This window comes from Enterobacter sp. 120016, assembly GCF_018383635.1.
In the GTDB taxonomy this organism is placed as follows: Bacteria; Pseudomonadota; Gammaproteobacteria; order Enterobacterales; family Enterobacteriaceae; genus Enterobacter; species Enterobacter asburiae_D.
This window is the reverse complement of sequence record NZ_JAHAWC010000001.1, coordinates 1-230686: the sequence shown is the minus strand read 5'-3', so window position 1 is coordinate 230686 and position 230686 is coordinate 1. Positions and strand designations below refer to the sequence as shown.

Sequence of the window (230686 nt, the reverse complement as noted above, 5' to 3'; positions counted from 1 at the left end):
GCAAACGGCGATGACGCATATTGCCATCGCCGAATCCGTTAATGGCAGCCCGGTAGCCTGGCTGGAAAAAGTCACCGACGAGCAGTATCCGAACGGCTAACCGCCAAAAACGGCAATCGCCTGCTGCAGGCGCGTCGTGCGCTGCGTCAGGTGATTCGCGGCGTGCGCGACGTTATCCACCATCCCCGTATTGTTGTGGGTCATTGCGCCGATACGGGAGATGGATGCGTTGATGAGCGTCAGCGCCTGGGTTTGCTCCTGCGTGGCGTGGCCGATCTCCTTAATCAAGGAGGAGACCCGCAGCACGTTGTCGATCATAACCGCCAGCTGCGTTTCGGTCTGTTCCACTTTTTCCACGCCAGCGTTGACGCTGGCGACGTTTTTCTCAATCAGCGCTTTGATCTCTTTCGCCGCCGTCGCGGAGTGCTGCGCAAGATTGCGCACCTCTGCCGCCACCACGGCAAAGCCGCGCCCGGCTTCACCTGCGCGCGCCGCTTCCACGGCAGCATTCAGTGCAAGAATGTTGGTCTGGAAGGCGATACGATCGATAACGCTGATAATATCGACGATCTGGCTGTTATCCTGCGATACGGATTGCATCATACCGATGGTCTCTTTCATCATCGCTTCGCCGCAGTGGGCGCTGTCGCGGGTGCGATCCGCCATCTCCGTGGCTTCTTTCGCGGTTTCTGCCGTCTGCTTCACCGCGCTGGCGATCTCTTCCACCGCCGACGCGGTTTGCTGCAGAAAGTCTGCGGTCTCTTCTGAACGCGTCTGCAGCGCTGCACCTTCTTTCGCGACCTGCTGGCTGATGGTGCCAATCCCGCTGATTTGCGCCCCGACGTCATCGACCAGCGAATTCAGGTTCAAACCTGATTGATTGACCAGGCGCATCATCAGCCCGATGTCATCGATCCGGTCAAAATGGTAATAGTCCGTTTTACGCCCTGAAACCACGCGCTGCATCTGCTGCACAATGGATTTTACCGGCCGGGCGATCTGCGCATGAAGATAATAAGCCAGGGAAGTAAACAGCAGTACCAGACTCCCCGACTGCACAACTTTATCAGGGAATAAATACACAGCCAGGCAGGAGAGTAACGCCGTCGTCGCAATACCAAGATGGATTCGTTTGCCGGTGCTGAGACATTTAAAAAGCGACATAAACGAAAATAAACCGCGCCGAACCAGTAAGCCTTTATAAAAGCGGTAATGTTTTAATTCGTTATTACGCACTTTTGCATACAGCTTTTCACTGGCCGCGATCTCTTCCCGCGCGGGTATATTTCGCACGGAAATATAGCCCGTCAGGGATCCACCCTGCCAGACCGGCGTCACGTTAGCCCGCACCCAGTAATGATCGCCATTATGGCGACGGTTCTTCACCATCCCCGTCCAGGTCTCACCTTGCTGCAGGGTAAACCACATGTCGCCAAAGGCTTCGGCAGGCATATCGGGATGGCGGATGAGGTTATGCGGCTCACCCAGAAGATGTTCTTCTTTATATCCGCTGGCTTCAATAAAAGCGGAATTAGCATAGGTAATATGACTTTTTGTATCGGTGGTCGACATTAACGTCGAACCATCGTTAAGTAAATACTCGTTTTGTGTAACGGGAGTGTTACGCCTCATGAGTAACTCCATGATGATGTGCAAGAATAAAAAAGTCCGGAAAACGCTCCGGCAAGATGAATGTGATTATTTTTTATAACTGTCCGTTGCTTATTCTCTCTGAAATTCTGACCGCCTGAAATACCCGCTGTTCATTATTTTTAATCTGTTAATGCTAGCGAATGTAATAAAAATGAAAATATTTTCAGAGGCGTTTTCGGGAGGCGCTGCAAATAAATGACATAAGCCAAATTAAAAGGGGGAGATCGCCACCCCGATAAAATTGCCAAGCTGAAATAGCGTTTCGTTAACAGGATGAAAACGCTATCATTTGGTCAGTTTTCGTTAACACAGTGAGGCTGAGGTGAAAATTAACGTCATCGGAACCAGCGGGAGCGGAAAAAGCACGCTGGCGAAGCAGATTGCGACCGAACTGGCTATTCCCTATATCGAGATGGACAGACTCTACTGGCGACCCGACTGGCAGGGAACGCCGGACGATGTGTTTCAGGAAAAGCTGGAGCAGGCGCTGCATGCGTCGCCAGACTGGGTGCTCGACGGCAACTATAACCGCACGCGGCCCGTTAAATGGCGCAATGTCGACGTTGTGGTCTGGGTCGATTATGGGTTTGCCCGCACCCTCTGGCAGGCCGTCAACAGGGCAATCAAACGGGCCTGGCATAAACACGAGCTTTGGCCCGGAACCGGGAACAAAGAGAGTTTCCGGCGCGCGTTCTTCAGTAAAGAGTCCATTCTCATCTGGACGATGAAAACGTGGCGTAACAACCGCACGCGTTATGAAGCCGATCTGCAAAACCCGCAATATGGGCATATTCGTTTTGTCCGTATTACCCGCCGCGGGCAGGCGGAAACGCTGATTGCCGCCTTAAAGTCTTATTCTTAGCATGGTTTTATATATCTGATTTCCGGCAAACTAAATGTAAATTAATTGTTTCTCAGTGGTGAAATGCGCCTTTAATAATGTCGACATGTTAAGTCAAACGAGAACGCAACATGTCATGGCGAATCAGCATTCTGGATAAAAGCCCCATCGCTGAAAACGAAACGGCTGCCGATGCACTGGCGCGTACGCTGGCGCTGGCGCAGCAGGCAGAAAATCTGGGCTATCACCGCTTCTGGATTGCCGAACACCACAACACTCCCCATCTTGCCAGCCCCTCACCGGAGCTGCTGATTGCCTGGATCCTCGGGCAGACAACGCGCATCCGCGTCGGATCCGGCGGCGTGATGCTCCAGCACTACAGCCCTTACAAAGTCGCCGAGAATTTCAACGTGCTGGCCGCGCTGGCGCCCGGGCGCGTGGATCTCGGCGTCGGGAAAGCCCCCGGCGGTTTACCGCTCTCAACGCGTGCGCTGCAGCAGGGCCTGAATCAAGAGGAAAAGGGCAGCTTCGCCGAACAGCTGGCCCAGCTCGATCGCTGGATCCGTCCTGAACATCCGTCAACTGAGGATGCCGTCCGCGCCACGCCTCTGCCGCCGTCGCCTGCAGAACGTTTTCTGCTGGGCGCGAGTACCGATAGCGCGCTGCTGGCCGCCAGGCTCGGCTGGCACTTTGTTTTTGCCGCGCATCTGAACGGTGACCCGGAACTGCTGCGCGAGGTGGTATCGACCTGGCGTAAGAGCAGCACGCGGGACGTAATTGTGGCGGTACAGGCGATTGTCGCGCCGACGCAGGCCGAGGCAGAAGCCCTGGCGCAAAAGGTCGAAGTGTGGGGCGTTGAGCTGGCAAACGGCCAGCGCGTCACCGTGGCCAGCGAAGAGCAGGCCTACGCCTTTGCGCGTCAGGCGGGCAGCGAGCCGGTGCGCATTGCACGCCGGGCGCAGTCGCTGCTGGCCGGTACGGCTGAGTCGGTCCTGGAACAGCTCAACGCGCTGCACCAGCAGTGGGGCATTGACGAATTTATCATCGACACGCCGGTAGCGGAGGGAGCAACGCGCGTCGCGTCGCTGCGCCTGCTTGCCGAGGCGCGTCTTAACAGGGAGGTCACCGTATGAGCTTTGGCGAACAGCTGATTGCCTGGCGTCGCGAACTGCACCAGAACCCGGAGCTTTCCGGCCAGGAAGTGGAGACCACGACGCGCCTGCGCCAGTGGCTGACGAATGCCGGGATTACCCCGCAGCCTTATGACCTGTCTACCGGACTGGTGGCGGAAATCGGCTCGGGCAGCAAACTGATTGCGCTGCGGGCGGATATCGACGCTCTGCCGATTGAAGAGCGCAGCGGCGTGCCGTTTAGCTCGCAGCGTGCAGGCGTAATGCATGCCTGCGGGCACGATATCCATACCAGCGTGATCCTCGGCGCCGCGTTGAAGCTGAAAGAGCGGGAAGCATCGCTTAACGGCCGGGTGCGGATCCTGTTTCAGCCTGCCGAAGAGAACTTTGGCGGTGCGAAGAGCATGGTGCGGGCCGGTGCCCTGCGCGACGTCAGCGCCATCTTCGGCATGCATAACGAGCCCGGCCTGCCGGTCGGTGAGTTCGCTACCCGCGGCGGGCCGTTTTATGCCAACGTCGATCGCTTCGTGATCCGCATTACCGGTAAGGGCGCGCACGCCGCACGTCCGCACGAAGGCAACGACGCGATTGTGCTGGCGAGCCAGCTGGTGACGGCGCTGCAAAGCGTCGCCAGCCGCAACGTCAATACGCTGGATTCGGTGGTGCTGAGCGTGACGCGCATTGCGGGCGGTAACACCTGGAACGTGCTGCCGGAAAGCGTCGAGCTGGAAGGCACGCTGCGCACCCATCGCACGGAGGTGCAGCAGAACGTGAAAGCCCGCGTGGGTGAAATCGCCGCCGGGTTTGCCAGCGCCTTTAGCGCGCAGATTGATATCACCTGGTATGCCGGGCCCACCGCGCTGGTGAATGACGAGCACTGGGCCGATTTCGCCACCTCGGTCGCCCGGGACGCCGGATACGAAACCCGACACGCCGAGCTGCATATGGGCGGGGAAGATTTCGCGGTCTATCTGCAGCAGATCCCGGGGGCGTTTGTCAGCATCGGCAGCAACAGCCCGTATGGTTTACATCATCCGGCCTTCAATCCGGATGAAGCCTTAATTGAGCCCGCTGCCCGCTATTTTGCAGAGCTTGCGGAAAAAGCCCTGCAACACGTTTAATTCTTAAGAGGTGAATATGTCTGCACATCGTCAACTGCGGCTGGGGACCATTTTGCATGGTGCATCCGGAAATATGTCCGCCTGGCGTCACCCTGAGGCCGTCGCCGATGCCAGTATCAATTTTGATTTCGTCAAAGCGACGGCGTTAAAGGCGGAGGAGGGCAAACTCGATTTTTTATTCGTTGCCGACGGTCTCTATATCAACGAGAAATCGATCCCGCATTTTTTAAACCGCTTTGAACCGCTGACGGTGTTATCCGCTCTCGCCAGCATCACCTCGCGCCTGGGGCTGGTGGGAACTTTATCCACCTCCTACAGCGAGCCCTTCACCACGGCGCGCCAGTTCGCCAGCCTCGATCACCTCAGCAATGGACGCGCGGGCTGGAACGTGGTGACTTCGCCGCTGGAAGGGTCAGCAAAGAACTTTTCCCGTGAAAAACACCCCGAGCATGCGCTGCGCTACCGGATTGCGGATGAGTATCTCGACGTGGTGAAAGGGCTGTGGGATTCCTGGGAGGGCGACGCCTTTGTGCGTAATAAGGAGAGCGGTCAGTTCTTTGATTCGGCCAAACTGCATACCCTGGACCACCACGGTGATTTCTTCCAGGTCGCCGGTCCGCTGAATATTGGTCGAACGCCCCAGGGACGACCGATTGTCTTTCAGGCGGGCGCGTCGGACGACGGGAAAAAGCTGGCGGCGAAACATGCCGACGCCATTTTTACCCATCACGAAACGCTCGATGAGGCAAAAGCCTTTTACCGCGACGTGAAGCAGCAGCTGGAAACTAACGGACGCCGCGCGTCAGATTTACATATTTTCCAGGGCGTCAGCGTGATTGTGGGTAAAGACGCCGATGACGTGGAAAACCAGTATCAAACCACGGCGGTGCTGGTGTCGATTAACGATGCCCTCAACTACCTCGGGCGTTATTTTGAACATCACGATTTCAGCCAGTATCCGCTCGACGAGCCGTTCCCGGATATCGGCGACTTAGGCAAAAACAGCTTCCGCAGCACCACCGATGAAATTAAGCGCAATGCCCGCGAGCGCAGCTTAACCCTGCGTCAGGTAGCGCTGGAAGCCGCCTCGCCGCGTCCGCGCTTTTCCGGCACGCCGGAAGAGGTGGCAGACGGTCTGCAGGCCTGGTTTGAAGGCTATGCCGCAGACGGCTTCATCATTCAGGGCGGTACGCCGGACACCTTCCCGCGCTTTGTTGACCAGGTGGTGCCTGTTTTACAGGCGCGCGGCCTGTTCCGTACCGACTACCCGGGCACCACGCTGCGCGAAAGTCTGGGCTTAGACGAACCTAAAAACCAGTTCACACAACAATAAAAGAGAACCCCGCTATGCAGAAAACATCGCTTATTCTGGCGCTCGCGCTGGCCTTTACCCCTGCCGTCTGGGCAGAGAATGTGAGTATTAACGGCACCGGCGTGAGCATCGAGGCCAATAAAACGCCGGTTAATACCGTCAAAAATGGAGAGGCGGTGGCACAGCTGCCGAAAGATTATCGCTTCGCCGTGCCGGGGAAATTTACCGTGGCGGTGGCGGGACTCAATCAACCGCCGCTGACGGTGTTTTCCGATGACAACAAAACGCTGCTGGGAAGTGAGGTGGACGTCGCCCGTCTGGTCGCTGACAGCCTGGGGCTGGAGCTGAACGTGGTGCCGACCTCCTGGGAAGACTGGCCGCTGGGCGTTGCGTCCGGGAAATATGATGCTGCCATCAGCAACATCACCGTCACCAAAGAGCGTAAAGAGAAGTTTGACTTTGCCACCTACCGTAAAGATTCCCTTGGGTTCTACGTGAAATCAACCAGCCCGATCAAGTCGCTTGAGAAGGCTGAGGACATCGCCGGGCTGCGGATTATCGTTGGCTCCGGCACCAACCAGGAGGCCATCCTGCTCGCATGGAACGCCGAAAACCTGAAGAAGGGGCTGAAGCCCTTTACCCCGATCTATACCAAAGACGATGCGGCACAAACGCTGGCGCTGCAGTCCGGACGCGCGGATGCGTACTTTGGCCCGAACGTGATTGGCGCGTGGAAAGCGGCGCTGAACGGGAAAACCAAACTGGTGGGTAGCGTCGACGGCGGCTGGCCGAAGGCGGCGCACATTGCCGTGACGCTGAAAAAAGGCAGCGGGCTGGTTGAGCCGGTGCAAACCGCGCTAAACGGCGTCATCAAAAACGGCGATTACGACAAAGTGCTGAACCGCTGGGGGGAAGGGGTTGAGCGCATTCCTCAGTCAGAAGTGAACCCGGCTGGCCTGGGCGATTAAGGAGGCGTGATGAGCGAACGATTTCGTGATGTTTCCCCGGAAGATGCCGAGCTTCAGCCCATCATTGAGGGGCTGTTCGGTGAATATGCCGCCCGCTATGGCGACTACTTCTCTAAAGACGCGGAAGTTGAACTCACCGAATGGTATTTAGCGCCGCAGGGGCTGTTTATCGTGCTGGAGCGCGACGGGAAGATTATTGCCACCGGCGCGTACAAACCTTTCGACGAACGCACCGCGGAAATCAAACGCATCTGGACGGACAAAACCCTGCGTCAGCAGGGGCTTGCCGGGCGCGTGGTGCAGGAGCTTGAGCGCAGGGCGGTGCTGGCAGGATATAGCCAAATCTACCTGACAACCGGTTTTCGCCAGCCGGAAGCGGTCAGGCTCTATCTCAGCCAGGGCTATCAGCCGCAGTTCGATCTGAACCGGGATCCGGAAGAGTACAGCCAGCCGCCGTTTGACGGTCGGCTGCGCTTCACTAAAACGCTGGTACGCGAAGCGTTCAGTAAAACCGCATGAGGAACGACGATGAGCAACGTTGAAACCATTAAGGTGGTCCCGGCGCGTTATCCGCTGCGGACCGTCGGCGCCGCGGTGGCGCTGTTTGTCCTGGCGGTCGTGATTCAGTCCGTGGCCTTTAACCCCCGCTGGGAGTGGGCGGTGTTCGCCCGCTGGTTCTTTGACCCGGTGATCCTCGAAGGCGTAGGGCAGACCCTGCTGCTAACCCTGATCGGCACCGCGCTGAGCGTGGTGTTGGGCGGCATGCTGGCGCTGGCGAGACTGTCCTCGTCCTGGCTGCTAAGCAGCCTGGCGTGGGCCTACATCTGGCTGTTTCGATCGCTGCCGCTGATTGTGGTGCTGATCGTTCTGTACAACTTTTCCTATCTCTACGACACGCTCTCTCTCGGCGTGCCGTTCACCGGCATCACCTGGGGCAGCTTTGAAACCATCAACGTGCTGGGGCAGTTTTCTACCGCCGTGGTGGGGCTAACCCTGGTGCAGAGCGCCTATACCGCCGAGATCATTCGCGGCGGATTCCTCGGGGTCGACCACGGGCAGTACGAGGCTGCCGCCGCGCTCGGCCTGCCGGCCTGGCGCCGCACGGTGCGCATCATTTTGCCTCAGGCGCTGCGCACCATTCTGCCGTCGGGGTTCAATGAAATCATCAGCCTCGCCAAGGGCACGGCGATGGTGTACGTCCTGGCGATGCCGGAACTGTTCTATACCATCCAGATGATCTACAACCGCACGCAGGAGGTGATCCCGCTGCTGATGGTCGGTGCCGCCTGGTACCTGGCGATCACCACCGTCCTGTCCGCTATCCAGTATGGCGTCGAGCGCGCGCTTGCCCGCAGCGAACGCCGCTCGGCCGTTAACCAGAACCGTGCCGCCCGTCGTACTCGTTCTGTTACTACCACGTCAGCACAGGAGCCCGTCCATGCAAGCCTCTCCTGAAGGACATATTTCGATTACCGGCGTCAGCAAGTTTTTTGGCCGCCATAAGGCGCTCGACAACGTTTCGCTTGAGATCCCGCCCGGGTCCGTGACGGTCATCCTCGGGCCGTCCGGCTCCGGTAAATCGACGCTGCTGCGCACCATTAATCACCTGGAGCGCGTCGACGAAGGCTTTATCCAGATTGACGGGGATTACATTGGCTATCGTCGTCAGGGCGATAAGCTCTATGAGCTAAAGGAGAAGGAGATCCTCAAACAGCGCGTCAACGTGGGCTATGTGTTCCAGAACTTCAATTTGTTTCCGCATCTCACCGTGCTGGAAAACCTGATAGAGGCGCCGATCGCGCACAAAAAGCTCAGCAAAAAAGAGGCGGTGGAAAGGGCGTACAGCCTGCTGGACGTGGTTGGGCTGCGGGATAAAGCCGATGCCTGGTCACGCCATCTTTCCGGCGGTCAGCAGCAGCGTATTGCCATTGCTCGCGCGCTGGCGCTGCGTCCCCGCGTGATGCTGTTTGATGAACCCACCTCGGCGCTGGATCCGGAGCTGGTAGGGGAAGTGCTGGACGTGATCAAAAAGCTGGCCCGGTCCGGCACCACGCTGGTGGTGGTGACCCACGAGATCGGCTTTGCCCGGGAAGTGGCGGATCAGGTGGTGTTTATGGTCGACGGAAATATCGTCGAGCAGGGAAGCAGTGACGAGGTATTAAACCGTCCGTCACATGCGCGAACGCGCCAGTTTCTCTCCAAAGTCTTGTAAGGAGTGCCAATGAAATATGGACTTCTGGCGGGGCTGGTCTTCACGACGGCGAGCCACGCCAGCATTGATTTGAAAGCCAACGAACAGCCGCTGCCGGTGACGGTGGATCGGCAGGCCGTGGCGAAGATCCCCGCCAATTATAAATTCGTTGAGCCGGGTACGCTGACGGTTGCCGTTTCGGCGCTGAATTCTCCGCCGCTGGCGCTGCTGGCCAGCGATAACCGTACGCGCATTGGCAGCGATCCGGATATCGCCCGTCTGCTGGCGGGCAGCCTGGGGCTAAAGCTGAAGCTGGTGCCGACGGCGTGGGAAGACTGGCCGCTGGGGATCGCCTCCGGGCGCTACGACGTGGCGCTGGTGAACATTGCGGTGACCGAACAGCGTAAAGAGAAGTTTGATTTTGCGACCTACCGCGTCGATTCGCTGGCGTTTTCGGTGAAATCCACCAGCGAGATCCAGTCAATCAAAAGCGCGGAAGATCTGGCAGGGAAAAAGGTGATTGTTGGCTCCGGTACGAATCAGGAGCGCATTCTGCTGGGCTGGAACGAAGAGAACAAAAAGGCGGGGCGGACGCCTGCGCTGCCGGTCTATCTCCACGACGATGCCTCGGGCAATCTCTATATTCAGTCCGGCAGGGCGGATGTGTTCTTTGGCCCTCAATCGGTTTCAGCCTACAAAGCGGCGCTCACCGGCAAAACCCGCGTTGTCGGTTTAGGGCCGAAAAAAGCCTATGTCGCGACCACCACCAAAAAAGGCAATGAGCTGGTGTACGCGCTGCAGGCCGCGCTGGACGGCGCGATTAAGCGCGGAGATTACCAGAAGGTGCTGGCGCGCTGGGGCGAGCAGGGGGAAGCGGTGGTGCAGTCGGAGGTCAACCCGCCTGGGATAACCTACTAATGGTGCTCTACACTTAGGGTTTTCATCCCGCAGGGGGCAACATGATTAAACTCTATGGCGTACCCGGCTGGGGCTCGGCAATCGGTGAAGTGATGCTAACCCTGGCTGATATCCCTTATCAATTTATCAACGTGGACGGGTTTGACCAGCCCGGTCCGCAGCGTGAGCTGCTGCAAAAGCTCAACCCGCTGTGTCAGGTACCCACGCTGGAGCTGGAAAATGGCGCCATCATGACCGAAACGGCGGCGATTGCCCTGATGGTGCTCGACAGATGTCCCGATCTCGCCCCGCCCGTGGGGCAGGCCGAACGCCAGCAGTTTCAGCGTCTGCTGATCTGGTTTGTGGCCAACGTCTATCCCACGTTTACGTATGCGGACTATCCCGAGCGCTGGGTGCCGGACGCGCCGGAACAGCTGCAGAAAAACTGCATTGAATACCGGAAGTCCCTTTATTTGTGGTTCGAAACTCAGCTCAAGGCCGCACCGTTTGCGTTGGGTGAACCGCTGACGCTGCTGGACGTGTATATCGCGGTGACGCGCACCTGGGGGCCACGCCATGACTGGTTTGCGGCCAATACGCCGAAACTGACGGCCATCGCAGATACCGTATGCCAGCTGCCGGAACTGCACAAGGTGTTAAAGGCCAACGGTATTATCTGATAACGTGGAGCCCTGACTCACAACTGGAAGCCTGCATATGCCACACGTAGATATCAAATGTTTTCCCCGCGATTTGAACGACGAACAAAAAACCGCACTGGCCGAGGATATTGCTGAGGTCATTATTCGCCATTTCAACAGCAAAGACAGTTCGGTGTCCGTTGCGTTGATTCAGGTGAACCAGGAGGACTGGAAAGCGCAGGTCTGGGATACCGAAATAGGACCGAAGCTGGACGAGTTAATTAAAAAGCCAGGCTATTCAATGTAAGCTCAACTGCCGGGGGGATCGCACCTTCCCGGTTTTTCCCCGCCTCGCCTTCCCGCTTTTCGCAAAAATCGATAAAAATGCGTTTTGTCTTATCCGTTACACTTTACGTTTCTGACTGACAGCTCATCAATCCTTAGGAAAGATCTCCAACAGAATCAGTTAAGGACAGACACGTTAAAGGATAATTTTCTCATGACAAAATTACCCCGTTTTTCACTCGCCTTTCTTCATCCCCGTTACTGGCTAAGCTGGGCCGGCATTGCCGGACTGTGGCTTATCATGCTGCTCCCTTATCCGCTGTTGTTCAGCATCGGTCATGGCCTTGGTCGACTGGCAATGCGCCTGCTTCCGCGCCGCGTCGAGATTGCCCGCCGCAACCTTGAGCTTTGTTTTCCGGAGATGAAAAAGGATGAACGCGAGTCATTGCTGCAGCGTAATTTTGAATCGGTAGGAATGGGGGTGATCGAAACCGGAATGGCATGGTTCTGGCCTGCATGGCGGGTGCGGAAATGCTTTACGGTGACGGGTTATGAGCACATGGAAAAGGCCAGGGCGCAAGGAAAGGGCGTGGTGCTGGTGGGGATGCATTTTCTGACGCTTGAGCTGGGCGCGCGGATATTTGGCATGCTTAACCCCGGTATTGGGGTGTATCGTCCCAACAATAATGCGCTGCTGGACTGGCTTCAGACGCGCGGACGCCTGCGCTCAAATAAAACCATGCTCGATCGCCATGATTTAAAGGGGATGATCCGCTCGCTGAAGCAGAATGAGATTTTGTGGTACGCCCCGGACCATGACTATGGCAAAACCAATAGCGTCTTTGTGCCGTTTTTTGCGGTTCCGGATGCCGCCACGACCGCGGGAAGCTATATGCTGGTCAAAAGCGCTAAGCCTGCCGTCATTCCCTTTGTGCCGCGCCGCAGGGCGGACGGCACCGGCTACGAACTGATTATTCTGGAGGATATCAGCGAGGCGCTGCAGGGGGGAGATAAAGAATCTGTTGCGACGCAGATGAACAGGGCGATTGAGCAGGCGGTACGGATGGCGCCAGAACAGTATATGTGGCTGCACCGGCGCTTCAAAACGCGTCCTGAAGGTCAGCCTGACCGGTATGCCCGCCGCAAGAGCGTGGCACCACGGGCTGATATCCTGTCCGCCGCCGATCTTTCCGACCGGTCAGGCGTCCAGCACTAAGGCAGCAAACCTGCCCTCACCGTGCAATGAGGGCAGGCGCGAGATTTACAGCGCAGACCTGCGGTACGGCGCGTAGTCCGCCTGCCACCAGGTCTTCTCGATACGCGCCATCAGCGTCTCATCATCTATCGCCGGAGCCATGCCCTGTTCAATCGCGGCTCGGGCGACTGCGACGGCAATCTGGCGTGAGACCGTTTCAATCTGATCTACCGGCGGCAGCAGTCCGCCTTTTTCCGTGGTGACCAGCGGAGACTGCGCGGCCAGGCTGCGGCTTGCTGCCATCAGCATCTCTTCCGTCACCCGGCGTGCGTTACAGGCCAGTACGCCCAGCCCCAGGCCCGGGAAAATATAGGCGTTGTTACACTGGGCGATCTCGTAGTGCGCATTCTCCCAGAATACCGGGGCGAACGGGCTGCCGGTGGCCACCAGTGCGGCACCCTGAGTCCAGGCGATAAGATCCTGCGGCTGGGCTTCCGCCCGCGAGGTCGGGTTCGACAGCGGCATAATGATTGGGCGCGGACAGTGGCGATGCATCTCTTTGACAATCTCTTCGCTGAACAGCCCCGGCTGGCCTGAAACGCCGATCATCACCGTGGGATGCGCGTTCTTCACCACCTCCAGCAGGGAAATATTTTGCGAGTCTACCTGCCAGCTGCAAACGGCGTCGCGCGCGGTAAGCAGGTTTTTCTGGAAATCGAGCAGGTTCGTCATGTCGTCGGTCAGCAGGCCGAAGCGGTCGACCATAAAGATCCGGCTGCGCGCTTCCGGCTCGCTCAGGCCGTCATCCACCATCAGCGCCACAATTTTTTCAGCTATCCCGCATCCGGCAGAACCGCTGCCCAGGAAGACCACGCGCTGGTCGCGAATGCGCGTGCCCGCCGCATGCGCCGCCGCCATCAGCGTACCGGCGGTGACGGCGGCCGTGCCCTGGATATCATCATTGAAGCAGCACAGCTGGTCGCGGTAGCGCTGGAGCAGCCTGGTGGCGTTTTTCTGCGCGAAGTCTTCAAATTGCAGGAGAACATTGGGCCAGCGCGCTTTAACGGTGCTGACAAACATATCCATAAACTCAGCATACTGATCGTCGCTGATGCGCGGATGACGCCAGCCCATGTACATCGGGTCGTCGAGGTGCTGCTGATTATTGGTGCCGACATCCAGCATAATCGGGAGGGTAGAGGCCGGATGGATCCCCCCGCAGGCGGTATACAGCGACAGCTTACCAATTGGGATGCCCATTCCGCCGATACCCTGATCGCCAAGCCCTAAAATACGTTCCCCGTCCGTCACCACAATCACGCGAACGTCGTTGCGCGAAAAACTTTGCAGCATCTCATCAATACGATGGCGGTTAGGCCATGAAATAAACAGGCCGCGCGCGCGTCGATAAATCGTGGAGAAATGCTCGCAGGCTTCACCGACCGTCGGGGTATAGATAATCGGTAACGTCTCTTTCAGATGCAAACGCAAGAGGTTATAAAAGAGCGTTTCATTGGTATCCTGGATATTACGCAGGTAAACATGACGCGAAATATCGCTTTTAAAATGACAGAACTGCATCCAGGCACGCTCGGTTTGTTCTTCAATAGTTTCAACGTTGTGCGGCAATAGTCCATGCAGATTAAAATTGTCACGCTCTTCTTTGATAAATGCGAGCCCCTTATTTAACAGCGGATTTTCCAGCAATACGGCCCCATTATAGGGGGTGTACAGAACTTCTTTCCGGGACATGGTTAACTCCTGAATTTTTTAAATAAAACAGATTAAGAGATGAAATAGATCATAATGCCTTCGGTCACGACCCCGACGGCAGTGCCAATTAATATGGAAGAGGATGCGGTATCAATATAGGTATCGCTGCGTAAAGCAAACATCCCCGCGGCAATAGCGGAAGGCGTTGCGCCAATAATGACGACCTGCTGCAGTAAGGTATGGCTCAGGCCAAAGGCGATCCCTGCGGCGGCCATCATTGCCGGCTGAATCAGGTTTTTAATACTGATATTGGTAAATGTCTGTACATTCAGTTTTGGACGCTCGCCGTAAAACAGCAGGCCGAGGGCAAACAGGGACAGTCCGCCTGAAACCTTTCCAACCATCTCAATAGGCATGCTGAGAATAGAAGGGATTTGCACACCGGCCAGACTGAGCAAGACGCCGGAGACCGGGATCCAGACGATTGGATTGCGTGCCGCTTTGATGAGGTTTTGCACGATCATCGCGCCCGGGTGCAGCGCCTCCAGGCCATCATGTCCGTTTTTATCACCCATACGAATCAGGACGATAGTCAGGGGGATCATGATAACGCTGGTAATAATGTTGCCGATCAGCACACCGATAAATCCTTCCGGCCCAATCAATACCGCCAGGACTGGTGCGCCAAAGTAGGCCATATCAGGAAAGGCGCAAACCAGAGACTGAATGGCGCTGGTTTTGATATCGTGACGAAAAACGTAGCGTGAAATAAAAAGCGTCAGTAAATACGACCCCATTAAACCGACAACCAAAACGGCCATAAAGGTCAGGTTCTTAATTTTATTGGGGTCGGTATGCAATGCACCAATAAAAAGATGGAAAGGAAGGGCGAAACGAATCACCACGGTTGCCATGACGTTTGCATCTTCACGCCGGGAATATCCCAGCTTTCCACTTAGCCATCCAAGTAACATTATAAAGACGAGCGGAAACAGTGACTGTAATAGTAATGAAGGCATAGTATTTCCTGTAGGGTATTTTATGTGTTTTATTGCAGCGCTAATCTAGCGCTTAGATAGCAGGGCAGGAGTGACAAGGGTCACACTCTCTCTGGTTTTATTAATTTCAAAAGATTGCATTAACCGTCACGAATACTTTAGTTACTTAATGATGAATTAAGTTATTTAAAGGGAAAGGGTAGTGTTGTTCACATTTCTCTCCGATACCTCATGTTAATTTCACCCTGAGCCTGTTTTTAGAAAAGGCCATCTACGTCATTATTTATATTTAAGAACATTTTTTCGTATCAGGAATAGTTTCAGTTATTCCTTTCTTTGTATATCCGAACACAATTTTCAGGTGATTATATGAAAGATAATCCTGTACCGACTTCTGAGCTGTCTACCTCGCGTTTTGCCTTTGGGCTCAACAATACCGAGGTGGGCACGGTCCCGTTGATGCTGTTCGTCGGGATTGCCGCCATTGTGGCGACGTCCGCCTGGGCAGGGCTGCTGCCGAAAAATATGATAGGTGGACTCGCGGTCATCATGACCCTTGGTTTCGCGTTTGCCAAAGTGGGGCGTCAAATCCCGGTGCTGAAGGATATCGGCGGCCCGGCGATCCTGTGCCTGATGGTGCCCTCCGTGCTGGTCTATTTTGGCGTATTCGGGAAACATACCCTTGATACCGTGCATCTGCTTATGAAAGAGGCGAATCTGCTCTATTTCGTCATCGCCTGCCTGGTGGTCGGCAGTATTCTGGGGATGAACCGGGTGCTGCTAATCCAGGGGATGATGCGCATGTTTGTTCCGCTGGTGGCGGGAACATGCATGGCCGTGCTAAGCGGCCTCATTGTAGGCTCACTGTTTGGTTATACGCCTTACCACACCTTCTTCTTCATCATTGTGCCCATCATTGGCGGCGGGATTGGCGAGGGGATTTTGCCGCTGTCCCTGGCCTATTCGGCAATACTGGGGCAGACGCCGGACGTCTACGTTGCGCAGCTGGCACCCGCTGCGGTCGTCGGGAATATCTTCGCCATTATTTGTGCGGGCTCGCTGGCGCGTCTCGGCGCGAAACGTCCTGCGCTTTCCGGAAATGGCATGCTCACGCGAAGTAAAGACGACGCCAGCCTGTTTGCCGGGGCGCAAAGCACGCAGCAGACGGATTTTCATCTGATGGGGGGCGGATTACTGATGGTGTGCGCGTTTTTCATCGTCGGCGGATTGTTTGAAAAACTGGTACACATTCCCGGCCCGGTGCTGATGATCCTGATTGCCGTTCTGTGTAAATACTTCAGGGTGATCCCGGCCTCAATGGAGCAGGGCGCGCACAGTTGCTATAAATTCGTCTCGGCTGCGCTGGTCTGGCCGCTGATGATCGGCCTCGGGATGTTATACGTGCCGCTTGAGAGCGTGGTATCGGTCTTCTCGGTGGGATACGTGGTGGTATGCGGTTCGGTTGTGATTGCGATGGCGCTGAGCGGCTACTTTATCGCGTCGCGTCTGAATATGTATCCTGTGGAAGCGGCCATTGTGACCTGCTGCCACAGCGGGCTGGGCGGAACGGGGGACGTGGCCATTTTGTCCGCGTCTAACCGGATGTCGCTCATGCCGTTCGCGCAGATCGCCACCCGCATCGGCGGCGCGTCGACGGTGATTTTCGCCACGCTGCTGATGGGCTGGATTATGGCGCGCTGATCCGAAACGTCAGGATACTGAATCGCAACGACATTTTCAGGATGTCGCTGCGGTTCAGTCCTTTATAAATATCACCGTACTGTATAGAATTACCGCATCCACAGCGACGGGATACCACACGATGACCGGAAGAGTTGATTATCAGATTGAAAAATATCTCCTTACCGAAGCCGCCGAGCCGGAGCGTCTAACGCGCCAGTGGGCAGAGGTAATGGAGGAGTGTCGTGAGCAAAAGTCTGGTGCAGAGGAGCGGCTGCGCCTCGCGTTGCTTAATGTGGATTACGTCACCAGCTTCGAGCTGCCCTTCAGGCTGCTTCTTACCCGTGCGCCCCAGCTGATAGACGTTGTCAGAAAAGAGCTTCAGCTCAGCCAGAAAAATGTTCTGTTTAACGGCAAGCGCTTTGGCTGCGTCTATAGCCTGAAAAGGGATCTCGACGGAATACCTGACGAGTTTACCTATCAGCTGAAAACGCGGATCCAGCGCAGTGACGCGACGGGATGTAATGAATTACCTTACAGGCAAATAGCCCAGCAGGTTAAAGCCCCCCGCGAACGACTTAAGCTGGCGCTGGAAAATGGGTTAGCGGTAACGGCACTCGACGGTCTTTTCTGGTTCGGCATTCAGCGCATCGCGGCGGATGTACAGAGGTTAAGGAAAATGGGCGTGAGGATTGTGACGTCTGAGACCGAGGTCTTCGATACGCTTACAAAGACCAGCCGACGGATCCCTGTTTATAGCCTTGCTCGCCCGGAATGAGCATTCGCCGCTGACCGGTCGACGGCATCAAACATGCCGGAAAATTGCGGCCAATTTTTTTACAGCGTCTTCTATTTCCCTCTCCGTGTAAGCGGCAAATCCCATTAAAAAACCGGTGGACGCGGGGGGACCTGCATATAAATCGGTAAGCCCAAGTATATCAACACCCGCGCGGCGGGCGGCGGTGGCTATCTCTTTCTCGGATATTCCGTGCTTCAGGTGACAAGGCATTTGCATCCCCCCCGCTGGCGTTTCACAGGCAACATACTCGGAAAGATACGTTTCTATCATGCTTGCCAGCGTGTTGCGACGAGCAACGTAAATACTCCGCATCTTTCGAACATAGGCGCCAAAATGGCCTCCCTCCAGAAATTTAGCCAGCGTCAGCTGGGTTATTGAGGCGGTGTGACCATCCATTAACGTCCTCGCCATGGTAAAGGGCTCTATCAGTTCTGAGGGAACGATGATGTAGGCAATTCGCAGCCCGGGGAAAAGAGACTTGGTGAACGTGCCGATATAAATTGTCCGGTTGTACGTATCAAGCCCCTGAAGACTGGCCATAGGCTTACCTTCGTAGTGAAACTCACTGTCATAGTCATCCTCAATGATCCAGGCTCCGTAACGGTTTGCCCATTTAACAACTGCCAGCCGTCGGTCAAGAGAGAGCGTCACCCCGGTAGGGTACTGATGAGACGGCGTAAGGTAGATCGCCCTGGCTGGCTCGGTCAGAGAATTAAGACCGTCAACCGAGATGCCTTTTTCATCAAGAGGAACCGGAATACAGCGAAGTCCTGCAGCCTTGAACGCTTTGTGTGCCCCTTGATAGGAGGGATCTTCAATGACAATGCCATCCCCGGCGTCCATCAGCACGTGGGAACAGAGCGCAAGCGCCTGTTGAGAACTTGTCAGAACGATGACCTGTTCTGCCCTCGCACGCGTTCCGCGCTCAAGGTTGACATATTCCGCAATGGCCCGTCGCAGGCGTTCTATACCCTGTGGTGGGCTTTGCTCTAACGCCTGGTGCTGAAACTCCCTCATAACCTGTCGCTGAAGACGCTCCCAGATCGGAATGGGAAACATGCGGGTTTCAGGAATGCCGGGCGCAAGGGGGCGAGGGGCGGAAAACTCGCGGATCCCGCCGCTTTCATAAACGATCTTTCCCCGGACGCTGAGTTTTGCTTTTCGTATCTCAGCGGTTGGCTGAGGCTGTCTAGGACGGGGTTTTAAAAAACGCGCGCTGGAAGAGACGAAGCTCCCTCTGCCTGTTTGTCTCTCAATAAAACCTTCGGCATGCAGGCTGGAGTAGGCCGCTTCTATGGTATCCCGGGAAACGCTGAGAGACGCCGCCAGCGTGCGTGAAGCAGGAAGGGCCTTACCGTGAGATAGTACCCCTTCCAGTATCAGCGTCCGTATTGCTCTCTGGATCCTTTCATGAAGCGGTAGCGATCCGTTAGCGGGGTCGATAATCCATGCCTTAACCGTTTCAAGCTGTGCGTGCTTAAACATTACGTTGTCCACTTTCCCTCTGCGTCTCTTAATTCTAAAGCACTATTGCACGCAGCAGGATGAAAAATTGGTCTGCCTTGATGGCGAGAATTGGCGGGGCAAAACGTGCCATTCAGCGAATACACTCTTCCTGAAACGAATACACGGGTGAGAGAAGAGGCAATATGAATAATACGAGCGTGACAATTGAGGCAGTTAAAGAACGTGATTTTGAAAGCTGGATGCCGCTGTGGGGAAAATATCAGGCGTTTTACAACGTCGATCTGTCCGGGGCCATTACTGAACGAACCTGGCAGCGATTTTTCAGCCCCGTTGAGCCGCTATACTGCGTGGTGGCACGATGTAATGGAGACATAGTGGGTTTTGCGCATTATCTTTTTCACCGTTCGACCTGGGCTGAGAGCGATTACTGCTACCTCGAAGATTTATACGTCTGCGAAGCCGTCAGGGGCAAACACATTGGCAAACAGTTAATAGAATATGTTCAGAGAGAAGCCAGAAAACATCATGCCACTCATCTTTACTGGCATACGCATGAAGCCAACTATCGCGGGCAACGATTGTACGACTGGATTGGCAAAAAAAGTGGAATGATTGAATATCGTATGCAGGTAAGATAAATCCCTTAGCTGACGTAATGCCCCTTACAACTTTATGGGGCATTTTCCGGGCAAAACCGGCATGTCCTTATGATTTAGCCTGTAAAAGTATCGCCATCAGCCCCGGAAAGCGGGCATCCAGATCCTCTCTTCGCAACGAAATCATGTTTTCTCGTCCCTGTGGACGCTGCCAGATCACGCCGCTGTCGCGCAGTACGCGCCAGTGATGGGTCATCGTGGACTTCACCACATCTTCCGGGCGCAGCGCGTTACAGCTGAGTTCGCTGCCATCGGCCAGCCGGCGAATTATCGACAGCCGGAGCGGGTTTCCGAGGGCAAACAGCACATTTTCCAGCAGTATTTGTTCAGTTTCAGGGTGGTTTGGGATCATCGTTTTCCTGCGTTTGGCGTCAGATTGAGCTATATCAACAATAGGTCAACCGTTAAAAAATAGTTCGATAATACTCGTACAATAGGACTATTATAGCAAACGAACGAATGCACGACCATCCTGGTCGTCACAGACAAGTCATAAGACTTAAGGAAATATCATGCCCCGACCCATCCCTCTCGAACGTTATCGCAACATCGGTATCTCCGCGCATATCGATGCCGGTAAAACTACCACCACTGAGCGCATCCTGTTTTACACCGGGATGAGCCACAAGCTGGGTGAAGTACACGATGGCGCGGCAACCACTGACTGGATGGCGCAGGAGCAAGAGCGCGGGATCACGATTACCTCTGCGGCTGTAAGCTGCTTCTGGCCGGGTATGGACAGAGGATATGAGCCGCACCGGATCAACATCATCGACACCCCGGGGCACGTGGATTTCACCATTGAAGTGGAACGTTCCATGCGCGTACTCGACGGTGCCGTAATGGTGTATGACTCCGTGGGCGGCGTGCAGCCGCAGTCCGAAACCGTCTGGCGTCAGGCCAATAAATATCACGTTCCGCGACTGGCCTTCGTCAACAAAATGGACCGTCCGGGCGCTGATTTCTTCCGTGTCGTACGCATGATGCAGGAACGCCTGAAGGCCAACCCGGTGCCGATTGTCATCCCGGTGGGTGCCGAAGATCATTTCACCGGCGTGGTGGACCTCATCAAGATGCGCACCATTCTGTGGGACGATGCGACGCAGGGCATGGTATTTACCTACGCGCCCGTGCCGGATGATTTAGTCAGCACCGCCCGGGAATGGCGGGAGAAAATGGTCTCTGCGGCGGCGGAAGCCAGCGACGATCTGATGGATAAATACCTGGAGACGGGCGAGCTCGACGAAGCGGAAATCATCAGGGGGCTGCGTATTCGCACCATCTCGGGCGAAATCCAGCCGATGCTGTGCGGCAGCGCGTTCAAGAATAAAGGCGTACAGCGCATGCTCGATGCGGTGATTGAGCTCATGCCGTCGCCGCTGGACGTGCCTGCTATTGATGGCGTGGATGAAAAAGGACAGCACGCGGAGCGTCATCCAAGCGATGATGAGCCGTTCTCCGCCCTGGCGTTCAAGCTGATGAGCGACCCGTACGTCGGGCAACTGACCTTTATCCGCGTGTACTCTGGCGTGCTGCGCAAAGGCGACGCGGTGTACAACCCGGTGAAAGGGAAGAAAGAGCGTATCGGGCGTATCGTGCTGATGCATGCCAACGATCGCCACGAGGTGGACGAACTGCGCGCCGGGGATATCGCGGCCTGCGTGGGGCTGAAAGATGTCACGACCGGCGACACGCTGACCGACCCTAATGCCGTCATCACGCTTGAACGCATGGAGTTCCCGGATCCGGTTATCTCGCTGGCGATCGAGCCGAAAACCAAGGCCGATCAGGAGAAAATGGGGATTGCCTTGCAGCGTCTGGCAGCGGAAGATCCGTCTTTCCGCCTGCATACTGACGAAGAGTCCGGCCAGACCATTATCTCCGGGATGGGTGAGCTACACCTCGAGATTATCGTTGACCGCATGAAGCGTGAGTTTGGCGTCGAGGCGAACATCGGTCGTCCGCAGGTGACCTACCGTGAAACCCTGCGTAAAGCGGTGAAGGATATCGAAGGCAAATTTGTCCGTCAGTCCGGCGGTAAAGGGCAGTACGGCCATGTGGTGCTGAGCCTGGAGCCGCTGGAGCCTGGAAGCGGTTTTAAATTTGAAGATGCCACCAAGGGCGGCGTGGTACCGCGCGAGTATATCCCGTCCGTTGAGAAAGGGCTGCGGGAAGCGATGAACAGCGGCGTGCTGGCGGGCTATCCGGTAGTTGATGTGAAAGCGACGCTGACGTTTGGCTCGTATCACGACGTTGACTCCTCGGAGATGGCGTTCCGCATGGCGGCGATCCTCGGCTTCAAAGAGGGCGCCCGCAGGGCGGATCCGGTGATTCTCGAGCCAGTCATGCACGTGGAGGTGGAAACACCGGAAGAGTACGCCGGTAACATTATGGGCGATCTCTCTTCCCGCCGCGGCATGGTGCAGGGGATGGCCGAGCAGTACGGAAGCCAGATTATTCGTGCAGACGTGCCGCTCGCAGAGATGTTTGGTTATGCCACGACATTGCGCTCGATGTCGCAGGGTCGCGCGACGTATACGATGGAGTTCCATCATTTTGCGGAAGCACCGCGGAATGTTGCGGATGAGATTATTTCACGACGTGCGAAGTAATACGGTCACCCTCTCCCAATAGGGGGAGGGTTTTTTCAATCCAGCGCCTTCACCATCTTCCCGCTCGCCACAAACGTCCCGGCTCCAAGATGATGCAGGGTATTCAGCTTATCCTCGTCAAACTGCCAGCGTCCGGCGACAAACGCGCGTTCATCGGCTGCCGCTGAAACCACTTCCCCAAACAGCGTATCGTATTTTTCTGCCGCGGAGGTGACGGGTAATAACCGACACTCCATCCACGCCAGACATTTTTCTTCAATCACCGGCAGGCCAAGTTCAGGACCGGTCACGACCGGGATCCCGTAGCAGTTGAATTTGTCTTCATCGCGCCCGCTGACGCTACCGACCGCGTATGTCCAGTTGGCCGCCGCCACGCCGGGGATGACGATGCCAAATTTCCCGCTGCGTTCAATCAGCTCACGTGACCAGGTACTTTTATCTACTACTATTGCGATACGCGGCGGCTCAAACTCAACGGGCATTGACCATGCGGCGGCCATCACGTTGCGTCTGTCGAGGCTTTCATCCCGACTGGTGATAAGCACAGTAGGGCCGTGGTTCAGCAGACGGCTGGCGTGACGTAATTCAACAGGTCGAAAGTGGCTCATTAGGATCTCCTCATCTACACCGATGAGTATGACGAAAAAGCACGGAAATCAAAGTGAGTGCGTAAAATTAGTTTATAAACAGAACATCACAATCAAAGGAAACTGATTCATGTCCCCATTCCTGACCGCCTATTTCGCCCGCATCGGCTGGACGCAACCGACACGAGTGGATATCGACACCCTGCGCGCGCTGCATTTACATCACAACTGTGCGATCCCTTTTGAGAATATTGATGTCGTTCTGCCGCGCGAAATCCAGCTTGACGATCGGTGCCTGGTCGACAAGCTGGTCGCCGCACGTCGCGGAGGGTACTGCTTTGAGCAAAACGGCCTGTTCGAACGCGTATTGCGCGAGGTCGGGTTTACGGTGCGTAGCGTGCTGGGACGCGTGGTATTAGCGAGTCCGCCGCAAATGCCCCCGCGCACGCACCGCCTGCTATTGGTCGAGCTTAACGGTGAGCGCTGGATTGCCGATGTCGGCTTTGGCGGCCAGACGCTGACGGCGCCGATTCGTCTGCTCGCCAGTGAAGAACAAGAGACGCCGCACGGGCTGTATCGACTGCTGAGCGAGGGTAATGACTGGGTGCTGCAGTTCCGTCACCACGAGCACTGGCAGTCCATGTATCAGTTTGACCTCACAACGCAGTATTTCAGTGATTACGTGATGGGGAATTTCTGGTCGGCGCACTGGCCGCAGTCGCATTTCCGTCATCATCTGTTGATGTGTCGCCATCTGCCTGACGGCGGCAAGCTGACGTTAACTAACTTCAACTTTACCCACTGGCAGAATGGCCACGTTGAAGAGCAGATCCATCTGCCAGATGCAAAGGCGCTTTACCAGCTGATGCAGGAACGCTTTGGACTAAGCGTTGACGATGCAAAGCACGGATTTTCACTGGCGGAGCTGACGGCGGTAATGGCGGGCTTTGATACACATCCTCAGGCCGGGAAATAATACGCAAAGGGGCACAGGCCCCTTTACCGTTCCAGGGTTTACAGCTGAGTAAACTTGCCGATCCAGGGGCTGCTGTTTTCGCCTGACCACAGGTGTAAAATCAGCTCCCGGAATTTTTCCGCCGCCGGGCTCAGGGTCGTTTCGCGGCGCTGCACGAGGCCCAGCGTACGCCTTATCACGGGTTCAATCAGCGGACGGCTGACAAGGACATGATGTTCGTCGGTCGGCATCGCCAGGCTGGGAACGACAGACACGCCAAGACCCGCTTCCACCATCCCCAGCGACGTTGACAGATGACGCACTTCATAAAACCAGTTCGGTTTCCAGGCCATTTTCTCGAACGCCTGATCGATAAGCGATCGGTTCCCGCTGGAGCGCCTCACCCCAATCAGCTTCATGCCCGCCAGATCGTCCCATGTCACCAGCGGTTTTTTCGCCAGCGCGTTGTCTCGTCGACATGCCAGAACAAAGGGTTCATTCACCAGCGGCGCAAAATCAATATTTGGATGTGTGACGTTTATCATATTTATGCCGAAATCTGCGTCGCCATTTAACACCGCTTCGAGACAATCGCTGGCACTGTGCTCAAGTATGCGGATACGGATGTTTGGGTAGTCATTGTTATAATCTCGTATCACTGAAGGCAGAAAATAGAACGCGGCGGTAGGGATACAGGAAACGGTAATAACCCCTGCCTGATGCGTCGCCATCTCTTTAATACTCAGGATCGCGCTTTCATAAAAATCGATTAAATTCTTTGCCTTAGGTAAAAATTCCCTTCCCACGGTTGTGAGCTTGACGCTGCGCGTGGACCGTTCAAACAGCGTGGTCCCCAGACTCTCTTCGAGCTTCTGAATTCTGCGTGTTAAAGCCGGTTGTGAAATGTGAAGAAATTGCGACGCTTTTGTAAAACATCCGATTTCTGCAATTTTTACAAACGCTTGTATTCCCTGTAATTCATGCTGCATATCCGCACCCGATTATTGCTTGCCTATACCCACGGTAACGCAAGGGCTATTAATACGCAAAGCGTATTAATCCTGCTTTTTTTGACATTAGAGTTATCAACGGGAGTGTGAAAACCTTATTGCGTTCCTGATAAACGCGAAATGAGAAAAAGACATGTTAAAGATCCCTTGCGTATTAATGCGTGGCGGTACCTCAAAAGGCCCGGTCATTCTGGCCAGCGATCTGCCTGCGGAAACCGAAGCGCGTGACGCGGTTTTACTCAGCCTGATGGGTGCAGGCCATGAACTCGAAATTGACGGCATAGGCGGTGGAAGCCCGCAAACCAGTAAGGTGGCGATCGTCAGTGCTTCCGACAGCCCGGACGCGGATGTGGATTACTTATTCGCCCAGGTGATGGTGAACGAACGTCGCGTCGATACCACGCCAAACTGCGGCAATATGCTCTGTGCCGTCGGCCCCTTTGCCATTGAAAAAGGGCTGGTGAAGGCGCAAAGCCCGGTGACGACGGTGCGTATCCGCAATCTCAACACCGGAACGCTGGTCGACGCAGAAGTACAAACGCCTGAGCATCGCGTCGTGTATGAAGGCGATACACAGATCGACGGTGTGCCGGGTACAGCGGCACCGATTGGCTTAACCTTCCTGAATTCTGCGGGGTCGAAAACCGGGAAACTGCTGCCAACGGACAGCGTGACAAACGTGTTCGACGGTATCGAAGTCACCTGTATTGATATGGCGATGCCGATGGTCCTGATTGACGCGTCGGCGCTGGGCAAAACAGGCGGGGAGTCACCGGCAGAATTAGATGGCGACAGGGCGTTTAAGGAAAGGCTGGAGAACCTGCGCCGTCAGGCTGGCGCGGCGATGGGGTTAGGGGACGTGTCAAACAAGGTGATCCCTAAACCGGTTCTTCTCAGCCGCGCGCGTAACGGCGGAACGCTTCAGGTGCGCTATTTCATGCCGCATACCTGCCATAAATCACTGGCGATTACCGGCTCGATTGGTATCTCAACCGCGACGCTTATTGAAGGTTCCGTCGCCGCAAAAATTGTTGCCGATCGTCCAAAGGAACGCTTTACCAACATTATTGATATTGAACACCCCAGTGGAAAAATATCCGTATCGCTGCTGAGGGACGGAAATAATATCGAAAATACACGGGCAGCGGTTATTCGCACGTCGCGAAAATTATTTGAAGGCGTCGTTTGCGTGCCAGAAAAAATGCTCTCTGAAGTTGATTGATTAAAGTCTGAACTAAAAAACTTTCCATCTTAAAAAATACATTCTGTACCTTAACTATAATACTGAGGTTATTATGGCGTTAACGCATGCTAACAATACCCTGAACGCGCCCGAACCGGTAAAAGCCAGCGCAAATATTCGCGTGATTCTGGCCCTGGCATTATCCGGACTTGCGGAACTAGCTTCGTTGTTTTTTATTCAGCCACTGCTCCCGATGCTTGCTGTGGAATATAATGTCCCGGTCAGCCAGGTGAGTATTATCTTATCCGCAGAAACGGCATTGCTGGCAATTGGGCTTCTGTTTACCGGGACGTTATCCGATCGCTATGGCAGGAAGCGGTTAATTATCGTCTCCCTCCTGCTGGGCGGCATTCTGACGCTACTCTGCCCGCTGGTGGAATCCTGGGCGATGCTGGTGGCGCTGCGTGCGGTGATTGGTCTGGCGCTGAGCGGCATCGCGGCGGCGGCAACCGCCTATATCAGTGAAGAGGTCGCCCCGGTGGCGGCAGGCATCGTAACGGGATATTTTGTCTTTGGTAATTCGATGGGCGGTATGTCCGGGCGTATTGTTGCCAGCCAGCTGATCGATCACGTTTCAATCAATATCATCTTTTACGGGTTTGCGGTCAGCCTGATTGCGGTTGCCATTCTGGTGAAGTTCCTGCTGCCAGAATCGAAGAACTTCACGCCTACGCAAAGTCTTAACGTGATGCGCATGGTAAAAGGTGCGGCATCGCATTTCAAAAACAAAAATCTGGCGCTGGCGTTTGTTATCAGCTTCATTATTTTCGGCGCATTTACCTCACTGTATAACTATCTGGCCTTCTTCCTGAAAGGCGAGCCGTTCCATATTTCACCGGCAAACGCGGGTCTGCTCTCCTTTAGCTTCGCCCTGAGCTTCTTTACGGCTCCGCAGGCAGGTCGCTTATCGGCGAAATATGGCGCCATGAAAGTCCTGCGCGTGCTGTTCCTGATGATGGCCTTAGGGATGCTGCTGACGCTGACGTCAAATGTCGTCACCTTTATTGTTGGCGCTGTAATTTTTACCGGCTGTTTCTTCGGCTGCCACTCTATCGGTTTAAGCTGGGTCAGTAAAAATGCAACGCATGCAAGAGGCCAGGCCGTCGCGCTCTATTTATTCTTCTACTACATGGGCGGTTCGGTTATTGGTTTTATCAACGGTTTTGTCTTCCACTCAATGGGCTGGCAGGGAATGACAGGATTTATTCTGGCATTACTGGGCGTGGGCGTTGTGGTGGCAACGTATCTGGCATCTGGCAATAAACCGGTACTGGTTCCAGCGCAGTCAGCTGAATAAATAGCATGGCAATGTGTTCACGCCTCGGGGCGTGAACACAGAATGAGCACGTCTATCAAACGGGTATTATTATGAAATTAGCAAGCTATATTCATCATGGCCGTAAAAGCTACGGAATTTATACGCAGTCCGGCATTATCGATCTGGGTAATAAAATCGGCCATCACTATGCGACTTTAAAAGACCTTCTGCAATGGGATGCGGTTGACGTCGCCAGGCAATATCACGATTGCCCTGTGGATATGATGCCTGAAGACATTACCTTCCTGCCCGTGATTGAAGAGCCGGGAAAGATTTTCTGCGTTGGGATGAATTACGCTGAAAAAAGAAAAGAATTTGCCGAGACGAATAATGCCCCCACGCTGTTTATCCGCTTTCCTGATTCCCAAACCGGACATGCGCGGCCGGTTTTAAAACCGATTCTCTCCAGCGAGTTTGATTACGAAGGCGAGCTGGCCGTGATCATCGGTAAACCCGGCACCCGAATTGACGTCGAAAACGCACTCAGCCACGTCGCAGGCTACAGCTGCTACATGGATGGTTCCGTCCGCGACTGGCAGCACGCCTGGTTCACCGCCGGTAAAAACTGGAAGCAAACCGGAGCCTTCGGCCCGTATATGACCACGGCGGATGAGATCCCCGATCCTCACGCATTGACCATCCACACCTGGCTGAACGGCATGCTGGTCCAGAATGACTCCACCGGCAGCATGATACACAAAGTGGCAGATCTCATTGCCTATATCAGCACGTTCACCTCCCTCAGTGCCGGGGACGTCATCATTACCGGCTCGCCCGGCGGCGTCGGGAAAAAACGTAATCCGCCTCTGTTTATGCGCGATGGCGATCGCGTCGAAGTCGAAATCGAAAACGTTGGCCGCCTGATGAACACCATCGTGGAAGCGCAACCCCAGCAGCAAGAATTAACCGTCTAGACGCTCAGGAGAGAGACGATGTACACCGCCACTACGCCAGAATTTGAGGTGATTAAAGCCGGTAACGCTCAGGCCAGAGAGGAGGCAGCCCGCTTCCTGGCCCGCAACGGTTTAGGCATTGATAACGATATTGAGCAATTTATCGTTGCGCGCTATCAGCGTCAGCTTGTCGCCTGCACCGGCATTGCGGGTAATACGCTGAAATGCATCGCCGTGGATGCCGGGTGGCGGGGCACGTCGTTAAGCCTGACGTTAATTCATGAGGCCGAACTGCTGGCGGCACAAAACGGCGAACATCAGCTCTTTCTTTTTACCTGCCCGGATAACGTAAGGTCATTTCGCGGATGTGGGTTTTATCCCCTGGTGACGATCGAGAACTGTGCGGCGTTAATGGAGAATACGCCGGTCGGTATTCATCGTTACTGCAGCCAGCTGCGTCGCCATCATTTCATGCCGGGGCAAAACATTGGCGCGATTGTGATGAACGCGAATCCGTTCACCCTGGGCCATCAATATCTTATCGAGCATGCGGCCAGCCGGTGCGACTGGCTGCATGTTTTCGTGGTGCAGGAAGATGTCTCCGCTTTTTCGTTTAAAGAACGGTTTGCGATGGTCAGAGACGGATCGCGGCAGCTGCAAAATGTCACTGTGCATCCGGGGTCGGCATACATTATTTCTCGCGGCACATTCCCGGGCTATTTCTTAAAAGATAAGCAGGTCATCGATAAAGCCTACGCCGCTATTGATCTGATGCTTTTCAGAAATTACATCGCCCCCGCGCTGAATATTAATCATCGTTTTGTCGGTACCGAACCGTTCTGCCCGTTAACCGCGGGATATAACCGGGCGATGCACCGCTGGCTGGAAGACGAAACGTGTTCGGCGCCGCGTATCAGCGTACACGAAATAGAAAGAAGAACGGATGGCAATAATGTGCCGGTGTCGGCTTCAGCCGTTCGTCGTTTATTAAATGAAAACAAACTCTCTGCCGCCAGCCGCATGGTGCCGGCCACCACGCGCGCGTTTCTGAATAAAGAGGTACAGCATCAGCCCTGTTTATCCGAACCGATGTCGGCAGCGGTTTAACCGCGTTATCACAGGAAAATTGATATGAAAATTGTGCAAGCCGCAATGGCGGGAACGCTGGAGTCCAGCGACCTGATGGTCAAGGTCAGTCCCGTCGAGAGCGGGCTGGATGTGGTCATCCAGAGCGAAGTGTATAAGCAATTTGGCGACAGAATTACTGAGGTTGTCAATGAAACCCTGGCCGCGTTCAACATCGAGCAGGGGCTTGTCGTTATTGATGATAAAGGCGCGCTGGACTGCGTGATCCGCGCCCGCGTGCAGGCTGCTCTGCTCAGAGGAATGGCCCGGGAAGACATTGCATGGGAAACGTTATAATGAAAAAGTTACGCCGCAGTATGTTATTTATTCCCGGTTCAAGTGCCGCCATGCTTTCAACGGCATTTATCTATAAACCTGATTCCATAATGTTTGATCTGGAAGATGCCGTCGCGCTAAAAGAAAAAGACAGCGCCCGTCTTCTGGTATTCCATGCCCTGCAACATCCGATGTACAGCGATATTGAAACCGTTGTCAGAATTAATCCCCTGAATACGCCTTTTGGATTAAAAGATCTGGAAGCCGCCGTCAGGGCGGGTGTCGATGTCATTCGTTTACCCAAAACCGATTCCCCGGAAGATATTCATCAGCTCGAACGCGAAATCGTCCGCATTGAAGAAACCTGCGGACGTCCCGTTGGCTCAACGAAATTAATGGCGGCGATAGAATCTGCCGTTGGCGTGATTAACGCTGTCGCGATTGCGAAATCCTCCGACCGCCTGATGGGTATTGCGCTGGCCGCCTTTGACTACGTGATGGATATGCAAACCGAGCGGGGCGACGGGACAGAGCTGTTCTATGCCCGCTGCGCCGTATTACATGCCGCGCGCGGAGCCGGTATTGACGCCTTCGACGTGGTGTACGCCGATGTGAACGACGAGGCCGGTTTCCTGAAGGAAGTGGATCTCATCCGCCGGATGGGCTTCAACGGTAAATCGCTGATTAACCCGCGACAAATTGAAATTCTTCACAACGCCTACGCGCCAACGCAGGAAGAGGTGGATTACGCAGAGCGCGTGCTTGCCGCCGCAGAAGAGGGGGAACGCAACGGACTGGGGGTGATTTCGCTGAACGGCAAAATGATCGATGCGCCAATCATCAACCATGCCCGCGTCGTGATCGAACGCAAAAATGCCTCCGGCATTCGTCAGTAACCCCCTTTACCGCAAGCGACAGGATGAAAAATGAAAAACCAAACTGAAACCCTGCACCACATTCCTGGCTCTCGCCGTGAGTACGTCGCCTTCAGCGGCGCTAACGCGACGACGCCTTATCTTGCTGACAGCCAGCAAAAGTATCAGCGCAAACTGTTTACCAGCGTGGACGATGTGCTGGCCCGCTGCGATCTTCATGACGGCATGACCGTCTCTTTTCATCACGCCTTTCGCGAAGGGGATAAGGTCATCAATTACGTGATGGACAAGCTGGCCCAGCGCGGCCTGAAAGGCATCACGCTCGCGTCAAGCTCATTAATGTCCTGCAATACGCCGCTTATTGAGCACATTCGCAATGGCGTGATCGGCAAAATCTACACCTCCGGGATGCGCGGCGAACTGGCGGATGCGATTTCGCACGGGCTGATGGACGAGCCGGTGCAGATCCACTCCCACGGCGGGCGGGTGAATTTGATTCAGCAGGGCGAAATAGCCATTGATGTCGCGTTTCTGGCGGTCTCGTGCAGCGATGAATACGGCAATGCCAGCGGCAACGGCGGTACATCGCAGTGCGGCTCTCTCGGCTATGCGATGGTCGACGCGAAATATGCCAGAAAGGTGGTCTTGCTCACCGAAACCCTGAAGCCGTTCCCCAACCTGCCAGCCAGTATCGTTCAGGATCAGGTTGACTATGTTGTGCAGATTGAGAGCGTCGGCGACCCGGCAAAAATCAGCGTCGGTGCCGCCAGGGTGACCAGCAATCCGCGCGAGCTAATGATTGCACGCTCTGCCGCCGACGTTATCGAACACTCCGGCTATTTCCGCAACGGCTTTTCCATTCAGACCGGTTCAGGGGCGGCGTCAACCGCCTGCACGCGGTTTATGGAAACCCGTATGCGCAAGCACAATATTGTCGCCCGCTTCGCGCTCGGCGGGATCACCGGCAGCATTGTCGATCTGCATCAGAAAGGGTTAATTGAAAAGATCCTCGATACGCAAAGCTTTGACGGCGCGGCTGCAGCCTCGATGGCGGTCAATCCCGACCACGTGGAGATCTCCACCAACGTTTATGCGAACCCGGCCGCAAAAGCCGCCTGCTGCGACAGGGTGGACGTGGTAATCCTCAGCGCGCTGGAGGTGGATACCCAGTTCAACGTTAATGTCCTGACCGGCTCCGACGGCGTGATGCGCGGCGCGTCGGGCGGACACTGCGACGTCGCCGCGGCGGCAAATCTCACCATCGTGGTTGCCCCGCTGATCCGCAGCCGCATTCCTACCGTCGTCAGGCAGGTCACCACCCTGGTGACGCCGGGCGAAAGTATTGACGTTTTGGTTACCGATCACGGTATTGCCGTTAACCCGGCGCGCCCGGAAATTCGCGAACGCCTGATTAACGCCGGGCTGGCCGTTGTCGACATCGACGCGTTGTATCAAAAGGCGCTGCTCATCTCGGGTGAACCTAAGCCTGTTGAGTTCACTGACCGTATCGTCGGCGTGGTGCGCTACCGCGACGGCAGCGTGATCGACGTGGTTCGCCAGGTGAAGGAGTAATCGTCATGACGGATAAAGCCTCGAACGCGAAAGTCTCTCTGGAACAGGTAATGAGCGCCAGAGAGCAGCGAGCCCGTCGGCAGCAGGCGTGGCTGTTTCAGTCGGAACATACGGTTGTATCCGTCACGCTGGTCTGGCCGGGGGAGGTGAAGGATACCGACCTGGCCAGGCGGGTGATGGCCGCCGCGAATCAGGCGCTCGGCGAGGTATTCCGCACCCATCAGTGGACGGTCTGCCGGCATCAGATCCTGCAGCCGGCCACCGGCCCCGAAGCGCTCTGGTCGGTGTCGGCTCCCGCGTGGATGATAAAACACGTCACGGCGCATCTTGAGGATAACCATCCTCTGGGGCGCCTGTGGGACATCGACGTGTTTTGTCCGAAAACGGGACTGCTGAAAAGAAACGCCATCCAGCAGCCGATGCGCAGTTGCTTTATCTGTCATGAACCGGCCCACGTTTGCTCGCGCGCGCGGCGTCATTCGCAGGCCGAACTCGCGCGCGTAATCGAGGAGTTAACCGATGACTACTTCGCTTGCCAGATGTAAAGCGCCAGACGTTCAGCGCACCTTCGCTGAGCTGGCTGCCGAGGCCATGTATCGGGAAATTCGCTTAACCCCGAAGCCGGGTCTGGTGGATCGCGTAAACAGCGGGGCGCATAGGGACATGGATTTTGCGCTGTTCATGGCCAGCATCGCGGCGATTGCCCCATGGTTCTCAACCTTCTTTCACGTTGGCAGAGAGACGGCTCGTCTTGCTGGCCCGCAAACGCTGCGGGCCATAAGACCGACCGGCCTGGCCTGCGAGCAGGCGATGTTTAACGCCACTGGTGGGGTGAATACCCATAAAGGCGGGATCTTCTCGCTGGGGCTGCTGTGCGCCGCGGCGGGACGTCTGACGCAAAGGGATGAAACGCTCACGCAGCGCGGTTTATGCCGTGAGACCCGCATTATCTGTACCGGCATCGTTGAGCAGGAGCTAAAAACGACAGGCATCGCCAGAACGAAGGGCGAGCAGCAGTTCCAGGCATACGGCTTTACCGGGGCGAGAGGGGAAGCGGCCAGCGGTTTTATGACCGTCCGCCAGGCGGGTCTCCCGCACCTGCACAACGCGTTGCGTCAGGGCGAATCCGAAGACGTGGCGCTCTTGAGGATGCTGCTGGGTTTGATGGCCGCGAATCCGGATACCAACTTGGTTTCCCGTGGGGGAATAAAAGGTCTGAACTACGCCAGACGCTATGCGAAGCGGCTATTAAAAATAAGACGTCTCCCGGCGGATAAATTGGTTAACGCGCTGCTCAGAATGGACGCGGAATTTATCAAACGCAATTTAAGCCCCGGCGGTAGCGCCGATCTTATTTCCGTTGGCTGGCTATTGTCGCAGTTTCCACCCGAATAATCGCGAATAGCGTAACAGGAAAACGTCATGATTGAACAACGCCTGCTGCAGCTCAGTAAGGTTTACACCCTTGTTCTGGTCCCGGGGCTCAGAGACAGCGATGAACATCACTGGCAAAGCTGCTGGGGGCGGCGTTTTCCCTTCTGGAAACGGATCCAGCAGAGAAACTGGTTAGAGCCCGATATCGAAAACTGGGTCTCGGCCATTACCCGCGAGCTGGCAGTGTGCCCGCTGCCCGCCATTCTCGTCGGCCACAGCTTTGGCGCGCTGGCGTCCTGTCGGCTGCTGCAAACGCGGCGGGTAAACGTAGCCGGGGTGGTGATGGTCGCACCGGCAGAGCCTGCTTTTTTCGGACTTGAAGAGGCCATTCAGCCAACGCCATTACCCGTCCCCTGCATCATATTTGCCAGCCGAAACGATCCTCTGATGCCTTTTGCGCGCGCTCACTATTGGGCTACGCGCTGGCGCGGCCATCTCATCGATATCGGTGAGGCCGGACATATTAATTCTGAGTCCGGTTTTGGCGAATGGCCGTATGGACTCGAACGATTAACAGAATTTTGCGAACAACTTTAGCTTTAACAGGAGAACCTATGTTAGATGATTATCATCAGCACCAGAACGCGCGCGCTGAGTCGGGTATTCCGGCGAAACCGTTAACGGCGGAACAAACCGAAGCACTTATTCATCGTTTAATAAATGATGTGTCCGCACATCATCCACAATTATTGGCTTTATTAACCCACAGCGTCCCGCCGGGCGTTGATCCCGCTGCTAAGCTAAAAGCCGATTTTTTATTTAAGGTGGCGTTGCAGGAATACCGTGTAAACGGGCTTTCTCCCGACGCGGCCACAGCGCTGCTGGGGTCCATGCAGGGTGGCTATAACGTCCAGCCGCTGATTGAGCTTCTTGACCATCCGAACCTCGCGCCGCTGGCCGCCGAGCAGCTTTCTTCTACCATCCTGATCTTTGAAAAATTCAGCCAGGTGGAAGCCAAAGCGAAGAGCGGCAACGTCCGGGCAAAAGAGGTGCTTCACTCCTGGGCAAATGCCGAGTGGTTCACGCGCCGTCCGGCCATGCCTGAAAAAATTACCCTGAAGGTGTTTAAGGTTCCCGGTGAGACCAATACCGACGATTTGTCTCCGGCACCGGAGGCGTGGTCACGTCCTGATATTCCGCTGCACGCGCTCTCCATGCTCAGTAACGTCAGGGAAGGGGTAGCACCTGATGAACCCGGCGCGCGCGGCCCTTTGCGCCAGCTGGCAGAACTGAAAGCCTCGGGCTGCCCGCTGGCGTACGTCGGTGACGTCGTGGGGACCGGATCCTCACGTAAATCCGCCACCAACTCCATCCTGTGGCACATCGGGAACGATATTCCGTTTGTGCCGAATAAACGTAACGGCGGGTTTGTGTTTGGCGGCAAAATCGCGCCCATTTTCTTCAACACCCTGGAGGATTCCGGCGCGCTGCCGGTAGAGATGGATGTCTCCGCGCTGACGACCGGGATGCTGATCGATCTTTACCCGTACAAGGGCGAAATTCGTGAGACAGAAAGCCAGCGGCTGGTGACGACCTTTACCCTTAAAACCGAAGTGCTGCTGGACGAAGTGCGCGCCGGCGGGCGGATCCCGTTGATTATCGGACGCAGCCTGACGGCGAAAGCGCGGGAATCGCTGAAGCTTGAGCCTTCAGCGGTATTCCGCACGCCCGCTTCACCTGCGCCATCCGCAACCGGCTTTACGCTGGCGCAGAAAATGGTGGGTAAAGCCTGCGGCGTGGCGGGGATCCGCCCCGGGCAGTATTGCGAGCCGAAAATCGCTACCGTCGGCTCTCAGGACACCACCGGCGGGATGACGCGCGACGAGCTGACCGACCTTGCCTGCCTCACGTTTTCAGCCGACCTGGTGATGCAGTCTTTCTGCCACACCTCTGCGTACCCTAAGCCGGTAGATGTCCAGCTCCATGAAACCCTGCCGCAGTTTATCACCCGCCGGAATGGGGTGGCGCTTAAGCCGGGCGACGGCATTATCCACTCGTGGCTTAACCGCATGCTGCTGCCGGATACGGTAGGCACGGGTGCCGACTCCCATACCCGCTTTCCGCTGGGGATCTCCTTCCCGGGCGGCTCCGGGCTGGTGGCGTTCGCTGCCGCTACCGGCATCATGCCGCTGGATATGCCTGAATCGGTGCTGGTGCGCTTTACGGGCGAGATGCAGAAAGGGATCACCCTGCGCGACCTGGTGCATGCCATTCCGCTCTACGCCAGAAAGCAGGGGCTGTTGACGGTCGAGAAAAAGAATAAGCGCAACGTTTTCTCGGGCCGGATCCTCGAAATTGAAGGCCTGGAAGCATTAAGCGCAGAGCAGGCGTTTGAACTGGCTGACGCCTCCGCCGAACGGTCCGCCGCCGCGTGCGTTATGCGCCTGGCGGAAGAGAATGTCGCGCAATATCTGCGCTCCAATGCGGCTCTTCTGCGCTGGATGGTTAAGCAGGGGTATCAGAACGCCGCCACGCTTGAACGACGCATTGCTGAAATCGAGGCGTGGCTGGCTAACCCGTCGCTGCTCCGCGCCGATCCTGACGCGGAATATGCGGTAGTGATTGAGATCGATCTCAATGAAATCACCGAGCCGGTGGTCTGCGCCCCGAACGATCCGGACGATGCCCGGCTACTTTCGGAGGTTGCCAGCACTCCTGTTGAAGAGGTGTTCATTGGCTCCTGCATGACAAACATCGGTCACTTCCGCGCTGCGGGTGAAATCATGGCCGGTGCCAGCCAAAACCAGGCGCGCCTGTGGCTCGCACCGCCGACAAAAATGGATGCCCAGCAGCTCTCCCGCGAGGGCTATTTTAATCAGTTTATTAAAGCAGGGGCGAGAATCGAGCCCGCGGGCTGCTCCCTGTGCATGGGGAACCAGGCGAGGGTGCGTGAAGGGAGCTGCGTGGTATCAACGTCCACCCGAAATTTCCCGCATCGTCTGGGAACGAATGCGAAAGTATTCCTTGCCTCAGCTGAATTAAGCACCGTCGCGGCCATGCTCGGGAAAATGCCAACCGTTGAAGAATATTTTAGCTATACGGATAAACTTCACTATGCGCATGAAAATATCTATCGCTATCTCAGTTTTGATACTCTTACCGAATATCAGACCAGGGAGGGTGATAATATCAATATTGTTAGCGTGTGACTGTAAGTTATTTATTTGATAAATGCATTTAATCGGTGGAGGCTTCTCTCAGGAGCGGCCTCCGCTATTCAGGGACCCTTTTCTCATGGGTGAGATATGCTTAATCCCAATGTTTTAAAAACAATCTTACTTGCCATAATAATATTATTATCAATATTTATTCCTCCGCCTGATGGATTAACCAAAGAGGCGTGGATACTGGCAGGCATATATCTGTCCGCTATCGTTGGGCTGGTCATTAAACCGTATCCCGAACCCGTCATCATGCTGGTCGCGGTGGCATTAACCTGTTTTACCGTAACAAAATTCCCGGATTCTCCAGTGAAATCAATGGATGTCCTGAGCGGATACGCCTCGGGCACGACCTGGCTGGTGTTTAGCGCCTTTACGCTGAGCGCGGCCTTTGTTACTACGGGGCTCGGGAAACGGCTTGCCTACTGGTTCATCCTCAAGTTTGGCAGCACGACGCTGAGGCTGGGGTATGTGACCGCCTTGCTGGATTTGGTGCTGGCACCCGCCACCCCATCAAATACCGCGCGGGCAGGCGGCGTGGTTTTTCCTATTATTAACAGCATCGCGACGGTATTAGGCTCGACACCAAAAGAGACACCGTGCAGGGCTGGGCGTTATTTAATGGTCAATGTCTATATGGTGACTAAAACGACCAGCTATATGTTTTTAACGGGCTTTGCCGGAAACGCGTTAGCGCTACAGCTAATTTCAGATATCTTCCATATTCATATTAGCTGGATCGGCTGGATGCTGGCAGGGGCCCCGCTGGGGTTATTGATGCTGTGTATCATTCCCTATATTTGCTACCGGGTTGCCTCCCCGGAAATTAAACATATTGATAATGTCGCCATTGCGACCAACGGCCTGCAAAGCCTCGGGGCAATGAGCATCAAAGAGAAGGGGCTGGTGGTAATTTTTATCGCCGCGTTATTAGGCTGGATTTTCTCTCGTCACCTTGGGCTAAATGAATCCGCCGTCGCTATTATCGCGATGGGGGCAGCGCTGCTGTTTAATATTATCGGCTGGAGCGACGTACAGAAAAACAAAGGTGGCTGGAATACTCTGATGTGGTACGGGGGCATCATCGGTCTTAGCGCCACGCTGAGCAAGGAGGGATTTTTCCGCTGGCTGGCTGATTTCCTGTCAGCGCACCTCGATTTTCTCAGCGCGGGGAACATGACCATCGTTATTATCGTGTTTCTCAGCGTGCTGGTTCGCTATTTCTTTGCCTCCGGCGGAGCATACGTCGCGGCGATGGTGCCGGTCTTTGCCACCGTGGGGCTGGTCACCGGAACGGCACCCGTTCTGCTTGCCCTCGCCATTCTGTTTTCCAACTCCTATGGGGGTTGCATCACGCACTATGGCGGCGCGGCGGGGCCGATTATCTTCGCCGCTGGGTATAACGACATCAGGTCATGGTGGACCATCGGTACGCTCGTGGCGCTGTGCACGTTTTTAATCCACATGTTCCTCGGCATTCCCTGGTGGGGTTTCCTGATGCAGCACGGCATGCTGCAGTCTTAACAGACCGGGAGTAGACAAAAGGTAGGCCGGGTAAGGCGTCGCCGCCACCCGGCAACCTCACTGCTTAGACGGGGTGTTAAACAACTCGAGCGTGATTAATGTATCAAGATGGTTGTTAAACGCGGCTTCGTCCATTTCTGGCATGTTTAAGATATACATTCCGTCAAGGCCGCACACCAGACCAATCAAGCGCCAGGCAATATTTTCCGCCCGATCGCCCGGCTTCAACTCTCCGGCCTCCGTTCCCGCTTTGATAAGCGCCACCGTTTCCTGGTGCCACATCTCCATGGTCAGCACATAGGCGCCCTTGATGTCAGCATCACGGCTGGCGAGGATCTGCGCTTCACGCCACAGGCGAATATAGGGCTCAAACCTGCCGTCATCGCTGCCGAGCATGCCATGAAGCTGCTCCCGCCATCCGGCCTGTTTACCCGCGACGTCCGCATCCAGCAGCTCGCGAATCAACCGTACGAACGCCAGCGATTTTAGCTCCCCGCCGGACGTAAAGTGATGATGCACCTGGCCGGTGGCGACCCTGGCCTCGGCGGCAATACGGCGTACCGTCATGGCCGCCAGTCCTTCAGCCAGCGCCACGCGCATGGCGGCCTGTAAGATGGCTTCCCGCCGTTCATCCTTGCTCAGATATCGCATGTTTACTCACTCTCAATGGGAATGAAACGAGTGTAACAAAAAGCTGGACATGCGTTCAACTTTACGTAGGATCGCATCCTGGACATGTGTCCATGTTTTAAAAGAAAAGGAAATTTATGTTTCGTCAGTGGTTAGCGTTAGTGATTATCGTGCTGGTGTATATCCCGGTGGCGATCGACGCGACGGTGCTGCACGTGGCGGCGCCGACATTGAGCATGACGCTGGGTGCCAGCGGCAATGAATTGCTGTGGATCATCGATATTTACTCGCTGGTGATGGCGGGAATGGTGCTGCCGATGGGCGCCCTGGGTGACCGCATTGGTTTTAAGCGATTGCTCATGATTGGCAGCACGCTGTTTGGCCTGTCGTCGCTGGCGGCAGCGTTTGCCCCGTCAGCAGGGTGGCTGATTGCGGCGCGCGCCTCGCTGGCCATCGGTGCGGCGATGATCATTCCGGCTACGCTGGCTGGGATCCGCACGCTGTTTATCGACGCGCGGGATCGTAATATTGCGCTCGGCGTCTGGGCAGCGGTGGGGTCCGGTGGTGCGGCGTTTGGTCCGCTGATTGGCGGTATGCTGCTTGAGCATTTTTACTGGGGATCGGTGTTTTTAATCAACGTGCCGATCGTGCTGGTGGTGGTTTCGCTGGCCGCGCGTTTTGTGCCTCCTCAGCAGGGCCGCCCGGAGCAGCCGCTGAATATTAGCCATGCCATTATGCTGATTGTGGCGATTTTGCTGCTGGTCTACAGCGCGAAAACCGCGCTAAAAGGCGCCCTGTCACCGTGGGTAGTCGCGTCCGCGCTGGTGACCGGCTCGGTGCTGCTGTTTATCTTCGTGCGTATTCAGCTCCGCGCTCGCGTACCGATGATCGACATGCGTCTGTTCTGCCATCGCATCATTTTGAGCGGCGTGGTGATGGCGATGACCGCCATGATTGCCCTGGTCGGTTTTGAGCTGCTGATGGCTCAGGAGCTGCAGTTTGTTCATGGCTTTACGCCGTTTGAAGCGGGAATGTTCATGCTGCCGGTGATGGTCGCCAGCGGGTTCAGTGGTCCGATCGCGGGTGTGCTGGTCGGGCGTTTGGGGCTACGCATCGTCGCCGCCGGCGGAATGGGGCTCAGCGCCGTCAGCTTTATCGGCCTGTCGATGCTCGACTTCAGCACGCAGCAGTGGCAGGCGTGGGGACTGATGGTGCTGCTCGGCTTCAGTGCCGCCAGCGCGCTGCTGGCCTCGACCTCGGCAATTATGGCGGCCGCGCCGAAAGAGAAAGCCGCCGCCGCAGGGGCAATTGAAACCATGTCCTACGAACTGGGGGCCGGGCTGGGGATCGCCATCTTTGGTCTGCTGTTGACCCGCAGCTTCTCGGCGTCAATTGACCTGCCGCAAGGGCTGAATGCCTCGCTCGTCGATAAAGCCTCGTCATCCATTGGTGAGGCGATGAAGGTGGCGCAGGATCTGACCCCGACGCTGGCGGAGTCGGTGATTGAGGCGGCGAAAAGCGCGTTTATCACCTCGCACAGCGTGGCGCTGGGCAGCGCGGGCGGAATGCTGCTGCTGCTGGCAGTGGGGATCTGGTTTAGCCTGGCAAAGGCCAAGCCGCAGTAATACAGGGCGAGCGGTTGGCGCGAGCGGGGCAGATGGGCTATGTTTTTTATAGGATTATCTGACTCTTGCTGGAAAATATGAGCCCTCGCCACAGCAGTGAACCGTCCCAACCGCTCTCCCGGTTAACCCTGCTTGCAGGGGGGGCGCTGGGCGTCGTTTTTGGTGATATCGGCACCAGCCCGCTTTATACCTTCCGGACGGTGCTTTCGCTCTCTGAGCATGACCCTACGCCCGGCGTCATACTGGGCCTGCTCTCGCTCATTACCTGGACACTCATCCTGGTGACATCCATAAAATATGCCGCCTTCGCCATGCGAATTGATAATCATGGCGAGGGGGGCATCATGGCCTTGATGTCGCTTCTGGTGGAGAAAGGCAAAGGCGGGCGCTGGGTCATTTTTGCCGCTCTGATTGGCGCAGCGCTCATTTACGGTGACGGCGCGATAACCCCGGCGATCTCCGTGCTTTCTGCTCTGGAAGGGCTGGAGATGGTGATCCCTGAGTCCCAGCCGTACATATTACCCCTGACGGTGGCGGTTTTGCTGGCGCTGTTTCTTATCCAGCCTTTTGGTACCGCCCGCATAGGGAAAATATTTGGCCCGGTGATGGCGCTGTGGTTTTTAGCGATTGCTGCGCTGGGCGTGCGGGGGATCGTCCAACACCCCTCGGTACTGCTGGCCCTCAATCCTGCGTACGGCATCGCGTTTTTGTTTTCGAACGGGTACACCAGTTTCCTGGTCCTGGGGGGCGTTTTTCTCTGCGTGACGGGTGCCGAGGCCCTGTATGCAGACATGGGGCATTTTGGTAAAAAGCCGATCTGGCTTGCCTGGTACGGTATCGTCTTTCCTTCGCTGCTGCTCAACTATGCTGGCCAGTCAGCGCTGATTCTGGCCGGTGCCGACGGCAAGCAAAACCTTTTCTACACGCTCTGTCCGCCCGTGCTCCAGGTTCCGCTCATCGTTCTTGCCGCGCTGGCGACGATCATCGCCAGTCAGGCGATTATTACCGGCGCGTTTTCCATGACGCGCCAGGCCATTCAGCTTGGCTGGCTACCCCGATTACGCATCAAACAGACGGCGGCAGAAAGCTACGGTCAGATTTATATCGGGATCATAAACTGGCTGCTGATGGTGGTGACCATCGGGCTGGTGGTGTTCTTTAAATCCTCCGATAAGCTTGCCGCGGCGTACGGCATCGCCGTGTCGTTAACCATGCTGATGACCACGGGGCTGTTGTTTGTGGCGATGCGGGAAGTGTGGCGCTGGAGCCTGGCCAGCAGTGCGGTTATTGCCCTCTGCTTCCTGGTGATTGATGCCACCTTCTTGTTTGCCAATCTGATTAAGGTCCTGGAAGGCGGCTATATTCCGCTGCTGATGGCCGCAGCGATTTGTACGGTGATGCTGATCTGGCACCGCGGCGTTAAGGCGGTATCCGCATCGGTGGGCGAGAAGGGCGTCAGCGTGGATGCGTTCTTTGCCCAGCTTCAGCAAAAGACGGTGCCCCGGGTGGCGGGCTCCGCCATCTTTTTGACCCGTACGCAGAACAATATCCCGCCGGTCATGCGCTGGCATGTCGCGCGAAACCGGGCGCTACAGCAGGATGTGTTGTCGCTTACCATTGATATTCTGAATGTGCCCTATGTGGGGGAAGAGCAACGTATCAGGGTAGAGCAGCGCGCGCCGGGCTACTGGCACGGCGTGGCGCAGTATGGCTTTATGGAACACCCGGACATCCCGCGTTTGTTGCAGGGTGTCAGCGAGATTAATGCGCTTTTTGCCACGGATGACGCCACCTGGTATGTCGGGCATGAAACCATTGTGGCAGGCGAGGGTGAGGCAGGCATGGCGGCCTGGCAAAGGCACATATTTGCTTTTATGAAGCGCAACTGCACGCACGTCATCAACCACTATCACCTTCCCAGCGATCGGGTTGTCGAAATTAGCCGACGCGTTGCCGTGTAGATTCTGGCGAAAGCAGAGGTCCTCTGCTTTCGCACCGTTCTATCTCTCAAGGGCCGCAGACAGGACGCTATGCAATAACACATTCGCCCCTTTCTCCGACCACTCCGGCAGGATCCTTTCCGCTTCGTTATGGCTGACGCCTTTCACGCAGGGGATAAAGATCATGCTGGCGGGCGCAATTTTGCTGACATAGCAGGCGTCGTGTCCCGCACCGGAGACCATCGGTTTCGACGTATAGCCCAGTGCCGCTACGGCCTTCTCCGTACGAGCCAGGCATTCGGCATCAAACGCGATGGGCGCGTAGTCAAAAATGCGTTCAACGGCAGCAGCGACGCCGCGCAGTCTCAGGCTTTCAGCCACCTTATGCAGCGCCGCTTCCATGGTCTCCAGCGCCTGCTGCGCCGGATGGCGAAACTCAACGCTGCATTCCACGCGAGACGGCACGACGTTGCGCGAGTTTGGCGTAACCTTCGCCATACCGATCGTCGCGCGTCCGTCCGGCGCATGCCGATAGCCAATCTCTTCCACCTTCAGCGCCAGCTCGGCAAAGGCGGTCAGCGCGTCGCGGCGGCTGTGCATCGGCGTCGTGCCCGCGTGGGCGGCGAATCCGTCCAGCGTCAGGGTAAACCAGCGCTGGCCCATTGCCGCGCGGACTAACCCGATATCGATGGCTTCATCTTCGAGGATCGGGCCCTGTTCGATGTGCAGTTCGTAGCAGGCGTGAACGGGAAACGCGCGGGCAGAGGCTTCACCCCGGTAGCCAATGCTCTCCAGCGCTTCGCCCACGGTAATGCCATCGTTATCCGCGCGGGCATGGGCATACGCTTCGCTAAATTGCCCCGTCCAGACCCCTGAAGAGAGCATGGCTGGCGCAAAGCGCGCGCCTTCTTCGTTAGTCCAGTTTACCAGCACAACGTCACGTTCAGTCTCAACGTGACGATCGTTAAGGGTTCGCAGCACCTCCAGCCCGGCCAGCACGCCGTAAACTCCGTCGTAGTTACCGCCCAGCGGCTGGGTATCCACATGTGAACCCGTCATGACCGGGGCAAGCTGCGGGTTTTTCCCCGGTCGACGGATAAACATATTGCCCATGCTGTCGACGTCGCAGGTGAAACCCGCGTCCAGCGCCCAGTCGCGCAGCAGGTTACGCGCAATACGATCTTCCTCGCTCAGTGCCAGACGGGTCACGCCACCGGCGGGCGTGCCGCCGATCTGCGCCATCATCTCAAGCGTTGACCACAGCCGTTCGGCGTTGATGCGGATCATGTCTTGTCCTTACTGCTGCGGTAGCGGAAATCACAGCACGAACCGCCCTGCATGATGGTGGTCGTGCGGGTCAGCTTCACGTCCGGCGCATAGCCAACGATGAATTTTTCATCGCGCGCGCAGGAGAGCAGATGACCGATCTCGCCCAGCCCCATTTCGTGATACATCTCCGCGTAGCGGCAGCGGGTCACGTTGTAGTTGTACTGCTGGTCGTCGGCGTCGATCACCTTCACGTCCAGGGCGTTATCTTTTTCCCACAGATACTGCAGGGCGATGAAACTCTTGACGTCCGCGCCGTTGGGTTCTTTGCTGGCAAACGCTTTGCCTGCGTCAATCGCGGCCTGCTCAATAGCCTCGCCAATGACCGCCTGGGCGCGGGTTTTCCCTATCTCGCGCACCAGGATTTCATAAATTGGCTTAATAATTTCTGCTTCAATTTTGCGGCGGGCGAGAATGCCCAGCTCGTTATTATCACTCATCACATTGCCCTCACTGCGTTACTTCGCTTTTGCGCCACCCAGCACGGTCTGTGGCTGCCATTTGCCATCGACAACTTTGTAAACGGTGAAAGACGGCGATTTCAGGTTACCTTCTTTATCAAACGCGATCTGTCCGGTGACGCCGGAGTAGCTGATGGCGCGCAGGGCGGGCAGATAGTCGGACGGCTCAACGGAGTTTGCTTTTTCCATCGCCGCAACCAGCACGCGGGTGGCGTCATAGGCGAACGGAGCGTGCAGTTCGATATGGGTGTGGTAGCGTGATTGGTACGCGTGCTCGAATGCCTTTCCACCCGGCATCTGGTCAACGGGCAGACCCGGCTCCAGCGCGACCACGCCTTCGCCTTCTTTCTGCGCCAGCTGCAGGAACGTCTGGCTGACAAATCCGCCTGCGCCCATCAGGGTGGCGTTCATGCCCAGCTGTTTGATTCGACGCGCCAGCGGTGCGGCCTGGCTGTCGACGCCGCCGAAGAAGATCAGATCGGCGTTTTTACTGCGAATAGCGGTCAGCACGGCGCTGAAGTCCACCGTTTTGTCATCAACGTACTGACGATCGACAACCTTCACGCCCTGCGCTTCAAGCGATTTAATAAACTGGTCCGCCAGACCCTGACCAAAGGCGGTACGGTCGTCGATCACCGCAATACGTTTGGCTTTCAGCGTATTAACCGCGTACTGACCGGCAAACTGACCGCCGTCGTCGTCATGGCCCATCACGCGGAAGCTGGTATCAAAACCCTGTTTGGTATAGGCGTGACCGGTCGCGACCGGTGCCACCTGTGCGATGCCCGCATCGTGATAGATACGTGCGGCAGGAATGCTGGTACCGGTGTTCCAGTGACCGACAACGCCCGCCACGCCGCTATCCACCAGACGCTGCGCCACGGCCACGGCGGTGCGCGGGTCGGACTGATCGTCTTCGGACTGCAGTTTGAAGGTCACCGCTTTGCCGCCGATGGTCGGGTGCTGCTTGTTAATGTCGTCAATTGCCAGCTGCGCGCCGTTCTCCAGATCTTTACCGATACGGGCGGAGGGGCCGGTGAGCGGGCCTGCCAGACCGATAACCACGGTTTCACCGTCGGCTGCCCACGCGGCCGTCGAGGCAAAACTGCCGAGGAGGATAGCGGCGCTAAGCGCACTGATTTTTACTGTTTTCATTGTATTTCCCTGATGTTGGCTGGTGTTGTTAAACGGGCATTTCGCCCAAATAAATCTGTGCAATCTGGTCGTCATTGAGCAGCGCTTTCGATTTGCCATGATGAACAATGCTGCCGCTGTCCATCACCCACGCGCTGTCGGTGACTTCCAGCGCGAGACGGGCGTTTTGTTCGATGAGCAGCAGGGCAACGCCGCGCTCGCGAAGGCCGGCAATGACGGCAAAAATGTTTTCGACCATCTTCGGCGCAAGGCCCATAGAGGGTTCGTCGAGGATCAGCAGCCGCGGGCGGCTGAGCAGGGCACGGTTAAGGGCCAGCAGCTGTTGTTCTCCGCCGGAAAGCAGGCCGGCAAGCTGATGCTGGCGTTCTCCCAGGCGCGGGAAGCGTTCGAAAATGGCGTTCATTTCTTGCTTAACGGTGACAGTGTCACGCCTGAGCCAGGCGCCCATCTGCAGGTTTTCCAGCACCGTCATGCGGGAGAAGATCCCGCGTCCTTCCGGGACCATGACCAACCCGTCGCGGAGCAGGGTTTCGGGCCTGTGCTTACGTACCGCTTTACCGTTGAACTCAATACTGCCGCTAAAGCTTTCCAGCCCGGTAATGGCGCGCACGGTGGAGCTTTTCCCCGCGCCGTTAGCGCCGATCAGCGTAGCCTGTTCGCCCTCGTGCAGGGTAAAAGAGACATCGCGTACGGCCTGAATGCCGCCGTAATGCACGTCCACACGTTCCACTTTCAGTAATTCAGACATGGGCGTTGCCTCCAAGCCAGGCGGCGATCACTGCCGGGTCGCGACGCACGCTCTCCGGCGTGCCGCTGGCGAGCGTTTTGCCGTAATCAAGCACCGTCAGGCGATCGCAGATGCCCATTACCAGCTTGACGTCATGTTCAATCATCAGCAGGGTTTTGCCGTCATCGCGCAGGCGGATAAGCAGCTCGCCGAGCGCCACTTTTTCCGCTGCGTTCATCCCGGCGGCGGGTTCGTCCAGCGCCAGCAGCAGCGGTTCCGTTGCCAGCGCGCGGGCAATCTCCAGACGGCGCTGATGGCCATAGGCCAGATCGCAGGCGCGGTAGTGCGCAAACTTCGCAATGCCGGTGTACTCCAGCCAGTGCCAGGCCAGCTCCCGGGTCTGCGTCTCTTCCGCACGAGCGCGTTTGTGGCGACTCAGCGCGGCCCACAGGCCGTTGCGGGTGCGCACGTGGCGACCCACCATCACGTTTTCCAGCACCGACATGTCGTTAAAGAGGCGCACGTTCTGGAAGGTGCGCGCAATCCCGGCGGCGGTGACTTTCTCAATGTGCTTTGGGAAATAGGGCTTATCGGCAATTGAAAATTCACCGCTGTCCGCCGGATAAAGCCCGGTGATCAGGTTAAAACAGGTGGTTTTTCCCGCCCCGTTAGGACCAATCAACCCGTAAATCTCACCCTTGTTCACGACGATCGAAACGTCATCCACGGCGGTAAGCCCGCCGAAGCGTTTTGACATGTTGCGTACGGTTAACAGACTCATGTATTCACCTCCTTGTGGCGTACCGGCCAGATCCCGGCAGGACGCACCAGCATGACCAGCACCAGCGCCAGGCCGTAGAACAGCTGACGCAACACTTCCGGGTCAATCAGTACCGTACCGAATAGCGCCTGCTGAACCGGGGCTGCCTGACTGCGCAGCAGTTCCGGCAGGGCGGTAAGCAGTATCGCGCCGAGGATCACGCCCGGAATATGTCCCATTCCGCCCAGCACCACCATCGCCAGCACGGCAATGGATTCCTGTAACGTGAAGGATTCCGGGGAGACAAAGCCCTGAAACGCGCCGAACAGGGCACCCGCCACGCCGCCAAACGAGGCACCCATCGCAAAGGCCAGCAGCTTATAGTTACGCACGTTGATGCCCATCGCGCGGGCCACATCCTCATCTTCACGGATGGCGTGCCAGGCGCGACCAATACGGGAATGCTGCAGGCGCAGGCAGACAAAAATAATCGCCACAATCACCAGCATCAGCAGGTAGTACCACAGCCACAGGGCGGGCACTTTGAAACCAAACCAGTGGTATACGCCGCTAAACTTCAGGCCGAACAGATTCAGCGTATCCACCCCGGTAATGCCCTTTGCACCGTTGGTGATGTTCACCGGACGGTCGAGGTTACGCATCAGGATGCGGATGATTTCGCCAAAGCCGAGGGTCACTATCGCCAGATAGTCCCCGCGCAGCTTCAGCGTAGGAGCCCCCAGTAAAATGCCGCAGACCGCAGCGACGAGCGCAGCCAGCGGAATAATCAGCAGATATGACGTGTGCAGTCCGTTCGGGAACCAGACGCCGAGGACAGGAAACACCTCCAGCAGGTGTGGCGAGGCCATCAGTGCAGCGAGATAGGCCCCGACCGCGTAAAAGGCGATAAACCCCATATCCAGCAGGCCGGTATAGCCCACCACAATATTGAGCCCCAGCGCCAGCATGATGTAGAGCAGGGCGAAGTCGATAACGCGCACCCAGTAGTTGCCGCCAAGCTGCGTGGCCACCACGGGCGCAACCAGCAGCGCGAGGCAAAACAGGACCATGCCTGACCAGAATTTGCGCGGCACCGCCGGGGTTTGTAGTTGAAGAGTAGTCATCTTTTTCCTTACGCCCTGTGCGCTACGCGCTCGCCCAGCAGGCCTGCCGGACGGAAGACCAGCACCAGAATCAGGACCATGAAGGCAAAAACGTCCTGATAGTTGCTGCCAAAGACGCCGTGGGTCAGTTCCCCCAGATAACCTGCGCCCAGCGCTTCGATAATGCCGAGCAGGATCCCGCCAATCATGGCGCCACGAATGTTACCAATGCCCCCCAGCACGGCGGCGGTAAAGGCTTTAATCCCGGGCAAAAAGCCCATTGAGAAGCTGGCGTTGCCGTAGTTGCTGGCCATCATGACGCCTGCCAGCGCGGCAAATACGCCGCCAATGGCGAACGTCAGGGTAATAATGGCATTGGGGTTAACCCCCATTAGCGTGGCCACGCGCGGGTTTTCCGCCACGGCGCGCATGCCGCGGCCCAGGCGGGTGTATTCCACCAGCAGCCATAGCCCTGTCATCACCGCAAGCGCCAGCGCCACGGTAACAATGCCGGTGACGGTCACAATGGCAGGGGGATGCAGTTCGCTTCCTGACGTCACGGCGATCGGCTCCATGGGCAGGATCTGCGGGAACATCAGCGGGTTGCGCGTCCAGATAATCATCGCCACGGTTTGCAGCAGGACCGAGACGCCGATACCCGAGATAAGCGGTGCCAGGCGCGGGGCGTTGCGCAGTCGGCGGTAGGCAAAGCGCTCCACGGCCATTGCCAGCAGGGCGCAAACGGCCATGGCAATCGCCAGGGCAGCGCCAAGCTGCAGCAGCAGCGGCATGTGCGGAAAGGTGGCGTTCAGGGCGTTAATGGCGGAAAGCGTGGTGAGCGCACCGACCATCAGAATATCGCCGTGAGCAAAGTTAATAATGCGCAAGATGCCATACACCATGGTATAGCCCAGCGCGATCAGCGCGTAAATGCTTCCCAGCATCACGCCGTTGATCAGTTGTTGTATGAGTGTATCCAACGTCTGTACCCGCAAAGTGCTCTTTCTGCGGCTACCATCCGATAAATGAATTAAATTGTAAAATACACATATATTATTTCTTATGATAAACCGGTATTGCTTTATCTTAATGATTTATATAAAGATAATATAATGGCGTTCCCGGCTAAAAAGCCTAAAGAAATCAACATATGAATAAAACAGAACAATCGGCGGGTTTGTCTGCGTATGCAGACAGTCGCCTGGCAAACGATCCGCCGCTTCGGGCTGTCCGTGCCTTTGAGGCCATCGCCAGGCTGGGCAGCGTAACGCTGGCCGCGCAGGAGCTGGATATCTCACCGTCAGCGGTCAGTCATCAGCTCAAGGTGCTTGAAGGGTATCTGCAAATGCCCCTGACGGAGCGTCAGGGGCGCAGGCTGGTGCTGAGCCAGCACGGACGTGAATATTACCGCTCGATCCGTGCGGCGTTTAACGTGCTGCGCCAGGCAACGGAGCATCTGGCTGGGCAGGCGCAAACGCGTCAGGTCACCATCAGCCTGATCCCGCTTTTTGGCATGGGGTGGTTTATCCCGCGTCTGCCTGATTTCATGCGTGCCAACCCGCAGACCGAGATCAACGTTGTGTATGCCAATCATCGTAACTATCTGAGCGATGCCTCGGATATGTCGATTCGTTTTGGTAACGGTCAGTGGGCGGGCTACCAGAGCGAAAAGCTGATTTCCGGACAGATGGTGCCGGTGTGCAGCCGCGCGTTTTTGCGCATTCATGGCCATATCGACACGCCTGAGCAACTGCTGCAAATGCCGCTGCTGCATGATGAGGAGCGCACCACATGGCCGCAGTGGTTTCTGCTGCAGGGGGTAAAACGCCCTCTCCGGCGCAGCGGCCCTCTGTTTGAAGACGGGCTGTTAACGCTGGCGGGCGTGCAGGCCGGGCTGGGCTGCGCGTTGATGCGCGAGCCGCTGATCGCACCTTATCTTGAGAGCGGCGAGCTGGTGAAGATATTTGACTTACCCATTGATGACGGGCGCGACTATCACCTCTGCGTTCGTTCAGATACAGAGATGACCGAGGACGGTAAACTGCTGCAAAACTGGCTGCGTCGGGCGGCGAGCGGGGAGTCGTCAGCAGGGTAAAAGAGACAGATAAAAAAAAGCCAGCTTATTCAGCTGGCTTTTGTACAGACAAGGTTTAGAACTGGTAGGTCAGACCCAGCGCAACGATGTTGTCGGTACCGATGCCTGCCTGGCGAGTGAACTGGTTGTCGTCGAGCAGGTTGATTTTGTAATCCACGTAGGTGGACATGTTTTTGTTAAAATAGTAGGTCGTGCCAACATCGATGTATTTAACCAGATCCTGGTCGCCGAAGTTTTCGATGTCTTTACCTTTAGACTGCAGGTAAGCGATGGATGGGCGCAGACCAAAGTCGAACTGATACTGAGCCACAACTTCGAAGTTTTGCGCCTTGTTTGCAAAACCGTAGATGTCGCTGCGGTTACCGTTAGAGGTACCGAAACGGGTTGCGTTATAGGTCTGAGAGTACTGCGCAGCAAGGTAAATGTTGTTTGCGTCGTATTTCACACCACCGCTGTACACTTCTGCGCGGTCGCCTTCACCGTATACGCCAGCAGCATTCTGGTCAGCGGTACGACGTGAAGAGGACATTGCGCCACCTACGCTGAAGCCTTCGCCCAGGTCGTAAGTCAGGGACGCGCCGTAGCCGTCACCGTTCTGGTTCAGCAGGCTGCGACCGCTGGTGTTTTCACCGCTTACGCTGCCGTTTTTACCCTGGTACTGCAGAGCAAAGTTCAGGCCGTCAACCAGACCAAAGAAATCCTGGTTACGGTAGGTCGCAACGCCGTTTGCACGAGACTGCAGGAAGTTGTCGGCACCATAGGTGTCACCGCCGAATTCTGGCAGAACGTCTGTCCATGAGGTCACGTCGTAAATCACGCCGTAGTTACGACCGTAATCAAAGGATCCTGCTTCAGCAAACTTCAGGCCGGCAAACGCCACACGGGTCCAGGACTGGTTGTCACCTTCGTCTTTGTTACCCTGAATCTGGTATTCCCACTGGCCGTAGCCGGACAGCTGATCGTTAACCTGGGTTTCGCCCTTGAAGCCGATACGCATGTAGGTTTTATCGCCATCTGCGCCAGCGTCATCAGAGAAATAGTGCAGACCTGTTACTTTACCGTACAGATCCAGCTTGTTACCGTCTTTGTTGTAAATTTCGGCAGCGTTAACAACGCCTGCTGCCAGCATGGAAGTGACTGCCACTGCAACTAATTTAAGTTTCATCTTAAATGTTCCTTATAATTTTTTTCGGTATTTCCTGAACCACTGTGAACGATTTCTAAACGAGGCTGCTCATCAATGGCATGCTATTTTTAAAAATCTTGTAGTCTTATTTCAATAATAAGTTTCAAAATATTAGAGATAATTTCAATTAGTGTGATCTCGATCGTGTGAAGAGGCGATTATTCAAACAAAGCGACCGAATTTTATACAATTAATAATTATGTTATCTGCGGGACTATTGCCATCGCTATAATTTCTGCGAGTTTTAGTATATTGGGTTAGATTTCGGCATTTCCGATGCATTGAGGGGTAGGTATTAGTGTTTTTGACTTAATAACAGTGAGTTAGGGGAGTGTTTTGACGTATATTACGAATATTTACAAGGATCTGTCAGAATTGAATTATTACACTCAATGCTATCCATGGTGTTAATATTCACGATTGACTAATTTCATTCTGTTGTCAGTTTATGTCAATTACCTTGTTGGCCGTTTACAGAAGGCGTCAAATATAAACCGAATTTAAACGGATGCCCTATTATTATGATAAATATTCTGAGGTGCGATCACATTTTAAATTTATGTTAATTATGTTGCCGGGCTGAAATTCCCCCGGCCGTTGGAGAAAGCATTATTGTCTTGTTGCGTACCAGCAGAGCAACGACCCGGCGCAGACCATCAGCGCGCCTTGCCAGAACGAGAATGAGAGGGGGGAACTCAGCACTGCGGCGGCAAGCGCGGCTGAGAGGACAGGGGTAAAATACGATATGGCAGCCAGTACCGTGACGTTACCGTGAAGGATGCCAATATTCCATGCGGCATATCCAAACCCAAGCGCGATACCGCACATGACGAGTTTCACCACCACCGGAAGCGTGAACACCATCTCGGGCTGATCGCTCAGGGCATATTTCACCCACAGGCTCAGCGCGGTCAGCAAAACAAACAGGGTGATGCCGTTTTGTCCTTTCGCAAATTTGCTGGTGACCGTGCAGTAGGCGGCCCAGATAAATGCCCCGGCAAACGCCAGCGCGTAGCTCAGCGGGCTCGAAACAATATTGCGGGTTATTTCATCAAGATGTAAACCCTGTTCACCGCCCAATACCCAGCAGACGCCCAGCAATGAGACGGCTAAACCGGGGATCACCCACAGGGTTGATTTCTGTCCGTTGAACAAGATGGCAAACACAATGGTCAGGCTTGGCCAAAGATAATTGACCATGCCCACTTCAATAGCCTGCGAGCGCGTTGCGGCATAGCCCAGCGACAGCGCCAGGCATATTTCGTAGCTGACAAATAAAACGCTGCCGGCAATAAGATAGCGGGGTGAAAACCGCCTGATATCAGGAAATCCTACCGTCACCAGACACAGTAACCCGCTGAGGGTGTAGATCATCGCCGCACCGCCTACCGGGCCCAGCCCCTCACTCACGCTGCGAATTAGGCCGACCATGGTGCTCCATAACAGTATTGCCGCCAGCCCAATAAGCGTTGCTCTTTTTCTGTCCATTACTTCGCCATTGCAATAAAAATCAAACGAAAAATGTATCGCATTCATCCTGACGCTGTCGCGAATTATTCTCTTAAACCGTTAATCAAAAAGGGGTATTTAAATATTCCGGGGGTGACTATTAAGGGGGTGAAGACAGATGACCTTGATTTGACGCAAAAAAATCAGGGAGGTTACTGCTAGTTTGCGCCACGAAGTCTTATTCGAACACGAGGACAACAATGGACGTCAGCCGCAGACAATTTTTTAAAATCTGCGCGGGCGGTATGGCCGGAACAACGGCAGCCATGCTGGGATTTGCTCCCAAAATGGCGCTGGCTCAGGCACGCAACTATAAGCTGCTGCGCGCGAAAGAGATCCGTAACACCTGCACATACTGCTCCGTAGGTTGTGGGCTTTTGATGTATAGCCTGGGCGATGGCGCGAAGAACGCCAGAGAAGCGATTTACCATATTGAAGGGGATCCGGATCATCCGGTGAGCCGCGGGGCGCTGTGTCCGAAAGGGGCGGGGCTGCTGGACTATGTACACAGCGAAAATCGCCTGCGCTACCCGGAATACCGCGCGCCGGGTTCTGATAAATGGCAGCGTATCTCCTGGGATGAGGCCTTCTCCCGTATTGCCAAATTAATGAAAGCCGACCGCGACGCCAACTTTATAGAAAAGAACGCGCAGGGCGTAACGGTTAACCGCTGGCTTTCCACCGGGATGCTTTGCGCGTCTGCGGCGAGTAATGAAACCGGCATGCTGACGCAAAAATTTGTGCGCTCTCTCGGCATGCTGGCGGTAGACAACCAGGCGCGCGTCTGACACGGACCAACGGTAGCAAGTCTTGCTCCAACATTTGGTCGCGGTGCGATGACCAACCACTGGGTTGATATCAAAAACGCTAACGTCGTGGTGGTGATGGGCGGTAACGCCGCAGAAGCCCATCCGGTGGGATTCCGCTGGGCGATGGAAGCGAAAAACAACAACGATGCGACGCTTATCGTCGTCGATCCGCGCTTTACGCGTACGGCATCGGTGGCCGATATCTATGCGCCAATCCGCTCCGGCACGGACATTACGTTCCTGTCTGGGGTACTGCTGTACCTGATCGAAAACAACAAAATTAACGCGGAATACGTTAAGCACTATACCAACGCGAACCTGCTGGTGCGGGATGATTTTGCCTTCGATGACGGGCTGTTTAGCGGCTATGACGCTGAAAAACGCCAGTACGATAAAACATCCTGGAACTATCAGTTCGACGAAAACGGCTATGCGATGCGTGATGAAACGCTAACGCACCCGCGCTGCGTGTGGAACCTGCTGAAGCAGCACGTTTCTCGCTATACGCCGGACGTGGTGGAAAACATCTGCGGCACGCCGAAAGCGGACTTCCTGAAGGTGTGTGAAGTGCTGGCCTCAACCAGTGCAGCAGACAGAACCACGACGTTCCTGTACGCGCTGGGCTGGACGCAGCATACCGTCGGCGCGCAGAACATCCGCACCATGGCGATGATCCAGCTGCTGCTCGGCAACATGGGCATGGCGGGGGGCGGCGTGAACGCGCTGCGCGGTCACTCCAATATTCAGGGGCTCACCGACCTTGGTCTGCTCTCAACCAGCCTGCCGGGCTACCTGACGCTGCCGTCTGAAAAGCAGGCGGATTTGCAAATGTATCTTGAGGCCAATACGCCAAAAGCGACGCTGCCGGATCAGGTGAACTACTGGAGTAACTATCCGAAGTTCTACGTCAGCCTGATGAAATCCTTCTACGGCGATGCTGCGCAGAAGGAGAACGACTGGGGCTTTGAGTGGCTGCCGAAGTGGGACCAGGCTTACGACGTCATCAAGTACTTCAACATGATGGATAAAGGCAACGTCACGGGCTATATCTGCCAGGGCTTCAACCCGGTGGCCTCCTTCCCGGACAAAAACAAAGTCGTTCGCAGCCTGAGCAAGCTGAAGTACATGGTGATTATCGACCCGCTGGTGACCGAAACCTCGACGTTCTGGCAGAACCACGGCGAATCAAACGATGTCGATCCGGCGTCGATTCAGACCGAAGTGTTCCGCCTGCCGTCTACCTGCTTTGCGGAAGAGGACGGCTCCATTGCTAACTCTGGCCGCTGGCTGCAGTGGCACTGGAAAGGTCAGGACGCTCCGGGCGAAGCGCGTAACGACGGCGAGATCCTGGCCGGGATTTACCATCGCCTACGCGAAATGTACCGCACCGAAGGCGGCAAGGGCGCTGAGCCGCTGCTGAAAATGAGCTGGAACTATAAGCAGCCCGATCGTCCTGAGTCAGAGGAAGTCGCCAAAGAGAACAACGGCGTGGCGCTGGCGGATCTCTATGACGCTAACGGCAACCTGGTGGCGAAGAAAGGCCAGCTGCTGAACAGCTTCGCGCTGCTGCGCGACGACGGCACGACGGCGTCGTCCTGCTGGATCTACACCGGCAGCTGGACGGAGCAGGGCAACCAGATGGCCAACCGTGACAACGCCGATCCGTCCGGGCTGGGCAATACGCTGGGCTGGGCATGGGCGTGGCCGCTGAACCGTCGCGTGCTGTACAACCGCGCGTCTGCAGACGTAAACGGCAGGCCGTGGGATCCGAAACGCATGCTGATCCAGTGGAACGGGGCGAAATGGACGGGGAACGATATCCCGGATTACAACACCGCCGCGCCGGGCAGCAGCACCGGGCCGTTTATCATGCAGCCGGAAGGGCTGGGACGCCTGTTTGCCCTCAACAAGCTGGCTGAAGGGCCGTTCCCGGAACACTACGAGCCGATGGAAACGCCTCTGGGCACCAACCCGCTGCACCCGAACGTGATCTCCAGCCCGGTGGTGCGCATCTACGAAGACGACGTTCTGCGCTTAGGCAAAAAGGACAAGTTCCCGTACGTAGGGACGACCTACCGCCTGACCGAGCATTTCCATACCTGGACCAAGCACGCGCGGCTTAACGCTATCGCACAGCCGGAACAGTTTGTGGAGATCAGCGAGACGCTGGCGAAGGCGAAAGGGATTGCCAACGGCGACCGCGTGAAGGTGAGCAGCAAGCGCGGCTTTATTCGCGCGGTGGCGGTGGTGACCCGTCGTTTGCAAAGTCTGAACGTGCACGGGCAGCAGGTGGAGACCGTTGGTATCCCGCTGCACTGGGGCTTTGAGGGCGTGGCGCAGAAAGGCTACATCGCCAATACCCTGACGCCAAACGTCGGCGATTCAAACTCGCAAACGCCGGAGTACAAGGCGTTTCTGGTCAACATCGAGAAAGCGTAAGGAGCGATTCAATGGCGATGGAAACACAAGACGTTATCAAACGCTCCGCGACTAACCCGATAACGCCCGCGCCCCGCGCGCGGGACTACAAGGCAGAGGTCGCCAAGCTTATCGACGTCTCCTCCTGCGTGGGCTGCAAGGCCTGCCAGGTGGCGTGCTCGGAGTGGAACGATATCCGCGACGAGGTGGGGCACTGCGTCGGGGTCTACGACAATCCGGCGGATCTGAGCGCCAAATCCTGGACGGTGATGCGCTTTAGCGAAACCGAGCAGAACGGCAGGCTGGAGTGGCTCATCCGCAAAGACGGCTGTATGCACTGTGAAGATCCGGGCTGCCTGAAGGCGTGCCCGTCTGCCGGTGCGATTATTCAGTACGCTAACGGGATCGTCGACTTCCAGCAGGACAACTGTATCGGCTGCGGGTACTGCATCGCGGGCTGTCCGTTTAATATCCCGCGCCTCAATAAAGAGGATAACCGGGTATACAAATGCACCCTGTGCGTGGATCGCGTCAGCGTTGGGCAGGAGCCTGCCTGTGTGAAAACCTGTCCGACGGGGGCTATCCACTTCGGCACCAAAAAAGAGATGCTGGACGTGGCGCAGGCGCGGGTGGACAAGCTGAAAGCGCGCGGCTACCAGAATGCGGGTGTTTATAACCCGCAGGGCGTGGGCGGTACGCACGTGATGTATGTGCTGCACCACAACGACCAGCCGGAGCTGTACCACAACCTGCCGAAGGATCCGGCGATCGATACGTCCATCAACCTGTGGAAAGGGGCGCTTAAACCGCTCTCCGCGGCGGGCTTTATCGCCACCTTTGCGGGGCTGATTTATCACTACATCGGTATCGGGCCAAACAAGGAGGTGGATGACGACGAGGAGGAGCATCATGAGTAAGTCGAAAATGATAGTGCGCACGAAGTTTGTCGACCGCGCCTGTCACTGGACGGTGGTGATCTGCTTCTTCCTGGTAGCGGTGTCGGGGATTTCGTTCTTCTTCCCGACGCTGCAGTGGCTGACCGAAACCTTCGGTACTCCGCAGATGGGGCGCATTCTGCACCCGTTCTTCGGCGTGCTGATTTTCGTGGTGCTGATGTTTATGTTCGTGCGCTTCGTCCACCATAACATCCCGGACAAGCAGGATATCCCGTGGGTGAAAGGGATTGTTGAAGTCCTGAAGGGCAACGAGCATAAGGTCGCGAAGGTGGGGAAATACAACGCCGGACAGAAGATGATGTTCTGGACCATCATGAGCATGATTTTTGTGCTGCTGGTGACCGGGGTGATTATCTGGCGTCCGTATTTTGCGCAGTATTTCCCGATTCAGGTGATTCGCTACGCGCTGCTGATCCACGCCACGTCGGCCATCATCCTGATCCACGCCATCCTGATCCATATGTATATGGCGTTCTGGGTAAAAGGATCGATTAAAGGGATGATTGAAGGGAAGGTGAGCCGTCGCTGGGCGCAGAAACACCACCCGCGCTGGTATCGTGATGTGGAACGTCTGGAAGCGAAACAGGAAAGTACGGAAGGAATGAAGTGAGCCCTGCGCCGTCGGCTTTGCCCGGCGGCGCTGCGCTTGCCTACCTGGCGGGCCTTAAGTCATGTATCTGTCAATAAACGATCAATTGCCGCTATAACGTCATGACGGGCGTTACGTAAATTACAAACAAAGTCTTTAGGGTCGATTTTTTGATTATTAATATTCGTGATCATTGGCGAATAAATCAGAAACGTTTCAAAATCGATATTAACGACTGGAGCCAGTTGGCTCTGCCATAACGGTAACCTATTATTTCTCGCTAGCGGTACGATTACGCGTGTGGCAAGATCGTCGTAGCAATCATCCTGAATAAGCATGTAGTAAGGAAGTCTGTCCCGAGTTGCCGCAGACGTATTACGATAAACATTAAATTGTCTCAGCATTAAAGCACCCTGAAAAAATCATCATCAGTAATCGTTCCATGTTTCTCTACAAACTCATTCATTGCCTGCATAAATGCACGATCTTCTTCGGAAGGCTGATGCCGTCTGGCAGAGCGTTGTTCTGCATGGCACAAGGGCTTACGCGATGTGATGTTCTGGCCCGGTTTTGTTTCTGCGGTATGTTTCATCATTAGCTCCTTTGTTGGTGCGGTTATTATCAACCGCAGCCAACAAAAAACAATACTGTACCCCCTGGTAATCTGCATTCTGCGAGGCGTATTCCAGTAATTTCAGAACCGCTCCTCCACATACCGGAACGGGTATTTTGTGGGTTTGACTTTACCAATTTTGCGTTTCGGTAAATCCACCTTGTCTACGTGTATTTCTTTATAGGGGATCTGCGAAAGCAGGTGCGAAATAATATTCAGGCGCACGCGTTTTTTATCTTCTGAACGCGCCACAAACCACGGCGCCCAGGCGGTATCGGTGGCTTCAAACATCGCGTCGCGCGCGAGGGTATACTGGTCCCACAGGTTAAAGGATTTAATATCCATCGGCGATAGCTTCCAGATTTTACGACCATCGTTAATACGGTCGCGCAGGCGGCGCTCCTGCTCTTTCGGCGTCACCTCCAGCCAGTACTTCAGCAGGATAATACCGGCATCGACCATCGCTTTTTCCATGACCGGTGTGCCGTCCAAAAATTTCTCCACCTGTTCCTCAGTGCAGAATCCCATTACCCGTTCGACACCCGCGCGGTTATACCAGCTGCGATCGAATATCACGATCTCGCCTGCCGAAGGCAGATGCGGCACATAGCGCTGGAAGTAGAGCTGGCTTTTTTCTTTATCAGTTGGGGCAGGCAGCGCAACAACACGAAACACGCGAGGGCTAACGCGCTCGGTGATTGCTTTAATAGTACCGCCTTTACCGGCGCCGTCGCGTCCTTCAAAAACAATACACACTTTGAGACCTTTGGCGACGACCCACTGCTGGAGCTTAACCAGTTCCACGTGCAGGCGACGAAGCTCTCGTTCGTACTCTTTGGTCTTCAGCACGGGTTTAACCGCGCTATCTACGCTCGCTTTGTTCACGGTCACTGCTTTGGTTTTCTTCTGTTTTGCGTTTCCCATGATAATCCTCATCTCCGGATCGGGTGATGTGCTTAGTAGGAACTAACACTTTGAAGTGTAATGCTGACCTGCAACCTTCGCGGGAATTTTTGACATATGTGTCTGATAAGCGAGTTTCTCTTCTACAGGTAACGGGTTAGAATGATGAATGATACTGTATGAATAAACAGGTGGCTGTGATGGCATTGATTTTTGAGGGCGAAAAAATCGGTCGTACTCGTTTTACCGGCGAGAAAATAGAGAATGCAATTTTTCGTAACTGCGACTTTTCAGGCACGGATTTGACCAGCACGGAGTTTATCGGCTGTCAGTTCTATGACCGGGAAAGCCAGCAGGGCGGTAAATTTACTCGGGCGCAGCTTAAAGATGCCATTTTCAAAAGCTGCGATTTATCGATGGCGGATTTCAGGCATTCGAATGCCTTAGGCATCGAAATTCGTGAATGCAGGGCGCAAGGGGCTGATTTTCGCGGGGCCAGTTTTATGAACATGATCACTACGCGTACCTGGTTTTGCAGTGCTTACATAACAAAAAGCAACCTGAGCTATGCCAATTTTTCGAAGGTGGTTCTGGAAAAATGCGAGTTGTGGGAAAACCGCTGGAACGGTGCGCAAATACTCGGTGCCACCTTCAGCGGCTCGGATCTGTCGGGGGGCGAGTTCTCCTCTTTTGACTGGCGAGCGGCCAATTTTACCCACTGCGATCTGACCAACTCAGAGCTGGGTGAACTGGACGTGCGCGGTATTGATTTGCAGGGTGTCAAACTGGACAGCTATCAGATTTCCCAGCTGATGGAGCGGCTTGGCATCGTGGTTTTGGGCTAGCGGTATTCACAACCTTACCTGAATTAATGGATTAACCTGTCAGCCAACGGATTTGAACTGGCTCACCATACAAGATTATTCAATAATGCCCGTCGCGAGTGATTAACCAGTGGTTGAAGTATGAAAAAGACAATTTTTTCGTTGGCACTTGGCACATTTGGCCTCGGGATGGCTGAATTTGGCATTATGGGCGTGCTCACCGAACTGGCACATGACACCGGTATTTCGATTCCCTCCGCCGGGAATATGATCTCGTTTTATGCTTTCGGTGTGGTGATTGGTGCCCCGATTATGGCGCTGTTCTCAGGCAAGTTCTCATTAAAAACCACGCTGCTGTTTCTGGTGGCGATGTCCGCTGTCGGCAACGGTCTGTTTACGTTCTCCACGTCGTACTTCTGGCTGGCGCTGGGACGGCTGATTTCCGGTTTTCCGCACGGGGCCATTTTTGGCGTCGGGGCGATTATCCTGTCTAAAATTGCGCCGCCGGGTAAGGTGACGGTCGCGGTGGCGGGAATGATCGCCGGTATGACCGTGGCGAACCTGGTGGGCGTTCCGCTGGGGACCTGGCTCGGGCACCAGTTCAGCTGGCGCTATACCTTTTTTCTGATTGCCGTGTTCGATGCGCTGGTGATCCTCTCGGTTCTGCTCTGGGTGCCGGACATCCGCGACACGTCAGAAATCAAATTGACCGAGCAGTTCCACTTTCTGAAAAAACCAGAACCCTGGCTGATTTTTGCCGCCACCATGTTTGGCAACGCCGGGGTGTTCGCGTGGTTCAGCTTTGTTAAGCCGTTTATGGTCAACGTCTCCGGTTATTCAGAAGGGATGATGACGGCCATCATGATGCTGATGGGGCTTGGCATGGTGTTGGGCAATCTGCTGAGCGGTAAGCTCTCGGGGCGTTTTAGCCCGCTGCGCATTGCGGCTACCACCGACATGGTGATTGTCGCCTCGCTGCTGCTGCTTTTCGCCTTTGGCGAACTGAAAACGGCCTCGCTGGTCATGGGCTTTATCTGCTGTGCCGGGCTGTTCGCACTCTCTGCACCGCTGCAAATTCTGCTTCTGCAAAATGCGAAGGGCGGTGAGATGCTGGGGGCGGCAGGGGGGCAGATGGCGTTTAATCTCGGCAGTGCGATTGGCGCGTATTTTGGCGGGATGATGATTACCTTCGGCTTTAGCTGGCGTTACGTCACGCTGCCGGCGGCAATACTCTCTTTCTCGGCCATGAGTGCGCTGCTGATCTACGGCCACCTGCGGGCCAGACGGGCTCAGGCTAACGCTCGCGCGCTAGCCTGACCGGTTTCAGGCAAGCCAGGGCTCACCCAGGGTCAGCATCAGGCGGTTGGCCCAGGCGAAGAACGCGGCGGACTGCACCAGATCAAGCTGCGCCAGGGTATCCAACCCCTCTTTTTCCAGCGCGGCAAGGTGCAGCGGCGTGGCGGCAGGCGGCGTGACCGACAGCGCCGCCGCAAAATCGATTTCCGCCTGCCAGCGTGCGGATTGCCCCTCGCTCAGAGACCGCCCCGGCCTCACGGCCAGCAGGGCCTCTACCGCCGCGTCATCCTTTGACAGCTGGCTGGCTTTACGCGCATGGACAGATGCGCAATAAATGCAGCCGTTGATTTTACTGGCTACCGTTGCGGCCAGCTCGCGCTCGGCGCGCGGCAATCCCCCCGATGTATAAAAAATTCCTTTATCCGTCAACGTGCGCTGTTCAAGCACCGGCAGGTTGCGCCCCAGCAGGCGGAAGTAGTCGGAATCGGTATGGCCAAATTTCGCCAGGATGGCAACCTCATCGTCACGGAAGTCCGCCAGCGGTTTGGCTGCTATCCACGGTTCCCATCCCAGCTCCTGCTGGGTAAACGCGACGGGGGCCGACTTCCCGGTGACCGTTGTTGCGGTCGTGTGCCAGATGCCTGCCGCCACCGGCGCATCGCTTTTGGCGACGGGCTTGTCGTTCAGCAGCCGCAGCCCGGTGATGAGTCGGCTCTGGAAGCTCACAAACGCGACGAGCTGTGCCAGGGTTACAATGCCTTCCTTGCTCCATCCCGCCTGGGTCAGCGCCCTTAACGCTGTGGGCGTCGCTTCGACGGGGGAGAACGTCAGCAGCCGCGCAAAATTCAGCGCCGGGGTCAGGCGTTCTGAGGTGGGGTCGGCCAGGCCAAACCCCGCATAGTGTGCGGCCAGCGCCTCCGCGCTGTGCCACCTGGCGACTTTAGCCGCCACGGCGAAGCGCTCGTCGAGGGCAAAATCACCATCCTGCTGGCTAAACAGGATTTCGTAGCTGCCCTGCGCGTGGCGCGTGGCGGCATCACGCGTGGCGCGCGCCTCTGCCAGAGGGGAACCGGGTTTAATTTCCGCCAGCTCGGCGAGAATGTCCTGACTTAATGACATAGGTGTCTCCTCAAAGTATGTGGGGGGCAATGCGTTCGGCGATCAGTTCGATGGACCGCAGCGTGTCGCGATGCGTAGGTTCGACCGAATGGACCTGGAATGAGATATCCGTGGCGCGCCTGAGAATGGAATCAGCATTCAGCGAATGCAGCACCGTATCGGGCGAACCAATATGGGCGTCGAACTGACGGCGATAATCAGTGACGCTGTCACCTTTTACAATGTGCCCGGCAGCGCGATGCTGCTCGGCTTGTTTGGTAAGACCCGGCGTTGCGACCCTGAGCGCATAGTCGTCGCTGTCGGCGACGAACGCCGTACGGGAGGCCAGGATACGCGGTGCGATGCCCGCCGGCAGCGCATCGAGGTAGGCATCCACAATCGGGTTCTGGATCTCGTCGAGCGTTAAATCCAGCCGATCTGCCGGGCGCGGCTGCGTGCGCGAGAGCATTAAACCGTGTCCGGCCTGCGCGGCGCGAACGGCTCCGTCAACAGAGAAGGTGGCAATCCAGATGCGTTCAGCAAGCTGTGGCGCTGGCGGGTAAAGGTGGTTATCCGGATGGGTCAGCGAATCCCCGCGCCAGGCGCTTTGGATCACATGCAAATGGTCAGCAAAGGCCGCGCCGCGCTCCTCAAACGTCAGGCCGAACGGCAGAAATGAGGTCGGTGTGCCGCCCGATCCAAAACCGACTTCAAGACGGCCATCGGCGAGTAAATCGAGCACGGCGGCATCTTCTGCGACGCGCAGCGGGTTTTCCATCGGCAGGGTGATGATGGCCGTGCCCAGGCGGATGGTTTCGGTATGCGCGGCGACGTGCGCCAGAAACAGCAGCGGCGACGGCAGGCCGCCTTCACTTTCGTGAAAGTGGTGCTGCGCGATCCAGGCGCTGTCAAAACCGTGGCGTTCGGCGTGGCGGATCTGTTCAGTTGCCAGACGATAGCGCTCCTTCGGCGTAGCGTCGTCAAGCAGGCGGGTGAAAAATCCCAGGCGTTTTCGCGTCATGCGAACTCCTCCGTAGCGGGTGAAAAATGGGGAATGGCGTCAATCAGCTCGCGGGTATAATCGTTCTGCGGCGACGCGAATAAGGTTCCGACGTCACCCTGTTCGACCACCTGACCGCTGCGCAGCACCGTGACGCTGTGGGCGATCCGGCGCACGGTAGACAGATCGTGCGTGATAAAAAGGTAGGTCAATCCCAGCTGCTGCTGCAGCTGCTGGAGCAGAGCCAGAATCTGCGCCTGCACGGTGACGTCCAGCGCAGAGGTGGCTTCGTCCAGCACCAGAATGGTCGGCTCGAGGATCAGCGCCCGGGCGATGGCAACGCGCTGACGCTGTCCGCCTGAAAGTTCCCGGGCGGTGCGGCTCAGGAGTTCGACGGGCAGGGCAACCCGCTGCGCCACTGTCTCCACCTGGACCTTTCGCTCCGCCTTACCGAGGCGAGAAAAGTTCTTCAGGGGCTCTTCGATGATCTCGAACAGCGTCTGACGCGGGTCGAGAGAGGCAAACGGGTTCTGGTAGACAAACTGGATCTTCTGGCGCAGCTGACGGCGGGCCTCGCGGCTGAGCGCGGTGGCATCAATATCATCAATGATGACCTGCCCGCTGTCGGCCTGTTCAAAACCGAGCAAAATACGGGCGAGGGTGGTTTTCCCGGAGCCCGATTCACCAACCAGCGCATGCGTACTGCCGCGCCTGACGTCAAACGTCACCCGATCCAGCGCCTGAAGCTGATGACCTTTGCCGAGGGAGAATTGTTTGCTGATGGCGCGGGCGCGAATGGCCGGTGACGCGAGCGGGCGGCCGGCCACCGGGGCGATGGTCAGGCGCTGGCCCTGGAGATCGCTCAACAGCTGGCGGGTGTAGGCGTGCTGCGGTGTGCGCACGATATCGGCAGTGCTGCCATGCTCCTGAACCTCGCCATCGCGAAAGACCAGCAGCCTGTCCGCGCGCTGTGCGGCCAGCGCCAGATCGTGGGTGACAAACAGAACGGCGGTACCCGATTCCCGGCGCAGGATATCCAGCAGATCGAGAATGCGTTTTTGCACCGTCACATCCAGCGCGCTGGTGGGCTCATCGGCAACGATCACATCCGGGCGCAGGGCAATGGCGATGGCAATCAACACGCGCTGTTTCATTCCGCCGGAGAGCTGATGGGGATACTGCGTCATGCGCTGTTCGGGGTGGCTCAGGCCGACCTTTGTCAGCAGGGCGAGCACCTGCTCGTCGCGCTGGGCGCGGGTCACTTTCTGGTGTAGCTGAATGATTTCTCCGACCTGCGCACCGATGGTTTTCACCGGGTTGAGCGAATTACCCGGATCCTGCGGGACCAGGCTAATTCGCGCCCCGCGAAGGGTATCGAGACGCTTCGCGGACCATCGGCTAATCTCCTCGCCGTTGAGCGATATTTTTCCCGCATCGCGCCGGGCGTTGTCAGCCAGCAGACCAATGATCGCCTGTGCCGTGGTCGTTTTACCGGATCCGGATTCGCCGACAAACGCCAGCATTTCCCCTCGCCCGAGCGTGAAGCTGACGTTATGCACCACCTCTCGCCACTGGCGCGCGGTACGGTAGCTGATCGTCAAATTTTCCACTGAGAGAACGGTCATTAGCGACCTCCGCTGAACTGTTGGCTGATACGGTTGGTGGCCAGCACCACGGCGATGACGACGACGCCGGGGAAGGTGGTTAGCCACCAGGCGGTAGAGAGATAGTTACGGCCTTCGGCAATCAATAAGCCCCATTCCGGCACGGGCGGCGGGGTGCCGTAGCCGAGAAAGCTCAGCGTGGAGAGCGCCAGGATGGCCTGACCAAACTGCAGCGTGGCATAGGCGAGGACGGCGGTTAACGCGTTGGGCAGGATGTGTCTCCACAGCACGGCGAAAAACGTCCCGCCGCTGCCAAACGCCGCCTCGACGTAATCCGTGTGCCGGATGCGCACGACTTCACCGCGCGCGAGGCGGGCGAAGCTGGCAATAGAGGCCACGCCTACGGCAATCGCGGCGTTAACGGTGCCAAACCCGAGCAGAATAATCACCGTCAGCGAGAGCAGCAGAGACGGGATGGACAGCAGCACGTCGACGAAGCGCATCAGCAGAGACTCGACGCGTCCAGCGAACGCCCCGGCAACCACCCCTAAGCCCGTGCCGACCACCAGACCCATCGTCACGGCGGCCAGCGCCGCGCTCAGGGAATGTGACGCGCCATAAATAATACGCGTGTAAACATCGCGGCCAAGCTGATCGGTGCCGAGCCAGTGTCCCGCCTGCGGCGCCAGGCGTTGTGCCCCAGCGATGCCCTCAATCGGGCTGTAGTGGGTTAACAGGCCGGGCGCCACGGCGGCAAACGCGGCGAGAATAATCACCCCCCATGCCAGCCACAGTCCCGGTTGCCATTCCATTCCCTGCCAGGCTGGAACGCGTTTTCGCGCGGCGGCAGCGTAATCGACCAGACTCATGATGCACCTCCGGTAACGGTTTGCAGGCGGGGATCCAGCAGCGGCATCAGCAGATCCACCAGCAGATTGATCAGGACAAAACCCAGGGCGGAAATCATCACTACCGCCTGAAGTACGGCGATATCCTGGTTATTCACCGCCTGCTGGGTCAGCTGTCCGAGCCCGCTGCGGCCAAAAACGGTTTCCGTGATCAGCGCCCCGGCAATCAGCTCGCCCAGCAGCAGCCCGGCAATGTTCAGGACCGGCAGCAGGGCGTTGCCGGTAACGTGACGCCACAGGACGGCGGTTTCACTCAGCCCTTTGGCACGGGCGACGGCGACAAACGGCTGCGTCGCCACCTGGTCCAGGCTGCGCATCAGAATTTGTGCCAGCGGGGCGGAGATCGGGATCGCGACGGTCACGATCGGCAGGATCAGTCCCTGAAGCGGCGTCGGGTTAATCACCGGGATCAGCCGCAGCTGAAAAGAAAAGAGCTGGATGAGGGCAATCCCCAGCCAGAACGTGGGTAAGGAGATAAACAGGACCGGCACAGACTGGAGGGAATTGCTCAGCCAGCGCAGACTCGGCAGACGCGATGCAAAGGCCAGCGCAAACGCCAGCAGGACCGCGAGTACAAACGCGGGCAGGGCGAGACTCAGGGTATCCGGCAGATTGCTGGCAATCAGCTCGCTGACCGGCACCCCTGCCTGTAACGAATAGCCGAAATCCCCGCGCAGCATCGCCAGCAGCGTGTGGCCGTATTGCTGCCACAGCGGGCTGTCCGCGCCGTAGGCCACGCGCATCTCCTCGATTTGCGCCGGGCTTAAGCCCAGGTCCGGGTTCTGAAATTTAATCAGCACCGCGTCGCCCGGCAGCACCTGGAGCAACACGAACGAGAGGGTAAAGGCGGCCCACAGTACCAGCAACCCGTGCCCAAAGCGTTGAAGAAGTGCGTGGCGCATCGTCAGCTCCTCAGTGTTTCTCAATCCACGCGCCGTAGAACGACGGGCGGCCTACCGCTTCAAAATTGACGCCTTTCAGCCACGGCGCACCGGCAAAGACCTGCGGCTCTTCAAAAATCGGAATGACGTAGGCGTTATCCAGCAGGTAACGCTGGGCGTCCCCCGCCAGCTGCAGGCGTTTTTGCGGATCGACCTCAGCCGAAATGTTCACCAGCAGTTCATTCAGCTTGTCGTCGCGGAAGTTTTTGACCTTGTCGCTGGATCCGCCTTTTTGCAGCAGCGCGTCGCGGTTTGCCGGGTAGAACATGCTTTTCACCACGTCAGGATCGGCGCGGCCTACTTCTGAGACGGTTAACGGGGTTTTCAGCGGGTCAAGGTTATCCAGCGTGCGGCTGCCTGCGTCACCGGCTTTGACGCTCAGCACCACGCCCACCTGTCGCCACTGCTGGGCAACCAGCTGGAGCACCTCTTTGTTTTGCGGCTGCGGCAGGGATTCATACACCGTCAGTGCCAGACGTTGGCCGTCTTTGGCGCGGATCCCGTCGCCGCCTGCTTTCCAGCCCGCGTCGTCCAGCAGATGGTTAGCTTTTGCCGGGTCAAAGGTCAATTTGTCGCTGAGGTCGACGAAGCCTGCGGCGGAATCGGCAATCACTGACTTCGCCTGCGGATAGTTGGCCGAGAAGAGGATCTCGACCACCTGTTTTGCATTGGTGGCACGCAGCAGCGCCTGGCGTACGCGAATATCGGAGACCAGCGGGTTATCCGGGCGGAAGCTGATGCTGTCATTCACCCCGCGCGTCGGGGCGGCGTAGATCTTATAGCCCTGGTCTGTCGCCTGCTTTTCGTCATACGCCTGCACCTGGCGAATAAAGTCGGCCTGACCGGCCAGCAGGGCGCCCACGCGCACGCTGTCTTCCTGGGTCACAATAAACTTGATGCCATCAAGATTTGCTGGCCCCTGTTGCGCCAGGTTTTTCGGTCCCCACTGATAGTCTTTGCGCGCTTCGAGCGTCACTTCACGGCCCAGCTTCTCGTCCTTCACTACAAACGGGCCGGAGCCAATGATATGGCGGGCATCCCCCAGCTCTTCGAAGTTGCGCTTCAGCGTGCTGAGCGAAACCAGACCCGAGCCAATGGTGGCGGTGCCTTGCAGGAAGCCCGGCGACGGTTTTTTAAAGTAGAACTTCACGGTCAGCGGGTCGATGACTTCGCTACGATCGTAGTTATTGATCACTTCTGACACCGGCAGGCGCTGCGCCTTATTGCCTAAACCGTAGGTATCAAAATTTTTCGCCACGGCGTTCGCGTCCAGCGGCGTGCCGTCGGAGAAGGTGATGCCGGGACGTAGTTTAAAGGTGTATTCGGTTTTATCGGCGTTGGTGGTCCAGCTTTCTGCCACCCAGGGTTCCACCTGCAGCGTCTTTGGGTTCTGCCACGTCAGCTTGTCGGTGATTTGATTCAGAATGCCGCCGTTCGGGTAAAAGCCACCGGCAGGCGGATAGAGGTTGGTGTGTGCCTGTTGCTCCAGATAAATCAGCGTACCGCCTTTGACGGGCGCATCTGCTGCCCAGGCTGCGGTTGTCGCCAGAATCAGCGCCGTCAGCAGAGGCAGACGAAATGGGGTTTGCATGGTGAATTCCTTTGTTATCTTCTTGTTAGCGTCGGATTCATCATCGGGCGCGGGGGAAAGCAAGGGAACAAAGGAATTAAGATAAGGATTGCCGGAAACTGAAAATAAAAAAACGCCCCGTTAGCGGGGAGCTAAACGAATTTCGCCAACGGGTCGGCGGCGGCAAATGCGACCGTTTTGTCTGCTGCTGGCGGATAGATCAGATCGTTCGTGATGGCGATTTTGATCTTCTTCGCCTCGTCGCGGACGGATTTGACGGCCTGTTCCCAGCCCTCGGTATAGACCGCGCCCCACGCGCCTAAATCCAGACAGGTAACATAGTTCACCTGACGATAAGGATATGGCGCGATGTTTAGCAGGCTGGCCGCCGCGTTGTGTCCGGCAAATTTTCCAAGCTGGATCGCGTGCTGGCAGGTCATCAGCGCCGTGTTGCCCGCATCGTCTGTTTTGGCGTGCGCCATGTCGCCCGTTGCATAGATGTCCGGATGGGCTGGAACCTGCAACGACTCGGTAACGATAAGCCGCCCCTGGTTGTCACGTTCGCCGTCAATCTTCTGGCTGAGGGGGTTGGCCTCAACGCCTGCCGTCCAGACCACGGTAGAAGCGGCAATACGTTCGCCATTTTTTAAGGTAACGCCGTTTGCGTCGATGGTTTCCACTTCACTGTTAAGACGCCATTCAACGCCCAGCTCGCGGCTTGCGTCTTCAATGGTCTTGCGCAAGGCTTCGCTGTAACGTCCACCGATTACAGCACTGCGCTCAACTACGATAACTTTAATCCTTGTTTCGTCACCTAATCGAGAACGAAGCCGGGTAGGGAGCTCGGTCGCCAGCTCAATGCCGGTGAAACCGCCGCCACAGACCACAACGGTGTTACGTTCCGGGTAGGCAGGCCGTGAAGCCAGTGAATCCAGGTGCTGCTCAAATACCAGCGCCGATTCCAGCTGGTCGATATCAAATGCGTACTCGGCAAGGCCGGCAATGGAAGGGCGTTTGGTCTGGCTACCCGTCGCCAGCACTAAACGTTCGTAAGCCACCGAGGATGTTATCCCCTGATTATCACGCCATATCACCGTTTTTGCCTGCGTATCAATATGTTCTGCGCTTCCGGCAATGAACTCAATATCCAGCTCAGCGAACAGTTCGGTCAGCGGCGCGACCAGCGTTGATACCTTTTCTTCATAGAAGCGTGGGCGAACGCGCAGCTCAGGAACCGGTGCCAGCACGGCAATCTTAAGATTGTCTTTTCCTTCCAGCGCCGAGAGGCGAGCGGCACTGACCGCAGCCCACATACCGGAAAAGCCGCTACCCACAATTAAAATCTGCTTTTTCATACTCGATCCTTTTGATCGCCAGGATGTGTGCCTGACGTAACTGCCACTATACTTGTCGGAGTTAACTGCGACAACTTCTTTCTGAGTTAAAAATCGTTATAATGGCCTGAACAGCAAACTGGGGTTAACCATGGCGTTTTACAGTTCCGGTGTGGAATACGGCATTCACAGCCTGATGTGCATGGTGGATGCGAAGGGTAATGAGCGGGAAATGAGCGTCAGGGAGATGGCTGCCCTTCAGGGCGTGCCGTACGATTATCTCGGTAAAATATTCACCCGCTTGTCGCGTGCCGGTCTGGTCATCAGTACGGAAGGCAAGGGTGGGGGCTTTCAGCTGGCGCGCCCGGCGGAACTGATCACCGTGCTGGACGTAACGCACGCCATCGACGGCGAGAAAAATATGTTTGAGTGCAGGGAGATACGCCAGCGGCTGGCCGTGTTTGATGAAACGCCGCCTGCCTGGGTATGTGACGGTCCGTGCGGGGTACGTTCGGTGATGGACAGCGCGCAGCAGCGAATGGAAGAGGAGTTAGCCCGACATACCATTCTCGATCTGGCGCGCAAAATGTATCGAAAAGCACCGGACACGTTCCAGATTGAGGTTCAGGAGTGGATTTCGGACCGGCGTTCGTCGTAACAGAAGGCCGGGTAGGGCAAAGCCGTTACCCGGCGATAGTTTTTTACGAGCGGAGATCAATGACCATACGGCCGCGGATCTGGCCCTGTTCCATCTCTTTAAAGATAGCGTTGATGTCCTCCAGCGGGCGCATCGTGACTTTCGGTACGACCTTACCTTCAGCGGCGAACTGGAAGGCTTCCTGCAGATCCTGACGGGTGCCGACCAGCGAACCCACTACCTGAATGCCGTCCAGCACCAGACGCGGAATGTCGAGGCTCATCGCTTCCGGCGGCAGGCCAACCGCGACCACGCGGCCACCGGCACGCACGGCATCAACGGCTGAGTTGAATGCTGCTTTTGCGACGGCAGTGACGACTGCGGCATGCGCGCCGCCCGTTTTCTCCTGCACAATTTTCGCGGCATCTTCGCTGCGGGAGTTGATGGTTAAATCCGCACCCATGCTGGCCGCCAGCTTCAGCTGTTCGTCGTTAACGTCAAGGGCGATGACTTTGGCGTTAAAGACGTTTTTGGCGTACTGCAGCGCGAGGTTACCCAGTCCGCCCAGACCATAGATTGCAATCCACTGGCCCGGTTTGATGCCAGAGACCTTCACCGCTTTGTAGGTGGTCACGCCGGCGCAGGTGATGCTGCTGGCCGCCGCCGAATCCAGGCCGTCCGGCACTTTTACCGCGTAATCCGCGGTGACTATGCACTCTTCCGCCATCCCGCCGTCAACGGAGTAACCGGCGTTTTTCACATCGCGGCACAGGGTTTCGTTGCCGCTATTACAGTATTCGCAGTGACCACAGCCTTCAAAAAACCAGGCTACGCTTGTGCGGTCGCCGACTTTCAGCGACTTCACGCCAGGGCCGACTTCTTTTACGATACCAATCCCTTCGTGGCCCAGGATAACCCCGGTTTTATCGCCGAAATCACCGTTCTTCACGTGGAGGTCGGTATGGCATACGCCACAGCACTCCATCTTCAGCAGGGCTTCCCCGTGCTTAAGCGGGCGTAACGTTTTTTCGGTGACGTTGACCTGATGATCCTGAGTGACAACAGCAGCCTTCATGTGTATCTCCTTGTTCATGATAAGAATCTGCATAGCAGGTGTAGTACCCCTTAAGGATTAATACATTAGCCTGGTAATGCAAGGCTGCGGCAACATAATGTCATCATTTGATTCGATTTCAGATTAAGAATACGGTGTTCCTCTAATAATTTAGGGGGAAAATACTGGCCCGGCGAGAGAGACTCGCCGGGCGCAGCGTTACAGCTGTGCTTCTATCTCCTCAATCTCTTTACGCCATTGTGCCTGCAGCTGCGGCTTTTGATGCTTCGGCTTACGCGCCAGATCGTCTTCCAGCAGCGCTTCCAGCGCGACCAGCCGTTCGAGCAGATCGTCATACGGCGAGGATTGAACCGTCTCGGCATCCATGACTGGCGCGGCGGTGGTCACCAGCCCTGCGCTTTCACGCAGGCGCTCAAACACCGCTTCTGCATCGTGCCACTCGCTCAGCTTTCCCTCTTCAATCAGCCAGAAACGGTTGCAGCTTTGGCTAATTAGCTGGCGATCGTGGCTGACCAGCAGCACGCCGCCTTCGAACTGCTGAAGGGTTTGCGCCAGCGCCTCTTTGCCTTCCATGTCGAGGTGGTTGGTCGGCTCATCCAGCATCAGCAGGCTATAGCGGGCATGCGTCAGGCCTACAAACAGCAGGCGCGAGCGTTCGCCACCGCTGAGCGTGCTGACCGTTTGCCCGTGACGCGCCCACGGGAAACCCGCGCTTATCAGCGCCATTTTGCGGTTCTGCGGATCCGGCGCGAAAGGCTCCAGCGCGTCGAGCAGCGTGGCATTGTCCGCAAGCTGATGAAGCGTCTGGTCGTAATAGCCTGGCGACACGCGCGGATGGATTTTCAACCCGCTGTCTGCGGGTTCATCGGCAAACTGTTGCCAGATAAGCCTCATCAGCGACGATTTGCCGCAGCCGTTACGACCGACAATCGCCACGCGATCGCCGCTTTTCAGCCGCGCCATGTCGATGTTAAACAGCGGCGGTAGCCCGGGTGCAGGCGGGACGCTGAGGTTTTCCATCTCCAGCAGACGGTCTGCCCGCAGCGCGTCGCCGCGCAGGGTTAACGTCCACTGGCTGCCTGCCGTGAGCGATGTCTGGTTCTCCTTCAGCCGTTCGACCTGTTTTTCCATCTGTTTGGCTTTGCGGGCCAGATCTTCGTTGTCGTAAACCTTGCCCCAGGTCGCCAGGCGCTTCGCGCTGGCGGTCACGCGGTCAATCTCCTTTTGCTCCGCCTTGTGGCGCTGCACGTCGCTTTCATCCTTTGCTTCAAGCGCTTTGCGGGCCGCCGTGCAGGGAAGGGCAAAGTAGTGCAGCGTTTTATCGCGCAGGATCCAGCTGCCGTTGGTGACGGCATCCAGCAGCTGTCTGTCATGCGAGACCAGCACGAAGCTGCCTGACCAGTTCTGTAGAAAGTGTTCCAGCCAGAGCATGGTCGGCAGGTCCAGGTGGTTGCTGGGTTCATCAAGCAGGAGCAGATCCGGCTCGTGAATCAGCGCCCGCGCCAGCAGCAGGCGGGTGTGTTGCCCGCCGCTTAGCGTGGAGGATTGCAGCATCATATCCTGCGGCGTGAAGCCCATGCTCGCCAGCAGCGTTTCGGCTTTCCAGCGCAGGCTATCGCGCTCGGCTATAGGCAGCTGTGCGAGTACGGCATCCAGCATGGTCAGTGGGAAAATGGCGTCCGGGAGATGTTGCTCCACGCGCGCCATCAGGCAGTGTCCGGCCAGCGCTACCGTTCCGGCGGCGGGGGAATCTGTGCCGTCCAGCACCTTCAGCAGCGTGCTTTTTCCGCACCCGTTGTCGCCCAGCAGGCCAATGCGGTCGCCTTTTTTCAGCGTAAAGGAGAGTGAGTCGAAGAGCGTGCCAAACGCCGTATCAACACGTAAAGATTGTGCAGTGAGTAAAGTGCTCATTGTTGCTTACCCAAGAGTTACAGGCATGTTCATGCCTCGTCAAACATCGCTGACGATAACTCAGTAAGCCCGAGAGAAGGGATTTCAGGGGTTGGTGTCTTCGCTCAAGCAGAAGTTATCGCAGCACGATACCGATAACGCTTGAGCTGGTGCGATCACCAAATGTATGTGAAACATTGAAAATTTCACGATACAGCATAATTGGCCTCCTTATATATTCAGCGAGTTAATGGATGAATGGAGTGTAGCGGGGGGAAGGGGGTTTGGCTAGGGGGTATTCAATGGTGCGGTCTGATGCCCTCACCCTAACCCTCTCCCACAGGGAGAGGGAAAACACCCCGCCCGCAGGCCCGGTAAGCGAAGCGCCACCGGGCGATTGGGCCGCACCGCGAAGGAAACGGTCAAAGCGAATTAAATCGAGGTACGGCGATAGCTACGGTATTCAGGCTTCCAGAAGTTGTCGTCGATGGCCTGCTGCAGCGCGTCGGCAGAGGTTTTCACCGCCACGCCCTGCTGCTGCGCCATTTTGCCTACCGCAAACGCGATGGCGCGCGACACCTTGTGAATGTCTTTCAGCTCCGGCAGCACCAGCCCTTCACCGTTGTTGACCAGCGGCGAGTAGCCCGCGAGGGTTTCGCTTGCCGACATCAGCATTTCGTCGGTAATGCGGGACGCGCCGGACGCGATCACGCCCAGACCAATGCCCGGGAAGATGTACGAGTTGTTGCACTGGGCAATCGGATAGGTTTTATCCTTCCACACCACCGGATCGAACGGGCTGCCGGTCGCAACCAGCGCGTTACCTTCGGTCCAGGCGATAATGTCCTGCGGCGTCGCTTCCACGCGGGAGGTCGGGTTGGAAAGCGGCATCACGATAGGGCGCTCGCAGTGCTTGTGCATCTCGCGGATGATCTCTTCGGTAAAGAGACCGGTTTGCCCGGAAACGCCGATCAGAATATCCGGCTTCACGTTGCGCACTACGTCCAGCAGGGAAAGGACTTCGTTGTCGGTATCCCAGTTTTTCAGGTTCTCACGTTTCTGCACCAGCTTGGTCTGGAACGGCAGCAGGTTTGGCATGCCGTCGGTCAGCAGGCCGAAACGGTCAACCATAAAGACGCGGGAGCGGGCCAGCTCTTCGCTTAAGCCTTCACGCTGCGTCTGGGCGATAATCTGCTCGGCGATACCGCAGCCCGCAGAGCCTGCGCCCAGGAAGACGATTTTCTGGTAGCTCAGCTGGCTGCCGGCTGCGCGGCTGGCGGCGATAAGCGTACCCACGGTCACGGATGCGGTGCCCTGGATGTCGTCGTTAAAGGAGCAGATTTCATCGCGATAGCGGTTCAGCAGCGGCATCGCGTTTTTCTGCGCAAAGTCTTCAAACTGCAGCAGAACGTCCGGCCAGCGGTGCTTCACGGCCTGAATGAAATCGTCGACAAACTGATAGTACTCGTCGTCGGTAATGCGCGGGTGGCGCCAGCCCATATAGAGCGGATCGTTGAGCAACTGCTGGTTGTTGGTGCCGACGTCCAGCACCACCGGCAGGGTATACGCCGGGCTGATGCCGCCGCAGGCGGTGTAGAGTGAGAGTTTACCGATTGGGATCCCCATCCCGCCAATGCCCTGGTCGCCGAGGCCGAGAATACGTTCGCCGTCGGTCACCACAATCACTTTGATATTGTGGTTTGGCACGTTCTGCAGAATATCGTCCATGTTGTGACGGTTCTGATAAGAGATGAATACCCCGCGGGAGCGACGGTAGATCTCTGAGAAACGCTCGCAGGCCGCACCCACCGTCGGGGTGTAGATCACCGGCATCATCTCTTCCAGATGGTTCTGCACCAGGCGATAGAAGAGGGTTTCATTGGTGTCCTGAATGTTACGCAGGTAGATGTGCTTGTCGATTTCAGTTTTGAAACCTTGATACTGGATCCACGCGCGCTCCGCCTGTTCTTCAATGGTCTCAACCACTTCCGGCAGCAGGCCAAGCAGGTTAAAGCTGCTGCGCTCTTCCATGCTGAAGGCGCTGCCTTTGTTGAGCAGGGGAAATTCGAGTAAAACCGGTCCGGCGTATGGGATGTATAAGGAACGATGTTTTTTCAGTTTGTTGTCCATGTCACTCACTCTTTTTATGAAGATCCGTCCCTGACACTGCTGTTTGTCATCTTTCTGGCCTGTGCGCTGGGAGGCGGTCAGGCGGTATTATAAAGGAGCTGAATATTAATTACCGCAACACATAAACAAAAACACCACCGGGATTACCGATGGTGTTCTGGATCTCAGTCTGGAACTTACTTGCCCGCGTGGCGTTTTCTGCCGGTAGCGTGAGTGACCTGCGTTTCATGGTCGCCTTCAATCACCACTTTACGCTGATTGGAAAGCTTATAGTTCAGTCCCAGAATATGGCGTGCCTGACGGTTCGATTTCATGTTAACTCCTCAATCCTGTTGATAGTTTTAAGGACCAGTTTGCTTACGCAAACGAAATGTAACCCCTTAGGTTGCTGATCCAGCTTAGCAGGTTTTTACAAAGGTGCGTTTTGCCCGCTGACGACGTAGTTAATGGTCTGCTGGTAGATGTCACTGAGGATGTCATTATCCGTGGATTCCACCCATTTGGTGAGTTCCATCAAAATGTCATCTTCAGTCACAGCACCGTGCTCGGCGTGAAGACCCTGCGCAATCGCGTTAACGAGTTCAGGTTGTGCTGCTGTGGTATTAGCCGGGTAATAAGTAAACATGTTGCCTCCGTGTCGTTGTCTGTTTAATGGTACGGCTCGCAAAAATTTAATTCATAAACAGAATGGCAAATATTTTCCCGGTTGTGGCTCAGATTCATCTTAGAAATAAAAATGACATAAGTGCATGCTTTTATGTGCTTTTAAAAGGTGTGGCTATATCGACGGGTAACGGCGGGGATATTTTGGCGATGCTCCTGCCATCACGGAAATATAGCAGGAGCAGATTTTTAAATTACCACTTCATTTCGCCGGTATTCACCTTCGCGCTTAATTCCAGCGAGCTCTCTTCCGCCAGGCCCGGATACTGTTTTTTCAGGGTGCTGATGACGCCTGCGGAATCTTTATGCGCGGATAAGGCCTTGTCAAAGCGCTGCAGATAGTCGCGGGTAAAATCAATCGCGCCAGTCCCGGCGGGTGGCGTGCCAAGATAGTGGCCCGGGATCACACGCTCTGGCTTGTGCGCGGCCATCTTCACAAGGGTTTCCTGCCACTGCTTGCGGCTTTCCGGCGTCTGGGTGTCTGCCGTCCAGACGTGAATGCCCCAGGCTACCCCGGTGCCGCCGAGGATCGTTTTCGCTGACGGGATCCATACATAGGCCGCGTAGCTTTCCGGCTGCTCGATATCGATTTTTTCCCCGTCAACCATGAACGTGGTGGAGGCAAGCACCTGCGGGACGACCAGCTCCGTTGGCGCGCCGTCTTTCATCTGCGGGCCCCAGAAGGCGAGCTTGGCGTCTTTGGTGGCTTTAATATGGTCAACCACGTGCTGCGTGGCCACCACTTTGGCATTCGGGAAGGCTTTGACCAGCGGCTGCAGGCCAAAATAGAAATCCGGATCGCCAGAGGTAATCACAATCTTATTCAGGGTTTTACCGCTGCGGCGAATTTTCTCTACCAGCGCTTCGCCATCCTTCACGCTGAACTGCGCGTCAAACAGCACGGCCTCTTTCGGGCCGGAAACCAGCGTGGAGGAGACCGCGAAAATGCCTTTATCCTGTGGGTTATAGGTATCAATGGTCAACGGCGCAGCAAAAACAGCCGGCGTGATAAGGGTGGAAAGCAGGGCAAGGTGAGTGAGTTTCATGCTGTTGTCTCTGTTGTTCAGGAATGTGTCTATTGTACGGATATTCGTATTTGCCAGAATTCCTGAAACAAGACATGCTTAGTTTCATAAATCGAGCAAATGGAGCTTTTATGGATCGCGTTATCGCCGCTCAGGTCTACAACCGGATATGCGAGCTGGGCAGTTTGAGCGCGGCGGCCCGCGCGTTGGGCATTTCCCGACCGATGGTGAGCCGCTACCTTGAACAAATGGAGAAGTGGGCGGGAACGCGGCTGGTAAACCGCTCCACGCGCAAGCTGACGCTGACCGCGGCAGGGGAAAAGGTGCTGCAGAAAACGCGGACGCTCTCGCAGATTTCGCAGGAAATTGAAGGTCAGTCGGAGAAAGACTTGCCGTCCGGCACGCTGCGGGTGGCCTGCGCGCACTTTACCGCCATGCACCTGATTGCGCCGGTACTGCCCGGCCTGCTCTCGCGTTACCCGCAGCTGCGCATTGAGCTGGATGTGAATAACCACCCGGTCAGCCTGGTGGGAGAGCGCATTGACGTCGCCGTGCGCATTACCGACAACCCTGAACCCGGCATGATCGCCCGCCGGCTGGGGGAGTGTCGCTCGGTGCTCTGCGCCTCGCCGGACTATCTTGCACAGCACGGTACCCCCGTCAGCCCCGAAGAATTAGCGCAGCACAACTGCCTGCACTACAGCTTTTTCGCCGGGCAGTCCTGGCACTTCCTGACGCCGGATGGTGAAAGCCTGAGCGTGGCCGTCAGCGGCAACCTGAGCGCCAGCATCTCTTCGCTGTTGATGGACGCGGCGATTAAGCACTGCGGTATCGCCATGCTGCCGGAGCGCGAAGCGTCTGCCGCGCTGGAACAGGGATTACTGGTGCCGGTGCTGGAGGCGCTTGAGCCGAAACCGCTTGCCATCCATGGCATTTATCAGTCCCGGGAATACCAGCCTGCCGCGCTGCGCGTGTTCCTCGACGAACTGTCGCGCTACCTGGCATAAGAGGGGATTACTTTGCCTTTAGCCAGGGAGACGCCGTGCTCCAGAATATAATATCGGCACCGAGATAACTTTCGCCGAAGCGGACAAATTCCGCTTTGGTGAACGGTTTTCCGGTCTGAGGATCCTTATAGGTCAGGGTCGGTTCCTGAACCGCCATGGCGATGAGCGGCAGCGTCTGTTTATTTTTATGGAAGAAGGGATAGGCATTCTTCATGTGCGCCTTGCGGTTGGGAACAATGTCCGGCCCGCCCAGACCGACAGTGTTGGCGCTGGCATACGCAAACAGACGCCCCATGTAGTTGTGGTCATTATCCCATTCGCACGGCCAGAAGTTTACATATTGCACCACGTGTGATTTCTGAAAAGCCTTTCGCGCAAAGGCCAGGTTTTCCATTTCACCCGCGAAATAGCTGTCGCAGGTGAACCCGGCGGGCGGATTTTTTTCGTCGATATCAATGGCGGTTTCGGGCAGGTTTACCCCGTACACCTCGCCATCAAAGCGTTTCGCGAGGGCGGCCAGCAGCGCCTGATAGCGCTCGCGCACGGCGGGATCCCACTGACGCGCCACCCATCCTGAACCGACTGGCTTGCCTTCGCCGGGGTTATCGAACTGCGGCGTAATCCCGCCGCCATATCGCTTATCGTGCATCAGATAGTCCGGCACGTAGCGGGCGTCCGGCTCAAAGAAACGATCCTGGATTTGAATAAACAGCTTTTTTCGGGCGGCCTTAACGCGCGCCAGATCCTGCTCAATCCGCGAGAAGTCATAGATGTTCTTCTTGGGTTCCAGCAAGCGCCAGTTGTAAACGATCTGCACGCCGCCGATGTCGCTTCGCGCAACGAGTGGAAACGCCGCGTCGAGATCGCCCGAGCTGGTATAGATAAAGTTCTCCGGCGTTTTCGCCAGTGATGACAACGACAGAGCCAGCGTGGTTACGGCAACGGCCATCCTGAATTTTAGCGCCATATCATTATCCTTTTTGTCGGTACAGCAGGTGAAAGTCCTGGAATTGTCTGTGTTCCAGGGTGGGCCAGATGCGTAGTCTATACTTAACCCTTTGTAAGCCAAAAGGAGAGCAAGAATGACTATTCATAAGCACGGTTCGGCACACTGGTCTGGCGACATTAAGCGCGGAAAAGGAACGGTTTCCACCGAGAGCGGCGTTCTCAATCAACAGCCTTATGGTTTCAATACCCGCTTTGAGGGTGAAAAGGGGACCAACCCCGAAGAGCTGATTGGCGCGGCACATGCGGCCTGCTTCTCAATGGCGCTGTCGCTAATGCTCGGCGAAGCGGGTTATACCGCCGATTCCATTGATACCACGGCGGACGTCTCTCTGGATAAAACCGACGGCGGCTTTGCCATTACGAAGGTTGCCCTGAAAAGCAAAGTGACCGTTCCCGGCATCGCCCCCCAGCAGTTCGATGGCATTATTCAGAAAGCAAAAGCGGGCTGTCCGGTATCGCAGCTCCTGAAAGCCGAGATTACCCTGGACTATAAGCTTAACTAAGCCCCAGCCGGGTTCGCGCCCGGCTACCCCTTCAGCGCGGCGGGGAACACCTCCGCCAGCCAGGCGATAAAGACCTTCAGTCTGTGCGTCAAATGCCGGTTCTGCGGGTAAACCACATGAAACGGATAGGCGGCAGGGCGCCAGTCGCCCAGGATCGCCGTCAGCGTTCCCGCCTGCAAATACGACTTTGCCGAATACTCAAAGGTCTGAACGATCCCCAGCCCCGCCGCGGCAGCAGCCAGATGGGCATTACTTTCATTGACGCCGAAATAGTGCGGAATGTTGATTTCCAGCGCCTCGCCGTTCTGTCTGAAGCGAAACGGAAATGCCCGCCCGGTGACGGGCGAAAGGTAGCTGATCAGCTTGTGCCCGTTGCACAGCTCCTGCGGATAGGCCGGTACGCCATGATTTTTCAGGTAACCCGGCGTCGCACAGGTGACCATCTCGGCGTTACCGATATTACGGGCGATGAGGGTCGAGTCGTCCAGCGGCCCGCCGCGGATCACGCAGTCTACGTTACCGCTGATGAGATCGACCGGCCGGTCGGCCACGCCAAGGTCGATGCGGATATCCGGGTAGCGCCGCATAAAATCCGGAAGCAGGGGGATGAGGACGTCCCGTGCGGTGGAGCCGCCCACGTCAACCCGCAAATGCCCTTTTGGCGTCGCGCGGGAAATGCGAAACGAGGTGTCGATGTCTTCGATATCAATCAGCACCCTGAGCGCTTTTTCATAGTATTCCATCCCTTCAGGCGTCGCGACCACCCGGCGAGTCGTCCTGTGCAGGAGTCGTATCTGCAGGTGCGACTCTAGCGATTTAACCAGCTTGCTCAGCGTGGCGATCGGCATATTCAGCGAGTCCGCCGCGCGGGTAAAACTGCCTGACTCCACGACCCGCGTAAAAGCGCGCATCGCCATGAGCTGGTCCATGATGACCTCTGATTATTTCTGTGGGTGAATAGTCATTTTCATTTTTGCCTGTTTTTCACTAATGCCGCAAGGGCTAAAGTTTGTCCAACGCAAACCCAATAAAAGGTAAATGACATGAACACGACTCTCTCAGGAAAAATCGCACTGGTCACCGGCGGTAGCACCGGTATTGGTCTTGCCACGGCGCAGGAGCTGGCGGCTCAGGGCGCGAAGGTATACATCACCGGGCGTCGCCAGGCCGAGCTGGACGCGGCGGTGGCTGAAATTGCTTCAACCGCGGTAGGCATTCGCGCGGACGTCTCTAAGCTTACCGATCTGGATGAGGTCTATGCCCGGATAGCCAAAGATGAAGGCCGTCTTGATATTCTGTTCGCCAACGCCGGTGGCGGCGATATGCTGCCGCTGGGCGCGATCACCGAAGAGCAGTTTGACCGGATTTTCGGCACTAACGTTCGCGGAGTGCTGTTTACGGTGCAGAAGGCGCTGCCGCTGTTATCAACCGGATCGTCGATTATTCTGACCGGCTCGACGGTGTCCATTAAAGGGACGGCCAACTTCAGCGTCTACAGCGCCAGTAAGGCCGCCGTGCGCAACTTTGCCCGCTCCTGGGCGCTGGATTTGCAGGGCCGCGGGATCCGCGTCAACGTGGTGAGCCCGGGGCCAATCAAAACGCCGGGTCTCGGCGATCTGGTGCTGGAAGAACACCGTCAGGGGCTGTACGACGTGCTGGCCGCACAGGTACCGCTTGGGCGTTTAGGCGCGCCGGGTGAGGTGGGTAAAGCGGTGGCGTTTCTGGCCTCCGACGCGGCCAGCTTTATTAACGCCACCGAGCTGTTCGTGGACGGCGGGATGGCCCAAATCTAATCCAGACTGCGCCAGCAGCGGACGTTACGGCCCTCGCGTGAGGGCTGTAACGGCTGAGGACGCTCACACCCCTGCGTTGCCATCGGACAACGGTCGCGGAAAAAACAGCCTTCGGGCAGATGACGGTTGCCGGGAAGCTCCGTTTTGCGTAACGCCAGATTTTCATCCAGCGGTTCACCGGTGCGGGGAACCGAGTCGAGCAACAGACGGGTATAGGGATGGCGCGGCTCGCCAAGCACCTGCGCGGCGCTGCCCAGCTCCACAATCTGCCCGAGGTACATCACCGCCACCCGGTCGCTCATGTGTCTGACCACCGAGACGTTATGCGAAATTAACACGTAGGTCAGATTACGCTGCTGTTGCAGGTTCACCAGCAGGTTGAGGATTTGCGCCTGCACGGAGATATCCAGCGCGCTGGTGGGTTCATCAAGCACGATAATATCGGGGTCGGACGACAGCGCCCGGGCGATAGCAATGCGCTGGCGCTGCCCGCCGGAGAAGGCGTGCGGAAGCCTGTCGAGATATTCCGGGCGAATGCCAACCTGCAGCGCCAGATCCTCCGCCAGCTGACGGCGCACGCGCTCGCTGCTGCGTTTCTGCACCCACACCGGCTCGGTGATGATGCGCCAGACCGGCAATCGCGGGTCGAGCGAAGAGAGCGGATCCTGAAACACCATCTGCATGCCGCCCGCGTGGTGCGCCCGCTGGCACGCGCCGGTGCTGGGCTTAAGCATGCCCATCAGCAGCTGGGCCAGCGTGCTTTTCCCGCAGCCGGATTCCCCGACAATGCCCAGCGTTTCCCCCCGACGGATCTGAAGATCGAGCCCGTTGAGGGCATGTACCTGTTCCGTTACGCGCCCCAGCCAGTTTTTGCGCGCCGCAAAGTTCACGTGCACGCTATCCAGTTCCAGCAGTACATCAGACATGGTGTTTCTCCCGTTGTGGATACCAGCAGGCAGCCTGTTGGCCTTCTGCGCCATTGGGCTGTAAGCGCGGCGTTTCGCTGCATTTCGCCCCAGCGGCAAAGCAGCGCTCTCGGAAGGCGCAACCCTGCGGAAGCTGGCTGAGGTTGGGCACCGTGCCGGGGATGGCGGGAAGCAGGTCGCGCGGCTGGCCGTTTTCCGGTGCGCACTGCAGCAGGCCGATGGAATAGGGATGCACGGGGCGGTGGATCAGCGTTTGCGTGGCACCGCTCTCGATCACGCTGCCCGCGTACATCACGTACATTCTGTCGCAAAGCTGCGACACCACGGCCATATCATGGCTGATAAACAACACCGAGGTACCGCTGGCCCGCGCCTTATGCTTCAGCAAGCGCAGCACCTGGAGCTGGACGGTAACGTCCAGCGCGGTGGTGGGCTCGTCGGCGATGATCAGCTCCGGCTCGCAGGAGAAGGCAAGGGCGATCATCACCCGCTGGCGCATGCCGCCGGACAGTTCAAACGGATAACGCTCCATGACCTGCTTCGCGTCCGGGATTTGCATCTCTTCCAGCAGGGTAATCGCCTTCTGCTGCGCCTCGCGCCGCGAAAGCGTCTGATGCTGGCGGATCACCTCCACCATCTGTTTGCCAATCCGCCGCGTCGGGTTGAGGGCTGTCATCGGCTCCTGAAAAATCATCGCCACTCTGGCTCCGCGCCACTGTCTAAGCTGCTTCTCGGACGCCGTCAGGACGTTTTCGCCGAGTAACTTCACCTGACCGTGATGAATGCGGTAGCTCCCTTCCGGCAGCAGCCGCATGGCGAGCATGGCGGTCACGGATTTACCCGAGCCAGACTCGCCCACCACGCCGACAATTTCGCCCCTGCCGATCTCCAGCGAGACGTGGTTCAGCGCGTGGACCTCACCGCGAAAAATCGGGAAGCTCAGATGCAGGTCTTCAATACGTAATACCGGTTCGGTCATCACTGTTTTCCTCCCGACTTCGGATCCAGCAGATCGCGGATACCGTCGCCAAACAGGTTAAAGCCCACGGCGGTAATTAAAATCGCCGCACCGGGAAAGGCGCAGTACCACCACTGGTCCAGGACGTAGTTACGGCCCACGGCTACCATCGCCCCCCATTCGGCGGTGGGCTGCTGCGCGCCCAGGCCAATAAACCCCAGCGTGGCGGCCATCAGAATGGCGCTGCCGATGTCCAGCGAAGCCTGCACAATCAGCGGAGGCAGGGCGTTGCGCAGGATATGCCAGCGGATCAAATGCCAGCGGGACGCGCCAAAGGTGCGGGCGGCCTGGACGTAGGTAAACTGGCGCACCACCAGGGTTTGCCCGCGCGCCAGGCGGACGTAAAACGGGATGCGGACAATCGCAATCGCCAGCATGGCGTTAAACAGGCTCGGACCGAGCGCGGCGGCCAGCGCCATGGTCAGCACCAGGGAGGGAATGGAGAGCATAATGTCCATCACCCGCATGATAATGGCGTCGCCGCGCCCGCCCAGTACGCCGGACAGACAGCCCAGCAGTGAGCCAATGCCGCCCGCAATCACCACGACCGCCAGCCCGGCGGTAATCGACTGCTGGCTGCCCGTCAGCACGCGGCTGAACAGGTCGCGTCCTACCTCATCGGTACCAAACCAGTGTTGCGCAGAAGGCGCCTGCAGGCGGGCGGTCAGATCCAGCGCGTTCGGGTCATGCGGCACAATCCACGGTGAGGCCACCATCAGAAAGAGCATCGCAATCATAATGACGCCGCCAACGATCGTGAGCGGGCTTTGACGCAGCATCCAGAACAGCTTTGCCCAGTTGATGCGTTGTCTGGCGGTTTTAACCGGGACGGGCGTTTCCTGCGTTAACATCATTCGGCACCTCCGCGCCCGATTCGCGGGTCAATCCACAGGTAAAGCAGATCGACCACCAGATTAACCAGCACGTAGGCCAGCGAAACGACGACGGCAAAGCCCATTACGGCAGGGAAATCGAGCGCCTGAATGGACGTCACCACCCAGGCGCCCATGCCCGGCCAGGCAAAGACGGTTTCGGTCAGCACAGCGCCGTAAAGCAGATCGCCCAGCGCCAGCCCGAGCACGGTGATGGACGGGATCATCGCATTGGGCAGGGCGTAGCGCAGGACGATGTACCAGCCGGGCAGGCCGCTGGCGCGCGCGGTGCGGATGTAATCCTCGCTAAGCTGCTCCAGCATCGCCGAACGAACCTGGCGCGCCACAATCCCCAGGTGAACAAACGCCAGCGTTAGCGAGGGCAAAATCAGGTGCTGAAGCGCGTTGAAGAACACCTCACCGTTGCCCTCCAGCAGCGCGTCCAGCAGATAAAATCCGGTGACGTGCGTCGGGGGATCGAGCCAGTCGTCCAGCCTGCCGCCGCCCGGCAGAATCTGCAGGTGCCCGTAGAACAGCACGATGACGCCCAGCCCAAGCCAGAAGGCAGGCGTGGAGATCCCGGTCATCGCCATTAAACGCACCAGGTGATCGAGCCAGCGGTTGCGGTACACCGCCGATAAAATCCCCAGCGGCACGCCGATGACCAGCGCCAGCAGCAGAGAGCAAAAGGCCAGTTCCAGCGTGGCGGGGAAAAAGGCCTTTAGATCTTCGGCGACCGGACGTCCGGTACGGATGGACGTGCCTAAATCACCGTGCGCCAGAGCGTCCACGTAGCGGCCAAACTGTATATACAGCGGCCGATCCAGCCCTAGCTGCTGGCGGATGTTCTGCACGATTTCGTCGCTGGCGCGATCGCCAGCCAGCAGACGGGCCGGATCGCCGGGGATCAGGTGTGAAATAATAAAGGTGATAATACAGACACCGGCCACCACCAGGATTAACCCCCAGCAGCGCTGGCGCACGATGCTCCAGAACGTCATACACTTTCCCCCGGCGAGAACCGTTATTTACTCATGGTGGCGATGTTGAACACCTGCTCGAGCATCGGATTAAAGGTGAAGCCTTTGACCTCTTTGTTCATCGCCAGCTGATAGTTCTTCTGGAACAGATAAACGTAGGCCGCCTCGTCGATGACCACCTTTTGCGCCTGCTGGTAATCTTTGGTGCGTTCCGCCTGATCGGTCGTTTTCAGCGCGGCCTGCAGCAGGGAATCAACCTCTTTGTTCTCATAGAACGAACGGTTGCCCGGCAGCCCTTTTTTGTCCGATTCGAACCAGTAGTTCATGAACATGTACGGGTCGGCAAAGTCCGGGCTCCAGTTGCCGATGGCAATGTCGTAATCGCCTTTTCCGACACGGTCGCGCATGGTGGCATTGGCCAGTTTTTCCAGCTTGACGTTAATGCCGATCTTGCCAAGGCTGGCCTGAGTGGAAAGGGCGATCGGCTCCCAGTTCGGGTCGTTATCCGAGTAGAGGAAGGTCAGGCTGGCGGGTTTGTCTTTGACCTTCTCCAGCGCCGCTTTGGCTTTGGCCTCATCGAAGCTGTACTGCATTGCCGTGGCGTCAAAGCCCCACATGCCTTCCGGGATTGGGCCGCGCATCTGCTTGCCGTTGCCGCTCAGAATGCCTTTTACCATCCCCTGGTAATCCGTCGCCCAGGAGATGGCCCGGCGTAAATCCACCTGATTGAGCGGCGCTTTACCGTTGTTGAGATAGAGGTAAGTCACGCGCAGGGACGGGTATTCCGCGACGGCGACTTTGCCTTCCTGCTTCAGAGCCGCAAGCTGATCGACCGGCAGGGCGTCAGCAATGTCCAGATCGCCGCGGGAAAGCTGCAGTCGGCGCGAGGCGCTTTCACCGATAATTTTCACCGAGACGCGCTTAAAGTGCGGCTTCTCACCCTGCCAGTGGGGGTTAGGCACCAGGATCAGCTGCTGGCCTTTCTGCCAGCTTTTGAGCATAAACGGGCCGGAACCGGCGGTGTTTTGCGCCAGAAAACCGCGCGCATCGTCCGCCGCATTGGCCTTCAGCACCGCCGGGTTAATGATGGACGCCCCGTCGTTTGCCAGCGTATAGAGGAAAGGCGCGAATGGCTGGCTGAGGGTGAACTTCACCGTATGGTCATCGACGGCATCAATTTTCAGGTCTTTCGGGAAGGCTTCAGACGGCCCCTGGCCGAGCTTCAGCAGGCGCTCAAAGGAGAGTTTTACCGCTTCAGCGGTGACCGGCGTGCCGTCAGAGAATTTCGCGTTATCCGCCAGGGTAAAGGTCCACTCTTTCTGGTCGTCGGACGCCTTCCAGCCCGTCGACAGATCGCCTTCCACCTCGGTAGAGCCTGGCTTGTATTTGACCAGACGCTGGTAGGAAGGATAGGTGACGGTCCAGTCGTTGTTATCAATGGTGATGGCAGGGTCGAGCGTTTGCGGGTCGGCGGCTTTGCCGATCGCCAGCATGTCTTTCGGGACGGCAGCCAGCGCCAGCGGTGCGCTCAGGGCCAGCGTGGCGGCGATCAGCGTCGAAATAAGCGATGTTTTCATGGCAGTGCTCCAGGTTTAAAGAGGGGTGTGCGTCAGTGGAAAACAGGCAAAACGGTCGTCAAGCAGCGGGTAGCTGGCGGCATACGGCAGTTCGAAGTGCCACCATTCACTGCTGATACCCACAAAACCGCCGCCGAACATGATGGCGTTCAACAGCAGACGGTTGCGCTGGGCGTGCGGCGGCACGGAGGGGTGATACGGATGCGATCGGTCATGCATTTCGTCAAAACCTGCCCCCATATCCAGCACGGCGTTATGTTCATCCATCAGGGTGACGTCGATGGCCGTACCGCGGCTGTGATTGGAGCCAATCGCCACGTCGACCACATATTCCGGGTTCGGGCAGGCATACCACAGCTGAGCCTGCGCCTGCTGCGGTCGATAGGCGTCGTAGACCACCAGCTTCAGCCCGGCCAGGGAGGCAATGCTGATGGCTTTTGCCAGCGCGGTGGCCGCGTCGCTATGCAGCAGGCACAGCGCCTCCTGATAGATCGGGCGGCCGGTGATGTTGTCGGCGGTGGCGTACTTCAGATCGATATGCAGCGTGGGAAACGTCTTCGCCACATCAATCAGTTCACTCTCTTCGGGCATAGCTCCGCTCCTTTAGCGTTCGAATTGACCAAACTCTTGTTGTAATTGTCGGTTGACCGCCAGTCGTGCCGGGAGCGCATCACCCAGCGCTTCCGCCACGCCCGACAGCAGCAGGTTGAACAGGCAGCTAACGGGGGCAAGTGAATCCCAGAAATGACCGGTATCGGTTTTCACCTGCAGTAAATCAATCGGGTAATCCCGCGCCCACGGGCACCAGATATCGGTGATTAAGGCCAGCGGAATGCCTTTCTCGCTGGCAACGCGGCAGTACTGGCGGGCCATCGAGGAGTAGGTGCGCGTGTCGGTCAGTACAACGTACGGGTGCGAAAACCCCGAGTTCAGGGATTCTACCCAGCTGCCGGACGCCCCCTCCGAATAGCTCACCCGCGGGCGGAGGTACTCTAGGTGGCTGAAGAAGGCGTTGGCAATCCCGCGCGTGGACTGGATCCCCAGCACAAACACCGCGTCAGCGTGGGCAAGGTTGTGCACCACCTGACGGAAGGCGTCCGTTTGCGCCAGCTGGTACACCTGCGTGATGGCATCCACTTCCAGCGACAGGGCATGCTGAAGGCGGCTGGAAAGGGGGCGCTGCTGCTGCCAGGAGTCCAGCCGCTCGTTCATGCCCCAGGGCTGATACGGATCGCGCAGGCTCTTTTTGGCATCTTCCAGGTTGCGATAGCCCAGCTTGCGCAGGAAGCGTCCGACGGTAATTCCGCTGGTCCCGCTCGCCTGACCCACGCTCTCAGCCGTTTCAAACGGGATTTGCGCGGCGTGCGCCAGCAGCCAGCTTCCGACCCGCTTTTCGCTGGGCGTGAGCTGGCTGAACGTCGCTTCGATACGGCTTAACATCTCAGGTTTCGTCGTCATACCGCCTCGCTGTTAACAGGCTGTCAATGGCTGAGTTTGTGTTACCTGGTTAACAATGCATGACGCGTGCCATGTTCACAGGGCGGGTTAAACCCGCTGTGCAGTAAACTTCATGCAATAATTGTTTAACCAATGATCAACATTTGTGCAGCGTAGTTCACTTTTGGTGCACTGTCTGACGCGGCAGGTATGAATTTGGTGAATACGTCAGTCTGTTCACATTTTTGATAAGATAGATGTACTGAGAACATAAAAGGGATCCCGGCATGGCAAATCTGCCCTGGCGAGTCAGCGTGCGCCTGATGACGCTTGCAAAGAAAATAGGGATGGTCGTAGGGATCGTACTGGTCGTCCTGCTGGCGGTTAGGGTCTATCTCTCGCAGCAGGGACCGGAACTGCACCTCTGGCATACCTGGCGGGCCGACGAGATGTCCGTGCGCGAGATGGATAACGCCAATTTTGCCGGGTATATCGCCCGGGAAAACACCATTTTCGCCGATCTTGATCGCGCGGTGACGGCGAAAACAGAGGGCGAGGAACGTTCGCCGTTAAACCGCTTCTATCGCCAGAGCCTGGTGTGGCCCGGTCAGTTTGCTCCCGATGCCAACCGCTCGTTTGTGCTGATGCCTGCCGGAAAGCCCCGCGGCGCGGTAGTGCTGCTGCACGGTTTGACGGACTCGCCTTACAGCGTCAGACGCCTTGCGGTGAACTATCAACAGCGCGGTTTTGTGGCGGTGGTCCCGCGCCTGCCCGGGCACGGCACCGCGCCCGGCGCGCTGACGGACGTTGACTGGGAGATGTGGCTGGCGGCGACGCGTCTTGCGGTGCGGGAAGCCACGCGTCTGGCGGGTGAGACAGTCCCTCTGCATCTGGTGGGCTACTCTAACGGTGGGGCGCTGGCGATGAAATATACCCTCGATGCGCTGGACGCGCCTGCGCTTCGTCGACCGCAGCAGGTGATACTGCTCTCACCGATGATCGGCGTGACGGCTTTTGCGCGCTTTGCCGGTTTCGCCGGGCTACCTGCGCTGCTGCCGGCGTTTGCCAAAGCGGCGTGGCTGAATATCGCGCCGGAATATAACCCGTATAAATATAACTCGTTCCCGGTGAACGCCGCGCGCCAGTCATGGCTGCTGACGAAGGCTCTTCAGGAGCAGATTGGCCGCGAGGCGCGGGAGCAACGGCTGGCACAGCTGCCGCCGGTGCTGGCGTTCCAGTCGGTGATGGATTCTACGGTCAGCACCCGCGCGGTGGTGACCGGCCTGTTTGACCAGCTTCCGGCAAACGGCAGCGAGCTGGTGGTGTTTGACATCAACCAGGCGGCGAGCTTCCGTCCGCTGTTCAAACCGTCGTCCTGGACGGCCACCTCGGCGCTGCTGCCGGTTGCGCAGAGACGTTACGGTGTCACGATTATTACCAATGCGGACGCACACAGCTTCTCGACGGTAGCGAAAATCACCCCGGCCGGCAGCACCCGGGAGACGGTCGTGCCGTTGGCGCAGGCCTGGCCGCAGGATGTCTATTCGCTGTCGCATGTTGCGGTGCCGTTCCCGCCGGATGACGATCTCTATGGCCGTGAGCCTGGGGTGAAAAACCGCTACGGCATCAGCCTGGGGACAATTGCGCTCTGGGGCGAAACCTCCGTATTGAGCGTCGGAAAAGAGGCGCTGATGCGGGTCACCTCGAACCCGTTTTATGACTATATGCAGGAGAGGATTAACAGCCGGATCGGGGACGGGGAAAAGTAACGTTCCCCTGTGGTGTGAATATGTTAGGTCGCATTGATTAAGTATGTTAAATAATAGCTTCAAGGCACCTCTCTTTCTCATTGGAACCTATTTTTGTGCTGACGACTCTGATTTACCGAAGCCAGTTGAATTTATCCCGCCCCTCCACCGAGCTGCGGGAGCTGGTGGATCGCGCCAGAGGCCGTAACGCAAAACTGAACATTACCGGTGTACTCCTTGCTAAAGGGAGCGACGTTCTGCAAATCCTGGAAGGGTCGGAAGAGAGTGTGGTTAAGCTTTTCCATACCATCCGTGAGGACAAGCGGCACAGTGGGGTGGTTGAACTGATGCGGGATTACGGCCCGCGCAGACGCTTCGAAAACGTCGGGATGTTGCTGTTCGATCTGCAGACTCAGTCGCCGAAAGAGGTGCTGCAGTCGGTTCTGCATTACAGCAAGCTGGACAGCTATCTCACCTCCGACGATCGGGTGTTCAAATTTATTCAGACGTTTATTATGGGCAAACGTCCGGCCCCGTCGGGCGGGCGCTACGTCCCTGAAAAATGGACGCTGTCACCCGAGGCGTTACCCTTTGGCGAACGCCTGGGGCTGATGGCCAACCAAACCTGTCAGTTCGCGCTCCAGCCCATCGTTGAGCCCTCGGAAGGGAAGATCAGCTCGCTGGAAGCCCTTATTCGCGGCAACGACGGCGGCAGTCCGGAGCACTTCTTCAGTACCCTCGACCCGGACAAACTCTACGAAGTCGATCTCCAGACGAAAGCGTATGCCTTTGCGCTGGCGGAAAAGCTGGGGATTGGCAGCCATAAAATTGCGGTCAATCTGCTGCCGATGTCGCTGGTGAATGTCCCCGACGCAGTGGAATTTCTGGTCGATCAGATTAAAAAACATGGTCTTCAGCCGGAGCAGGTGGTGATCGAAATCACTGAAAACGAGATGATCTCCGGACTTAACCAGTTCAACAGCGCCATTAAGCAGCTTCGCGGCGAGGGTGTGGGTCTGGCGATCGATGATTTTGGTTCCGGCTATGCCGGTCTTTCGCTGCTGACCCGCTTCCAGCCGGATAAAATTAAGATTGACAGGGAGATAGTCAGCGATATCCACCTCAGCGGCCCGAAGCAGGCGATTGTGCGCTCCATCGTCAGCTGTTGCTCCGATCTCGAAATTACCCTGGTGGCCGAAGGGATCGAGAAGATAGAGGAGTGGTGCTGGCTCGAGTCTGCCGGTATCCGCCGTTTCCAGGGCTTTCTGTTTGCCCGTCCGCAGATTAACGGCGTCGGTGATATTCACTGGCCGCATCTGGTGCGTTAAGCCAAATTTCCTTCCCGTTATTTCCCCTTCGCCCTGCCTGTGCTTAAATAGCTAAAACGGTTTAACATAGTTTAGCTGAGAGGGTTACATGAAAAAAATCTGGGTACTTGGCGATGCGGTAGTGGATTTGCTGCCTGATGGAGAAGGCAGATTACTGCAGTGTCCCGGCGGCGCACCCGCAAACGTTGCGGTCGGCATTGCCCGGCTGGGCGGCCAGAGCGCCTTTATCGGCAGGGTTGGCGACGATCCTTTCGGACGTTTTATGTCTAAGACATTAGCCGACGAGCGGGTTGACGTGAAGCATATGCGCCTTGATCCGGCGCACCGCACCTCAACGGTGGTGGTCGATCTGGATGACCACGGCGAACGCTCGTTTACCTTTATGGTGCGCCCGAGCGCCGATCTGTTTCTGGAACCTGCCGATCTGCCGACGTTCAGCGCCGGAGAGTGGCTGCACGTCTGTTCCATCGCGTTAAGCGCAGAGCCGAGCCGTTCCGCGACGTTTGAGGCGATGACCGCCATTCGCAAGGCGGGCGGCTACGTCAGCTTCGACCCCAATATTCGCCCGGACCTCTGGCCGGATGAGAACGCGCTGCGCCGCTGTCTGGAGCAGGCCCTGCAGAGCGCAGACGTGGTGAAACTCTCTGTCGAAGAGCTGGCATTTTTAACCGGCGATGTGCCGGTAAGCGTCGGTCTGAACGCGCTGATGGCGCGCTGCCCGGCGCGTCTGGTGCTGGTCACCCAGGGAAAAGAGGGGGTGATCGCCTGGCATGACGGCACCGTGAAACACTATCCGGCAACCCCCGTTCAGTGTGTTGATACGACCGGAGCGGGCGATGCCTTCGTCGCCGGACTGCTCTACGGCCTGGCTGCCGGGCAGGACCTGACGCCCGTCATCGCCTTAGCCCAGCGCTGCGGCGCGTTAGCCACTACCGCCAAAGGAGCAATGACCGCATTGCCCTGGCAGCACGATCTGTAATTCCTTCCTTCACTGGCCGCCATCCGGCGGCCTGAATTGTCGCCTCGATCACACTTACTAAAACGGTTTAGCAAAAAAGATTGCCGATCCAAAATTCAGAGGTTTAGTATCAGCAACCTAAACCGGTTTAGCAATTTAGCACGTTTAATGACTTCTTTTAGGGATGCGACAAAATGTATAAAAAACGCAGACTTGCCGTGATGATAGGCATGCTGGCCGGAAGTACCTCTGTTTTTGCCCAGACGGATATGACAAGTATCGAAGCGCGTCTTGCCGCGATGGAGCAGCGACTCCAGGCTGCGGAAACGCGTGCGCAGGTGGCTGAGAAGCGCGCCACCGATGCAGAACAAAAAACGCAGCAGCTGGTTGCCGCCCAGCAGCAGACGCAAACCACAACCCAGGCGGTGGCGCAGCGCACCACCGCGCTGGAGAAGAAGGCGGATCAAAGCAGCGGATTTGAGTTCCACGGCTACGCCCGTTCGGGCCTGCTGATGAACGATGCGGCCTCCAGCAGCAAAAGCGGTCCTTATCTGACCCCGGCCGGTGAAACCGGCGGTGCGGTAGGGCGTCTGGGTAACGAAGCAGACACCTACGTTGAGCTGAACCTGGAGCACAAGCAAACCCTGGACAACGGGGCGACTACGCGCTTCAAAGCGATGCTCGCCGACGGTCAGAGAACCTATAACGACTGGTCAGCCGACACCAGCGATCTCAATATTCGCCAGGCCTTCGCGGAGCTGGGCAATCTGCCTGATTTTACCGGCGCGCTGAAGGGCAGCACCTTCTGGGCGGGTAAACGCTTTGACCGCGACAACTTTGACATTCACTGGCTGGATTCCGACGTGGTGTTCCTCGCCGGTACCGGCGGCGGCGTCTATGACGTGAAGTGGAACGATTCGCTGCGCAGCAACTTCTCGATCTACGGCCGCAACTTCGGCAGCGTGGAGCAGACCGACAATAACGTTCAGAACTATATCCTCAGCATGAACCACTTCGCCGGACCGTTCCAGCTGATGGTGAGCGGCCTGCGTGCGAAGGATAACGACGACCGTAAAGATACCAACGGCGATCTCATCAAAACTGACGCTGCGAATACCGGCGTTCATGCACTGGTCGGGTTGCACAACGAGAGCTTCTACGGCCTGCGGGAAGGGACCGCCAAAACGGCGCTGCTGTACGGTCACGGGCTGGGTGCGGAAGTGAAAAGCATCGGCTCCGACGGCGCGCTGCTGCCTGAGGCGGATACCTGGCGCTTCGCAAGTTACGGTGTCACGCCAATCGGCGGTGGCTGGAGCGTTGCGCCCGCCGTGCTGGCGCAGAGCAGTAAAGATCGCTACGTCAAGGGCGACAGCTATGAGTGGGTGACGCTCAACACCCGTCTGATTAAAGAGGTGACGCAGAACTTCGCCCTGGCGTTTGAGGGAAGCTATCAGTACATGGATTTAAATCCGGAAGGCTATAAGGACCGCAACGCCGTTAACGGCAGTTTCTACAAGCTGACCTTTGCGCCGACGTTAAAAGCGAGCAAAATCGGCGATTTCTTCAGCCGTCCGGAGCTTCGTCTGTTTGCCACCTGGATGGACTGGAGCAGCAAACTGGATCATTACGCCAGCGATGATGCCTTTGGCAGCAGCGGCTTCAACGCCGGCGGGGAATGGAACTTTGGGGTCCAGATGGAAACCTGGTTTTAACCCATCACGCTCCCGCCTGGCGGGAGCGTTTCGCACATCATAAAAAAGAAGTCAGGCAGAGGTATCTATGGATTTTAATCAAATCGCCCGCGAGCTCATTCCGCTGCTCGGTGGCAAGGAAAATATCGCCAGCGCGGCGCACTGCGCAACGCGTCTTCGTCTGGTGCTGGTTGATGACGCGCTTGCCGATCAGCAGGCGATCGGCAAGGTCGACGGCGTAAAAGGCTGTTTTCGTAACGCCGGGCAGATGCAGGTGATTTTTGGCACGGGCGTGGTCAACAAGGTTTACGCCGCGTTTATTCAGGCGGCGGGGATTAGCGAATCCAGTAAGTCTGAGGCCGCGGATCTGGCGGCGCGCAAGCTGAACCCGTTCCAGCGCATTGCCCGTCTGCTCTCCAATATCTTTGTCCCGATCATTCCCGCGATTGTGGCATCCGGTCTGCTGATGGGCCTGCTCGGCATGGTGAAAACCTACGGCTGGGTCAATGCGGATAACGCCATCTACATCATGCTGGACATGTGTAGCTCCGCGGCGTTTATCATTCTGCCTATTCTGATTGGTTTTACCGCCGCGCGGGAATTTGGCGGCAACCCGTATCTCGGCGCGACGCTGGGCGGCATTCTGACGCACCCGGCGCTGACCAACGCCTGGGGCGTGGCCTCCGGCTTCCACACCATGAACTTCTTCGGTCTTGAGATCGCGATGATTGGCTATCAGGGCACGGTATTCCCGGTGCTGCTGGCCGTCTGGTTCATGAGCATCGTAGAGAAAAACCTGCGCCGCGCGATCCCGGACGCGTTAGACCTGATCCTGACGCCGTTCCTCACCGTCGTTATCTCCGGCTTTATCGCCCTGCTGATTATCGGCCCGGCGGGGCGCGCCTTAGGGGATGGTATCTCCTTCGTTCTGAGCACGCTGATCGCCCACGCGGGCTGGCTGGCCGGGCTGTTGTTCGGCGGGCTTTACTCGGTGATTGTGATCACCGGTATTCACCACAGCTTCCACGCGATCGAAGCCGGGCTGCTGGGTAACCCGTCGATTGGCGTGAACTTCCTGCTGCCTATCTGGGCCATGGCGAACGTGGCGCAGGGCGGCGCCTGTCTGGCGGTGTGGTTCAAAACCAAAGATGCCAAAATCAAAGCCATTACCTTACCGTCGGCGTTTTCTGCAATGCTGGGCATCACCGAAGCGGCCATTTTTGGTATCAACCTGCGCTTCGTGAAACCGTTTATCGCCGCGCTGATTGGCGGCGCGGTGGGCGGGGCCTGGGTGGTCTCAGTCCATGTCTACATGACCGCCGTTGGGTTAACCGCTATTCCGGGGATGGCCATCGTGCAGGCCAGCTCGCTGCTCAACTATATTATCGGTATGGTGATTGCCTTCGGCGTGGCGTTTACCGTTTCACTGCTGCTGAAATATAAAACGGACTCTGAATAATGACGTTACCTTCCCGCTGGCCTGCAATCCTGCAGGCCGTTATGAAAGGTCAGCCGCGGGCGCAGGCGGATAGCCACTATCCGCAGTGGCACCCCGCGCCGGTGACGGGGCTGATGAACGATCCCAACGGGTTTATCTGGTTTGCCGGCCGCTACCACCTGTTCTATCAGTGGAACCCGCTGGACTGCGAGCATCGGTTTAAATGCTGGGGGCACTGGAGCTCTGCGGACCTGGTGCACTGGCGGCACGAGCCGCTGGCGCTGATGCCCGACGAAGCGTATGACCGCAACGGCTGCTACTCCGGTAGCGCCGTGGATAACCAGGGCGTCCTGACCCTGTGCTACACCGGCAACGTCAAGTTTGATGACGGCAGCCGCACGGCCTGGCAGTGCCTCGCCGTGGAACAGCCGGACGGGACCTTTAAGAAGCTGGGTCCTGTGCTGGCGCTGCCGGAAGGCTACACCGGCCACGTGCGCGACCCGAAGGTGTGGCAGCACGACGGGGAGTGGTACATGGTGCTCGGCGCGCAGGATGTGCAAAAGCGCGGCAAGGTGCTGCTGTTTAAATCAGCCGATTTGCACGCCTGGGCGTCCTGCGGGGAAATCGCCGGTCACGGGGTCAACGGCCTGACGGATGCGGGGTATATGTGGGAGTGTCCGGACCTGTTCGCGCTCGACGGAACGCACATCCTGATCAGCTGTCCGCAGGGGCTGGCGCGCGAGCCGCATCGCTATCTTAACACCTATCCGGCTACCTGGATGAGCGGGGCGTTTGACTATGCAAACGCCGCATTCGATCACGGCGATCTGCACGAGCTGGACGCGGGCTTTGAGTTTTACGCTCCGCAAACGACGCTGGCGGAAGACGGGCGACGCATTTTGATCGGCTGGATGGGCGTACCGGACGGGGAAGAGATGCTTCAGCCAACCCGGGCGCACGGCTGGATGCACCAGATGACCTGCCCGCGTGAATTACGCTATCGCGACGGCAGGCTCTGGCAGACCCCGGCGCGCGAGCTGGCGGCGCTGCGCGAAGATGAGCAACGCTGGCAGGGACGCGCCAGCGAGGCGCCAGGCCTGGACGCGACGCGCCTGGAGTTTGAGCTGAGCGCATCGCAGGTGAATGTCGATTTTGGCGGCGCGCTGCGCCTCACGGTCGATGAGCAGGGTATACGGCTTGAACGCGCGAGCCTGAAAACCGGTGAAACGTTGACCCGCTACTGGCAGGGCGACGTCACTCATTTGCGCGTTCTGTGCGACCGCTCCAGCGTTGAAATCTTCATCAATCACGGTGAAGGGGTGATGAGCAGCCGCTATTTTCCTGACCATCCGGCCCGGGTGCGATTCGAAGGTGCGTCCGATATCACATTACGCTACTGGTCGCTGCGCGCCTGCATGATAGAATGAGGGTTTTGGCAGCCGGATCTAAGTCGTTGTGAGAAAAACAAAACGCGTCACCATTAAAGACATCGCGGAGCTGGCGGGTGTGTCAAAAGCCACCGCCAGCCTGGTCCTGAACGGGCGCAGCAAAGAGCTCCGCGTGGCGGAAGAGACGCGCGAGCGCGTGCTGGCGATTGCAAAAGAGCACCACTATCAGCCCAGCATTCACGCCCGGTCGCTGCGCGATAACCGCAGCCACACCGTTGGTCTGGTGGTCCCGGAAATCACCAACTACGGTTTTGCCGTCTTTTCTCACGAGCTGGAAACGCTGTGCCGCGAGGCGGGCGTTCAGCTGCTGATCTCCTGCAGCGATGAAAACCCGGGGCAGGAGACGGTGGTGGTGAACAACATGGTGGCACGTCAGGTGGACGGGCTGATTGTTGCCTCCAGCATGCTTAACGATGCGGACTACCACAAGCTGAGCGAGCAGCTGCCCATTGTTCTATTTGACCGCCACATCAACGACAGCGCGCTGCCGCTGGTCATCACCGATTCCATTACCCCAACGGCGGAACTGGTGGCCGACATTGCGCGCCAGCATCCTGATGAGTTCTACTTCCTCGGCGGGCAGCCCCGTCTATCCCCGACGCGTGACCGTCTGGAAGGGTTTAAGCAAGGGCTGCGTGATGCCGGTGTGGAACTGCGCCCCGAGTGGATCATTCACGGCAACTATCACCCGAGCTCCGGGTACGAGATGTTTGCTGAACTCTGCGCCCGTCTGGGTCGTCCGCCGAAAGCGCTGTTCGCCGCCGCCTGCGGGCTGCTGGAAGGGGTGCTGCGCTATATGGGCCAACATAACCTGTTGCAAAGTGATATCAGGTTAGCCAGTTTTGACGATCACTATCTCTACGATTCGCTGACGATCCCCGTGGATACCATTCGCCAGGATAACCGTCAGCTGGCGTGGCACTGCTTTGATTTGATTAGTAAATTGATTGAGGGCGAGACCCCGGAACCGCTGCAGCGGAAACTGGATGCTACCCCGCAGCGACGCTATAAGTCAGCGAAATAGCCCGACTTGATACTTCAATAACTTTAATTAATTTAAGTTTTGGAACGGCCGATAACCATAAGGAATAATTTTCCTTGAGGTATTGGTTTATGTCGTTGAAAAAGTCGTCCCTGATCGTCCTGTTCTCACTGCTTTTCTTCTTTGTTGTCAGCACTGTGACCAGCGTTGGCCTCATCATTAAAAGTAATAATTCCCTGGATAACGTCAACAAAGAGATCCAGGTTGTGCTGTCCATTATTGACCCTATCAACCATAGCCGTACGCTGCGCGTTCGGGTGATGGAGTATGTGAAGATGGTGGAAGCGGGCAGCTCGGCGGACGGGGCTGCAAAGCTAACCGCCGTGAAAGAGGCGCTGACCAAAGCGGACCACGCCTTTGCGGCCTTTATGGCCTCGCCGCGTCTGACGGATGAAGCGCCGCTGGTGACTGCCTATCAGGATGCCTGGCAAAACTACCGCAACCAGGGACTGGCGCCGCTGATCGATGCCGCCGAGGCGCACGATGTCGCCAAATTTAACGCGCTGATCCCGGAAGTCTCCCGTCTTGACCGTCAGTACGAGATCGTTCTTGACCAGGTCCTTTCCGTCCACCAGAAATACGCCAAAAGCCTGAACGAAGATGCGAGCAGTAACTTCGTCTCTGGCCTGGCGATCATTGCCGCTATCGCCAGCCTGTTTGTGGTGGTGATTGTCGCCGTCAGCCTGCTGATGAAGCGCTTTGTCTTTGCCCCGGTAAACCTGGCGCGCGAGCACTGCAGCCAGATTGCTGCGGGCAAGCTGGACATTCCGGTGCCGGTCAAGGAGAGCGCACATAACGAAATCGATCATCTCATGAGCTCGATGGAGCTGATGCGTCAGGCACTGCTTGCTACCATCGCCCAGGTGCGCGATGCGAGCCATACCGTAACGCACGCGGCGCAGGAGATTGCCTCCGGGAATATCGACCTGGCGTCACGTACCGAACAGCAGGCTTCAGCGTTAACCCAGACGGCGGCCAGCATGGAAGAGCTGAGCGCGACGGTGGCGAACAATACCGACAACGTTTACCAGGCCGGAAAACTGGTGCAGGACGCGGTGAAAAATGCCCACACCGGCGAAGCGGTAACCCGCGAAGTCATCGACACAATGAATACCATCGCAGCGAACTCGAAGCGAATCGAAGACATTACCAGCGTGATTAACAGCATAGCCTTCCAGACCAATATTCTGGCGCTGAACGCGGCGGTTGAAGCGGCGCGCGCCGGTACGCAGGGGCGCGGCTTTGCGGTCGTGGCCAGCGAGGTACGCACCCTCGCGCAGAAAAGCGCGGTGGCGGCCAAGGACATCGAGAGCCTGATTGCGCAGTCGGTTTCCAGCGTGAAAAACGGTGCGGAACTGGTCAGCCGTTCGGGCGAGGTGATTGACTCGATTATTTCATCGGTGAATAAAGTGAATACGCTGATGGAGCAGATCTCCGTCGCCTCTGAAGAGCAGAGCCGCGGGATTAGTCAAGTCGGGCAGGCGGTGACCGAGATGGATGGCGTGACCCAGCAGAACGCCGCGCTGGTGCAGCAGTCCGCGGCAGCAGCGGCCTCGCTGGAAGAGCAGGCGCAGCAGCTTTCGCGGAGTATTTCGAGTTTTAGTTTGCCGGTGCAGGCGTAAGCCTTTGACATGTGCCCGGCGGCGCTTACGCTTGCGCGGGCCTACGGGTTTCGTAGGCCGGGTAAGCGTAAGCGCCGCCGGGCAATAACCGCGAATGTGCGGCCAGCGTAATTATTTCATTCATCCCAGCAATATTTCCCTCCCTCATCCGTCTACCTCATCACAAGCCATAATCACTTACTGTAAAAGAGGTAAACATCATGAGAGATTTTGATATGCACGGCAGAGGTCACGGGCGCGGATTTGGTCGCCACCGCATGGGTAAGGGCTTAGTCATCGGCGCGGTGATTTTCATCGTGCTCGGCCTGCTGGTGATGACCCTGTGGAACGCCTTACTCCCGGCCATCCTCGGCGTTAAGGCCATCGGATTCTGGCAGGCGCTGGGCATTCTGGTGCTGAGCCGCATTCTGTTTGGGGGTTTAGGTTTCCGCCCGGGGATGTTTGGCGCGCATCGCCGGATGCACGAGCGCTGGATGAACATGACGCCCGAGCAGCGCGAGGCGTTTATTCAGCAGCGTCGCGAAGGGTTTGGTCGCCACGGACGCGGCCACTGCGGCTGGCACGGTCATCGTGACGATAAGCGCGACGACGCCACGCCAAAAGCGCCGGAAGCAGAGTGAGCGAAATGAAAGCCGGGGAGGCGGGCGGATCCATGCTGATGTCGGCGCTTAATGCCTGCCGCGCCCGGCTGAAAGCCTTCATTCGCGGACGGACCACCGTTCGCGATGATGCCGACGACATTTTGCAGGAAGTGACGTATCAGTTGATGAAAGTGGAACAGCCGGTCGAAAATGTCGCTGCCTGGCTGTTCCGCGCGGCGCGTAACGAGATGACCGACCGGGCGCGTAAAAAGCGCGAGGTCTCACTCTCCGGCTATTTTACGGGCGAAGACGAAGAGGGTTTCCCGGAAGACGAGCTGGCCGAAACCCTGTTCGGCGTACCGCACACGCCGGAAGAGGAGTACCTTAAAACGCTGCTGTGGGAAGAGCTGGGGCAGGCGCTGTCTGAACTTCCACCGCCGCAGAGGGAGGTGTTTGAAAAGACCGAACTCCACGGCTACAGCATTAAAATGCTGGCAGAGGAGACGGGCGCCAGCGAACAGGCGCTGTTATCCCGCAAGCACAAGGCGGTGTTGTTTCTGCGCACGCGGCTGCGGGACGTCTACGACGCGCTGACGGGCGAATAGCGGTGGCAGACAAAACCTTACACTTCCGACACTTGTAGATTCATCACTATCGTTTATGATCGGGGCGTCTTGTTACTCTGGAATGTTATGCGCAACCGTCAGCTCCTCGGAAAATGGCTTTTGATCGTCACCTGTCTCGCGATGGCGCTTTGCCTCGTGCAGCGTGCGGTGATGCTCAACCATTTTTTACAGGGACTGGATCCGCAAATTTCTCTGAGCGCAGATGCCCCGGCTCAAAGCAGCAGCACCGAACAGCCCGGCCCGTCGCCTTGTCAACTTGGCGCACACTCGCTGCTCTGCGCCCAGCCGCTGTTCTTCGACGGCGCGCTACCGGCCATTATCATCTTCTTCGCGCTGCTGCAGCTGTTTACGCAAGGGCGGGCATTGGCTCCCGCAGAACAGCCCGTACAGGCGCCGCCTCCCCGAATACACCTTAAAAACTGCGTTTTTCGTGAATGAAAATCATCGTCCTCACACGATAATTTTCACTGTTCACGGAGTAAAACATGGTTAACCTCTTCAGGGGATTCGTCTTCCTGTGGCTGTCCTGCATTGGCATTGTCCATGCGGCGGACACAGGCTGGCAGGTTTCCCCACAAAACGATCACGCCCGCATCCGCTTTCAGGCGGAGAGGGAACAAACGCACATTAAAGGCCTGCTCACCGTTGAGCTGAAGCCCGGCTGGAAAACCTACTGGCGATCGCCGGGCGAGGGCGGCGTGGCGCCGAAAATCAGCTGGCCGGAAGGCGTGACGGATAGCTGGTCCTGGCCGGTCCCGTCGCGCTTCGATATCTCCGGCATGACGACGCAGGGATATCACGATAAGGTCACTATCCCGATCGCGCTCGACGGGGTGAAGGGTGACGCGCTCGACGGGACGCTCACGCTCTCGACGTGCAGTAACGTCTGCCTGCTGACGGACTACCCGCTGCGCCTCGATTTTACCCAGCCGGTGGATGAGGGCTTCCGTAGCGAGTTCGAGCAGGCGATGCTCACCGTGCCCGGAACGTCTGGCGTATCCACGGATCTTTCCGCCTGGCTCTCTGGCGACAAGCTGGTGATTACCGGCACGACGGACGGGAGGTGGGATAATCCGGGGATCTACTTTGACCCGCTGGAGGGTGACATTCTTCCCGGCGAGCCGGTCATTAAACACGACGGCAATACCCTTCGGGTGACGGTTCCCGTGACCGACGAATGGGGTGATAAACCCGCCTCGCTGGAAGGCAAAACGCTGTCGTTTGTGCTGACCAGTGGCGGTCACGCGCAGCAAACCACCATGACCGTTGGCGAGACGCCAGCTACGCATTCTGCGCCTGAAGGGACGGGTAAAATGGTGCTCTTTGCGCTGCTGGGCGGGCTGATCCTCAACCTGATGCCCTGCGTGCTCCCGGTTATGGGGATGAAGCTTAATAGCATCCTGCTGGCGGGATCGGACAGGCGCGCGATCAGGCTACGCTTCTTGGCCACCAGCGCCGGGATCCTCACCTCCTTTATGCTGCTGGCGGGGATGGTGACCGCGCTGAAGCTGGCCGGAGCGTCGCTGGGGTGGGGCATTCAGTTCCAGAACCCGTGGTTTATTGGCCTGATGGTCGCCGTCACCTTCCTGTTTGCGCTGAACCTGTTTGGCGTGTTTGAGATGCTGCTGCCTTCCGCCGCCACGGGACGGCTGGCTACGGCAGGGGGATCGGGGATTGGCGGCAGCTTCTGCGAAGGGATGTTCGCCACGCTGCTGGCAACGCCGTGCTCCGCGCCGTTCCTCGGTACCGCGGTCGCCTTTGCCCTTGGCGCGCCGCTGCACTCCCTGTGGCTCATCTTCCTGATGCTTGGCGTGGGCATGAGCCTGCCGTGGCTGTTTGTCGCCCTGGTGCCCAAAACGGCCCTGCTGCTGCCGAAACCCGGCCGCTGGATGAACACGCTCAAAGTCATCCTGGGCCTGATGATGCTGGCCTCCAGCCTTTGGCTGGCAACATTGTTGAGCGTGCATCTCGGCGAGTCGGTCAGCCAGATCGTGATGCTGGTGCTGATCGCCGTCGCGCTGGCGCTGTTCGCGCTGAAGGGGCAAAAATCCTCACCGCTGTTCTGGCTCGTGGTCATCGTGCTGTCGGCGTTCGGCGGGTATCAGGCTCGCGGGCTGCTTAACGCGCCGTCTGACGCCGTGGCGCAAAATACCGCGCAGACCATCCCGTGGCAGCCGCTCAGCGAAGAAGCCATCCAGCAGGCGCTGGCGCAGGGAAAACGGGTGTTTGTGGATATCTCGGCGGACTGGTGCGTAACCTGCAAAGTTAACGAGCATCGGGTGCTGAATCAGCCGGACGTTATTGCCGCGCTGCGCCAGCCGGACGTGGTGGCCCTGCGCGGAGACTGGAGCCAGCCGTCCGCGTTTATTGCGGAGTTTCTGGCGAAGCGAAACCGTTACGCCATTCCGTTTAACGCAGCGTATGGCCCCGGTCTGCCCGAGGGGGAAATCCTCTCGCCGCTGCTGGACAAGCGCACCCTGGTCACCACCCTGAACAACGCAAAAGGCTAAACGTATTATGAAAAAACTCCTTATTACGCTTCTGCTCCTGCTGGCCCCGGTTCAGGTGTTCGCGGCCCAGCCGCTGACGCCGGACCAGGAGCAGCGTGCGCAGAAGATGATCGCTGATTTCCTGTTTAACGATCCGAACTCCCCGCGCATCGGCGCGAAATACCCAAAGCTCACCCTGGTGGTGTTTACCGACTACAACTGCCCGTACTGTAAAAAATTCGATCCGTATCTGGAGAAGATTGTTGAGAAATACCCGGACGTCGCGGTGGTCTTTAAGTTCTTACCTTTCCGCTCGGAAAGCTCGCTGACCGCCGCACGGGATGCGTTAACGCTCTGGCGTCAGGATCCCGGGCAGTTTATGAAGCTGAACCATACCCTGATGGCCAGGAAGGGCTACCACGATGACGCCAGCATTCAGGAGGCGCAGAAGCGGGCGGGCGTGAGCGTTACGACGCCGGATGACGAGAGCATGCTGACGATCAAGCGCAGCCTGATCGTCGCGGAAAAAATGGGGATCCAGGGCACGCCCGCCACGCTAATCGGCGAGGGACTGCTGCCCGGCTGGGTGCCGTTTGAACAGTTCGACGAAATGGTCAGTGACGCATTGAAAAACCGCTAACCTGAAGGGGGCGTAATGCCCCCGACAAACCGGAGAGGGAAATGAAAAAATTACTGTTACTTTCAGCGCTGGCGACGTCAGGGCTGGTACAGGCCGCTGATGCCATACCGGAGGTGGTGAAGCACTTCGGCGAGCAGCAGAACATTAAAATCATTAAGAAGCTGGATGCACCCGGCGGCGCACCGGCCTGGCTGGGGCAGTATCAGGATATGGGCGTGACGCTCTTTTTAACCCCGGACGGCAAGCACGTAATCTCGGGTTATCTGTACGATGACAAGGGGAAAAACCTCAGCGAAGGCTATTTCCAGAAAGAGATCTACGCCCCGATGGGACGCGAGATGTGGAAGAACCTCAACGCGGCGCATCCCCTGAAGGAAGGGGCGGATAACGCCCCGCGTAAAGTCTTTGTGTTTGCCGATCCGTTCTGTCCGTACTGCAAGCAGTTCTGGGCCGAAGCGCAGCCGTGGGTGAAGGCGGGCAAAGTTCAGCTCAACACGCTGCTGGTGGCGTTTCTCAACCCTAATAGCGGACGTAACGCCGCCGCGATCCTGAATGCGAAAGATCCGGTTTCGGCCTGGCGCGAATACGAGCTTTCCGGTGGGAAAAAATTGCCCAAGCCTGACGGCGAGGCTTCCCGTGAAACGGTAGCGATCCTGCAGAAGCACCAGACGCTGATGGACAGCCTGGGCGCTAACGCCACGCCGGCCATTTACTATCTGAATGCGGAAAATGAGCTGCAGCAGGTGGTCGGTATGCCGGATGCGCAGCAGCTTGAGGCGATGTTCGGGCCGAAGCCGTAATAAAAACAGGCAGAAACGGGGCGTTTCTGCCTGATAGTCTCTTAGCTTCCCCAGCGTCCTTTCAGGTAGTTCACCGCCTGCTGCGTCTGCGGCTGGTTCAGGTAATCTTCCCTGAACAGGATGGTGCCATTCACGTTGGGCAGCGAATCGTTGAGATCGAGCTGTTTTTTCAGCTCCGGCACGCCGCCCTGAACCGTCCAGTCCGGCTCATTTCTCGACGGCTCGCCCACCTTGTAGAACGCAATGCCGATATACAGGCGAGTGTGGGTCGGCTTCACGACGTTGGCCCACCATTTGGTCAGCACGTCGTAGCGCGCGGCATCCCGTGAGAAGGGCCAGTAAATCTGCGGAGCGATGTAGTCCAGCAGGCCCTGCTGCACCCACTGCCGCGTATCGGCGTAGGATTCATCATAAGCCGCGGCGCCGCGGGTATCGGAGCCTGCCGGGTCAAAGGAGCGGTTGCGCCACACGCCCGCCGGGCTGACGCCAAACTCAACGTCGGGCTTGGTCTGTTTAATCGCGCGGGACACCTGCACGATCAGCTGCTGCGTGTTGTGTCTTCGCCAGTCGGCCTTTGAGGCAAATCCCTGACCGTACTGCCGCCAGGTCTGTGCGTCATTGAGCGCTGAACCAGGCGTTTCGGTATAGAAGTAATCGTCAAACTGCACGCCGTCTACCGCGTAGTTCGCCACCACTTCTGTCACCACTCGGGTGATCCAGTCCCGCACTTCCGGAATACCGGGATCGAGCACAAAGCGATCGCCCGAGACGCGCACCCACTCAGGGTGCTGGACATAGACGCTGGACGGGGTCTGATAGGCGGTCCGGTTCAGGGCGGCGATAGTTGAAGGCTTAGTATTGGTCGACACGCGGTACGGGTTGAACCAGGCATGGACCTTCATGCCGCGCTTGTGCGCTTCGTCCAGCATAAACTGCAGCGGGTCGTATCCCGGATACTCGCCGACGTTGCCCGTCAGCATATCCGACCACGGTAAAATTTTGGATGACCAGAGGGCCGTGCTGTCCGGCTTCACCTGGAAAAACACCGTGTTAATACCGAGATGCTTAAGGTTGTCGAGCTTGCTGGTCAGCGCCTGCTTTTGCATCGCGATGCGCTGGTCAGCGCTGCGGCCATTCACCGAGGCCACCGGCGGCCAGTCGAGACGAGAGACGGTCGCCAGCCAAATCCCGCGCATCGGCTCGTTTGCCTGCTGCGTCGGCTTGCTCGCGGTGGGAAGGGGGGTAACCAGTGATTTGGGTGGTTTTGAGGAGCAGCTCACAAGTAAAAGCGCGCAGGCAGCCAGCGCACCAATCCGTTTTACGTGTCGCGTCATTTGCGTATTAGCTCTTGATAATCCGACTGTTGGCCCAGGGATTAAAGGCGGGCTCCGCCTGTTCTGTGCTTGCCTCATCGTGGAGGGAGTCCAGATACAGGGCTTCGACTTCCGCGCGCGCCCACGGGGTGCGGCGCAGAAATTTCAGGCTCGATTTAACGCTGGGATCTTTTCTGAAACAGTTAATTTTGATTCGGTCACCCAACTCGCTCCAGCCATATTTCGCCACCAGGGCGTTGACCATCATCTCCAGCGTTACGCCATGCAAAGGATCGTTAGAAATGTGTGCAGTCATAGGTGTCCGGATGTCTCAATGTTTGTGGAGGCAGGGTTACCGGTGAAAGGGTACAAGAAAGCAGGGGAAGCGGCAATTTTCCTTTTCCCCTTGCTTACCTTATGACGGACTCAGTGCGCTGATTTTCACCGACCTTTTTTCCCGCTTTGTTTTCAATCGTAAACGTAATCGACACCTCCTCCTGGCCTACGGGCGTGGCCGTCAGCGTTTTAACCATCGTTCCCGAATCTGCTGCGATCGTCATCGTCATCGTGCCCTTGGCCAGCACCTTATCGCGCTGGGTGATGCGCCAGGTCAGACGGCAATCGCTGCACGTTTTCCAGGTGTCGTTGATGGCCCAGAGGCGCACGGTCGCCGCCGCGCCGGATTTCCACTGCGCGGTGACCGGTTCAATGGACGGCAGAACCGGCTGATACGCGCGTTTTAACGCGTAATAACCGGCTTTAGGCTTACGCAGGTAGTCCACCACGCCCCAGTTGATGGAGGGCCAGGTCTCGACAAACATAAAGTGAAACAGGGCCGTCACCGGCTGGTAGCGCTGTCGGCGGTAGCTCTCGGCCGCCGTGGCGACGAGCTGAGCCTGATACGCCTGTGTATTGCGGATCATTTCCTGAATTGTGTTTCCGCGCGGAATACCGGCAAATTTAAACGTCTGGAAGGGCTGAAAATTATGGTATTTCCAGACGGTCCAGCCGGGATCGTCGGCGGCGGTGGTTTTTGGCCAGAGATGCGCAGCCGGGATGATGGTTTTTAGCGTGGACAAACGGGGAAGCGCCTGCGCGCCAAACTCGGTGATGATCCCCGTTTTGGCCGGCGTCAGCAGGTCGCGTACGGTACCGAAATACCAGCCCGCCCAGTAGTGCTCTTCAACGGCGGAAAAGCGATGCACGATGCGGGAGGTATCTTCGGCAAGCGTGTCCGCCACCTGCTGCGTGAGCTCGCGGTTGAGGTTTTTATTCCAGTCCGGGAAGCGTTTTTCCATCCAGGGCGAATTCCAGGGCGGTTCGTTATGGCCGCCCCAGACGATGATGGCGGGGGAGTTGCCAAACTGTTCGATTATCTCCCGCGTCTGTCGCACCGCGTTTTTGGTAAAGGCGTCGCTACTGTCGTAGCCCCACTGCAGCGGGACGTCCTGCCAGATCATCATCCCCATCTCATCGGCAACATCATAAAGCGCGCGCCCCGCGACGTGTCCGTGCACGCGTATGGCGTTGGCGTTCATGGCTTCGACCAGACGAAGATCTCGACGATATTTTTCTCGCGTCATGGTGCCGAGCCAGGGGGAGCCGATGTAATTGCTGCCCTTAACAAAAAGGCGTCTGTCGTTAATGAGCCAGCCTTTATTATCGGGCTGCTCAACGATCTTGCGCAGTCCGGTGCGGGTGAGCGCCGTATCCATTAACCCATTTTCATCCCGTAATGAGACGCGAACCGTATACAAATGAGGGTTCCCGGTGCCGACGGGCCACCACAGTTTTGCCGCCGGCATGGGCAGCGTCACCTGCGCGGAATGGGCACCGCTTTCGAGGGTAAGCGGAAAGTCTGCCTGGAAGCGTTTGCCGCTGAAATTGGCTGGGGTGGCAGTGAGCCGCACGTTAGCCTGGCCCTTGCTGAGCGCGCGATAGCGAATCTCAGCCTTCAATGCAGGGCTTTTCAGCCCCTGCGACCAGTCAGGCCGAAGGATGACCTCATCAACGGTGGCTCCCCGGCTAAGATGCAGCTTGACCGGTCCCCAGATGCCGCCAGAGTTGGCGTCCTGTCCTTCTGGCGACCAGGCACCTCCTGGACGCGTGTCATGCTGATTAAGAATCCCCTTCATGGCCGTTTTATGCAGGGGCCAGGTTGTATGCGGATCTTCGTAAGGGCTATCCACCCGGACCACGAGCTGATTGTGACGTTGTAACGCACTACTGGCATCCAGCGAAAAGCGCTGAAAATAGCCCTCGTGCTTGCCCAGCGGCTGGCCGTTCAGCGTGACATCGGCCAGGTAATCGACACCGTCAAACACCAGGGTGCTCATTACATCGTGTGGCTGAGCGGGTAGCGTAAAGGCGTGCTTATACCACAGCGCGCCCTGATGATCGTACCCGGCGCTGTACCAGTTGGCAGGGACTTTCAGCCCGCGCCAGCCTGACGCGGGAGGATGCGTGCTGTCATTGGCGTCCTGAACCTGCCAGGTACCCGCAAGCGACCAGCTTACCGGTGCTGATGTCGCCACCATTGTGGGGAGAAACAGGGCAAAGAGCAGCGTGCAGTTACGAGTCATGAGTCACGTTTACCCCGCGCGCGTTGAGCCATGCCGTCAGGCGCAGCGATTCCTTGTAAAGTTGTTCATTCAGCGCCGCAAGCTGTTGCCCCTCAAGCGTATGCGCTTCGCTCTCCAGCGCCTGCAGCTGTTGCGCGAGTGCCCTGAAGTCCAGCGTAATGGCTTCTCCGCGCAGCTTGTGGGCCGCGCGTCGTAGCGCTTCGCGATCGTTGCTGTCGATAGCCCGGGTGATGGCTTTCATGGCTTCAGCCAGTCCTTCGCTAAACAGGGCCAGCAGTTCCTGTACCAGGTCAGGATCGTCAGCGCACTGTTTTAGCAGGCGTGCTTCATCCGGGAAGGCAGAGGGGTCATCATGGCTCGGGAGCACGCGAGCAATCTCCTCTGCGAGATGTTCCTGGCTGATGGGTTTGGCAATGTAGCCGTCGAATCCCATGTTAAGGCAGCGCTCTTTATCCCCCTGCATGGCGTGTGCGGTCATGGCGACGGTGGGCTGCGTCGGTCCGGGCCGGGATCGTTCCTCCTCGCGAAGCAGGCGAATGGCGGTCTCGCCGTCCATCTCGGGCATCTGAAGGTCGATCAGCAAAACGTCCCATACGCCCGCGCGCCAGCGCTCAAGCAGCGCGACGCCATTGTCGACGATCTGACAGCTATGACCGAGGCGTTCCAGCAGGCGCGCGGCGACCTTCTGATTGACCAGATTATCTTCAGCCAGCAGGATCCGTAACCCCGTTTCGCCCGGCGAGACGAGAGGCGTCGGTGTGGTTTCCCCCGCGAGCTTCGGCGCTCGTTCAAACGCTGCGGCAATCGCCTGATGCAGCTCGTCCTGCGCAATAGGCTTATGCAGATAGTTTTTGATGCCGATCCGCTTCAGCATATTGATATCAAAATGTCGGCTCATGGAGCTCAGCATGATGATATGGCTCTCAGATACCTGCGGCAGAACCGAAAGCTCAAGGGCCAGAGACACGCCGTCCATTTCCGGCATCTGCGCGTCCAGCAGGATCAACGGCCACGCTGTACCCGCTTTAACCCGATTAATGGCCTCGCTGGCTTTGTTGACGCAGGTGGGTTTCAGCCCCATCTGGCTAAGCATCGCGGCCAGCAGCCGCAGATTGGTCTCGTTATCATCGACCACCAGCACAGGTTCCCCGTTAAAGCGATCGCTATGCGGGCGTTCCTCCGGCGTAAGAAACTGTGTCGCAAGCGGCAGCGAAAACGAAAATTCGCTGCCTTTCCCCGGCTCGCTGGACACCGTTAACTCGCCGCCCATGGCCGCAACCAGTCGAGCAGAAATGGTTAACCCGAGCCCCGTCCCTCCATAGCGGCGGGTGGTTGAGTTATCCGCCTGGCTAAAGGCTTCAAAAATGGCCTTTTGTTTATCCGCCGGTATGCCAATGCCGCTGTCGCGCACTCGAAAACACCAGCGATCCGCGCTATCGCCCGGCTCAACAATCAGGATGACTTCTCCCTGATGGGTAAATTTCAGTGCGTTACCCAGCAGATTGGTCAGGATTTGACGCAGCCGGGCGCCGTCGACCAGCAGCACGTCGGGCACGTCGGGTGCGATATCTACCAGAAGCTCAATGCCTTTTTCGCTCGCGCCCGGCATGTGCGGGCGAATAAGCGACTGGATGAAGGGGCGGACAGGTACGGGGTCCGTCTCCAGCTCGACTTTGCCGGCTTCAATGCGGGAAAAGTCGAGAATATCGTTGATGATATGCAGCAGAGACTGGGCAGAACTCATCACCAGCGTCAGGTAATCGCGCTGATCGGCGCTGAGAGACGTATCCAGGCACAGCTGGGTCATGCCAATAATGCCGTTCATCGGGGTGCGAATTTCATGGCTCATATTCGCTAGGAACGCGCTTTTCGCCTCATTGGCTTTCCTGGCGTCCTGGGCGGCATTGATGGCCAGTATTTCTGCTTCTTTGCGACGCGTAATATCCTGCAGCGTGCCAATGACGCGTTCGGCGTTTCCTTCGATGGAGAGCGTGACCACCTGCCCGGACAGCATCATCCAGCGCAATCCTTCGGTTGGATGATAAACGCGGATCTCGCATTCAAAGACCGGACGGTGATCCTGCTTCGAGGCGTGCAGCGCCTTGCGCAGCGCACCGCGATCCTCTTCGTGAACCTGGTTGAGCAAAAAGCGCACCGGATATCGCCACTGCGTCCGCGACTGGCCCAGCATGGAAAGCAGGGTGTCGTTGACCTGTAAGCTGTCACCAGAAATCTGCCAGTCCCAGATCCCGATATGAATAGATTCCGCCGTCAGCAGAAAATCGTCATGCAGCTGGTGGCGCGCCCGCTGCGCTTCATCCAGCTCCGTGATATCGCTGTGCAGGCTAACAATGCCGCCGTCCGCAAGCCGTTGATGCTGAACGAAGATACGGCGATGGCCAGCCTGCCGCACTTCACAGTGCTTATCCTGACGACAGTTGCGTATGACCGACTCGCGCAGCGTCTGGCGAAGACCGGGATCGACGTTGTAAACGGCGTCGATAAAGCGTTCCGCCAGCGCGTCAAGCGTTGTGCCCACCTTCAGCCATGGGGTGATGACCGGATAAAAAAGGGCCACGTTGTGATTCCAGGCCTGCAGTCGTTCGTCTCGGTCATAAATCATGACGGCGGCGGGCAGTGCGTTAAGATCGTAGGTGAATGCGTTCATCGTGATCCTCCCTACGCGCGGTAGTGCAGTTCTGCCTGTCGGCGCAGATATTCCAGCCCGGGCGCGATCGCCATCGCCCAGGCCGTCAGGATCTCATCGTCGCACTGCGGATCGCGCTGGCTCACCGTGTTCAGCATGGCTTCGCGCCAGAGCGCGAAAAATCGCGGGGGGAGATGCAGACCGTCGTCGCTTTGCTCCCGCGCCAGTCGCTCGAGAAAATCAGGCACGATTAATGCGCCGTCTACCGCAAGCATGGCGAAGAAACTTTTAAACAGAGTCTGCTGCCCCTCCCGATCCGGCAGGCGAGAAAAATGCTGCTCCGTCTCGGGTGACATATGGACGAAGGCGTCATAGAACGTCTGAAAAAACGCTGTTTTGTCATTATCCGGAAAGACGCGGTTCAGACTGGATTCAAACAGATCGCGGTAAAACTTCACGGCATCCTCCTTACGGCGCTTTCGCCCGGCAGACAAAGCCCTAAGGGCGTAAATTCATCTGCCAGACGGCGTGAAAAGTAGCTCTCTTTCTTCGAACGACGAACGTCAAAGAGGGGCCCGGCGTTGTGTTTAAAGAAAAGGGCTTCCAGAACCGTGGCATTGGTGGAAAGGGTCAGGGAGGCGTTGGTATCGCCCGTGGCTTCAAGGCGGCCTTCGTACCAGCCTCTTAGCGGATCGTGAAGGTGCTCGGTGACCGACATCAGTACGTCGGTATACGGGGTGTCCCACAAGACCCACAGCGCAAAGACTGCTTTTGTCGATACCTGCGCGAAGCGGGTGTAATCCCGGCCATCGTCGCCAACAGAGTTCCAGGCATAGCCATTTCCCCAGACGGTATCCTGTATATGCCAGGGTGCCTGAGGGAGCGAAAAGTCCGCTCTGGCCGTCAGGACCTTATCGGTCTCCCAGCGCGTTTTCTGGCTCAGCCAGACGTTTTCCGCCTGCTTGCGCAGGCGCTTTTGCAGATCGGCCGCAACGCCTTCCGGCTCCCAGCCAAACTCCAGGCCCGGCAGCATATAGGGAAGGGTGGTAATCAGGGAGGGTTGCCACGTGGTGCGCGGATCGCGGGCATCGACGGCCAGACGCCGCTGGGCGATGATGACGTGGTGCGCAGGGGGCGCAAACGCTTTATCCGGGGAAAATCCCCACAGATGAAACGCCGTCGCGGCGTATTCGCTTTCGCCCAGGCGCAGCTCTTCCCGGACCACCGGCTGGCCGTTTTGCAGTGAGGACGACCACAGCTCGCCTTCGCCATCAATGACCGGGCAGAAATTCCAGCGCAGAATGATTTTATCCAGGTACTCGCTGTACTGCGGCTCCCGCTCAGCGGTTAGGCGCAGGGCGAGCATCAGGCGAGCCATGTCGCGCGCGGACCAGCTATTTTTAGCGGGCTTGCCGCTAAAGTCGATCGGCGCCGCCGTCTGGCTGGAATAGAGCCGTCCTGGCGTTCGGTTCTCGGTCAGCATCAGGCGGTTGAGGGTGCCCATCAGCCGCGTCAGGCGGGCGTCATACTCGGCCTCATCAATCAGCCCCAGCTCTTTTGCCGCCAGCAGGGCGATAAGCGTATCGCCCATTTGCCAGAGCGTAACGCGGGGCTGCTTGTCGCTCCCGTTGACCAGCCCGGTTTGCGGCTGCGTATTATTAACGAAATAGCGCCAGGCGATCGCCGCCCATTTCTGTTCTTCCGGCGTCAGGGCAGCGATACGCGCGCTGGAGTGCCAGCCGCCATTGATTAGCCAGCGCCATCCGGCTCCCTGATGACCAAACAGAGCAAAGATGACCACGCCTGCGAGGAGTAATCCCGCGAGCCCTCTGGCTATGGTTTTAAGCATTGCGCAGTCACCGGAGGCAGTTTAACCGGCTCGTCCGCGCTGCATGACGCGCACTGACAGGCCTGGCAGGCGGGTTTGGTGCGCTGCGTGACGCCGGTCCGGTCGCACCAGCTTTTTACGGCCGGTGTGCTGGTCAGGAACGGGCGGCTGCGCAGGGCGTTGTTCTCTTCAAACTGATCGAGCAGCTTTTGATCCCACAGAGACGGGGCAAAATCCTTGCTCTTCGGGTTGTCGGTGTTGAAGGCCAGCAGTTTCCCCTCTTTTTTGAACAACAGGGCTTCCAGCATGATGCCGTTATTGTTCGCGGTGAACTCCTTGATCGGCCCGTCACCGTTTTCATACAGCCCTTCGTAGTAGCCTTTTCCCTCTTCGTTGGCATTCTCAATGGTGTTCAGCAGGCGGTCGGTATAAGGCGAGTTCCACAGGACCCACATCCCCAGCGCCGCCTTCAGTGAAATTGCGGCAGCGTTAGGAACGAACTGGCCCTTGTCGGTGATCGTGTTCCAGTTGTATCCGTCGCTGAAGACGGTGTCATAGACGAAGTAAGGGGCTTTATCGAGCTGGTGCTCAGAGCGCGCGGTGAGCACGCCGGTGATGGTATAGCGGTTCTCCTGAGCCTGATAAACGCGATCGGCAAAGTTTTTCATCCACGTCAGGGAGTAGTCGCGCGGAGCGTTATCGCGATCGGTAGGCTTATCGAAGCCAAACTCCAGCCCGTAGAGCAGGTAGGATTCCGTCACAACATAGTTATGCTGCGACGTATTGCGCGGGTCGCGTGAATCATACGGAACCAGCACGCAGTAGATCTCGGCCAGCTCATACGGCTGCGGGCGGCTGGCTTTACAGGTATTAAATCCCCACAGCTGATAGCCCGCCGCGCCATACTCTTCATAGCCCAGTCGACCTTCCTGAACATACTTCGGTTGACCGTTTTCGAGATAGGCGCCATACAGCGTGCCGCAGGGGTCGATCGCGTGGCTGAAATCCCAGCCGAGCACCACGTTATCAATGCTGTTGCCGTATTCCGGGTAACGCTCTTTGATGATTTTCAGCCAGACCAGCATCCGCCCGATATCCAGCGCCGAGAAGCCGATTTCGCCGGGCTTGTTGGTATAGTCCACCTTCTGGCCGCTGATGGTGTTATAGGCTTTGTTGGGCAACTCATTACGGAACAGCACAAGGGTGTTTAGCGTGGCGAGGAATTTCAGCATCCGGCGGTCGAACTCGGCTTTATCTATGATCCCCAGCTCACGCGCTGCCGTCATGGCGGCGATATAGGACGCGCTGTCCCACATGGTGGTGGACGGATATTTGTTAACCGCATTCACCAGCCCCGTCGTGGGCTGATAGTTGGAGACGAAATACTGCCAGGCGTTTTTCGCAATGGTCATCTCTCTGGCCGTCAGCTCGCCGCTGCGCGGGGAGTAACCAGATGCAGGCAGCTCGGTTTCCGCACGCACGGTCGATAGCGCCAGCCAGCAGATCGTTATTCCCGTGAGCAGGTGGAAAAGGATCGGGGATCTTGGCTTCATGGCGTTGCTCCTGCGGGAGTGGATGAATGGGGGACCGTGGAGAAGCAGGCCAGACAAAGCATCTGGCCATGCGCGATATACGACAGACTTTCCAGCACGATGGCGTTGGTGTCGCCGTCAACAACGGTATTGGCGGTGTTATTGAGATTTAACCCTCTCTGCCAGCCTTTACCCGGCACCTGAAGCGGCAGAACCTGCTGGCGCAGCGCTTCACTCCAGCCGTTGCGGAACAGGGCATACCAGGCAAACGCGGTTCGGGTGGAGGCGATCGCCACCTTCTCCGGTATCTCTTCGCGCAGGGCGCGCGCCTGAACCGGCTGCCTGTTGGGCAGATCGTTAACGTAATCCGGCGCCGGTTCGGCATAATCCGTGCTGACAGGCGGCTTTGGCGTGCGCAGGCTATGGCGCCGCTGCTGAATCCGCATAATCCGCCACGCGATTTCAGCGCTTTGTGCGTCAAAGCCAAGCTCAAGGCCGGTTAACAAATAGGGGAGACTGATTAGGGAGGTCTGCTTGCCCCAGGGCGTGCGCAGCCCTTCATCGGGAACCATGATCCCATCCAGGTCGATCATCTTTTGCCCTTCAGGCGGATTGGTGACCGCCAGTCCCGCCGCACTATCAATCAAGAGCAGCGTATGGCTGGCATAGAGCCGGTAGCCAAAGCTGTCTCGCTGCTCGTCGGCAGCCAGCGTCCAGTGATGGAGCGGTACCGCCGCCTGGCTTTGGGTGTTGTTTTCCATCAGCGCGCCGGTGCGCCAGACGCTAAACAGATCGCGGATTGCGGCTGCGTGCTGAGGATAGCGCCACAGAATGGTCTGCAGCGCCGCCAGCAGACGACTCAGCCCAATTGCGGAGGCGTCTGGTTTCCCCAGAATTTTAAGGGTGTCCGCATGGTAATACGCGGCAGGGAGACCTTGTTCATTGAGCGGCAGCTGCCCCAGCGTAAACAGGGCCGTGCTGACCCTCTCGTCAAACTCATCGGTGGAAATGATATTGAGCTGCTCTGCGGCGGCGGTCGCAAACAGATAGCTCCCTACGCTCCAGAGGCTCAGCCAGGGCTCGCCGTCGCTGGCATTCGCCAGGCCATTTGGCTGGGTATTGTTCACATAGTATTGCCAGGCTACCCGTGCCCAGATGGCCTCTTCATAGGTCAGCTCGCGTTTCGCGGGCAGCGGAGGGAAGTCTTTACTGAGCGCGATGCCGCCGCTGCTCTCCACGCGCGAGGGCATTTGTTTCTCAACCCATACCACAATGGCAAAGCCGAGCAGGAACCCCAGCAGAATAGTGAGATAACTGCGCGCGGAGAGCAGGGCATCACGTATTCTCATTGGGTGACCTCATCGTCTTCGGCGGGCGTCCACATGGCTGCGAATATCAGCGGCAGCATGGCGGCGATGTTTACCCCTCCCCAGAAAATATTGATGACGTAGCCAGAAGGATCGTCGACCTGGCCGCGTGCAACCTGAATCCCGCCCCAGATAAGCCCTGCGAGGGTCAGCACCACAATGGCAATCTGCGGCTTCACCAGATAGAGAAAACGCCCCGTCTGCCTCTCTTTTGGCGTAACGTGAAATTTGATCTGTTCGCCCCGCAGCACCGTATTGAGCGCGCGCAGATTCATGGAAAAGAAGGAGAGGTAGGAGGCCCTGCCGTCCCAGGCCGAAATCCCCCATGTCCCGAACATAAAGGCCAGTTCGGAGAAAATAAAAAAGGGGAGAAAATGGAGATAGAACGGCGTCGACCAGGCCGATACCGGCGGAATGCCGGTAAACAGATAAATAATGGGTGAAATCAAAAACACCGTGTTCCATACGCAGGCCATATAGGACCAGAAGGTCGTGGCGTACATCAGCGTCTGAGGGAGGGAAAGCCTGAAGCGACGACGGCTAAAGATGTTGTCATGGAACAAAATATCCAGTGAACCTGCGGCGTATTTAAAGCGCTGGATCATCCACGTCAGCATATCCTGCGGAGAGAGCATCTTCGACTCAACGCGCGGGTGCATGACCGAACGCCAGCGTCTTGCGGCATCACCGTGCAGCAGCACCGAGGTGTAAATATCTTCGGAAACGTGGAATTTGTAGGGCGTTAACTCAGTGTCAAATGCCACGTGCGGGCGCATAGCCTCCTGCAGCGCGCTCCGCGTTTCGTCATCGCGGATGTCGCGGGTATGGCGATGGATCTCCTCTTCGACGGACCAGACGTAGCTTCGCAGCGCGGCCTGCATGACCGCCTCGCGACGGTGGATGGACGCCGCGCCGCAGCAGAATGCCGCGTTGGCCCAGTTTCGCCGCCGCAGGATGACGTCATAGAACATGCGCGGATCGTTAAAAAACGGGTCGCGGCCAACCGTGACCGGCCCTACGAATTTTTGTATCAGCCAGCCCATGCCATAGCCCACGTTTCCCGCTTTCCGCTGGCCCCAGCGTGACAGACTTTCCCCTTCAGGGAGATCGAAGAACCATTGTGGCGTCTGCACCCAGGCCACGTCAGGGTCGCGGAAATAGCCCAGCGTATGGCTGAGAAGGGTGGGAAATACCCGGGTATCGGCGTCGCAGATGACAATAAAATCACCGTCAGTTTGCTCAAGGCCATTGCGCAGATTACCGGCCTTAAAGCCGATGTTGGTCTGGCGACTGATGTAATTGACGCCTTCCTCATCGCAAACGGCTTTCATCTCCGGGCGACGGCCGTCATCGAGGACGTGGATCCGGTAGTCAATCGGGTACGGGTAATCCATGTTCAGGGCATCGCGAATGGACAGCCTGACCAGCTCGGTATCTTCGGAGTAGGTGGCAATGAACAGATCCACCTTAACGGGACGGGGCTCTACCGCTTCCTCTTGTGACAGGCAGTCGTTAATCTCGCTCGGGGGCGGATTCTGGGGGGGATCCTGTTCTTTCCATAAATTGATGGTAAACAGCACGGTACCGATCCAGGCCAGGGTTTCGGCGAGGACCAGCGGTATGGCGTACCATAACGCGTCCGTGTTCAGGGAGGAGGTCCAGCGCCAGTAAATATAATTTGCGCCCAGAATAAGCGCCGCGACCGCTAACACCTGCCAGGTCATCATTACCCAGCGCGGCGTTTTCAACGGTTCCGGAGGTCGACGATGTTCAAAACGGGAAAAATAAAAATCCATAGTTCCGGCGTTCCTGATTCCGTGAAAATGCAGACCCATTCTGCTGCGAAGGCAGTTGCCCAAAAGCGAAAGAAAATAGCGATTAAACAAGATTTAAGATAAGTGTAGAACGCCGAATAAAAGTGTCCAGCATCGTTTTTATTAATATGTAGCAGGAGTTAATTCATGTTTAATTCTACTTAATATATTTCATCTGCCGGTGATAAATTGCAGTTACTATTCCTTTAGTCTATCTACTTTATTTAGACCTTAATTTTCGTTTCCAGGCAAAGGACACCGTATGAGCCATGTTGCGCCGTCGATTGCGCAAGAAGATGACGCTAAATCAACAGCATGGCAGTATGCCGTTGCAGGTGCTCGGGACCTGAGAATTGACTTTATGCGCGGAATAGCCCTCGTCATGATGGTCGTTGCGCATACGGAGGTAATGTCGGTATTTAATATATTCTCCTGGGAGCGTTTTGGGCTCACCACCGGTGCAGAAGGTTTTGTTATTCTCTCTGGTTTTATGCTGGGGATGCTGAATCGCGCGCGTCTGCAAAAAGTGGTTTTGCTCACGGTTTCCTGGGGGCTTTATCTCAGGGCATGGAAAATATATCGTGTAAATATCATTATCATAGTGTCATTTATTCTTCTGTCCTATATCCCACATATTAATCTTTTCGAGGTCACTCATTTTACCGACCGATTTTCGGGTGAAAGCTGGTCGCTTTATCCGGTTACGCCGCAAATAAAAGAGACCTGGTTCAACATTATTCTCTATTTGCAGATTGGCCCCCATCAGACGCAAATTCTGGGGCTGTATATCTTTTTGCTGCTCCTCAGCCCGCTTTTTTTGGGGATGCTACAGAAGGGTAAAGTCTGGTGGCTGCTGGGGCTGTCGCTGCTGGTGTACAGCCTGTGGCAACGGTGGCCGCTCCGGCTGACGCCGTCGGAATTTGAATTCGCCTTTCCGCTGCTCGCCTGGCAGTTCATCTTTGTGCTGGGTATGGCCAGCGGCTGGTATAAAGCCGAACTGATCTCTTTCGCACGCACGCCAGCAGGTAAAGTGGTGGTGGTTGCGCTGGTGATGGTGGCGCTCATTCTGGGGTTCGTCGCCCAGAACCATACCAACCCGTTTATGCCACCCGCGCTGCTGATGCACGTGATCCCGCCTGACAGCTTCAATACCTTTTATCACACCTGGGCGGCGAAAAATGGGCTGGGCCCGGTGCGGGTGTTAAACGATATCGCCCTGATGGTCACCGTCTATCTGGTGCTGACCTGGTGCTGGGTGCCGCTCAACCGCCTGCTGGGGTGGTTCCTGATCCCGCTAGGCCAGCACTCGCTTTATACTTTCATTTTGCATGTGTACGTGGTGCTGCTGGTGAGTCAGTTCATCACCTTCGATTTATGGCGTCATGCCTGGATAGAAAATACGGTAGTGCATGCTGCGGCACTGGGCATTTTGTGGATCATGGCAAAATACAACGTCGCCGCACGCTGGATACCTAACTAAGGATGGCGGTTATGCGCGAAAAATGGCTCCTGGCGGGCGTCTTACTCGCCGCAATTCCCGCGGCGGATGCAGCGCAAAGCAATGAGAAAGAGACGTTGCGCGATAAGAATGACGAACCTGTTCAGGCTGGCGTCTTTACCAGCCGGTGGGGGCGTTTGTTCTCGGGGAATGACAAGAAATTCTCTGGTGCCCTGAGCTTTAGTTCGGGGCTGAAAGAGCAAATGGTGAGCGTGCCCAATAGCTCGGACAGTGCCGCGCAGGAGAAAAAAATTAACCAGACGCTGAATCTTAGTCTTCAGTATTCCCCCTACAGCTTCTGGTTTGCCAACATTACCTCCCGGTTGCCGATCAGAGATACCAACCGCTACACCGCGGATTTTCGCTACAGCTTCGGCTATGACGACTGGCACGCCAATACGGTTAGCCTGGTATACGGCAACTACGGCGATAACCACTTCTGGACGTCGGGGAGCCGAAGACACACCTATTTCGAACAGGGTGCCTTTACGCTGGCCTATAAGTTTTCGCTACCGAAACCGGTTGAAAACACGCTCCTGATTAATAAAGGGGACTCTATTATTTGCCAGGTCGGGTACAGCTGGGTTCCGCGCTACTACGACCTTAGCAGCGATGACATCCGCAAAAATAAAAACGTCATGCTCGGCGGCTGCGGCTATACCTTCAAACAACACTTCTTCGTTCGCGCAACAGCGTTCTGGTTCCCGGACAGCAGCCAGCAGCAGCCCTGGAACGGCGATTACAGCTACAGCTTCGGCTATGCGGGCTATACGCCGGGATCGTTTTCCGTCCAGTACGCTAACTACGCGGGAACCCGCTATCCGGGGCATGGGAACGGTAATGCAAAATTCAGGGAAGGGACCGTGAGTCTCATCTGGTTCTTACCGCTATAGGAGGGATGTATGTCAGCGCTGCACGTGTTAATCGTTGAAGATTCGCTGATTTATCGTCGGTTGCTCTCCCGAATGCTCACCCAGTGGGGCTATATCGTGAGCGAGGCGGAAAATGGCGTCGCCGCGCTGGAAATATTGTCCAGCCAGCCGGTCAGCATGGTGATAAGCGACTGGGAGATGCCGGAAATGGACGGTCTCACGCTCTGCCAGACGATACGCAACCGTCAGTTTGGCCGCTACGTGTATGTCATCCTGCTGACGGCACGCGAAAATGCCGGGGATTTAACGCAGGGTTTTGATGCGGGGGCGGATGATTTTTTAAGCAAGCCTGTCGAACAGGCTGAGCTACGTGCGAGGCTCCACGCCGGGGTACGTATTTTGACGCTGGAAGCGACCCTCGCGGCGCACAACAAGCGCCTGAGTGAAGCGTTACACCAGATTGAAAAGGATCTTGAGCTAGCGGCGCGCGTTCAGCACTCGGTTCTGCCTTCACACCGCTTGCGCTTCGGGGACTACTTTTCCGACTGGCTTTTCATGCCGTCTGCCTGGGTATCGGGCGATGTCTTCAATATTTTTCCTCTGGACTCTCATCTGGGGTTCTACTGCGTTGACGTGTCCGGTCACGGCGTGGGGGCCGCGATGATGTCCCTCGCCGTGGCGCGTCAGTTCCTGCACGGCCGGGTGGTGGACCGTTTTTTGTTTACCGCAGAGGGCGGCATTCAGTCGCCTGCTGAGGTCATCAGAATATTGAACAGCCGCTTTTGCAGTGAAGAAAACGACATTACCAGCTATTTCACCATCATCTACGGCGTGATCGACCCCGTCAGTGGTCAGGGACTGTTGTGTCAGGCGGGGCATCCTACCCCCGTGATTGTGAATGCAGACAATGCCGTCACTTACGTTGGCGAGGGTGGGCCGCCTGTGGGACTGATGCCCGAGCTCAGCTGGGAGGATGTCGCTTTTACCCTCAATCCAGGGGATCGCTTATGCTTATTCAGTGACGGCATCACGGAGTGTGAGAATAGCGAGGGCGAGCAGTTTGGCTCGCAACGTCTCGAACGCTGGCTTCATCAGCATGTCCGGCTGCCGGTTGACGAACTCTTGCCGCGGTTCGGTGACCACCTGACCGACTGGCGCAACGCAAATCGTGATGAACCGACCGCCTTAACCGATGACGTTTCACTGTTAGTGATCGAGCGTCAGGGAGAACAGAATGATTATTAACACTGAACGATTACCGCATGCCAACATTCTCACACCAGCGGTCCGGCGGCTGGATGCGTCCATTGCCGCGGCGTTTAAGGCCTCTGTCACGGAAGAGATTGGCAGCGATCGTAAAGCCTTAATTGTCGACTTTAGCAAAGTGGACTTTATCGACAGCAGCGGGCTGGGGATGCTGGTGTCGTTGTTTAAGCTGATGAACGGGAAAGGCGAAATGGCTTTATGTTCCCTGAACCCCGGGATCATGAATATGTTCACCCTGACCCGGATGGATCGCATATTCCGCATCTATCCGGATAAAAACAGCGCGCTCGCGCAGCTGGGGCAGTAGATGCAGACGCCGGAGCATGCAGAATTTCCGGCGGCGCTCGTTTCCCTGACGCCGCTGGCCGGCTGGCTGGGAGACAGGCTGGGCGCGCTTGCCGTTGACGATGAGTGGCGTTTCGCGCTCGATCTGGCCGTCTGTGAAGCGGCGACGAATATCATCCGGCACGCGCTGCATGAGGATGCCGAACGCGTGTTCAGCGTACAGTTCGACATCCGGAACCATAATGTCTGCGTCGTCTTTACCGACGCGGGTGATGCGTTCCCGCTGGAGCGGCTTGAGGCCGCCCGACGAGACCGCTTCTGCGAAATTTCGCCGTTATTGGAGAGCGGCAGGGGGCTGATGCTCATTTTGCTGAGCGTCGATCGCTTCTCGGTGGAGCGAAAGGCGGATAAAAATATTGCCACGCTTGAAAAGAAAATAAGCGTATGACCTGCTGGCCATACGCCCGAAATTTTTCCTATTTCTTATCAGCGAACAGCTCCGGCGCCCACGGACGCGGATCCACCTCCATAAACGGCGCGCGCTCGAAGCGGTCCTTCAGCGCCCACGGCACCGTGCAGTCGAAGATGGTCTTGCAGGAGATGCCGTTTGCGCGAATCGAGGTGCTGTAATCCGGCGACTGCGACGGATCCAGCTGGTGGCCGCGGATCCCCGGAATATTCGTGATGCTGACATCACCCTGCATGCGGGTGGTCATCGCCCACAGGATGTCATCGCTGTCGAAAATATCCACGTCTTCATCGACAAGAATAATGTTCTTCAGCTCCGAATAGGTAGCTAAGGCGATAAGCGCCGCCTGGCCCTGACGTCCTTCGTCTGACGGCTGGCGTTTTTTCACCTGCAGGATACCGAGGAACTTGCCGCCGCCCGCGGTATGCGCATAGACATTTTGCAGGAAGCCCGGAATCGCCTCTTCAACGGCATTGCGGATGCTGGCCTCCGTCGGCAAACCGGCCAGCGTGGTATGTTCTTCTCCCGGTCCCACCAGCGTTTGCAGGATTGCGTGATGACGCATGGTCACCGCTTTCACTTTGATCACCGGCAGGGACGGGTTTGCCTCGCCGCAGTAGCCCGGGAACTCCGGCATCGCGTGGCCGGTATTGGTGTGCTGATCTTCTCTCACGCGCACGCCAGGGAGCAGTTCACCTTCGATGATGATTTCCGCCCGCGCGATCGCTTTCTCTTTTACCGCCACGCCCTGCACCAGCTCGACCGGCTGCTGGCGCAGCGCCCCGGCAACGCCCAGCTCGTTGTAGCCAAACGGCGTGGTGGGGGCCTCAAAGCACGCGCCGATATAGATGGCGGGATCGAGACCCATATTGATCGTCACCGGCAACGGTTTTCCGGCCTCTTCCGCCTTTTTGCGGAAGACTTCGATATGCCGACCGGCGGCAAGGAACATCGAAAGCTCGTCGCGCTCCTGGACGCAGAGGCGGTGAATGGTCACATCTGTGAGCGAGCTATCCTCAGGATCGCTTGCCAGCACCAGCCCCAGACAGAAGAACGGGCCTGCATCAATCGGCGTGTTTGTCGGTGCCGGAAGCAGCTTGCGCAGGTCGAAGTCTGGGTCGTCCGCGTAGAAGACCTGTTCCTGGCAGGGCGCCTGCGAGGCCGGAACGACAACCGGCGCAACCGGCTTTTTCACCGCCTGGCCGACGTGTTTTGCCAGTTCAGAGGGCTCGCAGCCCAGAAGCAGCGCCGCGCGCTCGCGGCTGGCGTGCATGCCCACCAGGATGCGGGAGTCCGGATAGCCCTTCACGCTGTTAAACATCATGGCCGGGCCCGTACGGGTGGGACGTTTTACCGTGCCGCCCGCGCCAATATGACGGTAGACTCCCGCCAGCTCCGCGTTGGGATCGACCGGATAATCGGTTTTAAGATACTGCCCTTCGTGGCGCTGAAGCAGGGCGATGGCGCTGCGGAGATCGTTGATCGGGTTTTCCATATTTTCCTCCCTCGGTTGAATACCTCCATTTTTATGGTAATGACCAATAGCATCAATTGCATCATTACTGCTAAATTGATAAGTAAATTCATATCAAAAAAAGGAGGCGTTCCGTGCAGTTTCGTCAGATGCGCCATTTCATCGTCGTTGCCGAAGAGCTCCACATGCACCGGGCCGCCGAGCGTCTGAACATGGCGCAACCGGCGCTGAGCCAGCAGATAAAGGCGCTGGAAGAACGTTTAGGCGTCACGCTCTTTAGCCGGGCGAACCGCCGCTTAACCCTGACGCCCGCGGGCGAAGCGTTTCTGGTGAAAGCCAGGCTCGCCATATCCCTGACCGAACAGGCGGTTCTGGACGCCAGGCAAACGGCAAGGGGCGAGCAGGGGGTGTTAAACCTGGGATGCGTGTCGAGCGCGATGTTCGACGGCAGGCTGCCCGCCGCGCTGCGCCAGATGCATACGCGCTGGCCGGCTATTACCATGTCGCTGGTGACGGGAAACGTGCAGACGCTCTACGCGGCCGTGCAAAGCAACCAGCTCGATGTGGCCATTATCCGGGCGCCGCTGCCGTCGCTGCCTGACGATCTGCAAAGCCGCCCGTTCACCGCCGAGAAAACGGTGCTGGCGCTATATCGTCAGCATCCGCTGGCGGGATCTTCCGCGCTGACGCTTTCGTCGGTGAAGGATGAAAAATGGATCTCCCTTCGCGACCCGGAGGGAATGGGGCTGGAACAGTACTTTTATGACGCCTGCAGCGGGGCGGGCTTTCAGCCGAACGTGGTGCAAAACGCGACCGACGTGCCCACGGTGATAAGCCTGGTCTCGGCAGGGTTTGGGCTGGCGCTGCTGCCCGCCTCGGCAAAGGCGGTGAGCGTCGAAAATGTGGTTTACGTGGACATCCTTGACCGGCTGCGGGAAAGCGAACTTACGCTGGTTTGCCACCGGATTATCCGATCAGAAGTGCTTAAAAAGTTTCTGGCAACCCTCGATCACGCCTGACGTCCGGCGGCCTGCAGCAGCTGCTCGCGCAGCCAGGCGTTCGCCGGGTCCTGGCTGTTTTTCGGGTGCCAGTACATGTAGATGGTTATCGGCTGGAGCGGCAGCGGCGGCGGAAAAATATCCAGCGAGCTGGCAAACTGTCGCAGCATCCGTTCCGGTAAGGTGCACACAAGGTCAGTACCGGCGACAAGCGCAGGCGCCACGGCGTAGCTCTGCGTAGACATCGCGACGTGTCGCTGATAGCCCAGCCCGGCCAGGGTTTGATCGACAAAGCCGGTAAACGGATCCCCCGCCGATGACACCACCAGATGAGAAAGCGCGCAGTAGCTTTCCAGGTCTAACGCACCGGTCCCGCGCGGATGACCTTTGCGCTGGGCGGTGGCAAACGCGTCGTCGAGCAGTTTGCGCCTTACCCAGCCGTCATGGGCACCGGCGCTCACGCCGATGTAGATATCGACATCACCGTTTTCCAGCTGCTGCGGCAGTTCGGCCATCTCCGGCAGGGCGAAGCGCAGGCGGATACCGGGAGCATCGTTGCTCACCTGGTTAAGCAGCCCGGTGCCCAGCATCAGTGCCGGGTTTTCATGCAGAGCGATCGCAAAGGTCCGGCGGCTGGTGGCGGCATCAAACGCGATGGGGGCAAACATCGCGCTGATGCCGCGCAGCACGCTCTCCACCTGAGGCTTAAGCGCTTCCGCTCTCGGCGTGGGCAACACCCCGCGTCCATGTGGGGAGGGGATAAACAGCGGTTCGCCAAACAGCGTTCGCAGACGCGCGAGACGGGCGGAGAGCGCGGGCTGGCTGATGCCAAGCCGCGCGGCCGCATGGGTGATATTCCTGTCCTGAAGCAGCGCGTCCAGGGTCAGGATCAGGTCTATGTCCATGCCAGAGAGGGGCGTCATCTTATTTCGCGCTGCTGGCGTCCCGGTTGGTATAGGTCACAGGGACCCAGGCATAGCCGCCGTTTTCGCCTTTGGTGACATAGCCGATACCCGGGAACGGCAGATGGGGCGCGGCAACCAGGTCTTTATTTTTCACAAAGTCCGCAAACGCATGTTCGCGCACGCTTGCAGCTTTGCTCTGATCTTCATCGTAGGTAATGGTCACGTCGGGCTGCGGGAACTGAACCGCCGCGGCATGAATGATGTCGCCGACAAAGGTGATCTTCTCGCCTTTGCTTGTCAGCGTGTAGAAGGCTGAGCCCGGCGTATGGCCGGGATGAACCGTGCCGGTCAGCCCCGGGAGAATGTCAGATGTGCCGCTAAACGGCACCACTTTACCGGCGTCAAGATAGGGTTTTAAGGTCTTCTGCGCGACGACAAAGTAGTTCTTGCCGTAGCCGGTTTTTTTCTGATTCTCGTCGTTAAAGAAAAAGTCGACGTCCGGTTTGCCAACAAAAACGCGCGCGTTGCTGAACACCATCTTGCCGTCTTTCACCAGGCCGCCCGCGTGATCGGAGTGGGCGTGGGTCAGCAGGACTTCAGTAATGTCCTCGGGTTTAATCCCCTGCGTGGCGAGGCTTTCAATCAGACGTCCGCCGTTGCCGGGGCCAAAGAGCTGGCCTGATCCCGTATCTACCAGAATTTTATGTCCGGGCATCGCAATCAGGAACGCGTTGATGGACACCTCAGGCGGGTTGGTCTGGAAATTTTTCGCGAGCAGCGCATCAATTTTTTGCGGCGTTGTCCGGCGCAGCAGCTTGTGCAAATCCTGCGCGACGGTCCCGTCCGTAAACGAGGTCACCAGAACGTCGCCGACCTGAACGCTGTATCCGCCCGCCGGTTGTTTAACGACGTGCTGAGGCGTTTCTGCCGACGCCTGAAGCGCAGGGTAGAAAAGCAATGAACTGGAAATAAGCGTGGACAGAGCAAGTTTTTTCACGGTAAGCATACGAGTCTCCTTTGAAAGCGCTCATCTTACTTCTTCGTAAAATTATAAGAACCTGCCCAGAAATGATAGGACCTATAAACGCGGTGGATAGCATAGCGAAGAGGCCGGGTGGCGGTGATGCCTTTCCCGGCGCGTAAAACGTTATTTTTTCAGCGGCGCGTTCCAGCTGTCCGGCGTGGCTTTGGACCAGGCGCCATAAGCGGCATTAGGCAGCACAATCCAGTCGTTACCGAAGTGTTCCGCGCTGGCCTCAACCAGCTCGCGCTGCTGCTCGCTCGGCTTTTTGTTTTTAAACTGCACGGCGAAATCCGGCAGGCTGTCGCCAAACAGCATTACGATCTGCTGTTTTTTGAGGATGCTCTGGCGACGCTCTTCCTTGCTGACCGTATCCAGAAGCACGCTTTCATCGGACACCTGCGGAAGTCCCAGGGCTTTTAACGTCCTGAGCGTATCGGCTTTATTTTCCTGCATGCGGTCCGAGACGTAATAGATACGGACCTTGCTTTGATTCACATGGTCAAGAAACGCCTTCGCGCCCGGAATTAAGCCGGGTTTACCCTGTTTCTCCCAGTCGCTCCAGGTGTCCCATTTTGTAAAGTCGTGACACTGCTCCGTGTCGCGCACCAGCAGAGGGGTGTTATCCAGCACCGTTTCATCCAGGTCCATTACCACGGCGTAATTTTCAGGCGTTTTCAGATCTTTTAACTTTTCGTTGAAACGCTCGGTGGCAAACCGATACGTCTGCAGCTGAAGAGCCATAATCTCTGCCGATTTCTGCTGATAGCGCAGCGCCATTTCGTACGCTTTGGGTTCACACAGGTCGCGCCCGGCGGCCGTCGCCGCTGCCGTTGCACTCAAAACAGGTAATGCCAGCAGTAATGCCTTAGCCATTGAATTCACACTTCTTTCCTCAACACCGTGGTTAAAATCCCGAAAGCGTAATGAAATTCAATGACAGAAATATGAAGGCTGCATTGCTAGACCAGCATGTAATACCAGAACAGGGCGACCTCGTCTTTTTCCGGTAAGGCGTTATAGAGAAAACGATCGTATCCACCCAGGGTGAACCCGTAGTTACGGTAGAACAGGCAGGCAGAGACGTTCACATTTTGTGTTTCAAGCCGTAATCCCGGCGCGTTTACGCTGCGGGCCCAGACGTGGGCGGCGGCCATCAATTTTTGTGCGGCGCCGGTTCTGCGTTTTGTACGCTCAACGGCGATATAATCCACTGAGATAAATTTATTCCAGCCAATTGAAGCGGTAATAAATCCGGCTATTTCACCGTCATCCGTTTCGGCGATAAGAAATATGGCGTCCGGATTAACGCAGTGGTTTTCAAGAGTTTGAATGTCGAGTTCGTAGGTTTTAATCCAGGGCTCGGTGACGGCTTCGATATGCAAATCACAGTGGATAAAGGGCTCTCGCGCAATGTGGCTAATGGTGAAAGAAAAGTCACAGCATTCAAGACGTACGAGGTCAGTATTTAATCCTTTTCGAATCTGCATAATTTTCCCGGTAGTGAGTTATTTCATAAAGAATAGACGAAGCGGTTAAATCCGCTGGGCTAACACACTTTCAATCCTGAACTAAGCTTGTACTTCGTTCCGCGTAAAATGTGGGTCATTCGAGGACAATGAATGGAATTCAGGACATTTCAAAAGCAGTGGGGTGCTGAGTTTATTTCCAATGACGTAGTACGTTTTCGCGTCTGGGCAGAAGGACAGAAAGAACTTACGCTACGTCTGGCTACCGCCGACGTGCCGATGACGGCAACCGGCGGCGGCTGGTTCCAGGCGGATGTACCCGGCGTCACGCACGGTGCAGAATATCAATTTGTTCTTCAGGACGGCATGACGGTGCCCGATCCCGCCTCGCGCGCGCAAAAGGGCGAGGTTAACGGCCCCTCCGTCGTAATCGATCCCCGACGCTATCAGCCGGTCAACCGGGACTGGGCAGGGCGGCCGTGGGAAGAGACGGTTATCTATGAACTGCACGTTGGCACCTTCACCCCGGAGGGCACCTTCCGGGCGGCCATCGACAAGCTGCCGTATCTGGCAGAACTCGGTATTACCCAGCTTGAAGTGATGCCCGTCTCCCAGTTTGGCGGAACACGCGGCTGGGGGTATGACGGCGTGCTGCTGTATGCCCCGCACGCCGCCTACGGCACGCCGGAGGATTTCCACGCGCTTATCGACGCCGCGCACGGGCTGGGGCTTTCCGTGGTGCTGGATATCGTGCTCAACCACTTTGGCCCTGAGGGGAACTATCTGCCCCTGCTGTCGCCCGGTTTTTTCGATGCGGATCGGATGACGCCGTGGGGCAACGGCATCGCTTACGAGCGCGGTCCGGTGAGACAGTACATCACCGACGCACCGCTTTACTGGCTGACGGAGTATCGTCTGGATGGGTTACGTTTTGATGCCATCGACCAGATTAAAGACACCTCGGATACGCATATTCTTGAGGAGATCGCCGCGAAGATCCGCGAGGCAATCCCGCACCGTCACGTTCACCTGACCACGGAAGACAGCCGCAACGTGATTTTCCTGCATCCGCGCGATGAACAGGGCAACACGCCGCTGTTCACCGCCGAGTGGAATGATGACTTCCACAATGCTGCCCACGCGTTTGCTACCGGCGAGACCCACGCGTATTACCAGGATTTTGCCTTTGAGCCGGAGAAAAAGTTTGCCCGGGCGCTGGCGGAAGGCTTTGTCTACCAGGGCGAAATTTCGCTGCAAACCGGTGAATCCCGCGGGGTGGAGTGCCAGACGCAGCCGCCGCAGTTCTTCGTCGATTTTATTCAAAACCACGATCAGACCGGGAATCGCGCCCAGGGCGAGCGGCTTATCACCCTTGCGGGGGCCGATAAGACGCGGGTGCTGCTTGCCGCGCTGCTGCTTTCCCCCCATATCCCGCTGCTGTTTATGGGCGAGGAGTTTGGGGAAACGCATCCTTTCCTGTTCTTTACCGATTTTCACGGCGATCTGGCAAAGGCGGTGCGGGAAGGGCGCGCAAAAGAGTTTACCGGCCACGCCGGGCACGATGAAACCGTCCCGGATCCGAATGACGTGAACACCTTCGTTCGCTCAAAGCTTGACTGGAATAAGATTGCCACCGACGAAGGCAAAACGTGGCTGCGCTTCACGCGCCACCTGCTGACGCTGCGTCATCGCCATATCGTTCCGCTTCTGCGTCATGGCGGCACCGTTCAGGGCAAGGTGATCACGACCGCGCCCGGCATGGTGGCGGTGGGCTGGCGCTTCCCGGCTGGGACGCTCTCTCTGGCGCTCAATATCGGCAATAAGCCCGTCGCGCTGCCCGATCTCGCGGGTGAGACGCGCTTTTCCTGGCCGGAAGTCACTGACGTTTTACCGCCGAACGGCATTGTCGTTCGCTTTGCTGATGGAGAAGCATCGTTATGATCCCTTCCGCCACGTACCGTATTCAGTTCCGCAATGGCATGACGTTTGACCGCGTTGCGGCGCTGGTGCCGTATCTGAAAGATCTCGGTATCAGCCACCTCTACGCGTCGCCCGTGTTTACCGCCACAGCGGGTTCCACCCACGGCTATGACGTCACCAACCCGAATGAAATCGACCCCGCGATCGGCGGACTAGAGGGATTTGACCGCATGGCCGCGGCGCTTAAGCAGGCCGGTATGGGGCTGATTCTGGATATTGTCCCGAACCATATGTCCACCTCGCTGGAAAACCTCTGGTGGCGGGACGTGATTGAATACGGCCAGCAGAGCCGCTATTTCCGCTATTTCGATATCGACGGCTCGCGCCCGCTTACGCTGCCGTTCCTCGGCGACACCTTTGAGGCGGAGCTGGAGAAGGGAGCTATCACCTTAAAACGTGACCCTGTCACGAAAAAGGCCGCGCTGGTCTACTATGACGCCGAGTATCCGCTCAACCCGGGTACGTACAGCGAGGATAAGAACATCGCTGAACTGCATGACGCGCAAAGCTGGCGGCTGATGTCCTGGCGGGAGGCGCCGAAGCAGCTCTCGTGGCGGCGCTTCTTTGAGATCACCGGGCTGGTCGGCGTTCGGGTTGAAGATGACGCGGTCTTCGACGATTCGCACCGGCTGATCCTGGAGTTGGTCCACGCGGGCGTGGTGGACGGCCTGCGCATTGACCATGTCGACGGCCTTGCCGATCCGCTGGGCTATCTGCAGCGCCTGCGGCAGAAAACCGGACCCGACTGCTACATCACGGTTGAAAAAATTCTCGCCCGGGGAGAACAGATCCCCGCAGACTGGCCGGTATCCGGCACCACCGGCTACGAGTTTATCGCCTCGCTGGCGGAAGTGCTGGTCGACGACGCTAACCTGTCACGCCTGGAGACCATCCACGAGGAGACGCTGGGAATAACGATCGATCGGCACGCCGAGCTGCGCGATGCTAAAGGCCTGATGACCGATCGCAATTTTGAGGGCGAATTCACCACGCTGCTAAACCTTGCTGACGATCTGGCCCGCCGCAATGAGGTTGCGCTGCCGCGCGAGGATATCCGCCACGCGCTGCGCGAGCTGCTTATCGCCTTTCCGGTCTACCGCACCTACGGCACCCGGGAGGGATTAACTCCGCCTGACGTGGCGCTGCTCAACCGCGTGGTCGCCAGCGTGGAGACGTCTGAAGCGGCGCTGAGCCTGATTGTGCGCATACTTACCGGCGACCTGCCGGAAGATTGTCGCGAGTCCGCCGCGCTTTTCAGAACCCGCTTCCAGCAGCTTACCGGGCCGCTGATGGCGAAGTCGGTGGAGGACACGCTGTTCTTCCGCCACAACCTGGAGCTGGCGCTCAATGAAGTGGGCGCCGACCCGACGCCGCGCGCGTTTTCCTTATCCCGCTTCCACCAGGAGATGCGTATTCGTCTCGCCCGTCAGCCCGACGCGCTGCTGGGCACCTCCACGCACGATACCAAGCGCGGGGAAGACGCCCGGGCGCGCCTTTACACCCTGACGGAGGCGCCGGAACGGTGGGGTGAAAACCTGGCCCGCTGGCGACAGATGAACCAGACCCAGGTGCGTTTTCTCAATGACGGTACCGCGCCTAACGCCGCCGATACGTGGATGATCTATCAGGCGCTGGCGGGCGTCTGGCCCGCCGCGCAATCACCGGACGACGCCGAAGGGCTTAAATCATTGGAAGAACGTTTTCTTGGTTTCCTCGAGAAAGCGCTGCGCGAGGCAAAACAGCGCACCGACTGGATCGACAGCAACGAGAGCTATGAGAGCGTGGTGTTGAGCTACGCGCGTCACCTGCTTTCGCCGGACAACACCCTGTTCCTGCATGATTTCAGCGAGGCGATGCAGCCCTTTATCCGGGCCGGGATGATGAACAGCCTTAGCCAGACGGTGATCAAGCTGACGGCTCCCGGCGTGCCGGATATCTATCAGGGCAGCGAGGCGCTCAACTTTAGCCTCGTCGACCCGGATAACCGACGGGAGCCGGACTTCCCGACCCTGGTGCACAACCTCAGCGCGGCGGATGCCTCGGTGTTTGACAACCCGGCCTGCTGGCGAGACGGGCGCGTTAAACAGTTCGTCACCGCCACGCTGTTACGGCTGCGTCCGCATTACGCCGCGCTTTTCCGCTATGGCGACTGGCTGCCGCTTAAGGTCAGCGGCGAGCGCGAGGAGAACCTGATTGCCTATGCGCGCGTTAAGGACGACGAGGCGCTAATTGTTGCCGTGCCGCGTCTGGTTTTTGGTGTCACCGGCAACGAAACGCTGTGGGTTAATACCACGGTAGCGATACCCGACGAACTGGCCGGGAAGCGCTATCGGGATCTGTTCAGCGGTGAAAGCCGCATTCTGCAAGAGACGCTGGATTTAACGTCAGAAAAGGGATGTGTACTGGTTCTGCTTACCTGCGAATAATCGTGGAGAACGAAAATGGCAAAGGATACTACGTTTGAAATTCGGGCCGGTCATGGCCAACAGTTGGGTGCTAATTATGACGGAAAGGGAGTCAACTTCGCGCTGTTCTCCGCTCACGCCGAACGGGTGGAGCTCTGTCTGTTTGACCCGTCCGGGAAAACCGAAATCGCCAGGCTGGAACTGCCGGAATATACCCATGAGGTCTGGCACGGCTATGTGCCCGATCTGAAGCCCGGTGCGCTGTACGGCTATCGCGTCTACGGCCCTTACGACCCGGAAAACGGTCACCGCTTCAACCCGCACAAGCTGCTTATCGACCCCTACGCCCGCGAACTGGTGGGCGATATCGACTGGAACGACGCCCATTTCGGCTATGAGCTGGGGCATGATGAACTGGACCTCAGTTTTGACACGCGCGACAGCGCGCCGTTCACGCCGAAATGCAAGGTCATCGACCCGGACGCCTTTGACTGGCAGGACAACAGCCGGCCCAACGTGCCCTGGCCGCATACGGTTATCTATGAGAGCCACGTGAAGGGTTTTACCCAGATGAACCCGGCCATTCCGCCCGAGCTGCGCGGAACGTTTGAGGGGATGGGGCACAAAGCCTCGGTCGACTACATCAAGAGTCTTGGCATCACCTCGGTGGAACTGCTGCCGGTTCACTGGTTCCCGGACGACCAGCATCTGCTCGACCGTGGCCTGAAGAACTTCTGGGGCTATAACACGCTCGGCTTTTTTGCTCCGGCGTCGCGCTACTACGGCCCGGCGGGGATCCAGGGCTTTCGCGACATGGTACGCGCGTATCACGATGCGGGCATCGAGGTGATTCTGGACGTGGTGTACAACCACACGGCGGAAGGAAATGAGCTTGGCCCCACGCTCTCGTTTAAGGGGATTGATAACTACAGCTATTACCGCACCCTGCCGGACCAGCACCGGTACTACATCAACGACACCGGGACGGGAAACACGGTCAACACCTCGCACCCGCGCGTGCTGCAGATGGTGATGGACTCCCTGCGCTACTGGGCGGAGTCGATGCATATTGACGGTTTTCGTTTCGACCTGGGGACGATTCTTGGCCGCGAGCCCGAAGGGTTTGACCCGCGCGGCGGTTTCTTCGACGCCATATCGCAGGATCCGGTGTTATCGAGACTCAAGCTGATTGGTGAACCCTGGGATATTGGCCCCGGCGGGTATCAGGTCGGCGGTTTCCCGCCGGGCTGGGGGGAGTGGAACGACAAATACCGCGATACCGTTCGCGAGTACTGGAAGGGCGATAACGTCTCTACCGATTTTGCCGCGCGTCTGCTCGGCTCCGGCGATCTGTACGATCTGCGCGGGCGTCGTCCGTGGGCCAGCGTCAACTTCATCACCGCTCACGACGGCTTTACGCTGAATGACCTGGTGTCGTACAACGAAAAGCATAACGCCGACAACGGTGAGGACAATAACGACGGGCATAACGATAATCGCTCGTACAACTATGGCGAAGAAGGGCCGACGGAGAACCCGGATATTATTGCCACCCGCGAGCGGCAGAAGCGTAATTTCCTGACCACGCTGCTGTTTTCCCATGGCACGCCGATGCTGCTGGCCGGGGACGAGTTTGGCCGCACGCAGAAGGGCAACAATAACGGCTACTGCCAGGACAGCGAGATCTCCTGGATCGACTGGAAGGGGCTCTCCGAAAACGACGCCGCGCTGCGCGAGTTCACCCGACGGCTTATTGCCCTACGCGCATCGCAGCCGTTATTGCGTCGTGAAAGCTGGCGCGACGGGCTGGAGATCCGCTGGTTCAATGCCGGAGGCGGTCCGCAGCAGGCCGAGCAGTGGGATGAAGGCTCGACGCTCGGGGTCTCCATCAGCAGGCCGGATCTCAGGCAGGAGGACGGCATCTGGCACGACGTGCTGATGCTGTTCAACCCGTTTGAAGGCACCGTGCCGTTCCAGATCCCGCAGTTTGGCGAAGGGGGATGGGTGCTGGAACTGTCTACGGCAGATGACGCCGCCGCCGGGACAGCGATCACCGACACCGTAGAGTACGAACTGGCTGGACGCAGTATTACCCTCTTCAGACGACCTTAACTTTAGAGTGATGCCGCCGCGCGGGCGGCGGTGTCATACAGGGAGGAGATCGTGCGTAACAGCTGCGCGGTCTCGCCAATCGACTTCCCGGCAATGCCACTCTCCGCGTGGATTGCGATCAGACACGCCTCCCGCACGTCCCGGTACTTCATGCACAACGCTTTCCCTTCTTCGGTGGTGGAGAAAAAGAGCTCTTTGCCCGCTTTCTCGCTCGTCACATAGCCCGCTTTGACCAGCTTTTTCAGGGCGTAGGTCACCACGTGGGTATCTTCCACATTGAGAACGAAACAGATATCGGCCAGCTTTTTCTTGCGGTCGCGGTGGTTCACATGATGCAGCAGCGAGACGTCAAATGCGCCCATATCCGGTTCACCGGCTGCGGCCATGCAGCGCACCATCCATTTATTGAACGCGTTGCTGGTCATGATCAGCGCGTACTCCAGCTCTGACAGTTCCGCACAGCGCTCGGACACCAGATGGCGGGAAGAGACGATCCGGCCATCGTTGATATCGTCGCGATCGGGTGAAGCACTCTTTTTCGAGGTCATAACGTTCCTTAGCCAGAAATGTAAACTCATCGATAAAATAAGAACATTTTATTGATAATTTGTTTACATGTTTTTGAGGTTCAGATATAGCTTTTTAGCGCAGGTTTTCCGAAACCTGACGAAAAACACAACATCGCTCGCCGCAAAATAAAAAAATAGCCGTCGGCGCGCAACGCTCACTTTGGATAGGGTAAACGTTATGGACGGTACTACGCTGTTGCCGCTGATCGGGATACCGATCGTGGTTATTGGTTTTGCACTGCGCTTCAACCCGCTGCTGGTGGTCGTGGTGGCGGGGCTGGCGACGGGTCTGCTGGTCGGGATGGATTTCGGGATGCTGCTGGAGACCTTTGGCGAAAAGTTCGTGAATAGCCGATCGCTGGCGACCTTCATTCTGATCCTGCCCGTGATTGGTCTGCTGGAATATTACGGGCTCAAGGAGCGTGCCCAGGCCTGGGTGGCTAAGATCGCCAGCGCCACCTCGGCGCGCATTCTGATGCTCTATTTTGTCGCCCGTGAAGGCACCGCCGCGCTGGGGCTTATGTCGCTGGGCGGTCATGCCCAGACGGTGCGCCCGCTGCTGGCGCCGATGGCCGAAGGGGCGGCGCTGAACGAATACGGCGAGCTGCCGCAGCACATCCGCGACAAAATCAAAGCCCATGCCGCCGCGTGCGACAACATCGCGGTCTTCTTTGGGGAAGATATCTTTATTGCCTTCGGTGCGGTGCTGCTGATCGACGCGTTCCTGAAGGAGAACGGTATTCCGGGCATTGAACCGCTGCATATCGGCCTGTGGGCTATCCCAACCGCCATTGCGGCATTAGTTATTCATATGACGCGCCTGCTGCGTCTGGATGCCAGCATCCGTCGCGACGTTATGGCCTGGCGTGCAGAGCAGGGTAAACAGGAGGTGGCGCAATGATGACGCTCATCACCATTAACCGCGTGTACTACCTGATCGGCTTCGTCGTGATGCTGCTGGTTGTGATGACCCTGCGCGATCGCGCCAATCCGAAGCGTTTTACCACGGCACTGTTCTGGTTCTTATTCGGTGGGATCTTCCTGTTCGGTGACCTGATGGTGCAGGAGCTGGGGAAATCGCTGGCGTACCGGATAATCGGCGGCGGCGTTATCGCTATCGCGCTGCTGGCGGGCTTTGGTCTTGTCGGGAAAGGACACTATAAAATGTCCACCGAAGACGAACGTCTCGCCTCGTCAAATCGCCTTAAAAACTGGCTGTTCCTGCCCGCGCTGATGATCCCGGTGGTGACGGTTATCGGCACCCTGTTCCTGAAAGGGGTTTCGGTTGGCGGCGTGTTCCTGCTCGATCAGAAACAGCTCACCCTCGCGGCGCTGTGCGTGGCCTGCGTCGCGGCGATCCTCACCGGCTGGTGGCTGACCAAGGGCACGCCGCTGCATGCCATTCGTCAGTCTCGTCGTCTTGTTGATACCATCGGCTGGGCGGTGATCCTGCCGCAGATGCTGGCCATGCTCGGCGGCGTGTTTGTGGCAGCCAATACTGGTGATTCGGTGCAGAAGGTGGTGAGCCTGTTCGTTAACCCGGATAACCGCTTTATGCTGGTGGTGATTTACTGCGTGGGGATGGCGCTGTTTACCATGATCATGGGGAATGCGTTTGCGGCCTTCCCGGTGCTTAGCGCGGGGATCGCCTTGCCGTTTCTGATCAACGTGCATCACGGCAACCCCGCGCCGCTGCTGGCGATTGGCATGTACGCGGGCTACTGCGGCACGCTGATGACGCCGATGGCCGCGAACTTCAATATCGTTCCCGCAGCGCTGCTGGAGCTGAAAGACAAATATCAGGTGATCAAGATCCAGATCCCGACCGCGTTAACCCTGCTGGTGGTGAACGTGTTCCTCATGTATTTCCTCGTGTTTCGCTAAGGAGCTGTTATGGAATTAACGCAACATCAGGCTGACGCGTTTGCCCGCATGCCTTTGACCTATTTGCGCCAGGAATACCCGAACCACATCATGCATCTGCTGAATGATGATGGCGACGTGCTGCCGCCTCGCGAACTGCACCCGATTTTCTACGGCTGTTTTGACTGGCATTCGGCGGTGCACGGCTACTGGCTGCTGCTGCGCTGCGTGCGCCTCTATCCGGAACTGCCGAGCCGGGACGCGATCGTCGCGCTTATCGGCGAGCACCTGACGGAAGAGAACGTGGCGAAGGAGCTGGCCTACTTCACCGCGCCGTTCCGCGCCTCGTTTGAGCGCCCGTATGGCTACGGCTGGCTGCTGGCGCTGGCCCAGGAGCTAAAACAGTCGTCGCTGCCCCAGGCCGCAGGCTGGTACCGGACGCTAGAGCCGCTAACCCAGGATATTCGCAATAGGCTGGTGGATTACCTCAGCAAGCTCACCTATCCGATCCGCGTCGGGACGCACTACAACACGGCGTTTGCCCTCGCGCTGGGGCTGGACTACGCCCGAGCCGTAGAAGATAGCGCGCTTGAGCAGGCGATTGTGACGGCGGCGGAGCGGTTTTATCTCGCCGATACGCGCTATCCGGCCCACTACGAACCCGGCGGTGATGAGTATATTTCCGGGGCGCTGACGGAAGCGCTGCTGATGAGCAAGGTGTCGGAGGGCTTCCCGGCCTGGTTTGACGCGTTTTTGCCGGATGTCGGCTCCGCTGCGGCGCTGATGAACCCGGCGGAAGTGAGCGATCGTACCGACCCGAAAATCGCCCATCTCGACGGATTAAACCTCAGCCGCGCCTGGTGCATGAAGCATATTGCCAAAGCGCTTCCCGCTAACCATCCGGCGCAGCAGGCGCTGCGCGAGGCGGTGACGAAACACCTGACGGCAAGCGTCGAGCATGTGGTCGGCAGCCACTACAGCGGCGGGCACTGGCTGGCGAGCTTTGCGCTGCTGGCGCTGGAGTAAACAAACGAGTCGTCTTTTTTGCCGGGTGACGCTGCGCTTACCCGGCCTACATTGTGCAAGCGTAGCGCCGCCGGGCTAATCAGACTGATGCCCGAACCGCAGTCCGCAGCCTGCTCAGGCTAAACAACACCGACCCCGTCGAGGCGATGACGGCAATCCACAGCGCAAAATGCACGGCCCGGTCATGGTCTGATTCGGTCGTCGCAAGCAGCACGCCCACCGCGGCGGCACCGAGACACTGGCCAAATGTCCTCACAATCGACAACACGCCGGAGGCATAGCTGGCATATTCCCGCGCCACGTTAGAGAGCATTTCCCGGTTATTGGGGCTCTGAAAGCAGCCAAACCCAATCCCGCACACCAGACTGCGCAGGTAGATATTCCATGCGGAAGGATTGTCCGGCAACGTCGCCAGCAGGACCAGTCCACCAACAAAAATCATCAGCCCGATTGTCGAGATCAGCGGCGCGGAAATCGAATCTGCCCAGCGTCCCGCGTGCGGCGCAATCAGCACGATGCCAATCGGCCACGGGGTGAACAGCAGCGCGGAGACCACCGGGCTGTAGCCATACACGCTCTGAAACAGGAACGGCAGCGCGACAAAGGTGATGCCCTGGCTCACAAACGAGGCCAGCGAGGTCAGGGCTGCGAGGGTGAAGCGTCCGTTTTTAAACATGACGGGCGGCAGGATGGGACTTCGCGCGCGCCGTATCCGCCAGATAAAGGCGAGAGCGCTGACCAGCGTGAGCAGCCCCCAGCCGACGGCCTCCTGGCTAATGTGTTGCGTCACGCGCTGAAGGCTGTCGGCCAGCATGATCGCTGAGCCTAACAGCGCGGCAGAGAGCACGGCGCCTGGCGCATCAAAGGATGAGCGGTCAACGGCCGATTCCCGCGGCAAGGCGCGCCACGCCAGCAGCAGGGCAACGCTGCCCGGAATAACGTTAATGGCGAACAGCCACTGCCAGCTCAGCGCGTCCAGTATGGTACCGCCCAGCACGGGGGCAATCGCCGTGCTGGAGGCGATAAGCAGGGCGTGCAGCCCCAGAATGCGGCCAAGCAGTCGACCCGGAAAAACAGATCGCAGGATCGCCGGGGCGATACTCAGGGTGGCCGCGCCGCCGATGCCTTGCAAAATACGCATGCCGATCAGCATTTCTGGCGTGGTCGCCAGCGCGCAGCCGATCGAGGTGAGCGTAAAGGTGGCAAGCCCGGCAAGAAACACCGGGCGATAGCCCACGCGCGCCGCCAGCGCCGCGAAGAGGGCTAACGTCATTGCCGCTGAGAGCAGGTAACCGTTGGCGAACCAGACCGCCACGTTCGCGGGGACCTGCATCGCCGTTGCCATGGAGGGCAGCGCGATGTTGATCATGGTGCCGTCAAAGACGCCCATCAGCGTGGTGGTCATGACGGCGGCCATGACCCTGGCGCGTTCGTGCCCGGGCAAACCTTCATCGCCGGGCTGGTTTGAAAATAGCGTCATCGTCGTTACTCCGGATAAGAATAGTAATGACGAAACTATAATCATGCGGTATACAGGGCGGAAGACGCACCATTTGCACTTAATCATTGCATATAACGCCTTATCTGAGGAGCCATCGTGTCCGATCCTGACTTTAACCTTCTGGTTGCACTCGACGTTCTGCTCGCAGAAGCCAGCGTGGCGGGCGCGGCGCGACGTTTGAACCTCAGCACCTCCGCCATGAGCCGCACCCTGAGCAGGTTGCGGGAGGTGACCGGCGATCCTATTCTGGTGCGGGCCGGGCGTCATATGGTGCTGACGCCCTGGGCAGAAGCCACGCGGGACCGCGCCAGAAGCGCCGTGCATGAGACGAGGGCGGTGCTACAGCCCTCCACCGACGCGCTGAAGGTGGAAAATCTCGAGCGGCTGTTCACCATCAGAGCCAACGACGGTTTTGTGGTGGCGTTTGGGCCGCTGCTTATTGCGGCGGTGGCGAGCGTTGCGCCCGAGGTGTGCATCCGCTTCTCTCCGAAACCTGAAAAAACGTCGCGCTATTTGCGCGAGGGGCTGGTCGACCTGGAGATCGGCGTGCAGAGCAATATGGGGCCTGAAATACGGCTGCAAAGGCTTTTTCAGGATCGGTTTGTTGGCGCGGTGCGCAAGGGGCATCCGCTATCATTACGGCCTGACGTCAGCCTTGCCGATTATGTCGCGTGGGGCCACGTGGTGGCCTCACCGGACGGATCGTTACACGGGTTTGTCGATGACGCGCTGGCGGAACGGGGGATGAAGCGCAAGGTCGCCAGCGTGGTGCCCGGATTTCCGACGGCGCTGTCCGTGGCGCTGGCGTCCGATCTGATTGCCATGGTGCCGGCGCTGTACCTGCTCAATCAGCCGATGAACGAGCGCGTACACGTCTTTGAGCTGCCGTTTAAAACCCGGACCATTACGGTGTCGCAGATGTGGCATCCGCGTATGGAAAGAGATCCGGGGCATCGATGGCTCAGGGAAAAGGTTCTGGAAGTGTGTCGGCCCGTGCGCTGACGCTCAGGCAGCATTTCCCGGCACGGAGAGGATGAAGCGTGTCGACACCTCATCCGATTCCACGCGGACTTTTCCATGGTGCGCGGTGACGATGGACTTCACGATGGCAAGCCCGATCCCGCTGCCTTCGCCTTTGCGCTGTCTGGACGGATCGACGCGATAGAAACGGTCAAACAGCTTTGGCAGATGTTCCTGAGGGATCGGCTTACCGGGGTTTTCTATCATCAGTTCAACGTCGTTATCCTGATGTCTGATGGAAACCGTCACCGCTTTTCCTGGTGGCGTATAGCGCAGGGCATTGGAGAGCAGATTATTCATTGCTCTTCTGAACATCTGAGGATCGCCTTCTATCAGGCAGGGCATCCCGTTAAATTTCAGCGTGATGTTGCGTTCTTCCGCCCAGGCTTCGAAGAATTCGAAGACTTTCATGACCTCGGCACTTAAATCAAACATCACCCGGTCAGGGATCAGCTGGTTATTATCCGCCTGCGCCAGGAAAAGCATGTCGCTAACCATCCGGGTCATCCGGTTGTACTCTTCCAGACTGGAGTACAGAACATCTTCCAGCTCTTTCTGCGAGCGGTTCTGGCTCAGCGCGATTTCCGTTTGCGTCACCAGGTTGGTGATGGGCGTTCTGATTTCATGCGCGATATCGGCGGAAAAATTCGCCTGACGGGTAAAGACATCTTCAATCTTTTCGATCATATGGTTGAAGGAGATGACCAGCTGTTCCAGCTCAACGGGTACGAGAGACGGCTCCAGCCGCGCATCCAGGTTTTCTGAGGTGATATTTTTTATGGCGTTGCTGACGTTACGCAGGGGTAAATGTCCCTGACGAACCGCGATGCGGATGACAAGAATAATCAGCAGGCTGATCGCCGCGGCAATCATCAGGAGATTCTTTTTCAGCGCCTCCAGGTAGTGCAGATGAAAATTAATGGAGAGTCCGATCAGCATGACGTAGCCCTGCGTTTTGCCCTGCAGCGTCGCCGTTCCTGTAGAGGCGATAATCCGGTACGTTTCCATGTTCATGTCGGACCCGTCGTGCACAGGCATGGCATGGCCTTCAACCGTCCAGTGAAACACTTCCTGTGTGCGACAGTGTTCGCTAAAATCCGCCGTGTTCATCGCAGGGCGCAGTGCCGCCCCTTGCGCCGAGCTGAACAGGGTATTTCCCTGCGGATCCAGGAGCAGGACGGCTACGCTGCGGTAGCTAGCGATCGACTCTTTGATCTTGCTGATTTTCTTTTGATCGGGGTCGGTGGGCGATCGCAGTATGCGGTGCATCGTAGTGCTGATTTGCTGCAGATCGTTGATATCCTGCTCGGCGAAATGCTTTTCAACGGAATGGAGCATAAACCAGGTAAAGGCGAAAAAGGCCAGTATCGTGGAGAGACTGATAAAAAAGGTCAGCCGCAGGGCAAGAGAAAAGGGGCGCCTGGGAAGCTTAACGTGCATCCGGTACCTCCAGCATATAGCCCACGCCGCGCACCGTCTGGATCAGCTTCGGTTCATAATCGTTATCGATTTTCGCGCGAAGCCGCTTTACCGCCACATCAATTGCGTTTGTGTCGCTGTCAAAATTCATGTCCCACACCTGGGAGGCAATCAGGGAGCGGGGAAGCACCTCTCCCTGATGACGCATGAAAAACTCCAGCAGGCTAAACTCTTTGCTGGTTAACAGGATGCGACTTCCGGCCCGGCTTACCTTTCTCGACACGAGGTCAACCGTCAGGTCTGCCACCTGAAGCTGGCTTTCCGCGATCACCGTATTTCCGCGTCTTAACAGCGTCCTTACCCGGGCGAGCAGCTCTGCAAAGGCGAAAGGCTTAATCAGATAATCATCCGCGCCAAGCTCAAGCCCTTTAACCCGGTGTTCAATCGTGCCGAGAGCCGTGAGTAACAGGATGGGCATCCCTTTGCCTCCAGAGCGGAGCATGCGGACAATGTCCCAGCCGTTCACATCGGGCAGCATGATATCCAGAATCAGCAGATCGTATTCAGCGGTCATGGCGAGATGGTAGCCGTTCAGGCCGTTATCCGCGTGGTCCACAACAAACCCCGCTTCAGTCAGCCCCTTACTCAGGTACTCACCGGTTTTAATTTCGTCTTCGACGATCAGTATTTTCATCATGCTCCCCTGACTGGCTGCTGATGACATTCTAGTGAGCCTGCGACCGTTAACAATGACTTACGCTAAAAATGACAACATTGTCATTATCCTGTCACCCGTCAAACAGGATGCGTTCCGTAGAGTAGCCCTAAAACTACTCTGGACTTCATTTGAACCGTTATGTTCCTGTTAAAACGACTAAGCATCAGCACGGTATTTATTCTGGCAGGCTGCGTCTCGCTGGCCCCAGAGTACCAGCGACCGGAAGCACCTGTACCCCAGCAGTTTTCGCTCTCCCGGAACGGCCTGACGCCCGCGGCGGCGGGGTATCAGGACACCGGCTGGCGACGCTTTTTTGTCGAACCTCAGGTTGCGGGGCTGATTACGGAAGCCCTGAATAACAATCGCGATATCAAAATGGCCGCCCTGAAGGTCGAGGAAGCCCGGGCGCAGTTCAACGTGACGGATGCGGGTCGTTATCCTCAGCTGAATGCCTCCTCGAGTATCACGTACAGCGGTGGGCTTAAAAGTGACAAACCCACCGCGCAGCAGTACGACGCGGGTCTTGCGCTTAGCTATGAACTCGATTTCTTCGGCAAGCTGAGGAACATGAGCGATGCCGACCGACAAAACTTTTTCGCCAGCGAAGAGGCCCGTCGCGCGGTACATATCCTGCTCGTCACTAACGTTTCTCAGAGCTATTTCAACCAGCAGTTGGCGTACAAACAGCTGCGCATTGCGCGGGATACGCTGACAAATTACCAGCAGTCTTATGCGTTCGTTGAGCAGCAGCTGGTGACGGGCAGTACGAACGTCCTGGCGCTGGAACAGGCCCGGGGACAGATCGAAAGCACGCGGGCAGAGATTGCCAAAAGAGAGGGGGAGCTGGCGCAGGCCAATAATGCCCTGCAGCTGGTCCTCGGCACGTATCGCGCGCTGCCGGGCGACGGCGGTATGAACGCCAGCGACGTTGCGCCGGTAAAACTGCCTCCCCATCTTTCCTCAGCGATACTGCTGCAGCGCCCGGATATTATGGAAGCGGAGTATCAGCTTAAGGCGGCCGATGCAAATATCGGCGCGGCGCGAGCGGCCTTTTTCCCGTCCATATCACTCACCAGCGGGCTTTCAACCGGCAGCACGGAGTTGTCCAGCCTGTTCACATCAGGGAGCTGGATGTGGAATTTTATTCCTAAAATCGACATTCCCATTTTTAATGCGGGCAGAAATAAGGCCAACCTGAAGCTGGCCGAAATTCGCCAGCAGCAGTCGGTTGTGAATTACGAACAAAAAATTCAGTCCGCCTTCAAACAGGTTGCCGACGCGCTCGCGCTGCGTGACAGCATTAACCAGCAGCTTGCTGCGCAGCAGCGGTATCTTGATTCGCTACGCATCACCCTGCAGCGGGCCAGAGGGTTATATTCCAGCGGTGCGGTCAGCTATATCGAAGTGCTTGACGCGGAACGCTCTCTTTTCTCCACGCAGCAAAATATTCTCGACCTTATTTATGCCCGGCAGGTTAATGAAATTAATCTCTTCACCGCGCTCGGCGGCGGTTGGGTCGAATAACGTTATTTAATTAAACAGGAAAATAAATATGCGCAATTCACTTAAGGCTGTTGTATTCGGTGCGATCTCCATTATGTTTTCTGCCGGCCTCCAGGCTGAGGTTCATCAGCACGAGGGGATGAGTGCTGCCAGCGAAGGGACCACAGAGCAGCTCATCACCGGGACCGGTATCGTGAAGGACATTGATCTTACGAATAAAAAAATCACGATTTCTCATGAGGCTATCCCGGCGATTGGCTGGCCCGCGATGACCATGCGTTTCACCTTTATTCAGGCTGACGAGAGTATCAATGCCTTAAAAGTCGGCAGTCACGTTGATTTTTCGTTTGTTCAGCAGGGCAATATCTCTTTACTGAAGAGCATTAAATAGCGAGAAACGGCATGGCCTCATTAAAAATAAAATATGCTGCCATGATAGTCAGCAGCCTAATTGCGGGAGGGCTGATATCGGTGACGGCCTGGCAGGCTCTTCATTCATCTGAAAAAATGGAAAATAGCGCACCAGAAAGAAAGGTACTTTTCTGGTATGACCCGATGAAGCCAGACGTTAAATTCGATAAGCCCGGTAAATCGCCGTTTATGGATATGGATCTGGTACCTAAATATGCGGATGAAAACGACAATAAAAGCAGTGCCGGTATCCGTATTGACCCGACACAGGCTCAGAACCTGGGATTAAAAACGCAAAAGGTGACGCGCGGAACGCTGAATTATGCCCAGACCATCCCGGCTAACGTCAGCTATAACGACTATCAGTTTGTCATTGTGCAGGCGCGCGCGGAAGGCTTCGTGGAGAAAGTGTACCCGCTGACGACGGGCGATAAGGTGAAAAAAGGCACACCGCTTATTGATATTACCATTCCTGACTGGGTAGAGGCGCAGAGCGAGTTTCTGCTGTTATCCGGCACCGGCGGAACGCCAACGCAAATAAAAGGGGTTCTGGAACGGCTTCGCCTGGCGGGTATGCCGGATGAGGATATTCAGAGGCTGCGTGCGACCCGCACTATCCAGACCCGGTTTACCATCAAGGCCCCGATCGACGGAGCGATCACGGCCTTTGACCTGCGTACCGGTATGAATATTTCCAAAGATAAGGTGGTGGCGCAAATTCAGGGGATGGATCCAGTCTGGATCGGCGCGGCAGTACCTGAATCCATTGCTTATCTGCTGAAAGATACCTCGCAGTTTGCTGTTTCGATACCGGCCTGGCCGGATAAATCCTTCCCGGTTGAAAAATGGAGTCTTCTGCCGAGCGTGGATCAAACCACCCGAACGCTGCAGGTGCGCCTGCAGGTCGCTAACAAGGATGAGCTGCTTAAACCGGGCATGAATGCCTACCTGAAGCTGAATACCCAAAGTCAGGAAATGCTGCTGATCCCCTCCCAGGCCGTTATCGATACCGGCAAAGAACAGCGCGTTATTACGGTTGATGCGGACGGGAATTTTGTCCCGAAAAGGATCCACGTTCTGCATGAATCTCAGCAGCAGTCCGGCATTGGTAGCGGACTGGAAGAGGGGGAGTCGGTGGTGGTCAGCGGTCTGTTCCTGATTGACTCGGAGGCCAATATTACCGGCGCGCTGGAGCGCATGCGTCACGCTGAAGCTGCTGACGGCGCACATTCTGGCCATTAAGGAGACGATGATGATTGAATGGATTATCCGGCGGTCTGTCGCCAACCGTTTCCTGGTCATGATGGGGGCGCTGTTCCTCAGCGTCTGGGGGACATGGACCATTATCAACACCCCGGTCGATGCCTTGCCCGATCTCTCTGACGTTCAGGTGATTATCAAAACCAGCTATCCCGGCCAGGCCCCGCAGATTGTCGAAAACCAGGTGACCTATCCACTGACTACCACCATGCTCTCGGTTCCCGGCGCAAAGACCGTGCGCGGTTTCTCGCAGTTTGGCGATTCGTACGTGTACGTCATTTTTGAAGATGGCACCGATTTGTACTGGGCCCGTTCGCGCGTGCTGGAGTATCTGAACCAGGTTCAGGGCAAACTGCCTGCCGGCGTGAGCTCTGAAATCGGTCCTGACGCCACCGGCGTGGGCTGGATATTCGAGTATGCGCTGGTGGATCGCAGCGGAAAACACGATCTCGCAGAGTTGCGCTCGCTGCAGGACTGGTTCCTGAAATTTGAGCTGAAAACGATCCCGAACGTGGCCGAAGTGGCCTCCGTCGGCGGCGTGGTGAAGCAGTATCAGATCCAGATCAATCCGTTAAAACTGGCTCAGTACGGCATTAGTCTGCCGGAGGTTAAGCAGGCCCTTGAGTCGTCTAACCAGGAGGCAGGAGGATCGTCAGTTGAAATGGCGGAAGCGGAGTATATGGTCCGGGCCAGCGGCTATCTGCAGACGATGGACGATTTCAATAACATCGTCCTGAAAACCGGAGAGAACGGGGTACCGATTTACCTTCGCGATGTTGCCCGCGTACAAACGGGGCCGGAAATGCGGCGCGGTATTGCCGAGCTGAACGGGCAGGGGGAAGTTGCGGGTGGCGTGGTGATCCTGCGTTCGGGCAAAAATGCGCGCGAGGTCATTACGGCGGTGAAAGATAAGCTGGAGACGCTGAAGGCCAGCCTGCCGGAAGGCGTTGAGATTGTGACCACCTACGATCGCAGCCAGCTCATCGACCGGGCAATCGACAACCTGAGTTCCAAGCTGCTCGAAGAGTTTATCGTGGTGGCCATCGTCTGCGCCCTGTTCCTGTGGCACGTTCGCTCTGCGCTGGTCGTGATTATCTCTCTGCCGCTTGGCCTGTGTATTGCCTTTATCGTCATGCATTTCCAGGGGCTGAACGCCAATATCATGTCGCTGGGAGGCATTGCCATTGCGGTCGGTGCGATGGTGGATGCCGCTATCGTCATGATTGAAAACGCGCACAAACGGCTGGAAGAGTGGGATCACCAGCATCCAGGAGAACAGATTGATAACGCCACGCGCTGGAAGGTGATCACCAATGCCTCTGTCGAGGTTGGCCCCGCGCTGTTTATCAGCCTGCTGATCATCACCTTATCCTTCATTCCTATCTTTACCCTTGAGGGCCAGGAAGGGCGGCTGTTTGGTCCGCTGGCCTTCACCAAAACGTACTCCATGGCGGGTGCGGCCGCGCTGGCCATCATCGTTATTCCCATCCTGATGGGATTCTGGATCCGGGGCAAGATTCCCGCAGAGACCAGTAACCCATTGAACAGGCTGCTGATTAAAGTCTACCATCCGCTACTGATTAAGGTGCTCCACTGGCCAAAAACAACCCTGCTGGTTGCGGGCTTGTCCATCTTCACGGTGATCTGGCCCCTGAGCCAGGTGGGCGGCGAATTCCTGCCGAAGATTAATGAAGGCGATCTGCTGTATATGCCGTCAACATTGCCGGGCGTTTCTCCGGCAGAAGCGGCGGCGCTGTTACAGACCACGGACAAGTTAATCAAAACCGTGCCTGAGGTGGCCTCTGTTTTCGGCAAGACGGGTAAGGCCGAAACGGCTACGGATTCCGCGCCGCTCGAAATGGTGGAAACCACCATTCAGCTCAAACCTGAGAATGAGTGGCGGCCCGGCATGACGATTGACAAGATTATTGACGAGCTCGACAAGACCGTTCGGTTGCCCGGCCTGGCTAACCTCTGGGTTCCGCCGATCCGCAACCGGATAGACATGCTTTCCACCGGGATCAAAAGCCCGATTGGTATCAAGGTGTCAGGTACAGTTTTGTCTGATATTGACGCCACGGCGCAGAGCATCGAGGCGGTAGCCAAAACGGTGCCGGGCGTGGTGTCTGCCCTGGCTGAACGTCTGGAGGGCGGGCGCTACATTGATGTCGATATCAACCGGGAAAAAGCCTCCCGCTACGGGATGACGGTGGGCGACGTGCAGCTCTTTGTCTCCTCGGCCATCGGCGGGGCGACGGTGGGTGAAACGGTAGAAGGCGTCGCCCGGTACCCGATCAATATTCGCTATCCCCAGGACTACCGGAACAGCCCGAGCGCGTTGAAGCAGATGCCTATCCTCACGCCGATGAAACAGCAGATCACGCTGGGGGATGTGGCGGATATCAACGTGGTTTCCGGCCCCACGATGCTGAAAACGGAGAATGCCCGACCTGCGAGCTGGATTTATATCGATGCCCGCGGCAGGGATATGGTGTCGGTGGTCAACGACATTAAGACGGCCATCAGTCAGAGCGTAAAGCTGAGGCCGGGCACCAGCGTCTCATTCTCCGGACAGTTTGAGCTGCTCGAGCATGCCAACAAGAAACTGAAGCTGATGGTGCCGATGACGGTGATGATCATCTTCATTCTGCTGTATCTGGCGTTCCGTCGCGTGGATGAAGCGCTGCTGATCCTGATGAGCCTGCCGTTCGCCCTGGTCGGGGGAATATGGTTCCTCTACTGGCAGGGCTTCCATATGTCTGTCGCAACCGGCACCGGTTTTATCGCTCTGGCTGGGGTGGCGGCAGAATTTGGCGTGGTCATGCTGATGTATTTGCGTCATGCCGTTGAGGCACAGCCGGCGTTATCCCATCGAGAAACGTTCACCGAACAGGGGCTTGATGACGCTCTTTATCATGGCGCCGTGCTGCGCGTGCGGCCAAAGGCAATGACCGTCGCGGTGATTATTGCCGGTCTGCTGCCCATTCTGTGGGGGACCGGTGCCGGGTCAGAGGTCATGAGCCGGATAGCGGCACCGATGATTGGCGGGATGATCACGGCGCCGCTGCTATCGCTGTTTATTATTCCTGCGGCGTATAAGTTAATTTGGTTGCGCAGGCATAAAAAGCCATAAAAAAACCCGCCAGCGATGGTGGGTTTTTTACGGGACGAACGTTTAGCGCGCTGTTTTAGCACGCGTCTGGCTGAGAAGCTTGCGCCAGGCACGATTATGCAGAGTAAACAGCAGCATCTTATAGAAGGCGGTGGAAAGGATACAGCTGCCGCTAATCAGTAGCATGACGATACTCACTAGCGCCGCGGTCAGACTGACGCCCGGAGCAGCGCTACCGCTCAGCGCGACCAGCAGATAGGCTGCCGTTAGTACCAGGCTTATCACCGCCAGCGTAAGGTGTAACCGCACGGCGCGCATGCTGCCTTTGCCAATCATAAACATCGTCACGCCGTTAAGGCCAGCGAACAGAAGGGCGATCAGGACAACCCAGACGAATACGTGTCCCGCTGGCTGGTCGAGTCCGGCGAGTACGCCGTACCCCAGCCACAGCTGCGGAATGGCGAAACTGACAATCACCCCGAGGGTACTGATTGCCGCTGGAATACCCATGGTGTGTAGGCCTACAGGTTTGCCCATTTCTACAGCCAACTGAGTCTTTAGCTGTTGCAGCTGCGTCGGGGAGGCATTGCTTATGCTGGTAGCCACCTCGTTACAGTGTTGCAGACGACGGGAAAAAATTTTAACCATTTGAATACTCAGCGTTTAGTTAGGCGAAAATGACTGCAGCAGACCGACTACATAGCGCCCGGACTGGACGGTGTTTTGAGGATTGCGGATCGTCCCCGTGAGTGAACTGCCCACAAAGGCCGATGCGTTGTTCACAGCACTCATCAGCTCACGTTGCAGTGATTTTTGTAATGATTCGCTGGGGAAACGTTTCGGGTAGACGCCTGCGCGGATCGCTGCCCTCACGCCGGCGCTGGAGATACCTGGATTCTGCGCTTTAATGATCTCTTCCGTGATGCGCTTACGCTCAGCACGGCTCAGGCTTTGGAACCAGGCGGTAACTTTACTTGAAGATGCCGCTTTCATCAGCTTGTACGTTTCTAAAGTACCTCGCAGCGCGGTTCCTGCCGCAGCTAGCGAAATGACATCCAGAACCGTCGTGGTAGCTACATACCAGTCCTGGCTGTCGAGCCAGGCAACATCGGAACCATGATCGTTATGGATAGCCAGCAGACGGCCCGCGCCAATCATGCATTGTGCGCCAGTTGCCAGCGTACCGGACAGGCTAATCGCAGCAATCACACCAGACCCGCCAGCGGTAAAAGGCACTGCCGCACCGGCACCAAACGCCATAACAAGCGTAACAATCATCGCGCCACAGGCAAAACCGGTTGAGGTAATTTCCGTAGCAAGTGAGGGAGTCGTTAGCGTCGCCACCACAGCTTTTTCTGCACTGATTTCCTTAGCATCCGGAATTTTACTGATTACCACATGGCTGACGGTGCTCTGATTCACATCTGCAATGCGGCGTGAAGGGCGTACCAGCCAGCGCTGTTTGCCATCATCAAAAATGATGCCGACATTGTAAAAATTACGCGTGCAGTCGAGTTGGGCGGCCAGCTTTTTAAAATCGATATCAGCACCGGTTTGTAGTCCCAGGCTGCGCGAGAGGTCATAAGAGGGAAGGGTGCTGTCAGGCGACTGCTGACCTGGTAAGTTCATCGGGGAAGCTCCTTCATTCCGTGAGGACAAGTAATTAGCAGGGTAATTTATTGAAGAAATTTATGATTCGAACACTAAGACTTAGATAATAGCAGCGTTAACTCGGTGAGCAAATGATAATGCTTGACTTAAATGTAAACGATACCAGGGTGTATTAAACCTTACTCGCAGACTATCTTAATGCAGTAATATCCCTTTTAGGCGATTGACCGAACATCCGCGTATATTCCCGACTGAAATGGGATAAGCTTTCGTAACCGACAGCATAGGCAGCTCTGGTGACATCGTAATGCTCATTCAGCATCAGCCGCCTGGCTTCGTTGAGGCGCAGCCATTTCTGATACCGAAGCGGGCTCATTCCCGCAAGCTGTCTGAAATGTTGGTGGAAAGAGGGCGTGCTCATTTGCACGCGGCTTGCCAAAGATGAAGTAAATGTACGACAGACCTAGTGCAATAAAAGGGAAGTACCTCAAAATTGACAACATGCAGATTTCTATCGCCGCACGAGTGAATCATGAAGTAATAGACCTATGGAGGCTATTTAACTTATGTTGATCACAAATGTTGTTCATAGAGAGCATATTTTATAATGCATTGTTTTTGTATGATATTTATCAGCCTTGTCCATTTTGCCAAAAAATTTACTTCATGAACCAATCCCGAATAGCAGCATTGCGACTGTTTTGATGAATTTCGATTCACCGTACTTCGTCTCGGACCAAGCGAACTTGCTCTACGTCCACTTAGTGCCAATGGCAGACGTTGTTAAGCTCATGCAGTATGGATTCACGAAGAACATACGTTATTTTTTGTCCTGATTGACTCGGAATGAAAGCTCCTGATGGCTCTCTTTTCACTCGCTGTAGCGATCTGCAAGATAACCGGTTTGTCCCTTAAGCAGCACTGTGATTTTAAACAGCGCCTCGGCTACATCGACGGAACTAAATGTTTCTCGACTATTCTCTAAGGCAACTTGCGGCATTTACAAAAAAGAGCCGGGTTTTACCCGGCTCTTTTTAGCTGATTTCAAAATCTTTTAATTCCCCACCTTCAGCAATCAGATTTGAGATCCGCTTCGGCATTCGCCCCTGACCTGACCATGTTTTTGACTCTCCAGTTTCGTTAGTATATCGATACTTCGCGGGGCGGGGGGAGCGCGTCCTTTTAGCCTTACCCGGAGAGCCAATAGCAGCTAAAAGTTCGGAGGGGTCGATACCCTCATCAATCATCATCTGACGAAGTGTTTCCAGTTTATCGCGGCGCTGACTTTCATTCGCAAGACGTAATGTCTCTTCTTCTCGTCGTTCTATAAGAATAATTTTAAACTTTTCCAGAACATCTTCCAGTACATCTAATGACATTTCACGAGTCTGAGAACGTAAGGTACGGATATTGTTTAACTGTGTTAGAGCATCTGACATAAAGAGACCTTTTAAAGTTTTTTCGTTGTTCAGCAAATACCAATGTCGACGGTTGCTCATCGACCCGATTTTTCTTGCTGAGCATTTTAATGCGATTGGGACATATTGTTATTAACGAGGTTTAGACTACTTATATAAATCTCTTGTCGCAAGAAAAAATCAAGAAGAATGTGTAAGAACTAAATTACAACTCCTACGAAATGTCCATGCGTTTTTGAAGGTACTTAAAACTATGATGCCAGGAGTCATCCGGAGAGCCTTTTTATATCCTCATAATTTATTGCTTCAGTCACACCTGATGAGATTTAAAATGAGGAGAGACAGCGCCGCCACTTAGCAAGGTTTTTCACAAATGGCAAGATGGCACGCAGGGGAGAGACACCTGCATTTTGTCAGAAGGTAGCGAATTACTCTCTCTTTATAGAGGTGTTTCTAAAAAAGTGTAATGTAAAAAAAAAGCCTGCTGTTAGCAGGCCATAAATGTTTTCAACTCATTTTTGTTCGATTCTGATAAATAGGGTAAGCATGCAATTAAACGTGGAGCAGAGAGCATGACAAAAATGCTATAAATATTTCCTGGCCGCATCAAGTATCTCCTGTGACGTTAACTCCCTGTCAGTAGCCACGTAAACAATACCATGATCGCCAGTTAAGGAAGGAAAACCTGCAGACATAATCCGAAGATGTGTTTCTTCACCGTTTGGATATTCCTGCCTGATAGAGGATATACCTTCCAGAACGGTCATGACTTTACAGGATTCAGCATTAAAGAAAACAAGGACTTTAATCATATTCTATTACCCTGTTCTCTCGTGGATATTAACTGGCAGATGCCATTAAGGTCAAAGCCATTACGCACTTCTTATTTAACATGTGGTTAGTTTGTGCTTTTAGACTTTTTATGCAGTAGTACTGCACTTCATCACATCGGTTAGCATACTCATAATTTTGAAAAATATGCTGATCAGATATTATGAATAAACGACTTTCATCTGATTTAAGTTATGGATCTGTCTACTCAGGAATAATCCTTTATAGTTATCGCAGACCCACAATGATTTATTTATCGCAAAGTGTTACGTTTGCAGCAGCAGGACCCTTGTCTCCGCGGTGAATGGCGAATTCAACTTTCTGACCTTCAAATAAAGTTTTAAAGTTGTCGCCATCAAGTGCAGACAAATGGACAAAGATATCTTTGCTGCCATCAAGAGGAGAGATGAAGCCAAAACCTTTGTCTTCGTTAAACCATTTAACCAGGCCCATAATTCTAGAGGTCATACTGACTCCGTTATACATGATTGTATTGATAGTAAACGTATAGGATTAAACATATGGACTCAAAAGAGGGGATATCAACGATAGCGCCTGGTAATGAGAACTGCCCGGAAAATTTCTAACTTTCATTAGTACATCGAACTGATGGGATTCATTAAGGCACAGGGAATCGATATAAGCAAATTATCTTTTAGCCGTCCAGAGGTCCTGTAGGGAAAATAAAAGTGGCTGAATGCCATTTTCAATGTATAGTCTTTACGTGTTTTCAATAAGGAATTGACTTGTCCCATAAAATGACAGGAATTGTCAAAAGCTTTGATATTCTTAGTGGTAAAGGCCTCATCATCCCATCTGATGGACGAAAAGACGTTCTGCTTCACATTTCAGCCGTTAACTCTCGCGAATCAGAATTACTCATCCCTGGAAGCCGCATAGAGTTTTGCCGGATAAACGGTCTCAGGGGGCCTGTGGCTGCGAACATTTATCTTTCCTGATTTTCAGTGTGTCAAAATAGATAGATTAAAACTTAACCACATGTGGTACGGTGAAGCTCATTCATTGAAAGGTTAATGGTTATGTCTGTTATCAATTACGCAATGAAATTCTTCAGCAGTGCGTCTACTGCCACTGCAGCCTGTCCTGTTTGTGGCTTAAAATCAGTACAACCGTTGTCAAAAATCCGGCTCAACCAGACCATGCTTTGCCCCGGATGTAAGGCTCTGTTTATCTCCCGACGCTAGCTCGACCAAAACCGCAGAACAGAGCTCATGTCCTATACTTATGTTAGATTCCGGCAGCTGTTAAATCCCTGATGCCTGACGCCCATCCTGAGAGAACGTTTCTGAACTGATTTCGCAACTGCTCCTGCGCGCTAACGTCGCATCAGAGCAATGCTATGAAAATGAACCCAAGAGCGTGGTTTAACCGCTCCCGTATTCTGATGAATGCTGCCGAAAACATAACGTTTTCGGCGAACGATCCTGCCGGTGAAAGCTCACCGCGGTCGGAACTCTTTTCGACCGTCCAGATGGAACGCTACGGCCAGAAGCTGGCGCGGACTCATAAAGTATCACCGGATAGGCATCCTTATTATCTTCTGAAACGGCTTGGCGACAATGAGGCCGTCATTACCCAAAACTGCTATGAGCTTAACGCGGGTAAAAAGACCAGTATCATGCCCGCCGGTGAATGGCTGCTGGACAATTATTATCTGATTGAGGAACAAATCCGCACTGTCCGCCAGCATCTGCCGAAAAGCTTTGGCAAAGGTCTTCCGTCGCTTGTATCGCCGTTGAATTGCCCACGAATTTATCATATTGCATCAGAGGCCATTGCTCACGGCGATGGCCGCTGGGATGCCGCCAGCCTGACCAGCTATCTCACTGCCTATCAACAGGTGACGCCGCTGACGCTGGGTGAAGTCTGGGCGTTACCGGGAATGCTGCGCCTGGCGCTGATTGAAAATCTTCGTCGTATCAGTATGGAAGTGATAAAAGCGCAGCAGGACAGAAACCTTGCCGATACGTGGATAACAAGGATTGTCGAATGCGCAGAGAGTGCGCCTGGTAATTTAATCATGGTGGTTGCCGATATGGCGCGCTCCCAGCCTCCGTTAACCAGTGCGTTTGTCGCAGAGCTGGTGCGGCGCCTGCAGGGGCATGGCAACGCGCTGTCGTTACCTCTGACCTGGGTTGATCAGTGCCTTCGGGAACAGGGGATCACCACTGACGTTCTCATACATAGTTTCAATCAGCAGCTTGCCGCCAGCCAGCTGTCCGTCAGTAACAGCATCGCGGGCCTGCGTTTATTGAGTGAAACGGACTGGGCTGATTTCGCCGAAACGATAAGCGTTGTCGAACAGGCATTACGCAATGATCCTGCCGGCATCTATCCCCGGATGCACTTCAATACCCGGGATCATTACCGGCACGTAGTTGAGGTTCTGGCCAGAGACAGCGGTCTCAGCGAGCCTGAGGTTGCTGAGAAGGTGCTGGCGCTTTCAGAGGAAAAAGCGCCCGATACACCGGAACATCATGTTGGTTATTATCTTGCGGGCGAAGGTCGACAGGCGCTGGATATTCATCTCCTGGCAGACGCCTCAAGGCTCATACGCTTGCGGCACAGTTTCAACAGAATAACCCTGCTGTCATGGCTTGGAAGCCTGGCGTTGCTGACAACCGCAGCGACCGCAGCAATATTGCACGAAACCGCCATGCAGGGCGCAGACTGGCTATTGATCGCGGTGATATTACCTCTGGTTATCGCATTAACTCAGTTAATGAGCGATTTGCTCAGTGATGCAACCACCCGTTTTCGCGTTCCTCGACCCTTGCCGGGGATGGATTTTTCAGCCGGTATTCCCGCTGACAGTGCCACCATGTTAGTCATTCCCTGCATGTTGACCAGCCACGAAAGTTTCAGCCAGCTCCTCACCAGTCTTGAAGTCTGCTGGTTGGGGAATGAAAACGAAAATCTCAGGTTCGCGCTGCTCACTGATTTTGCTGATTCTGAAAATGAACCCTCGCCGGAAAGTCACGCGCTGCTCAGACAGGCTATCGCCGATACGCAGGCGCTTAATCGCCGCTACCCCTCCGGCCGACCACGTTTTTATCTGTTACATCGCCAGCCTGAATGGAACCCCTCGGAAGGAGCGTGGATGGGCTATGAACGCAAGCGGGGAAAACTGGCGTTACTGAACAGCTGGTTGCGCAATCCCGGAACGCAATTCGTCAGCGTTGCAGAGATGCCTGCCCACCTTTTACCGGGTCACATAAAATACGTCATTACCCTGGACAGCGATACGGTACTCCCGCGCGATACGGCACACAAACTCGTCGCGACGATGGCGCATCCGCTGAATACGCCTGAGTATGATCCGGTACGCCAGAGGGTTGTCAAAGGATTCGGTATTTTACAGCCCGGTCTTGCGGAGGAGATACCACGCAACGGTCAGGGGCGTTACGCAGCCCTGCGCAGCAGCGTACCGGGCAATAACCCTTATTCGATGATGTCTTCGGATATTTATCAGGATCTCTTTGGGGAAGGCTCGTTTGTGGGCAAAGGGATTTACGATGTTGATATTTTTATGCAGGCCACTACGAACATCTGCCCGGAAAATCTGGTACTCAGCCACGATCTGCTTGAAGGATGCTATGCACGTTCGGGTCTGCTGAGCGAGGTGTTACTGTACGAACAGTACCCTAATAATTATCTGTCGGATGTTGCACGACGTTCACGCTGGATCCGGGGTGACTGGCAACTGCTTAACTGGCTAAAACCACGCGTCAGAAAAGCCGATGGAACCCGGGTCAGGAATCCGCTGACCGCGCTTTCTTACTGGAAATTACTCGATAATCTACGTCGCAGTCTGGTCGCCCCCTCCTTACTGATATTGCTGTTCTTCGCTCTGCTTTGGGTACCCAACCCGGTTTACTGGCTGGGCATACTGTTGCTGATATGGCTGTTGCCAGCCATCCTCTGCATCAGCCACGACCTTCTGCATAAACCTCTGCGTCGCCGCGTGAAGCCGCATCTGTTAATGGTGGGGGCGGGCGCGCTAAAGCGTCTGTCAGGTATCAGCCTTAATTTTGCGATACTGCCGCACGAAGCCGGATATTCGCTGAAAGCGATCGCCGTGACGCTATGGCGACTGGGGATAAGCAGGCGTCACCTCAGCCAGTGGGTCAGCCACAGCCAGGACAGCAGTCAGGCCAGACCCACTGTTGCACGTTTTTATCAGGCGATGTGGCTGAACGTTGCCGGTGGCGTGGCGCTGACAATACTGACCGGACAATTTGCCCCACAGCTGCTGGGGATTGCGTTACCGATCGGTTTGGTATGGTGTGTGGCACCGCTGCTGATGAGCTGGCTGAGTCGCCAGCCCGTGCGCAAGGTTTTTTCGCCTAATCAGGAACAAAAACAGCTGTTACGCCAGACAAGCCGTGAAATCTGGGCTTTTTTTGAAACATTTGCCACAGCAAAAGAGAACTGGCTTCCACCTGATAATTATCAGGAAATACCACAACCGACGGTGGCACACCGAACTTCTCCTACCAATATTGGTCTTTCACTTATGGCTAACCTGACGGCATGGGACTTTGGCTACCTGCCTGGCGGAGAGGTGCTCCGGCGCGTGTCGCTCACGCTCGACACGATGGATAAAATGGAGCACTACCGGGGCCATCTCTACAACTGGTATGACACCCGTACGCTGGCCCCCCTAAGTCCACGCTATATCTCCAGCGTCGACAGCGGCAATATGGCCGGGCATTTATTGACCCTGCGTGCAGGCCTGTCCGCCATGCGTCATCAGCCTGTTTTAAGCAACCAACAGATACTGGCAGGACTGAACGATACGCTGGATATTCTGGAAAAACAGTGGGGTAAGAACCCACCTGACAGCCTGAGACTGCTGCGCAAGCATTGCCTGAACGCGGTGTCGCTCTCTCCGCAGGCGCTTTTCAGCGAACTGAAAAGCATGCGCACCCAGTGCAACCATCTGACCAGCGCATGTCATCAGGGATCTCCTCTTCAGATGCGCTGGGCTGGACATCTGGAGCATCAACTGGTTCAGCTTTGCCATGAGTGGTCTCTGTTGCTTGGCTGGTTGCCTGCATCCTGGAATGAACAGACGCTGCCGACGCTGAGCGAGCTTGCCCGTCCGACATTAACCGGTACAGGAACGCCTCCGGCGTCAGTGGCGGAGCAGGCCCGAATGCGACTCAATATTATCACCGAGCTGGAACAGCGGCTGGATGAGCATGCCCGGATGGATTTCGCCTTTCTGTACAGTGAAGCAACCAGTCTGCTCAGCGTCGGTTATAACTGTGACACCAATATGCCTGACAAAAGCCACTACGATCTCCTGCCGTCTGAAATCCGCCTGACCAGTTTTCTTGCCATTGCGACTAATCAGCTGCCTCTTAAAAGCTGGTACGCGCTGGGTCGATTGTTTACCACGATTGATAATGAAACTGCCCTGATGTCATGGAGCGGATCCATGTTTGAATATCTGATGCCGAATCTGGTGATGCCCACCTGGCCCGGCAGCCTGCTCGATGAAATGAGTCAGTCGGCGGTTATGCGCCAGATTCATTGGGGGAAAGAACGCGGGGTACCATGGGGTGTTTCAGAGTCTGGCTATCATGCTTTTGATGTTCAGCACAATTATCAGTATCAGGCATTTGGCGTACCGGGGCTCGGTCTACGCAGGGGACTTGCCGATGACATGGTTGTTGCTCCTTACGCCACGCTGCTGGCGCTGATGGTTTCCCCACAGAGAGCCTGTGAAAACCTGTTCAGGCTGCAAAAAAATGGTGCACGCGGAGAATACGGCTTTTATGAAGCGCTGGACTATACCCCCTCACGTCTTGCAACCGGTCAGCTCTATGCGGTGGTACAGTCCTGGATGGCGCATCACCAGGGTATGGCATTTCAGGCGCTGGCTCATGTGCTGCTTGACGCCCCCATGACTGAACGCTTTATGTCCAGCACGGTATTCCGGTCAGCGAGTCTGCTGTTACAGGAGCGCGTGCCGGATGCGGTCGATCTGTACAGTCCGCGCCGTCATTTTGAATCTCATGAGGGCATGGTCAAACCCGTTCGTTATGAACCCCGTATTTTCTATAGCGTGGATACCCCCTCCCCGGATATTCAACTCCTGTCCAACGGCCATTATCATCTGATGTTGACCGCGGGCGGCGGTGGTTACAGTCGCTGGAATGATATTGCACTAACGCGCTGGCGCAGTGATACCACCCGTGATAACTGGGGAGCATTCTGCTACATCCGCGATACCCAGACGGGAGATGTGTGGAGCAATACCTGGCAACCAACAGGCTACGCCAGCGGACAAGACGAGGAAGTGTTGTTCACCGATGCGGGGGCAGAATTCAGACGCAGCTTAGGGGGACTCAGCGTCAAAACTCAGGTGGTGATCTCTCCGGAGGATGATGTTGAATTGCGACGGCTCACACTGATTCATCGTGGTCGTAAGCCTCGCTCTCTGGAGCTGACAACCTATGCTGAAGTGGTACTGGCACCTGATGCCAGCGATCTGGCACACCCGGCATTCAGCAATTTGTTTATTCAGACTGAGCTGGCTCCTGAGCGTGACGCTATTCTTTGCCACCGGCGCCCGCGCTCACCGGATGAACCGGGCCTTTGCCTGTTTCACATGATGGTGGTGCACGGCGATAACCGACATAACGTGTCGTTTGAAACTGACAGGGCAAGGTTTATTGGACGTGGCAGAAACCCTGCGAATGCACAGGCAATAGAGACGGGAGGGATGCTAGGCAACACGTCGGGCTCGGTGCTGGATCCGATACTGGCAATTCGCAACGCCATCATTCTGCAGCCAGGGCAGCCGGTTACGATTGATATCATTTATGGCATCAGCGAGACCCGTCAGCAGAGCCTGGCGTTGCTGGAGAAATATCGCGATTACCCTATTGCCGATCGCGTCTTTGAACTGGCCTGGTCTCACAGTCTGGTGGTATTGCGCCAGATGAACGCCAGTGAAGATGATGCCACGTTGTTCAATAGTCTCGCCAGCGCTGTGCTTTACCCTGTCCAGGAGCTGCGCGCCGAAGGCCAGGCGATAGGCCGCAACCGGCGTGGCCAGTCCGGACTGTGGGGCTGGGCAATTTCAGGGGATCTGCCGATAGTGCTGCTGAGTATAACCAGCGAGGAAAGTATCACCTCAGTGACCACACTGATTCAGGCACACCGTTACTGGAGACAGAAAGGGCTGGATGTTGATTTGGTTATCCTGAATAACAGCCCCGGCGGCTACCAGCAGGGATTACAAAATCAGATTATGGAGTTAATTTATGCCGGGTCTGAAGCTAGTCTGCTGGATAAAAAGGGCGGGCTTTTTGTCCGCAACGGTGAGCATCTCTCCGCTGAGGATAAGTTGCTTTTGATGAGCGTGGCCTGTCTTTATCTTGATGACCGCGCAGGGGGTATTAATGAGCAGCTTAACCAGCGTATTCATACCCTGAAATCGCCGGCAAAGGCATTCATTCCGCGTGCTGTACGCGAGCGTAATCAACATACGGACTGGAGCCCTGATACCAGTCAGTTATGCCATTTCAATGGGTACGGTGGATTTTCTCAGGATGGGCGGGAGTATCAGATCGTCCTTCGGGAAAATGCGCTTACACCGGCTCCCTGGTCGAACATACTGGCAAATTCTCGTTTTGGCAGTGTGATCTCAGAGGCAGGGCAGGCCTATACCTGGTATGAGAATGCCCATGAATACCGGTTGACGCCGTGGGAGAACGATCCGGTGAGCGATCGCAGCGGCGAGGCATTTTACCTGCGCGATGAAGAGAGCGGGGAGTGCTGGTCGCCGACGGCTTTACCTGTTCGCGGACACGGTGACTACCTGACCCGCCATGGTTTTGGCTACAGCGTTTTTGCCCATCGTGAGAGTGGTATAGACAGCGAGTTGACGGTCCTGGTTGCTGAAGAAGATCCGGTTAAACTGGTGCTCCTGACGCTCAGTAACTCCTCGGGACGGACACGTCAACTTTCCGTCACAGGCTATGTAGAGTGGACGCTCGGAGAAACACGAACGCGCTCAGCCCCTCATATTGTGACACATGTGGCCAGAACGCCCGGTGGCTGCGGGGTGCTTGCGAATAACTTTTATGGTGATAATGGTGGCGGCCGAACTGCATTTTTTGCCGTCAGCGGTAATGACTGTTCTCTGACAGGGGATCGCCGGGAGTTTATTGGCCGTAATGGTTCCCTTCACGCCCCTTCGGCCATGAAACTGCAAAAGCTTTCTGGTAAGACGGGGGCCGGTCTGGATCCCTGCGGAGCGGTGCAATCGGCGGTTACATTAATTGACGGGGACCAGAGGACGTTTATTTTTATCCTCGGCGCAGAAGAGAATGATGTTTGTGCTCAGGAGACGCTGGCCCGCTACATGAACGAGGATACGGTCCGCCAGGAGCTGAGCCGGATTCATAATCACTGGCACAATGTTCTCGATAAAATCGTAGTTAACACCCCCGACACGTCCGTAAATTTACTGGTTAATGGTTGGCTGCTTTATCAGACGGTCGCCTGCCGTCTTATGGCCCGGAGTGGCTACTATCAGTCTGGCGGTGCATTTGGTTTTCGCGATCAGCTGCAGGATACGCTGGCTCTGAGTCACGCTGCTCCGGACCGGATGCGTGAACAGATAATACTCTGTGCATCACGGCAGTTTATCGAGGGGGATGTGCAGCACTGGTGGCACCCGCCACACGGCAACGGTGTGCGTACCCGCTGTTCCGATGACTATCTTTGGCTGCCGCTTGCTGTTTGCCACTATGTTGAAACGACGGGGGATATGGATGCACTGGAAATACGCATTCCTTATCTGGAGGGACGCTCGCTTCAGCCTGGTGAAGAGTCTGTCTATGACACGCCGGTCATCAGCGGCACCGAAGAGACACTCTGGTTACACTGCGTCAAAGCTATTCACTATGGACTTCGCTTCGGGGAGCATGGCCTGCCGCTGATGGGGGCTGGTGACTGGAATGACGGGATGAACCGGGTGGGTATCGAAGGCAAAGGTGAAAGCGTCTGGCTGGGCTTCTTCCTGTACGACATTTTGCAGCGGTTTGCAGCGCTGGCGGAGCACAGGCTGGATGAAAGCGTCGCCGCGATGTGCCGTTCACAGGCTCTGCGCCTGCAAAGTAATCTCGAAGCCCACGCCTGGGATGGGGAATGGTACCGGCGCGGGTATTTTGACGATGGTACTCCCCTGGGATCGAAAACCTCACAGGACTGCCGGATTGATGCGATTGCGCAGAGCTGGTCTGTATTGTCCGGCGCCGCGAGCCCGGGACGGTGCGCAAAGGCCATGCAGGCGCTGGATAAGCACCTTGTGGATAACGAAGGAGGGCTGATCAAACTGTTAACGCCTCCTTTCGACGGACACGGTCCAAATCCGGGCTACATACAGGGGTACCTGCCCGGCGTGCGGGAAAACGGAGGGCAGTATACGCATGGCGCCATCTGGGCAGTGATGGCCTTTGCCCGAATGGGGAATGCCGAACGAGCCTGGCAACTCTGGTCAATGCTCAGCCCTATAAATCATACCCTGAATGCGGACTCTGTCGGGATTTATAAAGCTGAGCCTTATGTCATGAGTGCTGATGTCTACAGCGTCGCTCCCCATACCGGACGTGCAGGGTGGAGCTGGTATACCGGTTCCGCAGGCTGGGCCTGGCGTTTACTTACCGAGGAATTACTGGGGATAAAACGTTCCGGCACTGACTTTAGTGTTCATGCCAGGTTACCGGATGAGTGGTCGTCTTTTTCTATGGCATATCAATATGGTGAAAGCCATTATCAGATTAGTGTTTCACGCGGCGATGCAGAATATTGCGTGACGCTGGATGGTGTTCTCCTCCCTGATGACAGAATACCGCTGAAGGATGATGGACAAAACCATACGGTTGAGATCATTCAGAACTGACACTGATCCCGGAGGTGCATTAACGTCTGCCGTTAATGCGCTGATTATCCCTGAGAACATCAATCGCAGTCTGCATGGCGATTTTGTCATCCCGCCTTTTTTGTTTGTCCTGTATGACCTGAAGGTATTCCAGCAAGGTGCGGGTATTAATCGGTCGGCCCTGTTTACCCACAGCCAGCACGGCTTCTCCAAGAATAATTTTCACAGGCGGTAATTGTGCCGGATACCAGTCAAGGGTGTCTTCTGATTTCATCTTAAATTTCTCACGGAAGGGTAGTGTATCATAAATAAGACGTTCAATTTTCAATATCTGATATCCTGATTCAGACACAACTTAACATAACTTATGCCAGTTATTTTTTTATTAAAGCGTATAATAATTACTCTATTCCTCAGAGAATTATTTATGTCTTATACAAATGGGCTCAGGTATTTTAAAGAAAGACCGGTTCATGTTGCCTGTCCGGTATGTGCACACAGAGCCGATCAGAAAGCAGGTAAACTAAGAAAAGATGCGGTTCTTGAGTGCCCTGCCTGCGGACTGTTGTTCAGACCTTCAGAATGCTGGTGTATCGGCGGCTGATCAGCTTCTGCCACTTAACGTCAGTGATGTCGGAAAATGACAACATTCCTCCTGTACTGCTGTTGTCGAGGGTATGATAATGAAATCTAAAAAATCTGTTTTTATTGAAGGGCATATCATGTCGAACAGCTGTCACGGACAGCCTGGCCAACCTTTCTGTATTCACCGGGTCAGGTTTAGTAATGGTAAATATGCGATTATTCGGGAGGTATCCGGGATATGTTTCAAACCAGGCGAAATTATTCAACGAAACGATTGTGAGTGGTTTTATAAACTTACCAAAATTCGGCTTCTTTCTTTTGAGTACCTTGATGATGATGAATCAAGAAGACAATTCCTTGAGTATCAAGGATAAAACCATGGATTTATAACGGAATAAATTTGCTGACTTACAATTCACCCTTGGCTCTTTAAATTATTCACCAGCCACTGGAAAATATTTTTTCCTGAATTTAGATGAATTTAAATTATCTAAAACAAAATGTATCGCTAAAGACGAATTGCCTCATTGTTTTCCTTTTGCGTTATAACCTTCATTAGCATTAAGGAAATTTATGGCACAGACTTTTACTCATAATTTACTTCATCCTCGCCACTGGCTTACCTGGTCTGGTTTGGGTCTGCTGTGGCTTCTCGTTCAACTTCCTTACCCGGTTTTACATATTCTGGGCTCTGGCCTTGGAAAAATATCCAGACCCTTTCTGAAACGCCGGGAACGGATTGCGATTAGAAATATCGAACTGTGCTTTCCCGAGATGACACCGTTTGCCCGGAGCCAGATGGTCAATAAAAACTTTGTTTCTCTCGGGCTGGGACTGATGGAAACAGGAATGGCCTGGTTCTGGAGCGATGCGAGAGTCAAAAAATGGTTTGATGTCGAAGGGCTTGAAAACCTGACCGGTGCGACAAGAGGAGTAATGGTTGTCGGGATTCATTTTATGTCCCTTGAGTTGTGTGGAAGAGTAATGGGGTTATGCCATCCTATGATGGCAACGTATCGCCCACACAATGATCCATTAATGGAATGGGTACAGACAAAAGGGCGTATGCGTTCAAATAAAGCTATGATTAATCGACGTAATTTATCTGGTTTTGTTCATGCGCTAAAAGCTGGTGAAGCCGTTTGGTTTGCACCAGACCAGGATTATGGGTCTAAAGGAAGCGTTTTTGCACCTTTTTTCTCGGTAAAAAAAGCAGCAACGACGAACGGAACGTATGCCCTTTCAAAACTCGCTGGTGCACCCTTGATCACACTTAGCATGATTCGACGTAGCGATAAAAAAGGTTATCACATGTATATCAGCAATCCGTTATCAGGCTATCCAGGGGAAGACAAGGTCGCCGCAGCGGCTTATATGAACAAGATCATCGAGCGTGAAATTCTCCGTGCTCCTGAGCAATACCTGTGGATGCATCGCAGGTTCAAAACGCGTCCTGAAGGCGAAGTCTCTTTATACAAATGAACAACTCTACTTGTCACGAGCCAGAATCCATCTTTCTTGCCACTGCGTATTTGTAAAAAATGCGATAAGGAATTTTCGATCGGATTCATGCTAACGATGGGTTGACTGACAGCCAAGGTTAATCAATTAAACCGGTTCGGATTTGAAGGTCCGTTTTTCGCTCATAGCGGACAGTTTCATCCCTATGAGCTCTCATCAGCCTTCATTGGCTCATATGTGGCTTTCGAGAGCTCCGTTCGTGTCGGCCTGTCATCGATACTTGCGCTGCAAACGCGCCGCGCATATATGGTTTGGGCTTACCTTTTATCAAACGCTTAGACTACTTTTCACCTGCCAAATTTTTTGGATAAAAGCCATCATTGCCAAAGCAACATCGAAAAATGCTTAATTAAAAGTGCTCACGCCTGCATCCCCTTACCCCGTGCCAGGTTAATCCTGTCAACGCATTCCCTAAACGCTTTGATTTGCTCTGGAGAGAGCTCAGATTCATCAATGTTGGCCAGAAGAGCATTGAGGGAGCGCTCAATATCATTTTTTGCTAACCGTAAACAGATAACCTTAACCCAACGTGGCGAGAACTTGCTGAGGCCGATTGCTCTTGTGATTCGTAATTTCATGCCATGCCTCTCAACCACCAGTGTGGAGGTTTTCATACTCGCTTATAACACGCATTGGATAGGCCTTCTGTTATTATTTCACCTGCAAGCTGACATAGGCATTGCGCCTGGGACCAACCAGCTTTCAGCGAACATCAAATTTGGTTGATACGTCATACCAGAGAGTTACTAGCTTAACTTATGGCAATATTAATGATCTGATACAGGTTGGGATGTCAGCTTTGTGCCAGGAGCGGACATTCGCAATTTATTTAAATGAACCGCACAGCAAAATTCTTTTACCAGAAAATTCATCCCTTACAAGAGTCATGACTGATAAGACGCTCGCGACAAACATCCAGAATTTCGTCAGCAAGAGCGGAATTATCTGGACAGGCACGAGACAACACCAGGGCGCCAACAAGATGCGCGATGGTATTTATCAAGTCAGCGCGCGTGCCATTTTCGGTTCCTAAAACTTCAAGTTGCCGCTCAATTCCGGCCGCAAACGTCTCTTTTATTGATTCAGATTGACGAGCTGCATCAGTACCCAGAGCCGACATCACGCAGCCTTTTCCCATGTCATCACGATGTTGTCGGGAGAGATAATATTCAATAAATTTTTCCCGATTAACACCCTCCGTTTTTTCTGCGGATCGCGTAAAGCCGCAGTTCATGGCCTCAGACAGTAAATCTGCCTTGGAACCAAAATGCTTGTAAAAGCCACCGTGAGTTAACCCTGCCTCAGACATCAGTTCCGATATCCCGATCCCATCGTAACCACGCTCACGAAAAAGTTCTGAGGCCGTTTCAACAACTCGCATCCTGTTCTCGCGAACCTGCTCTTTTGACACTTTCACGTTTCTACCCTTTTCAAATAGAGCCTGATTATACATTGATGATGATCATAATCAAACTGATTGACTTTTTAGATTATGATCACCATCATTAAATCAGTACCTCAACCAATCATTTGCAGGCGGATAAACATGACGAACCAGGCATTATTTCAACCTTATGATCTTGGCCTCATAACACTTACCAACCACATCGTGATGGCCCCTCTGACGCGTAACCGGGCTGGTGCTGGGCTGGTACCGGGCGAACTGGCAGCGACTTACTACGCCCAGCGAGCTTCAGCAGGATTATTGATTACCGAAGCCACGCAGATTTCGCCACAAGCGCAGGGATATCAGGATACACCGGGGATCTATACGCAAGCTCAAATAGAGGGTTGGCGCAAAGTGACTGACGCAGTCCATGCCAAAGGTGGGCGTATATTTGTACAGCTCTGGCACGTAGGGCGAATTTCGCATGTCGATTTACAGCCTGGTGGCGCTGCACCAGTCGCACCTTCCGCTATCCGCGCTGAGACGAAAACCTTTGTGAACAACGGTTTTGCTGATGTTTCTGAACCACGTGCGCTGGAAGTGGAGGAAATAAAGGGGATCATCGATGATTTCAGAAAGGCAGCTGCAAATGCCATTGTCGCCGGGTTTGACGGAGTCGAAATCCATGGTGCGAATGGTTATCTGCTGGAACAGTTCCTTAAAGATGGTGCTAATCAGCGTATTACGGCCTGAGATAACCAACTGCTTTAGTGAATACACAATATTTACCTCAAAATTATCATGGATATGAAGAGAATGTACTCTGTACCTAATGCAAGAAACGAGAGGGAGATCAGAAATCCTAACGTATTGATTTATCAGTTAGTGGGAGTGTCATATGAACTTATTTACCACAGTAGGTGATTTAACATAATATACATTATGCGCACCAATATGGAGTGAGGAGAAATCTGGCGTTTTGTGGACATCCTTGGCCTGGATGATAATGGTCCCTGACTGTGTCTTCTCAAGTGCTGTTATCGTCACGCTGCTCCTCTCACAGTGCATGGCTCACCGTTTTGCCCTGTTGATATAAGCCTGTAAACCCTCAGCAAGAAAATCAAACACCGTTTTACAGGCCTGGCTGTGGCGTAGATCCTCATGCATCACCAGCCAGGTGTCGAGATGAAATGCAAAGAAATCAGGCATTATCCTCTGTAACGGCGGAGAAAAATCGGCGAGCTGCACCTGACACATACCGATACCTGCCCCGGCGCGTATGAGGTTTAACTGTGCAATATCACTGTCGGTTCGCACGGTAAACAGTTCGCGGTTTAGCTGTGGGTACTGTTTAAGCGCTTGTAAAATAAAAGGCGTCATATTATCGAAACCCACAAGCGTATGGGTGAATAATTCATCAATACTTTCCGGTGCACCATGTCGTGACAGATACGCTGGCGCGGCATGCAGACCTATTTCAATCCTGCCCATCCGACGCGCAATCAGTTGCTCCTGCACCGGTGTGGTCATGCGTACAGCAATGTCCGCTTCCCGGTTCAGTAAATCCTGAACGCGATTAGACAGAACCAGCTCAACGGTTATTTGCGGGTATTCTTCCTTTATGTGTGCAATCACCGGAGGCAGAACCTCGGTGCCGATGATTTCACTGGCGGCAACGCGCACCACGCCTCGTAGTCCGGTTGCGCCGGAACTGAAACTGGCAGCCGACCGCTCAATCATCATGGCCGTATTTTCCATCGCTTGCGCATGGCCCTTCAGCTCGACGGCTGCGTCCGTGGCCTGCAATCCTGTCTGCGAACGGGTAAATAAAACAAGGCCCAGGGCTGATTCCAGCGCCGCAATATGACGCCCGGCAGTTGGCTGGGTAATGGCAAGCCTGCGTGCGGCCCCAGACAAGGACCCTTCTTTCATCACGACCAAAAAGGTGCGATACCATTCCCACGGGATATTGAGCTTCATACAAAAATGCATACCTGCTGGCTTATATTATGCAATTACATTTATCACTTGCGCTCATTAAGATGTCAAGCAGATAACCAACAAGGGTATGACGATGAAAAGCACAGATAAGGTACTGATATTGGGTGCAACGGGCGGGATCGGTGGCGAAATTGCCCGTAAAATGATCCGTGACGAATGGGATGTACGTGCATTACGCCGCAGCGTTCCGGGAAAAGACGCGCACAACAATAGTATTACGTGGATAAGCGGCGATGCGCAGAATGCTGAGCAGGTTGAGGCCGCGGCGTCAGATTGCAGCGTGATTGTCCATGCCGTTAACCCGCCGGGTTATCGAAACTGGGAACAGCTGGTTTTGCCCATGTTGCATAACACCATCAGCGCAGCGGAGCGAAACGGTGCATTAATCGTTCTGCCGGGGACGATTTATAACTACGGCCCGGATGCTTTTCCCCTCTTACGCGAGGATTCCCTTCAGAACCCGGTTACCCGAAAAGGAGCCATACGCGTGCAAATGGAGCAAGAGCTCGCAGCCTATGCACAGCGTGGCGGAAAGGTGCTGATTTTGCGGGCTGGCGACTTTTTTGGTCCCCATGCTGGAAACAACTGGTTTTCACAGGGATTAGTCAAACCGGGGCATACGCCGAAGGTAATTAAAAACCCCGGGAAAACCGGCGCTGGCCATCAGTGGGCCTATCTGCCGGATGTCGCCGAAACGCTCGCAGCACTGCTGGCGCGTCGGGATGAGCTCGAGCCGTTTGCCAGTTTCCATATGCGCGGGCATTGGGATCCTGATGGGACAGAGATGACCGCAGCCATAAAGCACGTCGCGATGCGTGCCGGTATTAAGGCGAAGGTGAAGTCATTTCCCTGGTGGCTTATCTCCACGATGAGTCCCTTTAACGCTACGCTGCATGAAATGCGGGAGATGCGCTATCTTTGGGAGCAGACAATAGAGATGGATAATTCAAAACTGATTGCCTTTTTAGGCCATGAACCGCAGACCCCTCTTATTGAGGCCGTGCATGCCACATTAGATGGTCTGGGCTGTATTTAACATAATCCTAACCTGCACGTTTAGAAAGAGTTGAACGATGTCTGATATACTTCAGCTTTTGAAAAACGCAGCCCTAAGCAAATGGAAATTGAATTAAATAAAAGTATTAAAGAGAGAATCTTCCATGCCGTCATTTTTGAAGTGATAGCTAACGTTATCATCGCGCTGTCGCTTGCCTGGCTGATGAACGTGTCGATACTCCAGTCAGGCTCCCTGTCCGTGATATCTGCACTTACCGCAACGGCCTGGAATTTTGTATTTAATAAACTCTTCGACTCCCTGCAAAAAAAACATCAGTTTCAACGAACATTTCTCGTTCGTGCTATTCATGCGGTGGGTTTTGAAACAGGACTGATCGTCACCTTAATCCCCGTCGCGATGATTATGCTGGATTTAACCATGACTGAGGCATTTTTCGTTGAGATTGGTCTGGTACTGTTTTTCCTGCCATACACAATGCTGTTTAACTGGCTATACGATTATCTTCGGTGGATATTTGTTGGACGGAAACGGGTTGCTATGTAGCGATTGTGCGTTATAGCGCACGGTGGTAAGCTGGCCTTCTTGATTGACAATCAGCAGTGAGGCGCCGCTTTATGAATAAACTTCTTATACTCTTCCCCGCTCTGTGTTTAAGCGGTTGCGTGGATCTGGGTAAAGTTGGAACGCATCCGGAAGTGGCATCTTTCTATATCAATCATCCTAAAAGCCAGGTTGCCGATTGCCTTATGTACGCATCATCCAGAGAACATTTATCGCTGGAATTTGATGATACCCTTCCTGATGGTAGCGAAAGATATAATCTCCAGGATAGCGATTATACCGATGTTGCCTGGGTCGAAGTCAGTAAATTCAGCGGAAAACAGACTTCCGTTGAATTTTATTATGCCCCTCACGATCCTGGGTTGCATAACTCAATTCTTTCTATAGTGGATCAGTGTAAAAAATGAAGAGGAAAATAAAATGCAAAGTCTCCTGATTAAAGGAATTTGTCTTGCGTTAGCGTTGTCCGCCGCCGGAACGGCTCAGGCCGTTCAGAAAGAGAGCCATGACGACAATCTCAACGGAATCACCATTTTCGCTCAAAAAGAGTCTCAGGGAAGCCAATGGGACAGTACAACAGGCGAAGCAAAATACATGGTCAGCTATAAGGTGACGCTGGATAATGCATCGGGTAAAAGTATTGAGCCGGGCAAAGATAATAAAATGTGTTTCTTCCTGTTTGATAAAAACGGAAAGACATTTATGAGCACCGGCATTGAGCTGGATATGTTGAAAAAATATGAACCGCGGGACAACAGAACAGGGGTAGTTTATTTTTCCAGTTCAAACCCTGACGTTTTAAATATGCCATTTGTCCGTTTCGGCATCGGAAAAGACTGCATAAATTGATGCCTGTCACATTGACGCGTTCTTTAGCATGTTCGCCCCCACTCTCCTTCTATACTCGTTATTTCTCTATCTCGTAAAGGAAGGAAGCATGTTCGATCATGTGAAATTCGGCGTCAGTGATTATGAAAAAAGTAAAACCTTCTTTCTCCATGCGCTTAAGCCGCTTGGTGTAGAACTCATCGATGAAGGCACGCCAGACTACGGTGTCGAAATGAGTTCAGGCGACGTTTCGCTCTGTATTTTTCAGACAAATGATAAACCTGCTCCTCTGCATCTGGCGTTTGTGGCCAACACGCGCCAGCAGGTCGATGCGTTTTACCATGCCGCCCTGCGCGCCGGAGGACGTGATAACGGCGGGCCGGGGTTGAGGTCATACGGTGAAAATTACTACGCCGCGTTTGTCATCTCGCCTGATGGCCATAATATCGAGGCGGTGTGCCATGCGCCGGAAAGTCAGTAGCTCAGCCCTTCTGTCAGAAGCAATTAAATGATCTGTCATGCATATTTTTGCACGATAATGCACGAAAGTGTTTTATAACGCGCTCGCAATCCCGTATGGTATCGGCAGTAAACGTGCAACTTCATGCAATAACACTGACAGAGGTACCTATGACACAACAGCTGATTTTAATTGCCGGCCCCTATCGCAGCGGAACCGAAGGCGTTCAGGCACGCATTGATGAGAATCTGGCGCGACTCGAAAGCGCAGCATTAGCCGTTTACCAGCGGGGTCACGTCCCGGTCATTGGCGAATGGCTGGCTTTGCCGTTGGCAAAAGCCGCTGGGTCGAAAGCGGTTGGTGATGAAATCAGTGAAGCGATGCTGTACCCCGTTGCTCACCGGCTCATAGCTAAATGTGATGCGATTTATCGTATTGCCGGTGCGTCTAAAGGTGCCGATATGGACATTGAGGTCGCCCGCAAATATGGTCTGAAGGTTTATACCGCCCTTGAGAGCATTCCTGAGGCTTAAGGCAGGCCGCCAGCCAGCCTGTGCTTACAGGCTGGCTATCAGAGAGTGCCACTCTCTGAGGTCAACACGACGGATACCCCCTTTTCCGATACCGCGCGGATCCACTCCTTATCGGTATTGTCTTCAACGACGATGGTGTTCACCGATGACACATCGCCAATCACAAACGAAGACGCTGTGTTGATCTTTTCCGGAGAAGCCAGCACAACCGTCTCCGCGGCTCTGCCGGAAAATGCACGTTTGATGCACGCCTCTTCGAAATCACCGGTTGTCAGCCCCGCGTCGGGGTGAATGCCGGTCACGCCCATAAAGAACAGGTCTGCATGAATATTTTCGATACCTTCGATGGCCGCAGCGCCGACCGCAACGATAGAGTGTTTATACAAGCGACCGCCGATCAGAATCACCTCAATGAACGGATGATCGACCAGCCCCAGGGCAATGCTCGGGCTGTGCGTTACCACCGTGATGCGCAAGTCTGCCGGTAAAAACGTAATCAGCTCCGAGGTCGTCGTGCCACCGTCGACGATCACCACCTGGCCTGATGAAATCAGCTGCGCGCCTTTACGGGCGACCCGTTTTTTCGCATCCATTTTCACGGATTGTCGTTCAGCAAAGGGCGCAATCGCGGAAGATGCCGGAAGCGCGCCGCCGTGAACGCGCTGCAAACGCCCTTCTGCCGCCAGCTCGCGTAAATCACGCCTGATGGTGTCTTCAGAGACGTCAAAGAACATGCTGAGCGCTTTTGACTGGACCTGCCCTTCGGCGCCGAGCTTTTCGAGGATCAATTGTTTTCGCTGACTGGTGAGCATCATGAATTCCTGATGTTGCATGTTTTGTCTTGAAAGTGCACGATAATGCTGTTTATGATAAATACTCTACGTAAGGAGGAACAAACGTGCAATCAAAACGTGCAGATGTGCGCATCATTGACAGTGAAACGCTGTCAGATAACTGGTACGTCCTTAAAAAATACACATTCGACCTGCAGCGACGTGACGGCGAGTGGCAGCGTCAACACCGGGAAGTCTACGACCGGGGGAACGGCGCGACGATTCTGCTCTACAACCGTGATAAAAAGACGGTGATCCTGACCCGCCAGTTCCGCTTCCCCGTCTTTATCAACGGCCATGAGGGCGATTTAATCGAAGCCGCTGCGGGGTTGCTGGACAATATGGATCCCGAAAGCCGCATAAAAGCAGAGGCGGAAGAAGAGACGGGATTCCACGTTTCACGCGTTCAGAAAATCTTTGAAGCCTATATGAGCCCGGGCTCCGTTACGGAAAAGCTCTATTTTTATCTTGCCGAGTACCAGCCGAAAGACAGAACCGGCGCAGGCGGTGGGATCAAGGCGGAAGGAGAAGATATCGACGTGCTGGAAATGACGCCTGAAGAGGCATTACGCGGCATTGAAACGGGCAAGATTGTCGACGGGAAGACTATCATGCTGCTTTATCATGTTGCGCTGAAAGGCATTCTCTAGCCTGCCGCACTTCGGACACCTGCCGCCGTGCAGGTGTCTGCCTGTGCTATCCTTGCAGAAGCCTGCAAAACGGAGAACCGAAAATGGCCGACTGGAACCCTTCTCTTTACCTGCAATACGGCGCGGAAAGAACGCGTCCTGCCGCTGAACTGCTCGCCAGAATTCCGCTGGATGAGGTCTCCACCATCGCTGATTTAGGCTGCGGGCCAGGAAACAGTACCGCGTTGTTGAAGCATCGCTGGCCATCGGCACACATCACCGGGGTCGATAACTCCCCTGCAATGCTCGAAGAAGCACGCGCCGCGTTACCCGACTGCCGTTTTGTTGAGGCTGATATCCGCCAGTACAAGCCTGGCCAGCCGCTGAACCTGATTTACGCTAACGCATCGCTACAGTGGATCCCAGACCATTACGATCTCCTGCCGCACCTAGTTTCCCTGCTCACGCTTAACGGCGTATTAGCGATCCAGATGCCTGACAACTGGCTTGAGCCCACTCACGTAGCGATGCGCGAAGTGGCGCTGGAGCAAGACTACCCTGACCGCGGCCGCGAGCCTCTGCCGGGAGTGCATGCCTATTACGACATCTTGTCGGAGGCCGGCTGTGACGTGGATATCTGGCGGACAACCTATTTCCATAAAATGAGCTCCCACCAGGCCATTATTGACTGGGTAAGCGCCACCGGTTTGCGCCCGTGGCTCCAGGAACTGAATGAGAGCGAGCAGAAACGTTTCCTGAAACGCTACCATGAGCTACTGGAAGAGCAGTATCCACTCCAGGAAAACGGGCAGATACTGCTGGCTTTCCCGCGGCTGTTTATTGTGGCTCAGCGTCAGCCCTGAACGGGGCTATGAACGAGCCTCTTTGAGCAGCTGCTGAATAACCTTTTCCTGCTGCTCATAATCGCCTTCGCCAAAGGCGGTATAGCGCAGCTGGCCTTTTGCATCGAAATAATAATGCGCTGGCCAGTACTGGTTCCCGAAAGCGTTCCAGATTTGGTAGTTATTATCCGTCACCACCCGGTACGGCAGCTGCCACTTATTTACCGCGTTTTTCACCGAGGCGAGCGGTTTTTCCCAGGGGTATTCCGGCGTGTGAACCCCTATCACGACCAGCCCCTGCGACTGATACTTCGTGGCCCAGTCTCGCACGTGCGGGAGCGTATGCTGGCAGTTGATGCAATCCCACGTCCAGAAATCAATCAGCACAACCTTACCTCGCAATGATTCAGACGTGACAGGGTCACCGTTAATCCACCCTGTTCCGCCGCTTAACGAAGGCAGCTGGCTGCTGGGCTCTGCCATCACGACCGGCTGGAGCTTCACCGGCGCGGCTGTGGGTTTCGCCAGCGTAAGGAGTGTTGTCTCCAGACGGTCCGCAACACCGTTTGCTCCTTTAAGAAGCGAAGTCATTCCTGTCGCGTTAAATACGACAGCCGCCAGCATCGCCACGCCCGCCCCCTGCCGCAGCTTTTCCATCAGCGCCGATTTTGCTCTTAACGGCGCCATCAGCGTGCGGCCTCCTAAAACGAGCAGGCTCAACATCAGGGCGCATCCGCTGCCATAGGCTGCCAGCAGCGCGCCCGTCGCAATGGCCGAGTGGCCCGCGATGTTAATACTGAAAATGGCGCCCAGTATGGGCCCGGCGCAGGGGGACCAGAGCAGCCCGACCGCCAGCCCGGCCAGAAAAGCTGATGCCATACCGCGCGTTTTCCCGCTTCGGGCGTTGAGGACATTTCCCGCGCTGACGGCCGGACCCGCAATACGCTGGGCGAACGACGGAAAAATTAAGGCCAGCGCGGCCGCGGCCAGAATGACGAGGGCGATCCAGCGCCCGACGATGGTTGCCTCTGCGATCCACTCGCTGGCGACGGTGACGACCATCGCCACCAGGGTGAACATCACGATCATCCCCGCGAACAGGGCCAGAATATGGCGTCGCTGCCCCTGAAAACCGGCGAACAGGAGCGGAATAACCGGGAGCGTACATGGACTGAGCAGGCTTATCATCCCGCCCAGAAAAGCGATTAACAGAAACATAGAAACCTCACAATACAAGTCCTGCGACGCTGCAGTGAGGTTATTTCATCGTGCGGATGTGTTCAGGATATGTGTAAAAACGCGGGTTTTGTCTGGCTCTGTATCACCCGGGCAGGGAGATACAAAGCCGTACAATTAGCTAACGGCGCGGTAGCGTAATGGAGACATCCAGCCCGCCTTCGGCCCGGTTCGTCAGGTTGAGCTTTCCTCGCAGCTGAGCGGTAAGCTGCGCGGCAATCGCCAGCCCGAGTCCTGTTCCGCCGGTATCGCGGTTGCGCGATGTTTCAACCCGATAAAACGGCTGTAATACCGCCTCAAGCTCGGCTTCGGGGATCCCCGGTCCGTCGTCCACAACGTGAATAACCACATCGCTGTCGGACGAATCATCTATGGCAATCGCGGCGTGCTCACCGAACTTGAGGGCGTTATCCAGCAGGTTGGTCATCACCCGGCGAAGCGCCTGCGGGCGCGTGACGATCGGTAAACGAGCTTCGCCTGCCTGGAACTGCACGTTTTTACCGATGTCCTGATAATCGCAGGCAATGCTATTGACCCATGCGTTCAGCTCCAGCTTCAGCGAGGTCTCTTCCAGGGATTCTGATGACCGGGCATACGCAATACCCTCCCGCACCAGACGCGACATGTTATCAAGGTCGTTTAAGAGCTTGTCCCGCAGTTCTGGCTGCTCCGTCATTTCAACACGAAGCTTCATGCGGGTAATGGGCGTCTGGAGATCGTGAGAAATAGAGGCCAGGATCTGCGCGCGCTCCCTGAGATAAGACTGAATGCGCGTCTGCATTGCGTTAAAGGCATGGGCTGCGCGCTGCACCTCCAACGGCCCTTTCTCCGTCATTGGCGTGCTGGCTGCAGGATCCAGCGAGTCCACCGCGCGGGTAAATTGTGAAAAAGGCCGTACCACCTGCCGCACGGCGATCCATGAGCAGGCCGCCAGGAGCAGCAGCTGCAGGATGAGCACAACGGGCAGCCAGCTGGCGACCGGCGGCATGCGCGGGATGAGGTCAATGGTCAGCGGCGAGCCATCGCGTAACGTAAGATGCGCCTGGATGTGCGAAATGGCGCCGGGAACGGCGGTGAAGCGGAGCGGATACTCTGGCGCGAGCGTCGCTTTTAAGGTACGGATGGCATCCTGTGAACGCTTATCCGTCGGCGCTGCGCCGGGCTCCCCTGTGCCCAGAATATAGCGATAGTTACCCCGCTCAAGCCTCGGAAGCCAGGCCGCGCGCTCGCTGGCCGGTAGCCGGTCTAAAATGGCGACGCTGGTTGCGACGTCGTTTTCCAGATTACCGAGCATCACCGTGCGGGCGCTGTGCATTCGTTCAATCATGACCAGCGTCAGGCTCAGGGCGTTAGCCAGCAGCAGACCGGGCAGCACGACGATCAGCAAACGGGCCAGCAGCGAGCGTGGCCATAGCCTCATTCGTTAACCTCTTTGATGGTCACCGGCATCGTAAAGACGTAGCCTTCGCTGCGCACGGTTTTGATATAGGCGGGCGTACGGGCATCTTCGTTCAGGCGCTGGCGGACCCGGCTAACCAGCAGGTCAATAGAACGTTCAAACAGCTCGGCGTCGCGCCCCTGCGTCAGGTTGAGCAGCTGATCGCGAGTCAGCACCCGCTGAGGATGGTCAAGGAAAACGCGCAGAAGGCGATACTCCGCCCCGCTGAGCGCCACAATCACCCCTTCCGGATCGATTAAGTGGCGGGCGACGGTATCGAGCTGCCATTCACCGAACATCACCAGCCGCCCTGCTTCTGTTACCTGTAGATTGGGCGGCATCGTGCGGAAACGCCGTAAAATCGCTTTGATACGAGCCAGCAGTTCGCGGGCGACAAACGGCTTCACCACGTAGTCATCCGCGCCCATCTCCAGACCGAGGATCCTGTCCGTCTCCTCGTTGCGGGCCGTCAGCATCAGAATGGGCAGATCTTTGTGTTTGCCGCTGCGCAGCTGCCGGCATAGCGTAAGCCCGTCGTCGCCGGGCATCATGACATCCAGCACCACCAGGTCGATATGCTGTTTATCCAGCACGACGCGCATCTCTTTGCCGTTGGCCGCGCCCGTGGCGCGATAACCCGACTTAACGAGATAATCGACAATCAGTTCACGAATATCCCTGTCGTCATCGACGACAAGGATATGATCAATATGCTCCACCGAAATCTCCAGACCGAAGGGTAACGTACTGAAAATAGCACATTTCAGAGCTTGTCAGCGTCAACAACGGCCTTGACGAAATCCTGCGGATCTTCCTGAGGCGGATTGTGCCCCACGGTTGCCCCGAAGGTGCGATGCTCATATTTTCCGGTAAATTTACCCGCATAGGCCTGCGGAGCCGGGTGCGGCGCACCGTTGTTTCCGCCTTCGATGGTGATCGTTGGAACGGTGATATTCGGCAGCGCGGCCAGTTTTTGCTCGTAGCTGTCGTATTTGCGCTCACCTTTTTCCAGCCCTAAACGCCAGCGATAGTTGCTGAGCGTCACGGCAACGTGATCCGGGTTATCGAGCGATTTGGCGCTGGCGTTAAAAACAGCATCGCTAAATTTCCAGTCAGGCGAGGCCTGAGACCAGATCAAACGGGCGAAGTCATGCGTGTTTTTGGCATAGCCCTCAGCACCGCGCGCGGTGGCGAAATAGAACTGATACCACCACTGCTGCTCCGCTTTTGGCGGCAGCGGCTGTTTGCCAATCTGCTGGCTACTGATCAGATACCCGCTCACCGACACCAGTGATTTAACGCGCTCTGGCCACAGCGCCGCAACGATATCCGCCGTACGGGCACCCCAGTCATATCCTGCAAATACCGCCTGCTTAATATTCAGGGCATCCATCAGGTTTACAATATCTTTCGCCATAGCTGAAGGCTGGCCGTTGCGCGGCGTTTTGGCTGACAGGAAGCGCGTGGTGCCGTAGCCGCGCAGAGAAGGCACAATCACCCGATAGCCTTTTGCCGCCAGCGCGGGGGCGACCTCGGCATAGCTGTGAATATCGTACGGCCAGCCGTGCAGTAAAATAACCGGCTGGCCATTTTTCGGGCCGATGTCGACATAGCCGACATTCAGATCGCCGGCGTTAATTTGCTGCGGATGATCAAAGGCTGCCGCGGCGTTTGTGCCGGTGACTTCGGCCTGACAGGCCATCACGGTGCCAAGAGAAACGGTCAGTGCGAGAGTTGAGTACGCGAGTTTGCTAAACATGTTGGTATCTCCGATTGAGTACAATTCACGGGGATATAACAACACTGCAATGTATAGCGGATATGTGCGAAAGCGGGTTTATTGCAAGCCTGTGTATGTATCCGGGACGCTGATACAGTGTGATACAAACACAGGCGTTGACGCCTTACAGGGAGAGGCGGTAGCGGACGTAATCGTCAGCTTCACCATATTTGTCATAGAGTTTACGCGCCGGGTTGTTCTCCCGTGTGACCCAATACAGTTTTGACCACCCTTCGCGCTTGCCTTCCTCAATCAGAGCATCAATCAGCGCCTTACCTGCGCCCGCTCCGCGTTCGTCGGCATCAACAAACAGATCTTCCAGGTAGCAGACGGGGGCCGTTGACCAGGTGCCTTCATGGAGAATGCACATCGCGAAACCGATGACCTTTTGGTTCTTCTCGACCACCCGGCAGAACATTGGTGAATGTGCTGAAAGCGCCCTTTCCCATGTGGATGCGGTGACGGATTCCTCAAGGTAGCAATCATAAAAATGGGTATAGCCATCCCACAGCGGTCGCCACCGGGAATAATCGTCTTCGCATAGAGGTCTTACTGTGACAGTCATGTGTTCCTCACATTACAAATCGATTGCCATTTCGAAACAGCGTAGATCAACACCTGCCATACGCGAGTGATGATAGGTTTCGCTCTGCGTCACAAACCCCATCTTCTGATAAAACGACTGGGCGTTAGGCGTTGCATCCAGCCTCAGGCGGGTTATCCCTCTACTGCGGGCCTCATTTTTGAGCGCCTCGATTATCCGGGTCGCCATGCCTTTACCGAATGCTGCGGGCAAGGTGAATATCGCCTCCAGACAGTGGGTATCCAGATCCAGATAGCCGGTTGCCGCAATATCACCCTTTTCATCTTCCACCACATAAAAAGGGTATTCAACGATCGTCTGCCGAAAGCGGTCGGGCATGAGATCTGGCGTCCAGCGCGCAATGACGTCGGCGTCGTAGCTGGTTTTACAGCCGTGACGAATCGCCTGATTGCGAATATTCCAGAGTATTTCGGCTTCCTGGGGGTTGGCCCGTCTTAATACCATGATGACCTCTGCAATTCTTAGTAGTATGGGAAAAGAGCTCACTGGGATAGAGTGCCGTAAAGATGAAAATACCAGAACGCAAACAAAAGCATAACGCTTAAATATGGAGATCCGCGGATGACGATACCGACGCTCACGACAGAACGCCTGCTGCTAAAACCGCTGGTTGCCGAAGATGCGGCCCAGATTCAAAAGCTTTATCCGCGCTGGGAGATTGTCCGCTATATGGTCTCTTCGGTGCCTTGGCCCTACCCGGATAACGGAGCGGAAAACTATGTCAACAACGTGGCGCTGCCGGATATGGCGAAAGGGATTGCCTGGTTCTGGAGCATTCGTCGTCGCGAGGTGCCGGACGCGCTGATGGGTATTATCTGCCTGTACGATGTGGAAGATAACAACCGAGGATTCTGGTTGGCCCCGGAGTTTCAGGGCCAGGGATACATGCGCGAGGCCAGCATTGCCGCGACGGATTACTGGTTCAATACGCTAAACAAACCCGTATTACGCGCCCCGAAAGCCGCCGCCAACAGCCGATCCCGGCGTATTTCAGACAGTAGCGGCATGCGGCTTATCAGAACGGAACAAAAAGCCTACGTCAGCGGTATGCTGGATTCTGAGCTGTGGGAGATCACCCGCGACGAGTGGAACGCCCGTCAGGTCAGCTGATAATGCTTATCCGGCATCAGCCTTTCCGGAATGTTCTCTTCATCGTTCATCTGCAGCAGATCGCGTTCCATCATGTTGCAGATGGCGTCCAGCGGCAGATCGTTATTCTCAGTGCCGAACGGGTCTTCCAGCTCTTCCGCCAGGGTGTCCAGCGAGATAAAGGTGTAGGAGATCAGTGCCGAGACAAACGGCGTCATGTAGTGCAGATCCACAACCAGCGCGAACGGCAGCATGATGCAGAACAGATACACCGTGCGGTGCAAAATCAGCGTATAGGCAAACGGCACCGGCGTTGTCGCAATGCGCTCGCACCCGGAAAGCACGATGGACATATCGTTGAGACGGTTATTCAGGCTGTGGAACAGGATGTCTGAAAGCTGCCCGTTTCGCCGCCGCACGGCCAGCCACTCCCCCATGATCAGTAAAATACGGTTTGCCGGCGAGTTGGCGCTCATCACGTGACGTAAATCATCCGGAGCAAGATAACGAGAGAGCTGCTCGGCGCTCAGCTCCCGCCGAAGGGTCATGCGCAGGCAGTTGGCAAAAGCAATCTGCAGGCGGACAAATTCCCCCAGGTGCTTATCGTCAGGTAACGTGTTTTTTACCTCGCGAAACAGCGAGCGTGCCGCTATCATCAGCTGTCCCCAGAGCAGGCGAGCCTCAACGTAGCGTGAATAACAGGCGTTGTTTCTGAAACCGAGAAAGATAGCGATCGCCACGCCGAGAATGCTAAATGGCGCCACGGTAAATTTGATGCCCAGCGAGGTATACCACGGCAGCATCAGGATAACGGCGATAGAAAGCAGGAAGTTGAGCAGCAATCGGGTGTAGATTTTGGGAAGTACCGAACCGTGCCAGACAAAAATCAGTTGTAGCCAGTGCTGTTTAGGACGAACAATCATAGTGAGTTTCAGGAAAGAAAAGAGCGAAGCTATTAAACGTGATCCCCCTCACAGTTGCAAGCATGTTAACGAAACATTGAATTTTCTCGCCTGCTTAGCAATAACCGCACGGTGCTGCAGGTGCTTTTAAAAAAAAGGGCAAATAGTATGTTGTAACTAAATAAGGGTGTCGTTAAACCCGGCCGTAGCCGGGTCACGTGATTAGCAAAGGGATTTAACCGCTGCGCGCATTCCTTTCAGCAGAATCGCATCCAGGTCCAGGGTAACCTGGTCAACAAGACCGGCGACCTGCGTCAGATCCTGTTCCCAGTGCTCGCTCACGCTCAGCACTGACTGCACCAGGTCACGGGTAGTGAGCTGCTGGTCGCGGTGCTGCGCCCAGAGCTGCTGATAACGTTCCAGCCAGAATGCGTCATCCTGCACCGGATAGTTCTCCCCGTTACGCTCCGCGCGATAAAACGCGATCAATGCAGCCAGAGCGAACGTCAGACGTGCAGGCAATTGTCCGCCTGCCTTCTGCCCTGCCAGCAGCTGCGGGAGGATGCGTGTGCGGTATTTGGTCATGCCGTTGAGCGCAATGGAAAGCAGCTGGTGTCGGATGTAGGGGTTACGGAAACGCCCTGTTACCGCACTGGCAAATGATTCCAGCTCGTCACGCGGCAGATCGAGAACAGGAATTATCTCCTGATAAATCGCTTTTTCGACGAATGCGCAGATCTCTGCATCATTCATCGACTCGCCCACCGTATCCAGCCCGGCCTGGAATGCCACCGGCACCAGCGCCGTGTGCGCGCCGTTCAGGATGGCGACTTTGCGCTCTTTGTAGGGCCTGATGTCGTCGACAATCAGCACATTTAACGGGTACTTATCCAGACGGAGTTCCTGAGCAAGGGATGCCGGCCCCTGGATAACAAACAGATAGAAATGTTCAGCCGTGTCCAGGAACCCATCGTGATAGCCCAGCTCAGCTTCCAGCGTTGCCGCTTCATCGCGCGGGTAACCGGTCACGATACGGTCAACCAGCGTCGAGCAGAAGCTGTTGGCGTCGTTTAGCCACCGGATAAAGGCCGCAGGCAGCGCCCACTCCTGGGCATAGCGCAGGACGAGTTCACGCAGTGCATCCCCATTGTAGTCAATCAGTTCGCACGGAATGATGATCCAGCCTTTATCCGGTGCGCCGTTGAAGTGGCTGAAGCGCTCAAACAGCAGTCGCGTCAGCTTAGCCGGGTAGCTCACCGCAGGGGCATCGTCGAATCGGTCACCCGCGTGGTAGCTAATACCCGCTTCGGTAGTGTTCGAGAAAACAAAGCGCATGTCCGGGTTGTGTGCCAGTTTCAGAAACGCGTCATAGTCGTCGTAGACGCTGATCTCACGGTTAACCGAGCGGATAAGACGGCTCTCACTTACCGCCTCACCCTTCTCATTCAGGCCGCGAATGATAGTGGTATACAGTCCATCCTGAGTGCTCAGCGACGGCGGGAAGTTGCTCTGAATAGGACGGGCGATAACCACACCGGCGTTAAGATCGGTATGTTCATTTAACAGGTCAATTTGCCAGTCGACAAAAGCACGCAGGAAGTTGCCTTCGCCAAACTGAATGATGCGTTCTGGGTATTGAGCACCGGGAAAATCACGACGGTTGAGCGTGTTCACAAGGGGGTTCCTTTTATGATTAGTCATACAGCCTGATAAGATTGGTACGATAACTTATCAAAACTTAACGACCGGGAACCCTGTTTTGATCAATCCACGGCGTAGTTGTACAAAATAATCATAAGAACTTATAGAACACGGACGTGGCCGTCATGGCGCCGTCCGGCATCAGCGCATAGCGCGGGATCTCGCCAACCTTTTGCCATCCGGCGCGCTGGTAAAAGGTCTCGGCCCCGCTGCCGGTGGAGGTATCTAGTACCAGAACCGAAATATTCCTGGCCCGGGCCTCAGCTTCAAGCGCTTCCATCAATGCCATCGCGGCCCCTTTCCGGCGCGCTTTCTCATGAACCAGCAGCTTCGCCACATCGGCTCGATGCGGCTGGTTTTCCGGCTGGTCAACAATCAGCTGCACCGTTCCGATGACGCCGTCCTGCGGGTCGACACAGGCCAGCACGAGGCGTTCGTTGCGCCCTACGCTTTCAGCAATGCCGCGCCAGAAAGAACGGCCCTTCTCCAGGCTAAAGGGAAGCATAAAGCTGACGGATGCCCCGCCGTTCACACAGTTTTCGAGGATCCCGGCCAGCGCATCAAGGTGGGTAAGAATTTCGTCTCGGGTGAGATTTTTGATTTGCAGTGAGGTATTCATTGTTTTTCCTTACGTTGAATACCGTCACTGTGCATTTAACATCTTCTTAACGCAAACGGATCGGACATAGGCTTTTGTTATGTCACCGGGTGCGCTGGCGCTGCTGCTTCATGGCATACATTTTTTCATCGGCCTCTTTTAACCACTGCTGCAGGTCGTTGCCGTTATGATCGAATTCACTTAGCCCCCATGAGAAGTGGAGCGACCAGGGGTGAAGCTTCCGGGCGTTATAGCTTTCGACCTGCTCGGCGAGATACTGCATGGCAATCCAGGCGCCCTGCTCATCCGTATCCGCGAACAGCACGGCGAACTCGTCCCCGCCAAAACGAACCAGCAGATCCGCTTCACGGAAAGAGGCACGCATCAGTTGCGCCATGGCTTTCAGCGCCTTATCCCCCTCTTCATGCCCGAAGCGATCGTTAATTTCCTTAAAGCGATCCAAATCCAGCCAGCCGAGCGTCAGCGGCTCGGCCCGGCGCCGGGCAACGGAAAGCGTGAAGCGCACGAGTTGATTAAAGCCCCGACGGTTGAATAGCCCGGTTAATTCATCCGTGGTCGCCGCGCTGATGGCAGCAAATTCATCTTCCGCCAGCGCGCCAAGGTCTCCCAGCACGGCGAGATCGGCGGCAGAAAACTCCCGAGGAGCGTAATCAATCAGGCACAGCGAGCCAACGCTAGCGCCGTCACGCAGGCGCAGCGGGAAGCCCGCGTAAAACCGCACGCGAGGTTCACCGGCCACCAGCGGGTTATCCGCGAAACGATCGTCCTGAAGCATATCCCCCACCACCAGCGGCGCTTCGGCGAGGATCGTATGCCCACAAAATGAGATGTTACGCGGAACGGTGCCGGGCGCCTGGCCGTCGGCCGACTTCACGATTAGCGAATGCTCATCAATGAGATTGACCATCGCCAGCGGCACCTGGAAGAAGCGTTTTGCCAGACGCGTTAATCGGTCAAACGCCGGGGAACTGTCGATCTCAAGCAGACCTGATTCTCGCAGCGAGTTGAGTCTGTCTGTTTCATTTTCAGGGGTTGCAGGTGCTTTCATAATGTCTCCTGACGTAAAGCGTTACTAAAAGCGTAGCTTAAACAGAGACATTGTCAGTGTTCTGACAGCCTGTTAAGCCGCTTACTATTCACGTCAATGCCTTATGACGATTAACGCAGCTATGTTTCACTCCCGGAGGGCGCGGCAATTTGCTCGTCCGCCACCCGGGCGCTGGTGCGGTTTCGACCCGCTTTTTTTGAACGATAGAGATGATCGTCCGCTTCGGCCATGAGCTTGTTGAAGACCTCGGTCAACTGCCACGACTCAGCCTTTCCGCTTCCGAGGCCAATACTGACCGTCAGAAAGAGCGTCTGGTGACGCCATGTAAAAGGATGGCTGGCAACGGTGGATCGGATACGTTCAGCCAGTGCGAAACCGTGCTGCGCGTCGCCTGAATTGACCACCACAGCGAACTCTTCCCCGCCCATACGCGCCACCATGCCGTCTTCGCCAACCACCTGCTGAACCTGTCGGGCAAACGACGCCAGCACGCGGTCTCCGCACTCGTGGCCGTAGTTATCATTAATGCTTTTGAAGTAATCAATATCCAGCAGCATGACGGTCAGAAAACGTGTATGCCGGTACGTCTCTTCATGCTTTAACGCCTCGTAAAGCCCGGAACGCGAGTAGACGTGCGTTAAAAAGTCATAATCCGCCCTCAGCGAAACCTGACGGATCAGGGAATTAATCGCCGCCATGCTGACGGAGACCATCACCGGGCAGATCGCCATCGTGGCAATGCCCAGCCGGGCTGAAAACATCATTGTCGTCGTAAACGGCGTGGCCACGGCAATATTAATAATCGAGTTGGCGACCAGAATAATTTCAGTGGCGCCCGTGATAAACGTCAGCAGACAGGTGGCAGGCAATGAGTAACGAACCGCACACCAGATAAGCGCAGGCAGAGGAAACGAGAGGCTCCCCGCTCCGCCAATCACCACCGACGCGACCACCGAGACGATCAGCGCCATCACCGGCAGCAGCTGCTCCAGACGTAACCTGAGTTCACGCCCGGGCATACGCAACGTGAGCATACAGGGCACAACAAGCACGCCGGTTGAGAACTGCTCGCTAAACCAGTCGGCAAACAGCGGCCAGAAGGTATGACTGTCAATCCCAACAGACCCCACCGCGCCGAGCAAGGCACAAAGCAGCGCGGCAATCAGACAGTAGTTAAACAGGCGTAATGCGTTAAGCGGATCGGGGGTTTTCTTCATCAGCCGCTTGTCGCGCTGAACCAGTACGGAGACGACAACGATAAAGATCATGTTAGACAGGTTAATCACCACTGAGGCTATCCCCCAGTTAGTCGTCACCGCGTCGTACAACAGCATCGCGACATAACATACCGCATAGTAGTGCAGGCGATTCAGGTAAACATAGCGGGCGAAGATCCCCGCCATGACGCCGTTCAGCGGCCAGAACAGCGACAGGGCCTCAACGAGCCGTAATTCCGCGCCCACAAAATAGAATAAGGTGGTGAGGATGAAGATCGTCGATGCATTTCGCAGCGGCGTGTCAACCTGGAACGGCCTGAAAGCGGTAAGAGCAGAACGCATTAAATATCATTCCATATGAAAGCTTATGGCAATTATTGCGGTCGTCAGCATGATCGGGACTAACTTGGGATGCATCTATAACACAAATACCACGGGAGCATAACTCGTCAAATTTAGGCGTTCATCTGCAGCACCAGCCAGTGGTGGATGACGCTGACGATATAATTTTGTTGCGGCGCGGTGAGCGTCACGCCCTGTGGAATATTATGCCATTTTGCCAGACAGCCCCGACAACAGGTGGCGGTGGCATGCTGGGCGATAAACACCGGGTGACCGCGCATGGGCGTCTGTTTACCGTCGTTTGCGGGGTGCGCGGGCGCAAGGCGCTTTTCGACAAAATCCGCGGCATGCTGGTCAATGGTTTCGGGGCCTTTGTCCCAGCAGTACTGTCGTTCCTTATCGCCTAAGCGAAAGCGCGAGCGAAATGTCGATCGCGCCAGGCGGGAAAAGAGAGGATCCAGATCGGACATCAGTATACGGAACGCCCCAGGCGCTGGGTCAGTTTCTCCAGAACCGCCACGCCGGCAAGCGAATTTCCCGTTTCATCCAGTTCCGGGCTCCAGACGGCTATCGCCATTTCATGCGGCACAATCGCCACGACCCCGCCGCCGACGCCCGATTTAGCCGGAAGCCCAACGCGCCAGGCAAACTCACCGGCGTTTTGATACATCCCGCTGGTGGCCATCAGCGCGTTAACCTGCCGAGCCTGAAGCGGAGAAACAACCTCCTGGTCGAGATGCGGCGCGTGCCCCTGGTGCGCAAGGAACAGGAACGTCTGAGCCAGCTCAACGCAGCTCATTTTCAGGGCGCAGTAATGGAAGTAGTTTTGCAGCACGGTCGCCACGTCGTTGTGGAAATTACCGAAGGATTTCATCAGCCACGCGATAGCCGCGTTACGGGCGGAGTGTTCAAACTCCGAGCGTGCCACCACCGCATCATAGGCAATATCGTCAACGCCCGAGAGCTGGCGAACAATCTCAAGCATTCGCTGGCGCGGTGCGCTGAGGCGGCTTTGCAGCATATCGCAGACCACCAGCGCCCCGGCATTGATAAAGGGATTTCGCGGTTTACCCTGTTCAATCTCAAGCTGAAGCAGCGAGTTAAAAGGCTGGCCGGAAGGATCTTTACCGACACGCTCCCAGATCTCGTCTTCTTCATACTGGCGCATCGCCGCAACCAGGCTCAGCACTTTCGAGATGGACTGAATGGAAAAACGTTCCGTTGCATCGCCTGCCTGGTATCGCTGTCCGTCGATGGTACAGATAGCAATCCCCAGCTTATTCCCGCTTACCGAGGCAAGGGCCGGAATATAGTCGGCAACCTTCCCCTTTCCAATTAACGGACGAACCTGCGCCAGAATCTCGTCCAACATCTCATTATGGATGACCGCAGCCACACTTTGCTCCTTGCCCTCAGGCTAAAACGGGCTGCGAGTATAACAGAGGCTTATGTATTGCGTCAGGCGCTAAGACGAAAACGCGAAACGGCCTGCAATAAAAGATCGGATTGCTTTTGCAGCCGCTCAGAGGCATCCGAGGCGTCAGAGACCAGCAGGTCCGTCTGACGGGATACCTGATTCAGCGCCTGAAGCTGGCGCGTCATCTGGTGAATACTGTCCCCCTGACTGAGCGTGGCGGTTGAGATCTCATTAAGCAAACTGCTTAAATTGCCCACCAGACCGGTGACCTGCTGCAAATTCTCTTCCATCAGGGTAACGGCTCGAGAACCGTCTTCAATGCCCTGCAGCGAGCGGTTAATAAGCTCCTGAATGGTCTGCGTCGAGTGGCTGCTTTTTCTGGCCAAAAGCCCGACTTCCCGCGCGACGACGGCAAAGCCGCGCCCCTGGTTTCCGGCATGGGCCGCCTCGATGGCCGCATTTAGCGCCAGGATGTTGGTCTGAAACGCCACGCTGTCGATCATCGCCACGATCCCGCGCATCTCAGAAGATCGGTCGACGATCGCCTGCATGGACGCATTGACGGTAGACATCATCTGGTCGCCACCCACGGCGGCCTGCCGCGCTTCATCGGCCCGCGAGCTGGCGAGCCTGGCATAGCCGGTATTCCCTTCCACATGGCTTTCCAGCGACGCGATATGCGCCGTCACATCCTCAAGCTCTTTCGCCTGGCGCGCTGACTGCTGATACAGCTTCTGATTACCCTCCGCCAGGGAGCCAATGTTCTCCACCATGGTGGCAGTGGCATGGCTGACCTGGGTCACCAGCTGCTGTAGACCGTGCTGCATCGTCGCAATGCTGTCGCTAAGCTGCCCTATCTCCCGGTTGAAGCGCATGACGTTCGGCGGCGTGCCGGAGAGATCCCCTGCCGCCAGCCGGTTAATATGCGCAATCAACCGACGCAGCGGCGTAATGACCCATCTGGACATGCCGAACCAGACGGCAACCGCGATGGCGAGCAGCAGCCCCGGCGCAAACAGGAACAACGTTTGCAGGCCGGAGAGCTGTGCCATTAGGCTCTGGCGCCCCTGCATGGCCTGCTTCTCGCTTGCCTGCTGATAGCGCGCATAGTTGTCGTTAAAATCAGACTGAAACGCCTGAGCCGGTACGGCAAAAAAAGCGTCGATGGTATTGGTCTTGAGAAGCCCGTCTGCCTGCTCTTTGATCGCGCCGTAGAAAAGCTGATAGCTGTTCACCAGGGCATCGTCTTTCGGCGGATTCAGCGCCTGCCAGGCCTTCCACGCCTGCTGAGAAACCGTCAGCGCCTTTTGCGCATCGTCCATCAGGCTATGCCAGCTTCCGTCGGAACCGGTCTCTTTATCCTGCATAAACCAGACGCCGGACCGGTTAAGCAGATCGCTTGCCGCCAGCAGGGAAACGCGGGCCAGATCCAGCTTGCTCTGCTGCTGCCAGGCCAGCAGGTTTTGCTGCTCATTACGCTGGGCGTCGTTCAGGGAGGCGTTAAGCAGGAATGATGAGGAGAGCTGCAGCGCGGAGAAAAGGCCAATAATGCAAAAGATACCCGTCAGCAGGCCAAAGTGACGAGGGGTGAGACGCTGCGCAATACGGCGAAAAATTTGCGTTAGGTTCATAATTATCTTCATTAACAATGCGTTAGACGCGTGCGAGTCTACGAAATGAAAATGACAGAACCATTGCAGATAAATGACAACGGCCCTCGTGATGAGGGCCGAAATCACAGGCGGGCGATAAATTACACGCGATCCTTCCACACCGTTTGCACGTTGCAGAACTCGTGCAGCCCAAAGTGGGAAAGCTCGCGGCCAAAGCCGCTTTTCTTCACGCCGCCGAAGGCCACGCGCGCATCGCTGGCGCTAAAGCCGTTGATAAACACGCCGCCGCACTCCAGTTCGCGGGAGAATTTATCCGCCAGCGCTGCGTCAGCGGTGAAGACGGTGGCGGACAGGCCAAAGTCGCTGTCGTTGGCAAGCGTCAGGGCGTGCTCCGCGTCTTTCGCAACAGAAATGGCCGCGACCGGACCAAACAGTTCCTGGCGGAACGCCGTCATCGACGGGGTGACGTTGGCCAGCACGGTTGGCGCGTAGTAATTGCCCTCTCCGCCGATCTTCTCTCCGCCCAGCAGAAGCGTTGCCCCTTCGGCCAGAGTGGCCTGCACCTGCTGATGCAGTTCGTCGCGCAGGTCAAAACGCGCCATCGGGCCAATAAAGTTCTCTTCCCGATCCGGTGCGCCCAGCTTCAGCGCAGAAACGGCCTCGACAAAACGCCGGGTAAAGGCCTCTGCGATACCCTCCTCGACGATAAAACGTTTCGCCGCCGCGCACACCTGCCCGGTATTCTGGTAGCGACCCGCCACCGCCGCCTTCACGGCAAGATCCAGGTCGGCATCGTTGAGAACGATAAACGGGTCGGAGCCACCCAGCTCAAGAACGCATTTTTTCAGCGCGGCCCCCGCCTGCGCGCCGATGGCTGCACCGGCACGCACGCTTCCGGTGACGGTCACGGCCGCAATACGGCGATCGTTAATCGCCTGGCTTACGCCGTCATTGGTGGCGTTCACCCAGCCGAATACGCCTTCAGGGAAACCGGCATCCGCAAAAATCTGCCCAATAAGATCCGCAGAGCCGAGCACGTTTGGCGCATGCTTAAGCAGATAGCTGTTACCTGCCAGCAGGATCGGCACCGCGCCGCGCAGCACCTGCCAGAGCGGGAAGTTCCATGGCATCACCGCAAGAATCGGCCCCAGCGGACGGTATTCAATGACCGCGTTGTGGTTTTCCACCAGCGTAGGCTCCGCACGCAGCATCGCCGGGCCATGCTCGGCATACCAGTCGCACAGACCGGCGGATTTTGCCACTTCCGCCCGCGCCTGCAGGATGGGTTTCCCCATTTCACGGGAGATTATCTGCGCCATCTCTTCCGCGCGGTTTCGCAGCGCGGCGCCGAGATCCCGCAGCTTCTGCGCCCGGTGGGACACGCTTTCGCGTCGCCACTGGCGATACCCCGCGTCAGACTGAGCAATCGCGCGTTCAACCTCTTCCGGCGTCGCCCAGGGATACGCAGCGAGGGTTTCCCCCGTTGCCGGGTTAATAGAGAGGGCATGTGTAGCAGATGAATATTTCATGATGTTCTCCACGCATTTCGGTTGATTCATTGTGGCTCACTCTGCTATTTCTTAAAAATGAATAATACTAACCACCTTATTCACGAAACGAGAATGCTATGGACTTAACCCAGCTTGAAATGTTTAACGCCGTCGCGCTGACGGGCAGCATCACCCAGGCGGCGCAGAAGGTGCATCGCGTGCCGTCCAACCTGACGACCCGCATCCGCCAGCTGGAAGCCGATCTTGGCGTTGAGCTGTTTATTCGTGAGAACCAGCGCTTACGCCTATCCCCCGCCGGGCATAACTTCCTGCGCTACAGCAGGCAGATCCTCGCCCTGGTGGATGAAGCGCGCATGGTCGTCGCGGGAGATGAGCCGCAGGGGTTATTTGCCCTCGGCGCGCTGGAAAGCACCGCCGCGGTGCGCATTCCTGAAACGCTGGCGCAGTTTAACCAGCGCTATCCGCGCATCCAGTTTGCCCTTTCTACCGGGCCTTCCGGGACAATGATTGATGGCGTACTGGAGGGAACCCTAAGCGCCGCCTTTGTCGACGGGCCACTGTCGCACCCGGAGCTGGAGGGCATGCCGGTCTACAGGGAAGAGATGATGCTGGTCACGCCTGCCGGGCATGCGGAGGTGACGCGCGCCGCGCAGGTCAGCGGCAGCGACGTTTATGCCTTTCGCGCGAACTGCTCGTACCGCCGACACCTGGAAAGCTGGTTTCATGCGGACAGAGCCACGCCCGGCCGCATTCATGAGATGGAGTCCTATCACGGCATGCTCGCCTGCGTTATTGCGGGCGCGGGCATCGCGCTGATGCCGCGCTCGATGCTGGAGAGTATGCCGGGACATCATCAGGTTGAAGCCTGGCCGCTGGCGGAAAACTGGCGCTGGCTCACTACCTGGCTGGTGTGGCGACGCGGGGCGATGACCCGCCAGCTGGAAGCCTTTATAGCGCTGCTAAACGAACGTCTTCAACCAGCGCCTTCTCCATAAACAGGCTGAGCGGGTCCTCAGCGTACGGGGCAAACGCCGGACGCAAATCGTACCCGCACTGCTCATACAGACGAACCGCGGCGCGCTGTTTGATGCCCGTCTCCAGCCTTACGGTGTGACAATGGCGGCTCAGGGCTTCATCTTCCAGGGCAGCCAGCAGCGTCTCGCCGAGATGCTGCCCGCGATGGGCCGGATCGATATAGACCCGCTTCATCTCCCCCGTTCCGTCACCGTTGAGAACAATAGCTCCACAGCCCACGGCGCGCAGCTGCTGGTCTCGTATGACCATCAGGATAAGCGATGTATCAGGCAGCGCAGCGAGGTCGAGGAGATGGTTGCTTTCGGCGGGATAGAGCTCGCCCTGATAGCGGTCAAGCGCCGCGATCAGTTTGAGAATGTCCGGATGACGTGCAGATTCAGAGGTAATGGAATACATGGCAGGCTCCTTGCTTTTTATGTGAGGCTAAATTTCAACATAGCTCAGGCCTGCCGGGGTGCTACATAGTATTAACTTATGTCATGACGCCAGCGTCAGCTGGACATCTAACGCCCTCAGCTCGGCCTGTGTCGTCTCATCCAGCCTGCTGTCCGTCACGATATCCGTCAGGGTATGAAGATGCGCCACGTTAAACAGTGACCAGGCGCCATACTTGGAGCTGTCCGCCAGCAGCACGCGGCGTTTAGCATTGGCAATTAAATCGCGCTTCAGCGCGGCCTTCTCTTCCGTCGGCGAGGTTATGCCGCGGGTGATATCCCATCCGTTACAGCTGACAAAAGCCACGTCCGGCCAGACGTTTTGCAGCAGGCGACGGCCGTGTTCACCGATGCAGGACTGGCTCGAATCATCGATACGCCCGCCGATAATCGTCACTTCAATCTGTCGGAATTCCGAGAGAAACAGCGCAATGTGCAAATCGCTGGTGATCACGCGAAGCGGCAGATGCGTCAGCTGACGAGCGAGTTCAATCATCGTGGTGCCAGCATCCAGCACAATGGCGTCCCCTGCTTTAACAAAGCTCGCTGCCGCGCTGGCGATAGCGTGTTTTTCCGCCAGACTGCGCTGCATTTTTTCATGCGTCGTGGGCTGGGAAGGAATAAACCGGTTAAGGGTGACGCCGCCATGGGTACGGCTAATCACGCCTTCCTGATCGAGCTTAATCAAATCCCTGCGGATCGTTGCCGGAGAGGCGTCGGTAATTGCCACCAGCTGATCCACCGTCACCAGATTATGCCCTTTCAGGTAATCCATTATCTGCTCTAACCGGTTATATCCCTTCATATCATTCCCGTGTAATTTGCATAGCCAACTGGATAGACACCGTCATGCTCTCAGACTTCGCTTTACCGGTCCAGGCAATATCGAACGCGGTTCCGTGGTCTGCAGAGGTACGGATAAACGGCAACCCGGCGGTGATATTCACCCCGTCATAAAAGCCGAGCAATTTTAGCGGAATATGCCCCTGATCGTGATACATCGCAACGACCATGTCATACATTCCTTCGTGGCATTGCATAAATACCGTATCCGGCGGACACGGTCCGGTGACGTTTAGCCCCTGCGCTTTCATTGCCTCAACGGCCGGGCCGACAATATTAATCTCTTCGTCACCAAACAGGCCGTTCTCACCCGCATGCGGGTTTACACCGGCAACGGCAATGCGAGGATGAGTGAACCCGACGCGTTTCAGGAAGCTATCCGCAATACCAATCACGGTTTTTACCCGATCCTGATTGAGCGTATCAAGGAATTTGCGCAGCGCAATGTGGGTGGTAATGTGGATCACCTTCAGCTTATCCGTATACAGCACCATGGCGTAATCTTTGCTGTCGGTCAGATGCGCCAGCAGCTCGGTGTGACCCGGATAGAGATGACCGGCGAGATGCAAAGCCTCTTTATTCAGAGGAGCCGTCGCGATAGCCTTCACCTTGCCCGCCATCGCCAGTTCGGTGGCTCGCTTCACGCAGCGATAGGCCAGATCCCCTGCTGCAGCCTGAACGACACCCGGCTTTAACGCATCAGGATCGGCCAGCGGTTCGTCCAGCACGTTAATCACGGCAGGGGCAAATTTCGCGTCTCTCACCGCAGCGATAAGACGTATATCCGCCTGCCCGGCGATCCCTTTATCCAGCACCCGCTGCAGCGTTCTGGCGCAGCCCACGACAACAACCGGCGCCCCTGAAAGCTCGCCTTCGGTGAGGGATTTGATAATGATTTCCGGGCCAATGCCAGCCGGGTCACCCATGGTTACAGCAATGATTTTAGTCACTCAGTCTCTCCTCGATAAAATGCAAAACCTCAAGCAGCGTCTCTTCCTTTCCGAAGCCCCCTGCTTTGGTCATTACCGGCTGCTGCCAGCCGCAACCCAGAAATTTTCCGTAAGGTACGCACTGTGCGACGCACCCGGCGATCTCAAACCCCCGCGCACCAAGTGCCCTGGCAACGGCCATCGCCACATCGCCACCGGAGACGTACAGCGCGTCCGGCTCGTGCACCGCAAGCACCTGTCGGGTCAGTTCGCCTAAAAACGTACAGATTTTTTCGCCCAGGCCAGCCCGGGTGACGTGATGCTGCCGACAGAGTTGCTCGACCTGATGGCGAGCATCATTGCCCGCGCAGGTATGAACAATGCAGTGATGCCCAGCCTGTAGCAACTGCGCGATCCGGGCGAGATACCCGGCCGTAACGCCGCGCAAAACGTCATTCACATCAATGAATACCGACGAGACGCCGGAAGCACCTGTGGCCAGTGCGACCTGGCGTTGAGCGATCTCACTCATCGATCCCACCACGGCCAACAGCTGCTTGCGTCGCGCCGGGGCCAGATGACGGGCCAGCGCATCGCATAGCCCGGCAGAGCCCACCAGCAGCGGCATCTGCGCGCAGGTCATTGCTGCGGTGATAATGGCGTCCAGCTCCTCGTCGGTCTGCGCATCAACGAAGATCCACTCCGTTCCCTGCGCCAGTTCGGCTGCCAGCGTCTCCACGGTCACGTTTTTACCGCTCACGTCGCGAAAAAGGTCAGCAATCGCGGCAGACGGAACGGGCGTTTTGGGATCGCTGGCAAATTCGGTTTCGTCCACCGCAATGCCGTTTACCAGACACCTGCCGTGCCGCGTGATCCGCCCTGCCGCGGGGTATGCCGGGGCAACAATCACCTGGCGCTTGCCGCTTAATGTCTTCAGGGCCTGTGACTCGGCCCCCGCGTTGCCGCGCAGCGTCGAATCCATTTTTTTGATAAGCCAGCGGGCATTCGCGATATCCGCCCCGAGTGCGGCCACCTTTTCGGCCGCCTCCCATGCCGACAGCGCCCGGGAATCGGTATTGACGATCAGCGCATCGGTCGCCTGGGTAAAAGGTGTATGAAACGCCACGCTGACTTTTTTGCCGCACAGCGCCAGGCTGACGCCGGCATCGTTAGCACCGGTAAAGTCATCTGCGACGACCACGACCTCTCTGTACAGATTGTTCACTTTCATCCCCACTCCGGGTTCGCCTTTCCTGCAAATGATTATATTCAATCATGATTGATCATATGTGAGCAAGATCAAGTTAATCAGTTTGCGAATAAATTATAAATTTAGCCACACGATGACCATGAAGCGCCTTATTTGAGCGAAATCAATCATGGACACAGAGACAGGAGAAAAGCGTGGTTACGATCAACAGCACCATTATTAGCGGCGCGAATGCCATCGCCGCCATCAGGCCGTTACTCACTGATAAAACGCAGCTGCTGCTGGTGACGGACGGCAACATTGCGCGTCTGGAGGCAGCAAAGCAGATCCGCGCGCTCCTCGAAGAGGACAACCGCCGCGTCACGATTATTGACAGCGTGCCGCCTGAACCCTCCCACCACGATGTCAGCCAGCTGCTCGCGGGGTTAAGCGGGACGTTTGGGCTTATCGTGGGGATCGGCGGCGGTAGCGTACTGGATGTGGCCAAACTGCTCTCAGTGCTGTGTCATCCGCTGTCGCCGGGGCTGGATAACCTTCTGGCGGGCATAAAACCTGAGGCGCGCATCCCCTCTCTGCTGATCCCGGCCACTGCCGGAACCGGCTCGGAAGCGACGCCGAATGCCATTCTTGCGATTCCGGAGCAAAACACGAAAGTGGGCATTATCTCCCCCGTACTGCTGCCCGATTACGTCGCCCTGCTGCCAGAGCTGACCACCAGCATGCCCGCGCATATTGCCTCATCTACCGGGATTGACGCGTTGTGTCATCTGATTGAGTGTTTCACCTCAACGGTTGCCAACCCGGTCAGCGATAACGCCGCGCTGACGGGACTGGCTAAGCTGCTGAACAACATTGAAACGGCCTGCGCCGAACCGGGAAATCTGCTGGCGAAGCTGGAGATGCTGTGGGCGTCTTACTACGGCGGGGTTGCTATTGCGCATGCAGGCACCCACCTGGTTCACGCTCTTTCCTATCCGCTCGGCGGTAAATATCACCTGCCGCACGGCGTCGCTAACGCCATTCTTCTGGCACCCTGCATGCGAGCGGTTCGCCCCCACTGCGTGACGAAATTTGCGCAGGTATGGGATTTGGTGCCCGGTGCGGATACGGCGCTGTCAGACGAAGAGAAATCCCACGCGCTGGTGGAGTACTTTGCCGCGCTGGTTCGCAGGCTCAACCTGCCGGACAACCTGGAGGCGCTGGGCGTACCGCGCGACGACATCCCCTCCCTGAGCGATGCGGCCCTTAACGTTAAGCGACTAATGAACAACGCCCCTTGTCAGGTCAACCACGACGAGGTGCAGGCGATTTACCGGACACTGTTTCCCAACATGAATAGCCAGGGAGTGAATCATGTATAACAACATCAGGGGCGTACTGACGGCCATCGTGACCCCCTTTGACACGGAAGGCGCGCTGAACCTACCGGGCCTTAAACAACAGATCGATCGTCAACTTAATGCTGGTAACGGCATCTTCTGCGGCGGCACAAACGGTGAGTTCTTCGTGCTGAACGAAGAAGAAAAAATCGCCGTTACCCGTACCTGTGTGGAAACGGTTGCCGGGCGCGCCCCGGTAGTGGCGCACATTGGGGAAATCTCGACCCGTGAAACCATCCGCCTCGGAAAACAGATCGCCTCGCTGGGCGTCGACGCCGTTTCCGTCATTACCCCTTACTTCGTTCCGCTGAAGCAGGCTGAACTCGTCGCACATTACACCGCTATCGCCGACGCGCTAGCCGTCCCGGTATTTCTGTACAACATTCCGGCGCGTACCGGCAACACCATTGAGCCCGCTACCGCACGCGCGCTGGCCGAGCATCCGAACATTATCGGTATTAAAGACAGTGCCGGAAGTTACGAGAGCCTGAGCGGATTCCTCAATGCGGTGAGCGACATTGGCGGATTCGACGTGCTGAACGGCCCGGATTCGCTTATCCATCAGGGCTTCGTCGACGGATGTTCAGCCTGCATTTCCGGGCTGGCGAACGTGGCGCCGGAGGCCATCAACGCCATCTGGTCACGCTTTAACGCGGGTGATATTGACGGTTCTCGTCTGGCGCAGGAGCGCGTCACCCAGCTTCGCACCGAGCTTTACAACGTGGCGTTTTCGCCTGCCGCAGTCAAAAAAGCGCTGCAGATCATGGGGGAAGACGTCGGAGAAAGCCGCTATGCCGTGGCGTTTAGCGAGCAGCAGTGCCAACAGATACGCCGAATAGTGACGACGTCACTTAACTAAACGGCGTTTGTTTCGTCAATAAGAATACCGGGTGCCCGAGGTGCCCAGGATTCACTCGCCCTGAAGAGAGGCAAAGATGAATAATTTTACCGCTGAAGATACCCTGATCATTGTGGGCATAGTCATTGTCTACATCCTGTTCACGACCTGGCTAACCTTCCGGATCCGCAGTAAAAACTCCGGGGACTTTATGGAAGGCTCCCGCGCGATGCCGGCGTTTATTGTCGGGATCCTGCTGATGTCCGAGTATATCGGCGCCAAATCCACTATCGGCACCGCGCAGGCGGCGTTTGAAGACGGGTTTGCTGCGTCCTGGTCCGTCATCGGGGCCGCAATTGGCTTCCCGCTCTTTGGCCTGCTGCTGGTAAAACGCATCTACAGCACCGGGAAAATCACCATCTCTGGTGCGATTGCTGAAAAATACGGTAACAGCACCAAAAACATTATCTCCATCATCATGATCTATGCCCTGCTGCTGGTTAACGTGGGGAATTACGTTAGCGGCGCGGCGGCCATTTCCACGGTACTGAAAGTAAATCTCCCCGTTGCCGCCTTCATTACGGCCATCGTCAGTACCTTCTATTTCGCCTTTGGCGGCATGAAGGGTGTGGCCTGGGTGACGGTTTTGCACAGCGCTCTGAAATACTTCGGCATTCTGGTCATCATGGGCTTTGCGCTGTCTAAGACGGGCGGCTTCGCGCCAATGGTTGAAAACATGCCGGACTTCTACTGGACCTGGGATGGCAATATCGGCGCGTCGACCATTTTCGCCTGGCTCATCGGCACCATTGGTTCCATCTTCTGTACCCAGTTTGTGATTCAGGCCATCTCCTCAACCAAAGACGTGAAATCGGCCAAACGCTCTACCTGGGTTGCATTCTTCTTCTGCCTGCCGATTGCGCTGGCCATCGCGGTAATCGGCGTGGCGGCAAAATACCTGCACCCGGAGATTAACAGCCTGTATGCGATGCCGATTTTCCTGCAGGATATGAACCCGTGGCTGGCCGGTCTGGTCACCACCTCTCTGGTGGCGTCTATTTTCGTCAGCGTCAGTACCGTTGCGCTGGCGATCGCCTCCCTGGTGGTAAAAGACTTTTACGTGCCGATGCGCAACCCGACGCCTGAGCAGGAATTTAAGGCCACCCGCTGGATCTCCCTGCTGATTGGTTTCCTGCCGCTGATTTTTGTTCTGCTGGTGCCTGAAGTCCTGAAGCTCTCGTTCTTTACCCGCGCTATTCGCCTGTCGATTTCAGTGGTGGCCGTTATCGCCTTCTACGCCCCGTTCTTCCGCAGCACCCGTGGTGCCAATGCGGGCCTGATTGGTGCCTGCGTCGTGACCTCCGTCTGGTATCTGCTGGGCGATCCTTTCGGCATCAACAATATGTACATTGCCCTGCTGACCCCTGCCGTCATCATGGTGATCGACCGTCTCATTCCGGGAAAAGCGCCAACCCCCGTTGAAAATAATGGAGTCTGATATGTCTGTAACCGTAACCCCCGACGGGATTGTTCGCCCGCAACAGGATGCCCGCACGGAGGCCGCCATGCTGCCTTCCTCCTGCCCACAAAACCACGCGGCGAATCTGCTGCCGCTCCCGGATGGCTCGCTGATGTGCGTCTGGTTCGGAGGAACCCAGGAAGGTATTGCGGATATCTCCGTATGGGGTTCACGCCTGGCTCCGGGCGGCCAGCAGTGGAGTGATGCGGTAAAACTGTCGGACGATGCCACGCGTTCCGAGCAAAACCCGGTTCTGTTCCTGGCCCCGGACAACGTGCTGTGGCTGCTGTGGACCGCACAGATTTCCGGTAATCAGGACACGGCTATTGTTCGCTATCGCCAGTCTCGCGATCTGGGGAAAACCTGGGGGGATATCGCAACCCTGCTCGATAAACCGGGCACGTTTATTCGCCAGCCCATTGTCGTGCTGGACAACGGCAGCTGGCTGCTGCCGGTATTTTACTGCCGCACCCGGCCGGGAGAGAAATGGGTCGGAAACGACGATATCAGCGCGGTGAAAATCTCCGCAGATGGTGGCAAAACGTGGCGCGATGTCGAGGTGCCGGAAAGCCTGGGCTGTGTACACATGAATATTACCCCGCTTCACAACGGCACCCTGGTGGCGCTGTTCCGCAGCCGCTGGGCGGACAATATTTATTACAGCCAGTCAACGGATAACGGCGAAAGCTGGTCAGTACCGGAGCCGACGGAGCTACCCAACAACAACTCCTCTATCCAGATGACAACCCTTGCCAGCGGTGAACTCGCGCTGGTCTTTAACGCCATGAGCGCCGCCGGTGCGCGTGAACGTCGCGCATCGCTATACGATGAAATTGACGATGGTGACGGTCGTAAAGAGCCGGTGGTCACCAGCGGGCGGACTGCCTTCTGGGGCGCGCCGCGCGCGCCGATGACCATCGCCATTTCGCCGGACGGCGGGAAAAGCTGGCCGTGGCAGCGTCATCTGGATGAAGGGGATGGTTACTGCATGACCAACAACTCCATGGAAAAACTCAATCGCGAATTCTCTTATCCCAGCATCAAGCAGGGACCTGAGGGCAATCTTCATATTGCTTACACCTACTTCCGCCAGGCCATCAAATACGTGCGGGTGACGCCAGAATGGGTCAAGGGGGTAATATGATTATCGGGCATCTCAACGCCCTGCCGCTGGCAGGGCTACCGTCGGCGCTATACGCCCTGCTTTCCCGCCCGGACTGTACGCTGAAGGCCCTCTGCGAACGCGGTGACGGACGCTGGCAGCCTGAGAATTCGCCGTGGTTTTGCCACATTGGCCCGGCGCAGACGCAGCCGCGCGCAGACCGGCATACGGAATACCATCATCAGTGGGCGGACATCCAGATTGTGTTGGCGGGTGAAGAGCATATTTATGCTGGAGCGCTTCCCGCAGGCAGAGCGGGAGATGAAGAACGTAAACCGGATCTCTTTATTGCTTCAACAGCCGAACATAGCGTCAGGGTCCGGCTTGCCGAGGGTGACTTTGTGGTCTTTTATCCCGGAGAACCTCACCAGGCGCTATGCGCCGTAGAGGCCCCGATGATGGTCCGCAAAGCGGTGTTTAAGGTTCCCCGCGCTATGCTGGAGGTCTGACATGCGTCACGCCGTCGTCACCGGGGCCAGCTCCGGAATTGGTGAGGCCATCGTTAAGCGATTACTGGCGGAGGGCTGGCAGGTCACCGGGCTCAGCCGCCGAGCCGTGATGCTGGATACGCCCGGCTTCACAAGCCTTCGCGTTGATATCACCGATCCTGATGCGTTGTGCAATGCGCTGCACACCATCGCCGCGCCCCAGGCAGTAATTCATGCCGCCGGGATGATGGCAGCCGCGCCGTTGGGCCAGCTGGAAAGCCGCGTTAGCGCCTCACTGTGGCAGCTCCACGTCCGGGCCTGTGAGGCGTTGTTTAACCATTATGCGCCCTCTATGGCTGCCGGCGGACGCTTTGTGGCGATAGGCAGCAGAACCTCTCGTGGTGCAGCAGGACGATCGCAGTATGTTGCCACCAAAGCGGCGATGGTAGGAATGGTCAGGAGCTGGGCGGCGGAACTGGCCCCGCGCGGGATCACGGCTAACGTGGTCTCGCCTGGGGCCACCCAAACGCCGATGCTCAGCGCCCCAGGGCGGGAAACCTCACCCCCGAAATGTCCGCCAATCGGACGTTTAATCGCGCCAGAAGAGGTGGCGGGACTGGTGAGTTTCTTGCTTAGCGAAGACGCCGCCGCCATCACCGGCCAGGAGATGGTGATATGCGGCGGCGCCTCCCTCAGCTAGCGCAGGAAGACACGCCCTTTCAGATACAGGGTCGCCTGGCCGCCAATCAGCACGCGGTCGCCCTTCAGCTCGCAGCGCAGATCCCCGCCACGGTACGACACCTGGCGGGCATTGAGTGACGTTTTGCCCAGCTTTTCGCTCCAGTACGGGATCAGCATGCTGTGGGCGGATCCGGTGACCGGATCTTCCGGCACCCCTTCGCCCGGGCAGAAGAAGCGGCTGACGAAGTCATATTCTTCTCCCGGCGCCGTCACGCAGACCATTTTATCCAGCGGAAGCATGGCCCCAATATCCGGCGTTAACGCTTCCACCTGCTGCTGGCTCTCCAGCACCACCATGTAATCCCGTCCGACGCGCACCTCTTTTGCCGCCGTGATGCCCAGCGCGCTAAACAGCACCTCGGGAGGATTATCCACAACCTCCGTCGACCATGCGGGGAAGTTCAGCGTCAGCCAGTCGCCGCTGCGTTTAACCGTCAGTTCACCCACGAAGCGGGTGGTGAAGGTTATTTCGGTATGCGGGTAATCAAGGTATTCGAAAATGACGTGTGATGCGGCAAGCGTAGCGTGACCGCACAGGTTAATTTCATCCAGCGTGGTAAACCAGCGCAGCTCAAACCCACCGTCGGTGCGCACGAAAAAGGCGGTCTCAGACTGGTTATGCTGCTGCGCCATTTTGAGCAGCGTCTCGTCCGGCAGCCACTCTTCCAGAGGACATACCGCTGCGGCGTTGCCGCCAAAGGTTTTGTCGCTGAAGGCATCCACCAGATAAAAATCAATTTCCTGCATTGTCTCTTCCTCTTTTGTTATGGCTATTTAGCGCAGAAAAACTGTGCCTTTCAGATAAAGTGTGGCCTGCCCGCTCATCAGCACGCGCGAACCTTTCAGCTCACAGCGTACATCACCACCGCGCGCTGAAACCTGACGGGCAAACATCGTCGTTTTGCCCAGCTTTTCGCTCCAGTAGGGGATCAGCATCGTGTGGGCGGAGCCGGTGACCGGGTCCTCCGGGACGGAAACGCCCGGTGAGAAAAAGCGGCTGACAAAATCATATTCCCCCTCACCGCGCGCCGTAACGCTCACCTTATGCTCGCCCGGCGTCATCGCCGAGAAGCGTGGCGCAAGCGCTTCAACCTGCTGGCGATTTTCCAGAACGATCAGCCAGGCGCGCCCTTTACGGGCTTCAACGTAGCGGCTGATACCCAGCGCCGAAAGCATCTCCGGCGGGGGCGTCTCTTCATGGGTTGGACATGCCGGGAAGTCCAGCGTCATCCACTCCCCCTCCCGGCTGACCGTCAGGCGGCCAGAGGCGGTATCAAAGTGGATCCGTGAATCCGGGTAATCCAGTTCGGTAAAGAGCACGTGCGCGGCCGCCAGCGTAGCGTGGCCGCAGAGATTGACTTCGGTGAGCGTGGTAAACCAGCGTAGCTCAATGCCCCCTTTACTGCAGACGAAAAAAGCCGTTTCCGACTGATTATGCTGTTGCGCCATTTTCAGTAAGGTCTCATCGGGCAACCACGCTTTCAGCGGGCAAACGGCTGCCGGGTTGCCGCCGAACGAGGTATCGCTGAACGCATCTACCAGATAAAAATCAATCTCCTGCATTGTCTTACCGCCTGTTTTTATTGTGTTGTTCTTTTATATTCAATGAAAACAGCGTTCCCGGCTACCGCTTTCATAAGGTAAATATTGAGATCTGCATCACATAATGGTTGAGTTTTCGCCGTACGACGTTTTAAGATCGTCTCCTCTTCTTTTCAGCAACGAATCTTCGACATCCCTATGACAACGAACACAGTTTCCCGCAGGGTTGCGTGGCTACGCGTGGTCACGCTGGCCATTGCCGCGTTTATTTTTAACACCACAGAATTTGTTCCGGTTGGGCTGTTGTCTGACATCGCTGAAAGTTTCCAGATGGAAACGGCTCAGGTGGGCATTATGTTGACCATCTACGCCTGGGTAGTGGCGCTGATGTCCTTGCCGTTTATGCTGCTGACCAGCCAGATGGAGCGGCGCAGGCTGTTGATCGGCCTGTTTGCCTTATTCATCGTCAGCCATGTTCTGTCATTTATGGCGTGGAGTTTTACGGTGCTGGTCATTAGCCGCATCGGCATTGCCTTTGCCCATGCGGTGTTCTGGTCGATCACCGCGTCGCTGGCGATACGCCTGGCACCGGCGGGGAAACGCGCGCAGGCGCTGAGCCTGATTGCCACCGGTACCGCACTGGCGATGGTGTTGGGGCTGCCTATTGGCCGCATCGTGGGGCAATACTTCGGCTGGCGTACGACGTTCTTCGCCATTGGTATGGGGGCGCTGGTTACGCTGGTGTGCCTGATTAAGCTGCTGCCCGCGCTGCCGAGCGAGCATTCCGGCTCGCTGAAAAGCCTGCCGCTGCTGATGCGTCGCCCGGCGCTGCTGAGTATCTACCTGCTGACCGTCATTGTGGTGACGGCCCATTACACGGCGTATAGCTACATTGAACCCTTTGTGCAGGTGGTGGCGGGCTTTAGCGCCAACTTTGCCACCGTCTTACTGCTGATACTCGGCGGAGCGGGCATTATTGGCAGCGTGCTGTTCGGTAAGCTGGGTAACCGACACGCCTCGACGCTGGTGAGCAGCGCTATCGGTCTGCTGCTGGCCTGCCTGCTGTTGCTGATGCCTGCCGCAGGCAGTGAGAGCCACCTGGCGATCCTCAGCCTGTTCTGGGGCGTGGCGATCATGATTATTGGTCTGGGCATGCAGGTGAAAGTTCTGGCCCTGGCGCCGGATGCAACGGACGTTGCCATGTCGCTGTTCTCCGGGATTTTCAATCTGGGGATTGGCGCGGGCGCGCTGGTGGGAAATCAGGTAATACTTCACGTATCGATGTCGGCGATTGGCTATCTGGGCGCCATTCCGGCACTGGTGGCGCTGGTCTGGTCGGTGCTCATCTTTCGTAAATGGCCGGTGGCGCTGGAGGAACAGGGTCAGCACGGGTGAGGTTTGTTTGTGCCGGGTGGCGCTGCGCTTACCCGGCCTACAAGCCCATAATAACGTAGGCCGGGTAAGGCGTAGCCGCCACCCGGCAATAGCATCAGTGATAGGTCTTAATAATTTCCAGCACGCCGTTAATAATAAACTGCACGCCCATACAGACCAGTAAGAAGCCCATCAGGCGGGAAATCGCCTCGATACCGCCCTTGCCTACCCAGCGCATAATGGCGCCTGAACTGCGCAGCGACGCCCACACGATAATCCCGATAATTGCAAAAATCAGCGGTGGCGCAACCGTCAGCACCCAGTCCGGGAAGGTTGCGCTGTCGCGCACCGTTGATGCGGAGCTGATGATCATCGCGATGGTACCCGGCCCCGCCGTGCTCGGCATGGCGATCGGCACAAAGGCGATATTCGCACTCGGTTCGGTTTCCAGCTCTTCCGATTTACTGGCCGCTTCCGGCGACTCATGCGCTTTTTGCGCCGGGAACAGCATGCGGAAACCGATAAAGGCCACAATCAGCCCCCCGGCGATACGCAGGCCTGGGATGGAAATCCCGAAGGTGTTCATCACCACCTGTCCGGCATAGTAAGCCACCATCATGATGGCAAACACATACACCGAGGCCATCATCGACTGATGGTTGCGCTCGGCGCTGTTCATATTCCCTGCCAGCCCGAGGAACAGCGCCACCGTCGTTAACGGGTTAGCCAACGGCAGCAAGACCACCAGCCCAAGGCTGATTGCTTTTATTAAATCCAACATAGTGCGTTGTCGTCCTTATCCATATTTAACACAGCAATTATAGGGTGAAAGTGTGACATTCAGCCATGGGCGCAACGTAACGATTATTTTCCTCCGGGAATGATAACTGACAGTTATCTATATGATTTGAAAGACCTCAAAAAAAGTTCATGAAACGTTTTAGCAATTCGTGGCATCGGCTGACTCATTCAGTTGACTTATACTTGCCTGAGCAATAATATCTGCCGTGACTAACTACTTGCCAGGGCAACCATTGTGAAAAGCACCAGTGATATCTTTAACGACGTTGTTCCGCTGGGTCGTCTTATTCATATGGTAAATCAGAAGAAAGATCGCCTGCTCAATGACTATCTGTCACCGCTGGATATCACCGCAACACAGTTCAAAGTGCTGTGTTCCATTCGCTGCGAAGTGTGTATTACACCGGTTGAGCTTAAAAAGGTGCTCTCTGTCGATCTGGGCGCGTTAACCCGCATGCTCGATCGTCTCGTCTGCAAAGGATGGATAGAACGAAGCCCTAACCCGAATGACAAACGCGGCGTACTGGTGAAGCTGACCAGCGATGGCGCGGCCATGTGCGAGCAATGTCATCAATTAGTAGGACAAACACTGCATCAGGAACTAACAAAAAACTTAACGGCAGATGAAGTGGCAACCCTTGAGCTTTTGCTTAAGAAAATACTGCCGTAAACAGAAAAAGAGGTATGACGATGTCCAGACGCAATACTGACGCTATCACCATTCATAGCATTTTGGACTGGATCGAAGATAACCTGGAATCGCCGCTCTCCCTTGAAAAAGTGTCAGAGCGTTCAGGTTACTCCAAATGGCACCTGCAACGGATGTTCAAAAAAGAGACCGGTCATTCATTAGGTCAATATATTCGCAGCCGAAAGCTGACGGAAATTGCCCAGAAACTGAAAGAAAGCAATGAGCCGATCCTTTATCTGGCGGAGCGTTACGGATTTGAATCGCAACAAACCCTGACGCGGACGTTCAAGAACTATTTTGACGTGCCGCCTCATAAGTACCGAATCACCAGCGTGCCGGGCGAATCCCGATACCTGTATCCGTTAAAACACTGTAGTTAACCATCGCCTGTAACAGACGTAACCGAGGAAATCATGAAAGTTACCGCCTCCGCCGCCCTCGCCTTGCTGGTGCTGTTCTCCAGCCAGACCTTCGCGGAGCAAACCCCTCGTGCAACGCAGCAAAATAATCCTGATACGATGATTTTGCCGTCAGCACATGACCAGTCGCCTTATGATTTCAACCATATGGGTGCTGGTAGCGACAAATCCGACGAATTAGGCGTGCCTTATTATAATCAGCACGGCCTCTGATTCGTTTTTGCCCCGCAGACGCGGGGCTTTTTTTTATGCCTTTCTTACCCGCGTCGCCCGACGCACGCGCAGGCCAAAGACGTTAATGTACAGCCCGGCCATGATCAGCACGGCGCCAATCAGCTGCAGCGCGCTCAGCGTTTCACCCAGCAAGAGTGCCGCACTGGCAAGCCCCACCACCGGCACCAGCAGGGATAACGGTGCGACGCGCCAGGTTTCATAGCGCCCCAGCAGCGATCCCCAGATCCCGTAGCCCACAATGGTGGCGACAAAGGCCAGATAGACAAGAGAAAGGATCGTGGTCAGGTCGATCTCGACCAGGCTGTTGAGCATGACGGCCGGGCCATCCAGAATCAACGCTGCGACCATAAACGGTAAAACGGGGATCAGGGCGCTCCAGACCACCAGGGACATCACCTGCGGGCGGGCCTCGTGCTGCATAATCAGCTTGTTAAAGATATTCCCGCAGGCCCAGCTCAGCCCCGCCGCCAGCGTCAGCATAAAGCCGAGCAGCGCCACATGCTGGCCATTCAGGCTGGCCTCTATCAGCACCAGTACGCCAAACACCGCCAGCGTGATCCCCGCCAGCTGTTTGCCCTGCAGGCGTTCGCCAAACACAAACGCGCCGAGAATAATGGTAAAGAACGCCTGCGCCTGTAAGACCAGCGAGGCCAGACCGGCCGGCATACCGAACTTGATGGCGCAGAAGAGAAACGCGAACTGGCCGAAGCTAATGGTCAGACCGTAGCCCAGCAGCAGCCTTAACGGGATCTTCGGACGGGCGACAAAGAAGATGGCCGGGAACGCAACCAGCAGAAAACGCAAACCGGCCAGCATCAGCGGCGGCATATTGTGTAACCCCAGCTTGATGACCACAAAATTGAGCCCCCATACTACGACCACCAGCAACGCCAGCAGCCCGTCTTTACGCGTCATACCCTGCCCCTGAATTATTAATTATTTGTTAACACTTCAAGGTAACAGAAAAAAGTGCGCCGCGAGAAGATCATTAATTCTGGCAGGCAGCGGAAGCACTTAGGGATAAATCGGGTGCTATACAAGCCCCTTATGTCATGGTAATCCTGTTAACACACATCTAATAAAAGCATAAGCAACTGTCGGGCAGGAATATGAAACCATCTCTCAGGCGCTCAACCGCAGCGCTGCTGGCATCGTCATTGTTATTAACCATTGGTCGAGGGGCAACGCTGCCGTTTATGACCATTTATCTCACGCGCGTCTATAGCATGAGCGTCGAGAATATTGGTTATGCCCTGACGATTGCGCTGACTATCGGCGTGGTGTTCAGCCTGGGATTTGGCATTCTTGCCGATAAGTTTGATAAAAAACGCTACATGCTGATCGCGATCGTGGCCTTTATCGCCGGATTTGTCGCGATCCCGCTGGTTGATAACGTCACGCTGGTGGTGCTGTTCTTTGCGCTGATCAACTGTGCCTATTCCGTCTTTTCGACGGTGCTGAAGGCCTGGTTCTCCGACGTGCTCACCACGAGCCAAAAAGCGCGCGTCTTCTCGCTGAACTACAGCTTCCTGAACATTGGCTGGACGATCGGACCGCCGATTGGCACCCTGCTGGTGATGTACAGCCTGCAGCTGCCGTTCTGGCTGGCGGCCTTCTGCGCCGCCCTGCCGCTTGGATTCATCCATTTCTTCGTGCAGAAAAGCGTTGCGCTGGATACCGCCGAGGAGAAGATGCCCTGGCAGCCGTCGGTATTGCTGAAAGACCGCGCGCTGTTCTGGTACACGCTGTCAGGTCTGCTCGCGTCATACGTCGGCGGATCGTTTGCGACCTGTATTTCGCAATACGTTCTGGCCGCGCATGCGGACAGTGATTTCGCTGAAAAGGTGGTCGCCGTGGTATTACCCGTCAACGCCGCCGTGGTGGTGACGCTGCAATATGCGCTGGGTCGTAAGATCTCTGCCAGCAATATACGTCCGCTGATGACCCTCGCCACCCTGTTTTTTATCGTGGGGCTGGGGGGCTTTATGCTCTCCGGAGAAAACCTGGTTTACTGGGGCATCGCTGCCGCCATCTTTACCCTGGGTGAGATTATCTATGCACCGGGCGAATACATGCTGATCGACAACATTGCCCCGCCGGGGATGAAGGCAAGCTATTTCTCCGCGCAGGCGCTGGGCTGGCTGGGCGCGGCGGCAAACCCGATGATCACCGGCATTATCCTGACCAACCTGCCGCACTGGTCGCTGTTTGTCATCATGATGGTCGCCATCGTCATTGCGTGGCTGATGATTTTGCGCGGCATGAGCGTGAAGGCGTGGTGCGAAGCGCCCAAAGTCGCGTAACCATGTAGGCCGGGTAAGGCGCAGCCGCCACCCGGCAAAAGCAACAGACTAGTGGTGCAACATCTCCTCCACCACCTGCTCTTTGTACATCTCATTCGGATAATAGGTCGGCCAGTTATCCATCTCTTTCAGCAGCGCCTCGTGGGAGGTGTTGCCCATGAAAATGTGAAAGTGAGAAGAGGCCTTCGGCGCGATGGTATGGTCGCTGAACTGAACAAACTTCGGTGCTTTGCTGCTGGCGTCCTTACACTCAAACAGGTAGCGAACGCCTTTTTTGCCCGATGCGTAGGTCAGTATTTTGTAACCGCTGTAATCGTAATGACAGCGGCTGACCGCTTTGCCCTTGTGAAATTCCATCACGTTATTTTCGATGCCGATGGCATCCACGTCCGTCGCATAACCTGTGCGGTAGTACGCTTTCACCTCGTCAACGGTTTTGCTTTTGTCTTTCTGCGCTTTCTGCTTAAAAACCGGATCCAGCGAGCCGTCCAGCAGGAACGGATAGACCGACTGCCAGGTCCCGTCCCAGTCAGACAGCGCTCGGTCCTTCACGTCCTTATCCTCAAACACGCCATTCGCCGCTTTCTGTTCCGCTTCGGTCATCTGGTGGCCGTGCGAGTGAGCAAAAAGCTGACCGCTGACCAGCAGCGCCCCCAGAGTCATGGCAAATTTTCCAATATGTGCAGTCAACATAACACCCTCATTCCGTTTGATAAGAATGCGAATGTTATATTATAACATCTCAGATCGCAACCAGCCCGCGAACGCCCTCCTGCTCCATGTTTTCACCCCGTCCGCGCTGAATGATGGTGCCGCGCGACATCAGCAGGTAGCTGTCGGCCAGCTCGGCGGCAAAGTCGTAAAACTGCTCGACCAGCAGGATCGCCATATCCCCCCGGTCCGCCAGGGTGCGGATCACCTGGCCAATCTCTTTAATTACCGACGGCTGTATGCCTTCAGTTGGCTCGTCCAGAATCAGCAGCTGTGGGCGGCTCGCCAGGGCGCGACCAATCGCCAGCTGCTGCTGTTGTCCACCGGAGAGGTCCCCCCCGCGACGCTGCTTCATCTCTTTAAGCACCGGAAACAGCTGCCAGATCTCTTCCGGCACCTGCTTCGCCTCGCGAGCGGAAAATCGAGACATCCCCAGCAGAAGGTTCTCCTCCACGGTCAGGCGCGGGAAAATCTCACGGCCCTGCGGAACGTACGCCACGCCAGACCGCACCCGCTGGTGCGGCCTGCTGTGGGTGATCGTTTTACCCTGCCAGACGATCTCCCCGGTTTTCGCCGGGATCAGCCCCATCAGACACTTCAGCAGCGTGGTTTTCCCGACGCCGTTGCGCCCCAGCAGACAGGTGACTTCTCCGGTGACGGCTTCAAAGCTCACGCCGCGCAGGATATGGCTTCCGCCGTAGTACTGATTCAGTTCATTGACCTGTAGCATCACCCCTCCTTAACGTCCCAGATAGACCTCAATCACCTGCTCGTTGGCCTGCACCTCGCGAAGCGAACCTTCCGCCAGAACCCGCCCCTGATGCAGCACCGTAACGCGATCGGCGATGGTTTCAACAAAGCCCATATCGTGCTCTACCACCATCAGGGAATGCTTACCCGCCAGCGTTTTGAACAGCTCGGCGGTGTATTCCGTTTCCGAGTCGGTCATCCCGGCGGCCGGTTCATCCAGCAGCAGCAGGTGCGGGTCCTGAACCAAAAGCATCCCGATTTCCAGAAACTGTTTTTGCCCGTGCGAAAGCAGCCCCGCGCGGCGGTCGTGCTCGCCGCTAAGGCGCAGCAAAACCAGCATCTCATCAATGCGGTCGCGCTGTTCACCGTTGAGCGTTGCCCGCAGGCTCGCCCAGACGGATTTATCGGTTTTCATGGCGATCTCCAGGTTTTCCCACACCGTCAGCGCTTCAAAAACGGTGGGTTTCTGGAATTTACGCCCGATCCCCTGGCGGGCAATGCTCGCAGGCTCCAGCGCGGTCAGGTCGATGGACTGATCGTAAATCGCCCTGCCGCTCTTTGGCCGCGTTTTGCCGGTAATGACGTCCATCAGCGTGGTTTTACCGGCTCCGTTAGGGCCAATCACGCAGCGCAGCTCGCCCACGCCGATATTCAGCGAGAGATCGGTCAGGGCCTGGAATCCATCAAAATTGACGTTAATGGCCTCAAGCTGAAGCACCGGGTCGGTCTGTTCACGGTAACGATCGCCGGGCAACTGGCGGGTAAATAACCCTTCGGCTGGCTGCATTATTTATCTCCCTTTCGAAACAGACCGTAGACGCCGCGCGGTAAAAACAGCGTGACGGCGATAAAAATCAGCCCCAGAAACAGCTGCCAGTATTCCGGCATCGCGACGGTGAAGAAGCTCTTGGCACCGTTCACCAGCGCCGCGCCAATCACCGGACCGACCAGCGTGCCGCGCCCGCCCAGCGCCACCCAGATGGCCGCTTCTATCGAGTTCGTTGGTGACATTTCACCGGGGTTGATAATGCCCACCTGCGGGACGTAAAGTGCCCCCGCCAGGCCGCACAGCACGGCAGAGAGCGTCCATACCAGCAGCTTGAAGCCGCGCGGATCGTAGCCGCAAAACGTCAGGCGATTTTCGGCGTCGCGAACGGCGGTCAGGATGCGGCCAAACTTGCTCTTCGCCAGCGCAAATCCGGTGCCCAACGCCAGGATCAGCAACAGCACGGTCGCCAGAAACAGCGCGATACGGGTGGTCGTTTCCGTCACCGAAAACCCGAGCAGCGTGGTGAAGCCGGTAAAACCGTTATTGCCGCCAAAACCGGTTTCGTTGCGAAAGAACAGCAGCATCCCGGCATAGGTCAGCGCCTGGGTCATAATCGAGAAATAGACTCCTTTTATTTTTGAGCGGAAGGCAAACCAGCCAAACACCAGCGCCAGCAGGCCCGGCACCATCACAATCAGCACCAGCGCCCAGGCAAAATGCTGGGTTCCCCACCAGAACCACGGCAGTTCGCTCCAGGAGAGGAACGACATAAACGCGGGCAGACCGTCACCTGCGGCCTGGCGCATCAGGTACATCCCCATCGCATAGCCGCCCAGCGCGAAGAAGATGCCGTGCCCAAGCGACAGCATCCCGGCATAGCCCCACACCAGATCCAGCGCCACCGCAACGATGGCATAGCAGAGGATCTTGCCAATCAGCGTCAGCATCCAGGTCGACAGCGCCAGCGGATGCGTCGCAGGCAGTAAGGCCAAAAACGGTAATATCAGCAAACACACCACCAGCAGGCTGCCTGCAAGTTGCGTTGTGCGCGGCGCTTTGCGCGCCAGCGTTAAGGTCAGCGGCTGGCTCATCAGTCAATCACCCTCCCTTTCAGCGCAAACAGCCCCTGCGGGCGTTTCTGAATAAACAGCACGATCGCCACCAGAATCACGATCTTGCCCAGCACCGCCCCCATCTGCGGTTCAAGAATTTTATTGAAGATGCCCAGACCAAAGGCCGCGGCCACGCTGCCTGCCAGCTGGCCTACGCCACCAAGAACGACCACGAGGAAAGAGTCGATGATATAACCCTGGCCCAGCTCCGGCCCCACATTACCAAGCTGCGATAATGCCACGCCGCCTAACCCGGCAATCCCCGAGCCAAGCCCAAACGCCAGCATATCGACGCGACCTGTCGGTACCCCGCAGCAGGCGGCCATGCTGCGGTTCTGCGTCACCGCCCGCACGTTGAGCCCCAGACGGGTTTTATTCAAAATGAGCCAGGTAAAGAACAGCACCAGCAGCACGAAGGCCAGCACCACGATGCGGTTCCACGGCAGCGTAAGGTTGGCAAAAACCTGCACCCCGCCGGACAGCCATGCGGGGTTGGCGACCTCCAGGTTCTGGGCGCCAAACGTCATGCGCACCAGTTGGATAATCATCAGGCTGATCCCCCACGTCGCCAGCAGCGTTTCCAGCGGACGACCGTACAAATGGCGGATCACGGTGCGCTCCAGCACCATCCCGATACCCGCCGTCAGGCAGAACGCAACCGGCAGCGCGATAACGGGATAGAGCGCCAGCCACTGGGGCGCAAGCCCGGCCATCGCCTGCTGCACCATCCACGTGGCATACGCGCCCAGCATCAGCATCTCGCCGTGCGCCATATTAATGACGCCCAGCAGGCCGTAGGTGATGGCAAGCCCCAGCGCCGCCAGCAGCAGCACCGACCCCAGGGACAGCCCCATAAACGCCTGGCCCAGCAGATCGCCCCACATAAGTCGATGCTGGATCTGGCTAAGGCTCTCCTGCGCGGCGGCGCGAACCCCGGCATCCGGCTCTGTCTGTGCCTGGGTAAACGGGGTAAGTCTGGACTCCACGTCCGGATCGTCAGACTGCCCTAATAATTCGACAGCCTTGCGGCGCACCTCGGCCTGGGGGCTGGCTAGCTGGAGATTCGCCACCGCCAGTAAAAGCGCCTGACGAGCCACCGCGTCCGTTTCATCGTTTACCCGCTTTTCCAGAAAAGCGAGCATCCCCGGCTGGGCATCCCGCTGAAGCTGACGTGCCGCCGCTCGCCTTTCGGTGACGCTGTCACTCACCAGTTGATGCGTAGCGATGGCCGTGGCGGCCAGCACGCGCAGCCGGTTGGTCAGACGAACGGCTTTGGCTGGCCCTTCGGCCGCCTTAGCGTCACCGAGCGAGACCATTTGACCATTGCGCTGCGCAAAAGCGTGCTTTTGGCTGTCGGTATACAGATTTTCCTTTTGCAGCGCCTGCAGCAGCGGCAGCCTTACCGGGTCCGGCGCGACGGCCCACTGCGTCAACAGTTCCGCCTGCTGGCTGCGGCTGGCGGCAACAAAACGATCGGCATCCGATGCCTGCGCCATCCCTGGCAGCAGTCCGGAAAGCCATACAAGAGCGATGAACATACGCATGGCGTTCATGACGTTTCTCCCTGCGGTGATGGCTTAGTTGCTGGCGGTTTTCATCGGCTGATCGGGCTTTTTATCGTTTCCGGCGATGAACGGGCTCCACGGCTGGGCGCGCACCGGCTGCTCCGTCTGCCACACCACGTTAAACTGGCCGTTGCCTTCGATTTCGCCGATCATGACCGGCTTATGCAGATGGTGGTTGGTGGCATCCATGGTGAGCGTAAAGCCAGACGGCGCCTTAAAGGACTGGCCGGCCATCGCCGCACGCACTTTATCCACGTCGGTAGTGCCGGCTTTTTCCACCGCCTGCGCCCACATATGGATCCCCACCCAGGTGGCTTCCATCGGGTCGTTGGTCACCACGGTATCGGCGTTCGGCAGCTTATGCGCTTTGGCATAGGCTTTGTAATCCGCCACGAAGGCCTGGTTGGTCGGGTTATCCACGGATTCAAAGTAGTTCCACGCGGCCAGGTTGCCGACCAGCGGTTTGGTGTCGATCCCGCGCAGCTCTTCTTCGCCTACGGAGAACGCCACCACCGGCACGTCGGTCGCCTTCAGCCCCTGGTTAGCCAGCTCTTTGTAGAACGGAACGTTGGAATCGCCGTTGATGGTCGACACCACGGCGGTTTTGCCGCCTGCGGAGAATTTCTTGATATTGGCGACGATGGTCTGGTAGTCGCTATGGCCAAACGGGGTGTAAACCTCTTCAATGTCCTTATCTTCCACCCCTTTCGAATGCAGGAACGCGCGCAGGATCTTGTTGGTGGTGCGCGGGTAGACGTAATCGGTTCCCAGCAGGAAGAAGCGTTTCGCCGCGCCGCCGTCTTCGCTCATCAGGTATTCCACCGCCGGAATGGCCTGCTGGTTCGGAGCCGCGCCGGTATAGAAGACGTTCGGCGACATCTCTTCGCCTTCATATTGCACCGGGTAGAACAGCAGGCCGTTCAGCTCCTCGAAGACCGGCAGCACGGATTTGCGCGAAACCGACGTCCAGCAGCCGAACACTACCGCCACTTTATCCTGACTCAACAGCTGGCGCGCTTTCTCGGCAAACAGCGGCCAGTTTGAGGCCGGATCCACCACCACCGGCTCCAGTTTCTTACCCAGCACGCCGCCTTTCGCGTTGATTTCGTCGATGGTCATCAGGGCGACGTCCTTCAGCGGGGTTTCGGAGATGGCCATCGTGCCGGAAAGAGAATGCATGATCCCCACTTTGATGGTATCGGCCGCCTGCACGCCAAAACTCATTCCCATCGCCACGACGGACGCGGATAACGCAAAGGCTTTTAATAAGGTACGACGCTGCATATTTTCACTCCTGAAAAAGAACGCTGTGCGAAAACGTCCGTTACGGCATGGACGCGGAAATATAGGTGTCAGCGAAGCAGGAGCAAAAAGGATGCCAGAATGGAGGAAGCGCTATTGCAGGCGGTGGAACGCAGGATGTAAAGAGAACGTCTCAGAATGGCACAGCGCTGCACTTTTATAATGCAGCGCTGAGGAGGAGGTTTTACCAGACTTCGCTGGCGATCTGCGTGACCAGACGGACTTTGTCCCACTGCTGGGTTTCGCTCAGGCTGTTGCCCTCTTCGGTAGAGGCAAAGCCGCACTGCGGGCTGAGGCAAATTTGCTCTTTTGCCACGTATTTCGCTGCCTCTTCCAGACGAGCCTTAATACCCTCCGGGTTCTCCAGCTCGCCGTTTTTGGTGGTGATCAGGCCCAGCACTACCTGCTGCTTGCCCGGGCGAATGAAGCGCAATGGCGCGAAATCACCGCTGCGGTCGTTATCATATTCAAGGAAGAACGCGTCAACGTTGACCGTCCCGAACAGCACTTCCGCCACCGGCTCATAGCCGCCTTCGGAAATCCAGGTTGAACGGAAGTTGCCGCGACAGACGTGCAGCCCGATGGTCAGGTCGTCCGGCTTGCCTTCCAGCGCCTTGTTCAGGACGCGGGCATAGATGCGTGCCAGCTCATCGGCATCATCGCCGCGCTCGCGGATCTGACGGCGCTGATCGTCTGAACAGAGGTAGGCCCAGACGGTGTCATCCAGCTGCAGGTAACGGCAGCCCGCGTCGTAGAATGCGCGGATGGCGTCGCGCCAGGTGGTTGCCAGATCGTCAAAATACACATTCAGGTCCGGATACACAGTGGCATCAATATCTTTACGGCCTCCGCGGAAATGCAGCACGCTCGGGCTGGGAATGGTCATTTTCGGCTGAGCATTGCCGCTGATGCTCTTCAGATAACGAAAATCTTCCAGCATCGGATGGTCACCAAAGCCCAGCTTGCCGGTCACGCGCACGCCGTGGGCTTTGGTTTGTACTCCGTTGAACTGTATGCCCTGCTGTGAATCGTAACGCTCAACGCCCTGCAGACCGTCGAAGAAGTCGAAGTGCCACCAGGCACGACGAAACTCGCCGTCGGTAACCACATGCAACCCGCACGCGCACTGCTGCTCAACGACGTGGCGGATGGCGTCATCCTCTACCGCGCGAAGCTGTCCGGCGTCAATTTCGCCGCTGGCGAACTTCAGGCGAGCCTGCTTGATGGCATCCGGGCGTAAAAAACTGCCGACTACATCGGCGCGGTAAGGGGCATGGTGTCGTTGCATGGAAATCTCCTCGGTCTGCCGGTATTAATTACCCGCAGTGATAATTCACTATTTGAATTTTTAGACTTCTGGATGTCTAAATGTCCAAAAAAGATGTCATACCTGTCCTGTTCCGGCAAACGAGAAAATTTCACAGGTGTTGAAAAAAATTCATCTTCACAGCGCGGCGGCGGTTTCGCTACTCGCAAAGGCGAACTTTTCATCTTCCCAGCCGGTGATGCCCCCGAGCATGATTTTGACGGGCAGCCCGAGGCGCGCCAGCTTCAGCGCGGCTCTGTCTGCGCCGTTGCAGTGCGGCCCCGCGCAGTAAACGACGAACAGCGTGCCTTCAGGCCATTGGGCCATGCGCTCGGCGGTAATCTGGCTCCGCGGCAGGTGCAGTGCGCCAGGCACGTGACGGCGGGCAAACTGCTCCGGGCTTCCCACCACGTGCAGCAGCACGAAGTCCTGCTCATGGTTGACGATGGCGTGATGCACATCGGCACAGTCGGTTTCGACGCTCAGGCGACGCAGAAAATGGGTAACGGCTTCCTGCGGCTCGGCAGCCGGAAATTCAGTAACATAGCTCATGATCCTTCCTCATCTTTGGCGTTTGTGTTAACACTACTCTATCCACAAATTCAGCCCGTGAATGCGTTCGCTTATGCCAGAAAACAGCAAAAAGATGACAAACTTAAGACAAATTGCCCGCCCGAAAGTGGTCGTGCTGGCGTATGACGGTCTGTGTACCTTTGAGTTTGGCGTAGCGGTGGAAATCTTCGGCCTGCCGCGCCCCGAGCTGGGCGACGAATGGTATCGTTATGCGGTGGCGAGCGTTGATAGCGGTGAACTTCGCGCGACAGGCGGGATCCGCATTATTACCGATGGGGATATCGCCCTGCTTGAGTCTGCCGATCTGATCGTTGTTCCGGGCTGGCGGGGACTGGACTCACCGGTTCCGGATGCGCTCTGCGGGGCATTGCGTCAGGCCAGCGCGCGCGGGTGTCAGCTGCTCTCTATCTGCTCGGGCGTGTTTGTGCTGGCAGCATCGGGGCTGCTGAACGGACGTAAAGCCACGACGCACTGGCGCTACATTGACGCGCTGAAAGCCCGTTACCCTGACATCGACGTAGTTGAGGATGTGCTCTACCAGGACGAGGGCGATATACTGACCTCCGCGGGCAGCGCGGCGGGAATCGATCTCTGTCTGCACGTTGTGCGTCGTGATTATGGCCTGGAAACCGCCAACAGCGTGGCGCGTCGGCTGGTCATTCCCCCTCACAGGGATGGATCTCAGCCGCAGCAGCTGAGCCGCCCGGTGGCGCAGCTGCGGGAGAGCCAGCGGCTCGGCCAGCTGTTTGATTTCCTGCACACGCATCTCATCGAGGCGCACAGCGTCGACTCGCTGGCGCGTAGGGTCGGCATGAGCCAGCGCACTTTCCTTCGTCGCTTCGAAGCGGCGACGGGGACGACGCCCGCACGCTGGTTGATCAATGAGCGCCTGCTGAGAGCGAAAGATTATCTGGAAAGCAGCCGGTTAAGCATCGACAGCATCGCTGAACAGACCGGGTTTGGTCAGGCATCGACATTGCGTCATCATTTTCGCCAGCAGTTCGCGCTTTCCCCGGCTCAGTATCGCAAACAATTTTCACGTCCCGGTACTGCCCGCTGAGGCGTTATTTTTATGGCTACACTGGCACACGGAGCACATGATGGTCACTACACACGTTTTTATCGCGGTCAGTCTCGATGGTTACATCGCCCGACAAAATGACGATATCGACTGGCTGCTGCAGCGCGACGATCCGGCGGAAGATCATGGCTATGAGGCGTTTATCGCGGACAAAGACTGCATCGTGATGGGACGAGGGAGTTATGAGAAGGTACTGACCTTTGACGCATGGCCTTACGATCGTCCCGTGCTGGTACTTTCCCGACAGCTGGCCGAGACGCCCGTGCCGGAGGCGCTGAGGGGCAAAGTGCAGTTCTCATGCCGCACGCCAAAGGAGGTACTTGAGGATCTCGCCGCGCAGGACGTTCATCGCGTCTATCTTGATGGCGGACAGGTGATCCAGTCGTTCCTGCGCGAAGAACTGGTAGCCGATATGGTGATCACGACCGTTCCTGTCCTGCTCGGGTCGGGAAAACCGCTGTTCGGAACGTTGTCCCAGGATATTGATTTGACCCTGATATCAAGCCGCAGCTTCCCTTCAGGCCTGGTGCAGTCGCACTATCGGCTGACGCCATAAACCCACCGCGACGGCCTGCACGCAAAAAAAAACCGCCAAAAATGGCGGTAAATGCTTGCATGGATAGATTTGTATTTTGGTCTCTACGTCCCGACACTCCATGGCCGGGCTGCGGATCCCTTACAACCTAACACCTGTTGCCTTAACGAACGCTAAACAACCTTATTAACCTGCATGGGTATTGATCTGCAAATAACGCATAAGGCCCTGCTCAGCGCTCTGTTTTGCGTCGTCATTAATGGCTTCAAGATAAAAGGAGCGTGCGACACCATAAGGTGCTTTTTCAGAGGGATACACCGCGAACTGGAATGTTTTTCCTCTTGCCTGATGAGTGCAATCTAATTCCCAACGCTGATCGTTCACTTTTTTGCTGGTGCAGGCAACGCCACCATAATCGCTGGTTAAATAGGAACCCACGCGAATTTCTGCAGACTGAATATATTCTGGTTCGTCATTACCTGCATAACGAACCCCTGCAACGGCTCCAACAGCCACCGCCAGAAGCGCAAGTGCTACTATTTTTTTCATTTATAAATGACCTGTTCCTTAGCCCAAGATATCTATTATATAAGATTAATCCTTAATGCAAATATCCAATTGTGGTCCAGAAATGGAGCTTTACAAAGATTCAGATGAATTTTAGGAAATGTCTTAACCGCTATTCCGAAACCACATTATTTGACATTTTCTTTGCGCTAATTTTAATTTTTGAATAATAACCCTAAAAAATAATCGACATGATTATCCCGCAGTGTTTTTCAGCGGTGGATCCATGATTAGAAAAGGGTTATCTCTCGTGATGCTTATCTGTGCGCTGTTTTCAGGCCAGCTTATGGCCGGGCACAAAGGACATGAATATTTATGGGTAAAGAATGTGGGGCATCAGCTTCGTCATGAAGCCGACAGCGATGAGTTGCGAAGCGCTGCGGAAGAGTCGGCGGAGGGTTTGCGCGAACACCACCTGTGGCAGAAATCGCGCAAACCGGACACGCACGTTCGGTGATTAGCTGCCCTTGCGTTTTGGCAGGGTTTTCATCAGGTCGTCCGGACTGACGGACGCCACGATACTGCCGGGCTGTGGCATTTTGAAGATGTGGTTTTTCATCTTGCCAATCACATGCATTTCGCAAGGACGGCAGTCAAACTTAAGGGTCAGAACTTCGTCACCGTTCACCAACTGCATGGGGGTGGCCTTCCAGCTCTTGATGTTCCCTTTCGCCTGTTTAGGACACAGGTTAAACGCAAAGCGGAGGCAGTGCTTGGTGATCATCACCGGCACATCGCCCTTCTCTTCATGCGCTTCGTAGGCAGCGTCGATCAGCTGCACGCCGTGGCGATGATAGAATTCACGGGCTTTATGGTTGTAGACGTTGGCGAGGAAGGCTAAATGGGTGTCCGGGTATACTGGCGCAGGGACGGCTTCCGCTTTACGGCTACCGCGCGGATACTGTGCCAGGCGCGCGGCATCCAGCATCTCTGCCGTTTCACGGCGGAACGCGTTAAGCAGGCTGTTCGGCACGAACAGCGCGTCCGGCAGATTCACGTCGATAGCGCGGGCGTAGTAAATCGTCTGGCCCAGCTTCGCCACGCCATCCTTCAGGCTGTTAAGCGCTTTTTCCGCGTTGTTCGCCACCTCAAACAGGCCATCGAGCGTATGCGTCACGCTGATGCCGTCTTCACAGGTCATGGTCAGAATCAGCTGCTCTTCCCAGCCGCCCAGTTCAATATCCACGGCGATACGGCGTTCGCTGGAGGTTTTCAGCAGCGCCTGCTGCCAGTTATGATCGAGGTTTCGGTTAAGCGCCGCGTTCGGCCGCGCCTTGTAGAGATCGGCTGGCATTTCATTCGGCCATACGCGGTAGCGGTTCTCACCGGTTTTCTCCACCGTATTGGCGCGGAAGCCCACGACTTCACGCTTGATCATCACGTTAAGGCCATCGCCGTTCGCCAGCGGTTCCGTCACTTCGACATCAAGGTGATCTTTCGCCACTTTCAGCACTTCACCGACCGGTAAACCGATAAACTTCGGTGAGTCAAACGCGCCGATATCTCCTTTACGGGCATTCACAAAATAGTCCGTGCTGCCGCGGTGGAACGTTTTGTCCGTCGACGGAATAAAGAAATGCTCGGTGCGCCCGGCCGACGCGCGCGCCAGGTCGCCGCGATCTTCGATGATGGCGTCCAGCATCTGGCGATAGTGCGCGGTGATGTTCTTCACGTAGCTCATGTCTTTGTAGCGCCCTTCAATCTTGAAGGAACGCACGCCCGCGTCTATCAGCGCGCCCAGGTTGGCCGTCTGATCGTTATCCTTCATGGAGAGCAGGTGTTTTTCGAACGCCACGACGCGGCCCTGATCGTCTTTCAGGGTATACGGCAGACGGCAGGCCTGAGAGCAGTCGCCGCGGTTGGCGCTGCGGCCCGTCTGCGCGTGGGAAATATTGCACTGGCCGGAATACGCCACGCACAGCGCACCGTGGATAAAGAATTCAATCGTCGCGTCTGTCGCCTGGTGAATATCGCGGATCTGATTCAGGTTCAGCTCGCGCGCCAGAACGATCTGTGAAAAGCCGACGTCGGAGAGAAACTTCGCCTTCTCAACCGTACGGATATCACACTGGGTACTGGCATGGAGCTCAATGGGCGGAATATTCAGCTCAAGCACGCCCATGTCCTGAACGATCAGGGCATCAACGCCGGTCTGGTAGAGATCGGTAATCAGACGTTGCGCAGGCTCCAGCTCATCATCATGAAGAATGGTGTTCAGGGTCACGAACACTTTCGCCCCGAAACGGTGGGCGAACGGCACCAGTTCAGCAATATCGCTCAGGCTGTTGCTGGCGTTATGGCGGGCACCGAAGCCAGGGCCACCAATGTAAACGGCGTCAGCGCCGTGAAGAATCGCTTCACGGGCAATGGCGGCGTCGCGGGCCGGGCTTAAAAGTTCAAGATGATGGGATTGCAGGCGCATACTTCGTCGTTATCCGTTATGGTCAAAATGGCGGCTATTGTAGTCAGAAGTATGCGTCAGCGAAACAGTTTTGCGTAGCGTCAGCGGGGATAATGAATCAGGGAGTGAAAATGCACCGTCCGCTCGCTGCTGTTGCGGTAGGCGTGCGGTTTATCGCCGGCAAAACGAACGCCCGAATCGGCAGAAATCGTCTGCCATTTGCCGTCAAGCTTCATCTCCAGCTCGCCGCTGACCACCACCACATGTTCAATCACCCCGGCCTCATGCGGCGTGGATTCACTCAGCGCACCGGGTGCCAGAGTAATGGAGAAATAATCAAACCCGAGCGTCTCGTCCCACGGAAAGAGCGGTTTGACCACCATCGCCTGCTGCTGCGGGTCAAACACCGCCTGCCGATCCGCCTCCGGCGTGATGAACGCGGAAAACGGGACGTTCAGTCCGGTGGCAATTTTCCACAGCGTCGACACCGTCGGGCTGGATTCATTTCGCTCGATTTGCCCGAGCATGGCTTTCGACACGCCGGTCTCGTCCGCGAGCTTCGACAAACTCCAGCCGCGCACCTGGCGCAGCGTTTTCAGCGTTGTTGCAAGATGTAGTGTGATGTCCATGTTCCCTCCTGATGGCGATAAGCATACCACTTGTACGCTATAGCGCACAGTGTTACCTTATGTCGGACGTTATAACGCACAACGGAGTTTCCATGCGCCCTTCCTCTCACCTTGTTCCAGTCGCACTGGCTGGATTTGTCGCCGTGCTGGTCGGTTACGCCAGCTCGGCCGCCATCATCTGGCAGGCCGCCGCTGCGGCAGGCGCCAGCGCACAGCAGATTGCGGGCTGGATGACCGCGCTGGGGATTGGGATGGGGGTCAGCACGCTGGCGCTTTCCTGGTGGTACAAAGCGCCGGTGCTGACCGCCTGGTCGACGCCCGGCGCGGCGCTGCTCGCCACCAGCCTGCACGGCGTGACCCTGGCTGAGACGATCGGCGTGTTCATCTTTGCTAACGCGCTCATTTTACTTTGCGGCATCACCGGACTCTTCGCCCGTTTGATGAGGCTGATCCCCCATTCGCTTGCTGCCGCCATGCTGGCTGGGGTGTTGCTGCAGTTTGGCCTGCATGCTTTTGCGCATCTTGAGGGACACTTTCTGCTGTGCGGCAGCATGATTGCGGCGTGGCTGCTGGCCAAAGCGCTGGCGCCGCGCTATGCCATCGTGGTCACGCTGCTTGCAGGCGGTATCGTGGCATGGGCGGGAGGTGACGTTGTCACCGATAGGCTCGCGTTCTCCCTTGTGATGCCTGAGTTTATTGCGCCCACGTTCACCTTCACCAGCCTGGTGAGTATCGGCGTGCCCTTCTTCCTGGTCACCATGGCATCGCAAAACGCGCCGGGTTTCGCTACGATGAAGGCTTCCGGTTACCCGCTGGCCGTCTCACCGCTCATCATCGTTACGGGTGCGCTGGCGCTGCTGCTTTCCCCTTTTGGCGTCTTTTCTATCTGTATCGCGGCCATTACTGCCGCCATTTGTCAAAGCCCGGATGCACACCCGGATGCCGATAAACGCTGGCTGGCGGCCGTCGCAGCCGGAGGGTTTTATCTGCTGGCGGGGATTTTCGGCGGTTCGATTACCGGGCTGATGGCCGCCCTGCCGCTCAGCTGGATCCAGACGCTGGCCGGTCTGGCGCTTCTGGGCACCATCAGCGGGAGTTTATATCAGGCGCTGAATCACGAAGCGGAGCGCGACGCGGCCATCGTGACGTTCCTGATGACCGCAAGCGGCGTCACGATCCTCGGCATCGGTTCGGCATTCTGGGGGCTGGTGCTGGGCGGCGTATGCTATGCCCTGTTTTCACGCGCTCGCCGCGCGTAGCTGAGAAGGCGTCATGCCCGTCGCGCTGCGAAAGCGGTTGCTGAAGTGGCTGGCGGAGTTAAACCCGCAGGCAAGGGCGATGTCCGTCAGCGGCGTCGAGGTATGCTGCACCAGGGCCTTCGCTTTTTCCATTCGCCTCTGCATCACGTACTGATGCGGCGCCAGCCCCGTCGACTGACGGAACATGCGGGCAAAATGGTATTCGCTGAGGGCGGCCTGCGCCGCCAGTTCAGCCAGCGTCAGGGGCTGGCCCAGGTTCTCTTCGATAAAGGCCAGCACGTTGCGCAGCACGAACGGCGATAGCCCGCCGGTGACGACCGGCAGCTTCCACTGAACGTTAGAGTAGTTTTGCAGCAGATGGGTCAGAAGCAGCGTAGAGGCCGTGCTCAGGGTGAGCTGGTTGGCATGCTGCTGCCAGTCGCAGCCGAGCAAAAACTGGCGATACAGCGCGGTGATCTTCGTATCGCTACCAAAAATGCGCTCGTCCAGCGTCAGCGAGAGCGGCCGCTTGTCCCAGATCTTTTCCCCAACGTCGCGCAGGTGCTCATCGGTGCAGTAGAGATGCACAAACGACAGGTCATCACGGATATCCCACGTCGATTCGCTCTCTTTTGGCATCAAACAGAAACGGTCCGGTCCCCCGCCGTTCTTCCAGCCGCCCGGCGTTTTTTGATAGCTTTCGTAGCCGTCCGCCACGTACAGGCTGAGGGTATGATGGTTGCTTTTTACCGTTATCGTATCGTGCTTGTTGTACCACGCTGCCAGCTGAATGCCCGAATTCAGCGAGACGGTTTCCCGCAGGACCGCATTCTGTTGGCAAAGCGTTTCAAAGGTATCGTAAGCGTGAGACATAACCGTTAGCGCGTGATTGACTGGAGTATCAGTCTAAGAAGAGTTGTCTCCCGTTGCCAGCCCCCGCGGAAGAAAAAAGCGCAAGAATTTGCAAGTCACCCGCAAGTTGGTGAAAGCCCGTCGCGGATCTCAGCGCCATACTGCGGGCTTCCGTGGTTTGAGAAGAGAAAAAGTATGAACGCATTATTATACGGACTGGTGGTGGTCATCTGGGGAACCACCTGGATTGCGATTTTCCTGCAGCAGGGTCCCGTAGCCGCGCCCGTCTCTATTTTCTGGCGCTTCGCCGTCGCCAGCCTCACGATGATGGTGGTGTTAGTCGCCCTGCGCCGCCTGCGCAAGCTGGCGCTGCGGGATCACCTCTATTGCATGCTCCAGGGATGCTGCGTTTTCTGCTTTAACTTCTGGTGCTTTTACGCCGCAGCCTCGCACATCAACACCGGGCTTGAATCGGTGATCTTCTCCATGGCCGTGCTCTATAACGCCATTAACAGCTTTATTTTCTTCGGGCAGCGCCCGCCCGCGCGGTTCTGGACGGCGGCGGCACTGGGCCTGATCGGGATCGTCACCCTCTTCTGGGACGATCTGCTGGCCAGCGGCTGGAGCGCGTCGCTCCTGACCGGGATTGGTCTTTCCGCGCTCGGCACCTACGGCTTCTCGCTGGGCAATATGATCAGCATGCGTCATCAGCGCAGAGGCCTTGAAACCATGACCACCAACGCCTGGGCGATGCTCTACGGCACGCTGGTGATGGGCTGCATTGCCCTGTTCAGAGGCGACAGCTTCGCGCCAGAGTGGACCATCAGCTACGTTGGTGCGCTGCTCTATCTGGCCCTGTTTGGTTCGGTCATTGCCTTTGGGGCCTACTTCACGCTGGTGGGACGCATTGGTCCGGGCAAAGCGGCCTACAGTACGCTGCTCTTCCCGCTGGTGGCATTGTCCATTTCCACGGTGTATGAAGGCTACGTCTGGCATATCAACGGTATTGTGGGATTATTGCTGATTCTGGGGGGAAATATGGTGATGTTTACCAAACCAGAAACCTGGTTCAGGCGCTTACGAACGGCGTAAATAAAAAGGCCTGCATTACGCAGGCCGTTTTATTTTATTTAGCGGTTTTTTTCACATCAAACATGGTGGCATCCGTCGCCATATCATCAACAACCTGCTTCAGCGTCGCAAAGGTCATTGGCGTACTTTCGTTGTTCAGATCTTTACCTTCGCCTTTACGCACCACCTTCATGACCGGTTTGTTGGTGGCTGCATCGATCAGCTCACCTTCAAAGAAGAGATGCGTGTCCATGGTGCGATGCCCGGTTGCCATCTGCGTACCTGCTACCACCAGCGCGACCGGCACCACTTCATAGAACTGCAGACCCTCTTTCTGCGAACTCACCCCGGTAATTGCACCGCGGAAAATCAGGCTGTGTTTACCCGGCGTGGTCACAATTGGCTTACGCGTACCAATAGCCGTTTTCATTTTGGTATTGGTGTAATTCAACAGCTCATCAAGCGTTTTTTGCCCAATTTGAGTGGTTGGTTTTGGCGTTGGATAATAAGTAATCGGCGTCCAGAGAATACTGTCGTAATTCGCTTCGTTATAGGAAGGGTCAACCCAACGCAGCGTTGGTTTTCCCGTCGCCGAGGTCGTTTGCTGCAAGCCCGAGTAATCTTTTAAAAAGCCAGAATATTGTTCTGGCGCGGCGACTTTTGAAGAACAGCCCGCCAACGCCAACAGACCAGTAAGCACTGCAACTTTAAAAAAAGTTTGAGTACGCATGATAGTTTTCCATGTTATCTGCAAGTATGCATTTGAAGTTATAGCAAAAGACTGGCGGGTTTGTTGTGACAAAAAATGATGCGGGGAGCACAAATTGCGAAAAGACTGCCCGGAGGCGTGCCGGGCAGTGAAAAATTACTGATTTATATCCAGTTGCCAGAACAGATGTTTGCCAAACGGGTCGATTTCATAGCCCGTCACCTCCTTGCGCACCGGTTCGAAAATGGTTGAATGCGCAATCATCACCGCGGGCATCTGGTCATGCATCATCTGCTGAGCCTCTTTATACAGCGCCACGCGTTTATCGCGATCGGTCGTTGATTTAGCTTCCGCAATAATTTTATCAAAGGGCTTATAGCACCATTTCGCCGAATTTGAGCCGCCGTTTGCCGAGGTACAGGTAAACAGCGGACCAAAGAAGTTATCAGGATCGCCCGTTGCGGTCGTCCATCCCATCAGCGCGGCCTGATGTTCGCCGCTCTTCACGCGCTTAAGGTATTCGCCCCATTCGTAGGTGACGATTTTGGTCTGTACGCCGACTTTCGCCCAGTCGGCCTGAATCATCTCCGCCATCCGTTTCGCGTTCGGATTGTACGGACGCTGCACCGGCATCGCCCACAGGTCGACGCTCACGCCGTTGGCAAAACCGGCCTCTTTCAGCAGCGCTTTCGCCTTTTCGGGATCGTAATCGTAATCCTTAAGCTCGCTGTCTGCGCTCCAGACGCCCGGCGGCAGCAGGTTCTTCGCCGCGGTGCCTGTGCCGTGGAACACGGCATCAATGATGGCCGGTTTATTGATGGCCATTGCCAGCGCCTGACGGACTTTTACGTTATCCAGCGGCGGCTTTTGGGTATTGAAAGCCAGAAAACCGGTATTCAGTCCGGCTTTGCTCATCAGGTTGATGTCTTTGTTCGCCTCCATGCGCGGCAGGTCCGCCGGGTTCGGGAACGGCATCACCTGACATTCGTTCTTCTCAATTTTGGCAAAACGCACGGAGGCATCGGGTGTGATGCTAAACACCAGCCGATCCAGCTTCGATTTCCCCTGCCAGTAGTCTGCAAACGCCGTAAACAGGATCCGCGAATCCTTCTGATACTGCGCCAGCTTAAACGGCCCGGTGCCGATGGGCTCCATATCCACCTTCTCCGGCGTGCCCGCTTTTAGCATCGCGTCGGCATACTCCGCGGAAAGGATCGAGGCAAAATACCAGGCCAGATCGGCGACAAACGGCGCTTCCGGGTGCGCCAGGGTAAAGCGCACGGTGTGGTCATCAACTTTATCAATGCTCGTTATCAGGCTGCCAAACTCCAGACTTTCAAAGTTGGAGTAGCTGCCGTTAGAGACGTTGTGGTAGGGATGATTCACGTCTTTCTGCCGCATAAAGGAAAAAATCACGTCGTCGGCGTTAAAGTCGCGGGTCGGCGTAAAGGATTTATTGCTCTGGAACTTGACGCCCTTACGCAGATGGAAGGTATAAACCTTGCCGTCGTCGCTAACCTCCCAGCGCTCCGCCAGGCTCGGCACCAGCTCCGTGGTGCCGGGTTTGAAATCGACCAGCCGGTTATAGACCGGCACGGCGCTGGCGTCCACGCTGGTTCCCGAGGTGTATAACTGAGGATTAAAGTTTTCCGGCGATCCTTCGGAGCAATACACCAGCGTTTTCGCGGCAACGGTGGAACTGACCGTGAGTGCAGCAAGTACCAGCGCTAAAGTTGTGAGTTTGCTTTTCATCATTTATTCCTGTCTTTTTAATTCGACGGCTAATTAATTCTTTTGCCATTTCATAAATAACATTAAAGTGAGATGGCAAACACCTGAAAAATAAATAAGGAACAAATCACTATGGGCTCGCCGCTTTCCAGACAATTAACGCACCGTTTTTTCCGCTATCTCGCTATCACCAGCCAGAGCGACCCCAAAGTCAAAACCCTGCCCTCAACGCCGGGCCAGCACGACATGGCGCGGGAGCTGGCGCAGGAGCTGGCACAGCTGGGGTTAGACGACATTGTGATTGATGAATTCGCCACGGTAACGGCGGTAAAAAAAGGCAACGTTCCCGGCGCGCCGCGCATTGGCTTTATTACCCATATTGATACCGTGGACGTAGGATTATCACCGAATATTCATCCACAAATATTAACCTTTACCGGTGAAGATCTCTGTCTAAATAAAGAGAAAGACATCTGGCTGCGGGTTAAAGAGCATCCTGAAATTCTGGCTTATTCGAATGAGGAGATTATTTTCAGCGACGGAACCAGCGTATTGGGCGCGGATAATAAATCGGCGGTCACGGTCGTTATGACGGTGCTGGAAAACCTGACGGCAGAGCATCGGCATGGGGATATCGTCGTGGCATTTGTGCCTGATGAAGAGATCGGCCTGAACGGTGCAAAAGCGCTGGATCTTAAGCGCTTCGACGTCGACTTTGCCTGGACCATCGACTGCTGCGAGCTGGGGGAAATTGTCTACGAGAACTTTAATGCGGCAGCCGCTGAGATCCGCTTTACCGGCGTGACGGCGCACCCGATGTCCGCCAAAGGCGTGCTGGTGAACCCCCTGCTGATGGCGACTGACTACATCAACCATTTTGACCGCCAGCAAACGCCAGAGTGCACCGAGGGACGTGAAGGCTATATCTGGTTTAACGGCATTCAGGCCAGCCAGAATGAGGCCATTCTTAAAGCCAATATCCGGGACTTTGACAAGGACAGCTTTGCCGCCCGCAAGCAGCAGATTGCCGACGTTGCCGCGCTGATTGCCGCCCAACATCCCACGGCCACGGTCGACTATCGCATTGAAGATACCTACAGCAATATCAGCAATGCGATTGGCGAAGACCGACGCGCTATCGATCTGATGTTTGAGGCGATGGAATCGCTCGGCATCACGCCGAAACCGACGCCTATGCGCGGCGGGACCGACGGCGCGGCGCTCTCGGCAAAAGGGCTGCTCACGCCGAACTTCTTCACCGGCGCGCATAACTTCCACTCGAAGTTTGAATTCCTGCCGCTGTCGTCGTTCGAGGCGTCTTACAACACTGCGCTGCAGATCTGCCTGCTGGCCGCCCGTTAAGCGGGCTTGCGTGCCAGCATAGTGGCAAAGCGCAGCTTGATGCGGTTGCCGTTTTCATCGGTGCGGTGCAGTTCGCCAACGTCTTCGTTGTATTTGAGCAACTCCCAGCCTTCATAGTAGTTGCTCAGCTCACCGGTTTTAAACGCAAACGGGAAGCCGACGGTGCACGGATAATCCGCCGTATCCATGGCGGCAACGATCAGGTTGTAGCCGCCCGGCGTCGTACAGCGCTGCATGTTGGCGATAAGTCCCGGGATGGTTTTTGATTCCAGGAACATCAGCACCACGGTGGAGAGAATGAAATCGTACTCGCCGTCAAAACTCAGGCTGTTGAGATCTTTAACTGCCGTCTGGAGGTTATCGATCCCTTCTTCCTCCTTGATGCGCTCGATATTATCGATGCTCATCGGGTTCTTATCCCACGCGGTCACCTCGTAGCCGTTGGCTGCCAGAAAGAGGCTGTTACGGCCATTGCCGCAGCCCAGATCCAGCGTTTTACCCGGTTTAATCTTTTGCGCACTGAACAGCACCTCTGAATGGGTGCGGGTTAAGCCATATTTCTCTGTGAAGTAATTCTCATCGACGGTCATTATTTTTTCCTGAGCCTGCATACGTTTAAAGTGCATCCTGAATGCCATTTTAAGGCGTTTACCGTCTGGTTGCCAGTCGTTCGAAAACCGAAAAATTTGCTACGTTTAGTTATGACGCTTATCAGAGACATAAAGATGAACAAATATCGCCTTAGCGAAGAGACACGCCTCTGGCAATGGAAAAACGGCGACACTACCCACTCCGTCACGCTGCGGCAGATTATCGCGACAATGGATTTTAACGACGTGACGGCCGGTACCAAAGGCGGCTGGATTGACGACGAGCGCGCCCTCGCGCAGGACGGCGACTGTTGGATCTACGACGAAAACAGCGTGGTGTTCGCCGGTGCCGTCGTGTCCGGCAACGCGCGCCTTACCCTGCCGTGCGTCGTCAGCCATGATGCCCGTATCGGCGACAGCTGCTGGCTGGATGCGGCAGAGGTCAGCCACGGGGCGCGCATCAGTGACAACGTCACCATTCAGCAATCCTGCGTGCGCGGCGAGTGCCATATTTACGGCGAGGCTCGCGTACTGCATCACAGCGTGGTAATTGCTGCCAAAGGGCTAACGCCGGACCATGAGCAGATTCTGCAAATCTACGATAAGGCAACCGTCAGCCAGTCGCGTATTGTGCACCAGGCGCAAATCTACGGCGAGGTGATGGTTAACTTTGCCTTTGTTGAGCACCGCGCCGAAATATTCGACAACGCCATCCTCGAAGGTAACGACCTGAATAACGTCTGGGTGTGCGACTGCGCAAAGGTCTATGGCAGCGCCCGCGTGATTGCCGGTTTTGACGATGATGCCATCCCGACGGTGCGCTACAGCTCGCAGATTGCGGAGAACGCCGTGGTGGAAGGAAACTGCGTCATCAAGCACCACGTCCTGATTGGCGGTCAGGCATGGCTGCGCGGCGGGCCGATCATGCTGGATGACAAAGTGGTGATCCAGGGACGCGCGCGGATAAGCGGCGATGTGCTCATCGAGCACCGGGTTGAAATCACCGATGATGCGGTCATTGAAGCGTTTGCCGGTGAGAGCATTCACCTGCGCGGCGAAAAGGTGATTAACGGCGACCAGCGCATCACCCGCACCCCGCTGCTGGGGGCGTTATAGGGTAGCGATCTTCCCGTAGATATTCACATCGTCAAAGCGACCGTTTAGGTATTCCGCTTCCCGCAGGCACCCTTCCAGCGTAAAACCGTTGCGCACGGCAACGCTGTTGCTGTGCTGATTCGCCACGCGACACTTGATCACAAAACGCCGGACCTCCCCGCGTTCGACGTAGTAGCGCATAAACGCCTGAAGTGACCGGGAGAGAATGCCCTGCCCCTGGCGATCTTCATCCAGCCAGTAGCCGATGTACCCGGTCTTGTTGGCAGGTTCAATCGTATTAAACGACAGCACGCCGACCAGTTCATCACCCGCGAAGATCAAAAACATTTTGGCGTAGCCGCGCTGGTGCAGCATCTGGTTACTCTGCACGTTGCGGCGGGTATCCTCTTCGCTGCCCACGTGCTGCGCCCAGTCAAAGGCAGTTTGCAGAAAGGTTTTGTTTTTGACGACGAGATTGTGCAGGTCGGTGGTGTAACGCTCTTCGACGGCGCGAAGCTCGATATCCTGGGTAACGGGGATAATTTCTGAAGACATAGTGCCTCGTCATTGCCGGGTGGCGGCGTGGCCCTTGCCCGGCGGCACGTTGGAAACCGGTGGCCGGGGAGGGGGCGCCGCCCCCCCCCCCCCAACCCCC

216 protein-coding genes and 3 pseudogenes (1 of these 219 cut by a window edge) are annotated in these 230686 nt (G+C 56.4%); 108 read left to right on the top strand and 111 right to left on the bottom strand.

The annotated features are described in order from the left end of the window. Positions 1-100, top strand: the final stretch of a protein-coding gene (locus KIF87_RS01095) for a (R)-mandelonitrile lyase (RefSeq protein WP_202773096.1). The gene continues 299 nt to the left of window position 1, outside the view; the window shows 100 of its 399 coding nt (coding positions 300-399); the start codon falls outside the window, past its left edge; its stop codon occupies positions 98-100. Here the strand turns inward: KIF87_RS01095 and KIF87_RS01090 are convergent. Next, positions 97-1632, bottom strand: coding sequence for a methyl-accepting chemotaxis protein (locus tag KIF87_RS01090; protein WP_213327640.1), 1536 nt, complete (start codon positions 1630-1632; stop codon positions 97-99). The two genes, KIF87_RS01095 and KIF87_RS01090, sit on opposite strands and share 4 nt — an antisense overlap. A 343-nt stretch (positions 1633-1975) precedes the next feature. Here KIF87_RS01090 and KIF87_RS01085 point away from each other — a divergent pair, with 343 nt between their 5' ends. The 12 genes from KIF87_RS01085 (at position 1976) to KIF87_RS01030 (ending at position 12255) form a co-directional block, all read left to right on the top strand. Then, positions 1976-2515 carry an AAA family ATPase gene (locus KIF87_RS01085; RefSeq protein ID WP_213327639.1) on the top strand — a complete coding sequence of 180 codons (540 nt, stop codon included), beginning with the start codon at positions 1976-1978 and terminating at the stop codon, positions 2513-2515. Positions 2516-2625: 110 nt separating this feature from the next. Then, the gene (locus tag KIF87_RS01080) at positions 2626-3627 is read left to right on the top strand and encodes an LLM class flavin-dependent oxidoreductase (protein ID WP_213327638.1); all 1002 of its coding nucleotides are present in this window, start codon (positions 2626-2628) and stop codon (positions 3625-3627) included. Next, the gene (locus KIF87_RS01075; RefSeq protein ID WP_213327637.1) at positions 3624-4745 is read left to right on the top strand and encodes an amidohydrolase; all 1122 of its coding nucleotides are present in this window, start codon (positions 3624-3626) and stop codon (positions 4743-4745) included. Before KIF87_RS01080 ends, KIF87_RS01075 begins: the two co-directional genes overlap by 4 nt. Positions 4746-4761: 16 nt before the next feature. Further along, positions 4762-6078, top strand: coding sequence for an LLM class flavin-dependent oxidoreductase (locus tag KIF87_RS23530; protein WP_213327636.1), 1317 nt, complete (start codon positions 4762-4764; stop codon positions 6076-6078). A 14-nt stretch (positions 6079-6092) separates the two neighbouring features. Next, on the top strand, positions 6093-7025 hold the full coding sequence (locus tag KIF87_RS23525) for an ABC transporter substrate-binding protein (protein WP_213327635.1): 933 nt from the start codon (positions 6093-6095) through the stop codon (positions 7023-7025). Positions 7026-7034: 9 nt separating this feature from the next. Next, on the top strand, positions 7035-7544 hold the full coding sequence (locus tag KIF87_RS01060) for a GNAT family N-acetyltransferase (RefSeq protein ID WP_008501765.1): 510 nt from the start codon (positions 7035-7037) through the stop codon (positions 7542-7544). A 9-nt stretch (positions 7545-7553) separates the two neighbouring features. Beyond that, positions 7554-8480: an amino acid ABC transporter permease gene (locus KIF87_RS01055; protein ID WP_213327634.1), complete on the top strand. Its 927-nt coding sequence runs from the start codon at positions 7554-7556 to the stop codon at positions 8478-8480. Further along, positions 8464-9237, top strand: a complete 774-nt coding sequence (locus KIF87_RS01050) for an amino acid ABC transporter ATP-binding protein (protein ID WP_213327633.1) — start codon at positions 8464-8466, stop codon at positions 9235-9237. The genes KIF87_RS01055 and KIF87_RS01050 overlap by 17 nt, the downstream gene beginning before the upstream one ends. 9 nt (positions 9238-9246) lie before the next feature. Continuing rightward, positions 9247-10134 (top strand): ABC transporter substrate-binding protein, encoded by an 888-nt coding sequence (locus KIF87_RS01045; protein ID WP_213327632.1) that lies wholly within the window; start codon positions 9247-9249, stop codon positions 10132-10134. Between the two features lie 41 nt (positions 10135-10175). Next, a complete protein-coding gene (locus tag KIF87_RS01040) occupies positions 10176-10793 on the top strand; it encodes a glutathione S-transferase family protein (RefSeq protein ID WP_213327631.1) in 618 nt (205 codons plus the stop codon). 37 nt (positions 10794-10830) lie between these two features. Beyond that, a complete protein-coding gene (gene pptA / locus KIF87_RS01035; RefSeq protein ID WP_213327630.1) occupies positions 10831-11061 on the top strand; it encodes a tautomerase PptA in 231 nt (76 codons plus the stop codon). A gap of 192 nt (positions 11062-11253) precedes the next feature. Beyond that, positions 11254-12255, top strand: coding sequence for a Kdo(2)-lipid IV(A) acyltransferase (locus tag KIF87_RS01030; protein ID WP_213327629.1), 1002 nt, complete (start codon positions 11254-11256; stop codon positions 12253-12255). 45 nt (positions 12256-12300) lie between these two features. On the opposite strand, the gene KIF87_RS01025 is transcribed toward KIF87_RS01030, so the two are convergent. Together KIF87_RS01025 and KIF87_RS01020 are read right to left on the bottom strand one after the other, a co-directional pair. Further along, entirely contained in the window at positions 12301-13986 is a 1686-nt protein-coding gene (locus KIF87_RS01025; protein ID WP_213327628.1) for an NAD-dependent malic enzyme, read from the bottom strand. A gap of 32 nt (positions 13987-14018) precedes the next feature. After that, entirely contained in the window at positions 14019-14966 is a 948-nt protein-coding gene (locus KIF87_RS01020; RefSeq protein WP_024909596.1) for an AEC family transporter, read from the bottom strand. Positions 14967-15314: 348 nt separating this feature from the next. Here KIF87_RS01020 and KIF87_RS01015 point away from each other — a divergent pair, with 348 nt between their 5' ends. Together KIF87_RS01015 and KIF87_RS01010 are read left to right on the top strand one after the other, a co-directional pair. Further along, on the top strand, positions 15315-16646 hold the full coding sequence (locus tag KIF87_RS01015) for a 2-hydroxycarboxylate transporter family protein (protein ID WP_133549126.1): 1332 nt from the start codon (positions 15315-15317) through the stop codon (positions 16644-16646). Between the two features lie 121 nt (positions 16647-16767). Next, complete coding sequence (locus KIF87_RS01010) at positions 16768-17403, top strand: ECs1377 family protein (RefSeq protein WP_213327627.1); 636 nt, start codon at positions 16768-16770, stop codon at positions 17401-17403. Between the two features lie 27 nt (positions 17404-17430). On the opposite strand, the gene pdxR is transcribed toward KIF87_RS01010, so the two are convergent. Next, a complete protein-coding gene (gene pdxR / locus KIF87_RS01005; RefSeq protein ID WP_213327626.1) occupies positions 17431-18909 on the bottom strand; it encodes a MocR-like pyridoxine biosynthesis transcription factor PdxR in 1479 nt (492 codons plus the stop codon). A gap of 164 nt (positions 18910-19073) precedes the next feature. Between pdxR and KIF87_RS01000 the strand changes: the two genes are divergently transcribed. After that, the gene (locus tag KIF87_RS01000) at positions 19074-19529 is read left to right on the top strand and encodes a GNAT family N-acetyltransferase (RefSeq protein ID WP_213327625.1); all 456 of its coding nucleotides are present in this window, start codon (positions 19074-19076) and stop codon (positions 19527-19529) included. A 67-nt stretch (positions 19530-19596) separates the two neighbouring features. Here KIF87_RS01000 and KIF87_RS00995 read toward each other — a convergent pair whose 3' ends face one another. Next, complete coding sequence (locus KIF87_RS00995) at positions 19597-19899, bottom strand: ArsR/SmtB family transcription factor (RefSeq protein ID WP_024909591.1); 303 nt, start codon at positions 19897-19899, stop codon at positions 19597-19599. Positions 19900-20059: 160 nt separating this feature from the next. Here KIF87_RS00995 and fusA point away from each other — a divergent pair, with 160 nt between their 5' ends. Further along, entirely contained in the window at positions 20060-22159 is a 2100-nt protein-coding gene (gene fusA / locus KIF87_RS00990) for an elongation factor G (protein ID WP_213327624.1), read from the top strand. Positions 22160-22194: 35 nt separating this feature from the next. On the opposite strand, the gene KIF87_RS00985 is transcribed toward fusA, so the two are convergent. Further along, positions 22195-22767 carry a flavin reductase family protein gene (locus KIF87_RS00985; RefSeq protein WP_213327623.1) on the bottom strand — a complete coding sequence of 191 codons (573 nt, stop codon included), beginning with the start codon at positions 22765-22767 and terminating at the stop codon, positions 22195-22197. 109 nt (positions 22768-22876) lie between these two features. On the opposite strand from KIF87_RS00985, the gene nhoA reads away from it, so the two are divergent. Beyond that, a complete protein-coding gene (nhoA, locus tag KIF87_RS00980; RefSeq protein WP_213327622.1) occupies positions 22877-23722 on the top strand; it encodes an N-hydroxyarylamine O-acetyltransferase in 846 nt (281 codons plus the stop codon). Between the two features lie 38 nt (positions 23723-23760). On the opposite strand, the gene KIF87_RS00975 is transcribed toward nhoA, so the two are convergent. After that, positions 23761-24690, bottom strand: a complete 930-nt coding sequence (locus tag KIF87_RS00975) for a LysR family transcriptional regulator (protein ID WP_213327621.1) — start codon at positions 24688-24690, stop codon at positions 23761-23763. Between the two features lie 154 nt (positions 24691-24844). Here KIF87_RS00975 and KIF87_RS00970 point away from each other — a divergent pair, with 154 nt between their 5' ends. The 12 genes from KIF87_RS00970 (at position 24845) to KIF87_RS00915 (ending at position 38132) form a co-directional block, all read left to right on the top strand. Next, positions 24845-25933, top strand: coding sequence for a 4-oxalomesaconate tautomerase (locus tag KIF87_RS00970; protein WP_213327620.1), 1089 nt, complete (start codon positions 24845-24847; stop codon positions 25931-25933). 73 nt (positions 25934-26006) lie between these two features. Beyond that, positions 26007-27251 carry an MFS transporter gene (locus tag KIF87_RS00965; RefSeq protein ID WP_213327619.1) on the top strand — a complete coding sequence of 415 codons (1245 nt, stop codon included), beginning with the start codon at positions 26007-26009 and terminating at the stop codon, positions 27249-27251. A 71-nt stretch (positions 27252-27322) separates the two neighbouring features. Continuing rightward, positions 27323-28186 carry a fumarylacetoacetate hydrolase family protein gene (locus KIF87_RS00960; protein ID WP_213327618.1) on the top strand — a complete coding sequence of 288 codons (864 nt, stop codon included), beginning with the start codon at positions 27323-27325 and terminating at the stop codon, positions 28184-28186. Positions 28187-28204: 18 nt separating this feature from the next. Next, positions 28205-29272 carry a [citrate (pro-3S)-lyase] ligase gene (citC, locus tag KIF87_RS00955; protein ID WP_213327617.1) on the top strand — a complete coding sequence of 356 codons (1068 nt, stop codon included), beginning with the start codon at positions 28205-28207 and terminating at the stop codon, positions 29270-29272. 24 nt (positions 29273-29296) lie between these two features. Further along, positions 29297-29587: a citrate lyase acyl carrier protein gene (gene citD / locus KIF87_RS00950; RefSeq protein ID WP_023335831.1), complete on the top strand. Its 291-nt coding sequence runs from the start codon at positions 29297-29299 to the stop codon at positions 29585-29587. Next, the gene (gene citE / locus KIF87_RS00945; RefSeq protein WP_023335830.1) at positions 29587-30462 is read left to right on the top strand and encodes a citrate (pro-3S)-lyase subunit beta; all 876 of its coding nucleotides are present in this window, start codon (positions 29587-29589) and stop codon (positions 30460-30462) included. The genes citD and citE overlap by 1 nt, the downstream gene beginning before the upstream one ends. 30 nt (positions 30463-30492) lie before the next feature. Further along, entirely contained in the window at positions 30493-32013 is a 1521-nt protein-coding gene (gene citF / locus KIF87_RS00940) for a citrate lyase subunit alpha (protein WP_213327616.1), read from the top strand. 5 nt (positions 32014-32018) lie between these two features. Continuing rightward, positions 32019-32558, top strand: a complete 540-nt coding sequence (gene citX, locus KIF87_RS00935; RefSeq protein ID WP_213327615.1) for a citrate lyase holo-[acyl-carrier protein] synthase — start codon at positions 32019-32021, stop codon at positions 32556-32558. Continuing rightward, positions 32533-33408: a triphosphoribosyl-dephospho-CoA synthase CitG gene (gene citG, locus KIF87_RS00930; RefSeq protein WP_213327614.1), complete on the top strand. Its 876-nt coding sequence runs from the start codon at positions 32533-32535 to the stop codon at positions 33406-33408. Before citX ends, citG begins: the two co-directional genes overlap by 26 nt. 27 nt (positions 33409-33435) lie before the next feature. Continuing rightward, positions 33436-33984: an RBBP9/YdeN family alpha/beta hydrolase gene (locus KIF87_RS00925; RefSeq protein ID WP_213327613.1), complete on the top strand. Its 549-nt coding sequence runs from the start codon at positions 33436-33438 to the stop codon at positions 33982-33984. Between the two features lie 17 nt (positions 33985-34001). Further along, a complete protein-coding gene (acnB, locus tag KIF87_RS00920; RefSeq protein ID WP_213327612.1) occupies positions 34002-36596 on the top strand; it encodes a bifunctional aconitate hydratase 2/2-methylisocitrate dehydratase in 2595 nt (864 codons plus the stop codon). Between the two features lie 96 nt (positions 36597-36692). Next, positions 36693-38132: an anion permease gene (locus KIF87_RS00915; RefSeq protein WP_213327611.1), complete on the top strand. Its 1440-nt coding sequence runs from the start codon at positions 36693-36695 to the stop codon at positions 38130-38132. Positions 38133-38189: 57 nt separating this feature from the next. On the opposite strand, the gene KIF87_RS00910 is transcribed toward KIF87_RS00915, so the two are convergent. Beyond that, complete coding sequence (locus KIF87_RS00910) at positions 38190-38783, bottom strand: TetR family transcriptional regulator (RefSeq protein ID WP_213327610.1); 594 nt, start codon at positions 38781-38783, stop codon at positions 38190-38192. A gap of 116 nt (positions 38784-38899) precedes the next feature. Between KIF87_RS00910 and KIF87_RS00905 the strand changes: the two genes are divergently transcribed. Both KIF87_RS00905 and KIF87_RS00900 read left to right on the top strand, forming a co-directional pair. Further along, positions 38900-40387, top strand: coding sequence for an MFS transporter (locus KIF87_RS00905; RefSeq protein WP_213327609.1), 1488 nt, complete (start codon positions 38900-38902; stop codon positions 40385-40387). A 77-nt stretch (positions 40388-40464) separates the two neighbouring features. Continuing rightward, the gene (locus KIF87_RS00900; protein WP_213327608.1) at positions 40465-42348 is read left to right on the top strand and encodes a potassium transporter Kup; all 1884 of its coding nucleotides are present in this window, start codon (positions 40465-40467) and stop codon (positions 42346-42348) included. Between the two features lie 39 nt (positions 42349-42387). Here the strand turns inward: KIF87_RS00900 and KIF87_RS00895 are convergent, their stop codons facing one another. Genes KIF87_RS00895 through KIF87_RS00865 form a run of 7 tightly spaced genes read right to left on the bottom strand, consistent with a single transcriptional unit; the run spans position 42388 to position 48839 of the window. After that, the gene (locus KIF87_RS00895; RefSeq protein WP_213327607.1) at positions 42388-43614 is read right to left on the bottom strand and encodes a Zn-dependent hydrolase; all 1227 of its coding nucleotides are present in this window, start codon (positions 43612-43614) and stop codon (positions 42388-42390) included. After that, positions 43611-44093 (bottom strand): L-2-amino-thiazoline-4-carboxylic acid hydrolase, encoded by a 483-nt coding sequence (locus tag KIF87_RS00890; RefSeq protein ID WP_032656897.1) that lies wholly within the window; start codon positions 44091-44093, stop codon positions 43611-43613. Before KIF87_RS00890 ends, KIF87_RS00895 begins: the two co-directional genes overlap by 4 nt. 18 nt (positions 44094-44111) lie before the next feature. Continuing rightward, positions 44112-45269, bottom strand: coding sequence for a branched-chain amino acid ABC transporter substrate-binding protein (locus tag KIF87_RS00885; RefSeq protein WP_213327606.1), 1158 nt, complete (start codon positions 45267-45269; stop codon positions 44112-44114). Between the two features lie 28 nt (positions 45270-45297). Further along, entirely contained in the window at positions 45298-46017 is a 720-nt protein-coding gene (locus KIF87_RS00880; RefSeq protein ID WP_213327605.1) for an ABC transporter ATP-binding protein, read from the bottom strand. Then, positions 46010-46777 carry an ABC transporter ATP-binding protein gene (locus tag KIF87_RS00875; RefSeq protein ID WP_213327604.1) on the bottom strand — a complete coding sequence of 256 codons (768 nt, stop codon included), beginning with the start codon at positions 46775-46777 and terminating at the stop codon, positions 46010-46012. Before KIF87_RS00875 ends, KIF87_RS00880 begins: the two co-directional genes overlap by 8 nt. Beyond that, positions 46774-47880 (bottom strand): branched-chain amino acid ABC transporter permease, encoded by a 1107-nt coding sequence (locus KIF87_RS00870; RefSeq protein WP_213327603.1) that lies wholly within the window; start codon positions 47878-47880, stop codon positions 46774-46776. Before KIF87_RS00870 ends, KIF87_RS00875 begins: the two co-directional genes overlap by 4 nt. A gap of 8 nt (positions 47881-47888) precedes the next feature. Next, positions 47889-48839 carry a branched-chain amino acid ABC transporter permease gene (locus KIF87_RS00865; RefSeq protein ID WP_213327602.1) on the bottom strand — a complete coding sequence of 317 codons (951 nt, stop codon included), beginning with the start codon at positions 48837-48839 and terminating at the stop codon, positions 47889-47891. 170 nt (positions 48840-49009) lie between these two features. Here KIF87_RS00865 and KIF87_RS00860 point away from each other — a divergent pair, with 170 nt between their 5' ends. After that, positions 49010-49954 (top strand): LysR substrate-binding domain-containing protein, encoded by a 945-nt coding sequence (locus KIF87_RS00860; protein ID WP_213327601.1) that lies wholly within the window; start codon positions 49010-49012, stop codon positions 49952-49954. A 55-nt stretch (positions 49955-50009) separates the two neighbouring features. On the opposite strand, the gene KIF87_RS00855 is transcribed toward KIF87_RS00860, so the two are convergent. Together KIF87_RS00855 and yddG are read right to left on the bottom strand one after the other, a co-directional pair. Next, positions 50010-51119 (bottom strand): porin OmpC, encoded by a 1110-nt coding sequence (locus KIF87_RS00855; protein WP_033145646.1) that lies wholly within the window; start codon positions 51117-51119, stop codon positions 50010-50012. 630 nt (positions 51120-51749) lie between these two features. After that, positions 51750-52628 (bottom strand): aromatic amino acid DMT transporter YddG, encoded by an 879-nt coding sequence (gene yddG / locus KIF87_RS00850; RefSeq protein ID WP_213327600.1) that lies wholly within the window; start codon positions 52626-52628, stop codon positions 51750-51752. Positions 52629-52849: 221 nt separating this feature from the next. Between yddG and fdnG the strand changes: the two genes are divergently transcribed. From fdnG to fdnI, 3 genes are read left to right on the top strand one after another with little or no spacing between them, the layout of a single operon-like run. After that, entirely contained in the window at positions 52850-55897 is a 3048-nt protein-coding gene (gene fdnG / locus KIF87_RS00845) for a formate dehydrogenase-N subunit alpha (protein WP_213327599.1), read from the top strand. Between the two features lie 11 nt (positions 55898-55908). Beyond that, a complete protein-coding gene (gene fdxH / locus KIF87_RS00840) occupies positions 55909-56793 on the top strand; it encodes a formate dehydrogenase subunit beta (protein ID WP_202761593.1) in 885 nt (294 codons plus the stop codon). Next, positions 56786-57442, top strand: a complete 657-nt coding sequence (gene fdnI, locus KIF87_RS00835) for a formate dehydrogenase-N subunit gamma (RefSeq protein ID WP_063437952.1) — start codon at positions 56786-56788, stop codon at positions 57440-57442. The genes fdxH and fdnI overlap by 8 nt, the downstream gene beginning before the upstream one ends. A gap of 59 nt (positions 57443-57501) precedes the next feature. On the opposite strand, the gene KIF87_RS00830 is transcribed toward fdnI, so the two are convergent. The 3 genes from KIF87_RS00830 to ppk2 form a co-directional block, all read right to left on the bottom strand. Further along, entirely contained in the window at positions 57502-57825 is a 324-nt protein-coding gene (locus KIF87_RS00830) for a CcdB family protein (protein WP_213327598.1), read from the bottom strand. After that, a complete protein-coding gene (locus KIF87_RS00825) occupies positions 57825-58016 on the bottom strand; it encodes a type II toxin-antitoxin system CcdA family antitoxin (protein ID WP_159514247.1) in 192 nt (63 codons plus the stop codon). The genes KIF87_RS00830 and KIF87_RS00825 overlap by 1 nt, the downstream gene beginning before the upstream one ends. A gap of 99 nt (positions 58017-58115) precedes the next feature. Continuing rightward, on the bottom strand, positions 58116-58958 hold the full coding sequence (ppk2, locus tag KIF87_RS00820; protein WP_249665771.1) for a polyphosphate kinase 2: 843 nt from the start codon (positions 58956-58958) through the stop codon (positions 58116-58118). 179 nt (positions 58959-59137) lie between these two features. On the opposite strand from ppk2, the gene KIF87_RS00815 reads away from it, so the two are divergent. Together KIF87_RS00815 and araJ are read left to right on the top strand one after the other, a co-directional pair. Beyond that, entirely contained in the window at positions 59138-59782 is a 645-nt protein-coding gene (locus tag KIF87_RS00815; protein ID WP_213328007.1) for a QnrE family quinolone resistance pentapeptide repeat protein, read from the top strand. Between the two features lie 120 nt (positions 59783-59902). After that, on the top strand, positions 59903-61078 hold the full coding sequence (gene araJ / locus KIF87_RS00810) for an MFS transporter AraJ (RefSeq protein ID WP_213327597.1): 1176 nt from the start codon (positions 59903-59905) through the stop codon (positions 61076-61078). Between the two features lie 6 nt (positions 61079-61084). On the opposite strand, the gene KIF87_RS00805 is transcribed toward araJ, so the two are convergent. The 7 genes from KIF87_RS00805 to KIF87_RS00775 form a co-directional block, all read right to left on the bottom strand. Beyond that, complete coding sequence (locus tag KIF87_RS00805) at positions 61085-62176, bottom strand: alkylhydroperoxidase domain protein (RefSeq protein WP_213327596.1); 1092 nt, start codon at positions 62174-62176, stop codon at positions 61085-61087. A 10-nt stretch (positions 62177-62186) separates the two neighbouring features. Next, positions 62187-63176 carry a putative FMN-dependent luciferase-like monooxygenase gene (locus KIF87_RS00800; protein ID WP_213327595.1) on the bottom strand — a complete coding sequence of 330 codons (990 nt, stop codon included), beginning with the start codon at positions 63174-63176 and terminating at the stop codon, positions 62187-62189. Then, complete coding sequence (locus KIF87_RS00795; protein ID WP_213327594.1) at positions 63173-64780, bottom strand: dipeptide ABC transporter ATP-binding protein; 1608 nt, start codon at positions 64778-64780, stop codon at positions 63173-63175. Before KIF87_RS00795 ends, KIF87_RS00800 begins: the two co-directional genes overlap by 4 nt. Next, on the bottom strand, positions 64780-65628 hold the full coding sequence (locus tag KIF87_RS00790; RefSeq protein WP_213327593.1) for an ABC transporter permease: 849 nt from the start codon (positions 65626-65628) through the stop codon (positions 64780-64782). Before KIF87_RS00790 ends, KIF87_RS00795 begins: the two co-directional genes overlap by 1 nt. After that, entirely contained in the window at positions 65625-66569 is a 945-nt protein-coding gene (locus KIF87_RS00785; RefSeq protein WP_213327592.1) for an ABC transporter permease, read from the bottom strand. Before KIF87_RS00785 ends, KIF87_RS00790 begins: the two co-directional genes overlap by 4 nt. A 10-nt stretch (positions 66570-66579) precedes the next feature. Then, the gene (locus tag KIF87_RS00780; protein ID WP_213327591.1) at positions 66580-68199 is read right to left on the bottom strand and encodes a TIGR04028 family ABC transporter substrate-binding protein; all 1620 of its coding nucleotides are present in this window, start codon (positions 68197-68199) and stop codon (positions 66580-66582) included. Between the two features lie 131 nt (positions 68200-68330). After that, positions 68331-69533 (bottom strand): NAD(P)/FAD-dependent oxidoreductase, encoded by a 1203-nt coding sequence (locus KIF87_RS00775; protein WP_213327590.1) that lies wholly within the window; start codon positions 69531-69533, stop codon positions 68331-68333. A 130-nt stretch (positions 69534-69663) separates the two neighbouring features. Here KIF87_RS00775 and KIF87_RS00770 point away from each other — a divergent pair, with 130 nt between their 5' ends. Then, the gene (locus KIF87_RS00770) at positions 69664-70170 is read left to right on the top strand and encodes an RrF2 family transcriptional regulator (protein WP_029740891.1); all 507 of its coding nucleotides are present in this window, start codon (positions 69664-69666) and stop codon (positions 70168-70170) included. 43 nt (positions 70171-70213) lie between these two features. Here KIF87_RS00770 and adhP read toward each other — a convergent pair whose 3' ends face one another. The 6 genes from adhP to KIF87_RS00740 form a co-directional block, all read right to left on the bottom strand. Then, a complete protein-coding gene (gene adhP, locus KIF87_RS00765; protein ID WP_213327589.1) occupies positions 70214-71224 on the bottom strand; it encodes an alcohol dehydrogenase AdhP in 1011 nt (336 codons plus the stop codon). A gap of 198 nt (positions 71225-71422) precedes the next feature. Next, positions 71423-73135 carry an ABC-F family ATP-binding cassette domain-containing protein gene (locus tag KIF87_RS00760; RefSeq protein ID WP_213327588.1) on the bottom strand — a complete coding sequence of 571 codons (1713 nt, stop codon included), beginning with the start codon at positions 73133-73135 and terminating at the stop codon, positions 71423-71425. Between the two features lie 411 nt (positions 73136-73546). Beyond that, the gene (locus KIF87_RS00755) at positions 73547-75244 is read right to left on the bottom strand and encodes an NAD-dependent malic enzyme (protein WP_159514237.1); all 1698 of its coding nucleotides are present in this window, start codon (positions 75242-75244) and stop codon (positions 73547-73549) included. A gap of 176 nt (positions 75245-75420) precedes the next feature. Next, entirely contained in the window at positions 75421-75558 is a 138-nt protein-coding gene (sra, locus tag KIF87_RS00750) for a stationary-phase-induced ribosome-associated protein (protein WP_008501714.1), read from the bottom strand. Positions 75559-75653: 95 nt separating this feature from the next. Then, positions 75654-75869 carry a biofilm-dependent modulation protein gene (gene bdm, locus KIF87_RS00745; RefSeq protein ID WP_023335793.1) on the bottom strand — a complete coding sequence of 72 codons (216 nt, stop codon included), beginning with the start codon at positions 75867-75869 and terminating at the stop codon, positions 75654-75656. 232 nt (positions 75870-76101) lie between these two features. Further along, on the bottom strand, positions 76102-76953 hold the full coding sequence (locus tag KIF87_RS00740; protein WP_213327587.1) for a Vmh family MBL fold metallo-hydrolase: 852 nt from the start codon (positions 76951-76953) through the stop codon (positions 76102-76104). Positions 76954-77063: 110 nt separating this feature from the next. Here KIF87_RS00740 and KIF87_RS00735 point away from each other — a divergent pair, with 110 nt between their 5' ends. Continuing rightward, positions 77064-77939, top strand: coding sequence for a LysR family transcriptional regulator (locus KIF87_RS00735; protein ID WP_213327586.1), 876 nt, complete (start codon positions 77064-77066; stop codon positions 77937-77939). Positions 77940-77946: 7 nt separating this feature from the next. Here KIF87_RS00735 and KIF87_RS00730 read toward each other — a convergent pair whose 3' ends face one another. Next, positions 77947-78906: a hypothetical protein gene (locus KIF87_RS00730; protein WP_213327585.1), complete on the bottom strand. Its 960-nt coding sequence runs from the start codon at positions 78904-78906 to the stop codon at positions 77947-77949. Between the two features lie 115 nt (positions 78907-79021). Here KIF87_RS00730 and KIF87_RS00725 point away from each other — a divergent pair, with 115 nt between their 5' ends. Then, positions 79022-79450 (top strand): OsmC family protein, encoded by a 429-nt coding sequence (locus KIF87_RS00725; RefSeq protein ID WP_023311893.1) that lies wholly within the window; start codon positions 79022-79024, stop codon positions 79448-79450. A 23-nt stretch (positions 79451-79473) separates the two neighbouring features. Here KIF87_RS00725 and KIF87_RS00720 read toward each other — a convergent pair whose 3' ends face one another. Beyond that, positions 79474-80379, bottom strand: coding sequence for a LysR family transcriptional regulator (locus KIF87_RS00720; RefSeq protein ID WP_213327584.1), 906 nt, complete (start codon positions 80377-80379; stop codon positions 79474-79476). A 114-nt stretch (positions 80380-80493) separates the two neighbouring features. Between KIF87_RS00720 and KIF87_RS00715 the strand changes: the two genes are divergently transcribed. Next, on the top strand, positions 80494-81243 hold the full coding sequence (locus tag KIF87_RS00715; protein ID WP_213327583.1) for an SDR family NAD(P)-dependent oxidoreductase: 750 nt from the start codon (positions 80494-80496) through the stop codon (positions 81241-81243). On the opposite strand, the gene KIF87_RS00710 is transcribed toward KIF87_RS00715, so the two are convergent. From KIF87_RS00710 to KIF87_RS00680, 7 genes are read right to left on the bottom strand one after another with little or no spacing between them, the layout of a single operon-like run. Continuing rightward, positions 81240-82169 carry an oligopeptide/dipeptide ABC transporter ATP-binding protein gene (locus KIF87_RS00710; RefSeq protein WP_193939570.1) on the bottom strand — a complete coding sequence of 310 codons (930 nt, stop codon included), beginning with the start codon at positions 82167-82169 and terminating at the stop codon, positions 81240-81242. The genes KIF87_RS00715 and KIF87_RS00710 overlap by 4 nt on opposite strands. Beyond that, entirely contained in the window at positions 82162-83148 is a 987-nt protein-coding gene (locus tag KIF87_RS00705) for an ABC transporter ATP-binding protein (protein WP_213327582.1), read from the bottom strand. The genes KIF87_RS00710 and KIF87_RS00705 overlap by 8 nt, the downstream gene beginning before the upstream one ends. Next, entirely contained in the window at positions 83148-84041 is an 894-nt protein-coding gene (gene ddpC, locus KIF87_RS00700) for a D,D-dipeptide ABC transporter permease (protein WP_047647662.1), read from the bottom strand. The genes KIF87_RS00705 and ddpC overlap by 1 nt, the downstream gene beginning before the upstream one ends. Beyond that, complete coding sequence (locus KIF87_RS00695; RefSeq protein ID WP_032656950.1) at positions 84038-85060, bottom strand: ABC transporter permease; 1023 nt, start codon at positions 85058-85060, stop codon at positions 84038-84040. Before KIF87_RS00695 ends, ddpC begins: the two co-directional genes overlap by 4 nt. A gap of 23 nt (positions 85061-85083) precedes the next feature. After that, the gene (locus KIF87_RS00690; protein ID WP_213327581.1) at positions 85084-86616 is read right to left on the bottom strand and encodes an ABC transporter substrate-binding protein; all 1533 of its coding nucleotides are present in this window, start codon (positions 86614-86616) and stop codon (positions 85084-85086) included. Between the two features lie 15 nt (positions 86617-86631). Beyond that, positions 86632-87207 carry a D-alanyl-D-alanine dipeptidase gene (gene ddpX / locus KIF87_RS00685; protein WP_213327580.1) on the bottom strand — a complete coding sequence of 192 codons (576 nt, stop codon included), beginning with the start codon at positions 87205-87207 and terminating at the stop codon, positions 86632-86634. A gap of 12 nt (positions 87208-87219) precedes the next feature. Then, positions 87220-88074: a MurR/RpiR family transcriptional regulator gene (locus KIF87_RS00680; RefSeq protein ID WP_063142718.1), complete on the bottom strand. Its 855-nt coding sequence runs from the start codon at positions 88072-88074 to the stop codon at positions 87220-87222. A 266-nt stretch (positions 88075-88340) separates the two neighbouring features. On the opposite strand from KIF87_RS00680, the gene KIF87_RS00675 reads away from it, so the two are divergent. The 14 genes from KIF87_RS00675 to dsbG all read left to right on the top strand — a co-directional run bounded on the left by KIF87_RS00675 (position 88341) and on the right by dsbG (position 104464). After that, entirely contained in the window at positions 88341-89822 is a 1482-nt protein-coding gene (locus KIF87_RS00675) for an alpha/beta hydrolase (protein WP_213327579.1), read from the top strand. 95 nt (positions 89823-89917) lie between these two features. Then, the gene (locus KIF87_RS00670) at positions 89918-91129 is read left to right on the top strand and encodes a diguanylate phosphodiesterase (RefSeq protein ID WP_213327578.1); all 1212 of its coding nucleotides are present in this window, start codon (positions 89918-89920) and stop codon (positions 91127-91129) included. An 88-nt stretch (positions 91130-91217) separates the two neighbouring features. Further along, a complete protein-coding gene (gene cscK / locus KIF87_RS00665; RefSeq protein WP_213327577.1) occupies positions 91218-92108 on the top strand; it encodes a fructokinase in 891 nt (296 codons plus the stop codon). Positions 92109-92281: 173 nt separating this feature from the next. Further along, a complete protein-coding gene (locus KIF87_RS00660) occupies positions 92282-93799 on the top strand; it encodes a carbohydrate porin (RefSeq protein WP_038417486.1) in 1518 nt (505 codons plus the stop codon). A gap of 67 nt (positions 93800-93866) precedes the next feature. Then, a complete protein-coding gene (locus KIF87_RS00655; protein WP_024909534.1) occupies positions 93867-95237 on the top strand; it encodes a sucrose-specific PTS transporter subunit IIBC in 1371 nt (456 codons plus the stop codon). Beyond that, positions 95237-96643, top strand: coding sequence for a sucrose-6-phosphate hydrolase (locus tag KIF87_RS00650; protein ID WP_213327576.1), 1407 nt, complete (start codon positions 95237-95239; stop codon positions 96641-96643). Before KIF87_RS00655 ends, KIF87_RS00650 begins: the two co-directional genes overlap by 1 nt. A 28-nt stretch (positions 96644-96671) precedes the next feature. Continuing rightward, positions 96672-97688, top strand: a complete 1017-nt coding sequence (locus KIF87_RS00645; protein WP_213327575.1) for a LacI family DNA-binding transcriptional regulator — start codon at positions 96672-96674, stop codon at positions 97686-97688. 89 nt (positions 97689-97777) lie between these two features. Then, complete coding sequence (locus KIF87_RS00640) at positions 97778-99328, top strand: methyl-accepting chemotaxis protein (RefSeq protein ID WP_213327574.1); 1551 nt, start codon at positions 97778-97780, stop codon at positions 99326-99328. A gap of 200 nt (positions 99329-99528) precedes the next feature. Then, entirely contained in the window at positions 99529-99948 is a 420-nt protein-coding gene (locus tag KIF87_RS00635) for a hypothetical protein (RefSeq protein WP_024909528.1), read from the top strand. A gap of 5 nt (positions 99949-99953) precedes the next feature. Continuing rightward, positions 99954-100514 carry an RNA polymerase sigma factor gene (locus KIF87_RS00630; RefSeq protein ID WP_213328006.1) on the top strand — a complete coding sequence of 187 codons (561 nt, stop codon included), beginning with the start codon at positions 99954-99956 and terminating at the stop codon, positions 100512-100514. Between the two features lie 87 nt (positions 100515-100601). Further along, a complete protein-coding gene (locus tag KIF87_RS00625; protein ID WP_045356147.1) occupies positions 100602-100973 on the top strand; it encodes a hypothetical protein in 372 nt (123 codons plus the stop codon). 47 nt (positions 100974-101020) lie between these two features. After that, the gene (locus KIF87_RS00620) at positions 101021-103045 is read left to right on the top strand and encodes a protein-disulfide reductase DsbD family protein (RefSeq protein ID WP_213327573.1); all 2025 of its coding nucleotides are present in this window, start codon (positions 101021-101023) and stop codon (positions 103043-103045) included. A 7-nt stretch (positions 103046-103052) separates the two neighbouring features. Next, positions 103053-103664, top strand: coding sequence for a DsbA family protein (locus KIF87_RS00615; RefSeq protein ID WP_213327572.1), 612 nt, complete (start codon positions 103053-103055; stop codon positions 103662-103664). 41 nt (positions 103665-103705) lie between these two features. Further along, positions 103706-104464, top strand: a complete 759-nt coding sequence (gene dsbG / locus KIF87_RS00610) for a thiol:disulfide interchange protein DsbG (protein WP_121423786.1) — start codon at positions 103706-103708, stop codon at positions 104462-104464. Positions 104465-104505: 41 nt separating this feature from the next. Here dsbG and KIF87_RS00605 read toward each other — a convergent pair whose 3' ends face one another. The 9 genes from KIF87_RS00605 to KIF87_RS00565 all read right to left on the bottom strand — a co-directional run bounded on the left by KIF87_RS00605 (position 104506) and on the right by KIF87_RS00565 (position 117529). Further along, the gene (locus tag KIF87_RS00605; RefSeq protein WP_213327571.1) at positions 104506-105798 is read right to left on the bottom strand and encodes a glycoside hydrolase family 10-like protein; all 1293 of its coding nucleotides are present in this window, start codon (positions 105796-105798) and stop codon (positions 104506-104508) included. Between the two features lie 7 nt (positions 105799-105805). Continuing rightward, complete coding sequence (locus KIF87_RS00600; RefSeq protein WP_023335765.1) at positions 105806-106093, bottom strand: VF530 family protein; 288 nt, start codon at positions 106091-106093, stop codon at positions 105806-105808. Between the two features lie 94 nt (positions 106094-106187). Then, positions 106188-108359, bottom strand: a complete 2172-nt coding sequence (locus KIF87_RS00595; RefSeq protein WP_213327570.1) for a glycoside hydrolase family 2 protein — start codon at positions 108357-108359, stop codon at positions 106188-106190. Further along, positions 108349-111027, bottom strand: coding sequence for a hybrid sensor histidine kinase/response regulator (locus KIF87_RS00590; RefSeq protein WP_213327569.1), 2679 nt, complete (start codon positions 111025-111027; stop codon positions 108349-108351). Before KIF87_RS00590 ends, KIF87_RS00595 begins: the two co-directional genes overlap by 11 nt. Before the next feature lie 11 nt (positions 111028-111038). Further along, complete coding sequence (locus KIF87_RS00585; RefSeq protein ID WP_063142733.1) at positions 111039-111464, bottom strand: globin; 426 nt, start codon at positions 111462-111464, stop codon at positions 111039-111041. Next, positions 111461-112855 (bottom strand): DUF3131 domain-containing protein, encoded by a 1395-nt coding sequence (locus KIF87_RS00580; protein ID WP_213327568.1) that lies wholly within the window; start codon positions 112853-112855, stop codon positions 111461-111463. The genes KIF87_RS00585 and KIF87_RS00580 overlap by 4 nt, the downstream gene beginning before the upstream one ends. Next, positions 112840-114387: a DUF3131 domain-containing protein gene (locus tag KIF87_RS00575; RefSeq protein ID WP_213327567.1), complete on the bottom strand. Its 1548-nt coding sequence runs from the start codon at positions 114385-114387 to the stop codon at positions 112840-112842. The genes KIF87_RS00580 and KIF87_RS00575 overlap by 16 nt, the downstream gene beginning before the upstream one ends. Next, positions 114384-115715, bottom strand: coding sequence for a DUF3131 domain-containing protein (locus KIF87_RS00570; protein ID WP_213327566.1), 1332 nt, complete (start codon positions 115713-115715; stop codon positions 114384-114386). Before KIF87_RS00570 ends, KIF87_RS00575 begins: the two co-directional genes overlap by 4 nt. After that, a complete protein-coding gene (locus KIF87_RS00565; RefSeq protein WP_213327565.1) occupies positions 115712-117529 on the bottom strand; it encodes a glycosyltransferase family 2 protein in 1818 nt (605 codons plus the stop codon). Before KIF87_RS00565 ends, KIF87_RS00570 begins: the two co-directional genes overlap by 4 nt. Before the next feature lie 280 nt (positions 117530-117809). On the opposite strand from KIF87_RS00565, the gene opgC reads away from it, so the two are divergent. From opgC to KIF87_RS00540, 5 genes are read left to right on the top strand one after another with little or no spacing between them, the layout of a single operon-like run. Then, positions 117810-119027, top strand: a complete 1218-nt coding sequence (gene opgC / locus KIF87_RS00560; protein WP_213327564.1) for an OpgC domain-containing protein — start codon at positions 117810-117812, stop codon at positions 119025-119027. Positions 119028-119038: 11 nt separating this feature from the next. Next, entirely contained in the window at positions 119039-119938 is a 900-nt protein-coding gene (locus KIF87_RS00555; protein ID WP_213327563.1) for a hypothetical protein, read from the top strand. Between the two features lie 9 nt (positions 119939-119947). Next, positions 119948-121162 (top strand): PP2C family protein-serine/threonine phosphatase, encoded by a 1215-nt coding sequence (locus tag KIF87_RS00550; protein WP_213327562.1) that lies wholly within the window; start codon positions 119948-119950, stop codon positions 121160-121162. Continuing rightward, positions 121152-121490 carry an STAS domain-containing protein gene (locus tag KIF87_RS00545; RefSeq protein WP_032657000.1) on the top strand — a complete coding sequence of 113 codons (339 nt, stop codon included), beginning with the start codon at positions 121152-121154 and terminating at the stop codon, positions 121488-121490. The genes KIF87_RS00550 and KIF87_RS00545 overlap by 11 nt, the downstream gene beginning before the upstream one ends. Then, positions 121491-121916 carry an ATP-binding protein gene (locus tag KIF87_RS00540; RefSeq protein WP_213327561.1) on the top strand — a complete coding sequence of 142 codons (426 nt, stop codon included), beginning with the start codon at positions 121491-121493 and terminating at the stop codon, positions 121914-121916. A gap of 28 nt (positions 121917-121944) precedes the next feature. Here KIF87_RS00540 and KIF87_RS00535 read toward each other — a convergent pair whose 3' ends face one another. After that, a complete protein-coding gene (locus KIF87_RS00535; protein ID WP_213327560.1) occupies positions 121945-123432 on the bottom strand; it encodes a UbiD family decarboxylase in 1488 nt (495 codons plus the stop codon). A gap of 113 nt (positions 123433-123545) precedes the next feature. On the opposite strand from KIF87_RS00535, the gene KIF87_RS00530 reads away from it, so the two are divergent. Next, a complete protein-coding gene (locus tag KIF87_RS00530) occupies positions 123546-124430 on the top strand; it encodes a LysR substrate-binding domain-containing protein (protein WP_213327559.1) in 885 nt (294 codons plus the stop codon). Here the strand turns inward: KIF87_RS00530 and KIF87_RS00525 are convergent. The 4 genes from KIF87_RS00525 to KIF87_RS00510 form a co-directional block, all read right to left on the bottom strand. Continuing rightward, positions 124421-125332 carry a LysR family transcriptional regulator gene (locus tag KIF87_RS00525; protein ID WP_213327558.1) on the bottom strand — a complete coding sequence of 304 codons (912 nt, stop codon included), beginning with the start codon at positions 125330-125332 and terminating at the stop codon, positions 124421-124423. The genes KIF87_RS00530 and KIF87_RS00525 overlap by 10 nt on opposite strands. A 1-nt stretch (position 125333) precedes the next feature. Next, the gene (locus KIF87_RS00520) at positions 125334-126320 is read right to left on the bottom strand and encodes an MBL fold metallo-hydrolase (protein WP_213327557.1); all 987 of its coding nucleotides are present in this window, start codon (positions 126318-126320) and stop codon (positions 125334-125336) included. Positions 126321-126461: 141 nt separating this feature from the next. Beyond that, positions 126462-127211: a 5'-nucleotidase, lipoprotein e(P4) family gene (locus KIF87_RS00515; RefSeq protein WP_249665769.1), complete on the bottom strand. Its 750-nt coding sequence runs from the start codon at positions 127209-127211 to the stop codon at positions 126462-126464. Positions 127212-127297: 86 nt separating this feature from the next. Continuing rightward, entirely contained in the window at positions 127298-127825 is a 528-nt protein-coding gene (locus KIF87_RS00510) for a GNAT family N-acetyltransferase (protein WP_063142750.1), read from the bottom strand. A 132-nt stretch (positions 127826-127957) separates the two neighbouring features. On the opposite strand from KIF87_RS00510, the gene treZ reads away from it, so the two are divergent. The 3 genes from treZ to glgX are packed head-to-tail and all read left to right on the top strand — an operon-like array spanning position 127958 to position 134301. Continuing rightward, entirely contained in the window at positions 127958-129745 is a 1788-nt protein-coding gene (gene treZ / locus KIF87_RS00505) for a malto-oligosyltrehalose trehalohydrolase (RefSeq protein ID WP_213327555.1), read from the top strand. Next, the gene (treY, locus tag KIF87_RS00500) at positions 129742-132210 is read left to right on the top strand and encodes a malto-oligosyltrehalose synthase (RefSeq protein ID WP_213327554.1); all 2469 of its coding nucleotides are present in this window, start codon (positions 129742-129744) and stop codon (positions 132208-132210) included. Before treZ ends, treY begins: the two co-directional genes overlap by 4 nt. A 15-nt stretch (positions 132211-132225) precedes the next feature. Further along, positions 132226-134301 carry a glycogen debranching protein GlgX gene (glgX, locus tag KIF87_RS00495; RefSeq protein WP_213327553.1) on the top strand — a complete coding sequence of 692 codons (2076 nt, stop codon included), beginning with the start codon at positions 132226-132228 and terminating at the stop codon, positions 134299-134301. Between the two features lie 2 nt (positions 134302-134303). Here glgX and KIF87_RS00490 read toward each other — a convergent pair whose 3' ends face one another. Continuing rightward, a complete protein-coding gene (locus KIF87_RS00490; protein WP_023335754.1) occupies positions 134304-134849 on the bottom strand; it encodes a winged helix DNA-binding protein in 546 nt (181 codons plus the stop codon). A 199-nt stretch (positions 134850-135048) separates the two neighbouring features. On the opposite strand from KIF87_RS00490, the gene KIF87_RS00485 reads away from it, so the two are divergent. The 3 genes from KIF87_RS00485 to KIF87_RS00475 are packed head-to-tail and all read left to right on the top strand — an operon-like array spanning position 135049 to position 137759. Then, a complete protein-coding gene (locus tag KIF87_RS00485) occupies positions 135049-135771 on the top strand; it encodes a DUF969 domain-containing protein (protein WP_032657020.1) in 723 nt (240 codons plus the stop codon). After that, the gene (locus KIF87_RS00480; protein WP_033145579.1) at positions 135768-136754 is read left to right on the top strand and encodes a DUF979 domain-containing protein; all 987 of its coding nucleotides are present in this window, start codon (positions 135768-135770) and stop codon (positions 136752-136754) included. The genes KIF87_RS00485 and KIF87_RS00480 overlap by 4 nt, the downstream gene beginning before the upstream one ends. Before the next feature lie 9 nt (positions 136755-136763). After that, positions 136764-137759, top strand: coding sequence for a DUF2891 domain-containing protein (locus tag KIF87_RS00475; protein ID WP_213327552.1), 996 nt, complete (start codon positions 136764-136766; stop codon positions 137757-137759). A gap of 79 nt (positions 137760-137838) precedes the next feature. On the opposite strand, the gene KIF87_RS00470 is transcribed toward KIF87_RS00475, so the two are convergent. Beyond that, positions 137839-139239: an MFS transporter gene (locus KIF87_RS00470; protein WP_213327551.1), complete on the bottom strand. Its 1401-nt coding sequence runs from the start codon at positions 139237-139239 to the stop codon at positions 137839-137841. Between the two features lie 117 nt (positions 139240-139356). Between KIF87_RS00470 and KIF87_RS00465 the strand changes: the two genes are divergently transcribed. Next, positions 139357-140262: a LysR family transcriptional regulator gene (locus KIF87_RS00465; protein WP_213327550.1), complete on the top strand. Its 906-nt coding sequence runs from the start codon at positions 139357-139359 to the stop codon at positions 140260-140262. A gap of 3 nt (positions 140263-140265) precedes the next feature. On the opposite strand, the gene KIF87_RS00460 is transcribed toward KIF87_RS00465, so the two are convergent. Beyond that, positions 140266-141720: a Cu(+)/Ag(+) sensor histidine kinase gene (locus KIF87_RS00460; RefSeq protein WP_213327549.1), complete on the bottom strand. Its 1455-nt coding sequence runs from the start codon at positions 141718-141720 to the stop codon at positions 140266-140268. Then, positions 141710-142393, bottom strand: coding sequence for a copper/silver response regulator transcription factor (locus KIF87_RS00455; RefSeq protein WP_121423768.1), 684 nt, complete (start codon positions 142391-142393; stop codon positions 141710-141712). The genes KIF87_RS00460 and KIF87_RS00455 overlap by 11 nt, the downstream gene beginning before the upstream one ends. Before the next feature lie 162 nt (positions 142394-142555). Between KIF87_RS00455 and KIF87_RS00450 the strand changes: the two genes are divergently transcribed. Genes KIF87_RS00450 through silA form a run of 4 tightly spaced genes read left to right on the top strand, consistent with a single transcriptional unit; the run spans position 142556 to position 148724 of the window. After that, the gene (locus KIF87_RS00450; protein WP_213327548.1) at positions 142556-143941 is read left to right on the top strand and encodes an efflux transporter outer membrane subunit; all 1386 of its coding nucleotides are present in this window, start codon (positions 142556-142558) and stop codon (positions 143939-143941) included. 28 nt (positions 143942-143969) lie between these two features. Then, positions 143970-144311 carry a cation efflux system protein CusF gene (gene cusF, locus KIF87_RS00445; protein ID WP_213327547.1) on the top strand — a complete coding sequence of 114 codons (342 nt, stop codon included), beginning with the start codon at positions 143970-143972 and terminating at the stop codon, positions 144309-144311. 11 nt (positions 144312-144322) lie between these two features. Then, positions 144323-145573 carry an efflux RND transporter periplasmic adaptor subunit gene (locus KIF87_RS00440; RefSeq protein ID WP_213327546.1) on the top strand — a complete coding sequence of 417 codons (1251 nt, stop codon included), beginning with the start codon at positions 144323-144325 and terminating at the stop codon, positions 145571-145573. A gap of 10 nt (positions 145574-145583) precedes the next feature. Further along, positions 145584-148724: a Cu(+)/Ag(+) efflux RND transporter permease subunit SilA gene (silA, locus tag KIF87_RS00435; protein WP_213328005.1), complete on the top strand. Its 3141-nt coding sequence runs from the start codon at positions 145584-145586 to the stop codon at positions 148722-148724. A 42-nt stretch (positions 148725-148766) separates the two neighbouring features. Here the strand turns inward: silA and KIF87_RS00430 are convergent, their stop codons facing one another. From KIF87_RS00430 to KIF87_RS00400, 7 genes and pseudogenes are all read right to left on the bottom strand, one after another. After that, positions 148767-149351: a hypothetical protein gene (locus KIF87_RS00430; RefSeq protein ID WP_213327545.1), complete on the bottom strand. Its 585-nt coding sequence runs from the start codon at positions 149349-149351 to the stop codon at positions 148767-148769. Between the two features lie 15 nt (positions 149352-149366). Beyond that, positions 149367-150332: an Ssp4 family T6SS effector gene (ssp4, locus tag KIF87_RS00425; RefSeq protein WP_213327544.1), complete on the bottom strand. Its 966-nt coding sequence runs from the start codon at positions 150330-150332 to the stop codon at positions 149367-149369. 172 nt (positions 150333-150504) lie between these two features. Then, positions 150505-150753, bottom strand: a pseudogene (locus KIF87_RS00420) (helix-turn-helix transcriptional regulator); the annotation flags it as partial. Positions 150754-151185: 432 nt separating this feature from the next. Continuing rightward, positions 151186-151296: pseudogene (locus KIF87_RS00415) on the bottom strand (arsenical resistance protein ArsH); the annotation flags it as partial. A gap of 52 nt (positions 151297-151348) precedes the next feature. Then, positions 151349-151753, bottom strand: coding sequence for an H-NS family histone-like protein (locus tag KIF87_RS00410; RefSeq protein WP_213328004.1), 405 nt, complete (start codon positions 151751-151753; stop codon positions 151349-151351). A 563-nt stretch (positions 151754-152316) separates the two neighbouring features. Beyond that, positions 152317-152544 (bottom strand): hypothetical protein, encoded by a 228-nt coding sequence (locus KIF87_RS00405; protein WP_010434226.1) that lies wholly within the window; start codon positions 152542-152544, stop codon positions 152317-152319. Between the two features lie 268 nt (positions 152545-152812). After that, the gene (locus tag KIF87_RS00400) at positions 152813-153031 is read right to left on the bottom strand and encodes a cold shock domain-containing protein (protein ID WP_000203924.1); all 219 of its coding nucleotides are present in this window, start codon (positions 153029-153031) and stop codon (positions 152813-152815) included. 278 nt (positions 153032-153309) lie between these two features. On the opposite strand from KIF87_RS00400, the gene cspF reads away from it, so the two are divergent. The 3 genes from cspF to KIF87_RS00385 all read left to right on the top strand — a co-directional run bounded on the left by cspF (position 153310) and on the right by KIF87_RS00385 (position 162506). After that, positions 153310-153522 (top strand): cold shock-like protein CspF, encoded by a 213-nt coding sequence (gene cspF, locus KIF87_RS00395; RefSeq protein ID WP_001446195.1) that lies wholly within the window; start codon positions 153310-153312, stop codon positions 153520-153522. A gap of 75 nt (positions 153523-153597) precedes the next feature. Next, positions 153598-153768, top strand: coding sequence for a YnfU family zinc-binding protein (locus KIF87_RS00390; RefSeq protein ID WP_305955329.1), 171 nt, complete (start codon positions 153598-153600; stop codon positions 153766-153768). Between the two features lie 155 nt (positions 153769-153923). Next, positions 153924-162506: a GH36-type glycosyl hydrolase domain-containing protein gene (locus tag KIF87_RS00385; RefSeq protein WP_213327543.1), complete on the top strand. Its 8583-nt coding sequence runs from the start codon at positions 153924-153926 to the stop codon at positions 162504-162506. 19 nt (positions 162507-162525) lie between these two features. Here the strand turns inward: KIF87_RS00385 and KIF87_RS00380 are convergent, their stop codons facing one another. Further along, entirely contained in the window at positions 162526-162759 is a 234-nt protein-coding gene (locus tag KIF87_RS00380) for a YnaE/YdfK family cold shock protein (RefSeq protein WP_001446196.1), read from the bottom strand. Positions 162760-162852: 93 nt separating this feature from the next. On the opposite strand from KIF87_RS00380, the gene KIF87_RS23520 reads away from it, so the two are divergent. The 3 genes from KIF87_RS23520 to lpxP all read left to right on the top strand — a co-directional run bounded on the left by KIF87_RS23520 (position 162853) and on the right by lpxP (position 164552). Further along, positions 162853-163089, top strand: a complete 237-nt coding sequence (locus tag KIF87_RS23520) for a YnfU family zinc-binding protein (protein WP_350360144.1) — start codon at positions 162853-162855, stop codon at positions 163087-163089. A gap of 79 nt (positions 163090-163168) precedes the next feature. Then, positions 163169-163444, top strand: coding sequence for a hypothetical protein (locus KIF87_RS00370; RefSeq protein WP_213327542.1), 276 nt, complete (start codon positions 163169-163171; stop codon positions 163442-163444). 199 nt (positions 163445-163643) lie between these two features. Then, the gene (lpxP, locus tag KIF87_RS00365; protein WP_032938037.1) at positions 163644-164552 is read left to right on the top strand and encodes a kdo(2)-lipid IV(A) palmitoleoyltransferase; all 909 of its coding nucleotides are present in this window, start codon (positions 163644-163646) and stop codon (positions 164550-164552) included. Positions 164553-164950: 398 nt separating this feature from the next. On the opposite strand, the gene KIF87_RS00360 is transcribed toward lpxP, so the two are convergent. Both KIF87_RS00360 and KIF87_RS00355 read right to left on the bottom strand, forming a co-directional pair. Further along, positions 164951-165169: a hypothetical protein gene (locus KIF87_RS00360; protein WP_047400308.1), complete on the bottom strand. Its 219-nt coding sequence runs from the start codon at positions 165167-165169 to the stop codon at positions 164951-164953. 290 nt (positions 165170-165459) lie between these two features. Beyond that, entirely contained in the window at positions 165460-166008 is a 549-nt protein-coding gene (locus tag KIF87_RS00355) for a TetR/AcrR family transcriptional regulator (RefSeq protein ID WP_180264377.1), read from the bottom strand. A 129-nt stretch (positions 166009-166137) separates the two neighbouring features. On the opposite strand from KIF87_RS00355, the pseudogene KIF87_RS00350 reads away from it, so the two are divergent. Further along, a pseudogene (locus KIF87_RS00350) lies at positions 166138-166719 on the top strand (oxidoreductase); the annotation flags it as partial. Between the two features lie 330 nt (positions 166720-167049). On the opposite strand, the gene KIF87_RS00345 reads toward KIF87_RS00350, so the two are convergent. Next, positions 167050-167958: a LysR family transcriptional regulator gene (locus tag KIF87_RS00345; RefSeq protein ID WP_213327541.1), complete on the bottom strand. Its 909-nt coding sequence runs from the start codon at positions 167956-167958 to the stop codon at positions 167050-167052. Positions 167959-168052: 94 nt separating this feature from the next. Here KIF87_RS00345 and KIF87_RS00340 point away from each other — a divergent pair, with 94 nt between their 5' ends. From KIF87_RS00340 to KIF87_RS00315, 6 genes are all read left to right on the top strand, one after another. Continuing rightward, the gene (locus tag KIF87_RS00340; RefSeq protein ID WP_213327540.1) at positions 168053-169015 is read left to right on the top strand and encodes an NAD-dependent epimerase/dehydratase family protein; all 963 of its coding nucleotides are present in this window, start codon (positions 168053-168055) and stop codon (positions 169013-169015) included. 81 nt (positions 169016-169096) lie between these two features. Further along, entirely contained in the window at positions 169097-169540 is a 444-nt protein-coding gene (locus KIF87_RS00335) for a PACE efflux transporter (RefSeq protein ID WP_213327539.1), read from the top strand. A 71-nt stretch (positions 169541-169611) separates the two neighbouring features. After that, positions 169612-169965, top strand: coding sequence for a hypothetical protein (locus tag KIF87_RS00330; RefSeq protein WP_213327538.1), 354 nt, complete (start codon positions 169612-169614; stop codon positions 169963-169965). Positions 169966-169978: 13 nt separating this feature from the next. Next, on the top strand, positions 169979-170407 hold the full coding sequence (locus tag KIF87_RS00325; protein WP_213327537.1) for a DUF4354 family protein: 429 nt from the start codon (positions 169979-169981) through the stop codon (positions 170405-170407). A gap of 88 nt (positions 170408-170495) precedes the next feature. Further along, positions 170496-170867 (top strand): VOC family protein, encoded by a 372-nt coding sequence (locus KIF87_RS00320; protein ID WP_213327536.1) that lies wholly within the window; start codon positions 170496-170498, stop codon positions 170865-170867. Between the two features lie 149 nt (positions 170868-171016). Further along, the gene (locus KIF87_RS00315) at positions 171017-171379 is read left to right on the top strand and encodes a TIR domain-containing protein (RefSeq protein ID WP_213327535.1); all 363 of its coding nucleotides are present in this window, start codon (positions 171017-171019) and stop codon (positions 171377-171379) included. Positions 171380-171417: 38 nt separating this feature from the next. Here KIF87_RS00315 and KIF87_RS00310 read toward each other — a convergent pair whose 3' ends face one another. Then, positions 171418-172191 (bottom strand): DeoR/GlpR family DNA-binding transcription regulator, encoded by a 774-nt coding sequence (locus tag KIF87_RS00310; protein WP_213328003.1) that lies wholly within the window; start codon positions 172189-172191, stop codon positions 171418-171420. Between the two features lie 86 nt (positions 172192-172277). Between KIF87_RS00310 and KIF87_RS00305 the strand changes: the two genes are divergently transcribed. Both KIF87_RS00305 and tam read left to right on the top strand, forming a co-directional pair. After that, positions 172278-172862 (top strand): NUDIX hydrolase, encoded by a 585-nt coding sequence (locus KIF87_RS00305; protein ID WP_213327534.1) that lies wholly within the window; start codon positions 172278-172280, stop codon positions 172860-172862. 83 nt (positions 172863-172945) lie between these two features. After that, positions 172946-173704 (top strand): trans-aconitate 2-methyltransferase, encoded by a 759-nt coding sequence (gene tam, locus KIF87_RS00300; RefSeq protein WP_213327533.1) that lies wholly within the window; start codon positions 172946-172948, stop codon positions 173702-173704. A 6-nt stretch (positions 173705-173710) separates the two neighbouring features. Here the strand turns inward: tam and KIF87_RS00295 are convergent, their stop codons facing one another. The 6 genes from KIF87_RS00295 to KIF87_RS00270 form a co-directional block, all read right to left on the bottom strand. Further along, entirely contained in the window at positions 173711-174901 is a 1191-nt protein-coding gene (locus KIF87_RS00295; RefSeq protein ID WP_213327532.1) for a cytochrome c biogenesis protein/redoxin, read from the bottom strand. A 139-nt stretch (positions 174902-175040) separates the two neighbouring features. Continuing rightward, entirely contained in the window at positions 175041-176339 is a 1299-nt protein-coding gene (locus tag KIF87_RS00290) for an ATP-binding protein (RefSeq protein WP_213327531.1), read from the bottom strand. After that, the gene (locus KIF87_RS00285) at positions 176336-177076 is read right to left on the bottom strand and encodes a response regulator (protein WP_063142774.1); all 741 of its coding nucleotides are present in this window, start codon (positions 177074-177076) and stop codon (positions 176336-176338) included. Before KIF87_RS00285 ends, KIF87_RS00290 begins: the two co-directional genes overlap by 4 nt. A 44-nt stretch (positions 177077-177120) precedes the next feature. Beyond that, positions 177121-178116, bottom strand: a complete 996-nt coding sequence (locus tag KIF87_RS00280) for an alpha/beta fold hydrolase (protein WP_213327530.1) — start codon at positions 178114-178116, stop codon at positions 177121-177123. 145 nt (positions 178117-178261) lie between these two features. Further along, positions 178262-178702, bottom strand: a complete 441-nt coding sequence (locus KIF87_RS00275; protein WP_213327529.1) for a GNAT family N-acetyltransferase — start codon at positions 178700-178702, stop codon at positions 178262-178264. Between the two features lie 12 nt (positions 178703-178714). Continuing rightward, complete coding sequence (locus tag KIF87_RS00270; RefSeq protein ID WP_213327528.1) at positions 178715-179185, bottom strand: GNAT family N-acetyltransferase; 471 nt, start codon at positions 179183-179185, stop codon at positions 178715-178717. A 117-nt stretch (positions 179186-179302) separates the two neighbouring features. On the opposite strand from KIF87_RS00270, the gene KIF87_RS00265 reads away from it, so the two are divergent. Beyond that, the gene (locus tag KIF87_RS00265) at positions 179303-179851 is read left to right on the top strand and encodes a GNAT family N-acetyltransferase (RefSeq protein ID WP_059310094.1); all 549 of its coding nucleotides are present in this window, start codon (positions 179303-179305) and stop codon (positions 179849-179851) included. Here KIF87_RS00265 and KIF87_RS00260 read toward each other — a convergent pair. From KIF87_RS00260 to sad, 9 genes are all read right to left on the bottom strand, one after another. Further along, positions 179839-180753 carry a bestrophin family protein gene (locus KIF87_RS00260; RefSeq protein ID WP_213327527.1) on the bottom strand — a complete coding sequence of 305 codons (915 nt, stop codon included), beginning with the start codon at positions 180751-180753 and terminating at the stop codon, positions 179839-179841. The genes KIF87_RS00265 and KIF87_RS00260 overlap by 13 nt on opposite strands. Before the next feature lie 201 nt (positions 180754-180954). Beyond that, entirely contained in the window at positions 180955-182406 is a 1452-nt protein-coding gene (locus tag KIF87_RS00255; RefSeq protein WP_213327526.1) for a tagaturonate reductase, read from the bottom strand. Between the two features lie 118 nt (positions 182407-182524). Beyond that, positions 182525-183052: a GNAT family N-acetyltransferase gene (locus KIF87_RS00250; protein ID WP_202772991.1), complete on the bottom strand. Its 528-nt coding sequence runs from the start codon at positions 183050-183052 to the stop codon at positions 182525-182527. An 82-nt stretch (positions 183053-183134) separates the two neighbouring features. Beyond that, on the bottom strand, positions 183135-184100 hold the full coding sequence (locus KIF87_RS00245) for a sensor domain-containing diguanylate cyclase (protein WP_213327525.1): 966 nt from the start codon (positions 184098-184100) through the stop codon (positions 183135-183137). 119 nt (positions 184101-184219) lie between these two features. Then, positions 184220-185659, bottom strand: coding sequence for a sensor domain-containing diguanylate cyclase (locus KIF87_RS00240; protein WP_213327524.1), 1440 nt, complete (start codon positions 185657-185659; stop codon positions 184220-184222). A 113-nt stretch (positions 185660-185772) separates the two neighbouring features. After that, positions 185773-186129: a DUF4186 domain-containing protein gene (locus KIF87_RS00235; protein ID WP_063142784.1), complete on the bottom strand. Its 357-nt coding sequence runs from the start codon at positions 186127-186129 to the stop codon at positions 185773-185775. Then, positions 186129-187055, bottom strand: coding sequence for a glutaminase B (gene glsB, locus KIF87_RS00230; RefSeq protein WP_121423726.1), 927 nt, complete (start codon positions 187053-187055; stop codon positions 186129-186131). Before glsB ends, KIF87_RS00235 begins: the two co-directional genes overlap by 1 nt. Positions 187056-187117: 62 nt before the next feature. Further along, positions 187118-188707, bottom strand: a complete 1590-nt coding sequence (locus KIF87_RS00225; protein WP_213327523.1) for a methyl-accepting chemotaxis protein — start codon at positions 188705-188707, stop codon at positions 187118-187120. 122 nt (positions 188708-188829) lie between these two features. Then, on the bottom strand, positions 188830-190218 hold the full coding sequence (gene sad / locus KIF87_RS00220) for a succinate-semialdehyde dehydrogenase (RefSeq protein WP_213327522.1): 1389 nt from the start codon (positions 190216-190218) through the stop codon (positions 188830-188832). Between the two features lie 98 nt (positions 190219-190316). Here sad and ptrR point away from each other — a divergent pair, with 98 nt between their 5' ends. Further along, positions 190317-191195 (top strand): putrescine utilization regulator PtrR, encoded by an 879-nt coding sequence (gene ptrR / locus KIF87_RS00215; RefSeq protein WP_213327521.1) that lies wholly within the window; start codon positions 190317-190319, stop codon positions 191193-191195. Here the strand turns inward: ptrR and KIF87_RS00210 are convergent. From KIF87_RS00210 to dtnK, 4 genes are all read right to left on the bottom strand, one after another. After that, positions 191149-191631 (bottom strand): GNAT family N-acetyltransferase, encoded by a 483-nt coding sequence (locus tag KIF87_RS00210; protein ID WP_213327520.1) that lies wholly within the window; start codon positions 191629-191631, stop codon positions 191149-191151. The two genes, ptrR and KIF87_RS00210, sit on opposite strands and share 47 nt — an antisense overlap. Positions 191632-191712: 81 nt before the next feature. Then, complete coding sequence (locus tag KIF87_RS00205) at positions 191713-192474, bottom strand: DeoR/GlpR family DNA-binding transcription regulator (RefSeq protein ID WP_193939623.1); 762 nt, start codon at positions 192472-192474, stop codon at positions 191713-191715. 1 nt (position 192475) lies between these two features. After that, positions 192476-193462 carry a D-threonate 4-phosphate dehydrogenase gene (locus tag KIF87_RS00200; protein WP_213327519.1) on the bottom strand — a complete coding sequence of 329 codons (987 nt, stop codon included), beginning with the start codon at positions 193460-193462 and terminating at the stop codon, positions 192476-192478. Continuing rightward, positions 193455-194672, bottom strand: a complete 1218-nt coding sequence (gene dtnK, locus KIF87_RS00195; protein ID WP_213327518.1) for a D-threonate kinase — start codon at positions 194670-194672, stop codon at positions 193455-193457. Before dtnK ends, KIF87_RS00200 begins: the two co-directional genes overlap by 8 nt. A gap of 173 nt (positions 194673-194845) precedes the next feature. Between dtnK and KIF87_RS00190 the strand changes: the two genes are divergently transcribed. The 6 genes from KIF87_RS00190 to KIF87_RS00165 all read left to right on the top strand — a co-directional run bounded on the left by KIF87_RS00190 (position 194846) and on the right by KIF87_RS00165 (position 200677). Continuing rightward, on the top strand, positions 194846-196012 hold the full coding sequence (locus tag KIF87_RS00190) for an iron-containing alcohol dehydrogenase (RefSeq protein WP_213327517.1): 1167 nt from the start codon (positions 194846-194848) through the stop codon (positions 196010-196012). Beyond that, the gene (locus tag KIF87_RS00185; protein ID WP_213327516.1) at positions 196005-196889 is read left to right on the top strand and encodes a dihydrodipicolinate synthase family protein; all 885 of its coding nucleotides are present in this window, start codon (positions 196005-196007) and stop codon (positions 196887-196889) included. Before KIF87_RS00190 ends, KIF87_RS00185 begins: the two co-directional genes overlap by 8 nt. Positions 196890-196965: 76 nt before the next feature. Further along, on the top strand, positions 196966-198366 hold the full coding sequence (locus KIF87_RS00180; protein WP_213327515.1) for a sodium:solute symporter family protein: 1401 nt from the start codon (positions 196966-196968) through the stop codon (positions 198364-198366). Between the two features lies 1 nt (position 198367). Further along, entirely contained in the window at positions 198368-199531 is a 1164-nt protein-coding gene (locus tag KIF87_RS00175) for a sialidase family protein (RefSeq protein WP_213327514.1), read from the top strand. After that, on the top strand, positions 199528-199998 hold the full coding sequence (locus tag KIF87_RS00170; protein ID WP_213327513.1) for a NanQ anomerase/TabA/YiaL family protein: 471 nt from the start codon (positions 199528-199530) through the stop codon (positions 199996-199998). Before KIF87_RS00175 ends, KIF87_RS00170 begins: the two co-directional genes overlap by 4 nt. A gap of 1 nt (position 199999) precedes the next feature. Further along, positions 200000-200677 carry an SDR family NAD(P)-dependent oxidoreductase gene (locus tag KIF87_RS00165; protein WP_213327512.1) on the top strand — a complete coding sequence of 226 codons (678 nt, stop codon included), beginning with the start codon at positions 200000-200002 and terminating at the stop codon, positions 200675-200677. On the opposite strand, the gene KIF87_RS00160 is transcribed toward KIF87_RS00165, so the two are convergent. Then, on the bottom strand, positions 200674-201465 hold the full coding sequence (locus KIF87_RS00160) for a PhzF family phenazine biosynthesis protein (RefSeq protein ID WP_213327511.1): 792 nt from the start codon (positions 201463-201465) through the stop codon (positions 200674-200676). The two genes, KIF87_RS00165 and KIF87_RS00160, sit on opposite strands and share 4 nt — an antisense overlap. 27 nt (positions 201466-201492) lie before the next feature. Further along, on the bottom strand, positions 201493-202281 hold the full coding sequence (locus tag KIF87_RS00155) for a PhzF family phenazine biosynthesis protein (RefSeq protein WP_159514159.1): 789 nt from the start codon (positions 202279-202281) through the stop codon (positions 201493-201495). Between the two features lie 177 nt (positions 202282-202458). Between KIF87_RS00155 and KIF87_RS00150 the strand changes: the two genes are divergently transcribed. Further along, on the top strand, positions 202459-203655 hold the full coding sequence (locus KIF87_RS00150; RefSeq protein WP_213327510.1) for a sugar transporter: 1197 nt from the start codon (positions 202459-202461) through the stop codon (positions 203653-203655). Between the two features lie 94 nt (positions 203656-203749). On the opposite strand, the gene KIF87_RS00145 is transcribed toward KIF87_RS00150, so the two are convergent. Beyond that, positions 203750-204415: a MarC family NAAT transporter gene (locus KIF87_RS00145; RefSeq protein ID WP_047647729.1), complete on the bottom strand. Its 666-nt coding sequence runs from the start codon at positions 204413-204415 to the stop codon at positions 203750-203752. A 255-nt stretch (positions 204416-204670) separates the two neighbouring features. On the opposite strand from KIF87_RS00145, the gene marR reads away from it, so the two are divergent. The 3 genes from marR to marB are packed head-to-tail and all read left to right on the top strand — an operon-like array spanning position 204671 to position 205758. Continuing rightward, positions 204671-205105, top strand: a complete 435-nt coding sequence (gene marR, locus KIF87_RS00140) for a multiple antibiotic resistance transcriptional regulator MarR (RefSeq protein WP_008502236.1) — start codon at positions 204671-204673, stop codon at positions 205103-205105. A 20-nt stretch (positions 205106-205125) separates the two neighbouring features. Further along, entirely contained in the window at positions 205126-205506 is a 381-nt protein-coding gene (gene marA / locus KIF87_RS00135) for an MDR efflux pump AcrAB transcriptional activator MarA (protein ID WP_008502237.1), read from the top strand. A 33-nt stretch (positions 205507-205539) separates the two neighbouring features. Further along, positions 205540-205758: a multiple antibiotic resistance protein MarB gene (marB, locus tag KIF87_RS00130; protein WP_029741246.1), complete on the top strand. Its 219-nt coding sequence runs from the start codon at positions 205540-205542 to the stop codon at positions 205756-205758. 33 nt (positions 205759-205791) lie between these two features. Here the strand turns inward: marB and eamA are convergent, their stop codons facing one another. After that, positions 205792-206694, bottom strand: a complete 903-nt coding sequence (gene eamA, locus KIF87_RS00125) for an O-acetylserine/cysteine exporter (protein ID WP_213327509.1) — start codon at positions 206692-206694, stop codon at positions 205792-205794. 194 nt (positions 206695-206888) lie between these two features. Here eamA and ydeE point away from each other — a divergent pair, with 194 nt between their 5' ends. Continuing rightward, positions 206889-208082, top strand: coding sequence for an efflux MFS transporter YdeE (ydeE, locus tag KIF87_RS00120; RefSeq protein WP_213327508.1), 1194 nt, complete (start codon positions 206889-206891; stop codon positions 208080-208082). A gap of 48 nt (positions 208083-208130) precedes the next feature. Here ydeE and zinT read toward each other — a convergent pair whose 3' ends face one another. From zinT to KIF87_RS00080, 8 genes are all read right to left on the bottom strand, one after another. Beyond that, positions 208131-208772, bottom strand: coding sequence for a metal-binding protein ZinT (gene zinT / locus KIF87_RS00115; protein WP_213328002.1), 642 nt, complete (start codon positions 208770-208772; stop codon positions 208131-208133). Positions 208773-208824: 52 nt separating this feature from the next. After that, a complete protein-coding gene (urtE, locus tag KIF87_RS00110; RefSeq protein ID WP_213327507.1) occupies positions 208825-209523 on the bottom strand; it encodes an urea ABC transporter ATP-binding subunit UrtE in 699 nt (232 codons plus the stop codon). A gap of 9 nt (positions 209524-209532) precedes the next feature. Next, the gene (gene urtD, locus KIF87_RS00105) at positions 209533-210330 is read right to left on the bottom strand and encodes an urea ABC transporter ATP-binding protein UrtD (protein ID WP_213327506.1); all 798 of its coding nucleotides are present in this window, start codon (positions 210328-210330) and stop codon (positions 209533-209535) included. Continuing rightward, positions 210330-211403, bottom strand: a complete 1074-nt coding sequence (gene urtC / locus KIF87_RS00100) for an urea ABC transporter permease subunit UrtC (RefSeq protein ID WP_063142794.1) — start codon at positions 211401-211403, stop codon at positions 210330-210332. The genes urtD and urtC overlap by 1 nt, the downstream gene beginning before the upstream one ends. Then, positions 211403-212977: an urea ABC transporter permease subunit UrtB gene (gene urtB, locus KIF87_RS00095; protein WP_213327505.1), complete on the bottom strand. Its 1575-nt coding sequence runs from the start codon at positions 212975-212977 to the stop codon at positions 211403-211405. The genes urtC and urtB overlap by 1 nt, the downstream gene beginning before the upstream one ends. 24 nt (positions 212978-213001) lie before the next feature. Next, the gene (urtA, locus tag KIF87_RS00090) at positions 213002-214273 is read right to left on the bottom strand and encodes an urea ABC transporter substrate-binding protein (protein ID WP_133548938.1); all 1272 of its coding nucleotides are present in this window, start codon (positions 214271-214273) and stop codon (positions 213002-213004) included. 202 nt (positions 214274-214475) lie between these two features. Continuing rightward, entirely contained in the window at positions 214476-215579 is a 1104-nt protein-coding gene (locus tag KIF87_RS00085; protein ID WP_213327504.1) for a cobalamin-independent methionine synthase II family protein, read from the bottom strand. Between the two features lie 156 nt (positions 215580-215735). Continuing rightward, complete coding sequence (locus tag KIF87_RS00080) at positions 215736-216149, bottom strand: rhodanese-like domain-containing protein (protein WP_023335689.1); 414 nt, start codon at positions 216147-216149, stop codon at positions 215736-215738. Between the two features lie 73 nt (positions 216150-216222). Here KIF87_RS00080 and ftrA point away from each other — a divergent pair, with 73 nt between their 5' ends. Beyond that, complete coding sequence (gene ftrA / locus KIF87_RS00075) at positions 216223-217230, top strand: transcriptional regulator FtrA (protein ID WP_213327503.1); 1008 nt, start codon at positions 216223-216225, stop codon at positions 217228-217230. 40 nt (positions 217231-217270) lie between these two features. Then, a complete protein-coding gene (locus KIF87_RS00070; protein WP_213328001.1) occupies positions 217271-217807 on the top strand; it encodes a dihydrofolate reductase family protein in 537 nt (178 codons plus the stop codon). A 165-nt stretch (positions 217808-217972) separates the two neighbouring features. Here the strand turns inward: KIF87_RS00070 and KIF87_RS00065 are convergent, their stop codons facing one another. Then, positions 217973-218335 carry a hypothetical protein gene (locus KIF87_RS00065; protein ID WP_213327502.1) on the bottom strand — a complete coding sequence of 121 codons (363 nt, stop codon included), beginning with the start codon at positions 218333-218335 and terminating at the stop codon, positions 217973-217975. A 244-nt stretch (positions 218336-218579) separates the two neighbouring features. On the opposite strand from KIF87_RS00065, the gene KIF87_RS00060 reads away from it, so the two are divergent. After that, positions 218580-218810, top strand: a complete 231-nt coding sequence (locus KIF87_RS00060; RefSeq protein ID WP_213327501.1) for a DUF2554 family protein — start codon at positions 218580-218582, stop codon at positions 218808-218810. On the opposite strand, the gene KIF87_RS00055 is transcribed toward KIF87_RS00060, so the two are convergent. Both KIF87_RS00055 and KIF87_RS00050 read right to left on the bottom strand, forming a co-directional pair. Continuing rightward, a complete protein-coding gene (locus KIF87_RS00055) occupies positions 218811-220775 on the bottom strand; it encodes a peptidase U32 family protein (RefSeq protein ID WP_213327500.1) in 1965 nt (654 codons plus the stop codon). An 80-nt stretch (positions 220776-220855) separates the two neighbouring features. Beyond that, complete coding sequence (locus KIF87_RS00050) at positions 220856-221383, bottom strand: helix-turn-helix domain-containing protein (RefSeq protein ID WP_213327499.1); 528 nt, start codon at positions 221381-221383, stop codon at positions 220856-220858. A gap of 92 nt (positions 221384-221475) precedes the next feature. Between KIF87_RS00050 and KIF87_RS00045 the strand changes: the two genes are divergently transcribed. After that, on the top strand, positions 221476-222642 hold the full coding sequence (locus KIF87_RS00045; RefSeq protein ID WP_213327498.1) for a benzoate/H(+) symporter BenE family transporter: 1167 nt from the start codon (positions 221476-221478) through the stop codon (positions 222640-222642). Here the strand turns inward: KIF87_RS00045 and KIF87_RS00040 are convergent. Next, positions 222622-223494 (bottom strand): helix-turn-helix transcriptional regulator, encoded by an 873-nt coding sequence (locus KIF87_RS00040; RefSeq protein ID WP_213327497.1) that lies wholly within the window; start codon positions 223492-223494, stop codon positions 222622-222624. The two genes, KIF87_RS00045 and KIF87_RS00040, sit on opposite strands and share 21 nt — an antisense overlap. A gap of 174 nt (positions 223495-223668) precedes the next feature. On the opposite strand from KIF87_RS00040, the gene KIF87_RS00035 reads away from it, so the two are divergent. Further along, entirely contained in the window at positions 223669-224565 is an 897-nt protein-coding gene (locus tag KIF87_RS00035) for a DMT family transporter (RefSeq protein ID WP_213327496.1), read from the top strand. A 34-nt stretch (positions 224566-224599) separates the two neighbouring features. Here the strand turns inward: KIF87_RS00035 and KIF87_RS00030 are convergent, their stop codons facing one another. Together KIF87_RS00030 and KIF87_RS00025 are read right to left on the bottom strand one after the other, a co-directional pair. Then, the gene (locus tag KIF87_RS00030) at positions 224600-225274 is read right to left on the bottom strand and encodes a DUF3313 domain-containing protein (protein WP_111964626.1); all 675 of its coding nucleotides are present in this window, start codon (positions 225272-225274) and stop codon (positions 224600-224602) included. Between the two features lie 135 nt (positions 225275-225409). Beyond that, a complete protein-coding gene (locus tag KIF87_RS00025; protein WP_213328000.1) occupies positions 225410-227005 on the bottom strand; it encodes an ABC transporter substrate-binding protein in 1596 nt (531 codons plus the stop codon). Between the two features lie 111 nt (positions 227006-227116). Here KIF87_RS00025 and pepT point away from each other — a divergent pair, with 111 nt between their 5' ends. Next, positions 227117-228346, top strand: a complete 1230-nt coding sequence (pepT, locus tag KIF87_RS00020) for a peptidase T (RefSeq protein ID WP_213327495.1) — start codon at positions 227117-227119, stop codon at positions 228344-228346. Here the strand turns inward: pepT and tehB are convergent. Continuing rightward, entirely contained in the window at positions 228343-228957 is a 615-nt protein-coding gene (tehB, locus tag KIF87_RS00015; RefSeq protein ID WP_213327999.1) for a tellurite resistance methyltransferase TehB, read from the bottom strand. The two genes, pepT and tehB, sit on opposite strands and share 4 nt — an antisense overlap. 114 nt (positions 228958-229071) lie before the next feature. On the opposite strand from tehB, the gene ydcK reads away from it, so the two are divergent. Continuing rightward, positions 229072-230052: a YdcK family protein gene (gene ydcK / locus KIF87_RS00010; RefSeq protein ID WP_213327494.1), complete on the top strand. Its 981-nt coding sequence runs from the start codon at positions 229072-229074 to the stop codon at positions 230050-230052. Here the strand turns inward: ydcK and rimL are convergent. After that, positions 230047-230586 (bottom strand): 50S ribosomal protein L7/L12-serine acetyltransferase, encoded by a 540-nt coding sequence (rimL, locus tag KIF87_RS00005; protein ID WP_213327493.1) that lies wholly within the window; start codon positions 230584-230586, stop codon positions 230047-230049. The two genes, ydcK and rimL, sit on opposite strands and share 6 nt — an antisense overlap. Between the last annotated feature and the right edge of the window lie 100 nt (positions 230587-230686).

Bases quoted from the DNA above. Each gene is read 5' to 3' on its own strand.
- KIF87_RS01090 (WP_213327640.1), bottom strand. From the start codon at position 1,632: ATGAGGCGTAACACTCCCGTTACACAAAACGAGTATTTACTTAACGAT.
- KIF87_RS01080 (WP_213327638.1), top strand. From the start codon at position 2,626: ATGTCATGGCGAATCAGCATTCTGGATAAAAGCCCCATCGCTGAAAAC.
- KIF87_RS01075 (WP_213327637.1), top strand. From the start codon at position 3,624: ATGAGCTTTGGCGAACAGCTGATTGCCTGGCGTCGCGAACTGCACCAG.
- KIF87_RS23530 (WP_213327636.1), top strand. From the start codon at position 4,762: ATGTCTGCACATCGTCAACTGCGGCTGGGGACCATTTTGCATGGTGCA.
- KIF87_RS23525 (WP_213327635.1), top strand. From the start codon at position 6,093: ATGCAGAAAACATCGCTTATTCTGGCGCTCGCGCTGGCCTTTACCCCT.
- KIF87_RS01060 (WP_008501765.1), top strand. From the start codon at position 7,035: ATGAGCGAACGATTTCGTGATGTTTCCCCGGAAGATGCCGAGCTTCAG.
- KIF87_RS01055 (WP_213327634.1), top strand. From the start codon at position 7,554: ATGAGCAACGTTGAAACCATTAAGGTGGTCCCGGCGCGTTATCCGCTG.
- KIF87_RS01050 (WP_213327633.1), top strand. From the start codon at position 8,464: ATGCAAGCCTCTCCTGAAGGACATATTTCGATTACCGGCGTCAGCAAG.
- KIF87_RS01045 (WP_213327632.1), top strand. From the start codon at position 9,247: ATGAAATATGGACTTCTGGCGGGGCTGGTCTTCACGACGGCGAGCCAC.
- KIF87_RS01040 (WP_213327631.1), top strand. From the start codon at position 10,176: ATGATTAAACTCTATGGCGTACCCGGCTGGGGCTCGGCAATCGGTGAA.
- pptA (WP_213327630.1), top strand. From the start codon at position 10,831: ATGCCACACGTAGATATCAAATGTTTTCCCCGCGATTTGAACGACGAA.
- KIF87_RS01030 (WP_213327629.1), top strand. From the start codon at position 11,254: ATGACAAAATTACCCCGTTTTTCACTCGCCTTTCTTCATCCCCGTTAC.
- KIF87_RS01025 (WP_213327628.1), bottom strand. From the start codon at position 13,986: ATGTCCCGGAAAGAAGTTCTGTACACCCCCTATAATGGGGCCGTATTG.
- KIF87_RS01020 (WP_024909596.1), bottom strand. From the start codon at position 14,966: ATGCCTTCATTACTATTACAGTCACTGTTTCCGCTCGTCTTTATAATG.
- KIF87_RS01015 (WP_133549126.1), top strand. From the start codon at position 15,315: ATGAAAGATAATCCTGTACCGACTTCTGAGCTGTCTACCTCGCGTTTT.
- KIF87_RS01010 (WP_213327627.1), top strand. From the start codon at position 16,768: ATGACCGGAAGAGTTGATTATCAGATTGAAAAATATCTCCTTACCGAA.
- pdxR (WP_213327626.1), bottom strand. From the start codon at position 18,909: ATGTTTAAGCACGCACAGCTTGAAACGGTTAAGGCATGGATTATCGAC.
- KIF87_RS01000 (WP_213327625.1), top strand. From the start codon at position 19,074: ATGAATAATACGAGCGTGACAATTGAGGCAGTTAAAGAACGTGATTTT.
- KIF87_RS00995 (WP_024909591.1), bottom strand. From the start codon at position 19,899: ATGATCCCAAACCACCCTGAAACTGAACAAATACTGCTGGAAAATGTG.
- fusA (WP_213327624.1), top strand. From the start codon at position 20,060: ATGCCCCGACCCATCCCTCTCGAACGTTATCGCAACATCGGTATCTCC.
- KIF87_RS00985 (WP_213327623.1), bottom strand. From the start codon at position 22,767: ATGAGCCACTTTCGACCTGTTGAATTACGTCACGCCAGCCGTCTGCTG.
- nhoA (WP_213327622.1), top strand. From the start codon at position 22,877: ATGTCCCCATTCCTGACCGCCTATTTCGCCCGCATCGGCTGGACGCAA.
- KIF87_RS00975 (WP_213327621.1), bottom strand. From the start codon at position 24,690: ATGCAGCATGAATTACAGGGAATACAAGCGTTTGTAAAAATTGCAGAA.
- KIF87_RS00970 (WP_213327620.1), top strand. From the start codon at position 24,845: ATGTTAAAGATCCCTTGCGTATTAATGCGTGGCGGTACCTCAAAAGGC.
- KIF87_RS00965 (WP_213327619.1), top strand. From the start codon at position 26,007: ATGGCGTTAACGCATGCTAACAATACCCTGAACGCGCCCGAACCGGTA.
- KIF87_RS00960 (WP_213327618.1), top strand. From the start codon at position 27,323: ATGAAATTAGCAAGCTATATTCATCATGGCCGTAAAAGCTACGGAATT.
- citC (WP_213327617.1), top strand. From the start codon at position 28,205: ATGTACACCGCCACTACGCCAGAATTTGAGGTGATTAAAGCCGGTAAC.
- citD (WP_023335831.1), top strand. From the start codon at position 29,297: ATGAAAATTGTGCAAGCCGCAATGGCGGGAACGCTGGAGTCCAGCGAC.
- citE (WP_023335830.1), top strand. From the start codon at position 29,587: ATGAAAAAGTTACGCCGCAGTATGTTATTTATTCCCGGTTCAAGTGCC.
- citF (WP_213327616.1), top strand. From the start codon at position 30,493: ATGAAAAACCAAACTGAAACCCTGCACCACATTCCTGGCTCTCGCCGT.
- citX (WP_213327615.1), top strand. From the start codon at position 32,019: ATGACGGATAAAGCCTCGAACGCGAAAGTCTCTCTGGAACAGGTAATG.
- citG (WP_213327614.1), top strand. From the start codon at position 32,533: ATGACTACTTCGCTTGCCAGATGTAAAGCGCCAGACGTTCAGCGCACC.
- KIF87_RS00925 (WP_213327613.1), top strand. From the start codon at position 33,436: ATGATTGAACAACGCCTGCTGCAGCTCAGTAAGGTTTACACCCTTGTT.
- acnB (WP_213327612.1), top strand. From the start codon at position 34,002: ATGTTAGATGATTATCATCAGCACCAGAACGCGCGCGCTGAGTCGGGT.
- KIF87_RS00915 (WP_213327611.1), top strand. From the start codon at position 36,693: ATGCTTAATCCCAATGTTTTAAAAACAATCTTACTTGCCATAATAATA.
- KIF87_RS00910 (WP_213327610.1), bottom strand. From the start codon at position 38,783: ATGCGATATCTGAGCAAGGATGAACGGCGGGAAGCCATCTTACAGGCC.
- KIF87_RS00905 (WP_213327609.1), top strand. From the start codon at position 38,900: ATGTTTCGTCAGTGGTTAGCGTTAGTGATTATCGTGCTGGTGTATATC.
- KIF87_RS00900 (WP_213327608.1), top strand. From the start codon at position 40,465: ATGAGCCCTCGCCACAGCAGTGAACCGTCCCAACCGCTCTCCCGGTTA.
- KIF87_RS00895 (WP_213327607.1), bottom strand. From the start codon at position 43,614: ATGATCCGCATCAACGCCGAACGGCTGTGGTCAACGCTTGAGATGATG.
- KIF87_RS00890 (WP_032656897.1), bottom strand. From the start codon at position 44,093: ATGAGTGATAATAACGAGCTGGGCATTCTCGCCCGCCGCAAAATTGAA.
- KIF87_RS00885 (WP_213327606.1), bottom strand. From the start codon at position 45,269: ATGAAAACAGTAAAAATCAGTGCGCTTAGCGCCGCTATCCTCCTCGGC.
- KIF87_RS00880 (WP_213327605.1), bottom strand. From the start codon at position 46,017: ATGTCTGAATTACTGAAAGTGGAACGTGTGGACGTGCATTACGGCGGC.
- KIF87_RS00875 (WP_213327604.1), bottom strand. From the start codon at position 46,777: ATGAGTCTGTTAACCGTACGCAACATGTCAAAACGCTTCGGCGGGCTT.
- KIF87_RS00870 (WP_213327603.1), bottom strand. From the start codon at position 47,880: ATGACTACTCTTCAACTACAAACCCCGGCGGTGCCGCGCAAATTCTGG.
- KIF87_RS00860 (WP_213327601.1), top strand. From the start codon at position 49,010: ATGAATAAAACAGAACAATCGGCGGGTTTGTCTGCGTATGCAGACAGT.
- KIF87_RS00855 (WP_033145646.1), bottom strand. From the start codon at position 51,119: ATGAAACTTAAATTAGTTGCAGTGGCAGTCACTTCCATGCTGGCAGCA.
- yddG (WP_213327600.1), bottom strand. From the start codon at position 52,628: ATGGACAGAAAAAGAGCAACGCTTATTGGGCTGGCGGCAATACTGTTA.
- fdxH (WP_202761593.1), top strand. From the start codon at position 55,909: ATGGCGATGGAAACACAAGACGTTATCAAACGCTCCGCGACTAACCCG.
- fdnI (WP_063437952.1), top strand. From the start codon at position 56,786: ATGAGTAAGTCGAAAATGATAGTGCGCACGAAGTTTGTCGACCGCGCC.
- KIF87_RS00830 (WP_213327598.1), bottom strand. From the start codon at position 57,825: ATGCTGAGACAATTTAATGTTTATCGTAATACGTCTGCGGCAACTCGG.
- KIF87_RS00825 (WP_159514247.1), bottom strand. From the start codon at position 58,016: ATGATGAAACATACCGCAGAAACAAAACCGGGCCAGAACATCACATCG.
- ppk2 (WP_249665771.1), bottom strand. From the start codon at position 58,958: ATGGGAAACGCAAAACAGAAGAAAACCAAAGCAGTGACCGTGAACAAA.
- KIF87_RS00815 (WP_213328007.1), top strand. From the start codon at position 59,138: ATGGCATTGATTTTTGAGGGCGAAAAAATCGGTCGTACTCGTTTTACC.
- araJ (WP_213327597.1), top strand. From the start codon at position 59,903: ATGAAAAAGACAATTTTTTCGTTGGCACTTGGCACATTTGGCCTCGGG.
- KIF87_RS00805 (WP_213327596.1), bottom strand. From the start codon at position 62,176: ATGTCATTAAGTCAGGACATTCTCGCCGAGCTGGCGGAAATTAAACCC.
- KIF87_RS00800 (WP_213327595.1), bottom strand. From the start codon at position 63,176: ATGACGCGAAAACGCCTGGGATTTTTCACCCGCCTGCTTGACGACGCT.
- KIF87_RS00795 (WP_213327594.1), bottom strand. From the start codon at position 64,780: ATGACCGTTCTCTCAGTGGAAAATTTGACGATCAGCTACCGTACCGCG.
- KIF87_RS00790 (WP_213327593.1), bottom strand. From the start codon at position 65,628: ATGAGTCTGGTCGATTACGCTGCCGCCGCGCGAAAACGCGTTCCAGCC.
- KIF87_RS00785 (WP_213327592.1), bottom strand. From the start codon at position 66,569: ATGCGCCACGCACTTCTTCAACGCTTTGGGCACGGGTTGCTGGTACTG.
- KIF87_RS00780 (WP_213327591.1), bottom strand. From the start codon at position 68,199: ATGCAAACCCCATTTCGTCTGCCTCTGCTGACGGCGCTGATTCTGGCG.
- KIF87_RS00775 (WP_213327590.1), bottom strand. From the start codon at position 69,533: ATGAAAAAGCAGATTTTAATTGTGGGTAGCGGCTTTTCCGGTATGTGG.
- KIF87_RS00770 (WP_029740891.1), top strand. From the start codon at position 69,664: ATGGCGTTTTACAGTTCCGGTGTGGAATACGGCATTCACAGCCTGATG.
- adhP (WP_213327589.1), bottom strand. From the start codon at position 71,224: ATGAAGGCTGCTGTTGTCACTCAGGATCATCAGGTCAACGTCACCGAA.
- KIF87_RS00760 (WP_213327588.1), bottom strand. From the start codon at position 73,135: ATGAGCACTTTACTCACTGCACAATCTTTACGTGTTGATACGGCGTTT.
- KIF87_RS00755 (WP_159514237.1), bottom strand. From the start codon at position 75,244: ATGGACAACAAACTGAAAAAACATCGTTCCTTATACATCCCATACGCC.
- sra (WP_008501714.1), bottom strand. From the start codon at position 75,558: ATGAAATCGAACCGTCAGGCACGCCATATTCTGGGACTGAACTATAAG.
- bdm (WP_023335793.1), bottom strand. From the start codon at position 75,869: ATGTTTACTTATTACCCGGCTAATACCACAGCAGCACAACCTGAACTC.
- KIF87_RS00740 (WP_213327587.1), bottom strand. From the start codon at position 76,953: ATGAAACTCACTCACCTTGCCCTGCTTTCCACCCTTATCACGCCGGCT.
- KIF87_RS00735 (WP_213327586.1), top strand. From the start codon at position 77,064: ATGGATCGCGTTATCGCCGCTCAGGTCTACAACCGGATATGCGAGCTG.
- KIF87_RS00730 (WP_213327585.1), bottom strand. From the start codon at position 78,906: ATGGCGCTAAAATTCAGGATGGCCGTTGCCGTAACCACGCTGGCTCTG.
- KIF87_RS00725 (WP_023311893.1), top strand. From the start codon at position 79,022: ATGACTATTCATAAGCACGGTTCGGCACACTGGTCTGGCGACATTAAG.
- KIF87_RS00720 (WP_213327584.1), bottom strand. From the start codon at position 80,379: ATGGACCAGCTCATGGCGATGCGCGCTTTTACGCGGGTCGTGGAGTCA.
- KIF87_RS00715 (WP_213327583.1), top strand. From the start codon at position 80,494: ATGAACACGACTCTCTCAGGAAAAATCGCACTGGTCACCGGCGGTAGC.
- KIF87_RS00710 (WP_193939570.1), bottom strand. From the start codon at position 82,169: ATGTCTGATGTACTGCTGGAACTGGATAGCGTGCACGTGAACTTTGCG.
- KIF87_RS00705 (WP_213327582.1), bottom strand. From the start codon at position 83,148: ATGACCGAACCGGTATTACGTATTGAAGACCTGCATCTGAGCTTCCCG.
- ddpC (WP_047647662.1), bottom strand. From the start codon at position 84,041: ATGATGTTAACGCAGGAAACGCCCGTCCCGGTTAAAACCGCCAGACAA.
- KIF87_RS00695 (WP_032656950.1), bottom strand. From the start codon at position 85,060: ATGACGTTCTGGAGCATCGTGCGCCAGCGCTGCTGGGGGTTAATCCTG.
- KIF87_RS00690 (WP_213327581.1), bottom strand. From the start codon at position 86,616: ATGAAAACATCGCTTATTTCGACGCTGATCGCCGCCACGCTGGCCCTG.
- ddpX (WP_213327580.1), bottom strand. From the start codon at position 87,207: ATGCCCGAAGAGAGTGAACTGATTGATGTGGCGAAGACGTTTCCCACG.
- KIF87_RS00680 (WP_063142718.1), bottom strand. From the start codon at position 88,074: ATGACGACGAAACCTGAGATGTTAAGCCGTATCGAAGCGACGTTCAGC.
- KIF87_RS00675 (WP_213327579.1), top strand. From the start codon at position 88,341: ATGGCAAATCTGCCCTGGCGAGTCAGCGTGCGCCTGATGACGCTTGCA.
- cscK (WP_213327577.1), top strand. From the start codon at position 91,218: ATGAAAAAAATCTGGGTACTTGGCGATGCGGTAGTGGATTTGCTGCCT.
- KIF87_RS00660 (WP_038417486.1), top strand. From the start codon at position 92,282: ATGTATAAAAAACGCAGACTTGCCGTGATGATAGGCATGCTGGCCGGA.
- KIF87_RS00655 (WP_024909534.1), top strand. From the start codon at position 93,867: ATGGATTTTAATCAAATCGCCCGCGAGCTCATTCCGCTGCTCGGTGGC.
- KIF87_RS00650 (WP_213327576.1), top strand. From the start codon at position 95,237: ATGACGTTACCTTCCCGCTGGCCTGCAATCCTGCAGGCCGTTATGAAA.
- KIF87_RS00640 (WP_213327574.1), top strand. From the start codon at position 97,778: ATGTCGTTGAAAAAGTCGTCCCTGATCGTCCTGTTCTCACTGCTTTTC.
- KIF87_RS00635 (WP_024909528.1), top strand. From the start codon at position 99,529: ATGAGAGATTTTGATATGCACGGCAGAGGTCACGGGCGCGGATTTGGT.
- KIF87_RS00630 (WP_213328006.1), top strand. From the start codon at position 99,954: ATGAAAGCCGGGGAGGCGGGCGGATCCATGCTGATGTCGGCGCTTAAT.
- KIF87_RS00625 (WP_045356147.1), top strand. From the start codon at position 100,602: ATGCGCAACCGTCAGCTCCTCGGAAAATGGCTTTTGATCGTCACCTGT.
- KIF87_RS00620 (WP_213327573.1), top strand. From the start codon at position 101,021: ATGGTTAACCTCTTCAGGGGATTCGTCTTCCTGTGGCTGTCCTGCATT.
- KIF87_RS00615 (WP_213327572.1), top strand. From the start codon at position 103,053: ATGAAAAAACTCCTTATTACGCTTCTGCTCCTGCTGGCCCCGGTTCAG.
- dsbG (WP_121423786.1), top strand. From the start codon at position 103,706: ATGAAAAAATTACTGTTACTTTCAGCGCTGGCGACGTCAGGGCTGGTA.
- KIF87_RS00605 (WP_213327571.1), bottom strand. From the start codon at position 105,798: ATGACGCGACACGTAAAACGGATTGGTGCGCTGGCTGCCTGCGCGCTT.
- KIF87_RS00600 (WP_023335765.1), bottom strand. From the start codon at position 106,093: ATGACTGCACACATTTCTAACGATCCTTTGCATGGCGTAACGCTGGAG.
- KIF87_RS00595 (WP_213327570.1), bottom strand. From the start codon at position 108,359: ATGACTCGTAACTGCACGCTGCTCTTTGCCCTGTTTCTCCCCACAATG.
- KIF87_RS00590 (WP_213327569.1), bottom strand. From the start codon at position 111,027: ATGAACGCATTCACCTACGATCTTAACGCACTGCCCGCCGCCGTCATG.
- KIF87_RS00580 (WP_213327568.1), bottom strand. From the start codon at position 112,855: ATGCTTAAAACCATAGCCAGAGGGCTCGCGGGATTACTCCTCGCAGGC.
- KIF87_RS00575 (WP_213327567.1), bottom strand. From the start codon at position 114,387: ATGAAGCCAAGATCCCCGATCCTTTTCCACCTGCTCACGGGAATAACG.
- KIF87_RS00570 (WP_213327566.1), bottom strand. From the start codon at position 115,715: ATGAGAATACGTGATGCCCTGCTCTCCGCGCGCAGTTATCTCACTATT.
- KIF87_RS00565 (WP_213327565.1), bottom strand. From the start codon at position 117,529: ATGGATTTTTATTTTTCCCGTTTTGAACATCGTCGACCTCCGGAACCG.
- opgC (WP_213327564.1), top strand. From the start codon at position 117,810: ATGAGCCATGTTGCGCCGTCGATTGCGCAAGAAGATGACGCTAAATCA.
- KIF87_RS00555 (WP_213327563.1), top strand. From the start codon at position 119,039: ATGCGCGAAAAATGGCTCCTGGCGGGCGTCTTACTCGCCGCAATTCCC.
- KIF87_RS00550 (WP_213327562.1), top strand. From the start codon at position 119,948: ATGTCAGCGCTGCACGTGTTAATCGTTGAAGATTCGCTGATTTATCGT.
- KIF87_RS00545 (WP_032657000.1), top strand. From the start codon at position 121,152: ATGATTATTAACACTGAACGATTACCGCATGCCAACATTCTCACACCA.
- KIF87_RS00540 (WP_213327561.1), top strand. From the start codon at position 121,491: ATGCAGACGCCGGAGCATGCAGAATTTCCGGCGGCGCTCGTTTCCCTG.
- KIF87_RS00535 (WP_213327560.1), bottom strand. From the start codon at position 123,432: ATGGAAAACCCGATCAACGATCTCCGCAGCGCCATCGCCCTGCTTCAG.
- KIF87_RS00525 (WP_213327558.1), bottom strand. From the start codon at position 125,332: ATGACGCCCCTCTCTGGCATGGACATAGACCTGATCCTGACCCTGGAC.
- KIF87_RS00520 (WP_213327557.1), bottom strand. From the start codon at position 126,320: ATGCTTACCGTGAAAAAACTTGCTCTGTCCACGCTTATTTCCAGTTCA.
- KIF87_RS00515 (WP_249665769.1), bottom strand. From the start codon at position 127,211: ATGGCTAAGGCATTACTGCTGGCATTACCTGTTTTGAGTGCAACGGCA.
- KIF87_RS00510 (WP_063142750.1), bottom strand. From the start codon at position 127,825: ATGCAGATTCGAAAAGGATTAAATACTGACCTCGTACGTCTTGAATGC.
- treZ (WP_213327555.1), top strand. From the start codon at position 127,958: ATGGAATTCAGGACATTTCAAAAGCAGTGGGGTGCTGAGTTTATTTCC.
- treY (WP_213327554.1), top strand. From the start codon at position 129,742: ATGATCCCTTCCGCCACGTACCGTATTCAGTTCCGCAATGGCATGACG.
- glgX (WP_213327553.1), top strand. From the start codon at position 132,226: ATGGCAAAGGATACTACGTTTGAAATTCGGGCCGGTCATGGCCAACAG.
- KIF87_RS00490 (WP_023335754.1), bottom strand. From the start codon at position 134,849: ATGACCTCGAAAAAGAGTGCTTCACCCGATCGCGACGATATCAACGAT.
- KIF87_RS00485 (WP_032657020.1), top strand. From the start codon at position 135,049: ATGGACGGTACTACGCTGTTGCCGCTGATCGGGATACCGATCGTGGTT.
- KIF87_RS00480 (WP_033145579.1), top strand. From the start codon at position 135,768: ATGATGACGCTCATCACCATTAACCGCGTGTACTACCTGATCGGCTTC.
- KIF87_RS00475 (WP_213327552.1), top strand. From the start codon at position 136,764: ATGGAATTAACGCAACATCAGGCTGACGCGTTTGCCCGCATGCCTTTG.
- KIF87_RS00470 (WP_213327551.1), bottom strand. From the start codon at position 139,239: ATGACGCTATTTTCAAACCAGCCCGGCGATGAAGGTTTGCCCGGGCAC.
- KIF87_RS00460 (WP_213327549.1), bottom strand. From the start codon at position 141,720: ATGCACGTTAAGCTTCCCAGGCGCCCCTTTTCTCTTGCCCTGCGGCTG.
- KIF87_RS00455 (WP_121423768.1), bottom strand. From the start codon at position 142,393: ATGAAAATACTGATCGTCGAAGACGAAATTAAAACCGGTGAGTACCTG.
- KIF87_RS00450 (WP_213327548.1), top strand. From the start codon at position 142,556: ATGTTCCTGTTAAAACGACTAAGCATCAGCACGGTATTTATTCTGGCA.
- cusF (WP_213327547.1), top strand. From the start codon at position 143,970: ATGCGCAATTCACTTAAGGCTGTTGTATTCGGTGCGATCTCCATTATG.
- KIF87_RS00440 (WP_213327546.1), top strand. From the start codon at position 144,323: ATGGCCTCATTAAAAATAAAATATGCTGCCATGATAGTCAGCAGCCTA.
- silA (WP_213328005.1), top strand. From the start codon at position 145,584: ATGATTGAATGGATTATCCGGCGGTCTGTCGCCAACCGTTTCCTGGTC.
- KIF87_RS00430 (WP_213327545.1), bottom strand. From the start codon at position 149,351: ATGGTTAAAATTTTTTCCCGTCGTCTGCAACACTGTAACGAGGTGGCT.
- ssp4 (WP_213327544.1), bottom strand. From the start codon at position 150,332: ATGAACTTACCAGGTCAGCAGTCGCCTGACAGCACCCTTCCCTCTTAT.
- KIF87_RS00410 (WP_213328004.1), bottom strand. From the start codon at position 151,753: ATGTCAGATGCTCTAACACAGTTAAACAATATCCGTACCTTACGTTCT.
- KIF87_RS00405 (WP_010434226.1), bottom strand. From the start codon at position 152,544: ATGATTAAAGTCCTTGTTTTCTTTAATGCTGAATCCTGTAAAGTCATG.
- KIF87_RS00400 (WP_000203924.1), bottom strand. From the start codon at position 153,031: ATGACCTCTAGAATTATGGGCCTGGTTAAATGGTTTAACGAAGACAAA.
- KIF87_RS00390 (WP_305955329.1), top strand. From the start codon at position 153,598: ATGGTTATGTCTGTTATCAATTACGCAATGAAATTCTTCAGCAGTGCG.
- KIF87_RS00385 (WP_213327543.1), top strand. From the start codon at position 153,924: ATGAAAATGAACCCAAGAGCGTGGTTTAACCGCTCCCGTATTCTGATG.
- KIF87_RS00380 (WP_001446196.1), bottom strand. From the start codon at position 162,759: ATGAAATCAGAAGACACCCTTGACTGGTATCCGGCACAATTACCGCCT.
- KIF87_RS23520 (WP_350360144.1), top strand. From the start codon at position 162,853: ATGCCAGTTATTTTTTTATTAAAGCGTATAATAATTACTCTATTCCTC.
- KIF87_RS00370 (WP_213327542.1), top strand. From the start codon at position 163,169: ATGAAATCTAAAAAATCTGTTTTTATTGAAGGGCATATCATGTCGAAC.
- lpxP (WP_032938037.1), top strand. From the start codon at position 163,644: ATGGCACAGACTTTTACTCATAATTTACTTCATCCTCGCCACTGGCTT.
- KIF87_RS00360 (WP_047400308.1), bottom strand. From the start codon at position 165,169: ATGAAATTACGAATCACAAGAGCAATCGGCCTCAGCAAGTTCTCGCCA.
- KIF87_RS00345 (WP_213327541.1), bottom strand. From the start codon at position 167,958: ATGAAGCTCAATATCCCGTGGGAATGGTATCGCACCTTTTTGGTCGTG.
- KIF87_RS00340 (WP_213327540.1), top strand. From the start codon at position 168,053: ATGAAAAGCACAGATAAGGTACTGATATTGGGTGCAACGGGCGGGATC.
- KIF87_RS00335 (WP_213327539.1), top strand. From the start codon at position 169,097: ATGGAAATTGAATTAAATAAAAGTATTAAAGAGAGAATCTTCCATGCC.
- KIF87_RS00330 (WP_213327538.1), top strand. From the start codon at position 169,612: ATGAATAAACTTCTTATACTCTTCCCCGCTCTGTGTTTAAGCGGTTGC.
- KIF87_RS00325 (WP_213327537.1), top strand. From the start codon at position 169,979: ATGCAAAGTCTCCTGATTAAAGGAATTTGTCTTGCGTTAGCGTTGTCC.
- KIF87_RS00320 (WP_213327536.1), top strand. From the start codon at position 170,496: ATGTTCGATCATGTGAAATTCGGCGTCAGTGATTATGAAAAAAGTAAA.
- KIF87_RS00315 (WP_213327535.1), top strand. From the start codon at position 171,017: ATGACACAACAGCTGATTTTAATTGCCGGCCCCTATCGCAGCGGAACC.
- KIF87_RS00310 (WP_213328003.1), bottom strand. From the start codon at position 172,191: ATGCTCACCAGTCAGCGAAAACAATTGATCCTCGAAAAGCTCGGCGCC.
- tam (WP_213327533.1), top strand. From the start codon at position 172,946: ATGGCCGACTGGAACCCTTCTCTTTACCTGCAATACGGCGCGGAAAGA.
- KIF87_RS00295 (WP_213327532.1), bottom strand. From the start codon at position 174,901: ATGTTTCTGTTAATCGCTTTTCTGGGCGGGATGATAAGCCTGCTCAGT.
- KIF87_RS00290 (WP_213327531.1), bottom strand. From the start codon at position 176,339: ATGAGGCTATGGCCACGCTCGCTGCTGGCCCGTTTGCTGATCGTCGTG.
- KIF87_RS00280 (WP_213327530.1), bottom strand. From the start codon at position 178,116: ATGTTTAGCAAACTCGCGTACTCAACTCTCGCACTGACCGTTTCTCTT.
- KIF87_RS00275 (WP_213327529.1), bottom strand. From the start codon at position 178,702: ATGACTGTCACAGTAAGACCTCTATGCGAAGACGATTATTCCCGGTGG.
- KIF87_RS00270 (WP_213327528.1), bottom strand. From the start codon at position 179,185: ATGGTATTAAGACGGGCCAACCCCCAGGAAGCCGAAATACTCTGGAAT.
- KIF87_RS00265 (WP_059310094.1), top strand. From the start codon at position 179,303: ATGACGATACCGACGCTCACGACAGAACGCCTGCTGCTAAAACCGCTG.
- KIF87_RS00260 (WP_213327527.1), bottom strand. From the start codon at position 180,753: ATGATTGTTCGTCCTAAACAGCACTGGCTACAACTGATTTTTGTCTGG.
- KIF87_RS00250 (WP_202772991.1), bottom strand. From the start codon at position 183,052: ATGAATACCTCACTGCAAATCAAAAATCTCACCCGAGACGAAATTCTT.
- KIF87_RS00245 (WP_213327525.1), bottom strand. From the start codon at position 184,100: ATGAAAGCACCTGCAACCCCTGAAAATGAAACAGACAGACTCAACTCG.
- KIF87_RS00240 (WP_213327524.1), bottom strand. From the start codon at position 185,659: ATGCGTTCTGCTCTTACCGCTTTCAGGCCGTTCCAGGTTGACACGCCG.
- KIF87_RS00235 (WP_063142784.1), bottom strand. From the start codon at position 186,129: ATGTCCGATCTGGATCCTCTCTTTTCCCGCCTGGCGCGATCGACATTT.
- KIF87_RS00225 (WP_213327523.1), bottom strand. From the start codon at position 188,707: ATGAACCTAACGCAAATTTTTCGCCGTATTGCGCAGCGTCTCACCCCT.
- sad (WP_213327522.1), bottom strand. From the start codon at position 190,218: ATGAAATATTCATCTGCTACACATGCCCTCTCTATTAACCCGGCAACG.
- ptrR (WP_213327521.1), top strand. From the start codon at position 190,317: ATGGACTTAACCCAGCTTGAAATGTTTAACGCCGTCGCGCTGACGGGC.
- KIF87_RS00210 (WP_213327520.1), bottom strand. From the start codon at position 191,631: ATGTATTCCATTACCTCTGAATCTGCACGTCATCCGGACATTCTCAAA.
- KIF87_RS00205 (WP_193939623.1), bottom strand. From the start codon at position 192,474: ATGAAGGGATATAACCGGTTAGAGCAGATAATGGATTACCTGAAAGGG.
- dtnK (WP_213327518.1), bottom strand. From the start codon at position 194,672: ATGAAAGTGAACAATCTGTACAGAGAGGTCGTGGTCGTCGCAGATGAC.
- KIF87_RS00185 (WP_213327516.1), top strand. From the start codon at position 196,005: ATGTATAACAACATCAGGGGCGTACTGACGGCCATCGTGACCCCCTTT.
- KIF87_RS00180 (WP_213327515.1), top strand. From the start codon at position 196,966: ATGAATAATTTTACCGCTGAAGATACCCTGATCATTGTGGGCATAGTC.
- KIF87_RS00175 (WP_213327514.1), top strand. From the start codon at position 198,368: ATGTCTGTAACCGTAACCCCCGACGGGATTGTTCGCCCGCAACAGGAT.
- KIF87_RS00170 (WP_213327513.1), top strand. From the start codon at position 199,528: ATGATTATCGGGCATCTCAACGCCCTGCCGCTGGCAGGGCTACCGTCG.
- KIF87_RS00165 (WP_213327512.1), top strand. From the start codon at position 200,000: ATGCGTCACGCCGTCGTCACCGGGGCCAGCTCCGGAATTGGTGAGGCC.
- KIF87_RS00160 (WP_213327511.1), bottom strand. From the start codon at position 201,465: ATGCAGGAAATTGATTTTTATCTGGTGGATGCCTTCAGCGACAAAACC.
- KIF87_RS00155 (WP_159514159.1), bottom strand. From the start codon at position 202,281: ATGCAGGAGATTGATTTTTATCTGGTAGATGCGTTCAGCGATACCTCG.
- KIF87_RS00150 (WP_213327510.1), top strand. From the start codon at position 202,459: ATGACAACGAACACAGTTTCCCGCAGGGTTGCGTGGCTACGCGTGGTC.
- KIF87_RS00145 (WP_047647729.1), bottom strand. From the start codon at position 204,415: ATGTTGGATTTAATAAAAGCAATCAGCCTTGGGCTGGTGGTCTTGCTG.
- marA (WP_008502237.1), top strand. From the start codon at position 205,126: ATGTCCAGACGCAATACTGACGCTATCACCATTCATAGCATTTTGGAC.
- marB (WP_029741246.1), top strand. From the start codon at position 205,540: ATGAAAGTTACCGCCTCCGCCGCCCTCGCCTTGCTGGTGCTGTTCTCC.
- eamA (WP_213327509.1), bottom strand. From the start codon at position 206,694: ATGACGCGTAAAGACGGGCTGCTGGCGTTGCTGGTGGTCGTAGTATGG.
- ydeE (WP_213327508.1), top strand. From the start codon at position 206,889: ATGAAACCATCTCTCAGGCGCTCAACCGCAGCGCTGCTGGCATCGTCA.
- urtE (WP_213327507.1), bottom strand. From the start codon at position 209,523: ATGCTACAGGTCAATGAACTGAATCAGTACTACGGCGGAAGCCATATC.
- urtD (WP_213327506.1), bottom strand. From the start codon at position 210,330: ATGCAGCCAGCCGAAGGGTTATTTACCCGCCAGTTGCCCGGCGATCGT.
- urtC (WP_063142794.1), bottom strand. From the start codon at position 211,403: ATGAGCCAGCCGCTGACCTTAACGCTGGCGCGCAAAGCGCCGCGCACA.
- urtB (WP_213327505.1), bottom strand. From the start codon at position 212,977: ATGAACGCCATGCGTATGTTCATCGCTCTTGTATGGCTTTCCGGACTG.
- urtA (WP_133548938.1), bottom strand. From the start codon at position 214,273: ATGCAGCGTCGTACCTTATTAAAAGCCTTTGCGTTATCCGCGTCCGTC.
- KIF87_RS00085 (WP_213327504.1), bottom strand. From the start codon at position 215,579: ATGCAACGACACCATGCCCCTTACCGCGCCGATGTAGTCGGCAGTTTT.
- KIF87_RS00080 (WP_023335689.1), bottom strand. From the start codon at position 216,149: ATGAGCTATGTTACTGAATTTCCGGCTGCCGAGCCGCAGGAAGCCGTT.
- ftrA (WP_213327503.1), top strand. From the start codon at position 216,223: ATGCCAGAAAACAGCAAAAAGATGACAAACTTAAGACAAATTGCCCGC.
- KIF87_RS00070 (WP_213328001.1), top strand. From the start codon at position 217,271: ATGGTCACTACACACGTTTTTATCGCGGTCAGTCTCGATGGTTACATC.
- KIF87_RS00065 (WP_213327502.1), bottom strand. From the start codon at position 218,335: ATGAAAAAAATAGTAGCACTTGCGCTTCTGGCGGTGGCTGTTGGAGCC.
- KIF87_RS00060 (WP_213327501.1), top strand. From the start codon at position 218,580: ATGATTAGAAAAGGGTTATCTCTCGTGATGCTTATCTGTGCGCTGTTT.
- KIF87_RS00055 (WP_213327500.1), bottom strand. From the start codon at position 220,775: ATGCGCCTGCAATCCCATCATCTTGAACTTTTAAGCCCGGCCCGCGAC.
- KIF87_RS00050 (WP_213327499.1), bottom strand. From the start codon at position 221,383: ATGGACATCACACTACATCTTGCAACAACGCTGAAAACGCTGCGCCAG.
- KIF87_RS00045 (WP_213327498.1), top strand. From the start codon at position 221,476: ATGCGCCCTTCCTCTCACCTTGTTCCAGTCGCACTGGCTGGATTTGTC.
- KIF87_RS00040 (WP_213327497.1), bottom strand. From the start codon at position 223,494: ATGTCTCACGCTTACGATACCTTTGAAACGCTTTGCCAACAGAATGCG.
- KIF87_RS00035 (WP_213327496.1), top strand. From the start codon at position 223,669: ATGAACGCATTATTATACGGACTGGTGGTGGTCATCTGGGGAACCACC.
- KIF87_RS00030 (WP_111964626.1), bottom strand. From the start codon at position 225,274: ATGCGTACTCAAACTTTTTTTAAAGTTGCAGTGCTTACTGGTCTGTTG.
- KIF87_RS00025 (WP_213328000.1), bottom strand. From the start codon at position 227,005: ATGAAAAGCAAACTCACAACTTTAGCGCTGGTACTTGCTGCACTCACG.
- pepT (WP_213327495.1), top strand. From the start codon at position 227,117: ATGGGCTCGCCGCTTTCCAGACAATTAACGCACCGTTTTTTCCGCTAT.
- tehB (WP_213327999.1), bottom strand. From the start codon at position 228,957: ATGCAGGCTCAGGAAAAAATAATGACCGTCGATGAGAATTACTTCACA.
- ydcK (WP_213327494.1), top strand. From the start codon at position 229,072: ATGAACAAATATCGCCTTAGCGAAGAGACACGCCTCTGGCAATGGAAA.
- rimL (WP_213327493.1), bottom strand. From the start codon at position 230,586: ATGTCTTCAGAAATTATCCCCGTTACCCAGGATATCGAGCTTCGCGCC.